The sequence below is a fragment of the Actinoplanes sp. NPDC051537 genome (genome assembly GCF_055586105.1).
The window spans coordinates 478863-701354 of sequence record NZ_JBVJIU010000001.1 but is presented as its reverse complement, the minus strand read 5'-3'; the positions used below and the strand labels follow the sequence as shown (position 1 = coordinate 701354).

The following is a 222492-nucleotide window of genomic DNA, read 5'->3' as shown; positions in this document are numbered from 1 at the left end:
CGTCGAGGGGTTGACCACCGCCGAGGCCGAGCGGCGCCGCCGCCGCGGGGAGTCGAACGCGCGGGTCAAGGGCGGGTCGCGCGGTTACGCGGACATCCTGCGCACCAACGTGTTCTCGTTCTTCAACATCATCCTGTTCGTCATCGGCGCCGTGCTGCTGGCGATGGGCCGGTTCAGCGACGCCCTGATCAGCGTCGGGCTCGGCCTGATCAACGCGGTGATCAGCGCGGCCCAGGAGATCCGGGCCAAGCGCAAGCTCGACCGGCTTCAGCTGCTCGACCGGGCGCCGGTGACGGCCCTGCGTGACGGCCGGGAGATCGAGATCCAACCCGAGCTGGTCGTACGCGGTGACGTGCTCCGGGTGCGGGCCGGTGACCAGATCGTCGTCGACGGCCCGTTGCTCGGCGGCGGCCCGGTCGAGGCCGACGAGTCGCTGCTGACCGGGGAGTCCGATCCGGTGGCCAAGGCGCCCGGGGACGACCTGCGGTCGGGCAGTCTCTGCGTCGCCGGGGACGGCCTGATGGTGGCCCGCGACGTCGGGGCGGCCAGCTATGCGGGCCGGCTCACGGCCGAGGCGCGGCGGGCGAGCACCGACAAGACGCCCCTGCAGCGGCGGGTGGAGTTCCTCGTCCGGCTCGTGATGGCGCTGACCGCCCTGATGAGCGGCGCGATCCTGGGCCAGGCCGCGATCGAGGGGTTCTCGCTGCTGCGGGTCGTGCAGATGACCGCGGTGCTCTCCGGACTCGTACCCTATGGGCTGTTCTTCCTGATCGCCGTCGCCTACACCGCCGGGGCCGCCGCGATCGCCCGCAGCGGCGCCCTCGTGCAGCAGGTCAACGCCGTCGAGTCGGTGAGCAATGTGGACGTGGTCTGCACCGACAAGACCGGCACGCTCACCACCGGCCGGCTCACCGTCGAGTCCCTGCACCCGGTCGGCGCCGTCGAGCGGCACGAGCTCGAGCTCCTCCTCGGATCGCTGGCCCGCAGCGCCGGCACGCCGAACCTGACCTCCCAGGCGCTCGCGCTGGAGATGCCCGGTCACCCGTGGCACGTCCGCGACGAGGTGCCGTTCGTGTCGTCGCTGCGCTGGTCGGGCGTGGTGGCCGAGGAGGGGACCTGGGTGCTCGGCGCGCCGGACGCGCTCGGGTTCGTCGACGAGGTGGTCATGCGGCTGGCGGGGCTCGGTCTCCGCGTACTCCTGCTGGCCCGGCCCTCGAACGACGAAGCGCGACTGCGCGACGAGGCCGGACGCCCCGCCCTGCCGGCGCTCACCCCCGTCGGTTTCGTGGCGCTCGCCGACGAGTTGCGGCCCGACGTCGGGGACACCGTCCGGCGGCTGCACCGGGACGGGGTGGCGCTGAAGGTTCTCTCCGGCGACGATCCGCTGACGGTGGCGGCGATCGCGACGCGGGCCGGCATGGACGCCGGGGAGCCGGTTGCCGGGGCGGTGCTCGACGGGCTCGACGACGACGCGCTGGACCGGCTCGTGGGGCGCACCACGGTCTTCGGCCGGGTGGCGCCCGAGCACAAGGAGCGGATCGTCCGGTCGCTGCGCCGGCAGGACCACTACGTCGCGATGATCGGCGACGGCGTGAACGACGCCCGCGCGCTGAAGGGCGCCCAGGTCGGCGTGGCGATGCGCAGCGGGAGCGCGGTGACCCGCGACGTGGCCGACATCGTGCTGGTCGACGACTCGTTCGCGGCGCTGCGCCCGGCCCAGCAGGAGGGCCGCCGCATCGTCAACGGCATTGCGATGTCCCTGTACGTGTTCCTGTCCCGCGTCGCCACGCAGGGACTCGTGATCCTGACCGTCACGATGCTCGGGCTCGGGTTCCCGTACTCGCCCACGCAGGTCGGCCTGACCCTGTTCACGGTCGGCGTGCCCACGTTCTTCCTGACCATGTGGGCCAAGCCGCTGCCCCCGGACACCAACATGTTCGGCGGCCTGGCCGGCTTCGTCATCCCCGCCGCCGTGATCACGGCCGGCTTCGGCACGGCGATCTACGCGGGCCTCTACGAGGCCGTCATGATCGGGTTCAGCTCCGGCCGTACCCCCGCCGAGGTCATCGGGGAATTCGAGAAATACACCGGCCTGACGTACGGGAGTGACACCGACTTCACCGCCGCGGCCGCGACCATCGCCTCCCAGACCGGCTTGTCGACGTTCTTCTGCCTGGCCTCGTTCGTGCTGATCCTGTTCCTGGCGCCCCCGAACAAGCTCTTCGCCGCGTGGCGAACCCCGACGCCGGACCGCCGCCCGACATACCTGGTGTGCGGTTTGGCGGTGGCATTCGGCGCGGTCCTCTTCGTGCCGGCCCTGTACACATATTTCGGCCTGGCCGGCCCGTCGAAGCCGGTCTTCGTGATCGTGCTGGTGATGTTGATCGTGTGGTTCGCGGTGCTGAGCCTGACCTATCGGTGGCGGTTGCTGGATCGCGTGCTCGGGTTGCACAACCTGCGGCTGTAGCACGTTCGCCGACGGTTCGGGGTTGTCCACAGTGGCAAGTTGTCCACAGTGAACCGAGCGCCTGTAGGCCCGCGCACGTCGTTTCCGCGATAATGGCTGCGGGGGCTCCCCCTTCTGGGTGGGCGGGATTCGGCTGGGCGGGATTCGGCTGGGCCGGATTCGGCTGGGCACGTGGCCTGCCCGCGGCAATGTGGGTGCCGGCGGGACGCGGCCGCCGGCCCGAATCGAGCAGCGCCGAGGCCCTTCGCGATGCGCTGACCCGGCGGTGAGGCGCCTCCCTGGCATGGTGCGGCTTCGACTCGCCGGGACGCGGGACGGCAGTCGTGGGCGCGAACTCGCGCCCATGGGGGAGTCGGGCGCTGCGCTAACGCACGTCGACCGTGACGGTCCAGCCCTGCATGCTGTGGCAGGTCGGGCCGGTGCCGTGCGGCGGGCACACCGAGCGGGACGACGAGAGCGTCGCCTCGCCGCGGGCGACCGCACGGTAACGGCCGCGCGTCGTGCCGCGGATGCTGATCGCGGTCTGCGGCAAGGCCTTCAGCTGGTGGCCGGATTCGCCGATCGCCCGCCACCACGTGGCGGGGTCGGGGTTCGCGCTCGGGTCGACCCGGAGACGCACCAGCACGTACTCACCCCGGCGCACCCGGACGGCGCGCCCGTTGTCGGCGGCGGTCAGCGTGATCGTCCGGGCGGCTGGGGCCGGGACCGGGGCCGGCGGGCGGGCGACGGTCAAGGCGGCCGGCGGGCGGGAGACGGTCAAGGCGGCCGGCGGGCGGGAGACGATGGAGGCCCCGGCCGGAGCGGCGGCGAGCGCGACCGGAACCACGGACGCCAAGCCTACGAGTGCGAAACGGTGCATACCCATGCAACGACCGAGCGGCGGGGCAAGATCCGGGCCGGTGGACAGGGAGCGGCGCGGCGGGCAGGGTGGGTGCGTGTCCTGGACGGTCATCGCGACGATTGTCAGCAGCGCGGTCACGGCGCTGGCCGGGGTGGTTGTCGGGGGACTCCTCGCGCGGCGCAGTCAGGATCGGCAATGGGTTCGGGACGGGAAGGCGTCGGCCTATCGGGCTCTGCTGCGGGAGTACACGCGGATCGAGTTCGATGTGCGCCGGGCCCATCTCGGGCAGCTCGACCTCACGGCGCTGGACTGGCCGCGCTGGGGTGCGGCGCTCGCGGAGCTGAGCCTGGTCGCCGACGAAGGGGTGACGGACGCGGCCTCCGAGCTGGCCGGCGTGCTGGTGCGGATGGACCGGGCGGTGCACGCGGGCGACGGGGAAGACGACGGTTGGCGCGCCCTGCTCGAAGAGCTTGCGGCGGCGCAGCTGGACTTCGTCAACGCCGCCCGCCGCAGCCTCGACCCGGGCGGGCCCGCCCTGCGGACGAGGGCGGGCGGGCCGTTGATCGTCAGTCCGTGACCGGCGGCGGCGCCCAGGGGGCGAGCGCACCCACCCTGAGCGCTGAGCATCAGTCCGTGACCGGCGGCGGCGCCCAGGGGGCGAGCGCACCCACCCTGAGCGCTGAGCGTCAGCCCGTGACCGGCGGCGGCGCCCAGGGGGCGAGCGCACCCACCCTGAGCGCCGAGCGTCAGTCCGTGACCGGTGGCGGGCCCAGGTGGGTGCGTTCGCCGTCGTGGTCGAGGATGCACAGGATCTCGGCGGGGCCGCCGGCGGCGCCGAACGCGTGCGGGACCATCGTCGAGAACTCGGCGGCCTCGCCCGCGCGGACCAGGACCGTGCGGTCGCCCAGCCGCAGCACGGCGGTGCCGGACAGGACGGTGAACCAGTCGCGGCCGGGGTGCACGCGCAGCGCGGGGTGGGCGGGGCGGGTCAGCCGCATCTTGGCGACCCGCATGCCGGCCGGGTTGCCCTCGCGGGACAGCAGCCACGTGGTGATGCCGCGTTCCTCGTCGCGGTGCGGGCGGATCACCACGTCCTCGTCGCGGCCCGACTCCACCAGCTGGTCGAGCGTCGTGCCCAGCGCGCGGGCGATCGGGGCCAGCTGGTCGAGCGCGATGCGGCGGTGGCCGGTCTCGATGCGGCTCAGCGTGGAGGGGCTCAGGTAGCTGCGGGCGGCCAGCTCGTCGAGCGACCAGCCGCGCGCCACCCGCAGGCTCCGGATGCGCTGCCGGACCAGGGCGTCGAGCTCACCGTCTTGCGTCATACGCAAGACCTTATGCCGTACGCGCAAAAGGCCGCTAGCGTCGGTGACATGGCACATGAGCACCTGGCCGACATGCTCGACCTCGATGTCGACGTCCTCCACGACTACCACCGCGAGGTGATCGGCTGGGCCGGCTCCCTCGTCCCGGACCGCCCCCGCATCGTCGATCTCGGCGCGGGCACCGGCGCCGGCACGCTCTCGCTGGCCCGGCTGCTGCCCACGGCCGAGGTCACTGCCGTCGACGTCGACCAGGAGATGCTCGACCACCTGCGCCGCCGCGCGGCCGAGGCGGGTGTGGCCGACCGGGTCCGCACGGTCCGCGCCGACCTCGACGGCGACTGGCCCGCGCTCGGCCCGGCCGACCTGGTCTGGGCGTCGGCGTCGCTGCACCACCTGGCCGACCCGGCCCGCACGCTGACCCAGGTGCGCGACGTCCTGCGGCCCGGCGGCGTCTTCGTGATCACCGAGTTGGACTCGTTCCCGCGCTTCCTGGGTGAAACGGAGGCCGCCGCCCTGGAGGACCGGATCCACGAGGCCGCGGCCCGCCGCCGGCACGATGCCGGACTGCACATGGGCCTGGACTGGGGCGCCGGGATCAAGGACGCCGGCTTCGCGCTCGAGGGAGAGCGCCGCTTCGACATCGAGCTGCGCCGCCCGCTGTCCGAGCAGGCGGTCCGCTACGCCCAGGTGACCCTGCAGCGCGCACAGCACGGCCTCGCCGATCAGCTCGGCGCCGACGACCGGGCCGCGCTCGAGCGCGTCGTCGCCACGCTGCCCGAGCGCGACGACCTCACCGTCCGCGCCACCCGGGACGTGTGGATCGCGAGGCGTCAAGAACGAAGGTGATGCTCGCCGGGCCCGAGATCCCGCGTGGACCCGTCGGGGAGGACCGCTTCGGCCGTCGTCCCCGGCGGCACCGACACCGACAGGTCGAAGCGCCCGCCGGTCAGCGACCACCGCACCTCGATCCGGCCGTACGGCGACTCGTGCGCCGCGGACGCCCAGGTCAGCCCGCCACCGGGGCGCGGCCGCACCCGAAATGTCCGGTAGGCGGGCAAGAGCGGCGACAGTCCGGCGACGTACCGGTGCAGGAACGAGACGACCGCGCCCTTGGCGTAATGGTTGAGCGACTCGTGCGCCACCCCGGCGGCGTCGACCCCGTCCCACCGCTCCCACATCGTCGTGGCCCCGCGGTCGATCATCAGCAGCCACGACGGCTCGGTGTCCTGCGTCAGCAGCGCGTAGGCGGCGTCCAGGTGACCGGCGTCGGCCAGCGCCGGCAGCAGGTCGGGCGTGGCCAGGAAGCCGGTCGTCAGGTGGTTGCCGGCCTCCTTGACCAGGGTCGCCAGGCGCGCGGCCACCGCGGGCCGCATCTCCACCGGCACCAGATCGAAGGTCAGCGCCCGCACGTGGTTGGCCTGCGTGTCCGGCGTCAGCCGCCCGTCCGTGCCGAGGAACTCCCGCTGCCAGGCGTCGCGGGCCCCGGCGGCCAGCTCCTCGTAGTGCGCCGCCGGCTTCCCGAGCACGGCGGCGATCCGGGCCATCAGCCCGGCCGAGTACGCGAGATAGGCCGTCGCCACGTCACTCTTGTCGGCGGCCACGAACGCGGGGAAATCTCCGGGCTCCTCGCCCGGCGCGAGCCACTCACCCCAATAGAAACCCGAGTCCCAGAGGTACGCCTCGTGCGCCGCCGCCACCGGCCGGGCGGCCACCCGGTCCGGATGCCGGTTCGCCCGCGCCATGGTGGCGGCCCGCGCCGTCCAGGCCTCCATCGCGGGCCAGGTCTCGGCCAGGATGCGCGTGTCGCCGTACGCCCGGAAGAGCCGCCACGGCACCACGACGATCGCGTCGCCCCACCCGGCCGAGCCGTTGAGGTGGGCCATCGGCGAGCCGAACCCCTCGGCCGGCGGGCAGGGGCTCATGTTCGCGATCGTGCCGTCGGCCCACTGGTCGGCGACGACGTCGCGCAGCCACTTCGTGCTGAAGCCGGCCACGTCGTAGAGGAACGCGGCGGTGCCGGCGAAGACCTGCCAGTCCCCCGTCCAGCCGGCGCGCTCCCGCTGCGGGCAGTCGGTCGGGATGTCGCAGGCGTTGTCGCGCAGGCTCCACACGGCCGCCTCGTGCAGGGCGTCGATCCGCGGGTCGCTGCACGAGAACCAGCCGGTCCGCCGCATGTCGGTGTGGACGACGACGCCGCGTACGTCGGACGGGGTCAGCTCGTCGGCAAGGCCCTCGACGCGCACGTAGCGAAACCCGTGCGTGGTGCGCCGCGGCTCGAAGGTGTCGCCCGGACCGGCCGGCACCACGACGTCGACCATCCCGGCCGGCAGCGGGCCCGGCAGGAACGGGAAGTCGGGCCGGAGATGGTCCGTCGTCACGTCGCCGGACGCGTCCAGGCTCTCGCCGTGGGTCAGGGTGATCGGCACCCCCGCCGGCCCGAGGCGGTTCAGCCGGATCCACCCGTTGATGTTCTGCCCGAGGTCGATGACCTGCTTCCCCGGCGCGAGCGTCTTAACCGACAAAGGCGAAATATGCGAAATTTGCCGTACGGGCGGAGCGGGCGAGTCGGTCAGCGACCTTAAACCGATGTCAGGCAACGCCACCTGACGCCCGACAAATCCGGAAAAGTTGGGCGAGGTCCAGCGGGCGGGGAGCAGGCGCAGGTCGACGTGCTCGCCGGCGATCAGGTCGGCGCCGAGGATGTGGCCGGTGGCGAAGGACCAGGACGGCCCGGTCCCGAAGGTCAGCGACGACCCGTCCGCCAGGCGCACCCGCAACTCGGCCAGAAGCGCGACCGAATCTCCCCACTGATCGGCCGAGTGCAGCGCCCCCGTCTGCCCTCGGTACCACCCGTCGGCGAGGATCACCCCGAGCGCGTTCCGCCCGGCCCGCACGAGATCCGTCACGTCGTACGCCTGCACCTGCACCCGGCTGCGGTACTGCGTGAACCCCGGCGTCAGCTCCTGGTCCCCGACCCGCTCCCCGTTGAGGAACGCCTCGTAGATGCCGTGCGCCGTGATGTAGAGCCGGGCGCTGACCGGCCGCGCCGCCGCCTCGAAGGTCCCGCGCAGCAGAAAGCCCGGCCGTGACGAGCCGGCGTCGACCGGCGCGATCCACCGAGCCGTCCACGAGTCGATGCCGCGCTCGAAGAAGGACGCCGCCGACCAGTCGTGCTCGCCCCGGTCGGTCCACACCTTGACCCGCCAGGTGACCCGCTCGAACGCCGGCCCGTCGTAGGGCACGAGAACCGAGGTATCCCCGTCGACCCGGCCGGTGTCCCACCCGTTGTCCGCCCGCAGCCGGTACCCGACCTGCCGCGCGACCCCGGCCGGCAGCTTCCAGGACAGCCGCGGCGCCGGGTCGAGGATGCCGATCGGCTCGGTGAGGTGCTCGACCCGCAGGTCGTGCGCGACCCCGCTCACTTCGGCGTGCTCGGGACGAAGACGGGCACCGCCGCTTCCCGCGACGCGATCGCCGACGCCTGCGCGCGATGCCGGGCCGCCGTCTCCTGGATCTCCACCGCGTGCGCCCGCTTCTCCGCCATCGACAGCACCGACGTGTCCCGGTCGGTCCACTCGATCGCCCCGCCGTCGCGCAGCACGCCGCGGCAGCCGCAGGTCGCGCAGGCCACGTCGGTCCCGGCCAGCGTGATCACGTCGAGGTGGCACATCGGGCAGAGCCCCGGCGGGCCGAGGTAGGCGGGCGGCGAGACCCCGATCTGCCCGGCCACGTTGGCGCCCAGCGTCGCGGCCCGCTCCAGCGCCGGCCGGTCGAGCAGGATCGACTTCGGCGTGCCCGCCCCCTCGAACACCACCTGGTCGACCACGGCGATGTGCATCGAGAACGTGACCGTGTGCAGCAGTGGCAGCGCGAGGGTCTTCCACTGCGGGGTGAGCGAGCCACCGACCGCGAGGAACCCGGCGACCCGCGGCTTGAGCACCCGCTCGTCGACCCGGAACGGCACGGCGGGCTCGGTGCCGGCGTGGCGCAGCGCCACCAGCTGCTCGATGATCGCCGCGTCCGCGTTCGGCCCGAGCAGCCGGTCGACGAGCAGCTTCAGCGAGGCCGCCACGGTCCGGCTCATGATCGGCGTGCTGACGATCAGGCCGTCGCACTCGACGAGGCGGTCCCACAGCCAGTCCAGGTGGTCCCGGTCGTCCAGGTCGAGGTCGGCGAGGCGTACCAGATCGATGGTCGCCGTCCCCGCCGCGGCCAGCGCCGTGCGCAGCAGGATCTCCGCGCTCCCGCCCGGCGCTCCGGCGCTCAGGCCGAGGATGGTGGTCATGGCCGCTCCAGCAACTCGACGAGGTTTCCTTCCGGATCGGCCACGAAGGCCATCCGCACGCCCGCTTCCGGCGACGGCTGCGGCGGCATGACCGGGCGCGCGCCCAGGCCGACCACCCGCGCGAACGTCGCGTCCAGACCTTCGACGTCAAAGGCGATGTGCCCGTACGCCTCCGTCAGCGCCGCCGCGGCCGGGTTCGCCGGGCGCGGACCGGCGTCCGAGCCGGGCCGGTGCAGCAGCTCGAGCCGGTCGCCGTGGCCCGGATGCAGCAGCATCACGATGTCGAGCTCGATCGCGTCGACCCGCAGCGCCAGCTCGCGCCGGTAGCCGAAGGCCGCGCAGTACCACTCGGCGGCCGCGTCGAGGTCGTGCACGGCCAGGCCGACGTGGTCGAGGCGGCACTCAGCCATGAACGTTCAGCCCCTCGGCCGACGCCGTCAGGTAGGACGCGAACCGCCCGTCCGGGTCCCGCCGCGCCCGCACCTCGGCGAGCCGGGCGAAGTTCGCGTCGGACAGGAACCGGTCCTGCCGCCCGGTGAAGTCGGTGTCGCCGAGGTAGACCCCGGCGCCCTGGGCGACGGCGATCGCGGCCGTGCGGTCGTGCACCCAGGTGCGGTACTTCTCGTCGTCGGCCGCGTCCTCGTAGATCGCGTAGGTGGCGATGTAGACGTTGCCCTCGACCGAGAACGCCATGTCCGGCAGCGGGCGGTGCGGCTGCCAGCCGTACCAGATCGAGAACGAGTGCCGGGTGTCCAGCTCGCGCCACAACCGCAGCAGCGGCCCGGCGAGGACCCCGGCCGGCGCGTCGGTCCAGGTGCAGTCGACCGCGTACCGGTAGCCCTCCGGGCTCTGCTCCTCCTGGGCCCGGCCCTCGTCGTCGAGGCTGGTCTCGCCGCGGATGTGGTCGAGCGCCCGGCCGGCCAGCGGTCCGGTGCCGAAGACCGCCAGCAGCTCCTCGGCCTCGGCCGGGGAGGCGGCCATGACCGTGGTGTGCAGCAGCAGGACGGTGCGGTCGGGCAGCGGCAGGCGGGTCGCGGCGATCACCGGCTCGACCCGGCGGTCGAGCTTCGGCAGCAGGTCGTGCATCCAGGCCAGCAGCGTCTCGCCGTCGTCGAGGTCGAACACCCAGGTGTCGTGCCACAGGTGCGCGAACTTCGGGTAGGTCCGCAGATGGAAGGCGGTGACGATCGCCGGAAACCCCGGCCCCGCCCCGCGGGCGGCCCAGTACAGGTCGCTGTGGTGGTCGGCGTCGGCGCGGATCAGCTCGCCGTCCGCGGTCACCACGTCGACCGCCACGACGCTCTCGCACGCCCACCCGACCGACCGGCTGTTCCAGCCCTGACCGCCCTGAAGCAGGAAGCCGCCGATGCCGACGGTCGGGCAGTGGCCGCCCGGGAAGTAGCGGCCCTTGCCGGCCAGGAACGGCGCCAGCTCCTTGCCCCCACGCACGGCCGGCCCCGCCACCGCGATGCCGGTCGTCTCGTCGTACGACATCGTGCCGAGCTTTTGCAGGTCGATGAGCAGGCCGCCGTCGCGGACGCTCCAGGCCGCCCAGGAATGGCCGCCGGCCCGCACCGCGACCGTCCAGCCGCGCTCGTTCGCCAGTCGCACCCCGTCGGCGACCGCCCGCGCGTCCTCGGCGATCAGAACCGCGTCGGGGTAGCGCCCGGGCCGCCGCCGGTTGAAGACCCGGTCGACCCGGGCCTGCTCGTAGCCGTCCTCGCCGCGCAGGAACAGTCCGTTCACCTGTCCAGCTCCTTCAGTGCGCCGCCCCCGAAGTTGCGGTCGTGGTCGAGGGTCATCCGGTGGAAGGGATAGGCCACCGCGCGCATCTCCCGCTCGTACGCGCCGATCGCCGCGACCACGTCCGGACCGGCCTCGTCGAGCCGGTTCGCGAGCAGCCGGGCGTCGTGCAGGGCCAGGTTCGCGCCCATCCCCAGCGTCGGCAGCATCGCGTGGGCGGCGTCGCCGAGCAGCGTCACCCGCGACGGTGGCCAGTCGTCCGCCACGTCCAGGTAGCCGAACGGGATCATGAAGATCGAGTCGAGGTCCATGCCGCCGACCAGCCGGCCGGCCGCCGGGTGCCAGCCGTCGACCGCCCGCAGCATCGAGTCGCGCAGCAGGGCCGGGGTGTCGCCGGTCCACTCGGCGGCGGGCGGGACCACGGTGCCGGGCGCGACACTGCAACTGACCATCACGTACGGGCCGACGGGGTCGAGGGCGACGTCCGGCGCCAGCTCCCGGGCCGCCTCGCCGACCGGTCGCCGCGGATCGAACGCGCCCACCAGCAGCCGCGAGCCGGCCCGGTCGACGACGATGATCACGCCCTCGAGCAAGACCTTCGGCAGCGCCGCCCGCAGGTCGTCGGTGAGCGGCGTGCGGCCGTACACGCCGATGCCCTCGATGCCGGCGAGGATGACCTTTGTCTCGGGCAGTTTCCGGGCCCGGACCGCCGACCGGATGCCGTCCGCCCCGACCAGGACGTCTGCTCGTTGCGTGGTGCCGTCGGAAAGCTCGACGCGCACGCCGTCCGCGTCCTCGGTGTAGCCGGTGACCGCGACGCCGGTGCGCAGCGCGTCGCCGAGCCGGGCCGCCAGGATCTGCCGCAGCGTGCGGCGGTGCACCCCGGTGTGCGGCGGGTCCTCGTGGTCGGCCGGGCCCAGGTGCGGCTGGGAGCTGAGCTCGCGGAGCTGCTCGTCGAGGACGATCGACGCCATCCTCTGGGTGCGGCGGGACGTGGCCTGGTAGAGCGCGTACAGGTCGGCCGGCAGCAGGTCGCGCAGCGCGTCCCCGCCGTACGGGTTCATGTGCAGGTAGTAGCCCTGCTTCCGGTCGAGGTCGGCGTCGCGCTCGAAGACGGTCGCGGTGTGGCCGCGCCGGCGCAGGCCCTGCGCCAGCGCCAGCCCCGACAGGCCGCCCCCGGCGATGATCACATGTTTTCGCTCTTTGAAAGGCATTTTCGTTCCGTCATGATAGGCCTCGTGCTGCTCACTCATCTTGGCCACGCCTGCCTCCTGGTGGAGACGGCTTCCGCCCGCCTGCTGATCGACCCCGGCGTCCTGTCCGATTTCTCCGGTGTCACCGAGCTCGACGCCGTGCTCGTCACCCACCAGCACCCCGACCACGTCGACGCGGACCGGCTCGGCGCTCTGCTGGCCGCCAACCCGGGCGCGCGGCTGGTCGTCGACGAAGACACGGCGGCGGTCGTCCCGCTGCCCGACCACGCCGTCGTCCGGCCGGGCGACGGGCTGGCCTTCGGCGACACCGACCTGGACGTCTTCGGCGGCCGGCACGCGGCCGTCTACGGCGACGTGCCCGGCTGCGCCAACGCCGCCTACCTGATCGACGGTTTCTTCCACCCGGGCGACTCCTTCTTCGTGCCGCCCGCCGACGTCGACGCGCTGGCGGTGGCGGTGGACGGGCCGTGGCTGAAACTCTCCGAGGCGGTCGATTATGTGCGGGCGGTCGGGCCGCGGGTCGCGGTGCCGATGCACGAGGGCGAGACCGTCGACCCGGGGAAGTACTACGGGATGCTCGAGGCGTTCGGGCCGGCCGGGGTGGTCCGCCGTCTGGCCCGCGGGGTGGCGACGGAACTGTCGTAGGGAGTGGCGCCCGGACCGGCGATCCTCACGCGAACATCGACGGCCGGGCCCCGGTTATCCAGCCGACCAGCTGGTCGTTGTCGGTCTCGGCCACCGCCACGTCGGCGACCTTGCGGCCGCGGTTCAGCACCGCGATGCGGTCGCAGACCTCCATCGCCAGCGGCAGGTTGTGCGTCACCAGCACGCAGGCCACGCCCTGGTCGGCCAGCCGCCGGATCAGGGCCTGCACCTGCTGGGTCTGCTCGTAGCCGAGCGCGGCCGTCGGCTCGTCCAGCAGCAGGATGCCGCTCTTCTCGCCGGTCACCCGGGTCGCGCCCCGGGCCAGGGCCACGACCTGGCGCTGGCCGCCGGAGAGCATCTCCACCGGGCGGGTGACGGCCGTCGTGCGTACGCCCAGTCTCTCGAGCTCCGCGGTCGAGCGCCGTCGCTGGGCCTTGTGGTCGACGAAGCCGAGCCAGCCGAGTGGGCCCTTGCGCAGGATCTCGCGGCCGAGGTTGAGGTTCGTCGCGATGTCCTGGGCGTCGACCAGCGCCAGGTCCTGGTAGACCATCTGGATGCCGGCGTGGGTCGACTCGGCCGGGGACGCGAACGACGCCACCGAACCGTGCACCCGGATCTCGCCGCCGGTCGGCTGGTGCACGCCGGACATCACCTTCAGCAGGGTCGACTTCCCGGCGCCGTTGTCGCCGAGCAGGCCGACGACCTCGCCCTGGCGCACCTGCAGATCAACGGCATCGAGCGCCCGTACGTACCCGTAATGCATGTCGATGTTCTTGAGTTCCAGAGCCATCGCCGAAGACATGAGACCTCACCTGGTTCCGGTGTGGACGGACGCGTTCGCGGACTGCACGAGCCGCTTCGAGACGGTGGTCGACACCCACTTCTCCACGGCGAGCGAACCGAGCAGCAGGACGCCGGTGACGGCCGTCGCCCAGTACGGCTGGATGCCCTTGAGCGTCAGCGCGTTCGAGATCGTGCCGAGGATCAGGGCGCCCACCAGCACCCGGGGGAGTGAGCCCCGGCCGCCGGCGAGCGAGACGCCGGCGAGCGCCACCGCGGTCAGCGCGTTGAAGATGATGCCCGGGTTGGCGGCCGGGTTGGCCTCGGTGACCAGCGCCGTGGTGATCAGGCCGCCGAGCGCCGCGCAGAAGCCGCTGATCACGAAGCCGAGCACCTTGTAGCGGTCGGCGTGGATGCCGGAGCGGCGGACCGCCTCGGGGTTGCCGCCGACCGCCATCATCCGGATGCCGTCCCGGGTGCGGGTCAGGAAGACCGTGCCGGCCAGGAACAGCGCCGCCACGATCCAGACCGGCGCCGGGACGCCGAGGTAGCGCTGGGTGCCCATGAAGGTGAGCGAGTCCAGCCCCGGCACCGTGTAGCCGCCGACCAGGGCCGAGGCGAGCCCGGACATCGCCGACAGGGTGCCGATCGTGACCACGATCGGGTTGAAGCCGCGCAACGTGATCAGGCCGTTGATCAGCCCGACCACGGCGCCGAGGAACAGGGCCGCGACGATCGACACCCAGGTCGGCGTGCCGTGCGTGATCAGCCATCCGCAGACGCAGCCGGCCAGCGCCGCGGTGCCCGGGATCGAGAGGTCCAGGGCGCCGCAGATGATGCCGACCGCGATCCCGGCCGCGAAGATGGCGGTCATCGCCGCGGCGTTGGCGATCAGGATCCCGTTGTCGACGCTGGCGAAGTACGGGCTGGCCCAGATGCTGAAGGCGATCAGCAGCAGCGCCCACAGAACAAAGATCCCGCGATCCCGTACGAAGATGAGCGTGCGGATGATCGGCGGGTCACCGGCCTCTTTCCCGGCGCCGGCCGTCTTGGCGGATGCGATCGTCACGGCCATTCTCTCCTCAGCTTCCGGCCGTCGTGGTCTTCTGCGGCACGATCAGGATCTCGCCGTTCGCCTTCGGGTCGGCCTGCATCTTGACCAGCGTGTTGAACGACTGCGCGGTGTCGGCGTCGAACTGCAGCGCCACCGAGGCGTAGATCTTGCCGTCCTTGACGTTCTTGAGCACCTCGTCGTTGCCGCCGAAGTCGGTCACGCACTTGAGCTCCTTGCCCGCCGCGCCGGCCGCGCCGATCGCGCCGAGGGAGCCCTCGTCGTTGGCCGCCATCACCGCGGACAGGTCCGGGTTGCCCTGCAGCACGTTGCCGATGTCGGTCTGGCCCTTGGCCCGGTCGACGACGTTCAGCGTCTGCACGACGGTCGCGTTCGGCGCGGCCGCCTTCAGCGCGTCGAGCGCGGCCTTGTCGAACTCCTCCTTGCCGGCCGAGCCCTCCTGGCTGGCGGTGTAGAGGACCTTGGCGGTGCCGCCGAGCTTCTCGGTGATGCACTTGCCGAGCTGGGAGCCGAGCTCCTTGCCGCCGGCGGTGTAGTCGATGTAGTCGAACGTGATGCCCGGCTGGGCCCCGGTGAAGCCGTACTCGTCGGGCTTGCCGTTGACCAGGATCGGCACGCCCTTGCTCTGGGCGGCCTTGAGGATCGGGCTCATCGACTTGGGCGCGACCGCGAGCACCCACGCGGCGCCCGCCCGGCCCGAGCTGATCACCTCGTTGAGCTGCTGGGTCTGCTTGGTGGCGTCGAAGTTGGGGTCCTGCACGATGACCTCCCAGCCCTGCGCCTTGGCCATGCCCTTGACGCCCTCGGAGAGGCCCTTGAGGGCCGGCGGGGCGAGCGAGAGCGGCGAGAACACCAGGGTCTTGGGGAGCTTGCTGGCCGAGGAGGCCGAGTCCGACGAGCTGCCGCTCGACGAGTCGCCGCAGGCCGCGGTCAGCAGGAGGGGGGTGGCGAGCACGGCGGCCAGGGCGGCGCGGAGCACGGTCATGGTCGAACTCCTTCGGTCTGTATCAAGGTAACTTTCACATCGCGAAAGTGGATTTCTTTTTGTTGTGAGAAACATAGGTGAGCGCCTGCGGGATGTCCATGGCTTGACCGGACGATTTCGAACCTGTGACGGGGCTGCGTGTCACCAGGAGGTTTCCAGGCCGCGGACGAGCGCGACCATGGCGTCGTGCGCGGGGGTGGGCACGCCGTGGCGGCGCCCCTCGGCGGCGATGCCGCCATTGAGGACATCGATCTCGGTGGTCCGGCGGGCGAGCACGTCCTGCAACATCGACGGCTTGTGGTCGTACGCCTCCCGGATCGCCTCGTCCACCGAGGCTCGCGGATCTCGGGTCAGCCGGATCCCGGCCGTCGCACACACCTCGAGGGCCTCGTCGATCAGCCGGTCCACCTCGCGGCGCAGCCCCGGATCGGTGCAGACCCGTCCCACCGTGAGCCCGGTCAGCGCCGCGATCGGGCTGGTGGCCGCGTTGAACACGACCTTCGTCCACTGTGGCCCGCGCGCGTCGCCGACGGCGTGCGTGGTGAGGCCGCCCTCGTTGAGCTTGCGGGCCAGCAGCTCGATCTCGCCGGCGCGGGCCGGGCTCGGCTCGAACGGCCCGATCCACGAGTCGCCGGGCGCGTCGTAGCGGACCGTCCCCGGCTCGGTGACCGCGCCCGCGGTGACGATGGTGCCGCGCATGACCCGGGGGACGTGCCCGGCGATGACCTCCTCGTTGCCGACGCCGTTCTGCACGCTGACGACGCCGGCGTCCCCGAGGGCGTGCGCCGCCGCGGCGATCGCGCTTTTCGTGTGCAGCGCCTTGGTGGCCACGACGGCGAGCGCGCACGGCGGCAGATCGGCGGCGTCGGTGATCGCGCGGACCGGCGCGGTGAACTCGGCCAGGCCGGTCACCCGCAGCCCGTGCTCGTCGATCGCCGTCATGTGCTCGGCCCAGGGGTCGACCGCCCAGACCTCGGTGTCCGGCGCCCGGGTGACGTGCGCGGCGTAGAGGCTGCCGATGGCCCCGCACCCGAGGACGGCGATCCTGGTGATGCTCATGGTGCCGGCCATGCCGGCGGGCCGGCCGGCGCCGGCGGGGCGGACAGCGCGGTCCAGGCGAGGGCCGCGCACGTGGCCGGGTCGACGCCGGCGACGCCGAGGCCGGCCACCACGCGGTTGCCCACGACGACCGGCAGCCCGCCCTGCGCCGACAGCAGCGGCGCCGGGTGCAGGGCGGCCAGCTGCGCCACCGGGTACCAGTGCGCGAGCTGCTCGCTCGGCACGCCGAACCGGGCCGCCGCGCTCGCCGTCCCCCATGCCACGTCGACGCTGCCGGCCGGGGCGTCGTCCATCCGATCCTGCTGGATGGGGTCGCCGCCGCGGTCCACGATCGCCACGCTGAGCCGCAGCCCCTGCTCGCGGGCCAGCAGAATCACCCGGTCGGCGAGCCCGAGGGCCCAGTCCAGCTCGGGCTGCCCCGAGGCCGGCGGCGCCGGTTTCATGCCGAGACTGTCCTCGGGCGGCACCGTGAGGTCGCCGAACCGGTCCTGCCACCGGGCCCGGTCGTTCCCGTGCTGGCCGGCATAGGGTATTCCCATCGCGTACGCGATGAGCAGGTCTTCGGGGTTGGCCGGTTCGCCGTCGGCGCTGACCACCTCGGGCGCCACCCCGGTCGGCAGGAAGGGGCTGACCGTAGCGCCGGATGCCGAGATCCCGCCGATGACGCTTTTGTCGTCCCGGATCGGCAGCCCACCCGCCCCCGGGAAGAGCGCCTCGGGCGAGGCCGCGACAAACCCGGCGCTGATCGGGGCGGGCAGCGTGGTCATCCGCTGCAGGTGCTCCGAGCTGGGAATCTGCTGCGTCGCCGAGATCCACGCCTTGGACCGGGCGCGCGCCATGCCCCCGGGCCCGCCGTGATCGAGCCGGGACGCGGACACGAGCGCCCCGCTGGCCCCGACAACCGCGATGGCGCCGCGAAGCCCGAGCTGCTCGGCTTTGTCGGTGGCGCGCCGGATGAGGGCGCGGGCGTACTCGAGGGAGATGTCGGTGGGGTGGACGGCGGTCATCGCACACCGCCGGTCGCAGGGTGACGCGTCTCGGCCCGCTCGCCGATGCTGGTTTGCGCCCGCTCGCCGATGCTGGTTCGCGCCCGCTCGCCGATGCCAACCCCACCCGTAACTGGGTGGGGCGACGCTACCGCCCGCCTACGACATTTTCCGGCGCTCATCCACAGCGGTGCCGGACGCGAGCCGTTCACGCGCCGACCATGTTGTAGCCGCCGTCCGCGACCATGTACCCGCCGGTCATGTGAAAGGCGTCGTCGGTAGCCAGGAACAGAGCCGTCCCCGCCAGCTCGGCCGGCCCCGGGATGCGGCCCATCGGCGTCATCTTGCGGAGCTGGTCGCCGCGGCCCGACTTCCAGTCCTCGCGGCCCAGCGTCGCCGGTGTCTCGATGAAACCGGGCGCGAACACGTTGACCCGGACCACCGGCGCGAACGCGTGGGCGTACGACTTGGTCAGGCCGAGCAGGCCGTACTTCGCGGCGGCGTACTGGGGGGCCCGGGCGCTGCCCCGGACGATCACGGTGGAGCCGATGTTGACGATCGCGCCGTGGCCCTGGTCGAGCATCTTCGCGCCGAACTCGTGCACGCAGGCCATCGTGCCCTTGATGTCGACGGCCAGGACGTGGTCCACCGACTCCTCGGTGATGTCGCGCCAGGACATCTGCTCGCGGGCCACGTCGCCGACGTTGTTGATCAGGACGTCGACGGTGCCGAGCTGGGCAAAAGCGGCCGAGGCCAGGGCGGACACCGCGGACCAGTCGGCGATGTCGGCCTGCAGCAGCACGGCCTCGGCGCCGGCGGCGGTGACCCGGGCGGCGGTCTCCTCGGCGCCGGACTTGGACGAGCGGTAGTGCACGCCGACCACACGGGCGCCCTCCTGGGCGGCGCGGACGGCGATCTCGGCGCCGAAGCCGGTGCCGGCGCCGGTCACCACGACCGAGCGGCCCTCGAAACGGCGGGGCATGGGGACAGGGGAGAGAGGCATGAAAGACCCTTTCAGACGAGCACGCGCCCGCCGTCGACGTAGAGGACCTGGCCGGTGATGAACCCCGCGCGGTCGGAGGCGAGGAAGGTGACCGCGTCGGCGACCTCCTCGGGCACGCCGAGCCGCCGCGCCGGCACGAGCCGTTCCAGCGCCTCCCGGTTGCCATCCTTGTCGAGGTGGTCCTTGGTGAGGTCGGTTTCGATGTAACCGGGGGCGACGGCGTTGACCGTCACGCCCTTCGCCGCCCACTCGCGCGCCATGACCCGTACGAGCTGGTTGAGCCCGCCCTTCGTCGCGGCGTAGGGCGCGTGGTCGGCGTGGGCGAGCAGGCCGGACACGGACGACACGAAGATCATCCGGCCGTAGCCGGCGCCGACCATCTGGCGGCCGACGTGCTGGCCCAGCCAGTACGCGGTGGAGAGGTTGAGCTCGACGAGCTGCTGCCAGTCGGCGTCGGTCAGGTCGAGCACGGGACGGCGCACGTTGCGGCCCACCGCGTGCAGGAACACCTGCGGCACGCCGATCCGCGCGACGGCCTCGTCGACCATCTGCCGGCACCGGCCGGGATCGCGCAGGTCGCAGGCGATCGTGTCGATGACGCCGCCGGCCTCCTTCGCCGCCTCCGCGACCGCCTCGAGGTTCTGCTCGCTGACGTCGGCCAGCAGGACCCGGGCGCCCTGCGCGGCGAGGCTCACCGCGCTCGCCCCGCCGAGACCACCCGCGCCGGCCACGAGGGCCGGCCGGCCGCTGAGCGCTAGCCAGTCACGCATGAAGCACCCCAGGAATCGTAGTTCTCGCATTGTGAAAGCGACTATCCGATACCGTAGACGAGGTGCCCAGGCCTGTCCAGGCTGCCTTTGCGCAGGGACTTAAGCTGGCGCAACACCTAACGCGAAAGCGGGGCAACCGATGGCGGACACGAAGCCGGAGTACCGGGTCGAGGCCCTGGCGAAGGGGTTGCGCCTGCTCGGCCTGTTCACCGAGCAGCGGCCGACCTGGCGGGTCACCGACCTGGCCGAGACCGCGGGCCTGCCGATGCCGACCGCCTACCGGGTGGTGCAGACGCTCACCGCCGAGGGCTACCTCGACCACCTGCCGAACGGCGACTACCGCCCGGGCGTGCGCGTGCTGACCCTGGGCAGCGCCGCGCTGCGCAGCCTCGATCTGGTCGAGCTGGCCACCCCGCGCCTGCAGCGGCTGGCCGAGCAGACCGGCGAGACGGTGAACCTCGCGGTCCTGACCGGCGATCGCGTCCTTTACCTCGTACGGCTGCGGAATTCCGATCTTGTGACCGCGAACATCCAGGTCGGCTCCACGCTGCCGGCGGTGCACACCTCGATCGGCAAGTTGCTGCTGGCCCACCTCGAGCCGCAGGACCTGAGCGCGCGGGTGACCGAGGCGTCGTTCCCGAGCCAGCACGGCCCCAACGCCAAGGTCTCCCTCGACGAGCTGGGGGAGGAGCTGGCCCGGATCCGCGAGCAGGGCTGGGCGGTGCAGGACGAGGAGCTGGCGTACGGGCTGAGAAGCGTCGCCGGCCCGATCACCGGCCCCGGCGGCCGGGTCGTCGCCGGCGTGAACCTCGCCGTCCAGGCCCGCGACTGGTCGGCCCAGCGGATCGTCCGCGAGCTCAAGCCGGTCGTGCTCGACACCTGCTCGGAGATCTCGCAGCTGGTGGCGGATTCCTGAAAACCGGTTACTGTTGATCGCGTGATCCAGGGAGACGACGACATCTCAGGGTGAAGTGCCCTCTGTCCTGTCGTCATCAGTCCGTCCCAAACTCCCTGAGGTGTGTTCACCCATGTCCATCGTGGGCTCCCACGTGTCCTTTTCCTGGCCGGACGACACTCCCGTCTTCGCCGGCCTCTCCTTCACCGTTCCCGCGGGCCGCACCGGGCTGGTCGCCGCCAACGGCGCCGGCAAGAGCACGCTGCTGCGCCTGATCGCCGGCGAGCTGAAGCCCTCCGACGGCACGATCACCGTCGACGGCCTGCTCGGCTACCTCCCGCAGGACCTGCCGCTGACCGCCGGCCGCACCGTCGCCGCGGTGCTCGGCGTCGACGACCAGGTGCGCGCGCTGCACGCGATCGAGTCCGGCGAGGCCGACGAGGAGCACTTCACGCTCATCGGCAACGACTGGGACGTCGAGGAGCGCAGCCGGATGGTGCTCGATCGGCTCGGCCTCACCGGCGTCACCCTCGACCGGACCCTGGCCACGCTCAGCGGCGGCCAGATCGTGTCCCTCGGGCTCGCGGCGCAACTGCTCAAGCGGCCCGACGTGCTGCTGCTCGACGAACCCACCAACAACCTCGACCACGACGCCCGGCTGCGGCTCTACGACGTGCTCGACGACTTCACCGGCTGCCTGCTCGTGGTCAGCCACGATCGCGAGCTGCTGGACCGGATGAACCGGATCGCGTCGCTCGAGCGGGGCGCCGTCGCGCTCTTCGGGGGCAACTTCTCCGCGTACGAGCAGGCCCGCACCGCCGCGCAGGAGGTGGCCGAGAAGAACGTCCGCAGCGCCGAGCAGGAGGTCAAGCGGGAGAAGCGCGAGCTCCAGCAGGCCCGGGAGCGGGCCGCCCGCCGCGCCTCGACCGCGGCCCGCAACCTGGACAGCGCCGGCCTGCCCCGGATCTTCGCCGGCAACATGAAGCGCGGCGCCCAGGAGTCCGCGGGCCGGGCCGGGCAGACGCACGCGTCCCGGGTCGCCGGCGCCAAGGCCCGGCTCGACGCGGCCGAGCGGGAGCTGCGCGAGGACGACCGGATCGTGGTCGATCTGCCGGGGACGGCCGTGCCCGCGGGGCGGACCCTGTTCACCGGCACGGGCCTGCGCGTGCGCGACCTGTTCGACGGGCTCGACCTGAGCATCCGGGGGCCCGAGCGGATCGCGCTGACCGGGCCCAACGGCGCCGGGAAGTCCACGGTGCTGCGCCTGATCGCGGGCGACCTGGCGCCGTCGGCCGGTTCCGTCAAGACCGCGGAGGGGCGGGTCGCGTACCTCTCGCAACGCCTTGATCTTCTCGATCCGGATCGGACGGTGGCCGGGAACATGGCCGCGTTCGCGCCCGAGATCCCCGACGCCGAGCGGATGAACCTGCTGGCGCGCTTCCTGTTCCGCGGCGGCCGGGCCCATCTGCCGGTACGGGTGCTCTCCGGCGGCGAACGGCTGCGGGCCACGCTGGCGTGCGTGCTGTGCGCGTCGCCCCCGCCGCAGCTGCTCCTGCTCGACGAGCCGACGAACAACCTCGACCTGGTCAGCATCGGGCAGCTGGAGAGCGCGCTGTCCGCGTACCAGGGAGCCTTCGTCGTGGTCAGCCACGACGAACGGTTCCTGACCGAGATCGGTGTGGATCGGCGGCTGCGGCTGGAGAATGGGTCTCTCGTGTCGTCTTCCTAGAGGGACTTGATCATGGTGGAGTACCGCCCGTTCGGCCGTACCGGCGTGCAGGTCAGCAACCTGACGCTGGGCGTGATGAACTTCGGCAGCGCCAACCGCGACGACGGTGTGCGGATCATCCACCGGGCGCTGGACGAGGGCATCAACGTCATCGACACGGCCGACGTCTACCACCAGGGCGAGAGCGAGGAGGTCGTCGGCGAGGCGCTGCGCGGGCGTCGCGACGACGTCTTCCTCGCCACCAAGTTCCACGGCCAGATGGGCGCGGGCCGCAACACCCAGGGCAACTCGCGCCGCTGGATCATGACCGAGGTCGAGAACAGCCTGCGCCGGCTCGGCACCGAGTGGATCGACCTCTATCAGGTGCATCGGCCGTCGCCGGACACGGACTTCGAGGAGACGCTGAGCGCGCTCAACGATTTGGTTCGGGCGGGAAAAATCCGTTATATCGGTACTTCCACGTTCATGCCGTCGGAGATCGTGGAAGGCCAGTGGATCGCCGCGCGGCGTGGTCTCGACCGGGTGGTGAGCGAGCAGCCGCCGTACTCCCTGCTCGTTCGTGGCATCGAGCGCGAGATGCTCCCGGTGGCCGCCCGCTACGGCCTCGCCGTCATCCCGTGGAGCCCGCTCGCGGGCGGTTACCTGTCGGGCCGCTACCACTCGGGCATGACCGAGCCGGTGTCGCCGCGCGCGTCCCGGATGCCCGACCGCTACGACCCGACCCGCGCCGCGAACGCCGCGAAGCTGGCCGCCGTCGACGCGCTGACCACCCTGGCCGCCGAGGCCGGCGTCTCGCTGATCCACCTGGCGCTCGCCTTCGTCCTCGCCCACCCGACGATCACGTCGGCCATCGTCGGCCCGCGCACGATGGACCATCTGGAGTCCCAGCTCGGCGCCGGCAAGCTGACGCTGACCGCCGACGTGCTGAACCGGATCGACGAGATCGTCCCGCCCGGCACGAACCTCAACCCGGCCGACGCCGGCTACTTGCCGCCGTCCCTGACGGACCCGTCCGAGCGCCGCCGTTGACGGCGTCCCGCATAGCGATCATCGGCTGCGGCGGGGCGGGCAAGACCGTCCTCGCCCGCCGCCTGGCCGCCCACCTCGGCCTGCCGCTGACCCACCTGGACGACCTCTATTACGGCGACCGGGCGGTGCCGTTCGAGGCGGCGCAGCGCGCCGTGGTCGCCGCCGACCGCTGGATCATCGACGGCAACTACGCGTCGACGCTCCCGCTGCGCCTGGCCCGGGCCGACACGGTCATCTTCCTCGACCTGCCGGCCTGGGCCTGCCTGTGGGGCATAGCGGCCCGCTTCCGGCGCGGCGAGCCCAACCGCATCAACTTCTCCTTCATCCGGTACGTGCTGACGTACCGCCGCCGCATGAGGCCACGCGTGGTGTCGCTGGTCCGCACCCACGCGCCGCACGCCCGCTACCTGCACGTGACCACCCGCCGCCAGGCGTCAGCGCTGTCCCTCCAGGAGATCCCAGCGGTTGCCGGCGATGTCTAGGAAGACGGCGACCCGCCCGTACGGCTCCGAGCGTGGCCCGCGCACGAAGGTGACGCCGGCGTCGGCCATCCGGCGGTAGCTCGCGTCGAAGTCGTCGACGTGCAGGAAGAAGCCGACCCGGCCGGCGGCCTGATGGCCGGTGGCGGCGCGCTGGGCGTCGCCGTCGGCGCGGGCCAGCAGGAGGCCGGTGCGGGCGCCGGGTGGGCGGACCACGACCCAGCGCTTCGGGCGGCCGTCGGTGGTCCGGGACGGGGAGTCCTCGACGAGCTCGAAGCCGAGCACGCCGGTGAAGAACGCGATGGCCGGGTCGTAGTCGTCGACGATCAGGGCAACCAGGTCGATGTGCACGCCCGCAATTGTGGTTGTTCGATCGAGCCGCACCGGCGACCATGGTCGGCATGGCGCTGCGAACGCCGCTTCAGGGCGGCCTTCCGCCGACGGGCGCGGTGCGCGGGGCCGTCGTGGAGATCGCGTGCGACGAGTCCGGCTTCTCCGGCACCAACCTGCTCGACCCGGCCACGCCGGTGATCACGCACGCGAGCGTCGACCTGGGCGTCGGCGAGGCGGCCGCGCTGATCGGGGAGCTGCGGTCGGGCTTCCGTTTCTCGCCGCACGAGCTGAAATCGGGACAGTTCCTGCGGCGGGCGCACGCGCTCGACTGGTTCCTCGACCGACTGCGGGGCCGGGCGTACGTGCACCTGGTCGACAAGGAGTTCTTCCTGGCGACCCGGGTCATCGACTTCCTGGTGGCGACGCCCTCCTACGCGTCCGGCACCCGCCTGGTGTCGCAGCGCCCGGCCGCACCGGCGCTGTACCGCTCCCGGCTTGACGCCCCCGCCGCCTGGGCGGAGTTCCTGGCCGCGTTCGTGGACATGGTCCGCCCGAAGCGCCGCTACCCGTCCGGCCCCGCCATCGAGCGCTTCCTGCGGGCCGCCGGTGCCCTCCCCACCCCGCCCGATCTCGACCCGTCCCGCGTGCGCGCCGTCCTGCGGCGTCTCGACGACGACGACCGGTCGATCCCGCCGCCGCTCGAGCCGCTGCTCCCGGCCCTGGCCGAGACGGTGCTGCACTGGAGCGACGGCGAGCGCCGGGTCCTGGTCGTCCACGATGAACAGAGCGCCCTGACCGCCGACCGCCTGACCCGCCTGCAGCGAGCCCTGACCGGCGACTCCGGCGTGTCCCCGCTCGCCGGCCTGGTCATGGTCGACTCCCGCGACGATCCCCGGGTCCAGTTGGCCGACCTGCTGGCCGGGGTCGCCCGCCGCTCCCGCGGCGCCCTGGTCACGGACCTGCTGTCGCCGACCTCGCCGCGCTGTGCCGGCGACTGACGCGGCCATGGGTGCGGATCAGGACGGGTCCCGGGTCGCGGGGTTCGCCGTCGTGCTGGCCGCCTACGCCGCGGCCGGCGTCGCCGCGTGGGCCTTCGTCGCCGGCGCCGGTGGCGGCCATCCTCTCGCGGTGACCCTCGGCGCGGACGTGGTCGCGACCGTGGTGGTCTTCGCGATCAGCCAGCTGGTCGGCAACGCGAGCCTCTACGACCCGTACTGGAGCGTCGCGCCCGCCGTGATCGTCGTCGCCTGGTGTGGTGGCTTCTCGCTGTCGGGCCGGCAGATCGCCGTACTAACGCTGATCTTGATTTGGTCCGTGCGGCTCACCGCGAACTGGGCGCTCACCTGGCGAGGCCTGCGGCACGAGGATTGGCGCTACGTGCGGTTGCGCGCGGACCGGCCGGCGTGGGCGCCGTGGTGGATCGTGAGCCTGGCCGGCATCCAGCTGATGCCGACGCTCGTGGTCTTCGCCGGCATGCTCGCCGCCTGGCCCGCGGTGACCGTGACCGGCCGGGGCCTCAATGTGCTCGACGCCGCCGCGATCGCGGTCACGGCCGCCGCCATCCTGATCGAGGCGACCGCCGACCGGCAGATGCACCGGTTCGCCCGCGACCCCGCCAACCACGGCCGCATCCTCGACATCGGCCTGTGGCGGCGCTCGCGGCACCCGAACTACCTGGGCGAGATCGGCTTCTGGTGGGGCCTGTGGCTGTTCGCCCTGGCCGCCGACCCGGCATGGTGGTGGACCGTGCTGGGCCCGGTCGTGATGGTCCTGCTCTTCACGTTCGTGAGCGTCCCGCTGATGGACCGGAGATCACTGCAACGGCGGCCCGCGTACGCCGATCACATGCGCCGCGTACCCGCCCTGCTCCCGCGGCTCGGCCGCTAGGACATCCCGCTCCCGAACGGCAGCCGCTCGGCCGCCCCCACGACGAACCCCGCACCCGACATCGAGCCCCCGCCGGGCGCGGCCCTCGAGGTGGGCCGATCGCAGGATCTCTTGGTGGACCGGCGGACGGTCGAACGCGTGGGCGGCCGCCAGTCGCGCAATGTCGTAGACGCTCGTCACGGGTCCGCCTCACGTTCTCCGAGCAGGCTCGCCGCGTATTCCGCCACGCCCCCACGGCGTCGTCGGCCCGCTGGAGAAAAAAGAGCCGGCCGCCCTCGGTGCGAGGACGGCCGGCGCAAAGGCTTTACTTGGCGAAACGCGCGTACTTGGCCCGGAACTTCTCGATCCGCCCGGCCTCGTCGAGGACGCGGCTGCGACCGGTCCAGAACGGGTGGCTCGCGGCCGAGATCTGGACGTCGATGACCGGGTACGTGTTGCCGTCCGCCCACTCGATCGTCCTGGTGCTCGTGGCCGTCGAGCGGGTCAGGAACGCGTAGTCGGCGTTCCGGTCGCGGTAGACGACGCTGTGGTACTCGGGGTGGATTCCGCTCTTCATGGCTGACCTCCAGGGTGATCGACCACTAGAACCGATCCGCCGGCCTCGATATTTCGGGCCGGAGTGTGGCGTACGAGACTCCGAAATGTTTCGAAAGTTCGGGTTGCCCATCAGCCAACAACCCGCAAGTATGAGCATGTAACAGACGGTCTCGAAAGTTTCGGAGGGTGCGGCAGATGGGCGACCAGCGACCGACCCTGGCCGAGGTGGCCCGGGTCGCCGGCGTCTCGCTGCCGACCGTCTCGAAGGTGCTCAACAACCGCGAGGACGTCGGCTCCCGGACCCGCGAGCGCGTCGAGAAGGTGCTGCGCGACTTCAAGTACGTGCCGCGCGGCACCGGGCGGCCCAAGCCGGGCATCCGGTCGGTGGAGCTGGTCTTCTCCGAGCACCGGAACCCGTACTTCGGCGAGGTCCTCGACGGCGCCGTGGCCGCCGGGCTCGAGTGCGGCATCGACGTCGTGGTCGGCAGCCGGGGCGACGACGACGCCGAGTCCTGGGCGCGCCGCCTGGTCACCCGCGGGCGCGAGGGCGTGCTGGTGCTGACCGCGGCGGTAACCGGCGCGCAGGCGGCGGCGTTCGAGCTGGCCGGGCTGCCGATGGTGGTGATCGACCCGATCAACCTGCCCAGCCCGGGCGTGGTCAGCGTCGGCGCCACCAACTGGGCCGGCGCGGTCGCCGCCACGCACCACCTGATCGAGCTCGGCCACCGGCGGATCGCGTTCGCGGGCGGCCCCGAGACGATCTCGTGCGGGCAGGCGCGGCTCTTCGGCTACCGCGCCGCGATGGAGAACGCCGGCCTGCCGCCGCTGATCTCGCACGGCGCCTTCACCTTCGAGTACGGGGTGCGGGAGGCGACGCGGCTGCTCGGTTCCGGTGATCCGCCGACGGCCGTCTTCGCCGGGGCCGACCCGATCGCGTTCGGGGTCATCGAGGTGGCGCGCACCCGGGGGCTGCGGGTGCCGGAGGACCTGAGCGTGGTGGGTTTCGACGACACGTACGCGGCCGCGTGGTCGAGCCCGCCGCTGACCACCGTGCATCAGCCGCTGCGCGAGATGGGCCGCACCGCCGTGCGGACGCTGCACGGGATGGCCGCCGGGATCGCGCCCGAGGTCCATCACATCGAGCTGGCCACCCACCTGGTCGTCCGGTCGACCACGCATAAGCCTCGCTGATGGCCCGCATCAGCACCTCGGCCTTCCGTTATGGACGCCGCCTCCCGCAGGGTGGATGCCATGCGGCGGGTCGTGGTCACGGGGTCGGAGTCCGGCATCGGCGCGGCCGTGGCCTCGCTGCTGCACCACGAGGGCTTTGACGTATCAAAAACCGCTTTCGACGTACGGGATGAAGCGTCGTGGTCAGATCTTGCCCGATCCCTGCGGGACTCTCCGCCGCACGGGCTCGTGAACTGCGCCGGGGTGACGTGGCGGGCGCGCGTCGGGGCGGTGACCGTGGCCGACTTCGAGCGGGTGCAGGCCGTCAACGTGCTCGGCCCGCTGCTCGGCATCCAGGCCCTCGCCCCGCTGATGGCCCCGGGCGCGTCGATCGTCAACGTCGGCTCGGTGGCCGCGCTGCAGGGGCACTACCCGGTCGCGTACACGGCCAGCAAATGGTCGCTGCGCGGCGTCACCCGGGCGGCCGCGCTCGAGCTCGGCCCCCGCGGCATCCGGGTCAACATCGTGCATCCCGGCTTCATCGACACGCCGATGACCGCGTCGGCGTCGCCGGCCTTCCGCGCCGCGAGCATCGCCGAGTCGCCGCTGGGCCGCGCCGGCACGCCGGACGAGGTCGCCGCGGTGATCGCGTTCCTGCTGAGCGACGCCGCGTCCTACGTCACCGGCGCCGAGATCCCGGTCGACGGCGGCGCCTCCTCGCACGGCGGCGCGAAGTCCGTTTCGGACGCCCTGCGCGATCCGTCGTAGGATCACGCCCGTGAAGGCGCCCCGGGCCGTGCTGTTCGACCTGGACGGCACGCTGCTCGACTACGACGACGCGGCGTGGGACCGGACCGTCGCGCACGTGGCCACCGAGCTGGCCGGCGCGTTCCCCGGCCTCGACGCCGCCGCGCTGGCCGACTCCTATCGCGGCAGCTGTGCCACCCTCTGGTCGGCGGGGAACACCGCGCCGCTGCTCAGCGTGGACGGGTACGCGGTCTGGCGCCTGGTGTGGCGGCAGGCCCTCGCCGAGCACGGCCGCCCCGACGCCGCCGACCTGGCCGTGAGCCTCTACAGCGCCGACCGCAAGCGCCGCTACCGCCTGTACCCCGACGTTGCCGAGGCGCTGTCCCGGATCCGCGCCCGGGTGAAGGCCACCGCCCTGATCACCAACGGCCCCGCCGACACCCAGCGAGAGAAGCTGGCCGCGACCGGCCTGTCCGACGCGTTCGACCTGATCCTGACCTCGGGCGAGGTGCGCATCGCGAAACCGGACCCGCGCATCTTCCTGGCCGCGCTGGCCCGGCTCGGCGTCGCCCCCACCGACGCCTGGTACGTAGGCAACAGCCTGCGCAGCGACGTCGGCGGCGCCCACCGGGCCAGCCTGGCCGCCGCCGTCTGGCTGAACCGCACCGGCGCCCCACCCGACCCGTCCCCGACGCTGACCGTGACGTCGCTGGCCGAGCTCGCCGACCAGGTCGAGTCCCTCGGCTGATCGCGGGTCAGCCGCCGTTGCCGGCCGGATCGGACGGCGACGGCTCCGGATCGTGCGGCACGAAAATGCTCACGTCGTCGCCCTTGGCGACACGTGTGCCGCAGGCCGGGCTCTGCGACGCCACCACGCCCGGGGTCCCGCTGCCGGTGGTGACGACGGTGTGGACGTTGTATCCGGTCTCGCCGAGGACGGCGGTGGCGGCATCCTCGGAGTAGTTCACGACGCACGGCACCTTCGGCGGCAACGGCTTCGCCGACGGCGAGGTGCGCCGGGTCGCGGTCGTCCGCCTGGGCGCCGCCGGGACGGTCGATTTCGAGCCCGGCTTCGGCGTGGGGCTCGCGTGCGGGGCGGCGGACCTCGCCAGGGCGCAGAGCTGGTAGGTCACGGTCGAGCCGCGGACGGCGGTGCTGCGCGGAGCCGGCGTCTGCCCGGTCACCGAGCCCGCCGAACAGGCCGCCGCCGTGGTCGACGCGGGAACCGCGACCGGGATCAGCCGGGCGGACCGGATCACGTCCTCCGCCTCGGCCCGGGTCAGCCCGACGACGGGCGGGACCGGGACCGGGTCGGCCCGCGCCGCCGATGGCCACTTCACCCAGATCACCATGGCGCCCGCGAGAGTCACCGCCAGCGCGGCCCCGATCGCGGGAACCCGCCCCGACCGGCGGCGCCCCGGGCGTCCCGGCCCGAGCGGGCCGGTCGACGAGGCGCCGACCGGTGCGGGCAGCGGCGGCCACGGCGGGATGGCTCCGTGGCCGGGCGGGGCCGTGTCCGGCACGGCCGGCGGCGGGACGGGCGGTCCGAGTTCGGGCCGGCGCACCGGGACGGTGGCGATGAGGAGATCGCCGACCGCCTCGACGTACTTGCGCGGCTTCTGGTGGGACGGCCCGTCGGCGACGCGGTCCGAGGCGTAACTGAACAACTCGTCCACGGTGATCCGGCCGTCCCGGTCGGTGTCCGCCGCCCCGGTCGCTATGCCGGCCAGGATGGCCTCGGTGAAATAGGAACCGCGCGACTTCGCGGCCCGCTGGTCGTCCGGATCCTCGAGACTCACCTCGGTCGCGCCGGACGAGGTCAGCACCGCCACGCCGGTGCCGTCGGGGAGGTCGCGCACCAGCGCGTGCACGCCGGCGTTGCGACTCGCCTTCGGGCGCATGGCACGCAGGAACGCGCCGCTGAAGCAGCAGTCGGCAATCACGACCGTCGAGCGGGCGCGGCTGCGAGCGATGTGGATCCGCACGAACTCGGCGCTCACCCCGGTGACGTCGGGCCGCCGGTACTGGCTGTCCCGGAACGCGAAATGCAGGTTCATCTCGGCGTCCTGCAGCCCATGGCAGGAGAAGTAGATCAGGTTGACGTCCCGCCGGGTGGCGGACTCGAAGAACTCGGCCACCGCGTGCCGCGCCTCCTGCGCGGTGCAGTCGGTGAGCGTCGTCGTCTCGTACCCGATGTTTCCGAGCACACGCTGGAGGGCTTTCGCGTCGCGGGTGGGCGAGCGCAGCGCGGGCAGCATGTCGTCCGTGAACCGGCTGCAGGCGAGCAGCAGCGCGCGTCGCCGCGACCGGGGCTCCGCGCCGGCGGGCGCGGTCACGCCTCGCCCGCGTCCTGGGCGACGCGCTGGAGATAGGCCGCCACCAGGGCGTCGCGTTGATGCCGGGTGACCTCCGCCGTCAGGACCTGGCCGTCGATCTCGAGGTGGATGTCCCGCGGCTGACGCCGGAGCCAGCCCAGCGCCACATCGATCACCGCCGGTATCACGGTCGCCGCGGTGGACACCAGCATGAGCCCGGCGCCGGCCATCGCCGCGGACTTCGCGCCGGGCGGGAGGGCGCCGCCGTCCGGCACCCGCACGTCGTCGACATCGAGGTGGAGAAGCTCCGAGCGGAGGGCCCGGACGGCGTACGCAAGATCGTCGCCGATGAGATCGGGTCCATTCACCTTGATTTCGAGTCTCGGCACAGCAGAGGAGTATGGATTGACCGCTATCGCTCGTCAAGCAAATGTGCATTGTCGGAAATCTGCCTCGATGCGGCCCGGAAATGGTGAACTATTTCCGCATGATCATTCAGCGCGATAATTGACTTGGCCTTCCCGGTGGAGGATGGAACCGTGAGACTTCCCGGGGACAGTCATGTGCACAGTGAATGGTCGTGGGACACGGCGTCGGGGGACATGGAGCGGACCTGTGCGCGGGCTGTTGCGATCGGGCTTCCGGCGGTGGCGTTCACCGAGCATGTCGATCACGTGTCGTGGGCGGCGGCGACCGAGGGGCCATACGTCAGCGCGCACCTGACCGCCATTGCCGGGGTGGACGGCATCGTGCGTCCGCCGCCGTTCGATGTCGAGGGGTATGTGGAATGCCTTGAACGGTGCCGGGCGAAATTTCGGGATCTGCGGATATTTAGCGGGGTCGAACTGGGGGAGCCGCACTGGTTCGCCGAGCAGACCGCCGCGCTGCTGGAGGGGCATGACTTCGAGCGGGTGCTGGGGTCGCTGCACTGCCTGAAGGACGGGGACGGGGACGGGGTCGCCGAGCCGTGGGCGATCTATCCGCACCGGGACGCCGGCGACGTGCTGCGCGAATATCTGCACGGGGTCGTCGAGCTGGTCGACGGCTCGGACGCATTCGGGATCCTGGCGCACATCGACTACGCGCTCCGGTCCTGGCCGGGGAGGGACAAAGGGGACGTCGGCGAGTTCGAGGAGGAGTTCCGGGCGGCGCTGCGGGCCACGGCCCGATCCGGGCGCGCCCTGGAGGTGAACACGCGGATCCCGTTGCCGGCGACGATCCTCGGGTGGTGGCGGGACGAGGGCGGCGACGCGGTCAGCTTCGGGAGCGACGCCCATCTGCCGGACCTCGTCGGGCACGAGTTCCGGCAGGCGGCGGCCATGGCCGAGGCGTACGGCTTCCGCCCCGGCCGCCATCCGTACGAGCTGTGGGGCCGCGCCTAGAGCTCCACCGCCGCCACCAGCGGCATGGTCGGGGTCGTCGAGCCACCGGGCGGCTCGACCGAGATCCCCACCGCCGACGCGGCGTCCATGCCGGCGACGATCTGGACCGACGCGGTCTGGCCGGGGGCCAGGGTGCCCTCGGGGACGGGCTTGGCCGATCGGATCGTCCACAGCTGGTAGACCCGGCCGTCCGAGGGGGCGGCGCCGGCGGCGAGCATGATGACGCCGGCGTCGTGCAGGCGGGACGTCGCGACCGTGACCCGGCCGCCGCCGGTGACCGGGGACTCCTTCACCACGAGATCGGGCGAGGTCAGCACCGCTTGCAGACGGGCCGTCGCGGCGGAGGCGGCCTCGGCCCGGGCGTGCTCATCGCGTACGCGCGAGGTCTGCACCACCGCGACGGCACCCGCCGCCGCCAGCACCACCGCGGCCGCCGCGGCCGTCAGGATCCGCAGGCGCCGCGGGGAACGCGGGGGAGTGACCCGCGCGGGCGGAAGCTGCGCCACCGAGCCGATCGCCGCCATCACGTGCGTGCGCAACGCGGGCGGCGGCACCGACCAGGCGCCGTCGGCGAGCCGGGCCGACGCCTCGCGCAGCTCGTCCACCTCGGCCTGGCAGGCGGGACACTCGCGCAGGTGCCGGTCGAAGGCCGCCCGCTCGAGGTCGTCGACGGCGTCCAGCACGTACGCGCCGATCAGTGAATGCACGTCCGCGGCGGTCATGCCGTCACCCCCAGACAGTCCCGCAGCCTGATCAAACCGTCCCGCATCCGGGTCTTCACCGTCGGCAGCGGCGCCCCCAGCAGCTCGGCCACCTGCGGGTAGGTGTGGCCCTGGTAGTACGCGAGGGTGACCGCCTCGCGCTGCAGCTCGGTCAGGTCGGCGAGGCACCGGCGCACCTGCTGCCGCTCGAGCCGGCCGGAGACCTCGTCGGCCACCGCGTCGTACGGGACGTCGACCTGCGCCCGCCCCACGAAGGCCAGCCGCTCGCTCGCCGCCTGCTCGGCCCGCACCCGGTCGACCGCGCGCCGATGGGCGATCGTGCAGATCCAGGACGTGGCCGAGCCGCGCGCCGGGTCGAAGCGCGCCGCCGTGCGCCACACCTCGACCAGCACCTCCTGCGCGACCTCCTCGGCCTGCGCCGGATCGCGCAGCACGCGCCGGATCAGGCCGTAGACGCGGGGCGCGACCATGTCGTACAGCTTGCCGAAGGCCGTCTCGTCGCCGCCGGCCACCGCCCGCAGCAGATCGGCCGGATCCGGCCGGTCCGGCACGGGCGTCAGATGCTCCGGCCGGCGGCCGGTGCCCCGCTCCGCCATGGGTCCCGCCTTTCACGAGGGGGTGACACCAAGCATTCGGGACCCGCCGCCGCCCGGATGGGTGGGATTTTCAGTCCTGAAGGGCCGCCCGCGCCAGGGAGACGGCGAACAGCCCGTCCCGGTCGGTCCACCAGTGGTCGAGGGCGAACCCGGCCTCGGCCAGTTCCCGCTCGACGCCCGCGCGGCGGAACTTGGCCGACACCTCGGTGCGGACCTCCTCGCCGGCCGCGAAGTCGACGACCAGGCCGACCCCGGGGATGGTCACGCGCATCGGCCAGCGGGCGCGCAGCCGCATCTCGATCCACTCGCGTTCGGCGTCCCACAGCGCGACGTGGGCGAAGCCGTCGAGGTCGAAGTCGGCGTCGAGGCTCGCGTTGAGCACCCGCAGCACGTTGCGGTTGAACTCGGCGGTCACGCCCTCGGCGTCGTCGTACGCCGGGACCACCACGCTCGGGCTCTTCACGAGGTCGGTGCCGAGCAGCAGGTGCTCGCCCGGCTCCAGCACCGAGCGAACGTCGGCCAGGAAGGCGGCCCGCTCGGCCGGCACCAGGTTGCCGATCGTGCCGCCGAGGAACGCCACCAGCCGGTCGCCGCCGGTCGGCAGGTGTTTGAGGTGGCGGGTCATGTCGCCGACGATGTTGTGCACCGCGAGCCCGGGGTAGTCGGCCGTGATGCGCGCCGCCGCCGCGGTGAGCGCGCTCGGCGACACGTCCATCGGCGCGAACGTCCGCAGCGTGCCGGCCGCGGTCAGCGCGTCGAGCAGCAGCCGGGTCTTGGTCGAGTAGCCCGAGCCCAGCTCGAGCAGCGCGGTGGCCCGGGTGTGCGCGGCGATCTCGGCGGCATGGTCGGCGAGGATCTGCCGCTCGGCGCGGGTCGGGTAGTACTCGTCGAGCTCCGTGATCCGCTCGAACAGCTCGCTGCCCCGGGCGTCGTAGAACCACTTGGGCGGCAGGGTCTTGGTCTCGGCGGTGAGGCCGCCGATCACGTCGGCCCGCAGCGAGCGGGCCAGGTCGTCGGCGTCGAGGTGTACTTCGAGCTCGGTCACTTTTCTCCCAGCGGGGTGAGGAACAGGTCGGAGGCGGTGGCGGTCAGCAGGGTCCCGTCGGGGACCGCGCGCCACGCGGGGTCGTCGTCGAGCGGCTCGGAGGCCACGACGATCGCGCCGGGCCGGGTGCGGACGGACAGCGCATGGCCGGCGGCCGTCGCCGCGAGGTGCGTGCCGTCGGTGATCAGCAGGTTGAGCCGGGAGCCGGGCGCGGCGGCAAGCACATCGAAGATCACCGACTGCACAGAGGAGGAAAGCGGCTCACCCGCTCGCAGGCGGTCGCGGACCAGCAGCCACAGCAGGGCGGCGTCGGTCGGCGCGTCGAGCGTCAACATGTCGACCGCCGGCAGTGTTCCCGCCAGCTTGGCGACCGAGCCGGGCCAGCCGGTGACGACCCCGTTGTGGCTGAACAGCCAGGGGCCGTCACCGAACGGCGCGGCCGCGGACTCGGTGACCGGCATGCCCACGGTGGCGCTGCGCACGGCGGCCAGCACCGCGGGCGAGGTCAGCGTCGCGGCGAGCCCGGGAAGCGTGGTGTCGCTCCAGATCGGGGTGTGCCGCCGGTACCGCACCGGGCCGTCCGGGCCGTACCAGCCGACGCCGAACCCGTCCGCGTTGACCGTGCCGCCACCGCGCATGTCGCGCGGCGCCCACGACTGCCGGCTCAGCGAGTGCGGCGGATCGAAGAGCAACGCCGACAGGAGTACGGGTGGTCCGAGATACGCCAGATGACGGCACATCAGGCATCCCGCGCGCAGCGGAACCCGCTGAAGATCTGCCGGCGGATCGGGTAGTCCCAGTTGCGGAACGTGCCCCGGCAGGCCGACGCGTCGGTGCCGAACGAGCCGCCGCGCAGGACCTTGTACTCCGTGCCGAAGAAGACCTCGGAGTATTCGCGGTAGGGGAACGCGGCGAAGCCCGGGTAGCCGGTGAAGTCGCTCGACACCCACTCCCAGACGTCGCCGATCAGCTGGTGCACCCCGGCCGGCGACGCGCCCGCGGGATAGGCGCCGACCGGCGCCGGCCGCAGATGACGCTGCCCGAGGTTGGCGTGCTCGGCGGCCGGCGGGTCGTCGCCCCAGGGAAAGCGGCGCGACCGGCCGCTCGCCGGGTCGAACCGGGCCGCCTTCTCCCACTCCGCCTCGGTCGGCAGCCGTTTGCCGGCCCACGCGGCGTAGGCCTCGGCCTCGTAGAAGCAGACGTGCACCACCGGCTCGCCGGGGACGATTCGCGTCGTACGGCCGAACTGCCGGCACGCCCAGCCGTCGCCGTCCCGCCGCCAGTGCGCGGGCGCGGTCAGCCCCGCGGCCTGCCGGTGGTCCCAGCCCGCGGCCGACCACCAGCGCGGGTCGTCGTAGCCGCCGGCGTCGATGAACGCGGCGTACTCACCGTTGGTGACCGGCGCCCGGTCGATGTGGAACGCGGCGACGTCGACGACGTGCGCCGGCCGCTCGTTGTCCAGCGCCCAGGCCTCGGTGCTGGTGCCCATCGTGAACGGGCCGCCCGGGATGAACGCCTCGCCGGTCACCGGCGCGGCGGCGGGCGGCGGCGCGGGCGCCTCGAGGACCGGCGCCCCGGTGCGCAGCTGGTGGGTGGCGAGCATGGTCTCGTCGTGCTGCTGCTCGTGCTGCACGATCATGCCGAACGCGAACCCGTTGTCGAGCAGCGGCGACCCGTCGAGCCGGGCGTGGTCGAGCACGTCGAGCACCTTGTCGCGGACCGTCGCCACGTAGCGCCGGGCCTCGCCCGGACCGAGCAGCGGCAGCTGGGGCCGGTCGCGGCGCGGGTGCTTGAAGGCGTCGTACAGCTCGTCGATGTCGCGGCGCACCGGCTCGCGGCCGCCGACGTCCCGGACGAGCCACAGCTCCTCCTGGTTGCCGACGTGGGCGAGGTCCCACACCAGCGGGGACATCAGCGGCGAGTGCTGCCGGACGAGGTCGCCCTCGTCGACCGACTCGGTGAGCAGGGTGGTGCGGTCGCGGGCGCGGCCGAGCTCGGTGGCGACCGCGTCGCGCAGCCGGTCGTTCTGGTGGCTCATCACAGCTCCTCGGCGGTTCCGGCGGCACGCAGGCGCCGGTCGATGATGTCGATGACGGCGCCGTCCAGGCCGGGGGCGGCGAGCCGGGTGAGGGCCTCGGCGGTCCGGCGCAGCACCGGGTCGGCCAGACCCCGCCGGTACGCGGCGTGCCAGCAGCCGGCGACCGGCCCGGCGATCTCCAGGGCCCGTTCGGTGCGGGCCGGCTCGACGAACAGCGCGGCGATCAGCGCGACCGGCGCGATCCACTCGTCGCCGGGCTGGCTGTCGAGGTAGCGCACCTCGAGGTAGCCGCGCGGGCGGACCGGCGGGAACAGCGTGCTCAGGTGGTAGTCGACGTCGTCCTCGGTCGGCGCCCAGGGCAGCGCCCCGCCGGCCCAGTCGGCCAGGGTCGTCCCGGGTGGCGGGCGGTGGTACTCGCCGTCGCGCCGCACGCCGAGCAGGGGAGCGGCCAGCGCGTACCGCGCCCAGGCGCCGGCCGGATCGCCGGCCGGGCCGATCGGGGGATGGGTGACCCGCGGGTCCATGCCCCACCACGCCGCCATCCGGGCCGAGGCGAGGCCGGTGTCGCGCCCCGCGTGCCGGGCCGAGTTGGCGAACAGCGCGAGCAGCGGCGGCCCGAGCGCCAGCGCGGCGCCCCAGCGCAGCGGGAGATCGGCCGGGGTGCCGGCGTCGAGACAGACCTGGAGGCCCGCGGTGCTGCACATCATGATGCGGCCGTGCCGCCCGCGGGCGTCGAAGCTGCGCTCCATCGCCGTGTAGCGCGGCGTCTCGAGCAGGCGGCGGGGTGTGCGGTGCGGGTCGATGCCGTGCTCGCCGAGGCGCAGGCCGGCATCGTCGAGCAGCGCGGTGAGGTGGGCGAGATCGGCGGTGACGGCCGCGTGCAGCGCGGCGGTCGAGGAGGCCGGTGCCGAGGAGATCTCCAGCTGGCCGCCGGGCTCGATGGTGAGCGTGCCGCCGGCGGGCAGCGGATCGGGCGGGCGCCCCCCGGTGAGGAGGGCCGGCGTGTGCCGGCCGAGGGCGTGACGCAGGGTTTCGCGGTCGAGTGGCGCGCGGGGCGCCGCGGTGTGGTGCACGGTCCATTCGAGCTCGGCGCCGATCAGCGCCGGTGGGCCGGTCTTGAAGCAGATGGCGCGGATGTGCGCCTCCACTTCCTCCTGGGAACGCAGGCGGCGGCTGGTGGCCGCGGCCGCGTCGTGGTCGAGTGTCGTCACCGGACGGCCTCCCGTGGTCACGAAACGTAGGCCCTGCGGACACTACGGCGGGGGTCCGACAAACTCGGGAACGGCGGCCGAACCGGCGGCGGACAAACCCGTTCCTTCCAGCAGATTTACGCAGATTGTGACCTGCGTCACGGGCCCGGGAAGGCCCCGCGCGCCCTCTCCACGTCGCCCAGATGGTCGGCCTGCCACGACGCGAGCGTCGCGAACACCGGCCCGAGGCTGCGGCCCAGGTCGGTCAGCTCGTACTCGGCCCGGGGCGGCACCTCGGCGAAGTAGTACCGGGTGACCAGGCCGTCCCGCTCGAGCCGGCGCAGCCGCTCGGTCAGCACCTTGGCGCTGATCCCGCCGACGCGCCGGCGCAGGTCGACGAACCGCAGCCGGCCGTCGCGGTGCAGGGTGAGCAGGATCGGCGTGGTCCACCGGCTGAACACGATGTCGACGACGGGCCCGATCGGGCAGGCCGCGACCGGGGCGTCGTCCATGGCGTCAGTTGTAGCTCACGGGGGCCGGTCAGCGGAACGCGGCCGCGTTGGCCCGCGCCCACTCCGCGAACGGGCGGGCCGGCCGCCCGAGGACCTTCTCGACGTCGGGGCTGATCGTCTGCTCGCCCGCGGCCGGGGCGCCGAGGATGTCGAGCGTGCCGTCGGCGACCTCGGGCGGCATGAACTCCAGCATCTGGGCGCGGGCCTCGGCCCGGGTCTGCTCGGCGAACCGGATCGGGGCGCCGAGCGCCTCGGCGAGGTCGTTCGCACGGGCTCGGGGCGTCGTCAGGGCCGGGCCGGTGATCTCGTACGCCCGCCCGCCGTGGTCCTGGGAGAGAAGGACCGCCGCCGCGACCGCCGCGATGTCCGCCGGATCGACCACCGGCAGGCCCACGTCACCGAACGGCGCCGCGACCGTCCGCGCCGCCCGCACCGACGGCGCCCACGCGAAGGCGTTGCTCGCGAACCCGCTGGGCCGCAGATGCGTCCACTCCAGACCCGACTTCTCGATCGCCTCCTCGATCCCGCGCATCGCCGCGTGCGACGGCCGGGTGGCGACGGCCTGGGAAGACAGAAACACGATCTCCCGTACGCCCGAGGCCGTGATCACCTCGAGAAGCCGCTCCGGGTCGAGGCCGTCCCCCGCCCCCGGCACCAGCAGGAAGAGCGACCGCGCCCCCGCCAGCGCCGGCCCCAGGGTCGCCGGCTCGCGCAGATCGATCCCCGCCGCCCGGGTCACCGCCGTCACCTCGGCGCCGGCCTCGGCCAGCGTCCGCGTCAGCGACCGTCCCACGTTCCCGGTCGCGCCCACCACTGCGATCATTGTCGTGCTCCCTTCGGATCTGCGGAAACGCTAGGCCGCGCCGCCCATTGGTCACCTAGGGGAAACCGGCTGTGTGCTCCGCCACGTACAGTGCCGGGATGGGCGGGATCCGGGTCGCGGTCGCCGGGGCCGGGATCGGCGGGCTGGCCCTCGCGCAGGGGTTGCTGCGCGCCGGCGTCGACGTGCGGGTCTACGAGCGCGACGCCACGCTGGACGCCCGCGCCCAGGGCTATCGGCTGCACGTCGACTCGCGCGCCTCGGAGTCGCTGCGCAAGTGCCTGCCGCCGGCGCTGTTCGACGAGTTCCTGGCCACCACCGGGCGCCCGAGCCGCAAGGTCACCGTGCTCTCGCGGCGGCTGCGGGTGCGGCACGAGTGGTCGCCCGGCGGCCCGCCGTCGCCCGGCGGCCCGCCGTCGCCCGGCGGGCCGCCGTCGTTCAGCACGTCGGCGGATCGCGGCGTGCTGCGCGGGATCCTCGCGCGGGACGTGCCGATCCGCTTCGGCGCCGAGCTGACCGGGTACGCCGCCGACGCGGACGGCGTCACGCTGCGTTTCGCCTCCGGGGTTACCGAGCGTGCCGACGTGCTCGTCGGCGCCGACGGCGTGAGCTCGGCCGTCCGCCGGGTTCTGCTGCCGCACGCCGAGATCGTCGACACCGGCACCCGGATCATCTACGGCAAGACCTATCTCGACGACGCCACCCGGCCGCTCGTGCCGCCCGCCATGCACGACGGCTTCACCGCGATCACCGGCGGCCGACTGGGCATGGCGGCCGGCCTGGTCGAGTTCACCCGGCCGGGTTTGCGCGACTACCTGATGTGGGGCCTGTCCACGACCCGGCTCCCGGCGCGGCTCCCGGCGCGGCTCCCGGCCCGGCTCACGGGCCGGCTCCCGGCGCGGCTTACGGCGGCCGGCGTCGATCCGGCGTCCCTGCACGAGACCGCCCGGTGGATGATCCGGCGCTGGCATCCCGACCTGCGCGCCCTGGTCGCCGCGGCGGCGCCGGCCGAGACGTTCCTGATCCACGTCCGCACCAGCCGCCGCGTCGCGCCCTGGCCGCCGGGCCGGGTGACCGTGCTCGGCGACGCCATCCACGCGATGAGTCCGGCCCGCGGCTCCGGCGCCAACATCGCCCTGCTCGACGCCGCCAACCTGTGCGCGGCCCTTACCACGGGCGGCGCCGAGCCGGCGGCCATCGGCGACTACGAGGAGCGGATGCGCGACTACGGCTTCGCCGCGGTGGAGGCCAGCCGGTAGAGCGTGAGCGCGGCCAGCGACGGCGCGTCCACGATCCCGCCCGACCGGATCATCCCGGCGATCTCGTCGTCGGTGAAGGCGCGGTGCACCATGTCCTGCTCGCTCGGCTCGCGGTCGGGCTCACCCTCGGTGAGGCCGGTCGCGAGATAGACGTCAAAACCCTGCGTCGAGTAGCCGTACGCCTCGAAGAGGTGCCCGAGATGCGTCATGGTGGCCGCCCGCAGCCCCGTCTCCTCGGCCAGCTCCTGCCGGGCCGTCGCCGCCCGGTCGCCGCCCGCCGTGGTGCTCCCTTGCGGGAACTCCCAGGCCCGCCGCCCGACCGGGTAGCGGAACTGCTCGACCAGCCAGAAGCCGTCCGTGGTGCGCGGCAGCACCAGCGCGAAGTCGGGCTTCTCGACGACGCCGTAGATGCCCGCCGACCCGTCCGCCCGCCGGATCTCGTCCTCGCGCACGGTCATCCACGGGTTCGCATAGACCACGCGGCTGCTCACCTGCTCCATCCCACGATCTTCACACGCCACCAGGCCGGGTTGCGCCCGGCGACGTCACGGCCCCCACGGAGCGTCCACGGTCACGCGACCAGGAACGTGCCGGCCATGAAGACGACCAGGAAGACGGCGTGCAACGCGATGCCGGCGGTCAGCACCGTGCGGTCCACCAGGGGGTTGGCGCCGGCCCGGGCCAGCACCAGGAAGACGGCCACGGCCTCCATCGCGTAGCGGGCGGCGGACTGCATCGAGCGGCCGCCCACCTCGGTCGACGTCAGCATCAGCACCGTCAGGACGCCCTGGACGACCAGGTAGAGCTGGTCGCGGCGGAACGTCCGGGCGGCCACGGCCAGGAGCACGACCGCGACCAGGATCGTGCCGGCGTCGAGCAGGGCGCCGAGTGTGGACGGTGACAGCAGCGGGTGGGCGAACGCCTGCCGGAGGGAGATCAGCCAGGCCTCGCCGGGGAACGTGTAGCGGCGGCCCCACTGGTCCTGGGCGATGCTGAACGCCAGCGGGCTGCCCAGCTCCACCGCGCAGTAGACGGCGTAGCCGACCACGCCCAGGGGCACCAGCAGCAGGGCGAGCGCGTCGGGGCGCAGGCGGCGGGTCTGGCGCAGGTATTCGACCGCTAGCGGCGCCATCAGCAGCACCCCGAACAGCCGGGTGGCCGACGACAGCGCGCCCAGCGAGCCGGCCAGCCACCAGTGCCCGCGGCGCCCGGCGTACAGGGCGCCGATCGCCAGCAGCAGGAACAGCGACTCGTTGTAGCCGATGAACAGGAAGAACCCGGTCGGGAAGGCGGCCAGGTACCAGGTCGCCCGCTGAGCGGCCGCCGGCCCGAACTCGTGCTCGGCCAGCCGGTGCAGCACGGCCAGCGCGCCGGCGGCGGCCGCGTTCGCGACGACCAGGGCGGCGAACCGCGCCCCGCCCGGCAGCACCGCGTCGGCGACGTGCACCAGCAGCGGGTAGAGCGGGAAGAACGCCGGGAAGCCGGGGCCGAGGTGGTAGCCGCTCTCGGCGATCCGCACGTAGTGGCCGGCGTCCCAGCGGTTCCAGCCCAGGAACATCGTCGCCACGTCGGGAACCTGGCCGTCCCGGCGGGGCAGCGCGGCCAGCGCGCTCACGAGCAGGTGGACCACGGTGATGGCGGACCACACGGCCAGGGCCGAGAGGGCGGCCGCCCGCCAGGGGCGGCGAACCGGCGTCGCCGCGGGCTCGCGCGTCCCGGCCGGTCGCAGGAGGACGGCCGGCACGTCAGCGGCCCGTCGTCGCGTACGGCCGAATCAGGGAATCGGAGATCACCACGTACGCCGGCCGCCCCTGAAGTGTCGTGAAGATGCGCGCGACATACTCGCCCAGCAGGCCCAGGCACAGCAGTTGAAGCGCGCCCAGGAACACCATCGCGACGAAGAGCGACGTCCAGCCCGGCACGACGGTGCCCCACAGATGCAGGCCGAGGACGGCGCCGGCCAGCAGCACGCACAGCGCGATGCCGGCGCAGCCCAGCCACGTCGCGAACCGCAGCGGCGCGGCCGAGAAGCCGGTGATGCTGTCGGCGGCCAGGCGGACCATCTTCGTGAGCGGGTACTTCGAGCGGCCGGCCGCCCGCCGTTCCCGGGCGTAGGTCACCTCGCCGCTGGGCAGTCCCAGCCACGGCACCAGCAGCCGATAGACCGGCCGGTGCTCCGGCAGCGCGGTCAGGGCGTCCACGGCCGTCCGGCTGAGCAGCCGGAAGTCGCCCGCGTGCGGCGGCACCGGGCTGCCGACCACCCGCCGCACCAGCCGGTAGTACAGCCCCGCGGTCCACCGTTTGAACGGGCTGTCGGTGCTCCGGTCGGCCCGGACACCGTGGACCACGTCGAGCCCCGAGGTCTCGGCCAGCCGCAGCATCTCGGCGATGACCTCGGGCGGGTCCTGCAGGTCGACGTCGATGCTGACCACGTACTGCCCGCGGGCCCGGTGCAGGCCGGCGGTGAGCGCGTTCTGGTGCCCGCTGTTGCGCCGCAGCCGGACGACCCGCAGCTCGGGCCAGGCGCGGCGGATCGTCTCCAGCACCGCCGCCGTGGCGTCCCGGCTCCCGTCGTCGACGGTGATCACCTCGTACTCCACGGCCAGCGCGTCGAGCACGGGCCGCAGCCGCTCCGCGAACAGCGGAAGCACGTCCTGCTCGTTGAAGACCGGGACAACGACCGACAATCTCATGCGTACCTCCCCTTCGTGATCTTCAGCCCGGAGAGGTTGACCCAAAAAACAGGCAGAGCAGCAGCGCCGGTACGCGAGGTGGCACGTTCATGGGAGACGCACAGGAGACACACATCTCTTCTCGCCCCGCGGCGCAACGAATGCCGGTCCCGAGACGTCAGGGAAAGAACGGGCGCGCCCGCGCGACTCGCGTCACGCTGAACCGGGGCCGGCGCAGCCCGGCCCGCACGAACGCCATCACCACGTCGCTCACCGGCCACACGAACGAGGTGAGGGGACGGCGCGGACGGCTCGCCGCGGGCGCCGATCGGGCGCTTGGCGTCGTCCGGGCCGGTGCGCGGGTGGGCCCGGCCGAAGTAGTCGCCGCACACCTGGAGCAGACCTTCGCGGCCCGCCGCCGCGCCTGGGCGACGGCCACGTCGGAGAGGTCGACGCCGGTCGCCACCGCGCCGAGGTCGGCCCAGGAGAGCACCTCGTCGCCGAACGAGCAGGCGAGGTGCACGACCCGCCGGCCGGTGACGTCGCCGGCCAGGTCGCGCTCGACACCGGACAGCGTTCCGCCGCCGGCGCGGAAGTGCTCGATCGGCAGGCCGGCGCGGCGCGGGGCGATCTCGTTCCAGGCGGCGCGGCCGGCGGACGCGTCGAACGGGCTCATGTCAGCGGACGGATGCGGCCGGGAAGCCCAGGTGGCGGGGCAGGAACTCGTCGTCGACGCCGGTCCAGCGGATCGTCCGGTGGTCGCCGGGGTTGGCGTGCAGGGTCTTCTCCCGGGAGGCGAACGCGTCGAACAAGGCCAGCGACGACTCGCGGCTCACGTGTTCGTCGTCCCAGGGGAGCAGGAACTGGACGGGGACGGTGACGTGGCGGGCGGCCTCGAGCAGCTCGTCGTAGACCACGAAACCGCCGCCGAAGATGGCGGCCCGGATGCGGGGGTCGGCGGCGGTCAGCATGATGCCGATCGCGGTGCCCAGGGAGACGCCGCCGCCGTAGGCGACGGGGGCCGTCTCGCCGATCCACGGGAGGCGCTGGAGGGCGTCGAGGGTTTGCTGCCACTCGGGGACGGCGACGGCGGCCAGGGCGGCGCCGTAGCGGGCGCTCACCGACCGGATCTGCTCGCCGTCGCCGGAGGTGTATGCCTCGCGGAGATCGTCGCGGGCCCGGAGGTCGGCCGCCGAGCGGGGGCGGTCGCCGTGGCCGGGGGCGTCGATGGCCACGACCGAAAAGCCCCACGTGGTGACGGCGTCGCGGGCGCGGGCGACCAGGCCGGGGGTCTTCTTGTGCAGGCCGCCGCCGTGGCCCATCAGGATCAGCGGCGCGTGGGCGGCGGCGTCGACCGGCGACCAGAGCGCGCCGGGGATCGGGCCTACGGTGAAGTCGCGTTCGAGGACCGCGTGCGAGCGGGACTCGGCGGTGAAGCGTACGGGAAACATCTCGTGCCTTTCGGAGAGGGAACACCGGCGTGCACGGGTCTCACCTCCTCGGGTCGGTCGAGCTCGGCGGACGCTATCAGGGCGCCCGCCGAGCCGGCCAGCCAATTTCGGGCGGTCTCCAGCTTCGAGGCGCCGGCCTCCACCGTGCGGGTTCGGGGCCGGGTCGAGCCCCTTGAGCGGGGCCTGTGTGCCCCTCGGGAATGGGTGGTGGTGACCCGCTCGGCCGGCGTGCTCACGACGGGTGCGGGCGGGGCGAACAGGTGCTGGACGAGGACGGCCAGGCCGGAGATGCCGAGCGCGACGGCGCAGGCCAGCAGGAAGCCGAGGAACGGGCGCCCCGCGAAGACGGCGCCGCCGAGGTAGCCGATGAGGCTCGCCTCGATCGACCACAGCACCACGCCGGCCGCCGTGTACCAGTGGAAACGCACCGCCGGGTAGCCGACCACGCCGGCCGCGAGCGCGGTCGTCGAGCGGCCGCCCGGCAGGTAGCGGGCGAAGACGATGACGAGCCCGCCGCGGCTGTGCAGCAGGCGCTGCACCCAGGCGTGCAGCGCCCTCGCCCGGCGGTGGCCGAGCCTGGCCTGGACGGAACCGGTGCTGCGGCGGCCGATCCGGAACGAAGCCTGATCACCGAGGTACGCCCCGGCGGACGCGGCCGTGATCAGCAGGAGGAGGTGCGGGCGGCCCGTCCCGGCCGCCGCGACGCCGCACGCCACCACGGTGGACTCGCTGGGCATGAACGGCAGCAGCGCGTCGAGCCCGGCCACCACGAGGACGACCACCAGGACCCACGGGCTCGCGGCGAGCGTGTCGAGGTAGTGCGGCATGTCGTAACCATGGGGGATCAACCGAACACCCATATGTACGGCAATCGAACAACGGACCGTGAGTTCGGCTTCGTTCGCCTAGAGTGTGGGTGGGGGCACCCCCGCCAGGGCGCCCCCGCCCATCTACTGGTTCGCCGCTCGCCGCCCGGTGTATTCCGATCGGCGGGTCGGATATTGGATCAGGTTGTTCGGGACGTCGTCCATCGTGTTGTCCCATCCGCCGCCGCGCATGTCCTCGTACTGCGGGCGCTGCTGGAACTGACGGCCGTAGTCCATCATCCCGTCGATCAGCCGGTCGACGTCCCGGGCCGGGCGCACCACGAGCCGCATGAACTGGCTGGTCATGCCCAGCTTGTTGCCGCACTCGCGGGTGTAGACGGCGTGGTTGGCGACCAGGAAGTCGCGCAGCGCCGTGCCGGACCACTCGGTCGGGAGCTTGACCAGGATGAAGTTGCCCTGCGACGGGAAGATCGTCAGTCCCGGCACCCGGGACAGCTCGCCGGCCATCTGGCGGCGATCCCGGCTCAGCAGGCGCAGGCTGTCCTCGTACTCCTCCTCATGCTCCTGAATCATGAAGACGACCTTCTCGGCCAGGGAGTTGAGGTTCCACTTCGGCAGCGCCTTGCCGATGGTGGCGGCGATGGCCGGGTTGGCCAGCATGTAGCCGAAGCGGATGCCGTGCAGCCCGAAGTTCTTGCCGAGGCTCTTGAGGACCACCGTGTTCGGCCGGATCACCGCGTCGGGGCCGACCGAGGGGTACTGCTCGGCGTCCGAGAAGTCGATGAACGACTCGTCGATCACCACCAGGTCGAGGTCGCCGAGCATGTCCATGAAGCGGATGACGTCGCGGCGCGGGATGTAGTTGCCGTCCGGGTTGTTGACGTTGCAGATCACCGCGACCCGGGAGTTGCGCTCGCGGATGAAGCGCACGTAGTCGTCCAGGTTGAGCCGGAAGCCGTCGCGCTCCTGCAGCGGGAACATGTCGACCCGCTTGCCGGTCTCGAACGGCTGGTCGGTCCAGCGCCCGAACGTCGGGATCGGGATCGCCACGCTCTCGGAGATCAGCAGGTGGTCGATCCAGGTGATCAGCTCGGTCGAGCCGTTCGCCATCGCCACCGTCTGCGGGTGCAGGCCCAGCACGCTGGCCAGCTTCTTGGTGATGCCCATCGAGTCCGACGGGTAGTACTTCAGGATGTTCTTCAGGTCGCGGGACAGCTCGTCGAACATCTCCGGCGTCGGGAAGTACGGGTTGCAGGGGATGCAGAAGTCGACGATCTCGACGCCGTCGCCGGCACTTCGAGCGAGATCGAAATAAGACGCACTATGTGCTCCCTTGTGCAGGATCGAGGTGTCGATTCCGGTCCCGGCCATCGCGACTCCTTCTCCGTCCTCCCGGCTTCATCGCCGTTCGTCAGTACGGGTGAGAGGCGCGTTTCGTTCAGCTCCGGGGCGGCGAAGTTCATCCGCGCGCCTCTATGCTGGGTGCCGTGGCGGAGCCTTTGGACAGTGGACGACCGCATCCCGCCCGCGTCTACGACTACCTGCTCGGCGGGAAGGACAACTTCGCCGCCGACCGGGCGGCCGCCGAGCAGGGACTGAAGGCAAACCCCGATGCGGCGACGGCGCCGCGGCAGAACCGGGCCTTCATGCAGCGGACCGTGCGATGGCTGGCCGCGTCCGCGGGCGTGACCCAGTTCCTCGACATCGGGACCGGGCTGCCGACGTCGCCCAATGTGCACCAGGTCGCCCAGTCGGTGGACCCGGCGGCCCGCGTCGTCTACGTGGACAACGACCCGATCGTGCTCAACCACGCGCGGGCGCTGCTCGACTCCGGCAACACCGCCTACATCGACGCCAACCTGCGCGACGTCGACGCGATCCTCGGCGACCCGACGCTGCGGGACCATCTCGACCTGTCGCGGCCGGTCGGACTGCTGATGTTCGCGATCCTGCACTTCTTCGACGACGAGGCCGACCCGTACGCGATCGTCGCGAAGTTGATGGATGCCCTGCCCCGCGGCAGCTACCTGGTGCTCTCGCACGTGACGGCCGACCACGACCCGGAGGCGTGGGCGCGGTTCGTGGAGATCATGCGCAAGCAGGGGATGCCGAGCCGCCTGCGCTCGCGCGACGAGGTGGCGGCCTTCTTCGCGGGGCTCGAGCCGGTGGACCCGGGCGTGGTGCCGATCCTGCGGTGGCGGCCCGACGCGCCGGTGGCCCTGACCGACGCCCAGGTGGCGTTGTACGGCGGGGTCGCCCGCAAGCCGTAGCCCGTTGCGCAGAGTTTCGCGGGCGCGCCGGTCACGGTCCGGCGCCGGTAGGGTGACGCGACGATCCCCGGAGGAGCGGCGGCATGAACGCGCTAATTCTCGGCGTCACCGGCACGGCGGTCGCGATGGCGGCGCTCGGCGCGGCGTTGTGGCAGGGCTATCTCCTGAGACGCCAGGTGGCCCACGCCGAGCACGTGAGCAACGCCGAGATCGAGGAGCACGCCGACCTGGCGTGCATGTCCGCGGCGATGGGCAACCTGGCCGAGATCTGCGTCAACTCGAAGCGGGTGCTGGGGCCGTACACCGGCGACTGGGAGCGCTACTTCCGGTTCGTCTATCTGCACGGTCCCTATTTCCGCGACTTCTGGGCCAAGTACAGCGGCATGTGGTCGGCCGAGGTCGGGGCGGTGTTCCTCACGCCGATCGCGGACCTCGAGGAGCCGGCGGCGTGCAGGGTGGCCAGCAGGCGCAGGCGGTCGGCGTCGGGGGTGCCGGGCCCGGCGGTGACGACCAGCATGACCGGGCCGGGGCTGCCGGGCAGCGGATAGGTGTCCCAGGTCAGATCGATGTCGCCGACCTCGGGCACCCGGACGGTCCTCGTGCCGGTCACCTGCTCGCGCGGCGGCGGAGGAGCTGACCGGCGTCGCCTGCCTGGACTGAACCACGGTGATGCCGGGCCGACTGTGTACGGTGGACGGCATGCCGAGCCAGATCGTCGTCATCGGGGCCGGGCCGGCCGGTCTCACCCTGGCAAACCTGTTGCAGCGCAACGGGATCGGCTGCACCGTGCTCGAGGCGCGCAGCCGATCCTATGTGGAGGAGCGGCAGCGGGCCGGGGTCCTCGACCACTACGGCAGCCAGATCTTCGAGGGCGCGGGGCTGGGCGAGGCGATCCTCTCCGGCGCGCCGGTGGAGACCTTCCTCGAGCTCCGGTACGAGGGGGAGCCGCACCTTCTCGACGTGCCGGCCCTGGCCGGCGGCCGTGCCGGGCGGATCGTCCCGCAGCAGCTGCTGGTGCGCCGCCTGCTGGCCGCCTTCGACGGCGACATCCGCTTCGACTGCCGCGACGTGACCCTGCACGACCTCGGCGCCGGCCGGCCGCGCGTCACCTACCGTGGCCCCGGCGACGTCGAGCACGAGCTGACCGGCGACTACGTGGCCGGCTGCGACGGCTTCCACGGGGTGAGCCGGCGCAGCATCCCCGGCGACGCGCTCACCACGTACACGTTCGACCACGGCATCGGCTGGTACACGATGCTGGCCGACGCGCCGCCGCCGCGCTACCCGCTGATGGGGCTGAGCCGCCACGGCTTCGCCGCCCAGTTCGCCCGCGGGCCCGCCGCCAGCCGCTTCTACCTGCAGTACCGGCCGGGCGAGGACGACCCGCGGGCGTGGCCCGACGACCACGCGTGGGACCAGCTGCGGCTGCGGCTGGGCGATCCCGGGCTGCGGACCGGCACGATCACTGACCGGGAGATCGTCGAGATGCGCAGCTTCGTGGCCGAGCCGATGGCGTACGGCCGCTTGTTCCTGGCCGGGGATGCCGCCCACATCATCACCCCGATGGGCGCCAAGGGCATGAACCTCGCGCTGTCCGACGCGCACCTGCTGGCCCGCGCGTTCGTCGCGGCGGCGGCCGGCGACGACGGGCCGCTGCGCGAGTACTCGGACGTGTGCCTGCGCCGCACCTGGGACTACCAGGAGTTCTCCCGCTGGTTCACCGAGATGGTGCACGACCTGGACGCCGATCCGTTCCGGCGGCGGCTGGCCCGGGCCCGCTTCGACCGGCTGTTCACCAGCCCGGCCGCCGGGGCCGCCTTCGCCGACATGATGGCCGGCAGCGGCGCGCCACCCGGGATGGGCTGATCAGGCCGGTAAGGTCGGGCGACATGAAGGTACGCGAGGACGAGGTCAGCGTCGCCGACGGCATCCGCACCAAGGTGATCCGCCCGGCCGGTGACGCGGCGTGGCCCGGCCTGCTGCTCTACACCGACATCTTCCAGCTCACCGAGTCGACGCTGCGCACCGCCCGGCGCTTCGCCGCCGAGGGGTTCGTCGTCTGCGTGCCGGAGATCTACCCGCACGGCGAGCTGGCCGGCGTCGCGCTCGAGTTCGACGACGCCGGGAAGGCGGCGGGGCTGGCCGGCGCGGCCGCCACGACCACCGCCCAGTTCGACGCCGACCGCACGGCGGTGCTCGACCACATGGCCGGGCGCGACGACGTCACCACGCTGTTCGTCACCGGCTTCTGCATCGGCGGGCACCTCGCGTTCCGGGCCGCCTTCGACGAGCGGGTGGCCGCCACCGTCTGCTTCTACCCGACCGGCCTGCAGAACGGCGGGCTCGGCGCCGACGACCCGGGCTCGCTCGCCCGCGCCGCCGACATCCGCGGCCGGCTCATGGTCGTCTTCGGCTCGCAGGACCCGCACGTCCCGGCCGACGCCCGCCTGCAGATCGTCCAGGCCCTCTACGCGGCCGGCCACGACGACGTCGAGCTGCACATCTACCGCGGCGGCGAGCACGCGTTCATGCGCGACATCGGCGCCCGCCACGACCCGAAGCTCACCGACCTGGCGATCGCCGAGGCCGTCTCGTTCTACGCCGGGCGGGAGTAGCCGGCCTTCTCCCACAGGCCGCGCAGCCGGGCCAGCGCCGGGGCCGTGCCCGGCGTGCGGCCGGTGCGCAGGATGAGGGCCAGCGGCGGGGACTGGACCGGAGAGTTGTCGAACCAGATCTGGTCGATCCACTCGGGCTTCGTGGCCGAGCCGATGTTCACCTCGTACTCGCGGTAGAGGCCGGACGCGCCGCCGGGGCCGGTGGCCGTGCCGCGGGCGAGCTTGACGGTGCCCGCCAGCGGCTTCATCTCGTCGTTCTTGGTGCGGACGGTGTCGCGGTGGCCGCCGGGCTGGTAGCGGATGAGGTAGAGCGAGGTGGCCCCGTCGACCGGGCAGCGCCAGCGCTCGTCCTGCTTGTCGCCGGGCGTGCCGTCCTTGATGCAGCCGTCCAGCGACCATCCCGCGGCGAAGGCTCGCAGGTCGGCCGGCAGCGCGGGGCCGTTGTCGCCGCCGCCGCCGTCGTCGCCGGCGTAGGCGCGGACCAGCAGGCCGGCCGCCGTGCCCGCCACCGCCAGCGCCGCGACCGCGGCCAGCCAGCGACGACGGGAGCGGCGGCGGGGACGGGAACGCGGGGCGGCGGGGATCGCCAGGCGGCCGATCGTGGCCAGGAGCTCGTCCGCGGAGGCGTACCTCTGCGCGGGATTTTTGCTCATCGCCCGCTCGACCATGGCCCGCACCCCCGCCGGGACCTCGGGCGGCAGGGGCGCCGGCCCGCGCATGACATGCATGGTGGCCACGGCGATCACGCTGTCGGCCTGGAAGGGCGGATGACCGGCCAGGCACTCGTACGCGACGACGCCGAGCGCGTAGATGTCGGAGGCGGGCGTGGCCGGACCGCCGTTGAACAGCTCCGGCGCCATGTACGTCGCGGTCCCGATGGTCTGGTCGGGGCGGGTGATCTGGTCACCGGCCGGCGTGCGCGCGATGCCGAAGTCGGTGAGCACCACCGAGCCGTCGTCGCGCAGCAGCAGGTTGCCCGGCTTCACGTCCCGGTGCACGACGCCCTGACGGTGGGCGGCCGACAACGCCCGGGCCGCCTGCGCCACGATGCGCACGGTCTCCTCGGCGCCCAGCCGCCCCCGCCGCTGCAGCAGCTCGGCCACCGAGCCGCCCGGCACGTACTCCATGACGATGAACGGCCCGCCCGGCGAGTCGCACACGTCGTAGATGTCGATGATGTTCTCGTGGCGCACGCTCGCCATCGCCTGCGCCTCGCGGCGGAACCGCTCGGCGAACTGCGGGTCCTGGGCGAGCCGGGGCAGCGGCAGCTTGAGCGCGACGTCCCGGCCGAGCACCGTGTCGACGCCGCGCCAGACCTCGCCCATGCCCCCGTCGCCGAGGAGCTGCCGCCGCTCGTATCGCCCATCTTGCATGGGCGAAAGGCTAACTCTGCCCGTCTACTCGCCGGGACGCCAGATCTCCGCACGCCAGCTCTTGAACGGTATGGCGTCGTTGCGCTGCACGACCGGGTAGAGGCTGGAGACCGCCTGCCACGACGGCTGGGCCTTCGGCCTCGGGGCGGCCAGCGCCCGGTCGAGCGTCTGCAAGAGGTCGAGCAGGGCCTGGTGCAGCTGCGGGTCGGCGACGGTGCCCTCGCCGTCGAGCGCGGACTGGTGGAGCGGGATGCGTACGCCGGCCGGGTGCAGCACCTTGGCCCCGGCGTGGGCGAGCACCGTCTCCAGCGCCGCGCAGGCGCCGTCGTCCTGTCCCGGGGTCGCCACCGAGAGCCAGGCCGCCGGCCGGCCGGTGAGGTCGCCGCCGTCGACCAGCCAGTCGAGCAGGTTCTTGAGGCTGCCCGGCATCGAGCCGGCGAACTCGGGCGTGCTGAACAGGACCGCGTCGGACGCCGCCACCTGCAACCGGAGGAACCGCACCGGGTCGGGCCCCTCGCCCGGGACGAACGCCGGCAGGTCGCGCAGGCCGTCGTAGAGGGAGGCGCTGATCCCGGCCGGCGCGAACCGGGCCGCCGTCCGCAGCGCGGCGGTGTGGAGCGAGTCCGCGCGGGTGTTACCCGAGATCAGCAGGATGCGGGTCATGGGAAGCGACGATACGGCTTTTCTCAGGTCCACCGGCGGGCGGCCGACCGTACGGGGCACCTTCACCGACGGCACCGGAACGGACGACACAGTGAGCGAGCAGAGCAGATTGGCGGCGCTGTACAGCTACGGCCTGCTGGACGCTGTGCGGCCCGTCGTGCTGGACGATCTGACCCGCCTGGCCTCCCGGATCTTCGACACGCCGATGTCGACCGTCTCGCTGGTCGACAAGGATCGCCAGTTCTTCGCCGGCCAGACCGGCATGCCCGGCACCGAAGCGCCGCGGGACATCTCGTTCTGCGCCTGGATGGTCGACAACCCGCGCCCGCTGATCGTCCCGGACGCGCGGCTCGACCCGCGGTTCCGCGACTACGCGAACGTCACCGGCGACCCGTTCATCCGGTTCTACGCGGGCGTGCCACTGGTCGGCGACGACGGTCACGTGCTCGGCAGCGTCTGCGTGCTGGACCGGGAGCCTCGTACGATCGGCTCGCATCAGGTCCAGATGCTCGGTGACCTCGCCGCGCAGGCCGCCGGCCACCTCGAGGCGATCCGCGAGCAGGCCAAGCTCGCCGCGCTCGACGCCGAGCTGTCCCGGCTCAGCAGCCGCGAGCAGGACCTGGTCGCCACCGTCTCGCACGAGCTGCGCACGCCGGTCACCACGATGCAGGGCTACCTGGAGATGCTGGTCGAGGCCCTGGCCGAACAGGAGCAGCTCGCACCGTACCGGCGCATGATCGACCCGATCCGGCGCAACGGCGACCGCCTGGTCCGGATGGTCGACCACCTGCTCGCCGGCACCCACCCGGCCGACGCGCCGGCGAAGGCCGAAGGCCTGGTCGACCTGGCGGCGGCGGTGCGCGGCGCGGTCGAGACCTGCGAGCCCCTGGCCGGCGAGCGCGGTGTGCGCCTCGCGGTCGACGGTGGGCGGGAGCCGGTGTACGTGGTGGGCGAGGCGGCCGGGCTCGGCCAGGCGGTCGAGCACCTGATCCGCAACGCGATCGTCTTCTCCGGCGGCGGCACCGCGCGCGTGGAGATCGACGGCCCCCGGGTCGAGGTCACCGACCACGGCGCCGGCATCCCCGCCGACGAGCTGCCGTTCGTGTTCGAGCGCTTCTACCGCGGCCACTACGCCCAGACGCAGGCAATTCCCGGTATGGGCCTCGGCCTGTCGATCGCCTGGCGGATCGTGACGGCGCACGGCGGCCGCCTCACGGTGACGTCGCCGGGCGTCGATCGGGGGACGAGCGCGCGGATGCTGTTGCCCACGATCGGGTGACCTGGGTCACAATGGGGCCATGACTTCCGTACGACTGCTGGTCGGCACCCGCAAAGGCGCGTTCACCCTGACCGCGGACGGCACACGCCGGGACTGGACGGTGAGCGGCCCACACTTCGGGGGCTGGGAGATCTACCACGTCAACGGCTCCCCGGCCGACCCGGACCGGCTGTGGGCGTCGCAGTCCTCGGGCTGGTTCGGCCAGATCATTCAGCGCTCCGACGACGGCGGCCGCACCTGGGACCCGGTCGGCAACGACTTCGCCTACGAGGGCGAGGCCGGCGAGCATCTCTGGTACGACGGCACGCCGCGCCCGTTCGAGTTCAAGCGCATCTGGCATCTCGAGCCGTCCCGCACCGACCCCGACACGGTCTACGCCGGCGGCGAGGACGCGGCCCTGTTCCGATCCACCGACGGCGGCGGCAGCTGGACCGAGCTGTCCGCGCTGCGCAGGCACCCCACCGCCCCGAGCTGGCAGCCCGGCGCCGGCGGCATGTGCCTGCACACGATCATCCTCGACCCGGCCGATCCCGACCGGATCTTCGTCGCCATCTCGGCGGCCGGCGCGTTCCGCACCGACGACGGTGGCAAGAGCTGGCAGCCGATCAACCGGGGCCTGCGCTCCGGCGGCATCCCCGACGAGGACGCCGAGGTCGGCCACTGCGTGCACCGGCTGGCCATGCACCCGGCCCGGCCCGACGTGCTCTACATGCAGAAGCACTGGGACGTGATGCGCACCGACGACGCCGGCGGCTCCTGGCGGGAGATCAGCGGCGACCTGCCCACCGACTTCGGCTTCCCGATCGCGGTGCACGCGCACGAGCCCGAGACGGTGTACGTCGTCCCGATCACCAGCGACTCGGAACACTACGTGCCGGACGCCCGCCTGCGCGTCTACCGCAGCCGCAGCGGCGGCGACGAGTGGGAGCCGCTGACCGCCGGCCTGCCCCAGGAGAACTGCTACGTCAACATCCTGCGCGACGCGATGGCGGTCGACACCCTGGACGACTGCGGCATCTACTTCGGCACGACCGGCGGCCAGATCTACGGCTCACCCGACGGCGGCGACTCGTGGCAGCCCCTGGTGCGCGACCTGCCCGCGGTGCTGTCGGTGGAAGCCCAGGTGCTGGCGTGATCCGCGTGATCCTGCCGCCGCACCTGCGCACGCTGGCCCGGGTGACCGGCGAGGTGCAGGTGGCGGTCGACGAGCCGGTCACCCAGCGGGTGGTGCTCGACGCGGTGGAGTCGCGGTACCCGATGTTGCGCGGCACGATGCGCGACCGGGGGACCGGGCAGAGGCGGGCGCTGGTGCGCTTCTTCGCCTGCGAGGAGGACCTCTCGAACGACTCGCCGGACGCGCCGCTGCCGGCCCGGGTGGTCGCGGGCGAGGAGCCGTTCCTGATCGTCGGGGCGATGGCCGGAGGCTGAGCCCCGCCGGGCGGTGCTCCGGCTCTGCTTACCTGGGCGCGCCGGGGTGGTGCTCCGGCTCTGCTTACCTGGGCGCGCGGGGTGGTCCGGCTCTGCTTACCTGGGCGCGCCGGGGTGGTGGTCCAGCTCTGCTTACCTGGGCGCGCGGGGTGGTGGTCCGGCTCTGCTTACCTGGGCGCGCCGGGGTGGTGGTCCAGCTCTGCTTACCTGGGCGCGCGGGGTGGTGCTCCGGCTCTGCTTACCTGGGCGCGCGGAAGTGGCCTGAGCTGCGATGCGCGTATTGGTGAGCAGAGCAAAGGGCGCGGCGGTGGGGGCTGCGGTCGGAGGGCGAGCGCGGCGAAGGCGGGAGGCGGGACCGCGCTCAGGCGGAGCGGCGGACGCTCCACTCGAAGGCGCCCTCGCAGAGGAGGGTGGCGGCGTCATCGCGTACGTGCGCCACGGTTTTGATCCTGATTTTGGGCAACGCGCCGGAGAAGAGGGCCTCCAGCCGGTCTCGGGCGCGGGCGTCCAGGGTGCAGGTGGCGGTCACCCGGCCCCGGGCGGGGGCCAGGAAGCGCAACGTGGCGGTGGCGCCCAAGGGGACCACGCCGTCCATGCGAAAGGGGCCCGCCGCGATTATCGCCGCCAGGCCGGCGGCGTCGATCAAGGTGATCAGGCCGCTCGAGTGCAGGGAGCCGATCACGTTGGCCAGTGACGGCGGGGTGTCCATCGCGACCACGCCCACGCCGTCGGTCGCTCGCAGCACCGTGAGGCCCAGCGTTCGGTGGGCGGGGATCGGGGTCAGGAGATCACGCGCCACGGCCGTCCCATCCATCACGGCAGTGTCCACCCGCATCGTGGCCGGCAGGCGTCCGGGCGATGGCGTCCGGAAAATCTTTTTGATCGAGGTGGCGCTGCCGATAAGGCGTGTGTAGCCCCTCGAAGGGAGAGCGCCGTGCCGCGCTGCCGCCGCGTCGCCGGTGACGACGGCTTCACCATGGTCGAGGTGCTCGTCTCCATCGCGATCATCTCGATGGTGATGCTCTCGCTGAGCTCGTCGTTCATGATCACGACGCGGTTCACGCAGCAGGAGGGCAACGAGCAGACCGCGATGCAGGCCGCCGACGACGCCATGGAGCGGGCGCGGGCCATGCAGGTCACCGCGCTGATCAGCGGCCGCGACCAGAGCAGCGTCAGCACGCAGCTGACCACCGCCGCCGCGACCGTCCCGAACATCGGCAAGTATCTCAACGGCACGGTGCCCGACAACCTGACCGTCCCGTACGACAAGGACGCCGATCCGGGCACGGGCAAGACCGCCGCGCTGCCGACCGTCGCCAAGGATCTGTCGATCAACGGCGCCGCGTACCACCAGTACTGGTTCGTCGAGTACTGCTACCGGGCCACCGGCGTCGACCCGGCCAACCCGCCCTGCCTGCCCGGCCTCGGCAGCGCCGGCGCGGTCGCGTTCTACCGGATGATCGTGGCCGTCACCTGGACCGATCGCCTGTGCGCGAGCGGCCTCTGCTCGTACATCAGCACGTCCTTGATCGGGAAGAACACCGTCGAGCCGGTGTTCGACAACAGCGGCGACGTGCCGGCCGCCCCGACCATCAAGTCGCCCGGAAACCTCACCGGCGACGTGAACCTGCCGGTCAACCTCCCCTTCACCGCGAGCGGCGGCGGTGGCGCGCTGGTCTGGACGGCGACCGGGCTGCCCGCCGGACTGACCATGAACGCGACCACCGGCGTCATCAGCGGCACGCCGGCCACCAACGGCAGCAACCCCTCGGTCAAGGTGACCGTGACCGACGACTACAAGCAGCAGGACTTCGTGACGTTCACCTGGACGATCAACAAGGCGCTGACGTTCAGCAACCCGGGCGCGATCACGTCGGCGGGCGGGGTGGCGTACTCGAAGACGTTCACCGCCTCGAACGGCACCACGACCTACACCTGGTCGGCGACCGGGCTGCCGACCGGGCTGGCCATCGATCCGGCGACCGGCGTCGTCTCCGGCACGCCGACCACGGTCGGCAGCTACCCGACGGCCACCATCACGGTCACCGACAAGCTCGGCCAGGCGGTGTCGCAGACGTCGACCTGGACGGTGCCGGCCCTGTCGATCACCACGAGCTCGGTGACCTCCACGCTGAACACGGCGGCGAGCGTGCAGCTGGTGGCGGCGGGCGGCATCCAGCCGTACGTGAAATGGGCGCTCGCCTCCGGCCTGCTGCCGCCCGGCCTGGCGCTGGACACCTCGACCGGCATCGTCAGCGGCACGCCGCTCACCAAGGGCACGTACACCCCGACGTTCACGGTCACCGACACCGCCGGCGTCTCGGTCAGCAAGGCCGTCACCTGGAAGGTGCCGTGATGACCTTCCCCGGGATCCAGGACGACGACGGCGTCTCGCTGATCGAGGTCATGATCGCGATGGCCCTGATGTCGGTGGTGATGGTGATGTTCACCGGCGGCATCATCGAGATCCACAAGTGGGTCGACAAGGCGGACGCCTCCTACGAGGCGCAGGGTCAGATGAACACGGCCTTCCAGAAACTGGACCGGGAGATCCGGTACGCGCGCAGCGTCAGCGACCCGGGGCAGCAGCCCGACGGCTGGTACGTCGAATACCTGGTCAGCGTCGTCGGCGTGGACACGTGCGTCGAGCTGCGCCTGAACGTCGCCACCAGCGAGCTCCAGCGCCGCACCTGGCCGAACGTGAGCCAGGTGACGCCGACCGCCTGGACCACCCTGGCCAGCGGCGTCACCGGCAGCGCCCCGTTCACGACGATCGCCGCCGACAAGAACAACCCGACCGGGCTGAAGTTCCAGCGGCTCCAGCTGAACGTGACCTCGACCGTCGGGGCCGGCAAGAACGGCAGCACCCGGCAGACCAACGTGACCTTCACGGCGCTGAACGCGACCGGGGACCTCAACTCGTCCACCTGCACCGGGGGCCGGAGCGTGTCGTCATGAGAAAGCTCGGGATCGACGACCGCGGCTCGCTGCCGCTGGCGATGCTGGTCGTGCTGGTCGGCGTCACGATGAGCGGGCTGCTCGCCAACCTCGTGGTCTCCTCGGTGACCACGTCGGACTTCTCGTCGCGCCGGGTGCAGGCGCTGCACGCCGCGCAGGCCGGCCTGGACATCGGCCTCGCCTCGGTGCGGGCCGCGTGGCAGACCCGCAAGGACGGCGACGAGGTCGGCCTGGTCGGCCTGCTGCCGTGCGCGCCGCTCTCGGGGACGGTCGACGGCCAGAAGACGCAGTCGTACACGGTCACGCCCGCGTACTACCAGACCGACCCGCAGGACATGACCGCCACCGAGCTGGCGAACAAGGTCCTGGAGTGCCGGCCGGGCGAGGGCACGTTCCTGAAGAACAACAACACCAAGCCGGCGACACCGGCGTTCGTCATGTTCACCGCCGACGGCTGTGCCGGGCCGCTGCTGACCGGCGGGAGCTGCCACGACAGCCTGTACCCGGCGGCCGGCACGCAGCGGCCGGGCGGGCTGACCGGGCGCACGCTCAACGGCACGTACATCGTGCACACCACGAACGCCAACATCTCCGGCGGCCTCATCCACGTCTACCGGGCCAGCACGGCGCAGAACGACCTGTGCATCGACGCCGGCGCGAGCGACCCGGCCGAGGGCGCCGCGGCGGCCATGCAGCTGTGCAGCGCCGGCAAGTCGTCGCAGATCTGGGCGTACACCGACACCCTCCAGATCCAGCTGGTGTCCTCGCAGACGCCCGACAACCACCCGAACGGCATGTGCCTGGACACCACCAGCGACATCCACGCGGTCGGCCTCCAGGTGGTGATGGCGACCTGCCAGACCAAGAAGCCGGCGCTCTACCGGCAGGCGTGGAGCTTCAACGACAGCGCCAACCTGGTCGGCAGCAAGCTCGACGGCACCAACACCGACGGCTACTGCTTCAACGTGGCCAGCCCCAACGTCCCCGGTAGCACCCTCATCCTGACCAAGACGTGCGGCGGCTCGTACGACAACATCCAGACGTTCTCGGCCGACGCGAACGTCGGCGCCGGCGCGGCGTCCTCGGAGACCAACCGGTTGCTCGGCCAGCTGGTCAACTACAACCAGTTCGGCCGCTGCCTGGACGACACCGGGCAGAACCCGGACGCCGCGTACATGATCGCGTGGCCCTGCAAGCAGAACCCGAACCCGGCCAACGTGGCCTGGAACCAGAGGTACTCGATGCCGGCGCGGCCGTCGGACAGCAACCCGAACATGAACGGCGACAGCGGCAACTACGCCGACGGCATCATCACCGCGACCAAGGGCACCGTCTACTGCCTGCAGAGCCCGCTGGCCACCGCGGTCGGCAAGTATGTGCAGACCAAGGCCTGCACCGGGGCCGCCAACCAGACCTGGCGGGTGTACGGCTCGACCGGCAACTACTTCACCAGCTACCAGATCGTCGACACCGCCGGGTACTGCCTCACCCCGCGCGACCCCACGCTCCCGACGCCGGACCTGTTCCAGGTCGTCAACAAGATCGCCAAGATCTACGTGGCCCGCTGCGACGGCTCGACGCTGCAGAAGTGGAACGCGAACAAGAACGTGATCGAGGCGCTGGCGCTCAAGGACCTCAACGAGAAGTAGGGCGCTTCGCCGCCGACTTGGCCTTGTACATCGCCGCGTCGGCCTCGCGCAGCAGGTGGTCGGGGTCGGACGAGTCGGCCCCGGAGACGGCGACGCCGATGCTGGCGCCGACGTCGACCCGCTCGCCGTCGATGAAGAACGGCGCCGAGATCGCGGCCGCGATGTTGTGGCAGACCGCCTGCTGGCCGTTGGGCTGCGCGACGCCGTCGAGCAGGATGACGAACTCGTCGCCGCCGAGCCGGGCCACCGTGTCCGACTTGCGTAGCAGGCCGGTGAGCCGGCGGGCCACCTCGATCAGCAGCAGGTCGCCGGCGGCGTGCCCGAGCGTGTCGTTGACCGCCTTGAAGCCGTCCAGGTCGAGCAGCAGGATCGCGAAGCGGTAGCCGGGCTGGCGGGCCGAGCGCAGCGCCGCCTGCTCCATCCGGTCCTCGAGCAGGGTGCGGTTGGGCAGCCCGGTGAGGTGGTCGTGCAGGGCGGCGTCGCGCAGGCTCTCCTCCTGCTCGCGCAGGGCGGCCATCATGACCTCGTAGTCGAGGGCGGCGGCCAGCAGCGCGCCGGAGTGGTTCATCATCTCGCGGCCGGGCGGGGTGGTCGACTGGATGCGGCCGACGGCGGCCAGCACACCCCAGTCGCGGTTGCGGCTGCGCACCGGCACCAGGAAGACGATGTCGCCGGCCGGGCCGTCGGTCAGCCCGAACAGCTGCGGCGGCGGGAACTCCGCGGCGGCGAGGGCGGCGCCGGTGTCAGATCCGGCCCGGAAGTCGCCGACCACCTCGAGCCGGGTGTCGTCGCCGGGCGTCCACAGGCCGAGGCTGCCGGCGATCGCCGGGGTGAGCCCGAGCCAGTCCAGCGAGCGCGGGTCGCTCGAGTGCGTGCCGAGCAGCTCGATGCCCAGCTCGTACTGGATGTTCAGGGTGCTCTGCAGATATTGCACCTGGGCGAACAGCGCGCGGGCCTGCGGCTCGGAGACCGGCAGGCCGTCGCCGGGGCACCCGCACGAGTCGCGCCGGACGAAGGACGTCGTCACGTGCCGCACGAGGGCGGTCCGCGCGGGGTCGGCGGCCAGGTCGGTGAGCGTCCGGTAGACGGTGGCGCCGACCTCGCCCAGCGGCTGCCGCACGGTGGAGAGGCTGGGCCGCTGGTAGGTGGCGTCGGCGATGTCGTCGAAGCCGACCACGGCGAGCTCGGCCGGCAGGTCGTAGCCGGCCGCCATCAGGCGGGACGTGAGGCCGATGGCGTTGCGGTCGGTGCCGAGCACGATCGCGGTGGCCGGCATCCCGGCCCGGATCAGCGCGTCGGCGACCGCCTCGCCGCCGCTCTCGTGGTTGTCGCCGGTGTCGAAGAGCAGGTCGGCGCGCGGCGTGATGCCGTGCGCGAGCAGCCCCTCGCGGTAGCCCTCGTGGCGTTCGCGCAGGTCGAAATGGGCGAGGTGGCCGGCGAACGCGATCCGCTCGTGGCCGTGGCCGACCAGGTGGCCGACGGCCTCGCGGACGCCGCTGCGGTTGTCGGCGAGCACGGCCGAGCAGCCGATGTCGGTGGCGTCGTGGGCCACGAAGACCACCGGCAGCCCGCTTGCCCGGGCGCCGGCCGCGTAGCCGGGGTCGACCGCGCCGGGCAGCACGACCAGGCCGTCGAGCAGGCTCCAGGCCAGCGGGCGGCGGAAGTCGGGCAGGCCGCTGCGGTCGGCGCTGTGCGCGCCGGGGTCGAGCGTCTGGATCGCCATGATCCGGTCGTCGCCCGCGACGGCCGCCGCGTTCATCCCCTCGATGATCGCCCCGTAGTAGTCGCCGCCGACGAAGGGCGACAGGATCCCGAAGGTGCGGCCACTCACCCCGTCATGATCTCCCGAATCGGAGCGCGGCGGGCCACATGTGGCAATCATCTGACTTTTTTGATGGCGGAGGCCAAATGTGACAGGTGGTGTCCAATGAGTATGGTGCAGGCGTGGATGGGCAACGGGTGGTGCACATCACCGTCACTGATGAGGACGACGAGCGCGCGGACGAGCTGGCGCGCCGGCTGCTGGCCGAGCTGCGGGAGTTTCCCGAGGTGACGGCCGTGGCGACGGCGGACGGCGGCCCGGCGCCCGAGGGGGCGAAGAGCGGCGAGGTGGCGGCGCTGGGCGGCATCGTGGCCACCGTGCTGAGCCAGCCCGAAGCCGTCCGTGCCGTCCTGAGGTGGCTGGCCGAGCGGGTCGTGCGCAACAAGAGCGACCTCGAGGTGCAGGTGGGTGACCAGACGCTGCGGGTGACCAACGCGACGCCCGAGCAGATCGACCGCGTCGTCGACGCCTTCTTGGGGAAGGTGTTCGACACAGACTCATGAGCAGGCGCGCGCTGATCATCGCGACGGAGGAGTATCAGGACCCCTACTACCGGCCGCTCCCCGGCACCCGGGCGGACGCCGACAACCTGGAGAGGGTGCTGGCCGACGCGAAGATCGGCGGCTTCGAGGTCGCCGTGCTGCGCAACGAGAACCTGCGCCGGGTCGCCGTTGACGTCGAGCAGTTCTTCAAGCGGGCGTCGGCCGACGACACGCTGCTGCTCTACCTGTCCGGCCACGGTGCGGTCGACGACGACGGCCACCTCTACTTCATCAACCGCGACACCGACCACAACTCGCCGCACGCCACCGCGCTCGCCGCCCACCACGTCTCCAAGGAGATGCGGCACAGCCGGGCCCGCGCCAAGATCGTCCTGCTCGACTGCTGCTACGGCGGCGCGTTCGGCAAGGGCGACGGCAGCCGCGGCCGGGCCCGCGGCAAGACCACCGACATCCAGGTGCTCGAGGGCCGCGGGCGGGTCGTGATGACGGCGGCGACCGGGGTGCAGCGGAGCTGGGAGGACCGCAGCGGCGTCTTCAGCGACGCCGTCGTCGAGGGGCTCGAGTACGGCTGGGCCGACCTCAACGGCGACGGCTTCATCGACACGGGCGAGCTGTTCACGTACATCCAGCGGCGGATGGCCGGCGGCAAGCAGACGCCGACCTACTCGGCCGACATCGTCTACGGCCCGCTCTACGTCGCGCGCAACGCCGGCCACGCCGAGGCGCCGCCCTTCCCGCCGTTGCGCCGCCGCAGCGTGCTCGCCTTCAGCCGCCCCCGGAAGTTCTTCCGCGAGGTCGGGTCCCGCGGCCGCATGCCCCGGCCGGTGGTCGGCGGCATGCTGGCCGGCGCGACCCTGCTCGCCGGCTGCGCCACCCAGGCCGACGGCCTCGTCGCCACCGGCCTCTGCCCGGCCGCCACCCAGGTGCGGGTCGCCGTCGACCCGGCCGACCAGGCCGCGTACGAGGGGGTCGCCGACGACTTCGAGCAGTACGTCGCCGCGCAGTCGCACGGCTGCCGCTCGGCCCACGTCTACCTGTTCCCGGCCGACGCCGCCCAGCTCGCCGCCGGCCTGAAGGACGGCTGGGGCGCCGGCGCCCGGAACGCGCCCCACCCCGACATCTGGTTCCCGGCCGTCGCCCGCGACGTCCCCGAGCCGGCGCCGTCTCCGGTCGAGCGGGTCGTGCCCGTCGCCCGCACCCCGATCGTCCTCGGCGTCACCGCGCCCCAGGCCGGCGACGACGACGCCTTCCGCCGGGCCCGCTCGACCTGGCCCCAGCTGTTCGCCACCGGCTCGCAGCGGTGGGGCGTGATCCGCGGCGACCCGACGCTGTCGACCACCGCCCAGATGGTCACCGCCCAGCTCTACGCGGGACGCACCCCGGCCGAGGCCCACGACGACGTGGAGCGGGGCATCGAGCAGCGCCTCGACGCCGGCCGCTACCCGCTGGCCGGCGAGCCCGGGCTGCTCTGCCGCCAGCTGGAGATCCACCGCACGTCCCCGTCGGCGAAGACGCCCGCGATCATCCTCACCGAGCAGGAGCTGGTGCGGTTCAACCGGGGCCGGCCCGACGGCGACTGCGTGCCGGGCGCGCCGCCGGGCAACGCCGACCACCTCGTGGCCTACTACCCGGCGCAGACCCCGGTGGTGGCCAAGGTGGCGGTCCAGCTGCGCTGGCCGGGCGGCATCCAGAGCGACGAGACCCACGCGTACGCCCAATGGTTCGTCCGCTGGCTCACCACATCCCCGGCCGGCATCGCCGCGCTGCACCGGCAGGGTCTGCGCACCTCCACGCTCGACGCCGAGCCGCCGGTGACCCGCGACAACGGCGCCCTGCCGGACTGGCCGTTCGGCTCGCTGACCGACGACGAGGCGACCGTGGACGAGGCGCGCGAGACCGCCGGCGTCTACGCCAAGGCCCGCCGCTCCGGCAGCTTCCTGGTCGCGCTCGACGCGTCGGGCTCGATGAACACGGTGACCAGCGACCCCACCGAGACCCGGTACGAGGTGGCCGTCGCCGCCCTGCGCCAGGCCGCCACCCGGATCGGCGGCAGCGACGAGCTGGGCCTCGTCACGTTCTCCGGTCCCGGCGCCACCCCGCCGCGGCCGGTGCTCGGCTTCACCCGCCCGGCCGCCGGCCTGACCACCAAGGTCGGCCGGCTCGCCGCCGCCGTGAAGCCGGCCGGCGACACCCCGCTCTACCAGGCGGTCATCGCCGGCGCCGGGCAGCTGCGGTCGCACCCGGCGGCGGACGACCAGCTGCGCGCGCTGGTCGTGCTCACCGACGGCCGCGACACCAGCCGGCGGCCGCTGCCGACCGCCGCGCAGGTCGCCGGCGTCCGCGTCTTCGTCGTCGCCGTCGGGGACATGACCTGTGCCGACGCGGCGCTGGAGACGCTCGTCGCGGACACCGGCGGCGGCTGCTTCGACGCCGGGCTGGACGCGCTCGAAGACGTGTTCAGCGGCATGTTCCGGGCACTGTGGGACAAGTAGGAGGACTGACGTGCGGCTCCGCTCCACCCGCGACTTCGTGCTCGGCTTCGTCAGCGCCGCGGTGCTCGTGACCGGCGTGTTCCTGCTGGTGCCGCGCGGCGGCCAGGACGATCTCGAACCGGGCCGGCTGACCATCCTGAGCGGCCGCGACGACAGTGCCGGCGGCCAGCGGCAGCAGCTCATCGAAATCTGGAACGCGGCCCACCCGCACAACCCGGCCCACATCCTGCCGATCAACGGGGCCGCCAGCGACCAGTACACCGAGATGCTGGCCCAGGCCAAGAACCCCGGCATCGACATCTTCAACCTCGACGTCACGCTGACCGCGGCGTTCGCCTCGGGCGGCGGCGACTCGCTGATCCGGCCGATCGAGCGGTCGTGGCTGGCCGAGAAGCCCGAGGACGCGTTCATGGCCGGGCCCCTGTCCACCTGCCTCTACCAGGGCAAACTGTGGGCGCTGCCGTTCAACACCGACGCCGGGCTGCTCTACTACCGCAAAGGGCTGGGCGCCGAGCCGCCGTTCGACTGGGCCAAGATCAAGGCGACCGCGGCCAAACATCCCGAGTTCCGGGCGGGGTACACGGCCCAGCTCGGCCCGTACGAGGGGCTCACCGTCAACACGCTCGAGGCGGTCTGGGCGAACGGCGGCGACCTCACCGTCGCGCCGGACGGGAAGGTGACGCTCGACCTGGCCAAGTGGAACGCCGCGGTGCACGCGCTGACCCCGCCGCGCGAGGGGGAGAAGGGCCTCGTGCACCGCGACGCCCTGCGCTCCGAGGAGAGCGAGAGCACGAGCACGTTCGCCGACGGCAGCGTGATGTTCATGCGGAACTGGCCGGTCGCGTACGGCGGCCTGGAGAAGATCGCCTTCGGGGTGACCGCCCTGCCCGGCCCCAGCGTGCTCGGCGGCCAGAACCTGGCGATCTCGGCGGTGTCGAAGAAGCCGCGGGCCGCCCAGGCGCTCGCCGAGTTCCTCACCAGCGCCGGCAGCCAGCGCATCCTGTTCGACAAGGGCGGCTTCGCGGCGACCCGGGCCGGGGTCTATGCCGACGAGGCGGTCAAGGCCGATCGTCCGTACGCCCCCCTGCTGCTCACCTCGATCGAGGGCGCGCGGCTGCGCCCGGTGTCCCGCAACTACGTGGCGTTCAGCGAGACGCTCAGCCGCGAGGTGCACGCCGTCCTCGACGGCTCCCAGCCGGCGCTGCCACCGGACCTGGCCGCGTCACTGACCCGGGCGCTCCGTGGAAAATAGGGCGGTGACACAAGCGCAGGGTGACGCGCGGCCGCCGGACAGGTCGGTCTCGCTGGATCACTTCATCGGCATGTACGAGGCCAAGACCGACCCGTGGGACACCGCCACCAAGTGGCACGACCAGCGCAAATACGCGGTGACCATGGCCAGCCTGCCGCGCGAGCGGTACCGCCGGTGCTACGAGCCCGGCTGCTCGGTCGGCCTGCTCACCCGGATGCTCGCGCCGCGCTGCGACGAGATCCTCGCGGTCGACTCGGTGCCCGGCGCGGTGACGAGCGCGGCCGAGGAGGTGCGCGAGTTCCCGCACGTACGCGTCGAGCAGGCGATCCTGCCGGCGGATCTCCCCGACGGGACGTTCGACCTGATCGTCATCGGGGACCTGCTCTACTACCTCTCCGGGAACGACCTCGCGGATCTGCTGGACGGGCTGGCCACCCGCCTCGGACCGGGCGGTGACCTCGTCGCGGTGCATTTCCGCGACCGCAGCGGCGGCAACTACGACGGTTACCACGTGCACGAGGCGCTGGCCGCGATGCCGGGTCTCGAACGGGTGATCCGGCACGAGGACGAGTGGTTCGTGCTCGACGTGCTGCGCCGTTAGCCCGCGAATTGTGCAGGCTCAGCGTGCAGCGATCGATGTTTGATCTCCGTCACGCCGTTGTTACGTTCGTGCGCACTTGTCGGGAAGGGCAGCCCAGTGCGACGACGTGTCACCCGTGCCGGCGGCGCGGCCATGGCGCTTACGCTCGGCGCTTTCACCCTGGTCGCGTGCGGTGACGACGCCGGCGCGGCGGATCCGGTGAAGGCGAACATCACGCTCGGTTTCGTCAACGGCGGGAGCACCGAGTTCCACACCTGCCTGCAGCGCTCGGTCGAGGGCGAGGCCACCCGTCGCGGCGTACGCGTGATCAGCACCAACTCGAAGCAGGACGCGCAGGCCGAGCTGGCCAACATCGACAGCCTCATCCGCCGGCACGTCAGCGCGATCATCGTGCAGACCGTGAACACCACCGCCCTCGAGGCCGACATCCAGCGCGCCGGCAAGGCCAAGATCCCGATCTTCCTGACCTCGGTCGCGCCCAGCGACACCTCCGGCATCCTCGGCGCCGTCGTGGTCGACCTCAACCAGGTGGGGCTGCTCGACGCCGGCTGGGTCAGCAACGACGCGGTCGGCGCCCCGGCCACCGCGGGCATCGTCGCGGGCGCGCCCGGCGCGGCATCCGACCTGCTGGTCAAGGGCTTCACCGACAACCTGCCGAAGAACATCCAGGTGGTCGCGACCGCGCCCGGCATGTTCAACCGCGGCAAGGCGAGGGCCGTGGCCGGTCAAATGATCAAAGAACACCCCGGCCTCACGTACGCCTTCGTCGCGAACGAGGACATGGCGGTGGGCGTGTCCGAGGCCTTCAAGGCTGCCCACAAGGCCGTGAAGATCGCCACCGTGAACGGCACCGACGAGGGCCTGGCCGCGATCCGAGACGGCCGCTTCGCCGCGACCGTGGCCAATCCGGCCTCGAAGCTGGGCCAGCAGGCCGTCGAGAACACCCTCAGCCTGCTCTACCGGGAGCCGATCACCAAAATCGACTACGTCCCGATCGACCTGATCACGAAGCCCGACCTCGACCAGGCCCCCGACTACTGCCTGGTCTCCTGACCCGAGCCGGCGGCCGCGCTCCGAGGTGGCTATGTCCGGGGTTCTCGATCCGCAGGAGCACCGGTGTGGCCGGCCGCCTCGCCGGCGCCGCCGGGCGCTGGTGTGACCATCGCAACGGGATGGCGACGGATTTCTAATCCGGTGGAGCGCGCGGCCGATGTCCGTACGTGCACAAAGATCGGGTATGGGTGTGGTGGCTGGCGGGCGGCCTCGCCGCGACCGCCGTCTACCTGATCCTGCCCGGTGACGGCGCCGCCGCGGCGATGGTCTCCGGCGCGGCCGGGCTCGGGGCGGCGCTCGCCGTCGCCGGGGCCGTGCGGCTGCACCGGCCGGTGCGGCCGGCCGTCTGGTACCTGTTCGCGGCCGGCCTCGGGCTCTCCGTGCTCGGGGCGGGCGCCGCCGCCGGGATCGCCCTCGCCGTCGGCATGCTGCTGATCCTGCGCCGGCGTCGTGGGGGGCCCGAGGGGCTGCTCGACGCGACGATCGTCGCCGCCGGGGTCGGGGCGGCGTTCTGGACGCTCGTGCCGGTGGTGGACGTCCTGATGGTCACGATCGCCGTTCTGGTGCTGGCCGGCGCGGGTGGGCGGGCGCCCGCGGCGCTGATGCTCGGGGTGGCGACGGCGCTGCTGCTCGCCGCCGACCTCGGTGCGCCCTACGCCGCGGGTGCGACGTCTCTGGTCGACGCGCTGCACCTGCTCTCGTCCGTGTTCTGGGCCGCCGCCGCGCTGCACCCGACGGCCGCCACCCGCGGGACGGGCGTGCGGCCCGGGGGCCGCCCCCGCTACCTGCGGGGCTACCACTACGGCCGGCCGGTTGCCGGTCCCGATCTCGCATCCCTCCCGGTGGCGGCATGAATCGCACGACCCTGTGGCGCTGGTGGCTCGGCGGCGGCATCCTCGTGATCGCCGCGTACTGCCTGCTGCCGTCCGGCTCCCTCCTCTCGAGCCTGGTGTACGACGGGATCGGCCTGGTCGCCGGGCTGACGATCCTCGCCGCCGTCCGGCTGCACCGGCCCGAGCGCCCGGCCATGTGGTACCTGTTCGCCGCCGGGCAGTTCGCCTCCACCGCCGGCGACCTGCTGTGGGTCTACTACCAGTTCGTCCTGCACCAGAACCCGTACCCGTCGGTCGCCGACGTGTTCTATCTGGCGTCGTACCCGCTGGTCGTGGCCGGGCTGGTGCTGCTCGTCCGCCGCCGCGGCCGGGGCGCGCCGGGCCTGGTCGAGGCGGCCGTCGCCGCCATCGGGCTGGGTCTCGCCTTCTGGGTGTTCGTCCTGCACCCGGTCGCCGCCGACTCGGGCACCACGGTCCTCGAGCGGGTGATCGGCACCACCTACCCGTCGGTGGACGTGCTGCTGCTGGCCATCCTGGCCCGGCTGTTCGCCGACCCGGGCGGCCGCACCGCCAGCACCCGGCTGATCGGGGCGGCGGCCGTTCTCGTGCTCGCCGCCGACACCGCGTTCTCGGTCGTGTCGCTGTACTGGAACGCCGACATGCCCGCCATCAACGCCGCGTTCCTGCTGTCGTACCTGTGCTGGGCCGCCGCCGCGCTGCACCCGTCGATGGCCGTCGTCGAGACCGCCGCCGACCCGGACGCGCGCGTCCGGCCGGTCCGGCTCGTCGTGCTCGGCGCGTGCTCGACGGTCGCGCCCGCCCTCCTGCTGCTGCCGCACATCGGCCACGACGACGTCGACCGGTGCGCGCTCGCGATCGGGTCGGCCGTCCTGTTCGTGCTCGTCAGCGTGCGCATGTGGCAGTTCATGCGGGCGCTGCGCGGCCAGGCCGGGCAGTTGCGCTCGCTGGCCATGTCCGACGATCTGACCGGGCTGGCCAACCGCCGCCAGCTCGAGGAGTCGCTGCGGGACGCGACCGCGTCCGGCCACCCGCAGGTCGCCATGATCGGGCTCAACGGCTTCAAGAACGTCAACGACGAACTGGGCCGCCCGGTCGGCGATCTGGTGCTGTCGGTGCTCGCGTTGCGCATCTCGTCGGTCGCGCCGGCCGGTTCGCTGATCGCCCGGATCGGCGGGGACGAGTTCGCGGTGCTGCTGCCGGACGCCCGGGCCACCGACGCGCAGGAGCTGGCCACCCGGCTGGTCGCGGTGCTGCACCCGCCGGTCTCGGCGGACGGGCACGACCTGCTGGTCGGCGTCGGGCTGGGCCTCGCCGGCGGCGCCGGCATCGACGGGGTCGAGCTGATGCGACAGGCGGAGACGGCGATGTACGCGGCGAAGCGCGCCGGCGTGCCGATCCGGCGCTGGACCCCGGCCCTCGACCAGCGCGACGTCGAGTACGCCCAGCTGGGCGCCGAGATGCGGGCCGCGCTCGACGCCGGCCAGTTCCGCATGGTCTACCAGCCGATCGTCGAGATGCCCACGGGCCGGGTCGCCGCCGTGGAGGCGCTGGTCCGCTGGGAGCACCCGGTGCGCGGCCTGGTGAGCCCGGCCGCGTTCATCCCGGTGGCCGAGCACAATGGGCTGATCGTCGAGCTGGGCGCCTGGATCCTGCGTACGGCGTGCTCGAGGTTGGCTGATTGGCGCTCGGAGCTCGGCCGCGCCGCGCCGGGCCGGGTCAGCGTCAACGTCTCGGCCAAGCAGCTCGCCCGCGCGGGGTTCGCGTCCTTCGTGGCGTCGACGCTGTCCGAGGTCGGGCTGCCGGCCTCGTGCCTCACCGTCGAGGTGACCGAGACGGCCGTGTTCGAGGGCGGCCCGGCCGTCGCGACGCTGCACGAGCTGCGGGCGCTGGGCGTCCGGGTGGCGCTGGACGACTTCGGCACCGGCCACTCGTCGCTGGGGTTGCTGCAGACCGTGCCCGTCGACTCCATCAAGGTCGACAAGTCGTTCGTCGACAACATCACCTCGGCCGGCCGGGAGACCGTGATCGCCGAGGCGCTGATCCGCCTCAGCGGCGGGCTGGGGTTGTCGGCCGTGGCCGAGGGCGTCGAGACGGCGGAGCAGGCGGAGGCGCTGACCCGGCTGGGATATCGCTACCTGCAGGGCTACTTCTTCGGGCGGCCGGCCGCGGAGCCGGACTTCGGCCGGGTGGGGGCGGCCGCCTGATCCGACCGCGGGCGGCGATGGTCCCGCGGCGGGTGGCGACCGCCCACGCGGCGGCGGCGACGGCGGACAGGGCCGGCGCCCGTGCGGATCCGGGGCTGGGCGCGCAGGCGGGCGGCGGCGAGCAGGGCGGGCAGCGCGAGCGCGACCAGCATTGACGAAACACGCCATTCACACATTGATGAGCGTGGCGGAAAGTAATTGCACGGCGGCCAGCAGGCCGGCCCTCGGCGCGTCCCGCCAGTCCGTCGTGACCGGGGGCAGCGCCGCGGCGAGGGGGTAGCGCTCGGCGAGGTCGGGGATCAGCCGCCGGGTCGCCGCCGCCCGCTCCGTCCATTGCGCCGCGTCGCCGGCGCCGAGGGAGCCGTACGCGGCCGCCGTCTCGGCGCAGGCACGGACCGTCGCGTACAGCATCGTGACCGCCGGTGACCGCACCCCGCCCGGCACCTCCCGCCGGTCGAGGATGCCGAGCAGCCGCTCCATCCAGTCCTGCTCGTGCGGGCCCTGCGAGGCCCGGGCCCAGGACAGCGACGTCAGCCACGGATGGGCGAGGTGCAGCTCGAAGAACGCCAGCGCCCAGGCCGACAGGTCGTCGGCGAGCGCCGGGCCTGGATCGTTCCAGGCGGGCATGCCCGAGGCGTGATCGAGCATCAGCGCGAGCATCTGCTCCTTGTCGCCGACGTACGGATAGAGCGCCATCGCCGTCTTGCCGAACCGGGCGGCGACCGCCCGGGTCGAGACCGCCGCCAGCCCGTCCGCGTCGGCCAGCGCCACCGCCACGCCGAGGATCTCGTCGAGGTCGAGCTGCTGCCGGGGGCCGCGCCGGGGCGTGGGCAGCGTCGTGCCGCGGTGGCGCCAGAGCCGGCGGACGTGCGCCGTGACATCTTCCGGAGACATAGTCCTTACAGCGTATAGTGTTTTGCATGCCGAACGCACTACTGCACGACGGAACACTCATCGACGTCACGGTCCGGGGCGACGGCCCCGCGGTGCTGCTGCCGATCGGCACCCGCGTGATCGACGGCCCCGCGGCCGAGGAGCTGCGGGCCTGGGGCGCCGACCCGAATCTCGGCGACACCCTGGCCACGGCGCTGAGCGGGGCCGGCCTGCGGGTGATCGCCGCCGACTACGAGGACCACCGGACCGGGCACCCCGCATCGCGTACGCTCGATGCCGCCGCCGTGGCCACCGACCTGCTCGCCATCGCCGACGCCGCGCGCGCACCCCGTTTCGCCTATTACGGCTACTCCTGGCTGGCGGTCGCCGGCCTCCAGCTCGCCCTGCGCACCGACCGCCTGTCCGCGCTGGTCATGGGCGGCTACCCGCCGCTCGGCGGCCCCTACGACGCGATGCTCGCGGTGACCCGGGTGGCGCACCGGATGGCGATCGCCCACCGCGACAACCCGCCGCCGCCCCCGTCCGGCGAGGCCGTCCCCGGCGACTGGGACAGCGTGCCGTTCACCCGCACTCCCGAGCAGACCGGGCAGTACGTGACGCTCTACGAGTCCCTGCGCGACCCGGCCGCGTTCGAGTCGGCGCCGCTGACCGTGCCGCGGCTCGCGTTCGCGGGGGAGAAGGACGTCATCGCGTACGGGCCGCAGTGGGACGACGCGGTCGTGGACATCGCCGGCCCGCTGATCGCGCACCGCGAGGAGCTGACCGCCCGCGGCTGGGCGATCGAGATCGTCCCGGGCGCCGACCACATGGCCGCCATGCAGGCGAGCCGCGTCCTGCCGTTCCTGCTGCCGTTCCTGCTCGCCGCCACGGCGGAGAAAGTCTGAGGCGGAAAAGGTCTTGCGCAATGGTCAAGAAACGTTGACCATTGAGCGCATGCCTGACGACGATCTTCCCGAGACGTTCCACGTCACGACCGGCGAGCAGCTCCGCGCCGTCTCCAACCTCACCCGTCACCGGATCATGGCCGTGCTGCGGTTCGAGCCGGCGACGATCACCCAGATCGCCGACCGGGTGGGTCTGGCGAAGGGCAGTTCCAGCTACCACGTGCGGCTGCTCGAGCGGGCCGGCCTGGTGAAGGTGGTGCGGACCCGGAAGGTGCGCGGGGTCGTCGAGCGGTACTACGCGATGGCCGCGCGGTCGATCGTGCTGCCGGATCCGGGCGAGGGCGGGCCGGACATGCTGATGCGGCACGCGGTGGCGGACCTGGAGGCGTCGCCGGCGGGCGAGCGGCACGTGCGGATGGCGCACCTGCGTCTCACCGAGGAGCAGTTCGCGCAGCTGGCGGCCCGGCTGGAGGCGTTGGCCGACGAGTACCGGGAGCTGTCCGACCCGGCGCTGCCGGACGCGTCACTGGTCTTCGCGCTGTTCCACCCGGCGTCGCACGTGGAGGCCGGGGGGGACGCCAAATGACCTCGGACGCTCGCACGTTGCCGACCGGGTTCGGGCGGCTGTGGACGGCACAGACGATCTCCTCCCTCGGTGACGGGGTGACGCACGCCGCGTTTCCGCTGATCGCGCTGACGCTGACCCGGGATCCGATGGCGCTCGCCGTCGTCACCGCCGCCGGCACGCTGCCGTGGCTGCTCTTCGGGGTGCTCGGCGGCGCGCTGGTGGACCGCTGGGACCGGCGCCGCACGATGTGGGTCACGGACGCGGCGCGCGCGGTGCTGCTCGCGATACCGGCGGCCGCCGCCGCGTTCGACCTGCTGAGCATTCCGCTGCTCGCGGCCGTCGCCTTCCTGCTCGGCCTCGGCGGCCTGTTCTTCGACACCGCCGCCACGGCCTACCTGCCGGACCTGCTCGGCCGCGCCCCCGCGTCCCTGGAGCGCGCCAACTCGCGCCTGCGCGCCGCCCAGACCGCCGCGTCCGGCTTCGCGGGGCCGCCCGCGGGCAGTGCCCTGCTCGCGCTCGGCCGGTCGGTTCCGCTGCTCGCCGACGCGGTGTCGTTCGCGCTCTCCGCCCTGCTCGTGCGGTCGCTGCCGGCCGTCCCCCGGCCCGTGCCGCAGGTCCGCGAGTCGCTGCTGCGGCAGGCCCGGGCCGGCGCCTCGTACGTCTTCCGGGACCGGTTGCTGCTCGGGCTCGCGCTGCGCCCGGCGGTCGGGAACATCGCCTTCCTCGCCGTGGAGACCGTCCTCGCCCTCTTCGCGCACGACCGCCTCGGCATCGACACCTACGGCTTCGGCCTGCTCCTCACGGCGGAGGCCACCGGCGGCCTGCTCGGCGCGGGCGTCGCCTCCGCCCTCGGCCGGCGACTCGGCACCGGCACGGCACTGACCTGCACGGCCGCGATCGAGGGGCTCGCCATCCTGGGCCTGGCCGCCGCCCCCAACCCGTACGTGGCCGGCCTCGCGCTCGCCGTCTGCGGCGCGGGCATGGGCGCCACGATGGTGCTCGGCCCGTCCCTCCGGCAGGCGATCGTCCCCGCTCACCTGATGGGCCGGGTCGCTTCCACCTCCCGCATGCTCGCCATGTGCGCGGCCCCGTTCGGCGCCTTCCTCGGCGGCTGGCTGGCGTCGGCGTTCGACGTGCGCACCCCGCTCTACGTCGCCGCCGGCCTCCTGCTCACCATGACCGCCGTCACGGCGACCATGACCAGCAACCGCCGGGTCGAGGCGGCGCTGAGCGGCGTCGAGCGCTCGGCCGAACCGGAACTCATTGCTCGCTGACGATCACCAGTTCGTTGCCCTCGGGGTCGGCGATCCGCCGGCGACCCGCCGACTCGTCGAGGAGCCGGCCGCCGGCGGCGACGATGGTGGCGAGGCGCGTCTGCGCGACGTCCGCCGGCACGGCGAGCTCGAAGTGGATGCGGTTGCGCTGCCGCCGCCGTTCCGTCTCCGCGGCGTCGAGCTCCTGGAACACCAGCTCCGGGTTCAGCCGCCGCGGATCGTGGATGTCGCTGACCCCGGCCCGCCGGTCCTCGATGTACCCGAGGGCGGCGACCCAGAACGCGCGGAGCGCGGCGACGTCGGCGGCGTCGAGGAAGAGCTGAACGAAGCGCGGCAGGCCCGGATCCGCGGTCGCCCCGAGCTCGCGGGCGGCGGTCTGCAGGCCGGCGGCGAGCTCGGTGAAGTCGAGATCCAGGCCGTGGGCGTCGGCGTCGGACTGGTCCTTGCCGCTGTCCAGGATCACGAGCCCGGGGCGCAGGTCGACCAGCAGCGGGAAGCCCGCGTCGCCGGCCCGCGTCGCCGCCGCGACGGCCAGGTCACGCTGCTGCGCCGGCGACGTGACGCGGTAGCACGCCATCGCGCTGAACACCGCCTGCCAGTCGGCCGTGCCGGCGGTCTCGCCGAGGGCCTCGCCCGGCACCAGGTCGACCTCGTTCCCGTCCGGGTCGGCGTGCCGGACCCCGAACGGCCCCGCCCCCTCACCGAATCCCGCCGCGGCCGGCCGCACCACGTCGAGGTGGGCGCGGTTGCGCAACGGCCGGTTCTCGGTCGAATGCCGGATCCGCAGGGCGGGGTCGCGCCGCAGCGGATCCGCCAGTCCGCCGTCCTCCACGGGCGCGTAGTCGAGCACGCGCTGCCAGAACCGTCGCACCGCGGGCGGGTCGGCGGATTCGACCACGACGCTCACCTGCTGCGGCACGGCCGGGTTCGCGGCCAGCCCGAGATCGCGCGCGGCCGCCGACACCGCCTCGGCGTGCTCGTCCGAGTCGAGGCGCACCCGCACGCCGGTCGCGCGCAGGTCGACCGGGATGCCGGCCGACAGGTCCACGATGCGGCCGGCCAGCGCGGCCCCCTCGATCGGCGAGGGCGCGTCGAACCACGCCGTCGCCACGCCGCCGACCACCCGCCAGTCCGCTCCGAATTCCGTCATGCCCGGCACTGTAGAGCCCTAGCATGTCCCGGGCGAGAAGAGGCGGGAAGAGGCGGGAGAATCGGTGCGGATCGCGAGTGTCAACGCCTGGGGTGGCGCGCTGTACGACCAGCTCGTCGCGTGGCTGCCGGAGAGCGGGGCGGACGTGGTCTGCCTGCAGGAGGTGACCCGCACCCCGGGACTGGACGGGTGGACCCGCTTCGAGGACGGGCACCGCAGCCTGCCCCAGCGTGCCGACCTGCTCCACGACGTCCGCAGCGTGCTGCCGCGCCATCAGGCGATCTTCGTGACCAGCGACTCCGGGCCCGTGCGGGACGGCCGGGGTGCGCGCCATCGGCAGGACTTCGGCGTCGCGACGCTGGTCGCCGAACACCTGCCGGTCGTCGGCGTCGACTCGGCGTTCGTCCACGGGAGCTTCGCCGACCACGACGAGTGGACGGTCGCCGACCGCCCCCGGGTCGCGCTCGCGGTGTGTGCCGCCGACCGGGATGCCGGACGCTCGGTCTGGGTCGTCCAGATGCACGGTCTGCGCGACCCGGCGGGCAAGGCGGACAGCCCGGCCCGCCGCCGGCAGGCCGAGCGGCTCGTGGCGCTGGTGCGCCGGATCCGCGGCCCGCACGACCTGGTGGTCGTCTGCGGAGACTTCAACCTGCTGCCCGGCAGCGAAACCTTCGGCCTGCTCGCCGAGGCCGGCCTCAGCGACCTGGTCGGCGCGGCCGACACCCGCACCTCGCACTACGGCAAGCCGGTACGCCACGCGAGTTACCTGCTGATCTCCGACCTCGCCGCCGTCAAGAGCTTCGAGATCGTCGCGAAACCGGAGGTCTCGGACCACCGGGCACTGATCCTCGACCTGTGAGACGACCTGTGCGACGACCTGTGAGACGACTTGTGCGACACGGTCCGGTTGCGACCATCGCCGGGGTTGGGCAGGGTGGGAGCCAGAGAGATCAATGATGATCAATTCTGGAGTCCGCCATGAAGCGTCTCGCGGTGGCAGTGGTCCTGGGTACGGCGATCGGCCTGTGCGGTGTCGCCCCGGCGGTGGCCGCGGCGCCCGCGGGCGGCCTGTCCGAGGGTTCCGAGCTGGGCAACCGCCGGTTCGTCGTGACCGGCGACCGGGCCTACGAGGTGGGCGCCGAGAACGCGACCTATCCGGCCACCGGCTGGCACATCCGCGGGGAGATGGGCGGATTCTGGTCGCAGCCGATCAAGCTGCTCGACGGTGTGTGGTTCGCGGCCGGCGGCGCCTGGCTGACGGCGAGCCGGTTCACCGCGCATCCGGGCTACACGACCATGACGCTGGCCGGGCCCGGTGGGATGGAAGTGCAGCGGACCGACGTGGTGCCCGACGGGTCCCGCGCGGCGCTGATCGGCCTCCGGTTCCCGGCGAGCGCGGGCACCGTCCGGCTGACCGTGGACGCCCACTCCGAGCTGCTGTCGGCGTACCCGTGGTCCTTCACGACGCCGAGCCAGGCCACCGCCAACCACCCCGACACCGGTTCGTTCGACGGCCGTGACCTGGTCTTCCGCGACCAGGGCGGCGGGCACGACTGGGCGGCGCTGGTCGGCAGCGGGCTGACCCCGTCCGGGCATGCGCTCGGCCCCGGCATGCGCGGGCCGCAGGGCGACGTGATCTGCGGCGACCCTACGCCCGCGGTCTGCGACGACGGGCCCGCCGGCAAGGGCACCGGCGGACGGCTCACCTACGACGTCGAGGGCGGCCGGACGGTGTGGTTCGCGGTCGCCGGATCGGACCAGGGGCCGGCTGCCGCCCGTACGGAAATGGCGAAGGTCCTGCGTGACCCGCAGCGCGCGCTGGCCGCCAAGATGGCCACCCGGCGGGCCGTCGCCGCGCGCACCCGGGTCGACCTGCCCGGCGACCGGCTGTTGCAGCGGAGCGTCGACTGGTCCAAGCAGAACCTGGCCGACTCGGTCCAGCAGTCGCGCGACCTGCGCCTGTTCGCCAGCGATCAGGGCACCGCATTGCCGCCGGTCAAGGGCACGCTGGCCGAGGCCGACTGGCTGGGCGCGGGCTGGCCCGACTATCCGTGGATCTTCGCCACCGACGGCGAGTACTCGGCCTTCGCCTCGGTCGCCGCCGGGCAGTTCCGGGCGATCGAGAATCATCTGCGCACGCTGCGGGCGATCAGCGACGTGATCAACGACCGGTCCGGCAAGGTGGTGCACGAGGTCACCCCGGACGGCCAGGTCTACTTCGGCACGAACGCCGACCCGGGCAACACCGACGAGACCGTGAAGTTCCCGAGCACGGTCGCGCTGATCTGGCGCTGGACCGGCGACGATCGGTTCCGGGACGAGATGTACGACTTCTCGGTGCGGGCCATGAAGTACGCGGTCGCGCTCGACGCCGACGGCGACGGGTGGCCCGAGGGCAGCGGCAACGTCGAACGCGCGGGCATGGGCCCGGAGAAGCTCGACGTGGCCGTCTACACCATCCGCGGGCTGCTCGACCTGGCCGACCTGGCCGCGAGCAAGGGCGACCGGGCCACCGCGGCGTGGGCGGCGTCGGAGGCGGCCGGCCGGGAGCGGAAGTTCGAGACCGACTGGTGGTACGGCGGCGACGCGAACTCGTACGCGGACTCGTTGCAGGATCCGGGCAACGCCAAGCTGTTCCAGCGGTACTGGATCGGCGCCGTGCCGATGGAGGCGTCGCTGCCCGGCGGCGGTTCGGTGGCTGTTGCCCACGGCGCGACCGCGCTCGCCCAGCGCGAACGCGACTGCTTCACCGGCGACTTCGGCTTCTTCCACACCGGCATCCCCGGCTGCGACAGCGTCGTGTCGAGCGCGCCGTCCGAGCGCGACATCTTCTCGCTCGGCAACGCCGTGATGGCCGCCGCCGAGGGCAACTTCGGCCGCCTCACCCAGCAGGAGCGCTACACGACGGCCAACGCCCGCAGCCAGCTCGACCCGTCGGTGTGGGAGATGCCGGGCGCGATGCCGGAGATCCTGCCGTCGCCCGACTTCGGCACCAACATGAGCAAGGACTTCCTGAGCCGCTCGAGCGTGCTGCAGACCTGGGGAACGTACGGCGTACTCTGGCCCGTCGTCCACCAGCAGCTCGGCGTCGACCCCGACCTGGGCCGCGGCGCGTTGTCGGTGGTGCCGCAGATCCCGCCGGGCCAGACCCGGATCGCCGGGTCGGGCATCGCGGTCGGTTCGGGCCACGTCGACGTGCGGGCGACCAGCGGGGCCGGGACGCTGACGGTCACGGTCGACGCGGCGGTCCGGGCCCGGCTCACCCTGGGCGCGGTGGTTCCGGCCGGCAAGAGCGTCTCGGCCGTACGCCTGGACGGCCGCCCGGTCCCGATCCGGCTCGTCACGACGACCCGTGGCGCCGAGGTGCGGGCCGGGGCCGGATCCGGCGGCCGCCACACGATGGAGGTGCGCCTGCGTTAGGCGTGTCTTGAAAAGGCGTCAAGTGCGCAGCGTCCGGCTCGGCGGCTGGCCGAACGCGGCCCGGTAGTCGGCGGCGAAGCGGCTCGGGTTCGCGAAACCCCACCGGTGCGCGGCCGCCCGCACGGTCGCGCCGCCGGCCGGGTCGGCGGTCTGCAGCTCGCGGTGCACCCGTTCGAGGCGCACCCGGCGCAGGTAGCCCATCGGCGTGACGTCCAGGTGCCGGCGGAACGCGCTCTGCAGCGCCCGGGCGCCGACCCCGGCCGCCGTCGCGACGTCGTTGATGGTGAGCGCCCGGTCGGGGTGGGTGTCCATGTAGGCCATCGCGCGGCGGATCGCGGCCGGCGCCACGCGGCCCTCGCGCGGCAGCCGCGCGGTCATCGTCGTATTGGGGAAGGCGGCGAGCATGGCGGTGGCGGCCAGGCGGGTCATCTGATCGCGGACGAGCGTGGGCAGATCCGCGTCGGGCCGGGTGAGCTGCTCGGCCAGGAACGCGACGGTCGCGGCCCAGTAGACGCGCATCGGCGCCGACACCGGCTGCGGCGACTCGAAACGCAGGTCGGCCGCCCGGAGACCGGTCGTCGCCTCGGCCAGCTCCGCGGCGTACGACATGGGAAGGGTGATCAGGTCGATGGCGCTGTGCCCGTATTCGCCGGCGATGGGCACGCCCTGCGGGTACATGAAACCGTCGGATCGCTGCAGCGCCATGTCCAGCCCCGGCACCCGGATGTGCGCGCGGCCGTCGGCGAGGCAGCCCGCGAGCAGGTAGTCGATCGGCTCGGTGTCGGCGGCGTAGCTGACCCCGCACAGCCGCACCCGGGCGGCGCCGAGCACGCCGCCGCCGGCCATCCGCACGTGCAGGTCGAGCCGGTCGGCGTCGTCGATCGTGATGTTCGCCCGATGCGCGGTGATGCTGTTGAGCGCCTCGGCGATCGCCTGCTTGTCCCGCGTGCGGACCTCCAGCCATTCCGGCTGTGCCACGCCCTCTCACCCCCGCCGACGAACCCCCAGGCTTCCGCCGACCAGTATGCCCCCCGATATATCGGGTTTTAAACGCATCCCGCCGGGATTAATCCGGGGGTGGGACTTCGTCTGGGCGACAGAACGCGTTCGCTTTACGTCCGGGCGCTTCGTCGCGGGGACAACGGAGTCGCGGGGACCATGGAGTCGCGGGGACCATGGAATCGCGGCTCAGCTCTCCGCGGGCCGGGTCGGCGGCCAGACGAGCACGTCGTCGGGGATCGTGTCGTCGCGCAGCGCGCACAGATCGCGCCCCGGGATCGTGTACCCGTTGGCCGCCACCAGACGCGCCACCTCGATCGCGCCGTGGGCCTGGAAATGCGTGTTGTCGGCGACCCCGGCGGGATAGTTCGGGTTCGCGCCGGCGTCCACGTACAGGAAATAGCTCTTGGTCTTCTCCGGGCCGAGCTCGCTCCACAGCGCGAACGACAGCGCCGTGAGATCGATCAGCGGGGTGCGGGTCTCGGTCGCGAGCGCGCGCATGGCGTCCGGATATTCGCCGTGGGAGAGGTACGGGGTGCCGTCCGCCCGGAACCGCCGGCGCTCGACGGGGGTGACCAGGATCGGGTGGGCGTGCGCGGCCCGGGCCCCGTCCAGATAGAGGCGCAGGTAGTCCTGGAACGTGCTCCACGGCTCGGTGTAGCGGGCCGGGTCGTCGGTCTTCTCGTCGTTGTGGCCGAACGACACCAGCAGCACGTCGCCCGGGCGGATCGCGGCCAGGATCAGGTCGAGCCGGCCGAGGTCGGCGAAGCTCTTGGAGCTCGCGCCGCTCAGGGCGCCGTTCACCACCGGCTCCTGCACGAAGACCGGGAGGGCCTGGCCCCAGCCCGCGCGCGGGACGTCGGCGGTCGCGTAGGTGGCGGCGGTCGAGTCCCCGGCGACGAAGATGGTGCGTTTCCCGCGCGCCCGGGCGGCATCGGGCAAACCCATGATCCCGTACGCGGCGGCGGCCGCACCGCCGGCGGTGACGGTGCGCAGCAGTGTTCTCCGATCCAGCGTCATGCCGGACATTCAATCAACACGCGTCGATGTAGGCAAGCGCTTTCCTGCTAGTCCTCGGGTGCGTGGACGCGCGCTCCCAGCTGCTGGGCGACCTCGAGGTCGTTGCCCTCGAACCAGGTCTCCGCCACCCGGCCGCCGGTCAGCCGGTAGATGATGATGCCGGTCTCCTCGACGTGCTGCCCGTGCCCCGGGATGTCGAGATAGCCGCCGCGGTACGTGGACCGGACCGTGTAGCGCACGACGATCCGGTCGCCGTCCGCCATCACGTCGTCGAGGGTGGCCCGCTGGTCGGCGAAGGCCGAGGGATACCACTGCAGCCAGTCGGCGAACGTGGCCCGATCACCGGTCCCGCCGGGCCCGTGGCAGAGGAAGTCGTCGGTGGCCATCGTGGCGAACGCGCCCACGTCCCCCATCCGACACATTTCGAACCAAGCCTGCGCGATCTCCCTCGGACGCATGCATGATTTTCTATGCTGAAATGCCCTCGTAAAGCAACTCGTTCTGGACCGTTCTACTCGACGTACCCGCGGAGCTGGTCCACCTCGCCCGCCCGCGACTCGATGACCTGCTTGGCGAAGGCGAGCGCGGTGGGGTTGGTGCCGGCGGCCTGCTCCCGCTGGGCCAGCACGATCGCCTCCTGCTGATGGGCGATGAGGGCCTGGACCGGGTTGCCGGTCGTCGCGGCCGGGCTCGTCGTGGCCGGTGGTTTCTCGCCCCAGTCCGCGAGCCAGCCGGTCATCCGGACGATCTCGTCCTGCTGGGTCACGATGATCGCCTCGGCCAGGACCCGGGCCTCGGGGCGCTCGGCCGCCGCCCGCGCGAGGGCGATGCCCCGCTCGTGGTGGGGGAGGAGCGCCTTCACGAACGCGATGTCGGCGGCGGCGTGGCGGCTGCCCGCCCGGGCGGCGTCGGCCGTGGTGGCGGCCGGCGTGGGCTCGGGTCGCGGAGCGGCCGTCCCGCATCCGCCGAGGACCAGCACTCCAACGAGAACCATCGATACCCGCCGCATGGGTCGAAGGTAGTCCCCGGCCCCGCTTCAGTAAAGACGGTTAACCAAACCTGAAGCCGCGCGGGCGGTGCGATCGCGAAGGCCCCGCAGGCGGTGCGATCGCGAAGGCCACGCGGGCGGTGCGATCGCGAAGGCACGAAGTTGCCTAGCCTCCTAGGATGCCTTGGCGGCGGTGCCGGGCGACTCACTATGGTGACCGGCATAGCGGAAGGGGCTGCCTTGGCCGAGGGCGTGCGGGACCGGATGATCGACGGAGCGGTGCGGCTGCTCGCTCAGCAGGGGCTTCAGGCGACCTCGTTCGCCGAGGTGCTGCAGCTGACGGGCGCGCCGCGCGGGTCGATCTACCACCACTTCCCGGGTGGCAAGGACCAGCTGGTGGCGGCCGCGGTCGAGGCGGCGGGGGCGCGGGCGATCGGGGTTCTCGACGGGCTCGCGGGGCAGTCGCCGGAGCGGGTGGCGGAGACCTTCCTCGGCCTCTGGCGGCTGCTGCTCGAACGCACCGACCGGACGGCGGGCTGCGCGGTTCTCGCCGTCACCGTCGCGACGCGCTCCGACGAGCTGATCGACGGCGCCGGCCGGGTGTTCCGGGCGTGGCGGGCCCGGCTGACCGACCTCTTCGTGGTGGGTGGCCTGCCGGACGCCGAGGCCTTCGCGGCGACCCTGGTGGCGGCGAGCGAGGGCGCCGTCGTGCTGGCCCGCGCCGAACGGTCGATGGAACCGTTCGACGCGGTCGCCGGCTATCTGCTGGCCCGGGTTCGCGCGGCCGGGAACGCGGGCTAGCGGGCGAGCTCGGCCCGGGCGGCCGCCACCAGTTCCTCGTTCGTGTGGGCGTGGCCGGTCAGGCCCCAGCCCCCGGGCACGGCCTCGGTCAGCAGCACCCAGGTGCGGTCCTTCAGCGACTCGTCCCCGGCCGCCTCGGCGATCAGTCTGGTCAGCTCGGCGACGACGGCCAGCTGCTTCGGCCGGTCGAGCGCTCCGGCGTTGGTGAGGACCTGGACGCGTACGTGATCGGCATCGCCGTTGACGTTGGCGAACGCGGACGGGGTGTGGATGAACGCGGCGGTGTTCGTGCGGAACATCGCGATGTCGGGGACCTGTTCGATCCGCATGACGGCGGTGGCGAGAGAGACCGCGAGGGCGTGCTCGTCGGCAAACGTGCCCGCGGGGGCGTAAACGTCGATCATCGGCATGCCACGACGGTATGTATGACGACCTGCATAGTCAAGCCGTGCGAAGATCGGGACATGGCTTCCGACTCTGCTCATGTGGCCGAACGCATCGACTGTGCGGCGACCGACGTCTATGCGTACGTGGTACAGCCGCCGCACATCACCGACTGGGCGCCGGGGCTGGGCCACCGCGTCGAGCAGGTGGACGGCGAGTGGTTCGTCGACAGCCCGATGGGCCGGGTCAAGGTGACGTTCGCGCCGGTCAACGAGTTCGGGGTGCTCGATCACGAGGTGGAGCTGCCGACCGGGGAGAAGTTCAGCAACCCGCTGCGGGTGGTGCCCTACGGCGAGGGCAGCGAGATCGTGTTCACGGTGCGCCGCATGCCCGGAGTGTCCGACGCCGACTTCGCGCGGGATGCCGCCGCCGTGGCCGCCGACCTGGGCCGTCTCCGGCAGATCCTGGAGAACCGGAACTAAATCGCTGGTCAGAGCGGTGTGGTCGGAGCGACCATGCCTTGATGCACATCACCTTCGTACGGGCGTTGAGCGGGTCCACCCTGGCGACCATCCGGCGGGTCGACGGTGTGGTGCTCGAACTGCCGGGCTACGACCGTAAGTACCGGGTGCCGCACGACCTCGCGCACGCGGTCACCGAGCGGCAGCTGGGCATGGACGGCGGCGTGTTCGGGTCGATCGCGGGCGGCGGCGTCTTCGACAACATGCGGGTCGTCGAGGGCCGGCCCCGGCACGACGCGAGCGAGCGCAGCAAACGCCTGCTCGCGGCCAACAAACAGGCACTCGGCGTGGCCGAGGTGCTGGCCGGCGTGGTCCACGACGCGGTCGAGAAGGACGAGGCCGGCGCCCTCGACCGGGCCCGGCGCAGCTGGGGCATCTTCAGCACCGACCCGTTCCCGTGGAGCGCCGACGACGTCGACGAGGCCGTGCGCCTGCTGGCCGAGCTGGCCGCCGAGTTCGAGGCGACCGGCAAGGTGACGTTCACCTGGCCGGACCGCCTGACCAGCCCGGTGCCCGCGCCGGCGGGGGCCCGGCGCGGGCGGCGCGGGCGGATCTAGCCGCCGGCCCGGGCGGCTCTGAGCCGGGCGCCGGCGGCTCTAGCGCAGGTAGCGGTCGGCCACCACGGCCGGCTGCTCGAGGATCCGTCCGGCCTGGACGTTCCAGGCGAGCCGGATGAACTGGGCGTGCGTCCAGGCGAGCGGCGTCGCCGAATAGGTCGGCGTGCCCGGCGCGAAGGCCGGCGGCGCCTGGTCCCAGACCTGCTCGGGCATCATGCCGCCGGGCCCGGCGGCGCGCGCCATCGTGGCGAGCTGGGCGCGGGCCCCGGCGGCGGAACCGGCCGCGAGCAGATACTCGCCGCGCTCCCCGTTGAGCAGCGGCCAGGCCCGGCCGTGCGTGATCAGCGACCCGTCGGGCAGCCCGTAGTCCCAGGCGCTCCCGTCGGCCTTCTCGCCGTACCCGTCGAACGAGGCCCGGTGCCAGAAGAAGCCGTTCGGGGTGGAGACGCCGAGCTGCCGGTCGACGACGGCGAGCGTGTTGCGCACGTCCGGGTCGCCGGCCGGCAGCACGCCGAGCCGCACCAGCTCGAGGAAGCTGGGGTCGACCACGGCCCGCTGGTCGACGTCGGCCGGCCCGCTGTCGCCGATCGTGTAGGTGGTTCCGGCGTCGGGCTTTCCGTCCTTGGTGAGCCGGAGGAAATACGGCTTCGGCGCGTACGGGCCGGTGCTCGTCACGGTCCAGGACTTCACCTTCGACTGCCATGCGTCGGCCACGGCGAGGTAGCGGCCGGCGTCGGCGTCCGCCCCGGCGGCGTGGGCGAGGGACGCGGCGCACACCAGCCCGGCGATCTCGGCGGCGATCGTCGCCGGCGAGTAGCCGGACTGGTTCTCCCAGCGCTCCTGCGGCGTCCAGGGCGCGGCGAACCCGTCCTGGGTGAAGCCGACCAGGAAGTCGGCGGCCCGCTTGACGTGCGGCCAGGTGTCGGCCCGGCCGAGCTGGTGGGCGAGCACGATCGGCAGCGCCACCTCGTCGAGCTGCAGCCCGCCCCAGACCGGGGAACCGTCGACCTGGGAGTTCTGCGGGAACGATCCGTCCGGCTTCTGCTGGGCGCCGAACAGGAAGTCGAGCGCGCGGTTGGCCCCGGCCGTGTCGCCGGCGGCGATCAGCGCCGTGGCGATCTGGTAGAGGTCACGCGACCACACCAGGTGGTAGGGCGCGGAGGGATCGTCACGGCCGAACGCCCACGGCGAGGCGGGCGCCGCCACGTACGCACCGGGATGGATCTTGTCCTCGCTCGCCGCGAGCACCATCGCCGACACGTCGTAGAGCCGGGGGGAGACGGTCCGTGGCGGCCGCCTCAAACCGGCGAGATACTGCTTCCACCCGTACGCGTAAAGCGCCGAAACCGGCCCGAAACCGCCCCGCAGAGAGGTCGTCGCCGCCGAGATCGCGCCGCTCGGCGCCGTGCCGAAGCCCAGCGCGAGCGTCGTGCGGGGCGCGAGCGCGGCGGTCTGCACGAGGTTGCCGGCCGGCGCCGAGGAGTAGTGCCAGTCCATGCGCCCGTCGGCGAGCAGGTCGGTGAGCCCGTCGCTGACCCCGGCGAACCCGCTCGAGGCGGCCCGGATCGGCGGTGCGGCGACGAGCGCGCTGGAGACGTCGCCGTCGGTCGCCACCAGCCGATCGCCCTGGGTCGAGCCGGCGTCACCGCCGCGTGAGTTGCCGAGCGCCGGATCGTAGATCGCGTACAGGGCGTGACCGCGCCCGTCGAGACGCAGTGCGACCATCACCGTGTCCCGTCGCGGATCGGTGACGTAGGAGGCGGTCAGCCGCCACCCGTCGCCGGTGAAGGTCTGCCGGAAGCTGAGGCTGCGCGCGTCGGTCTGCTCGGTGCGCACGTGCCCGGTGTTGGCCAGGACCGCGTGCCCGTGACCGTCGGCGATCACGAACCGCAGGGCGCGCGCCGAGGGCCCGCCGATGGTCGGGTAGTAGATCTCGCCGAGGCCGCCCTCCTTCTGGACGGTGGCCCAGACGTGGCTGGTGGTGGTGTGCGAGGTGACGAGGCCGGCCTTGTCGGCCGGGAGGTATTGCTCGTCGGAGCCGGGAGCGCCGGGGGCGACGACGGTGGTGATGCCGAGCAATGTCGCGAGGATCGCGGGGACCGTCATCACAGCCGAGTACCCCACCCATTCGGTGGACAAGCGGCGCGGCCGGGTAAAGGCTGGTTTTGCGGTTTCCACCGCGATGCGCAGAGAGGGCGATGACATGCAATACCGGCAGCTTGGGCGGACCGGCCTCCGGGTCTCGGCGTTCACCCTGGGCACCATGGGCTTCGGCGGCACCGGCTGGGCCACCCCGGTCGGCAAGATCGACGTGGACGGGGCCCGCGAGGAGATCGCGATCGCTCGCGAGTTCGGCGTCAACATGATCGACACCGCGGACGTCTACTCGGGGGGCCTGTCCGAGGAGATCCTGGGCGAGGCGCTGGGCGACACCCGCGAGGAGTGGCTGATCGCCACCAAGGTGCGCATGCCGATGGGCGAGGGGCCGAACGACGCGGGGCTCTCCCGGCACCACATCATCCGTGGCTGCGAGGCGAGCCTGCGCCGGCTCGGCACCGACTACATCGACCTCTACCAGGTGCACGAGTGGGACGGGCACACGCCGCTCGAGGAGACGCTGACGGCGCTGGACGACCTGGTCCGCAGCGGCAAGGTGCGCTACGTGGGCTGCTCGAACTACGCGGCCTGGCACATGATGAAGGCGCTGGGAGTCGCCGACCAGCGGCAGCTGGAGCGGTTCGCCAGCAACCAGCTCTACTACTCGCTGCAGTCGCGGGACATCGAGGCCGAGATCGTGCCGGCCTGTCTCGACCAGGGCGTGGGCATCCTGGTGTGGAGCCCGATCGCGGGCGGGCTGCTCTCCGGCAAGTACCGCCGCGGCGTCGACGCGCCGGCCGGCAGCCGGCACCTGACCGAGTGGTCCGAGCCGCCGATCCACGACGAGGACAAGCTGTACGACACCATCGAGGTGGCGGTGAAGATCGGCGAGTCGCACGGGGTGTCGGCGGCGCGGGTGTCGCTCGCGTACATCGCCCAGAAGCCGGGGATCACGTCGGTGATCGTCGGCGCCCGGACGGCTTCGCAGTTGCGGGACAACCTGGCGGCGGCCTCGCTCGAGCTGTCGGCCGACGAGGTCGCGGCTCTGGATGACGTCAGTAGCTCGCCGCTGCGGTATCCGTTCTGGCACCACCGGAACACCAGCACCGACCGGTTGTCGCCCGCCGATTTGTCGCAGATTTCGTACTATCTCTGAACTGATAAGGGTGAGGCCGCCTCGGCGGCCTCACCCGTCTCTCAGAGAACTTCGGCGATCTCCACCGCGGGGAGGCCCAGCGCCTCGCCGACCTCGGCATTGGTGAGCCGGCCGGCGTGGATGTTGAGACCCTTCGCGAGCGCGGGGTCCTGCTTGAGCGCCTGCTCCCAACCAAGATCGGCAAGCTTGAGCGCGTACGGGAGGGTGGCGTTCGTGAGCGCGTTGGTGGACGTGTTCGGCACCGCCCCCGGCATGTTCGCCACGCAGTAGAAGACCGCGTCGTGCACCCGGTAGATCGGGTCCTCGTGCGTGGTCGCGTGCGAGTCCTCGAAGCAGCCGCCCTGGTCGATCGCGATGTCGACCAGCACCGCGCCCGGCTTCATCCGCTTCACCAGGTCGTTCGAGACCAGCTTCGGGGCCTTCGCGCCGGGCACCAGCACCGCGCCGATCACCATGTCGGCCTCGAGCACCGACTGCTCGATCGCGTAGGAGCTGGAGACCAGCGTCTTGACCCGGCCGCCGAACTGGGCGTCGATCTGCCGCAGCCGGCCGATGCTCAGGTCGAGCACGGTGACGTCGGCGCCCATGCCGAGCGCGATGGTCGCCGCGTTGACGCCGGAGACGCCGCCGCCGATCACGGTGATCTTCGCCGGGCTGACTCCCGGAACCCCGCCGGGGAGCACGCCACGACCGCCGCTGTTGCGCATCAGCGAGTACGCGCCGACCTGCGGCGCGAGGCGGCCGGCGACCTCGGACATCGGGGCGAGCAGCGGCAGCGAGCCATCGGCCAGCTGAACCGTCTCGTACGCGATGGCGGTCGTCCCGGAGTTGAGCAGCGCCTTGGTGCCCTCGGCGTCGGCGGCGAGGTGCAGGTAGGTGAAGACGACCTGCCCGGCGCGCAGCCGGTGGTACTCGACGGCGATCGGCTCCTTGACCTTGAGCAGCAGGTCGGCCCGCGCCCACACGCTGTCGGCGTCCGGCACGATGCGGGCGCCCGCGGTGGCGTAGTCGTCGTCGGTGATCGCGGAGCCCGTGCCGGCGCCGGCCTGGATGAGCACCTGGTGCCCGCGGCGAACGAACTCGGCCACGCCCGCCGGGGTGATGGCCACCCGGTACTCGTGGTTCTTGACCTCGGTCGGCACACCGACGATCATCTGGGGCTTCCTCTCGGACGTCGTTGTCGTTGTGCCGATAGGGTGGAACGATGTGCAGTATTCGCGCAATATTGCCGCAGATGATTCTGTACGCGTGGTGGAGGCAGAACAAAATGCGAATCGAGCACCGCTGATGCCGGATCAGGCGAAGGATCTTCGAGGGCTCGACAACACCGATCTGGAGCTGCTCGCGCTGCTCGAGGTCGACGGCCGCATGCCCAACAACGCGCTCGCCGAGCGGGTCGGCATCGCCCCGTCGACGTGCCTGACCCGCATCCGCCGGCTGCGCGAGCTCGGCGCGATCCGCGGCTTCCACGCCGACGTCGACCCGTCCTGGATCGGCCGCCCGATCCAGGCGATGATCGCCGTCCGCATCCGCTCCGACGCCCGCGACGCGATCGGCAAGTTCGCCGAGTCGCTGGCCGGGATCCCCGCGGTGCGCGACGTCTATTTCGTGTCCGGCTCGTACGACTTCCTGCTGCACGTGGCCACGGCCGACGTGGAAGACCTGCGCTCCATCATCACCGAGCGACTGAGCGGCACCCACCTGGTGGCGGGCACCGAGACGCACCTCATCTTCGAGCACCGCCGGGGCAATTAGCGGCTTTTGCCTTCGGCTTTGGTCGCGCCGGCCTTAGTCGCGGCGGCTTTGGTCGTGCCGGCTTTGGTCGCGGCGGCTTTGGTCGTGCCGGCTTTGGTCGCGGCGGCTTTAGTCGTGCCGGCTTTGGTCGCGGCGGCGGTCCACCACACTCATCACGGCCGGTGCGGTCGCGGCCAGCACGTCGGCCACGTCGCCGGGCAGGCGGCCCGGCTCGGCGTCCATCGCGGCGAGGGCGCCGACCACGAAGCCGTCCCGGTCGTGCAGTGGGACGCTCGCGTACGAGCGGAAGCCGCAGATCGTCGCGATCGCGATGTCGCGGAAGACGGGGTCGGCCACCAGGTCGTTCGAGACCACGGGACGGTCGGCGCCGGCCGCGATGCCGGACGGGGTCCACTCGACCGGCATGCCACCGGCCTCGACGACCACGTCGGGCAGGCCGACCGACGCGAGGGTCAGGACGGCGTCGTTCAGCACCAGCTTGGCGGCCGCCGCGCGTACGCCGATGGTCTCCGCGACGTTGGCGATCAGGATCGCCAGATCGAGCTCGTCCACCGGGTCGGCATCGCCGAGCAGCGCCGCCACCGCCGACAACCGGGCGGGGTCGGTCAGCGGGCGGCCCTTGAGCGCGGGCGGGCGGCTCACCGAGAGCAGGTCGCCGGCGGCGTCGGCCACCCGGCGCAGCGGGACCGGCTTCCGCAGCACCTGGTCGAAGACGTCGCGGGCGTCGTCGGGGGCGGCGGGGGTCAGCATCATCAGCGGCATGCCCGCCGTCTCGGCGTCGGCGCGCAGGCGGCGGGCGACGCTGAGGCCGGTCATGCCGGGCATCGCGTGGTCGAGGATGACCAGGTCGGGGTGGAACCGGGCGACCATGTGCAGGGCGCGGGGGCCGGTGCCGGCCAGGTGCACCGTGTGGCCGGCGCGGCTGAGGGTGGTGACGAGCATGTCGGCGACGTCGGCGTCGTCCTCGGCGGCAACGATTACGGCCATCTGCGTTTCGGGTCCTCTCATTCGCGTTCCGGGTGGTAGTTCGGCCGGGAGCGGGCCGGTGTGAGGGCCGGCGGGGTGCGATCGGGTTGAGTCCGGCGGGGCGTTCGGCCCGGGTAGTACCGTGCGTACGGAGGGGGCGTTTTTCGCATGTCAGACATCTCGGTTTTGGAGCATCGGCGGCTCGCCGCCCTGCACCGCTACGAGGTGCTGGGGACCGCGCCCGAGGCCGACTTCGACGACATCGCGCTGCTGGCCGCCCAGCTGTGCCGCACCCCCAGCGCCGCGATCAGCCTGGTCACCACCGACCGGCAGTGGCTCAAGTCCACGATCGGGTTCGACGGCTGCGACATCGCCCGCGAGCACTCGTTCTGCGCCCACGCGATGCGCGGCGCCGAGGTCATGCAGGTGCCCGACGCCCGGCTCGACCCGCGCTTCCGCAACAACCCGCTGGTGACCGGCGAGCCGTACCTCCGCTTCTACGCCGGCGCGCCCCTGGTCACCTCCGACGGCGAGCCGCTGGGCAGCCTGTGCGTGGTCGACTACGAGCCCCGGCTGCTCACCCCGGCCGAGTGCGCCGGCCTGCGCACGCTGGCCAAGCACGTGATGGCCCAGCTCGAGCTGCGCCAGTACGCCCGCGGGCTGGACCGGGCCAACGAGCGGCTGCGCGACGCCGACCGGATCAAGGACGAGTTCATCTCCCGCGTCACCCACGAGCTGCGCACCCCGCTGACCTCGATCAACGGTTACCTCGAGGTGCTCGGCGACGCCGAGGTGGCGCCCGACGACGGCCGGGAGTTCCTGGTCCGCATCCGCCGCAACTCCGACCGCCTGATGGCCCTGGTCGACGACATGCTGCTGGCCGCGCAGGCCGGCCAGACCGCGCTGGTGCTGCACCGAACGGCGATCGACCTCGCCGCGCTGGCCCGGTCCGCCGTGGCCCGCAACGAGGTGCTCGCCGCCGGCCGGGGCCTGCGCCTGTGGACCGACGCGGCCGGGCCGGTGCGGGCGCACGCCGACGAACAGCGTCTCGCGCAGGCGCTCGAACGGCTGGTGCTGAACGCGGTGAAGTTCACCCCGCACGGCGAGATCCGCGTGCGTGCGGCCACGGTGGGCGACGAGACCCTGCTGGAGGTACGCGACACCGGCATCGGCATCAGCCCGGCCGACCAGGAGCGGGTGCTGACCCCGTTCCGCCGCACGGCCGCCGCCGAACGCCACGAAATCCAGGGCGCCGGCCTGGGCCTGAGCATCGTCAAGGCAATCGTCGACGCCCACGGCGGCACCCTGACCATCGACAGCGACGCGGGCCGGGGCGCCGCCGTCACCATCCGCCTCCGCAAGCACGCCGCGCCCGAGAGGTCGTGAGGCCGCGGATTGGCCGGGCTGGGTCCGATTCGCCGTTATCGCCGATCCGCCCGCCCCTCCGCCCGCCCGTCCGGCCGTGCTGCCGCTTGATCCGCCGCCCGCCGCATTCCGGCCGTCCTGCCGCGCTGCCTGACCGACCGGACCGCTGGGCCGCCTGATCCGCCGCCCGCCGCCTGCCCGCCCGCTGCCTGCTCGACCGCGCCGCCGTCCGCTGCCTGCTCGACCGCGCCGCCCGCTGCCTGCCCCGCCGCCCGCCGGGTGCCGATCCGGCCGCCCCGCCGTCTGCCGCATTCCCGCCGCCCTATCCGGCCCGCCGCCCTATCCGGCCCGCCGCTCTACCCGGCCTGCCGCCTGGCGCTCCGGCCGCACCGCGGCTGTGGACAGCCCGCCGAAATTGTCGTAGCCGGCCGCTAAGTTGTGCCCACCCAGTGAACGGGGTGGGGTTGAGTTGGCGACCTGAACGGGACGGGGTTGTGCAGGCGCCCTGCATGGGACGGGGTTGAGAAGGCGACCTGCACGGGACCGAGTTGTGCAGGCGACCTGAACGAGACGGACTGGGTGGTGTCCGACCCCGCCATCGCGCGGCGGAGTCTCAACGACCCTGCTGCGGGTGCTGCTCGCAACCGGGCGGACGAGCCGGCGATATCGGCGGAACGTCCGCATTTCCGCGTACGGGAAACGGCCCTTGACGTTGACCTTCGGCGGTTCCTAGATCATTTACGTATTTCCATCGCTCGTGATGTTGACTAGGCTCGCCCCCCTCTGAGGAACTACGTGGGGGGTGTCCTTGAAGAGAACCATTCGCGTGTTCGCGCCGCTGGTCACGATGGGTCTCGTGATCGCCGGCGGAAGCGCCGCCCAGGCCGCGCCGTCGGTGCCGGGCGATCTCAAGCTGGTCCAGACGCGCCAGTCCTTGCTCGGCACGCACATTTGGTACCAACAGACCTATCGGGGAATCCCGGTCTTCGGCGGCTATTACGCCACGCACACCTCGCACGGCGTCCGCAGCGTCGACGACGGCCGCAAGGCGGTGACCGGGCTCGCCTCCGCGACCGCCGGCCTGACCTCGCAGCGCGCGAAGTCGTCGGTGGCCGGACGGCTCGGCGAGCAGCCCGCGAACGCGGCCCTGGTGATCATGCCGGGAGCGCACGCCAAGCTGGCCTGGATGACCTTGACGCCGACCGAACGCGGCACCTATCGCACCCTGGTCGACGCGGGCTCGGGCGCGGTGCTGCACGAGGAGAACACCGCCCAGCAGTCCGACGGCACCGGCCGGGTCTTCGATCCCAACCCGGTGGTCCGGCTGCAGAACGAGTCGCTGACCGACAACGACAACGCCGACGGGCCGCAATTCACCAGGGCCTATCGCACCGTACGGCTGACGCAGCTCGATCGGGGCAAGGCGACCCTGCAGGGCCGGTACGCCAACAACATCAGTGAGAACGCGGTGACCTCGAAGCACCGGGTCTACCTCTACAACCGCTCGCAGGACGGGTTCGAGCAGGTGATGGCGTACTACAGCATCACCTCGGCCCAGGAGTACATCCACCGGCTCGGGTTCCGGCACGTCAACAGCGAGCCGCAGGACTACAGCACGACCGGCTACACCGACGACAACTCGTACTACGACCCGAGCGTGGACGCGATCACCTTCGGCACCGGCGGCGTCGACGACGCCGAGGACAACGAGGTGATCTGGCACGAGTACGGCCACGCGATCCAGGACGACCAGGTGCCCGGCTTCGGCGAGTCGGAGGAGGCCGGCGCGATCGGCGAGGGCTTCGGCGACTACTGGGCCGTCACCATGTCCCAGGCGACCAGCCCGAACACGAAGGTCACCCCGTGGCCGTGCGTGATGGACTGGGACTCGACGTCGTACACCGTCGACACCCCGCACTGCCTGCGGCGCACCGACGGCCCGAAGCGCTACCCCGGCGACCTCGACGGCGAGGTCCACGACGACGGCGAGATCTGGTCGCACGCGCTGTGGAACGTCAACGGCGCCCTCGGCCGCACCGCCGCCAACCGGGTGATCCTCGAGGCCCAGTTCTTCTTCAACCCCGAGATCACCATGCCGCAGGCCGCCCAGCGCACCGTCCTGACCGCGCTGGCGCTCTACGGTCCGCACGCGGCCGCGAAGGTCCGCGCCGCGTTCCGCGACCGAGGCATCCTGTAGGACCGGCCGCGGGACCGGCCGTCAACGATGACGGCCGGCCCCGCGGCCAACTCCGTCCCGCCCGGCCGATGTGCTCATGCCCGTCCTCGCCTTACCCTCCGGTTGTCGGCCATGGAGGGCACCGTGAACCGGTCGGGTCGTCGGCCCCGTGCCGTTGGTCTCGTCACGCTGCTGCGCGTGTGGTGGCTCGCCGGCCTGCGTGTCGGGCCGGGACACACCCCGCCCGGGGGCCTGGACGAGATTCCCGGCCGGATCTACTGTCTGGCGCCCGAGCATCAAGGCCGGCCCGCCCACGCGGCCTTCGAGGTCGACTCCGGCCGCGGTGGCGTCTGTACCGAGGACCCGCGGGTCGTCTTCCTCTACACCGCCTGCGCGGCACCGGGCTGCACCGCCCTGCTGGCGAGCACCGACTTCGCCAACTGGGGCTGCGCGGCGGGACACACGGCCCACGGGCTGCTCTGTCCGATGTGTGCGGGCATCGGCACCTACGTCGATTCGCGCTGGTGGTGTCCGAGTGGCCATCGCTATCGTCAGCGGAAAGGCGAATGCCGGCATTGCCGGGTGGGATTCGTGACCGCGGCGGATCGGATGTGGCACTGCCAGGTGTGCGGCCGCACGAACTGAGCGGGGGAACGGGTGAGCACCGATGTCATGGGCGCGGTCGGTGGCGGTGCCGGCCGCGTGGGACGGTATTTCTCGGTCGTCAGCGCACTGCCGTCGACGGTCTTCTTCGCGTACGTCTACGTGCTGATCCGCACCGGCGCCTGGAGCGGTCCGGTGCGCTGGTCGCCGGTCGTCGACTTCGACCCGGCGCAACTGGTCGTGGTCGGGCTCGCCGCACTCGTGCTGTCGCTCGCGCTCAACCCGTTGCAGGTCGAGCTCATCCGCCTGTTCGAGGGTTACTGGGGCAGCCGGCCGCTCGCCCGGCAGCTGGCCACCATGCGGATCATGCACCATCGGCGTGCGCTGGCCGCGCACCGTGGCGAGGCCTCCGCGGCCGCCCGGCGACTCGACGCCGAGCGCCTGGCCGACGACGACGCGCCGCCGGGAACGGTGGCCGAAGCCGTGCGGCTGTTCGCGCACAACCGGGCCGCGGCGAACTATCCCGAGCGGCCATCGCAGATCCTGCCCACTCGCCTCGGGAACGTGCTGCGCTCGTACGAGTCGCGGGTCGGCCGGCCGTACGGGATCGAGGCAATCCGCACCGTGCCCCGGCTCGCGATGGTCGCCGGCGACCGCGAGATCGCCTACCTCGAGAACCAGCGGACGCAGCTCGAGCTGGCCATCCGCACGGCATTGCTGAGCCTGATGGCGGCCGTCGTCACGACGCTGTTCTTCTGGTGGCACGGGTGGTGGCTGTTGATGGCGCTCGTTCCGTACGCCGTCGCCTTCCTGGCCTACCGTGGATCGGTCGCGCTGGCTCACGAGTACGGGGTCAGCATGGCCGTCCTGGTCGACCTCGGCCGCTTCCGTCTGTACGACGCCATGCGCCTGCCGTCGCCGCGCAGCCACGACGCGGAGTACGCCCAGAACCGGCGGCTCATGGATGTCTTCGGCTTCGGCGGGGCGAATCTCGGCCGCTACGCGGAGCCGGCCGCCGTGTCCCGCCGGTCGACGGGCCATCGTCGGGCGGGCCATCGTCCGATGCGGACACGCAGGACCCCTGACGCCGCCGGGGTATTGGCGTTCTTCGACGTCGGCTGCGACGATGCGGAACATGGCGCCACCGGAGGAGACCCAACCGGACGACGAGGCGCCGGAGCTTCCGACCGAGAACGTTCGCGGCCCCGGCGACTTTCCCGCGCCCGTGCCGATTCCGCGGGCCGCGCCCTTCACGGCCATGGCGAACACCGGATCACCGATGGCCACGGGCACCGGCGCCGGGCAATCCGCCGACCCGGCCGGGACCACCCCGCCGCGCCCGCGGGATCGGCTGCTGTGGCTCTGGCCGGTTGTCGCGGTGGTCGCGATGGCCTGGGCCGGCGAGGTCTTCGGCCCGTTCGGCGCCCTGCTCACCGGCGTCGCCACGATCGGGGCGCTGGCCTTCTGGCTCGGCGGCGACTTCTTCACCGACGGGAACCGGCTGGGCATCGGGGTCGTGGTCGGTCTGGCGGTGCTGGTCGTGGTCTACGGGCACGCCCGGGGCTGGCCGGCGCTCAGCAGCCACCCGGCCGAGTCCGCCGCCGGGGTGACCACGGCCGCGCCGGGCCGGGCCGATCTCCGGGCGGGCGCGCGCGTCGCCGGAGCGAACCTCGACGGGCTCGTCCTGCCCTACGCGGATCTCACCGGGCTCGATGCCACCGGCACGTCGCTGCGACGAGCCACCCTCGAGGGCACGACGCTGCGGGACGCGACCCTGCGCGGCGCCGATCTGCAGCTCGCGTCGCTGCGCCGGGCCGACCTGCGCGGAGCGGACCTGAGCGGGGCCGATCTGCGCGGCGCCGACCTGCGGGACGCCTGCTTGCAGGGCGCCGACCTCTCGGGCGCCCGTCTCGCCGGGGCCGACGCGCTGGGCGCCGCGACGGCCGGGGTGGTCGGCGCGCCGACCGCGGGCGCCCGGAACTGGCCTCGTGGCGGGCAGAACGCGGCCTGCGCCTGAGGGCCGGCCGGCTTCGCAACCGGTGACGACCCCGGCCGCAACCGGGCCGCACCCGTCGGGGGTCACGATCGGGGCAACCCCCGATCACAAGGAGTCACAGTGCGTTTCCGACGTGTAGCCGTCGCCGCGGCGCTGGCCACCGCTGTCGTTCTGCCCACCGCCTCGACCGTGGCGGTGGCGAGCCCGCACTCCGCGGTCTCCGCCACCAAGTCCGATAAAAACGGTAAGTCCGACAAGCCGAGCAAGCCGAAGAAGCCGGTGAAGGCCAAGTTTGCCGCCACCGGCACCGTCACCGCCGTCGACGCGTCGGCCGGCACACTGACGGTGAAGGTCAAGGGCGGTACGAAGGACGTCCGCCGCGGCACGGTGACCATCGCGGTGCCGGCCGGGATCCGCATCAACGTCAACGGCGCCCGCAAGACGCTGGCCGACATCGCGGTGGGCTTCGGCGTCACCGTGACCGGCACCCATGCCGGAACCGCCTACACCGCCGCGGCGATCCAGGCCCGCGGCAGGAAGCCGGCCGCCAAGCCGCCGGCCTCCCCGACCGCAAGCCCGGCGCCGTCGGAGACGAGCCCCGCGCCGTCGGACGACGTGACGCCCGAGCCGTCGGACGACGTGACGCCCGAGCCGTCCGAGACCCCGGATCCGTCCCGCACGCCGGAGGCCTGACCGGCCCGGGGGGCCACGAGAACCCTGGGAAGGGGTGAGCGGTGCGGGCCGCCCGGAGGCCCGCACCGCTCGGTCTTGCCGAAAGGAGAAAAGCTAGGCGCAGGCCGCGCCGTTCAGCTTCACCGACGCCGGCGTGCTCGCCGTGCCGTTGGCGGTGAAACCGATCGTCACCGACGCCCCCGCCGCCAGCGACGAGGCGTAGGTCGGCGCGGCCGCGGTCACGGTCGTGCCGCTCTGGGTCACCGTCGCGTTCCAGCCGCTGCCCAGCGTCACGCCGGACGGCCAGGTCCACGTCACCGACCACGGGTTGAGCGTCCCGCCGGTGTTCTTCACGGTCACCGAGCCCTGGAAGCCGCCCTGCCACGCGTTGTCCTGCTTGTAGGTCACGGTGCAGGCGCCGGCCGTGGGCGAGGACGACGAGGCCGACGGGGTCGGGCCGGTCGGCGACGTCGTGGGCCCGCCGCCACCGCCGACGGGCGGGATCAGGTACGGCTGGATGATCGACTGCTTGGCCTGGTTGATCGTGGTCCAGTCGTCGTTCGCGATGCCGCCGGTGTCACCCGAGTTCGGGTTCCACGACCAGTACGTGAACGACATGCCGTTGACACCCGTCCCGGTGTACTTCAGCAGCTCCTGGAGCCAGATCTTGTCGACGTTGGCCTGCAGCGTGGTGCCGAACTCGCCCATCATGATCGGCGCGATGTTCTGCTTGTACAGGTAACCCCAGTAGTGGTCCCAGATCGCCGGCATGTTGGCCGGGTACGACGGGTCGTCGAACCAGGTCTGGTGGTAGACCGACGTGGCGTACTCGTGCGGCGAGTAGACCAGCCGGTTGGCGACCGACAGGCGTACCGGGAAATCGCCCGCCTTGGAGAGGTTGCCACCCCACCAGCCGCAGTCCTCGTCGTTGCTGGTGTCGTTGTCCCAGACGTTGGAGAGGCCGCCGCTCGGGCAGGACACGCCCTCGACGAAGATCAGCCAGTTCGGCTGCACCGAGAGGATCGCGTTGCCGGCCCGCTCGGCCGCCAGCCGCCAGTCCCGCGCCGTGTCGCCGCAGCCCCAGCACGCGCCGGTGGCCGCCGGGTTGGTCCCCTCCGCGTGCGGCTCGTTGTGCAGGTCGGCCCCGATCACCGTGGTGTTGCCCGCGTACCGCCGGGCCAGCGACTGCCAGTCGGCGATCCACGTGCTCTCGGGGACGGCCGAGGTGTACCAGAGCGCGGTCTGCCCGGCCGCCGTGGGCCGGTGCCGGTCGAGGATGACCCGCATGCCCTTGCTGCCCGAGTAGGCGATCACCTTGTCGAGGATCTGCAACGGCGACAGGCCGATCAGGTCGGGGTTCACGTAGTCGTTGATGCCGGTGGCGGTCGCGCCCGCTTTGAGCGCGTCGTCGGAGAAGGGGATGCGCAGCGTGTTGTAGCCGAGCGACGCCATCGTGTCGAGCTGGCTGCGCCACGGGTTGCTGGCCCACAGACCGTGGAAGGTCTTGTTGTCGGTCTCCATGCCGAACCAGTTGATGCCGGTCAGCCGGACGGTCGCTCCGGTGCTGTCCAGGATCTTGTTGCCGCTGGTGTGCAGGTAGCCGGTTCCCGTTCCGCCGGTGGCGGCGGAGGCGGGCAGGGCCGTGATGATGCCGGCCACGAGGGCGGCGGCGGCTGCGGTCGCGAGTGCGACGCGTCGGAACATGAGCGCTCCTACGGTGGGGGGATCGGGGAGTCTACGTGGCGGCACAGGTGCCCCCACGCGTCTTGCAACCGCCGGGGATCGGGACGGTGATCACCAGCGGGGTCGAGGGGGCCGAGCGGTTGCCGGCCTTGTCGCGCGCCACCACGGTGAAGGCGTAGCGCGATCCGGGGGTCAGGGAGCCGAGGCGGAACGAGGTCGCGGTCGTGGTGCCGGCCAGCGCGTTGTCCCGCAGCACGTCGTAGCCGTCGAGACCGCTGCCGCCGGTGTCGGTCGAGGCCATCCAGGTCAGCTTCAGCGCCGTCGTGGTCACGCTTGGCGCGGCCGGGGTGCCGGGCGCGCTGGGTGGGGCGCTGTCGGCGCCGCGGTCGGCGTAGGAGAGCCCATAGCCGTACGCGTAGAGCCCCGTCTTCCCGTCGCCCTGGTTGATCGGCTCCTGGTCGCCGGACCGCGGCCAGGTCATCGGCAGGCGCCCGGTCGGCGCGTAGTCGCCGAACAGCACGTCGGCCACGCCCGCGCCCTCGCTGCCCGGCAGCCACGCCGCCACCAGCGCGTCCCACTTGCCGGCTTCGGCCGCGATGTCGAGCGGGCGGCCGCTGACCGTGACGACGATGAGCGGGACGCCGGTCGCCTCGAGCTTGGCGAGGGTCTGCCGGTCCTCCTCGTCGAGCCCGAGGCCGCCGGGGCTGTCGCCCTCTCCCTCCGCGTACGGGGTCTCGCCGACCACCGCGATCGCCGCCCGGTAGGTGCCGTCGACGCCGTCGCCGTAGCGCTCGTAGTCGACCTTGGTGCCGGTCCCGGCGACGTCCCGGATGCCCTGCAGGATCGTGGTGCCGCCGGGGATCGTGTCGCCGCTGGAACCCTGCCAGGTGACCGTCCAGCCGCCGCACTGGTTGCCGATGTCGTCGGCGTTCTTGCCCGCCACGAAGATCTTGCCGCCGCCCTTGGCCAGCGGCAGCACGTCGTCCTCGTTGCGCAGCAGCACCTGCGACTCGCGCACGGCCTGGCGGGCCAGCGCGCGGTGCGCCGCGCTGCCGATCGTGTCCGCGTACGCCCGGTCCGCGTACGGCTTCTCGAACAGTCCCAGCTCGAACTTCCTGGTCAGGATCCGGGTGACGGCGTCGTCGATCCGGGACATCGGGATCTCGCCGGCCTCGACCGCCGCGCGCAGGTAGCCGAGGAAGGTCTGCCAGTTCTCCGGCACCATCAGCATGTCGAGCCCGGCGTTGACCGCGGTGACGACCTCGGCCCGGGTGAAGCCGGGCTGCCCGTCGAGCTGGTCGATGGCGGCCCAGTCCGAGATCGTGATGCCGGTGAAGCCCAGCTCCTTCTTGAGCACGTCGGTGATCAGGTACTTGTCGGCGTGCATCTTGAGCCCGCCGACGCTGCTGAACGAGATCATCACGGCCCCGACACCGCGGTCGACCGCGGCCTTGAACGGCGGCAGGTGAACGGCCCGCAGGTCGGCCTCGCTCAGCTCGGTGTCGCCCTGGTCGTCGCCGCCGGTCGTGCCGCCGTCGCCGAGATAGTGCTTGGCCGTCGCCATGATCCGCGCGGGCCCGGTCTGCAGACCGTCCACGATCGTGGTCATCCCGGTGGCGATCTCCGGGTTCTCGCCGAACGACTCGTAGGTGCGGCCCCAGCGGTCGTCGCGGGCGACGCACAGGCAGGGCGCGAACGTCCAGTCCGGGCCGGCGCCGGTGACCTCCTCGGCGGTGGCCGTGCCGATCCGCTGCACCAGGGCCGGGTCGCGGGTGGCGCCGAGGCCGATGTTGTGCGGGAAGATCGTCGAGCCGGGCACGTTGTTGTCGCCGTGCACGGCGTCGGTCCCGTACAACATCGGGATCTTCAGCGGGGTGGCCAGCGCGCCGCGCTGGTAGGCGTCGTACATGTCCGCCCACCCGGCCGGGGTGTTGTCGTCCGGCGCGGAGCCGCCGCCGGACAGCACCGACCCGAGGCGGAACTCGGTGACCTGGTCGGGGGTGACGCCGTCCCGCTCGGCCTGGGTCATCTGCCCGATCTTGTCGGCGAGCGACATGCGGCCGAGCAGGTCGGCGACCCGGTCCTTCACCGGCGCGCTCGCCGACGGCCGCCGCCCCGGCCCGCCGGAGCATCCGGTCAGCACCAGCGCGGCGGCGAGCGCCCAGACCCAGCCGGCGCGACGCCGATCGACTCGCATGTCATTCCCCCCGAAGGTTTCCATCGAATGACATCATCGTGTCATGGGAGCGCTCCCATCTCAATGTCTTGCTACGGTGCCCGCGTGGATCAGCTCGCATGAGGGTCGCCGTCGACCTGCGCCCGCTCCGGGAGAACCGCACGTTCCGCCGCCTCTGGCTGGGTGGCGCGGCGTCCGGCTTCGGGGGCCAGTTCGGCGTGTTCGCGGTCGTCTTCTACGTCTGGCAGAGCACGCACAGCGCCGCCGCGGTCGGCCTGGTCGGGCTCGCCTCCGGGCTGCCCCTGATCATTATCGGTCTGGCCGGCACCGGCTTCATCGACCACGTCGACCGGCGCCGGCTCGCGCTGCGCTGCACCTGGGGCTCGATCGCGGTGAGCGTCGCGATGACCGTCGTGGCCCTCACCGGCGTGGGCGGGGTGCCGGTCATGCTCGGCCTCGCGGCGGTCCGCTCCTGCCTCGGGGCGCTCGGCGGGCCGGCTCGCCGCGCGTTCGTCCCGCTGCTGCTGAAGGGCGACCGGCTGGCCGCCGGCCTGGCCCTCAACCACCTGTCGTTCCAGCTCGCGATGCTGCTCGGCCCGGCCGCGGCCGGCGGTCTCACCGCGCTCGCGGGGGTGGGCTGGTGCTTCGCCTTCGACGCGCTGACCTACGTGGCGGCGCTGATCGGGCTGTCGGGGCTGCCCCGGGGCGTGCCGGCGTCGGTGGGGCGGCGGGGCATCGCGGCGGTGCGGGCCGGCATCGCGTACGCGGCGCGCACCCCCGAGGTGCGCGGGGCGCTGCTGCTCGACCTCGCCGTCACCATGCTCGCCATGCCGGTCGCCCTGTTCCCGGTGATCAACGCGGAGCGGTACGGCGGACGCCCCGAGGTGCTCGGCCTGTTCACCACCGCGCTGGCCGTCGGCGGGGTGACGGCCTCCGCGGTCTCCGGCCTGGCCACCCGGCGGCGCCACCCCGGCGTCCTGATGCTGGCCTGCGGCGCGGTCTGGGCCGTGGCCCTGGCGCTGACCGGTTTCGACGTGGGCCTGCCGGTCGTGCTGGCGCTGATCGCGGTGGCCGGGGCGGCCGACACGTGGACGGTGGTGTCCCGGGGAACGGTCGTGCAGACCGTGACGCCGGACGCGTACCAGGGCCGGGTGTCGGCGCTGGAGGCGATCACCGGCGAGGCCGGGCCGCAGCTGGGCAACCTGCGCGCCGGGCTGCTCGCGTCGGCCACCTCGGGCGGCGTGGCGCTGCTCGTCGGCGGCGTGAGCGCGCTGGTCGCGACGGGTCTGATCGCGGCCGGGACGCCGGCCCTGCGGAGTTTTACGGTGAGCGACGAGGCGAAGGTGACGGGCTGATCATGTGCTGGGCTGCGCAATGCAGGTACTTTGTGTCGGGCGCGACCCCAGTCGCGTCGTCGGGCGCGGCGGGAGCCGCGCGGAGGAGGTGCCACGGATGACCACGGACCGGAGCCGGGCGACCGGCCGGCCGACCCTGGAAGAGGTGGCGCTGCGCGCCGGCGTCGGCCGCGGCACGGTGTCCCGGGTCGTGAACGGGTCGGCGCAGGTCAGCCCCCGGGCCAAGCAGGCGGTCGAGGACGCGATCGCCGAGCTCGGCTACGTGCCCAACCGGGCCGCCCGCACGCTCGTGACGCAGCGGACCGACTCGGTCGCGCTGGTCGTCTTCGAGTCGGGGGAGCGGTTCTTCGCCGAGCCGTTCTTCGGCCGCATCGTGCAGGCCGTCTCCTCGGTGCTGGTGGCCCGCAACCTCCAGATGGTCCTCATGATCGCGCAGGCGCCCGAGGAGCGCCGCCGGCTCGAGGGCTACCTGACCCGCCAGCACGTCGACGGCGCCCTGCTGCTCTCGCTGCACGGCGACGACCCGCTGCCGGCGCTGCTCGAGGAGCGCGGGGTGGCCACGGTCCGGGTCGGCCGGCCGATCTACAACACCGAGCGCGGCACCTTCGTCGACGCCGACAACCGGGCCGGCGCCCGCGAGGCGGTCGCCTACCTGCAGGCCCAGGGCCGCCGCTGCATCGCCGCCATCACCGGCCCGCTCGACCTGGCCGCCGGCATCGCCCGCCTCGACGGCTACCGCGACGTGGTCGGCGACGGCCCGGTCGCGTTCGGCGACTTCAGCCAGGAGAGCGGCGCCGCCGCCATGTACCGGCTGCTCGAGCAGTACCCCGAGGTCGACGGCGTCTTCGCGGCCTCCGACACGATGGCCGCCGGCGCGCTGCGGGTGCTGCGGCAGTTCGGCCGGCGCGTGCCCGAGGACGTCGCGCTGATCGGCTTCGACGACTCGGTCATCGCCCGGCACACCGAGCCCCCGCTGACCAGCGTCGACCAGCCGATCGCCGAGATGGGCCGGGAGATGGTCCGGCTGCTGCTGGCCAAGCTCGACGGCGACGACGAGGGCGACCAGGAGATCGTGCTGCCGACCCGGCTGGTGATTCGCGGCACGGCCTGACCTACATCCCCGCGGCGCGATCCAGATCGGTCACCCGGGCCCGCAGCACGGCGGCCTGGGCGGCGCTGAGGGCGTCCTCCTCGCCGATGCGCTGGGTGATCTTCTGGCGCAGCTGGGCGACCTGGGCGTCGACGGCCTTGCCGTCCGTGCGGCCGAGGTTGCGGATCAGGTTGAGGAAGTCGGTCGCGACGTCGCCGCGGATGCTGCCGTTGTCGCGGCCGTCCTCGACCGCGGCGCGCAGGTTGCTCAGGGCGTCGTCGAAGCTGAGCTTGGGCGTCGGCGACGTGGTGGGCGCGGCGCTGGACGGCCGGGTGGCCGGCGGGGCGGCCGGTGGCTCGAGCGAGTAGTAGAGCGTGGCGGTCGGGGTGGCCGCGGGCGCGTCGGCGTCGGTGCCCTCGCTCGGCCGGTTGATCACGGCGTAGATGCCGCCCGCCGCGGCCAGCAGCGCCAGGACGGCCAGGACGAAGGCCAGGCGGCGCTTCGGGGGTGGCGGGGTGCGCGGCAGGGTGGCGGCGGCGACGCGGCCGGCGGCGGGCTCGGGCCACACCATCTCGGCGACCCGCGGCCGGACCGGGGAGGCGCCGGCGGCGAACTGCGGCTCGGGCGCGGGCTGCGGCGACGTCGGCCGGGATGCCGGCGGGGGCGACGTCGGCCGGGACGCCGGCGGGGGCGAGGTGGGCCGGGATGCGGGCGGGGGCGAGGTGGGCCGGGATGCTTGCGGGGGCGAGGTGGGCCGGGCGGCGGGTGACACCGGCGCGGCGGCCGGCGGCGCGGAGGCCGGCGGCGCGGAGGCCGGCGGCGCGGAGGCCGGGGGCGCGGCGGCCGGGGTGGGTGCGGCGCCGGGCGTGGCGGTGGCGTCGGTGGCGGGCTCGTCGGCCAGCCACAGCGACGTCAGGGTGAAGCGGACCTCGCTCGCGGCCGGGCGGCCGGCCGGGTCCTCGGCCAGGCAACCCTCGACGACGGCGCGGAAATCGGCCGGCAGCGACGACGGGAGGGTGCCGGGGCCGGAGAGGCGGGCCTCGTCGAGCTCCTCCCAGGTCTCCACCGGGTACGGCGGCTGGCCGGTCACCATCTCGAACAGCAGCACGCCGAGGCCGTACACGTCGGTCGCGGGCTCGGCGGGCATGCCGTCCAGCCGTTCGGGCGCCACGTAGGCCGGGGTGCCGAAGGTCGCGCCGGTGTCGTCGTCGTCCGGCTCGCCGGCGGTGGCGCTGATGCCGAAGTCGAGGATCTTCACACCGGTCGGGGTGATCATGACGTTGCCGGGCTTGATGTCGCGGTGCACGACGCCGCTCGCGTGGGCGGCGGCCAGCGCGTCGGCCACCGCCGCGCCGACCCGGGCCGCCTCCGGCCAGCCGAACGTCTCGCGGACCAGGCGCGCCGCCACCGTCTCGCCGGCCAGCAGCTCCATCACCACGAACGGCGAGACCGTCCCGTCCGGACGCACCGCCTCGCGGTAGTCGTGGACGGCGGCGATCGCCGGATGCTGGAGCTTGGCCGCCATCCGGGCCTCGCGCCACACCACCTGCGGGCCCTTCGGCAGCTTCACCGCGACGTTGCGGTCCAGCGACTCGTCGCGGGCATGCCAGATCTGCGCCATGCCACCGGTCTCGAGGAGCGCGACCAGGCGGTAGCGCGCGGCCAGCAGGGTTCCCGCGCCGGGCCACTCATCGCTCATGGTCGAACATTCGCCCGGTCCGCCCCCGAGTGTCAACCTCGGAGGCGATCACGGCCGGCGATCTCTCGGAGCGTGGCGCGAGCGCTACCAGTCGTGTCCGGCGGCGTCGACGCGTACGTAATCCAGATCGCCCGCGAAGTAGTCGCAGCCGACCGACCTCTGGTCGCAGGCGGTCTTGCCGCCGATCGACAGCGGCCACGAGTTCGCGATCCGCCCGGTCCCGCCCGAGCGCCACGCCACCTCCGACCCGTCGATCGCCAGCTCCACCCCGTCGGAGTAGCGGGTGCAGGTGACCGTGTGCCAGCGCCCGTCGTTGATCGCCCGCGGCGCGGTCACCAGCACCTGCCCGGCCGAGCCCCGGAACCAGCACTGCACCTTGCCGCTCGGGATCTGCAGCTTGTAGCTGCCGCCGGCCACCGTGGCCTGTCCCTTCTGGACGATGTTGCCGAAGTGGTAGACCGTCCGCAGCCGCATCGAGATCTCGAACTCCCGGTCGCCCGGGTTGAGCGCGCCCGCATTCGGCACCACGACCAGGTGCCGCGGGTGGGTCGGCGGGGTGTCCGGCTCCAGGCGGGTGAATCGGAAGTCGCCCGAACCGGTGATCACCTCGCGGCCGATCCGGCCGTCCAGCCCGTTGCCGCTGTCGTCGTGCATCACGCGCGACCCGGCCGGCTCGTTCATCTCCCAGGAGGCCACCGTGTGCACGGAGTCGGCCCGGGCCGGCGCGGCGGAGGCGAGAAGGGCGGCGGTGGAGGCGGCCACCGCGAGGATCCAGAAACGTCGCAACCTCATGAGACCCCCGTCGCCGCTGTGCTGTTGATCCGACAGACCGATACTAAACCGCCGTTAACCGCCTTAATGGTGTAAGTCGACCACATGGGTCGCCCCGAGGGCGGAACCCGTTGGAACGGGGCCCGGCGGATGACATGATGGCTCCGTCCGCGCGGGGAAGGAGGCATCGATGGGTCGTTTCGCTGCCACCACCTCCGACGAGCCGGGCCGCGTCCGGGTCGCCCTGGCCGGCGATTGCGACCTCGCCGTCCGCGAGGAGCTGATCGCCACCCTGCTCGACGCCGTCGGCCGTTCCTCGTCGGTCGTGGTCGACCTGGCCGCCGTCGACTTCCTCGACTCCAGCGGCGTGCACGGCCTGGTCGCCGCCTACCGCGCGGCGTCCGAGCGCGGCGGGCGCCTCTACCTGGAGAACCCGAGCGGCTCGGTCGCGGCCGTCCTCGACCTCACCGGCGTCGGCGAGCTGCTGGCCCGGCACGCGGCCGACGGGCACGGGACCGACGGGCACAACGGGGCCGGCCTCCGGAACGGCAACGATCGGGTCGGTGAGTGACGCCGTGAGCACCCCGCTCGACCCGCCCGCCGCCGCGACGCGGCCGGCCGAGTCCTCCTACCGCGAGCCCGGCGACCTGGCCGTGGTGCGCGAGTTCGTCCGCGGCGAGGCGGCCGTGCTCGGCCTCTCCCGGCTGCGGGCCGACCTGCTCGCGGTGGCCGTCAGCGAGCTGGCGACCAACACGCTGCAGCACACGCGCGGCGGCGGCGTGGTGCGCATCTGGGCCGAGCCCGGCCGGGTCCGCTGCGACGTGGTCGACGAGGGCGTGCCGCCGGGCTTCGGGCGGGCCATGCCGGCCGCCGACGAGCCGCGCGGCCGGGGTCTCGCGATCGTCGAGCGGATCTGCGACGAGGTCGGGATCGGGTCGGACGGCGACGGCCACACCGCCGTACGACTGGGGATGATCCTTTAAAGAACGCGGACCGCGACCGTGCAGGTGTCGTCGTCCGGGCTCGGCCGGTTGAGACGCCCGGCCAGGCCGGCCAGCGCCTGCTCGGGCGGCTCGACCGACGCCGCGCCGACCGCCGCCACCACCTCGGCCAGCAGGCTCGGCGTGCCCGGCCGGCGCCGCTCGACCAGACCGTCGGTGTAGAGCAGCAGCAGATCGCCGCCGGCGAGGCAGGGCGTGAGCACCTGGTACGTCGACTCGTCGTCCGCGCCGAGCAGCAGTCCCGCCGGCAGGTCGAGCGGCAGCGCCGTCCCGCCCCGGGCCAGCAGCGGCGCCGCGTGCCCGGCCCGCCCCCAGGTCAGCGACCGCGCGGCCGGGTCGAAGATCGCGATCACCGCGGTCCCGGTCACCCGCAGCCGCCCGCACAGCTGGTTGAGATGCCGCAGCAGGGTGGCCGGGTCGTCGATGCCGATGGCCAGCCACGCGATCAGCGCGAACCGCAGGTGCGCCATGCTGCTGGCGGCCGACAGCCCGTGCCCGGCCACGTCGCCGACCGCGAGCACCGACCGCCCGTCGGCCAGCTCCTGCGCGTGGTACCAGTCGCCGCCGACCCGGATCGCGCTCTCGGCCGGCAGGTAGCCGACCATCACCTCGAGCCCGGGCAGCCGCAGCGGGGCGGCCGGGATCGGCTGGATCATGTTCTGCAGCTTGGCGGCCAGGCGGTGCTCGGCGATCGCGGTCAGCTCCCGCGTCCGCAACTGGTCGCTGAGCCGCTCGATCGCCCCGCGGGTCTCCACCCGCGCCGTCACGTCCTGCACCACCGCGTTGACCTTGAGCGGCCGGCCGTCGGCGTCCATCGACACATCCGACAGCACCCGCAGGTGCTTGGCGCGCTCGCCGATCCGGAAGCGCACGGTCACGTCCGAGACGCCGCCGACGTCCATGGTCTGCCAGGCCGCCTCGCCCAGCCCGCGATCGTCGGGGTGGACCGCGGCGCCCTGCTCGGCCTGGCTCAGCGGGCCGAGGGCGGGGTCGCGCTCGAACAGCCGGTACATCCCGGGCGACCAGTGGCTCTCGCCGGTCACCAGGTCGTACTCGGCCCAGCCGAGGTTGCCCAGCTGCTCGGTGCGCTCGAGGCGGCGGCGGTCCTCGTCGAGCCGCTGCCACCAGACCAGCAGGCCGCCCAGGACGCGGTGGACCGAGACGTCGAACAGGGAGCGGGGCACGACGCCGGCCGCCTTCTCCTCGTACCGGAACTCGTCGAGCTTTCCCGGCTCGCCGGTGCGCAGCACCCGCAGGTAGAGCTCCCACAGCGAGCCGCCGACCATGCTCGGGTAGAGCTCGCTGAGCAGGGAGTCGACCCGGTCGGCGCCGCGGCGGTAGATGTCGTGGCCGCTGCCGCTCGCCGCCGCCACCTCGAAGTCGACCACAGTGCCGTCGCCGGCGCTCACCGGGCGCAGCCAGGAGCAGCCGGCCGGGATGACGGACAGCACCTCCCGCACGGCGGAGGTCACGGCGTCGTCTGCCACGGTCTCAGGGTAGTGGGACGCGGGGCCGCGGTCGCCCTACGCCGTTCGGGTGAACTCTCCGGAGGCATATCAGGCCTCTTCGCCCCTCGCGAAACGCCTGCTCAAGTTGGTAGCATCCCCGCCGGATCACGCCAGCGCCCCCGTCGCAGGTGGCTCACCGGAGGTCTTCATCTTGTCCGACAACCGTATGAAGGATCGAGTAAAAGTGCTTCTCAATGGGACGTCAGCGGACAGCCAGACCTCTGAGCAGGCGGTCGTTCCGCCCCCGCAGGCCCACCCCAACCAGGCCCTCCAGGTGCTGACGCTCGCCCAGCGCACCGCCGAGGAGCACGTCGCCCGCGCCCACCACCAGGCCGACAAGATCCGGACGGACGCGCTGGCCGCGGCCGAGCAGATCGCCCGCGACGCCCAGGTGCACGCGCACAACGTCCGCCGTGAGGCCGAGAAGATCCTCACCGACGCCCGCGCCGCCGCCGAGCAGATCGCCCGCGACTCGCACCAGCGCACCGAGGAGGCGCGCCGCTCGGCCGAGAAGATCGTGACCGAGGCCCGCGCGCAGGGCGACCAGATCGGCCTCGACGCGCAGGCCAACGCCGACCACCTCAACCTGCAGGCCCGGCAGCGCTATGACGACGTGGTCGGCAGCCTCGGCACCAAGCGCGAGGCACTCCAGGACCAGATCGAGGCGCTCGAGCAGTTCGACCGGGAGTACCGCCAGCGGCTGACCACCTTCATGCAGGGCCAGCTGCGCGCGCTCTGGGTCGACCAGCCGCAGGTCGCCGGCGAGCTGCCGGAGCAGGCGCTGATCGCGCCGGCCGCGCAGGGCAACGGCCACGCGATCCCGCAGCCGGCCGAGGCGCCGGTCGCCGGCCCCCGGCACGGTGCCGAGGACGGCGAGGAGCAGGTTCCGGCCCAGCGCCAGTCGGCCGAGGACGAGCTGATCGACAGCGACGACGAGGACCCGGCCGAGCGCTGAGCCCGGCCGGCCGGCAAGCGGCCGGGCGGGACCGCGGCGGGCCGGCGAGCGCCCGGTAACGGCCGGGTGGGGACCGCGGCGGGCCGGAAAGCGGCCGGCGGCGTCTCAGGCGGCCGTGGCGATGGCCCGGGCCACCGCCGCCCGCGGGCTGCTCAGCACGGGGATCGGCAGATCCGCGAGCAGCGCCGCGGCCGGCGTGAGGCTGGCCTGGGCCAGCACGATCACGTCGACTCCGGCGGCGCTCTCGCGCGCCCGGGCGGCGACGGTCCGGCAGTAGCCGTCGAGGTCGCCGGCCTCGAAGAGCGGCCAGGCCTCGGCGCAGAGCACCTCGGTGAGGGCGAGCTCGCGACCGGCCGCGGCGGCGCGCAGCAGGTCGCCGGTCGGGGCCAGGGTCGAGGCCACCGTGGCGACGACGGCGATCCGCGAGCCGGCCGCCACCGCCTCCTCGGCCATCGGCCGGTCCAGCCGCAGCACCGGCACGCCGAGGTCGGCCGTGCGCCGCTCGACGTGGCCGCCCAGCGTCGAGCAGGTGCAGACGATCACGTCGGCGCCCCGGTCGGCCAGGTCGTGCAGATGGGCGTCGATCCGCGCGGCCAGGCCGGGGGTGATGCCGTCCCGGCGGGCGTCGGCCAGCAGCGACGCGTCGGCGACGTGCAGGTCCTGCCAGCCGGGAGCGAGCTCCTCGCGCAGGGCCCGGAACGTGGGCACGTGGACGTCGGCGGTGTGCAGGAACCCGATCGTGGTCACGGCTCCAAGGATGACAGGCACTCGCGCACGGCATCGAGCAGCTGCGCCTTCGAGAACGGCTTCTCGACCAGCGTCATCTCGGGGTCGAGCGTGCCCTGCGAGGCCAGCGCCGGGCGGGCGTAGCCGGACATGAACAGCACCCCGGCCCCGGGCGCCACCGCGCGGAACCGCTCGGCCAGGTCCTTGCCCAGCATGTGCGGCATGACCACGTCGGTGAGCAGCAGGTCGATCCGGCCGTCGTGGGCGGCGGCGAGGGCGAGCGCGGCCGGGCCGTCGGCGGCGATCAGCACCTCGTGCCCGGCCCCGGCCAGGATGCGTTGCAGCACGTCGCGCAGGGCCGGCTCGTCCTCGACGGCGAGGATCGTGCCGCGGCGGTAGTCGGTGGGCGCGGGCTCGGCCGGCTCCTCGACCTCGGCCGGGCGGGCGTCGGTGGTCGGCAGCAGGATGGTGAACGTGGTGCCCAGGCCCGGCTCGGAGTAGATGCCCAGGTCGCCGCCCGCGGCCGTGATGATGCCGTAGACGGTGGCCAGGCCCAGCCCGGTGCCCTTGCCGGCCGGCTTGGTCGTGTAGAACGGCTCGAACGCCCGCTCGATCACCTCGGGCGGCATGCCGGTGCCGGTGTCGCTGACCCGCAGCCGCACGTAGCGGCCGGTGCGCAGGTGCGGGCGGGTGGCGGCGTACTCGCGGTCCACGGCCAGGTCGCAGGTCTCGATCGTGATCGTCCCGCCACGCGGCATCGCGTCGCGCGCGTTCACCGCCAGGTTCACCAGCACCTGGTCGAGCTGGCCGGGGTCGGCGGTGATCGACGAAAGACCATCCTGCAGCCGTACGTCCAGGGCGATGTGCTCGCCGATCGACCGGCGCAGCATCTGCTCGATGTCGGTCACCACCTCGTTGAGGTTGAGCGCCCGCGGCCGCACCACCTCGCGCCGGGCGAACGCCAGCAGCTGGTGGGTGAGGTCGGCGCCGCGCTGGGCCGCCTTGGTGATCTGCTCGGCGTCGCCGGCGATCTCGGTGAGCCCGTCCTCGGCCGCCGCCTCGGCGATGAACGTCGCGTAGTTGCTGATCACCGCGATCAGGTTGTTGAAGTCGTGCGCGACCCCGCCGGCGAGCTGACCCAGGCCCTCGAGGCGCTGCGTGCGTTGCAGTTGCGCCTCCACGTGGGCGCGCTCGGCCTCGGCCTGCAACTGCAGATACCGTTCCTGCGCCCGTACGCGCTCGGTGATGTCCCGGATGACGGCACAGCGGATCCGGCCATCGTCCGTCGGCAGGATGCTCACCGACACCTCGACCGGCACCGCCGTCCCGTCCGCCCGGTGCGCCATCGCGGCCGGCCCGGGGTCGTCGCCCGCCGCCGGCACCAGCGCGATGTCGACCGGCAGCGGCGGCGTGAGCAGCTTGTCGATCTCCTTGCCGATCAGGCCGTGCCGGGTCAGCCCGAACAGCGTCTCGGCCTCGGTGTTGGCCAGCACCACCCGGCCGTCGTCGCCGACCCCGACGAACGCGTCGGGCGCCGCCTCGAGCAGGGCCTGGAAGCTGGACTCGAGCCGTTCCCGGGTGCTGACCGCCCGGGCGATCACGGTGTAGCCGATCATGTCGCCGGCGGGGCCGAGCAGCGGCGACATGGTCAGCGTGACCTGCAGCCAGTGCCCGTCGCGGTGCCGGCGGCGGCTGCGGAACCGCTCGATCCGCGCGCCCGACTGCATCAGCAGCAGCATCTCCCGCTGGTCGGCCCGGCGGTCGTCGGGGATCAGCACGTCGACGCTGCGGCCGACGATCTCGTCGGCGCGGTAGCCGTACAGCGCCTCGGCCGCCGGGTTCCAGGCCAGGACGGTGAAGTCGCAGGCGACCGCGAAGATCGCGTCGTGGGCGGAGTGGACCATCGCCCGGAGGAGCTCGCCCTGCGGCTCGTCCGGTCGCGCCGCATCCACGTAACCGCGCGTTTGCCCCATATCCGGACCTACATTATCGATTCCCCACGCTTCGGGTACGGGTTTCCCTACGCTCGCGGGTGGGGGAGGCGATAGCGGTGGCGATCGAGACCGTGCCGGAGGTCGATCCGCAGCGGCCGAGCGGGGCCCGGGTGTACGACTACTACCTGGGCGGCACGCACCACTTCGCGGCCGACCGGCAGGCCGCCGCCGTCGCGCTGGCCGCCATGCCCGAGCTGCCGGCCGTGCTGCGGATGGGCCGGGCCTTCCTGCGCCGGGCCGTCGCGGCCGCCGCGCACGAGGGGCTCGACCAGTTCCTGGACCTGGGCGCCGGCATCCCGGCCGCGGGCAGCGTGCCCGAGGTGGCGCGCGCGATCCGCCCCCGATGCCGGATCGTCTCGGTCGACCTCGACCCGGTGGCCGTCGTGCACACGCGGCGGGTGGCGGACGGGGACCCGGACTCGGCGGCGGTGCTGGCCGACCTGACCGATCCCGACTCCGTGCTCGGTGCTCCGGCCGTACGGGCGCTGCTTGATCTTGATCGTCCGGTGTGCCTGCTGGCCGCGGCCGTCGCGCACTTCATCCCGGACACCGAACGGCTCGGGCGCGCCCTGGAGCGGTATCGCGAGGCAATGGCGCCCGGCAGCCACCTCGTGCTGACCCACGCGTGCGTCGAGGGGGAGCGACCGCACGCCCGGCAGATCCTGCGGATCTACAACCAGACGACCTCGCCGATGATCATGCGGGAGAAGGACGAGTTCCGGGCGTTCTTCGGCGACTGGCGCCTGATCGAGCCCGGGATCGTGCCGGCGGGGGACTGGCGGCCGGCGCCCGGCGACCCCGATCCCGGGCCGGCCGTGCGCGGCGAGATCATCGCGGGCATCGCCGTGAAGTGATAAACCGCGTTTCCGGCACATCGGGTAGCGGCCGGGTTCATGCTGAGGGGAACTGTCAGCCACCAGCGTGCCGGAGCGGACATGGCCGTAGTGCTCATTGCCGAGGACGACCAGGACATCGCCGCGATCCTCACCCGGTTGCTCAAGCGAGCCGGGCACACCGTGCTGCACGAGCCGGACGGCCTGGCGGCGTTCGAGCGGGCGGTCGCCGACCGCCCCGCCCTGATCCTCACCGACCTCGGCATGCCGCGGATGGACGGCCTCGAGCTGACCCGCGCGATCCGGCAGCACCCCGACCTGTCCCGCACGCCGATCGTCATGCTCAGCGGGCACCTCAACCCGGGCGACAACGAGCCGATCGCGGCCGGCTGCTGCGCGATCCTGCTCAAGCCGTGCCCGAACGACCTGCTGCGCTCGGTCGTCCAGGAGATCGCCGGCCACGGCCCGCACGAGCACAGCGGCGCCGGCGCGGACTGCCCGGCCCGGCGACCGGTGACCGCCTGAGCCGTAGGGTGGGGCGTGCTCTCCGACACCCCCCGCACCCGCCACCGCCGCATCAAGGAGAACGGCCGCACCGACCCGGCCGATCTCTACGCGGTGCTCGCCGCCGGCCACGTCGCCCACCTCGGGGTGATCGTCGACGGGCACCCGATGGTGGTGCCGACGGTCTACGGCTACGACCACGATCGGATCTTCCTGCACGGCTCGGTGGCGAGCCGCAGCCTGCTGGCCGGGCCGGCCGAGGCCTGCGTGACGGTGACGGTGCTGGACGGGCTGATCCTGGCCCGCTCGGTGTTCGAGCACGGCATCAACTACCGCAGCGCGATGATCTACGGCGTTCCCGAGCCGGTGACCGACCCCGATGACCTGCTGTACGGCCTGCGGCTGCTCACCGAGCACGTGGCGCCCGGGCAGTGGGACTACGCGCGTTCCCCGTCCCGCAAGGAGCTGGCCGCCACCCGGCTGCTCGCCCTGCCGCTGACCGAGGCGTCGGTGAAGATCAGCGACGGCCACCCCGAGGACGGCGACGGCCCCGACGCCGCCCTCGGCCTGTGGGCCGGCCGGCTGCCGGTGGTCGCGACCTGGGGCGAGCCGGTGGCCGACCCGCTGCTGCCGCCCGGCGTCGAGCCGCCCGCCCACATCGCCGGCCGCGCGGGCACTCCCGTTTCGCGCGTTTCGCGCGGGGGGTAGCTCGCGAAACGCTCATCCGCGCGCGCCGGACGTCCGAAGATGGGGGCATGGGAACTGAGCTCTCGACCGTGCTGGTCGTCGACGACGAGTCGGACATCCTCGAGGCGCTTTCGCTCCAGCTGCGCCGCGACCACAAGGTGCTGACCGCCGAGAGCGGCGACGACGCGCTGCGCCTGCTCGCCGACGCGGGCCCGGTCGCCGCCGTGATCAGCGACCTGCGGATGCCCGGCATGGACGGGGTCGAGCTGCTGCGCCGGGTCCAGCTCGAGTACCCGGACACCACTCGCGTGCTGCACACCGCGCAGAGCGACCTGAACGCGGCGATCGCGGCGATCAACGACGGCGGCGTCTACCGCTACCTCGCCAAGCCGGTCAAGACCGACGAGCTGCGGGCCACGGTCCAGGACGCGGTGGCCCGGCACGGCCGGTCGACGACCGAGCGGCACCTGCTCGACACCACGCTCAAGTCCAGCATCCAGGCCGTGTTCGGCTGCCTCGAGCTGGCCAGCCCGGTCGCGTTCGCCCGGGCCGGCCGGATCCGTACCCTCGTCTCCGAGCTCTGCGCCGCCCTCCAGCTCGGCAACCTGTGGGAGATCGAGGTCGCGGCCATGGCCTCGCAGCTGGGGGCCGTGACCATCCCGCCGAGCGTGCTCGCCAAGCTCGACAAGGGCCTGCCCTGCACCGACGAGGAGCAGGCGATGGTCGACGCGATGCCGGGCGTCGCCGTGCAGCTGCTGAAGGGCATCCCCAACCTCGAGGACGTGCTGGAGATCGTCCGCGGCCTCGCCCCCGGCGCGCCCCGCCCGACGTCGCCGGTGATCGAGGCCGCCATCGACGTGGTCCGCACGGCCATGGACTACGAGACCCTGGAGAGCCGCGGCCTCGAGATCGAGAACGCGATCACCGTGCTCGAGTGCCGCGACCACGCGGCCATGCCGGTGCTGGCCAGACTGCGCGACGTCAAGGGCCTCGTGCAGGTGGCCGAGAAGAAGGTCCGCGGGCTGCGGGTCGTCGACCTCGAGGTCGGCATGCGCGTCGCCGAGGACATCGTCGCCACCAACGGCCTGGTGCTGATCGGCCGGGGCATGGTGGTCACGTCGCTGCTGCTGGACCGCCTCGACAACTACGCCCGGATGATCGAGATCATCGAGCCGGTGCTGGCCATCCCCGGCGCGCTCCGGGCGCTGGAGACCCGCGACTCGCTCGACTAGTCGTCCAGTTCCGCCGCGAGACCGTCGAGCAGGCCCAGGACCAGGGCCTGCTCGGCGCATATCCGGCCCAGGGTCAGGTCGGCGTCGGGGATCACGCCGTCCCGGGCCGCGTGCTCGACCTCGCCGAAGATCCCGGACAGCGTGGCGGCGCCGATGTTGGCGGCCGACCCCTTCAGGGCGTGGGCGTGTTCCCGTACGGCCGAGGGGTCGCCGCCGCGCAGCAGCTCGCCGAGCCGCTCCACCCCGTCCGGCGTCTTCGCCGCGAACGACCGCAGCAGCCGCGCCATCAGCGCCCGCTCGGCGGCGTCCGGATCGTCGCCGCCGATGTCGGCCAGCCGCTCCCGGATCTCGCCCTCCCGCGTGCTCACGTCCATGCGCCCCATCCTGCGCCGTCGCCGGCGCGGAAGTGACGCAACTCCTACAGTCGGCGGCGGCACGGCCGATTCCTGCGGCATGACCGATCTCCGGCGGCACCAGCCCCGCCGCTACGTGCTGGCCACTGCCGCCGTGGCCGGGCTCTCGATGCTCTGGTACCTCGGCTACGCCGTCCTCGGGGCGGGACCGTCGGTGCTCTCCTACGTCGGCGGCCCGCTCGCCTCGGCGACCGGCGCCCTCGCCGTGTTCGCCCTGCTGCGCGCCGTCCCGATGGAGCCGGCGGCCCGCCGGTTCTGGCGGCTGATCCTGCTGCTGGAGGTGTCGGTCTCGATCGGCCGCGGCATCCAGGCCGGGTACGCGTTCGCCGCCTACCCCGCCCCGCCGCAGCCGCCCGCCTTCGTCTCGCTGTTCAGCGCCGTCGGCCTGGTCGGCGCGATCGTGGCCATCTGCCTCGTGCCGCTGGGCCCGACCGCCCAGGGCGAGCGGTGGAAGCGGCAGCTCGACCGGGCCATCGCGTTCACCGGCTGCTTCACCCTGCTGTGGTTCGCCGCGCTGGCCCCGCTGATCGAGTCGGACGAGAACTGGCCGGCCCGCAGCAAATGGACCGTCGGCCTGGCGATCGTGATGAGCGCGGTCGGCATCGCCCGGGTCGCCTACGTCCCGGGCGGGCCGGTCGACCGGGCCGCCGTGCGCCTGGTCGCCTGCAGCGGGCTCGCCGCCGCCGCGTACGCCATGCTGGCCGCCCACGCCGGGCACCGCGCCGCCGTCCCCGGCCAGGCCGTGCTGCTCCCGCTCGGCCCGCTGCTGGTCGCCTTCGCGGTGGCCCGGCAGTGGCGCTACACCGTGGCCCGGCCGCAGCGCGACGCCTGGCTGCCCTACCTCGCCGTCGTCGCCGTCGACGTCCCGCTGGTCGCCACCGTCTTCGGGCCGATGCGCTGGCCCGGACGGGTGGTCGTGCTGCTCGCCGTCGGCGTCACCCTGCTCGCCTCGCTACGCCAGTTCCTCGCCTACCGGGAGAACCAGCGCCTGATCCGCAGCCAGCGCGAGTCGGAGGAGCGGCTGCGCTTCGACGCCACCCACGACTCGCTCACCGGCCTGGTCAACCGCGCCCTGTTCCGCGACCGGCTCTCGGCCGCGCTCGAATCGGGCCCCGCCACCGTCGTGCTGGTCGACCTCGACGACTTCAAGACCGTCAACGACTCGCTCGGGCACAACATCGGCGACGACCTGCTGGTCGCGGTGGCCGCGGCGCTGCACGACGCGGTCGGCGAGGACGGCCTGACCGCCCGGCTCGGCGGCGACGAGTTCGCCGTGCTGATCACCGACGACGCGGTCGACGCCGAGGAGCTGACCGGCCGGATCGAGACCGTGCTGAGCGGCTCGCTCAGCGAGCACCGGCTGCTCATGCACGCGAGCGCCGGCATCGCCACCGCCCCGGCCGGCACGCCGCTCGACCACCTGATGCGCGACGCCGACACCGCCCTCTACGCCGCCAAGCAGCGCGGCGGCGACAACTGGGTGCGCTTCACCGCGGGCATGGAACGCCCGGTGGTGGCCGACGCCCAGCTCGGCGCCGAGCTGCGCCGGGGCCTGGAGGCGGGCGAGTTCCGCGTCGTCTACCAGCCGCTGGTCGACCTGCACCTCAACCAGGTCATCGGGGTCGAGGCCCTGGTCCGCTGGCAGCACCCGACCCGCGGGGTGATCTCACCGGCCGAGTTCATCCCGGTCGCCGAGCGCACCGGCCTGATCGTGCCGCTGGGCCGGTTCGTGCTGCGCGAGACCTGCCGGCAGGCGGCCGCCTGGCTCAAGGAGTTCGGCCCCGGCGTGCTCCAGAAGGCCGGCCCCAACGTCTCCGCCCGCCAGCTGCACGACCCGGACTTCGTCGACGACGTGCGCGCCGCCCTGGCCGAGAGCGGCCTGCCCGGCTCGCTGCTGGTGCTCGAGCTGACCGAGTCGGCGGTGCTGCGCGGCCAGCAGGTCTCGCGCACCCTGCACGAGCTGCACGACATGGGCGTCCGGCTGGCGCTCGACGACTTCGGCACCGGCGAGTCCTCGCTGTCGCTGCTGCGCGCCTTCCCGGCCTCGATCGTGAAACTCGACAAGTCGTTCGTCGACGGCATCGAGCTCGACGAACCGGACACCCCGGAGGCGGCGGCCCGGCAGGCCGTGGCCCGCGCGGTGATCCAGATGGCCGGCGCCCTCGACCTCGACACGGTCGCCGAGGGCATCGAGAACGAGGAGCAGGCGGAGCGGCTGCGCCGGCTCGGCTACTCCCTCGGGCAGGGCTTCCACCTGGCCGAGCCGATGCGTCCCGAGCAGGTCACGGCGATGCTGGCCGGCCAGCAGGACGCCGAAGCGGCGTGATTCCTACGATCGGGGCGCGGACGGCCGATGTCATCCAGGTGACCAAGCCGACCCGCGCCCCGCGACGCCACCTGGCGGTCACCGCCGCGATCATGGTGGCCTTCACCGGCTGGTACGTGGTGTGGCTGGCCGGCGGTCCCGGCCCGGCCGCGATCGCGTACCTGGCCCTGCCGCTGACCGCGGCGGTCACCGCGCACGCCGTGCACGGCCTGATCCGCGGCAAGCGGCTCGACCCGGTCGCCCGCCGCTTCTGGCGCCAGATGCTCACCTCGTTCGCCCTGCTCGCGGCCGGTTACGGCCTGCTCGCCGCCGAGGCGTTCCGGGACACCGGCACGCTGCCGACGATGCCGATCCCGGCCGCGGTGCTCAACGTGCTGGCGTTCCTCATCGCGATGTGGGCCGTCGGCCGGGTGCCGCTCGGCATCGCCAGCGGCACCCACCGCCGGCGGCAGTGGCTGGACCGGTCGATCGCGTTCTCCGGGTGCGGCACCGTCCTGTTCAACTTCGGCCTCGCTCCCATGATCGGCGCGGCCGACCCGTGGAGCACCCAGGCGCTCGTGCTGATCAGCCTGTCGTTCGTGCTCGCCGTCGGCGGCATCACCAAGGTCTCCTACCTCGGCGACGGCCCGGTCGACCGGGTCGCGATCCGGCTCATCGGCGCCTGCGGCCTGGTCGGCGCGGCCGTGGCCGTGCTCGCCGTCACCGGCGGCTACAACAGCGCGGTACCGGCCCAGGCCGTGGTCATGCCGGTCGCGGCGCTGCTGGCCGTGCTCGCGGTGCGCCGCCAGTGGGTGTCGACCGGCGCCCGGCCCCGGCGGGCCAACACCTGGCTGCCCTACCTCGCGATCGCCGCGGTCGACCTGCCGCTGCTCGCGCTGCTGCCGGCCCACCGGATGACCTGGACCGGCCGGCTCGTGATCGCCGCCGCCGTGCTGGTCAACGCCCTGGTCGCGCTGCGGCAGTACTTCGCGATGCGGGAGAACGCCCGGCTGCTGCGCGAGAAGCGCGCCTCCGAGGAGCGCCTGCGCCACGAGGTCACCCACGACGGCCTCACCGGCCTGGCCAACCGCGGCCTGTTCCGCGAGCGGCTGGCCGCGACGCTGTCCGCCGGCGAGACCACCGTGCTGCTGGTCGACCTCGACGACTTCAAGACGGTCAACGACTCGATGGGCCACGAGGTCGGCGACGACCTGCTGATCGCGGTCGCCGACACGATGCGCCGGGCGGCCCGCGACGGCCTGCCGGTGCGGCTGGGCGGCGACGAGTTCGCGGTGCTGCTCGACGACCCGGCGGTCGACGGCGAGGCGGTCGCGCAGCGCATCCTCGACGCGTTCGCCGGCCCGATGAGCGCCCACCACCTGCTCGTGCACGCCAGCATCGGCATCGCCACGGCCGAGGCCGGCACCCCGCTCGACACCCTGCTGCGCGAGGCCGACGTCGCCATGTACGCGGCCAAGCAGCGCGGCAAGGCCAACTTCGTGCGCTACCACGGCGGCATGGACCTGCCCGCGCTCGGCCACGCCCGGCTCGGCGGCGAGCTGCGCCGGGCCCTGGACGCCGACGAGTTCCGCCTCGTCTACCAGCCGATCATGGAGCTCGCGCACGGCCGCGTGGTCGGCGTCGAGGCCCTGGTCCGCTGGCAGCACCCGACCCGGGGCCTGGTCTCGCCGGCCGAGTTCATCCCGGCCGCCGAGGGCACCGGCCTGATCGTGCCGCTCGGCCGGTTCGTGATGCGCGAGACGTTCCGGCAGGCCGCCGCCTGGCTGGCCGAGTTCGGCCCGGACTCGCTGCAGAAGGTCGGACCGAACGTGTCGGTGCGTCAGCTGCACGACCCCGACTTCGTCGACGACGTGCGGGCCATCCTCGCCGAGACCGGGCTGCCGCCCGACCGCGTGGTGCTCGAGCTGACCGAGTCGGCGGTGCTGCGCGGGCCCCAGGTGCTCCAGACGCTGCGCCAGCTGCACGAGATGGGCATCCGGCTGGCGCTCGACGACTTCGGCACCGGCGAGTCCTCGCTGTCGCTGCTACGGGCGTTCCCGGCCGCGATCGTGAAGCTCGACAAGTCGTTCGTCGACGGCATCGAGCTCGACGAGCCGGACACCCCGGAGGCGACCGCCCGCCAGGCGGTGGCCCGCGCGGTGATCCAGATGGCCGGCGCGCTCGGCCTCGACACGGTGGCCGAGGGCATCGAGAACCAGGCCCAGGCCGACCGGCTGGTGGATCTCGGCTACTCGCTCGGCCAGGGCTACCACCTGGCCCGGCCGATGCCGGCCGCGGACCTCACCCGGCTCCTGGCGGCCCAGCGGGTCGTCGCGGTCTAAAGTACGGCGATGGACGACGGCACCCGCACCGCTGCGTCGCTCGCGGCCCGCCTGGCCGGCCTGCATTTCGCCGACCTTCCGGAAGACCGGGCGACCGCGCGGATCGTCGACACGGTGGTGGAGTGGGCCGAGTCGCAGGGCTGGCGGGTCTACCGCCGGGCGCCCAGCGTCTTCCCGCTCCCGCCGCCGCTCAAGGGTCACTCGGTGCTCGACGTCGCCTGCGCCCGCCCCGGCGGCCAGCCGATCGCGGTCGAGGTCGACCGGCTCGACCGGCAGCGGACGGTGGACAAGCTGCTGGCCGAGGCCGCCGCCGGCCGGCTCGCCATCTGGGTGCGCTGGGGCGCCGGCCCGTTCCGCCCGCCGCCGCTGCCGGTGCACCTGGTCACCCGCGAGGCGGCCCGCACCCGGGGGAGCTGGCACACGGTCGCCGACCTCCCGGCGCCGCGGCACAGCGAGGGCGTCGAGGCGGTCGGCGAGGCGGCCGAGTTGCCCTGGGATCCCCCTCAAGTCGGCCGCTGACCGGTCGATGTCAGAAGCGTGAAGACGCACGCCACGGAGACGCCGCACCGGGGACACCCGGCCTCCTGGTGGGCGCAGTTCCCCGAGGTCTCCGACCGCTTCGACGCGGCGGTGGTGGCCGAGGCGCTCAGCGACGAGATCATCCCGAAGATCTCGTCCGCATTGCTGCGCCGCGAGGCCGAGATCGCCACCGAGGTCGTCGTCCGCCACCTCAACAAGCCGACCAGCGACGAGCTCGCCGGGCGCGCCCGCCAGGCGGTCAAGCGGCTGGTGGCCACCGTCGAGCGGCTCGAGGAACGCTCCACCGGCGAGGACGCCGGGATCGCCGAGACCTGGGCCCTGTGTCACTGCCTGCAGGGCGACTGGGCCGAGGCCGCCTCCGAGGCCGAGCCGTTCGTCGGGACGGCGCCGCTGCTCAAGGCGTTCGTCAGCGCGCTGCGCCTGGAGCGCTTCGACATCAGCCTGACCGTACGGCTGCTGAACGCCGGCCTGGTGCCGACGGCGGCGGTCAAGACCGGCCTGATCGTCGGCAAGTACGGCTGGTGGCCGACCTGGTTGCTGGCGATCGTCAACGAGCGGGCGATGGCCGGCACGCTCGACGAGGAGACGATCTCGGCCCTCGACAACTGCGCGTACGCCGAGCTGTCCCCGGCCCAGGCCCGGATGGCGCGGCGGCTGCTCAACGGCGAGCCGGACCTGGTCGACGCCTCCGCGTACCGGCTCGAGGGGCTGGGCGAGCCCATCGCCGCCGCGAAGCTGCGCGAGGGCGACCTGACCGCGGTCGCCCTCGCCGCCCGTCTCATCCCGATCTGACCCCTAGGCGCCGCCCGCCTCGAGGGTGACCGTTTGCGGCTGGAACGATGTGCCGTTCACGTCGATCCCGGCCGCCTTGGCCTGGGTGATCGCCTGGTTGATGTAGTCGTTGGTGTACGCCTGGCCCTCCGGCGCCTTCTTCAGCACGGTGTCGCCGGTCTGGTTCTTGGTGGTCATCGAGATGTCCACGGTCTGCTTCCAGGCCGCGTCGTCGACCACGCCCACGCCGCCGGCGGCCGGCCAGATCAGCTTGTTGACCTCGTTCATCTGCCACAGCTGGTGGCTCTTGCCGAGCTTCGATCCCTTGGCCACCACCAGGTCGCGGCACTTCTCGGCGTTGTCCCGGCAGAACGCCCAGCCCTTGATCGTGCCGAGCAGGAACTTGACCGTCTGGGCCTGGTAGTTCGGGTCGCTCAGCTTCTGCGTGTTGGCCCAGACCGCGTCCTGGAGCATGGCCGAGCCGTTCTGCTTCCAGTCGATGATCGCGAAGTCGTCGGCGGTGTACTGCTTGCCGGTCTGCGGGTTCTTGGCCTCCAGCAGCTGGGCGTACTCGTTGTAGCTCATCGCCTGGGCCGCGTCGATCTCGTGCTTGAGCAGCGCCTGCATGTCGAACTGCTGCTGCACCAGGGTGACGTCCTTGCCCGGGTCGAGCCCGGCCTTGGTCATGCCGGCGAACAGCTCGAACTCGTTGCCGAAGCCCCAGTTGCCGATCTTCTTGCCCTTGAACTGGGCCGGCGACGTGATGCCCGAGTCCTTCCAGGCGACCTGGTACGTGCCGGAGCGTCCGAAGATCTGACCCACGTCCGTGATGCCGGCGCCCTGCTCGCGCGACGCCAGCGCCTTGGGCACCCAGGCGACGGCGTAGTCGGCCTTGCCCTGGGCCAGCACGGTCTGCGGCACGATGTCGACGCCGCCCTCGAGCAGTTGCACGTCGAGGCCCTGCTCGGAGTAGAAGCCCTGGTCGACGGCGGCGATGTAGCCGGCGAACTGGGCCTGGTAGAACCACTGGAGCTGGAGCTTGATCGGGGTCAGCGCCCCGCCGCTGCCGCCCGGGGCGGGCGTCTTCGCCTCGTCGGCCGTGCCGCAGGCGGCCAGCAGCAGGGTGGTGGCAGCGGCAATAGTAGTGACTATCCGGAATCTGCGCATGAACAACCTCCGTGGGAAAGGGGGGTGAATCAGGCGATGAGGCGCGTGCGCCAGGGCATCGCCAGGCGTTCCAGCAGAAGCGTGGTGAGGTAGAAGACGAGCCCGAGCAGGCAGGCGCCGATCACGAAGGCCCAGGCCCGGGGGTACGCGGTGAAGGCCGCCGCCGACGTGATCCGCGAGCCGAGCCCGTTCTGGAGCCCGCCGAAGTACTCGGCGACGACCGCCGCGATGACCGCCAGCGAGGACGCCTGCCGCAGGCCGGTGAAGACGTAGGGGAGGGCGCCGGGCAGCCGCACCTTCCGGGCGAAGGTCCAGCCGCTCGCCGCGTACGTGTGCATGAGCTCTTGGTGGATGGGGTCGACCTCGCGCAGGCCGCGCAGCGTGTTGAGGAAGACCGGGAAGAACACGATGATCGCGGCGACCAGGCGGCGGGGGATGCTGCTGGTCGACTCGAACATGTTGTTGAGGATCGGGGCGAGCGCGATGATCGGCAGCGCGCTCACCACCGCCGCGAACGGGATGGACACCTCGGCGATCGGCCGGAAGCGGCTCGCCACCATCGCCACCAGCACCCCGGCGATCGCGCCGGCGATCAGGCCGATCAGCGCGTTCTCGCCGCTGGCCAGCGCCGCCTCCCAGACGTTGCGCCGCTGCTCGACCAGCTCGCCCCCGATCGCGCTGGGCGAGGGCAGGATGAACGGGGCGATCCGGCCGAGCGTGACCGTCAGCTGCCAGGCGATGATCGCCACGATGCCGACGATCACCGGCGGCAGGACGCGTCTCACGGCGCGCTTCCCGCCGGCACCCCGCGCAGCGCCTGGCGGACCGCCGTGACGTGCTCGAAGTACCGCTCCGACTGCCGGGCCGCCTCGTCGCGGGCCGGCAGGTCGACGTCGACGGCCGCGGTGATCCGGCCGGGCCGGGCCGACATCACCACCACCCGGTGCGAGAGGAACACCGCCTCGGAGATCGAGTGGGTGACGAAGACCGTGCTGGTGCCGGTCTTGGCGCAGATGCCGAGCAGCTCGGTCTGCAGCCGTTCCCGGGTCATCTCGTCGAGCGCGCCGAACGGCTCGTCCATCAGCAGCAGCGGCGGCTGCACGGCCAGCGCCCGGGCGATCGCCACCCGCTGCTGCATGCCGCCGGAGAGCTGGGCCGGGTAGTGCCCGCCGAACTCCTCCAGCCCGACCAGTGCCAGCATCTCGTCGGCCCGGGCCTTGCGCTCGGCCTTGCCCAGGCCACGCAGCTCGAGCGGCAGCTCGACGTTGCGCCGGACGGTCCGCCACTCGAACAGGCCGGCCTGCTGGAACGCGATGCCGTAGTCCTGGTCGCGGCGAGCCTTGCCGGCGTCCTTGCCGGCCACCATGACCGTGCCGGAGGTGGGCACGATGAGGTCGGCGATCAGGCGCAGCAGCGTGCTCTTGCCGCAGCCGGACGGGCCGATCAGCGAGACGAACTCGCCGTCGCCGACGGTCAGCCCGACCTCGGACAGCGCGGTCACCTCGTCGGGCCGGCCCTGGTTGAAGACCTTGGTCACCTTGTCGATCACGACGGCACTCATAGCGTCACCACCTCCACGTGGCGCCGGTGCCGCATCAGCGGCAGCTCGATCAGGCTGACGGCGCCGGCGACGACCAGGCCCAGCAGGGCGGCGCCGAGCATCGCGGTGTAGACCTTGGCGGGGTCGCTGGTGGCCTCGCGGGAGTACTCGATGACCAGGCGGCCGATGCCGCCGCGGGTGCCGGTGGAGATCTCGCCGACCACCGCGCCGACCACCGCCGCCGCGCCGGCCAGGCGCAGGGCCGGGAACAGGTAGGGCAGGGAGGCCGGGAAGCGGAGCTTGACCAGCGTCCGCCACCAGCCCGCCGCGTAGCTGCGCATCAGCTCGACCCCGCTCGCGGCCGGGGACTGCAGGCCGCGCAGCATGCCCACGGCCACCGGGAAGAACGCCAGGTAGGCGGCGATCACGGCGACCGTAGCCCAGGGCGGCATGATGGTGCCGCCCCACCCGGCGATCAGCGGCGCGAGCGCCACCAGCGGCACGGTCTGGGAGAGGATCACGTACGGCAGGAGCCCGCGCTCGACGATCCGGAAGCGCTGCATCGCGATCGCCAGCAGGAGCCCGACCGCGGCGCCGACCAGGAAGCCGACGGCCGTGATGCCGAGCGTGAACAGGCACGCCTGCAGCACCACGATCCAGACCGGCCGGCCGCCCGTCAGCTCCGGGCGGCCGAGCCGTTGCAGCACGGTCCACAGGTGCGGCATGGAGAGGTCGTCGGCCCGCGGCAGGACCCGCACCCCGAACAGGACCGTCCCGTCCGGGCTGCCGACGGCCTTGTAGCCCTCCCAGAGCAGCGCGAACAGGGCGATGCCCGCGAGGACCAGCAGCGTCCGTCTCACGTCATCGCCGGGATGATCTGCGACCCGTACGCGGTCAGCGTCTCCTCCTTGTTGTCGTGCTGCAGGTAGACCGCGAACTGGTCGACGCCCAGCTCGCGCAGCTCGGTCAGCCGCTTGAGGTGGTTCTCGACCGGCCCGAGGACGCAGAAGCGGTCGACGATCTCGTCGGGCACGAACGAGGTGTGGGTGTTCCCGGCCCGGCCGTGCTCGGCGTAGTCGTAGCCCTGCCGCGCCCGGATGTAGTCGGTCAGCGCCTGCGGCACCGCGCCGCCCTCGCCGTAGCGGGCCACGATGTCGGCGACGTGGTTGCCGACCATGCCGCCGAACCACCGGGTCTGCTCCCGCTGATGCGCGAGATCGTCGCCGACGTAGGCCGGCGCGGCCACGCAGAACTTGATCGCCATCGGGTCGCGCCCGGCCTTCTCGGCCGCCCGCCGCACCGCCCCGATCATCCAGGCCGCGATGTCGGGGTCGGCGAGCTGCAGGATGTACCCGTCGCCGACCTCGCCGGTCAGGGCCAGAGCCTTCGGGCCGTAGGCGGCGACCCAGACCTCGAGCCGGCTCTCCGGCGCCCAGGCGAACTGGAGCTCCTGGCCGCGCAGGGTCACCTTCTCGCCGTTCGCGAGCCCCTTGATCACCTGCACCGACTCGCGGAGCTGGCCGAGCGTCTGGGGCTGCGCGCCGAGCACCCGCAGCGCCGAGTCGCCCCGGCCGATGCCGCAGACGGTCCGGTTGCCGTACATCTCGTTGAGGGTGGCGAACAGCGAGGCCGTGACCGTCCAGTCCCGGGTGCCGGGGTTGGTGACCATCGGGCCGACGATCACCCGCTCGGTCTCGTCGAGGATCTTGGAGTAGATGACGAACGGCTCCTGCCACAGCACGTGCGAGTCGAACGTCCACACGTGGCTGAAGCCGGCCGCCTCCGCCTGCTTGGCCAGCTCGACCACTTTTCGCGCCGGCGGGTCGTTCTGGAGGACAACACCGATGTCCATGGCTACACCAGATACTCGGAGAGCGCGCGCGGCACGTACCGGCCGCGGCCCTTCCGGCCCTTGTACTCGCCGCCGGCGACGATGACCTCGCCGCGGGACAGGACCGTGTCGACCTTGCCGTCGATCTCCCAGCCCTCCCACGCCGAGTAGTCCATGTTCATGTGGTGGGTCTCGACGCTGATCCGGGTGCGGCCGTTCGGGTCGTAGAGCACGACGTCGGCGTCCGAGCCGGGCGCGATGACGCCCTTCTTCGGGTACATGCCGAACATCCGGGCCGGGGTGGTCGCGATCGTCTCGACCCAGCGCGCGAGCGACAGCTTCTTGTCGACGACGCCCTGGTAGAGCAGGTCGACGCGATGCTCGACGCTGCCGATCCCGTTCGGGATCTTGGAGAAGTCGCCGATGCCCATCTCCTTCTGGTCCTTCATGCAGAACGGGCAGTGGTCGGTGGAGACCACGGAGAGGTCGTTGGTGCGCAGGCCCTGCCACAGGTCGGCGCGGTGGCTCTCCTTGCCGGAGCGCAGGGGAGTGGAGCAGACCCACTTGGCGCCCTCGAACCCGGGCGCGCCCAGCTGGTCCTCCAGCGTGAGGTAGAGGTACTGCGGGCAGGTCTCGGCGAACACGTTGCGGCCCCGGTCGCGGGCGTTGCGGACCTGCTCGAGGGCCTTCGACGCGCTCAGGTGCACGATGTAGAGCGGGCAGTCGGCGGCCACGCTCGCCAGCCAGATGGCCCGGCTGGTCGCCTCGGCCTCGAGCTCCTGCGGCCGGGTGATGCCGTGGTAGATCGGGTCGGTCTCGCCGCGTTCAAGAGCCTGCTTCACCAGTACGTCGATGGCCGGCCCGTTCTCGGCGTGCATCATGATCATGGCGCCGTTGTCCCGCGCCTTCTGCATGGCCCGCAGGATCTGGCCGTCGTCGGAGTAGAAGACGCCGGGGTAGGCCATGAACAGCTTGAAGCTCGTGATGCCCTCGCTCGCCACGAGCTGGTCCATGGCCTTGAGCGAGTCGTCGTCGACGCCGCCGAGGATCATGTGGAAGCCGTAGTCGATGTGGCACTGATCGGCGGTCTTGGCGTGCCACGCGGCCAGGCCGTCCTGCACGACCTCGCCGTACCGCTGGATCGCGAAGTCGATGATCGTCGTGGTGCCGCCGATCGCCGCCGCCCGGGTGCCGGTGTCGAAGGTGTCGCTGGCCTCGGTGCCGCCGAACGGCATCTGCATGTGGGTGTGCGCGTCGATGGCGCCCGGGATCACGTACTTCCCGGTGGCGTCGATGACCTCGGGTCCTTCGGGGCCCCGGCCCGGCGCGAAGATGGCGGCGATCGTCTCGCCGTCGACGAGCACGTCGCCCGCGTACGGTCCGGTGGGACCGACCACGGTCCCGCCCTTGATCAGGATACTCACAGCTCCACCGTCCGGGTGTAGGACTCCGGCCGGCGGTCGCGGTAGAACTGCCAGCGCTCGCGGACCGTGCGGATCAGGCTCAGGTCGAGGTCGCGGACGATCAGCTCGGGCTCGCGGGTGTCGCCGACCTCGCCGACGAACTTGCCCTCGGGGTCGACGAAGTAGGACTGGCCGTAGAAGTCGTCGTCGCCGAGCGGCTCGATGCCGACCCGGTTGATCGCGCCGATGTAGTACTCGTTGGCGACCGCGCTGGCCGGCTGCTCCAGCTGCCAGAGATAGCTGGACAGGCCGCGGCTGGTGGCCGACGGGTTGAAGACGATCTGCGCGCCGCCCAGGCCCAGCTCGCGCCAGCCCTCGGGGAAGTGCCGGTCGTAGCAGATGTAGACGCCGACCTTGCCCACCGCCGTGTCGAAGACGGGGTAGCCGAGGTTGCCGGGACGGAAGTAGAACTTCTCCCAGAAGCCGTTCACCTGCGGGATGTGGTGCTTGCGGTACTTGCCGAGGTACTTGCCGTCGGCGTCGACCACGGCCGCGGTGTTGTAGAGGACGCCCTCCTGCTCCTTCTCGTACATCGGCAGGACCATCACCATGCCCAGCTCGGCCGCCAGCGCCTGGAAGCGCTCGGTGGTCGGGCCCGGGATCGACTCGGCGTATTCGTAGTACGCGGCGTCCTGCACTTGACAGAAGTACGGGCCGTAGAAGAGCTCCTGGAAGCAGATCACCTTCGCGCCCTGCGCGGCGGCGTCGCGGGCATAGTCCTCGTGCGCCTTGATCATCGATTCCTTGTCGCCCGTCCAGGTGGTCTGGACGAGGGCGGCGCGAACGACGTCGGTCATGACCGCTGCCCCTCTCTGTTGATCTTGTGCTGCCGGGCGCGGTGGAGCGCCCGTGATCGTGTGTCTACTCCCCGTTATAGCGGCTGCGCTAGAGCTTGCTTGTCGGCTTCAGATGCCGTAGGACACTAACGACACACATTCAGGCGGACAATTGCCTGTACGTAACGGATTGTTTCTGCGAGGCAAATTGCTGAGCGTCATCACCGGCGCGGTCGAGGACCGCAGCGCCCGGGGGATCGCCGCGGCCGTCGGCCGTCTGGTCAGCGCCGGCGCGCTGCCGGCCGGGAGCCGGCTGCCCACGGTTCGCGACGTCGCGCGCTCGCTCGGGGTCAGCCCGACCACGGTGAGCGAGGCGTGGCAGAGCCTGACCAGGGCCGGGGCGATCCAGACCAGGGGACGCTCGGGCACGTTCGTGGCGGCGCCGGTCATGCCCCGGCAGAGCTGGCGCTACTCGCAGATGGGCTCGGCGCCGGCCGCCCGGCGCGACCTGTCGACCGGCATTCCCGACCACGACCTGCTGCCCGACCTCACCGAGGCGCTGAAGCGGATCGGCGACGGCCGGCTGACGACGAGCTACCTCGACGAGCCGGTGCTGCCGATGCTCGAGACGGTGCTGCGCAACCGCTGGCCGTTCCCGCCCGAGGGCCTCACCGTGGTCGACGGCGCGCTCGACGCCCTCGACCGGATCATCGGGCAGCTCGTCCGCTTCGGCGACCACGTGATCGTGGAGAACCCCGCGTTCCCGCCCCTGCTCGACCTGCTCCAGACCGTCGGCGCCACGGTGGTCGGGGTGCCGATGGACGACGCCGGCATGCTGCCCGACGCGCTGCGCGCCGCCCTCGCCGGGTACCCGGCCGCCGCCGTCTTCCTCCAGCCCCGCGCGCACAACCCGACCGGCGTGAGCATCCCGCCGGCCCGGGCCGCCGCGCTGGCCACCGTCCTGGCCGAGTTCCCCGAGGTGGTGGTGGTCGAGGACGACCACGCCGGGGACATCGCCACCTCGCCGCCGGTCAGCCTCGGCCGGCACCTGCCGGGCCGCACCGTGCACGTCGCCAGCTTCTCCAAGAGCCACGGACCCGACCTGCGGCTCGCGGCCATCGGCGGCCCGGCCGCGATCGTGGCCGCGATCGCCGACCGGCGGCTGCTCGGGCCCGGCTGGTCGAGCCGGCTGCTGCAGGCCGTGCTGCTCGACCTGCTCACGTCGCCGGACGCGGCCGCCCAGGTGTCGGCCGCGCGCTCGGCCTACGCGACCCGCCGGGCGTCCCTGCTGAGCCGGCTGCACGCGCGCGGCGTCACCGCCACCGCCGCCGACGGGATCAACCTCTGGATGGCCGTCGACGACCAGCAGATCGCCGTCGTGTCGCTGGCCGCGCACGGCATCGCGGTCGCTCCCGGCGCGCCCTTTTGCGTCACTCCCGGCGGATCCGACCACGTCCGTGTCACGGTGGGACTGGTGCCGGACGGCTTCGACGACCTCGCCGACGCGCTCGCGTCGGCCGCCATCCTGGGCAGCCGCGGCAGCGGCGCCCGCGCCCGCCCGCACCCGCGCGGCTGGCGATAGCCCTTACTTTCGTTCGGAGGACGCGGATGACCGACGATCTGCTGGCCCGGCACCGGGCCGTCATGCCCGGCTGGATGCCGGTCTACTACGGCGACGAGGCGATCGAGATCGTGTCCGGCTCCGGCCGGCGGGTCACCGACGCCACCGGCCGCAGCTACCTGGACTTCTTCGGCGGCGTGCTGACCAACATGATCGGCTACGACGTGGCGGAGATCAACGAGGCCGTACGCCGCCAGCTCGCCACCGGCGTCGTGCACACCTCCACGCTCTACCTCATCCGCCAGCAGGTCGAGCTGGCCGAGAAGATCGCCCGGCTGTCCGGCATCCCGGACGCGCGCGTCTTCCTGACCAACTCGGGCACCGAGGCCAACGAGACCGCGCTGCTGATGGCGACCAACGTGCGCCGCTCCAACCAGATCCTGGCGATCAAGAACAGCTACCACGGGCGGACGTTCGCGACCATGGCGATCACCGGGCACCGCTCCTGGTCGTCGAGCTCGCTCAGCCCGCTGAACGTGTCGTGGCTGGCGTCGGGGGACCGGCTGCGGGGCCGGATGGCGGGGCTGTCCTCGGGCGACCTCGCCGAGGCGGCGGTCGACGATCTGCGCGAGGTGCTGGCGACGGTCACCGCCGGCGACGTGGCCGCGCTGATCGCGGAGCCGATCCAGGGCGTCGGGGGGTTCGTCGCGGCTCCGGACGGGGTGCTCGGCGCGTACCAGAAAGTGTTGAATGAATCGGGCATTCTGCTGATCGCGGATGAGGTGCAGACCGGGTGGGGACGCACCGGCGAGCATTTCTGGGGGTACCAGGCGCACGACGTGACGCCCGACCTGATCACCTTCGCCAAGGGGATCGGCAACGGGTTCGCGCTCGGCGGCGTCGTCGGGCGGGCCTCGGTGATGAACGCGGTGCCGGCGATCAGCTTCTCGACCTTCGGCGGGAACCCGCTCTCGGCGGCGGCGGGCAACGCGGTGCTCGACTACGTGCTGTCGCACGACCTGCAGGCCAACGCGGCCCGGGTGGGCGCCGTTCTGCTGGACGGACTGCGCGCACTGGACCTGCCGATCCTGGCCGAGGTACGGGGCAAGGGCCTCATGGTCGGGCTGGAATTCGTGCGACCCGGCACCATGGAGCCTTTTGCCGAGGCGACCACCAGCGTGTTCGATCTTTGCCGTGAGGGCGGCCTGCTCGTGGGCAAGGGCGGCCTGTACGGCAACGTGATCCGGATCGGGCCGGCGCTGACCCTGACCGAGGAGGAGGCCCGCGAGGGGCTGGCCGTGCTCGTCGACGCCGTCACCGAGGTGGACGCGTCGTACCGGGTGGGCTGATCCCGCGTAGGCTGACGCCCGTGGATCAAGAAGAGCGGATCGCCCTGTTCCTGGACTACGAGAACCTGGCGATCAGCGCGCGGGATCACCTCGGTGGCATCTCGTTCGACCTGCGCCCGGTCGCCGACGCGCTGGCCGAGCGCGGCCGGGTGGTGGTGCGCCGGGCGTACGCCGACTGGTCGTTCTTCGACGAGGACCGGCGCCGGCTCACCCGGTCGCGGGTCGAGCTGATCGACATACCGCAGCGGATGGGCACGTCCCGCAAGAACGCCGCCGACATCAAGATGGTGGTGGACGCCCTCGAGGTGGCGTTCGAGCGGGACTACATCTCGACGTTCGTGCTCTGCACCGGCGACAGCGACTTCACGCCGCTGGTCGACAAGCTGCGCGAGCTGAACAAGCGGGTGATCGGCGTCGGCGTCGAGAAGTCGACGTCGGCGCTGCTGCCGCCGGCGTGCGACGAGTTCCTCTACTACGACCGCCTCGAGGGTGTCGAGGTGCCGCCGCCGCGCCCGCGCCGCACCCGCCCGGAGACGGCGCCCGTGAAGGCGCCCCCGCCGGCCGTGAAGGCGGCGCCGGCTCCCGAGGTCGCGCCGCCGGTTCCCGAAGTGGCGCCGCCGGCTCCCGAGACCGAGGCCAAGGACGTCGACACGCTCGCGGCCCAGGTCGCCCAGACCGTGGCCGGCATCCAGAGCAACGCGAGCGGCCCGGTCACCGCGTCGTCGCTCAAGCGGGCGCTGCTGCGCAAGGACCCGACCTTCAGCGAGGCCGACTACGGGTTCCGGGCGTTCGGCGAGCTGCTGCGCCACCTGGCCGGCCACAACGTGGTCGAGCTGTCGACCGGCTCGGCCAAGGGCGACCCCGAGGTGACCCTGCCCGAGCACGGCGACCGCGAGGCGGCCTTCGTGCTGCTGCGCTCGGTGGTCCGCGACGAGGCCGCCCCCGACGGCGCGGTGGCCCTTTCCGGCCTCAAGAACAAGGTCCGCAAGGTGGCGCCCGACTTCAGCGAGAAGAAGCTCGGCTACCGGAGCTTCCTGCAGTTCACCAAGGCCGCCGCCACCAGCGGCGCGGTCGAGCTGAGCTGGAGCCCGGACGCCGAGGACTACCTGCTCACCCCGACGCCCGAGGCCTGACCCCGGCCCGCCGGCCCCGCCCTCTTTCGGTCGTGCCGGGGGCGGGCTTCCCGAGCGAGCGGGACCGGCGGTGACTACTCTCCGTATGTGACTATCGGAGCCACGGAATGGTGCGGTCGAGCAGGCCACGCGTCGACAATTCGTGCCGCAAAGGGATTTTCTCGTCGACGTAGCCGTCCCAGTTCACACCCCAGTGATTGGCGGTGTGAGTTGCTTCGCCGAGCAATTGCCGCTGGACCGGCGTGCGATTACGCCACCATTCGCTCTCGTGGTCGATCGGCATGTCGTCGAGCGGGCGGATCCAACGATACGTGTAGCCCACAAACAGCATCTTGCGCGTGACCGGACCGCGGTTGACCGACCGCGAGTGCCACAGTCGACGGTCGAAGACGAAGCAGTCGCCCGGGTTCGCGGTGATCTCCACGGCGCCGCGCGGGTCGCGGCCGGCCTCGGTGCGCTCGAGCGTGTTGCTCAGGTGGCTGCCGGGGATGACCTTCGTGGCGCCGCGCCCGGTCCGGGACAGGTCGGACAGCACGTACGCCACCTTGAGCGACAGCATCGGCCGCGGCTCGCCGGTCAGCGACTCCGGGTCGGAGTTCTGCCGGTAACCGTCCTGATGCCAGCCCCAGCCCGGCGGTTCCTCGGCCGGCTGCGGCGGCGTCACGTCGAGGTGGTTGTGGTGCGAGTAGATGTTCCACCCGGCGAGGCCCCACACGTACGGGAAGGTCCCGGGGTGGGTGAGCAGCTCGCCGAACGCCTCGTCGCGGTCGAGGAAGCCGAGCAGGTGCAGGGTGCCGTCCGGTTTGAGTCGCCCGGCCGCGCGCTCGTGGTCGTAGACCCGGTCGACGGCCGCCTCCAGCCGCTCCCGGTGCTCCTCGGTGAGCGCGTTTCGAATGAGCAGAATGCCCTCCCGCTGGAACTCGTCCCGCTGATCGGCCGTGATCGCCTCGAACCCCGTCAATGGCATTTCGCGGTCCCCTCAATTGAATCTCTTCAGTTGTCCCCCGGGGGATCCGGTGTCTCATGAGAAAGACGGGGTCGGCGGTCGATCGCGTTGCAGGTCCGGCAAAAGAATTCTGAAAAGGGCCTGTGTGCTCACTATGTGTGACGACCGACGTTTCGCATGATCAGCACGAACTTTTGCCTGATCTGAAGAAACTTGGCTTCACAGTGGACGAAACATCTGGTTACGTTGCGCCTGGACAGCCGTTCAAAGGAGACCGCAATGCCGCAGTCACTGAACCGCCGCCAACTTCTCGGCGCTGCCGCCGTCGCCGGCGCCGCCGGCTCCCTGGGCATCTCCGGCGCCGCTCAGGCCGGAGGGCACGGCCGGCTTCACCGGGTGCCACGGGACCAGATCAGCGTGCAGCTCTACACGCTGCGCGACCAGCTCGGCATCGACCTCGAGGACAGCCTCGCCGAGCTCGCCGCGATCGGATACACCCGGGTCGAGCACGCCGGCTTCGTCGGCCGCACCGCCGCGCAGTTCCGCGCCGCCCTCGACAACGCGGGGCTGCGCGCCACCTCGGGCCACGTCGGCATCCCGCAGCCGTTCGATGCGAACGTGTGGCAGGCCGCGCTCGAGGACGCCAACATCGTCGGCAACAAGTACATCGTCCACCCGTTCTTCGGGCAGAACGCCGGCGGCCCGATCCGCGACGCCGCGATCTACCGGGCCTTCGCCCGCGACCTGAACAAGGCCGGCGCCCTGGCCCGCCGGGCCGGGCTCGACTTCGGCTACCACAACCACCAGGCCGAGTTCCTGCGTCAGAGCGGCACCTCGCAGACCGGCTACGACATCCTCACCGGCGAGACCGACCCGCGCCTGGTGCACCTCGAGGTCGACCTGTTCTGGGCGTTCCGGGGCGCGCACGACCCGGTCGACCTGATCTCGCAGCTGCGCGGCCGGATCAAGCAGGTCCACGTCAAGGACCTCGACGTCAACGCGAGCTTCGCCGACCCGGGCACCGGCCTGATCGACTTCGGCCGCATCTTCGCGCGGTCCCAGGAGGCCGGCCTGATCGAGTACATCGTGGAGCGCGACGACGCCGGCACCCCGCCGCGGTCCCCGGCCGACGCGCTCACGACGGCCAAGGTCGGCTTCGACTACCTGGCGAACGTGCGCTTCTGATGCGGGCCGCCATCGCTCTGATCAGCGCGGCCGTACTCGCGCTGCCCGGCACGGCCGTGGCCCATCCCGGCCACGACCTGCCACCCGGCTCCGACTTCCAGAAAGTGACCCTCGACGACTTCCCGGGCGAGCCGATCGCGCTCGCCGTCCTGCCCGACCGGCGCGTGCTGCACACGGCCCGCACCGGGGAGGTGCGCATCCACGAGCCGGCGACCGGGCGCAACGTGCTCGCCGCCAAGATTCCCGTGTATCAGCACGACGAGGAGGGCGTACAGGGAATCGCCCTTGATCCGGATTTCACGCACAACAAGTGGGTGTACGTCTACTACTCGCCCCCGCTGAACACGCCGGCCGACGACCCGGCGACGCCGACCGTGAACGAGGGCGACGCGCCGTCCGAGGGCACCGCGGCCGACTTCGCGCCGTTCAAGGGCGTCATGCGGCTGTCCCGGTTCAAGCTGACCGGCAGCACGCTGCGGCTCGGCACCGAGCAGAAGATCATCGAGGTCGGCACCGACCGCGGCATGTGCTGCCACGTCGGCGGCAAGATCGACTTCGACAGCCGGGGCAACCTGTTCCTGTCCACCGGCGACGACAGCAACCCGTTCTTCTCCGACGGGTACGCGCCGATCGACGAGCGGGCCGACCGCAACCCGGTCTTCGACGCGCAGCGCTCGGCCGGCAACACCAACGACCTGCGCGGCAAGCTGTTGCGGATCAAACCGGGCCGCAACGGCGGCTACACGATCCCGCGCGGCAACCTCTTCCCGCCGGGGACGGCGAAGACGCGGCCGGAGATCTACGCGATGGGCCTGCGCAACCCGTTCCGGTTCACCGTCGACACCCGCACCGACGTGGTCTACCTGGCCGACTACTCGCCGGACGCGCAGGCCGCGAACCCGGCGCGCGGACCGGCCGGACTGGGCCGCTGGATGGCGGTGGCCCGGCCGGCGAACTACGGATGGCCGTACTGCGTGGCCCCCGATCAGCCCTACGTCGACTACGACTTCGCCACGGGCGTGTCCGGCGCACCCTTCGACTGCGCCGCTCCGGTCAACGACTCGCCGCACAACACGGGCTTGCGGAACCTCCCGCCGGTCGAAAAGGCGGAGGTCATTTACTCGTACGGTGTGACCAGCGCCTTTCCTCAGCTGGGAACGGGCGGCATCGGGCCGATGGGCGGTCCCGCCTACCACTACGACGCCCGGCTCAAGTCGCGTACCAAGTGGCCGTCCTCGTTCGACGGACTGCCGCTGTTCGCCGAGTGGACCCGCGACTACGTCAAGGCGTTCCACCTGTCCTCGTCGCGCCAGGTGACGCAGATCGACGACGTGCTGCCGGAGCTGGTCTTCGACAACCCGATGGACCTCGAGTTCGGCCCCGACGGCGCGCTCTACGTCCTCGAGTACGGCGACGGCTACTTCGCCGAGAACCCGGACGCCCAGCTGTCCCGCTTCGACTTCGTCCGCGGCGGCCGCACCCCGATCCCGGTCGCCGCGGCCACGCCCACCTCGGGCCAGGCGCCCCTGACCGTGTCGTTCTCCAGCGCCGGCACCACCGACCCGGACGGCGACGCGCTGCGCTACGCGTGGGACTTCGACGCCGACGGCCGGGTCGACTCGACCGCGCCGAACGCCACCCACACGTTCACCGCCAACGGCAACTACCGTCCCGTCCTGAAGGTCACCGACAGCACCGGCCGCTCGGCCGCCGCCGAGGTGATCCTCCCGGTCGGCACCCTGGCCCCCACGGTGTCGTTCGTGACCCCCACCGCCGACCAGGTGTTCCACTTCGGCGACACGGTCACGTACAACGTGGCGGTGACCGACGACGCCCCGGTCGACTGCGCCCGCGTCACCGTGACCTACATCCTCGGCCACGACCAGCACGGGCACCCGCTCTCCACGTCCTCGGGCTGCACCGGCCAGATAACCACGTTCGTCGACGCCGGCCACGCCGGAGCCGACAACCTGACGGCCGTCTTCGTGGCCTCCTACACCGACACCGGCACGCCGGCCCAGACCGGCTCGGCCACGGTCGTCCTGACCCCCGCACCCTGAGCGCCTCGCGCCGGCCGGGCCTGGTGACCCGGCCGGCGCCGCCGCGGGCGGAAACGTCGGCACGGCTGACAAGTCGGCGAACGCTGTATGTTGCACTGTCCAACGGCGGTCGAACTCTCAGTGCGCTGACCTGCAGGTCTTCAAGTCTGACCTTTACGGCGCGAGGCTGGCCGTGTGACAGAATCAACGGTCATCCTGGTCCTGGTGATCGTCACCGCCCTCGGTTTCGATTTCACCAACGGATTCCACGACACGGCCAACGCGATGGCCACGTCCATCGCCACCGGCGCGCTGCGGCCGAAGGTTGCCGTCGCCCTCTCCGGGCTGCTGAATCTCGTCGGCGCGTTCCTCTCGGTCGAGGTCGCGCTGACCGTTACCAACGCCGTCGTCAAGCTTCAGGAGTCGAACGGCGCACCCAAGGGGTCCCTGACCGCGGACGGCGGCGTGGCACTCCTGCTGATCATCCTGGCCGGCCTGGTCGGCGGGATCATCTGGAACCTGCTGACCTGGCTGCTCGGCCTCCCGTCGTCCTCATCGCACGCCCTCTTCGGCGGCCTCATCGGCGCGACGATCGCCGGCCTCGGCTGGGCCGGCGTCAACTGGAACGGCAACGGCACCAAGCTCGACGGCGTGGTCGGCAAGGTGATTCTCCCGGCCGTGCTGTCCCCGGTGATCGCCGGTGTCGTCGCCGGCGTCGGCACCTGGCTCATCTATCGCATCGTGGTCGGCGTCGCCAAGAAGTACACCGAGAACGGGTTCCGCTGGGGCCAGATCGGCAGCGCCTCGCTGGTCTCCCTCGCGCACGGCACCAACGACGCGCAGAAGACGATGGGCGTCATCACCCTCGCGCTCATCGCCTCCGGCCACTGGACCTCGACCTCGAGCATCCCGTTCTGGGTGAAGGTCTGCTGCGCGGTGGCGATCGCGGCCGGCACCTACCTCGGCGGGTGGCGGATCATCCGTACGCTCGGCAAGGGTCTGGTCGAGATCACGTCGCCGCAGGGGATGGCCGCCGAGTCCGCCTCGGCCGCGGTCATCCTCGCGTCCAGCCACCTCGGCTTCGCGCTCTCCACCACCCACGTCGCCACCGGGTCGATCCTCGGCTCCGGCGTCGGCAAGCCGGGCGCGCAGGTGCGCTGGCGGGTCGCGGGCCGGATGGTGTCGGCCTGGCTGATCACGATGCCGGCGGCGGGCATCGTCGGCGCGATCATGTGGTACATCGGCGACCTGATCGGGGGCACCGCCGGCGCGATCGTGATCTTCCTGCTCCTGATCGCCGCGGCCGTGTTCATGTACCTGCGCTCGCGCCGGGTGCCGGTCAGCCATGAGAACGTCAACGACGACTGGGAAGACGCCGTTCCGAACGAGCGGGTTCCCGCCGGCGCGGCGAGCTGAGAGGGGCGGAGCATGGGTAACAACTTGCAGTTCACCTTCGAAGCGGCCTGGAAGGTCCTGCTCGCGGGGCTCATCCTCGGCGCCGGTCTGCCGGCGATCTTCGCCCTGGGCGTCCGGTCGCTGGCCTGGGGCACGGGCGGCGACGCCGAGGTCCACGGCGAGGGCGTCTCGCCGAAGGCGAACCCGGCCGGCACGGTGCTCGGCTGGATACTCTTCGCGGTGGTGCTGGCCGGCATCGTGCTCGGCATCACGTTCATCGTGGCCAGCGGCCTCGGCAAGCAGCTCAGCTTCGAGCACGTCGTCCCGACCATCGTCGACAAGCACTGACAGGGAGAGCGCCTTGAGCGACAGCCGTTCCAACTTCCTCACGCGCAGCGTCGAGTGGCTGCGTGCGGGCTACCCGGCCGGGGTGCCTCGGCAGGACTACGTCGCGCTGCTCGGTCTGCTCCGCCGCAAGCTGTCCGAGGACGAGATCCGCGAGGTCGCCAAGGCGCTGGCCGAGCAGTCGCTGCTGTCCGACGACGCGATCAGCGGCCAGGACATCGAGGACATGATCAGCGACGAGATGCTCCAGCAGGCGACGCCCGAGGATGTCGCCCGGGTCTCGGCGCACCTGGCGGCCGGCGGCTGGCCGCTGGTCGACCCGCCTACCGAATGATGAACCTCACATGAACGGCCGGGGCCAGCAGCCTCGGCCATTCACTTTATGTAGCTATTTGACCACTCTGCGTTCACGTTCGGGAAACATCAGGTTAACGAGGATGGAACATCGAAAAGGTGATGTTCATCCTCTGGCTAGCGGCCATCCATCCGGGTGACCATCACGACGTGACTCAAGCTTCGGTCATCCTCGCCCTGGTGGTCGTGACGGCGCTGGCCTTCGACTTCACCAACGGGTTCCACGACACGGCGAACGCGATGGCGACCACCATCGCGACCAAGGCGCTCAAGCCGAAGACCGCGGTTGCCCTCTCGGGCCTGCTGAACCTGGTGGGCGCGTTCCTGTCGGTGCAGGTGGCGCTCACGGTCACGAACGCGGTCGTCAAGATCCAGAATTCGGACGGCACGCCCAAGGAGTCGCTGACCGCGAACGGTGGCGAGGCGCTGCTGCTCATCGTCCTCGCCGGCCTGGTCGGCGGCATCATCTGGAACCTGCTGACCTGGCTGCTCGGCCTGCCGTCGTCCTCGTCGCACGCCCTCTTCGGCGGGCTGATCGGCGCCAGCATCGCGGGCCTGGGCTGGGCCGGGGTCAACTGGAACGGCAACGGCACGAAGCTCGACGGCGTGGTCGGCAAGGTCCTGCTGCCGGCCGTCATGTCACCGGTCATCGCGGGCGTGATCGCCGCCGCCGGCACCTGGATCATTTTCAAGATCACAACAGGGCTTGCGGTCCGGTACGCGGAACGCGGCTTCAAGTGGGGCCAGATCGGCAGCGCCTCGCTCGTCTCGCTCGCCCACGGCACCAACGACGCGCAGAAGACGATGGGCGTCATCACGCTCGCCCTGATCGCCTCGGGCAACTGGACCGACACCAAGAGCATCCCGCTGTGGGTGAAGGTGGCCTGCGCCCTGGCCATCGCGCTGGGCACCTACCTCGGCGGGTGGCGGATCATCCGTACGCTCGGCAAGGGTCTGGTCGATATCGCCCCCGCCCAGGGCATGGCCGCCCAGTCGGCCTCGGCCGCCGTCATCCTCGCGTCCAGCCACCTCGGCTTCGCGCTCTCCACCACCCACGTGGCCACCGGCTCGGTGCTCGGCTCGGGCGTCGGCCGTCCCGCCGCCGAGGTGCGCTGGCGGGTGGCCGGCCGCATGGTCACCGCCTGGCTGATCACGCTGCCCGCGGCCGGCATGGTCGGCGCCGCGATGTGGTGGGTCGGCAACCTGATCGGCGGCCTGCCCGGCGCGATCGTGGTGTTCGCCCTGCTGGTGGTGGCCGCGACCGGCATGTGGCTGCGCTCGCGCCGCCTGCCCGTCAGCAGCCACAACGTCAACGACGATTGGGACACGGTGGTAGCCCCGCCGAGCGAGACCGCGCGACCGCTGATGGCCGAGAGGGTCTGAGATGAACAACCTGGGTTTCGCCCTCGACGGCGCCTGGCGCGTCCTGCTCGCCGGCCTGGTGCTCGGCGCCGGCCTGCCGATCCTGTTCACCCTCGGCATCCGCTCGCTGGCCTGGTCGGACGCCGGCGGCGTGGCCCGCCCGGCCGGCCGCGCGCTCGGCTTCACGCTGTTCGCCGTGGTCGTGCTGGGCGTCCTGCTCGGCATAACCTTCATCGTGGCGACCGGCTTCGGCAAGGCGCTCAGCTTCGAGCACATCTACCCGACGATCGTCGCCAAGCACTGATCGCCCCGCCGATCGACGGCCCGGCACCGCGCCCCTTGCTCTGCTTACCTCCACGCGCATCGTGACCGGCACCGCGCGGGACCTCTCCGCCGCGCCCTTTGCTCTGCTTACCTCCACGCGCATCGTGAATCGATATGCGCGATGCGCGTATCGGTGAGCAGAGCGAAGCGAGCGGGACCGCGCCGCCGTGACCTTGCTCTGCTTACCTCCGCGCGCATCGTGGCCGGCACCGCGCGGGACCGCTCCGCCGTGCCCTTGCTCTGCTTACCTCCGCGCGCATCGTGGCCGGCACCGCGCGGGACCGCTCCGCCGTGCCTTTGCTCTGCTTACCTCCACGCGCATCGTGAATCGATATGCGCGATGCGCGTATCGGTAAGCAGAGCGAAGCGAGCGGGACCGCGCCGCCGTGCCCCTGCTCTGCTTACCTCCACGCGCCTCGTGAATCGATATGCACGATGCGCGTATCGGTAAGCAGAGCAAAGGGCGCCGGGCGGGGGTGCGGTGGGGTCAGCCGCGCAGCTTGCGGGCCAGGACGCCGATGTCGGCCTGGTCGGTGAACAGGCCGTCGATCCCGGCCTTCAGATAGGTGATCTGCTCGTCGAAGGCCCGGCCGTACGCGTTCGGGTCGGTGCCGGTCTGGTAGTCGGCCGGCAGGAACTGGTTCTCGGCGCGGAACGTGTACGGGATGACCTTGAGGCCGGCCGCGTGCGCGTCCCGGACCAGCGATGTGGGCGTGCCCAGCGTGTTGTCGGCGTTGCGGGGGATGACCTGCGCCTTGTCCGGGCCGATGCCGTCGACGTAGCGCGACAGCTCCTGGAGGCCGGCCGGCGTGAGGTACTGCGCGTAGGTCTTCGGGTCATTGAACGGCGAGCCCGACGCGCTGGTCAGGAACACCAGGTTGACCCGGGTCTGCGGGCGCAGGGCACGCAGGTTGGCGGCCTCGAAGGACTGGATCCAGACCTTCGCGCCGCGGTGGTCGAGGCCGAAGCGGCGCAGGGTGCGCAGCAGCGGCCCCTCAAGTTCAAGACCGAGACGACGGTGGTACGTGGGGTGCTTCGTCTCCGGGATGACGCCCAGGTCACGGCCGAGTTCCTTGGACAGCTTCGCCCGCAGCTCCAGCATCTCCTGGAACGTCGGCACCTCGAACAGTCCGTTGTAGATGGTGTTGCGCTGGCGCACGGCGGGGAGCCGCTCGACCGCGCGCAGCGTCTTGAGCTCGGCCAGGGTGAAGTCCTCGGTGAACCAGCCCGTGGTGCTGACCCCGTCGAGCAGGACGGTCTTCTTGCGGCCCGCGAACTCGGGGCGGGTCGACACGTCGGTGGTGCCGCCGATCTCCGGCTCGTGCCGACAGACCAGCACGTGGTCCTTCGTCGAGACCAGGTCGGGCTCGATGTAGTCGGCGCCCATCCGGGCGGCCAGCTCGTACGAGGCGAGCGTGTGCTCCGGGCGGTAGCCCGAGGCGCCGCGGTGGCCGAACACCTCCGAAGCGAAACGGCCATGGGTGCGTTCCCCGGCCTCGGCGGGGACGGCTATGGCGGCGGTGAGCACCGGCGCTGCGGCGGCGACGGCGCCCATGCGCAGCACCTGACGTCGGTCTGCCATGTGGTCCTCCACGGGACTCGGTCACCGACGACCTTCGCCGGGGGTCCCGGACAGCAGTCGACGTTACTCGATCGACCGAGCGGCTACCGTGACATGGCGATCACACAAACGCCATGGGAAGCATCTTTCGAAGCCGTTCGTGTTCTCTTACTCTGTGCAGCCATGGCGTCCGACCTCACGCAGCTGCTCGGCCGCAACCTCGGCGACCCGTTCGCCCAGGGGATCTGCCGCGAGTACCGCCTGCAGCCCGCGGGCAGCCTGTCGCTGTCCTACCAGTCGCCGTCGCTCGGTGTCTCGCTGCTGACCGACGAGCTCGGCACGATCACGATGATCTACCTGCACTTCCACGGCGACGCGGGTTTCGGGCCGTACCCGGGCGCGATCCCGGGCCGGGGCGGGACGATCCCCAAGCGGAGCAGCCTGTGGGTGGCGCTGGGACGGCCTGACCAGAGCACCGATCCCCACCGCGACCGCGACTACGAGTACGGCCCGTCCGATCAGTGGCGGTTCCCGACGTTCACCATGCACGCGCTCTACGCCCTGGACAACGAGAACCTCCTCAGGCTCACCCTGAGGCACTGATGGCGCGCTAGATTGCCGGGATGCATCGCAGCCGACTCTCCACCGTGCTCATCGACGTGCCCGTGGCCGAGGCGCCCGCGGCCGCCGCCTTCTGGTCCGCCGCGCTCGGCGTGCCCGCCCGGCCGGTGCCGGGGGAGGAGCAGTTCACCTCCCTGCCCGGCGCGCTGCCCGGCCTCACCCTGGCCGTGCAGTCGGTCGACGCCGAGGCCCGCTACCACGTCGATCTCGAGACCGACGACCTCGACGCCGAGACGGGCCGCCTGCTCGCGCTGGGCGCCGTCGAGATCAACCGGTGGCTCGACTGCCGCATCCTGCGCGCGCCCGGCGGGCACATCCTCTGCGTGATCCCGCGGCACAGCGAGGACTTCGACAAGCACGCGACCACCTGGGAGTAGTCTGTCGCGGTGGCCGACGCCGATGACGTACGCCGCCTGGCGCTGTCCCTGCCCGGGGTCGAGGAGATCGACAGCGACGGCTTCGATTTCCGGGTCGGCAACAAGGGCTTCGTGTGGTCCTATCCCGAGCGCCTACCGGGCAAGCCGCGTGTCATCCGGACCGACATAGCGGTTCTGTACGTCGGCGACGAGGCCGAGAAGCAGGCGCTGGTGCTCGGCGAGCCCGACCTCTTCTTCACCACGCCCGGCTACGACGGCCTGCCGCTGGTGATGCTGCGGCTGCCGGTGTGCCCGGCCGACCGCCTCACCGAGCTGGTCACCGACGCCTGGCACATGCGCGCCCCGGCCGAACTGGCGGGCGACTGACGGCGACCGCGCCCGTGGAGACGCGATCGCCGATATGAGGGCCGTCCTCGAGGCTCGCTAGCGTGGCTGCAGCGCCGGCCAGTCGAGCAGGCCCTCGCCCAGGTCGCGGACCGTGGCGAGCAGGCCGAGGCGGGCGGCGCGCACCGCCGGGTCGTCGGCCATCACGAAGACGTCGTCGAAGAACGTGGCCAGCGGCTCGACCAGGCGGGCCGCCACGGTGGTGAAGCGCAGCAGGTCCGGTTCGGCGGACGAGCCCAGCTCCGCGGCGACGACGGTCACCGCCTCGTGCAGCGCCACCTCGGCCGGCTCCTTCAGCACGCCGGGGTCGTAGCCGGCCGGCGTCGACGCGGGGACGATGCGCCGGGCCCGCTGGATCGCCTCGGCGACGGCCACGAAGTCGGGGTTGCCGGTCACCTCGGCCAGCTGCCCCAGCAGGCCGGCCGCGATCGACGGCCGGTCGGCGTGGACGAGCACCGCCCGTACGCGATCGACGGGGTTGCCTTCCTCGACCAGAAGCTGCTCGAGACGCTTGGCCAGGAACTCGGCGACCGCGGCCGGCACCTCGGCCGGGACCGGCACCGGCTGGCGCTCGGCGGCCGCCCGCAGGCCGTCGGCGAGGCTGAGACCGGCCAGCGCGGGATGCGCCCGATGCACCGCGAGCAGGCCCAGCGCCGCCCGCCGCACCGCGAACGGGTCGCTGCTGCCGGTGGGCAGCCCCACCGTCGCGGCCAGGCCGGTCACCAGGTCGAGCCGGTCGGCCAGCGACAGCAGCGCGCCCGGCACCGAGGCCGGCAGGTCGTCGCCGGTGTTGCGCGGCAGCTCGGCCTCGTAGACGGCCTGCGCCACCGCCCGCGACTCCCCGGCGTGCAGCGCGTAGTCGCGGGCCATCACGCCGGCGAGGCTGGTCATCTCGGTGACCAGCTGCGAGCCGAGGTCGAACTTGAGCAGCTCGGCGGCCCGGTCCAGGGTCGCCGACGAGAGCCCGAGATCGGCCGCGATCGCCGTCGCGAGCGAGGAGATGCGCGCGGCCCGGTCGGCCATCGAGCCGAGCTTGTCGGTGAAGGTCAGCCGGGACAGGCGGGAGCGCATCTCGGCGAGCGGCAGCTCCCGGTCGGCGCGGTAGAAGAACGCGGCGTCCTCGTAGCGCGCCCGCAGCACCGCCTCGTTGCCGGTGCGCACCAGCTCGACGTCGACCGGCCCGTTCGCCACGGTCACGAACATCGGCAGCAGCGCGCCCTCGGCGTCGCGCACCGGCAGGTACCGCTGGTGCTTGCGCATCACGGTGGTGAGCACCGCGTCCGGCAGCGCCAGGTAGCTCTCGTCGAACGTGCCCAGCAGCGGCGTCGGCGCCTCCACCAGGTAGGTGATCTGCTCGATCAGCGCCGCCTCGCCGCGCACGTCGACCCGGCCGTCCGGATAGACGTGGTCCTGGGCGCCGGTCACGATCAGCTCGTGCCGGTCCTCGGGGTCGGCCACGATGCCGTTGAACGCGAGCGTCTCCATGAACGTCTCGGCCGAGGCGATCTCGACGGCCGGGGTGGCCGCGGTGCGCAGCACGCGAGTGGTGCGGCCGGCGGCCAGGGTGCCCACCGACACCGGCACCACGTCGTCGCCCCACAGCGCCACGAGCCACCGGATCGGCCGGCTGTAGGACAGTTGCGGATCGTTCCAGCGCATGTTCTTCGACGCGCGCAGGCCGGCGACGACCTTCGCGAGCACGGGGGCGAGGACGGTCGCGGCCGCGCCGCCGGCTTCGTGCTTCTCGACAACCGCATGGCGTACGCCGTTGAAGTCCCGCTCGGCGACCTGCCCCAGATCGGCGCCCTGGCCGCGCACGAAGCCCTCGAGCGCCTTGGTCGGCGTGCCGTCGGCCGCGTAGGCCTGCGCCAGCTTGGGGCCGCGCACCGTCCGTACGTGATCGTCCTCGCGGGCCGCGACGCCGGCGACGACCGCGACCAGACGCCTCGGCGTCACGAAGACCCGCACCTCGCCGTGGGCCAGGCGGGTGCTCTTCAGCCCGTCGGTGACCGCTTCCGTCATGTACTTGAGCGCGGCCCGGCACTCGGACGGCGGCAGCTCCTCGGTGCCGATCTCGAACACCAGCGGGCGCGTCTCGTCCTTGGCGGCCGGCGCGGCGTGCGGCGCGGCGAGCGCGAGCGGCTCGACCAGGCCGAGCGGATGTCCCATCTCCTCGCGGCGCGCCACCCACAGCCGGGCGACGTCGGCGGCGAGCCGGCGCATCCGGGCGAACTCGGCCGCGCGGTCGGCGGTCGACACGGCGCCGCGGGCATCGAGCACGTTGAAGGCCTGCGAGCATTTCAGCACGTACGTGTGGGCGGGCACCGGAAGCCCGGCATCGATCAGGCGCTGGGCCTCGGCCGCGTACAGCTCCAGGAGCTGCCGGTTGGCGGCCACGTCGGCGTCGTCCAGGTAGTACCGGGACATCTCGTACTCCGTCTGACCGAACACCTCGCCGTAGGAGATGCCGGGGGCGTACGCGATGTCCTTGAAGTGCTGCTTGTCCTGCAGCGCCATGATGATGCGCTCGATGCCGTAGGTGATCTCGACCGAGACCGGGTCGAGGTTGATGCCGCCGGCCTGCTGGAAGTAGGTGAACTGGGTGATCTCGAGGCCGTCGAGCCACACCTCCCAGCCCAGGCCCCAGGCGCCCATGGCCGGCGCCGCCCAGTTGTCCTCGACGAACCGCACGTCGTGCGCCGCCACGTCGATGCCGAGCGCGGCGAGGCTGCCGAGGTAGAGCTCCTGCGGGTTGCCGGGGTCGGGCTTGAGGATCACCTGGAGCTGGGTGTGCGTCTGGAGGCGGTTCGGGTTCTCGCCGTACCGGGAATCGTCGGGCCGCACCGAGGGCTCCACGTAGACGACCCGCCAGGGCTCGGGCCCGAGCACCCGCAGGAACGTCGCCGGGTTGAGCGTCCCGGCCCCGACCTCGGTGTTCATCGGCTGGACGGTCAGGCATCCCTGGTCCGTCCAGTACGCGGTCAACCGGGCCAGCGCGTCCTGCATGGTGAGCATGGCCAGCAAGTCTAGGTGGGTCGCGCGCGGCGCACGTACGGAATATCCCCGCCACCCGCTCACCAGGTGAAACGGCCCGGATAGGTGACATCGGCGATCTTCTTCTGGCCTTCCGCGTCGGGGTGGAAGTAGTCGACGTGGTTGACCAGGTCGAGACCGAAACGGACGCTGTGGACCGCGCCACCGTCCCAGCGGCAGCGCTTGCCGTAGGCGCGGCAGGCGTCGCGCAGCTGGTCGTCGTAGGCGTCGATGCGGTCGCGGACGGCGCGGCGGCGGGCCTCGTCGGGGGCCGCGGCCGAGGTCGGGGCGGACAGCATCGCCGGGCAGATGTGCAGGCGGTTCCACACCCGTACGGCCGAGGTGTCGGCCTTGCCCAGCTGCCACAGGCGGTAGACGTCGGGAACGCTGGCCACCAGCACGCGCGACTTGGGCAGGCCCTTCTTGAGGCGGCCCAGCGCCTCGTCGATCGCGTCGCGGAAGGACGCCACCGAGGTCATGCCGGCGACCGTCGAGGCGCACGCGTCGTTGTCGCCGATCAGCACCGTCACGTAGGCGGCCTTCATCGAGACGGCCTCCGCGGCCTGGCCGGACAGGTCGGCGGCCTGCGCGCCGGGCTCGGCGTAACTGCGGGAGTGTCCCTTGATCTTCGCGTTCCCGGCCAGGATCCGGCGGTAGTGGCTGTCGACCCCGGCCGCGGTGCCGGTCGACCACGAGTTGCGGCCGCACACCACGTACGTGCCGCAGGAGCCGAAGCCCGCCGTGATCGAGTCGCCCAGCGCGGCCATCGACGCCGGATAGCCCTTCGCCGTGGCCGACGGTGACGGTGTCGCCCCGCCGGCCCCGCCCTCGCAGGCCAGGGCGAGGGCGGCGAGGAGGGCGAACGCGACGAGGTGCCAGCGGCGGATCATCGGACCCCCGGAAGAGTGACGGAAAGCTACGCTCCCGGCACGATATGTCATCCTCGCCAGGTCAGTCGGTGTCCGCGCCGTCCATCACCCAGGTGATGCCCTGATCGGGGTCCTCGATCGCCAGGTGCAGGAACCAGATCGGGTCGCGCTCGCCCTGCCAGCCCACGCACCGCAGCCGGGCCACGAAGTCGTCCATCGAGATGGTCGCCGGGTCGAGCGCGAGCAGCGCCTTCCACAGCGCGATCCGGCCGAGGACGCGGCTCGTCGCGAACACGTACGCGCCCTCGCCGCTGGCCAGGTGCACCAGGGACGGGTAGGCGTCGGCGAACGCGAACTCGCCGTACGGGCGACCGGCCGGAACCGCCGCCGCGGCCGGGCCCCGGAAACTGTGCCCGCGCACGAACTCGGAGAGGGAGTCGAGGGCGGGACACGGCTCCATCGCCGGCGGCGGCTCGTCCGCGACGACGGGTAGCGGAAGACCGGCGGGGAACGCCCACGAGAGCGACCCGAGCTGCCCGTCCCGGTCGTACGACGGCATGTTCCACTCGGTGCTCCACCGGGCCGACTCCCACGGCGACAGGTGGAACGGCACCTCGAACAGCGACGGGTCGAGCCCGGGCGCGCCGCGCAGGTCCTCGCCGCGCAGCACCCGGGCGTAGGCCGCCAGATGCCGCACGCGGGACGACGTCAGGTGCTCCGAGAGCGAAGCCCACGAGGCCCGCGACGCCACCACGTCCCACAGCGCCGCCATGAGCCCGGCGCCGTCGTCGGGAAACAGCGAGACGGCGGCCGCCGCGAGCGGGATCGGCGCCTCGAGCGCGACGACCCGGGCCACGTGCCGCCGCTCGTCCTCGTTCACCGACGGATCCGCGGCGAGCGCGAGCAGCTCCTCGAAGCGCCCGTCGTCGGCCGCCTGGTTCATCGTCCGGTAGGTCACCGCATTCATCGTGGTGACTCTACGAGCCGATCGGCCACATCGGACCGCCGGTACAGCACCGACCGCCCGTGCCGGGCGCTGACCAGCAGCCCGCCGTCGCGCAGCGCGCGCAGATGCTGGTTGACCGCCGTGGTCGTGACGCCGAGCCGGGCGGCCAGCTCGGTCGACGAGGCCGGGGTCGCGAGCAGCACGAGCAGCCCCGCGCGCTGCTTGCCGAGCAGGGCGGCGAGCGCGCCCGGCGCCGGCAGCGGCTGCTGCTCCCACAGCGTGCCGACCCCGCGGGCGGCATAGATGATCATCGGCGGCTCGAGCGGCGAGATCGGCGCCGACGCGCTGCTCGGCCAGATCGACGGCACCAGCGTCAGCCCGCCCGTCGTGTCGCGCGCATAGTCGACGTTCGATCGCACGCGGACCTCGACCACGTCGTCCACCATGCTCACCCGCCGCGCCAGCCCGGCGAACATCGCGGCCAGCCCGCGCTGGGCGATCTCCCGGCCGCGGTGGGTCACGTCGGCCTCGAGCAGGGCGCGCAGGCGCGGCCAATGCGGGGCGAAGCACATTTCCCAGTACGCCTGGAGCGCCGCGACGATCCGCCGCAGGGCGCCCGGTCCGCGCAGCGGGGCCGGCAGCCGTCCCGGCCCGTGCAGCGCGTGCAGGTCGCGGGCCACCACCGCGGCCGGCGTCGAGGCCACCACCGCCATCTCGTCCTCGAGCCGGGTGAGCGGCGAGCGCGGCATCGGCGTCACGAAGTCCGGGCACCACAGCGCGTCGTTGACCAGCAGCGACAGCGTCGCCACGTCGAGCCGCTCGCGCTGCCGCTCCATCCGCCGGATCCACGGCAGGTGCAGCGGGTAGCGCCCCGGCTCCCGCCACGTGCGCAGCGACAGGGCGAGCTCGTTGAGCGGCGAGATGGCGAACCGGACCGCCGCGAGGTCCTGCCCGACGAGCCGGTACCGGATGGCCATGAAGCAATACGCTACATCGATCGCGCGGTGCGGGGCCGGACTGGGACAACTGACGGGTGCTGCTCACCACCCGTACGAGCCCGGTCGAGTCCGCCCTGACCTGGGCGGCCGCCACCGCCTCGCTGGCCAAGGGCCTTCAGTTCGCGATCAGCGCGCTGTTCTTCACCACCGTCATCGGCCTGTCCCCGGCCACCGTCGGCGTCGGTCTCACCATCGCCGGGGGAGCCGGGATGGCGTCCGCGTTCGGCTCCGGCTACCTCGCCGACCGGGTCGGCGCCCGGCGGGTCCTGCTCGGCGCCGCTCTGGGCCAGGGGGCGGCGCTGGCCGCGTACTGCGTCGTCCGCTCGGCCGTCCCGTTCGTCCTCGTCGCGTGCGTCGCCCTCGCCGCCCAGGGCGCCCAGCGAACCGCCCAGTCCGCCCTGCTCGCGCGCCAGTTCGCCGGCGCCGGCCGGGTGCAGGTGCGCGCCCGCCTGCGGGTGGTCACCAACGTCTCGGTCGGCCTCGGCTCGGTCCTGGCCGCCGCCGCGCTGGCCGTCGGCTCGGCCGCCGCCTACCGCCTGACCATGATCGTCGCCGCCCTGCTGGTGCTGTCCTCGCTGGCGGCCCTGCGCCGAGTTCCCGAAACCCCACGTCAAAAGCACGATTTCCCGGTACGCGCGCCGCTCCGCGACCGCCGGTATCTGCTCGCCTCCGCCCTCAACGGCGTGATGACCATCCAGTTCGGCCTGCTGACCGTGGGCGTGCCGCTCTGGGTGACCGGCCACACCCGCGCGCCCGCCGTCACGGTGGCCCTGCTCCTGGTGCTGAACACGATCGTGGTCGCGCTGTTCCAGGTGCGGGCCGCCCGCCTGGCCCGGGACGTGCCCGCCGCCGGCCGCGTGGTGCTGGCCGCCGCCCTGGCCCTGGTGGTTTCTTGCGCCCTCTATGCGGTTGCGGCCCACGCCGTCGCCGCCGTGGCCGTGGCGGTCCTGATCCTGGCCGTCCTGGCCCACAGCGTCGGCGAGATCCTGTCCGAGGCGGGCGGCTGGGAGCTGGCCTTCGAGCTGGCCGACCCCCGCGCCGCCGGCGTCTACCAGGGCATCAGCCAAACGGGTTTCGCCGTCGGCACCGCCGTGGCCCCCGCCGTGGTCACCTCGACCGCCGTGGCCCAGGGCGCCCCCGGCTGGCTGACCCTGTCCCTGATCTTCCTGGCCGCCGGCGCGGGCACGATGCTGCTGGCCGCCCGCGCCCGGCCGTGAGCGAGCCGCCGATGGGGAAAACGCCGGGCGGATGCGAAGATCGGGCGATGCGATGGCTGCGGCGGCGCGATCCCCAGCTCATGGCGGTCCGCCGGGCCGCCCGGGTCACGCTGGTCGCCTGCCTCGGGTTCTACCTCTGCCGGTACGTGCTGAACGCCCCCGCCATGGCCCCCTACGCCCTCTTCGGCGCCGTCGCCCTCGGCGCCCTCTCGCAGATCCCGGGCTCGCCCCGGCAGCGCGGCCGCACCCTGCTGATCGTGCTCCCGGTCGCCTGGGTGCTGGTCACGCTGGGCACGCTGCTCTCGTTCAACACGGTTGCCGCCACGGCCGGCATGTTCGTGCTCGGCTTCGCGGTCAGCTACGCGGGCGTGGGCGGCCCCCGGCTGGCGGGGCTCGCCGCCGGCATGCAGCTGCTCTACATCCTGCCGTGCTTCCCGCCCTACGACCCGGGCTCGCTGCCCTACCGGCTGGCGGGGGTGACGCTCGCGATCCTGCTGCTGGCCCTGGCCGAGGTCGTCCTCTGGCCCGATCCGTCGCCGGCGCCGTACCGGGAGAAGCTCGGCGCGGCGGTCGGCGCGCTGGCGGGGTGCCTTGCCGCCGTCGCCGACACCTGGGAGGGGGACCCGGGCGGGCGTGCGCGGCTGGCGGCGTTGCTGCCGGAGGCGACCGACGCCGCCGACGCGCTGCGGCCCTCGCGGCTGCCGCCGTTGCTGCGGCCGGCCTCGGCGGGGCGCCGCGACCGGGCCTTCAGCGCCGCGGCGGGGACCTCACGGCTGCTGCTCGGCCGCACCGTCGACCTGTTCTTCACCGACGAGCGCGGCTCGGTCACGCTGCCGGCCGCCACCCGGCTGCTGCGCCGCACGGCGGAGTGCACGGCGGCCGCGGCGGACTGGCTGCGCGGCGACGGGCCGCTGCCGGACACGGGGCACGTGGTCAAGGCGCTCTCCGACTTCCGGGCGGCGCGGATGAACACCGACCCGGACGGGGTTCCGCCCGAACGGCTCCGGCTCGGCGCGCTGGCGCTCGCGCTGGGGGAGTGGACCAAGACGCTCATCTTCTCGATCCGGATCGCCGGGGGCGAGGAGCCGGGACATCCGGATCCCACGCTTCCGGCCGCCCAGCCGGGTCCGTTCTGGTACGCGTACCGCCGCACCCCGGCGCTGTACTGGCACCGCCTGAAGGAAAATCTCACCCCCCGCTCGGTCGCCTTCCAGGGCGCCCTGCGCCTGGCCGCGGCCCTCGCGGCGGCCCGGCTGCTGGCCGGCGTCCTCGACCTGTCGCACGGCTTCTGGGTGCTGCTGACGATCCTCACCGTGCTGCGCACCTCGGCCGCCGAGACCCGTTCGGCGCTGCGGCCGGCGCTGGTCGGCACGGTCGCCGGCTCGCTCGCGGCGGCGGCGCTGCTGGTGACCGGCGTGCACCCGACCGTCTACGCCATCGTGCTGCCGGTCGTCATGCTGCTCGGGTTCGCGGCCGGCCCGCTGGTCGGCCTGGGCTGGTCGCAGGCCCTGTTCACGCTGGTCATCACGCTGGTGTTCGCGCAGGTCACGCCCGTCGACTGGCGGCTGGCCGAGGCCCGCGTGCTCGATGTCGTGCTGGGCGCGGCGATCGGCGTGCTGATCGGGCTGTTCGCCTGGCCGCGCGGCGGTGGCGGCGAGCTGCACCGGGCGGCGGGCACGTTCGTCGCGGCCTCGGCGGGCGTGATCCGGGAGACCGTCGACGTGATGGCCAACGGTCACGAGCCGAAGGCCGCGATGCCGACGGCACGGCTGGCCGGTCAGCTCGCGGAGGCGTCGTTCGCGCTGTACCAGAGCGAACGGCACGGGGAGGCCACTCTGGACTGGCAGGCCACGCTCATCGCGGGGCATCACGCCGTACGCGGGGCGGAAGCGCTCGTGCGGTCCTGCCCGGCCGGTGGCCTGCTGCCGTGCGTGACCCAGCTGACGTCGGCCGCCGCCGAGGTGGCCGCCCGCTACGACGGCGCCGCCGAGGCCCTGATGCGGCACGGCGCGATGGTGCCGCCGCCGGTCTCCACCGAGCATCAGGTCTGGCCCACCGACCTCGGTCAGGACCTCTACATCATCGCCGACCTGCGGGTCTGGCTGGACGGCCTGCGCGAGGACATCGGCGCGATCCGCGGGCGGCCCGAGGGCGACGACGGGCTGCGGGCCAGAGTGGCCCAGGTGGCGGACGGGGCGGCCTGATCTGGCCGAACCGGGCACCTGACGGCCCGATCTGCGACATCCTGCGCAGGTGGCGCAGAGTGCGGGACCGACGCGGGCGGAGGCGACCGAGGGCGTGGAGCAGCGCCTGGCCGCGACCCTGCACGCGTACCCGGGCCTGCGCATCGAGCCGATCCCGGCCCAGTTCCTGCGTGCGCCCGAGACGCCGCCGGGCGGGCAGCGGGTGCTGCGCGGTGGCCGGCTGCCGGAGGGCGACGACGAGGTGTTCGAGGTGGTCGGCGAGCTATGGCGGGAGGCGGGCTGCCGGGTCGAGGACGCCGCCGGCCTGGACGGCCGTCTTCTCGAGGCGCACGACCCGGCCGGGTACGTGGTGACGCTGGCCCGCCACGGCCTGGAGGACCCGATCCTGACCGTCGCCTCGCCGCCGTTCCCGGTGCCGTTCCTCGACCGGGGACTGCTGGCCGGCCTGGTCGCGGGCCTGGCCACCGGCTGTCTCGGGCCCTGCGTCGCCCGGGTCGGGCCGTCCACCATCGTGCCCGGCCTCTCGTCGTACTGGGGCTGGATCCCGCTGTTCCTGCTCGTCGCCGGCGGCAGCATCTACCTGCCCGAGACCCGCCGGTTCGGCATCGGGCTCGCGGCCGGCGGCCTGTTGATCGGCGTCACCGTCGCCGCGATCTTCTCCTAGGGGCATCCCGCCGTTCGGATGATCACGACGTGGTGCCCGCTCCCTACCATCGAAGCCGATGAAAGCGCGGCTGCGGATGGGGTTCGGCATGGCCGGTGTGGCCCTGCTGTGCTGCTTCGGTTCGTCGATCGTCGCCGCGATCAAACTCACGTTCCGGTACCACCCGCTGATCACCGTCGGGATCGGCCTGGTGCTGTTCGCCGGCTACCGGTCGTACCGGTTGTTCGACGACCGCCGCACCGACCGGGGCATCGCCGCGGCGGGCTGGGAGCCGGCGCCGGTGGACGGGCCGTGGCCGTGGGACGCGATGGTCGGCCGGGGCGCGAAGACGACCGTGCACCGGGCCTGGACCCGCACCGTGGACGGCTTCCCGGTGACCGCCGGCGAGATCACCTGGGACGGGAACGCGCTGAGCGGCGCCGTCCGGGGCTGGACGGGCCGCGGCGTCTTCGCCGTCGTCACGCTGCCGTTGCCGACCGAGCCGATGGCGCTGCGTCATCCGGGCCGCGCCGTCGGCACGTCGCACCGCCTCGACCTGCCCGCGATGCGCGCCGCCTACGACCGCGGGGAGATCCCGCCGTGGACCGCCCAGGACGACAAGCTGTTCACCTTCAACGCCATCCCCGGCCGCCTGAAGCCGGGCGCCGTGCGGATCGCGGTCGAGCGCACGCTGCTCACGGTGCGCATGCTAGACCTCGGCCCGGACGGCCCGGCGAGCCCCGCCGCCTAGCTTCTTGGTGTCGTGCTTCGCCTCGTACATGGCCGCGTCGGCCCCGCGCATCAGCGCGTCGTAGTCCTCGGCGTCGTCCGGGAACAGCGCGATCCCGACGCTGCCGCCGATCCGCACCTCGCCGCCCTCGATCGTGAACGGCTCGCGCAGCCGGTCCACGATCCGGCCCGCCACCGCCGTCGCCACCTGCTCGTCCGGGTCGCGGGTCAGCAGGATCGCGAACTCGTCGCCGCCCAGCCGGGACACCACGTCGTCGTCGCGGACGGCGCCGAGCAGGCGCTTGGCGACCTGCTGGAGCAGGATGTCGCCGGCCTGGTGCCCGGCCGTGTCGTTGACCTCCTTGAAGCCGTTGAGGTCGAGCAGCATCAGCGCGGCCTTGGTGCCGTTGGCGGCCGCCCGGGCCACCGCCTGCGAGGCGCGGTCGAGCAGGTACGAGCGGTTGGGCAGCCCGGTCAGCGAGTCGTGGTAGGCCTGGTGGGACAGCTGGGCCACGTGGGCCTGGGCGGCCTGCCGCATCCCGGCGCTGTCCACGATCAGCGCGCCCTCGACCGAGAGCTGCTCGGCCAGGATGCGGTCGCGGCTGGTCCACTCGCGGGTGCCGGTCGCGTCGCCGCACATGATCATGCCGACCGGGCCCTGGGCGGACATCATCGGGATGGCGATGTACGACTTGAGCCCCATCGTCTTGATGAAGCCGCCCGCGATCGAGCCGGCCTGACCGGTGGCGTCGCCCACGAGGGCCGGCTTGCCCTCGGCGATGGTCCGCCACACCGGCGAGTCGGTGGCCGCCTTGCCGATCAGGTGGGCGAACTTGTCGTCGCCGTCGGGCAGGCCGAGGCTGTACACGTACCGGATCGTGCCGTCGGGGTCGACCAGGCACAGCGCGCAGTAGTCGGTGCGGAAGCCCTCGGCCGCCGAGGAGACCAGCAGACGCCCGGCCTCCTCGACCGTGGTCGCCTCCATGCCCTGCTCGAACAGGCGCAGGATGATCGCCTGCACGTGGGCGAGGAACTGCCGCTGCTTCTCGGCGGCGAGCGCCTGCAGCGTGGTGGAGAAGTGCAGGGCGAGCGGGGAGAGGGTCTCGAGGCGCAGTCGGTCGAGCTCGGTGCCGGTGAGCAGCATGACGCCGACGGTCTGGCCGCCGATCCGCAGCCGTACGGCCATCCGCTCGCCGTCGACCAGAGGCTTCGCGCCGGCCGCGGCCCGCAGCACCTTGCCCGCGAGGATCTGCTCCCGCGCGCCGGGGCCGCCGACCCGGGCCATCTCGTTGAACAGGCCGGTCTCGTAGTCGAGCTCGAAGACGACCGCGCCGGTGAGCCCGCCGGCCGCCGCCAGGTAGGGGACGGCCAGGTCGAGCACGTGCTGGACGGACGGGGTGTCCTTGGTCATGAACGCGACCAGGTCGGCGAGCAGCGCGTCCTGCGGGTCGTCGGTCGGCTCGTGTGCCACCGCCGTGCCCAGGACGGCACCCATCGGCCGCACTCCGCTGCTCACGCTCATGGCCCTATGAGTCGGCACCCGGGGCGGGACCTTGAGGGGCGTGACGCACCTCGCCGGTCGCAAACAAGTTGCAACGTTGCCCCGACGTACATAGATCCGCATGAAACCTTGACGTTTGCTGAAACATCTTGTTCAACTGTGTTGGCTCATGGCGAAACACGAGCGCACTCTTCCGCTCCGAAGGGAATTTCGCGCGTGAAAAAACATGTCCGGGGCCGCTGGCTGCTCGCTGCCGGGTCGGCCACCGCCCTTCTCCTCAGCGTCGCCTCCTCCGCGTCCGCCCATGACGACAACCAGCAGACCCCGGCCACGACGACGCCGGCGCTGACCGGCGCGGTCGCGGCGGCCGCCGGCCCGGCCTGGCACAAGGGCATCCCGCCGCTGGCCACCAACTGGACCGACGAGGTCGGGCCGGACAACGCGCTTCCCGAGTACCCCCGGCCGCAGCTCACCCGCTCCAAGTGGCAGAACCTCAACGGCGTCTGGGAGTTCGCCAAGGCGGCGGTCGGCGAGGCCGTCCCGGCCGGCAAGAGCCTCGGTGAGCGGGTGCTCGTCCCGTACCCGATCGAAAGCGCTCTGTCCGGCATCCAGCGGCACGAGGACCGGATGTGGTACCGCCGCACCTTCACCGTGCCCTCGAGCTGGAAGGTGGGCAGCGGCAACCGCCTGCAGCTGCACTTCGGGGCGGTCGACTACGACGCCAAGGTCTTCGTGAACGGCACCGCGGTGGCCACCCACCGCGGCGGCTACGACGGCTTCGACGTGGACGTCACCGACGCGCTCACCGCGAGCGGCCCGCAGGAGCTGATCGTCTGGGCCGAGGACCTCACCGACGCCACCGGCCAGCCGATCGGCAAGCAGCGCCGGACCAGCGACCACGGCATCTTCTACCAGGGCAGCTCCGGCATCTGGCGCACGGTCTGGATGGAGCCGACGCCCGCCGCGAGCATTTCCGACCTGAAGCTGACGCCGTCCGTGAGCCAGGGCGTTCTGCACCTCACCGTGAACGCCGCCGGCGCCGCGGGCCTCACCGTGAAGGCCTCGGCCAAGGGCGGCGGCTCGGTCACCGGCGCGGTCGGCGCCGACCTCACGCTGCCGATGCCGCACGCCAAGCTGTGGTCGCCCGACAACCCGTATCTGTACGACCTGTCGGTCTCGCTGGTCGATCGCGGCAAGACCGTCGACTCGGTCGGGTCGTACTTCGGCATGCGGGAGATCGGCACGGCCACCGGCGCCGACGGCAAGCTGCGGATCACGCTGAACGGGAAGATCCTGTTCAACATGGCCAACCTCGACCAGGGCTTCTGGCCGGACGGCCTCTACACCGCGCCCACCGACGACGCGCTCAAGTGGGACCTGCAGCAGGACAAGCGGATGGGCTTCAACGCCGTCCGCAAGCACATCAAGGTCGAGCCCGACCGCTGGTACTACTGGGCCGACAAGCTGGGCCTGATGGTCTGGCAGGACATGCCGGCCGCCAACACCGGCCCGATCCCGGCCGAGTGGCGGGCCCAGTTCGAGTCCGAGCTGCACGAGATGGTCCGCGAGCACTCCTCGTGGACGTCGATCGTCGCCTGGGTCCCGTTCAACGAGGGCTGGGGCGAGTGGAGCCGGGACGACACCGGGCGGATCGCCGGCGAGGTCAAGGCGCAGGACCCGTCCCGGCTGGTCAACGCCCACTCCGGCGTGAACTGCTGCAACTCGCACGGCGACTCCGGCAAGGGCGACGTCATCGACTTCCACCAGTACCTCGGCCCGGCGTCGCCGGCGCCGTCCGGCAACCGGGTGGCGATCGACGGCGAGCACGGCGGGTTCGGCCTCAAGACGTCCAACCACATGTGGTTCGGCGACGGGCAGGCGTACGAGATGGAGCCCGACTCGGCCACGCTGACCTCGAAGTACGTGGCCAACCAGGAGGCCGTGATCACCTCGGCCGAGTACTGCGGCATCAGCGCGGCGATCTACACCCAGATCACCGACGTCGAGGCGGAGCTCAACGGCTTCTTCACGTACGACCGCCAGAAGACCAAGATGAACCTCGACGCCGTCCGCAAGGTCAACCAGAAGATCATCAAGTCGGCGGACGGGTCGGGCGCGAACGTGCCGCAGCCGCCGGCCGGCACCCCCGGCCTGACCGGGATCGCCTTCTGGCCCCTGGACGGCTCGTACGGCACGCTGACCCCGGCCGGAACGCCGGCGCCCGCCTTCGTCGACGGGCACAACGGGCAGGGCGTCGACCTCGGCGGCGGCTACCTGGACGCCGGGTCACCGGTCCTGAACACGGCGTCCGACTATTCCGCCGCGGCGTGGGTCAAGCTCGACAAGGCGGACGGGGCGTTCCAGACGATCGTCAGCCAGGACGGCGCGTCGAACAGCGACTTCTACCTGCAGTACTCCGGGGCCGACCAGCGGTTCGCCATGAGCTTCGCCGGCGTCCGCGCGCTGGCCCCGGTCAAGCCCGAGCCGGGCAAGTGGTACCACCTGGTCGGCGTCCGCGACACGGTCAAGGGCGAGCTGCGGCTGTACGTCGACGGGCAGCTCGCGGGCACCGCAAGCGCCTGCATGCCGCAGGCCGCGCCGACCGGCAACACCGTGATCGGCCGCGGCAAGTACGGCGGCAACGCGGTCGACTACCTGGACGGCACGGTCGACCAGGTGCACCTGTACGACCGGGCGCTCTCGGCCGACGAGATCGCTCAGTTGTACTCCTCGGGGAACTGATCGCCTGGAGCCTTCCTGAGGGCAGACGGAGCGGGGTCGAGAGATCGGCCCCGCTCTGCTTTGCTGTGGGGGTGGCTCCCCGCCGCTTCCGCCTGTTCTGGACGGGCGACACGATCAGCGCGGCCGGGGGAGCCCTGTCCGCGGTCGCCCTGCCGCTGCTCGCGCTCGAGACCCTGCACGCGTCGGACGCCCAGGTCGGCCTGCTGCGCGCCGCCCAGACCCTGCCGTTCCTGCTGCTCGCGGCGCCGATCGGCCTGCTCGCCGACCGGGTCTCGCGGCGGCGCCTGCTGCTGGCCGCCGACGCGGCCCGCTTTCCCCTGGTGCTGGCGATCGCGATCGCGGGCGCGGCGCTTCCGGTGGGCGGTCTGGTCGCGCTGGTCTTCCTCATCGGCATCGCCACGGTCGGGTACGAGGTGGCTTACCTCTCGGTCCTGCCCGAGCTCGTGGACTCCCCGTCGGCCCTGCCCGCCGCCAACCGCGCCGTCGAGTCGTCCCACGCCGCCGCGTCGCTGGCCGGCCCCGCCGCGGGTGGCGCGCTGGTCGCCGCGCTGGGCGCCGCCGCGGTGGTCGCCCTCGACGCGGTGTCGTTCGCCCTCGGCGCCGTCCTGACCGCGATCAACCGCTGGGATCGCCGTCCCGCCCCGGCCGCGCCACGCTCCGCCGCGGCCGCGCCACGCTCCGCCGCGCCACGCTCCGCCGCGCCACGCTCCGCCGCGCCACGCTCCGCCGCGCCACGCTCCGCCGCGCCACGCTCCGCCGCGGCCGCGCCTCGTTCCGTCGCGGCCGGTTGGCGGTGGGTGCGGGGCGACCGATTTGTCCGCCCGCTGACCCTCTACCTCGCGGCCAACAACCTGGCCGCCCAGGCCTTCCAGACCGCGCTCCTGCTTCTCGTCGTCCGGACGCTCGGCCTCGGCGCCGCCGCCGTCGGGTTCGCGGTCGCCGCGACCGGCGGCGGCTTCCTCGTCGGGGCGCTGGTCAGCCCCGGCGGCGCCCGGCGCTTCGGCACCGGCCGCGTCGTCATCGCGGCCTCCCTCGCCGGCGCCCTCGGCATCGCCCTGGTCGCCGTCGCCGCCGGCCTCCCGGCGGTGCTGGCCGGCTCGGCGCTGGCCGGCCTCGGCTCCGGCCTGTTCAACCTGCACTCGATCGCCGTCCGCCAGGCCATCACCCCGCCGGCCCTGCTCGGCCGCGTGAACGCCGTCGTCAAGACCGTCTCCTACGGCGCCACCACGATCGGCGCCCTGCTCGGCGGCGTGGCGGCCGCCGCCGCCGGCCCGCGCGCGGTGATCGCCGCCGCCGCCGTGGTCTCGGCCGCCGCCACCGCGTGCCTGCTCACGCCCGCGGTCCGCACGCTGACCACTCTCCCGGAGCGCGTGCATTGATCGGTCAGGATGGCGGGATGCGCCTGACCCTCCTGATCGCCCAGGTCCCCGCCGTCTGGGACGTGGACGCCAACCTCGCCACCGTCCGTGCGGTCCTCGACGAGGCCGCCCCCGGCGACGTCGTGGTGTTTCCCGAGGGAATGCTCTCCGGCTACGGCGAGGACCTGGCCCCGCTCGGCGCCCTCGACCCGGCATCGGTTTTCGCGGCCGCCGACGAGGTGGCCGGCCTGGCCGCCGCCCGCGCCGCGCACGTCTTCTGCGGCTCCCTGTTCCCGGCCGGGGAGCGGTGGTCGAACGCCGGCCTCTACTTCGCCCCGGACGGTGGCCGGACCGTCTACCGGAAGATCAACCTGGCGATGAACGAGCGTGGCCGCCTGGACCCCGGCGCCGAGCTGCCCGTCGTCCCGCTGGCCGGCGTCCCGGCCACGGCGGGCATCCAGCTCTGCCGCGAGATCCGCTTCCCCGAGCAGTGGCAGCACCTGGCCGCCGCCGGCGCCGAGCTGTTCGTCTACCTGACCAACGCCGCCAACACCCGTGAGGCCCCGGGCGTCTGGCGCAGTCACCTGATCAGCCGCGCCGCCGAGAACCAGCGCTTCCTGGCCGCCGCCAACATCGCCCATCCCGACCAGCACTGCCCGACCATGCTCGTCTCCCCGCGCGGCGAGGTCCTGGCCGAGTTGCCGGCCGGACCGCCGGCCGTCCTGCGCCATACGATCGACCTGGCCGACACCGCCGCCTGGTACCTCGGCCAGCGCCGCGCGGACGTCCTGTCGCTGACCTACCACGGAGGGCCGGTATGAGCGCGCGAGTACGCATCGGCCGGGTCTACGACGAGCCTCTCGACGCCGGCACGGCGCGCGTGCTCGTCGACCGGCTGTGGCCGCGCGGGCTGAGCAAGGAGCGGGCCGCGCTCGACGACTGGTGCAAGGCGGTCGCCCCGTCGCCGGAGCTGCGGAAGTGGTACGGGCACGACCCGGAGCGGTTCGCGGAGTTCCGGCGGAGGTACACCGATGAGCTCTCCCGGGGTGAGCCGGCCGCCGCCCTCGACCACCTGCGCGCGCTCGCCCGGGACCGGCCGGTGGTGCTGCTGACGGCGAGCAGGGCCCTGGAGATCAGCGATGCCGCCGTGCTCGCGGGGCTGCTCAACGCGTACGGCTAAATGGTCTGGCTCTCTGTTCGGCGCCGCGCCTCGGCCACGTCGGCCAGCAGGTCGTCCCACTCCTCGTCGGCGCGGAAGGGCGGCATCGGCAGCGAGCCGGCCACCCGGGCGTTCGCGTACTCCCACCAGGCCGCCACCCGCACCGGCCACAGGCCGACCCGGACCGCCCCGCGCAGGAAGCAGCGGTGGGCGATCAGCGTGGCCGTCAGCATCTTGGGGTCGAGCTCCTCGGAGTCGATCGCCTTGCCGAGGGCGCGCACGTCGCGGTGCATCTCCGAGTAGGCGATCATCGAGGGCATCGCCGGGACCAGCACCTCGGCCCCCTCGGCGATCAGATCGTCGGCGTCGGCGGGGGTGAAGACCAGGTCGTCGGTGGTGACGATGAGCGGGAGGATCGCGCGGCCGCGGCGGATGTCGAGCTGGACGGCCGGCTCCTGGGTGGGCACGAAGACGTCGGCCACGTCGGTCACGTCGTCGGGGTCGAGCGTCGCCGTGTCGCCCAGCGCGGGCACGTGAATGCGCAACGCGCCCCGCCGGACACTGACCTCGGCGCCGGAGACCTCGGACAACGCCTCGGTCAGCTCGAAAACCCGCATGCGCCCGTTTTACCCCATCGACGCGAGCCGGACCTTGACCGGGGCGGGGTCGGTGAACAAATGTTTCTGAGGCGTATCCGAATGATTGCGGTGGGAGCGCTCCCATGTAATGCTGTGCGAACAGCCGGGAGCGATGCCCCTCGATACGCGAACGGCTGATCCCCCTGGCGCCGGGGTGCGCCATTCGCATGTCTCGAGGAGCCACCACATGAGACCTGTCCTCATCCGCGGACTGACCGCGGCTGCCGCGGCGTCGATCGTCACCGGCCTCGGCATCTTTGCCGCGACCAGTGCGAGCGCCGCCGCCGGCTGCCGGGTCGACTACGCGGTGAACCAGTGGAACACCGGGTTCACCGCGAACATGACCGTCACGAATCTCGGTGACCCGATCTCCGGCGGCTGGAACGTCACCTGGTCGTTCCCGGGCAACCAGACGGTCACCCAGGGCTGGAGCGCGACGATCAGCCAGTCCGGTCAGAACGTCACGGCGACCAACCCCTCCTGGTCGACGTCGATCGGCACGAACAGCAGCGTCAACTTCGGCTTCAACGCCAACTACTCGGGCACGAACACCGCTCCGGCGACGTTCAAGCTCAACGGCACCGCCTGCACGGGCGCCGTGCCGACCACCGGACCGACCTCGGGCCCGACTTCAGGCCCGACGTCCGGCCCCACCTCCGGTCCCACGTCCGGCCCGACCACCGGACCGACCGGAAACCCGGGCCCCAAGGCCGACAACCCGTACGCGGGGGCCAAGGGCTACGTGAACCCGGAGTGGAAGGCCAAGGCCGACGCCGAGGCCGGTGGCAGCCGGGTGTCGAACAACCCGACCGCCGTGTGGCTGGACCGGATCGCGGCCATCAACGGCACGACCGACAGCAGCTCGAACGGCGCGATGGGCGTACGGGCCCACCTGGACGCCGCTCTCGCCCAGGGCGCGGGCTACATCCAGTTCGTGATCTACGACCTGCCCGGCCGGGACTGCGCCGCGCTCGCCTCCAACGGTGAGCTCGGGCCGAACGACCTGCCGCGGTACAAGTCGGAGTACATCGACCCGATCGCGGCGATCGAGAAGGATGCCAAGTACCAGAACCTGCGCATCATCAACATCGTCGAGATCGACTCGCTGCCGAACCTGATCACCAACACGTCCGGCCAGGCCGGCGCGACGGCGATGTGCGACACGATGAAGGCCAACGGCGGATACAAGGACGGCATCGCGTACGCGCTGAACAAGCTCGGCGCGATCGGCAACGTCTACAACTACATCGACGCGGCGCACCACGGCTGGATCGGCTGGGACTCGAACTTCAACCCGACCGCTGACCTGATGTACCAGACCGCGGTCGCCTCCGGCAGCGTCAACAACGTCACCGGCTTCATCACCGACACCGCCAACTACTCGGCGCTGACCGAGCCGTACTTCAACATCAACACCCAGGTCGGTGGCCAGAGCATCCGGCAGAGCAAGTGGGTCGACTGGAACCAGTACGTCGACGAGCTTTCCTTCGCCCAGGCCTTCCGCACCAAGCTGGTCTCCGAGGGCTTCTCCTCGAACATCGGCATGCTGATCGACACGTCCCGCAACGGCTGGGGTGGCCCGAACCGCCCGACCAAGGCGAGCACGTCGACCGACATCAACACCTTCATCAACGAGTCGCGCATCGACCGCCGGATCCACGCCGGCAACTGGTGCAACCAGTCCGGCGCCGGCCTCGGCGAGCGCCCGAAGGCGGCCCCGGCCGCCGGCATCGACGCCTACGTCTGGGTCAAGCCCCCGGGCGAGTCGGACGGTTCGAGCTCCCTCATCCCGAACAACGAGGGCAAGGGCTTCGACCAGATGTGCGACCCGACCTACACCGGTAACGCCCGCAACGGCAACAGCCTGAGCGGCGCGCTCCCGAACGCTCCGATCTCGGGCTCCTGGTTCTCGGCTCAGTTCCAGCAGCTGATGACCAACGCCTACCCGCCCCTCTCCTAGGAGAGGCACCGCGTAACCCGCCCCCATAACCGCCGGGCCCCGCTCTCTTCCCACGAGGAGCGGGGCCCGGTGTCGTGCCCGATGGGCTAGAAAGGGGGCGTGCAGATCGAGATTCACAAGGTCGCGTGGTCGGCGGCCGGGCGCCGGCTGACCGCGGCCGCCGGCAGCGTGGTGGGAAACCGGTACCGCGACAACTACGACGTGGTGCACCTCGACCCGGGCCGGTTCCTCGCGGTGGTGGCGGACGGCATGGGCGACGGTCCCGGGAGCGCCGCCGCCGGCCGGACGGCCGTCGACGTCTTCGTGCGAGACGTGCCGCGGACGTGCACTCCGGCCGGGCTGCGGGTCGCGGTCGACCAGGCCCAGCAGGAGGTACGCCGCGCCGCCCGCACCCTGGACGAGCTGACCGGCTGCACGATGACCGCCATGGTGGCGGACGCGCACGCGGCCGCCTGGATCGTCCAGATCGGCGACTCCCGCGCGTACCGGCTGAGGGATGGTCTTCTCGAACTGCTCACCACCGACCACACGGTCGCCTGGCTGGGCCTGCTCTACGGCTGGTTCCCGCCGGACTCGCCCGACGCGCGCACCGCTCGCTACCGTCTGACCCGCTACGTCGGCCACCCGCAGAGCCCCGAGCCCGACGTCCTGAACGTGTCGCTGCACCCCGGCGACGTCTACCTGCTCTGCACCGACGGCGTGACCGACCAGCTGAGCTACGAACGCCTGATCCAGCTGCTGGGCACGAACCCCGACCCGGCGGCCGCGGCGCACTTCCTGCTGGAGGACACCGTGGAGGCCGGCGGCACCGACAACGCGACGGCGGTGGTCATCAAGGTCGAGCCGACCATCTGAGCTGAGCGCCACGCCGGCCGACCGGAGCGCGAAGGCTCTCGTCCTGGACTGCTGCTGCGGCGACGCCGTCAAGGGCCAGCCGGACGCGGAACGGCTCGCCGGCCGGTACATCCTGGCCGCGACGTCGCCCGTTCATCAGGCGAAGGACGCCGAGGGCGGAACGGGTCGGGCAGCATCCCGATCGCGCGGCGCGGACCCGCCCGGCCCCGTTCGGCGACCTGGCCGCCGACGCGTTCCCGGCGCCGGGGAACCGGGCGGCGGCGTCACCTGGCCGCTGCTGTTGCTGCTGACGCGGGACCTCGCCGAGGCGCGACCCGCCGTCGTGGTGCTGTGGGAGCGGCGAGCCCCGCCGCCGGACGCGGCGACGGGGCTGGGCCGATCGGACGCGGCTGGGCCGATCAGTAGAAGAGCTGGTTGCCGGCATCCAGGCAGTGCCAGGTTTGGAGTGCGGCGCCGTCGTCCGAGCGGTTCTCCCGGACGTCCAGGCAGTAGTTCGAGCTGGACCGCCGGAAGTAGTAGAGGTCCCGCGTGCCGGTGGGGGTGCTGCCGCTGCCGTACTTCGGGATCTCCCACAACTGGGTGTACTGCGTGGGCTCGTTGGCGTCCTTGCACCACCACAGCCATACGTTCACGCCGTCGCCGACCGCGCTGTCCGGGTCCAGGCAGAGGCCGGTGTCGTAGTTGCGCACCTGCCAGGCGTACGACTGGTCGTTCTGGAACACGTGCTTGCTGAGGCACCAATACTGGTTGGTGGTCGGGCCGTTGGCGTGCCACATGTGCACGTAACCCGGGGCGGCCCGCGGATAGGGCGATGCCGCATCGAGCAGCATGCTGGTCTTCCGGGCGTTGCTGGCGCTGAGCCCGGCGTACGTGAAAGGCCCCTTGGCCCAGGCCGATCCCCAGCGGTCCTGGCACGCGGTCGAGGCGGCCTGCGCCGCCGTGGACGGGATCAGCGCGAGCCCGGTGAGCGCGACGACGACGGCCAGCAGCCGGGACAGCCGGCCGCGGATGAGATGTGACATGGTCCCCCGATACGTTGAGTGATTGGGGGCTCACCATAGGAATCGTCCGCCGGGCGTGTCGACGATCCTCTGTGGATTTGCGGTTTCCCGCACGGGGCAAGGGGTTCAGGCCAGCAACGCCAGCGCGCCGGCGATGGCGTCGTCAATCGGGGCGGCGTCGGCGTGCCAGCGGGCCTCGTGCTCGAGCACCACCGGCAGGTCGGGTCGCGCCGCGAGCACCTCGCGCAGCGGCACCGCGCCGGCGCCGGGGACCAGCGGCCGCCGGTCGGTGGGGGAGGCGACGTCCTTGATCTGGATCTCGGCCAGCCAGGGGCCGAGCGCCGCGGCGGTCGCGGCCGGGGACTCGCCCGCCCGCCACGGGTGCAGGGCGTCCCAGATCGCGCCGGCCCCGGGGGCGACCTCGAGCAGGCGGCGCAGGTCGGCCCCGCGCAGGTAGGCGTCGTGGGTCTCGACCAGCAGCCGGATGCCGCCGGCCCGGGAAAGGGCGGCGGCCAGGGCCGGGGCGGTCACGCCGGGCGGGGCGTCTCCCGGCATCAGGCGCAGCGCGGGGGCGCCCAGGTCGTGCGCCAGCTCGACGTGCTCGTCGAGGCCGGCGGCGCCGGAGGAAAGGTTCACGTAGGTGGCGAGGCCGGTCAGCGCCAGGCCGTGGTCGTCGAGCACCCGGCGGGCGGCCCGGCGTGCGGCCGGTCCGAGGCCGGCGTGGACCGGCTCGTCCTCGGCGCATCGCAGCTGCACCGCCCCGACGCCGTGCCGCCGCAGCAGGGCGCCCACCTGCGGCAGCGGCCGGCCGGGGCAGCCGAGCGTGGAGACCGCGAAGTCCCTCACGACTGGTTCTCCAACCGGTCGCGCCACTGGCCGAGGCCGGACGCCAGCTGGTCGATCACCCGCGCGGGAAGGCCGGCCGCGTACGTGGCCATCGCCTCGTCGAAGGTGGGGACGGCGGCGGCCAGCGCGGCCCGGCCGTCGTCGGTGAGGACCAGCAGCGACGAGCGCCGGTCGCCGGGGTTGGCCTCGCGGCGGCACCAGCCGCGCGCCTCGATGCGGTCGACCGCCTTGCTGGTCGCGCCGATGGTGATGTGCACCTCGTGGGCGATGTCGTGGACCCGGCAGGCGCCGCGCTCGATGATGCGCAGGAACTCCATGGTGCCCAGGGTCATGTCGTGGGCGGCCCGGATCCGGGCGTCGATCAGGTTGAACAGCAGCGTCTCGGCCCGGATCAGGTCGGTGAACAGCGCGGTGAGGTCGGTCACGTCAGCAATCCTAGGAATTAGATTCCGCGGAATCCAGTTGCGGAAGATGCATTCCTTGGAATCTACCGTGACGGAGGCCGACATGGACCGGCAAGCACAACGGGCGACCATCCGGGCGGCGCTGGCCGCGTTTCCCCGCGAGCGCGGCAGCGTGGCGAGCGAGCGAACCTCGTTCGAGGCGTTCGCGGCGGCCCGGCCGCCGGACCCGCGGCTCGTGCGGGACGAGGTGACGCTGGGCGGGCGGCCCGCGGTGCGGCTGCGGGCGGCGGGCGACGGCCCGGCGCTGCTGTACCTGCACGGTGGCGGCTACGTGGTCGGGTCGGGCCGCACCGGCGCGGGCCTGGCCGGCGCCCTCGCCGTCCGGACCGGCGGCGTGGCCTACTCGCTGGACTATCGCCTGGCGCCCGAGCACGTCTACCCGCGGGGCGTCGAGGACGCCGTCGCGGCGTACCGGGAACTGCTGGCCGGGGGGAGCGACGTCGTCGTGGCGGGCGACTCGGCCGGCGGCGGCCTGGCGGTGTCGCTGCTGGTCGCGGCCCGCGAGGCCGGCCTGCCCCAACCGCGGGCGGCCGCGGTCTTCTCGCCCTGGGTCGACCTGACGCTGAGCGGCGACACCATGCGCACCCGCGACGGCATCGACCCGCTGTTCACCGCCGGCAGCCTGCGCTGGTACGCCGAGCGGTACGCCCCCGGCCGCGAGAAGGAGGCGAGCCCGCTCTTCGCCGGCCTCCACGTTCTCGCGCCGCTGCTCGTGCAGGCCGGTAACGACGAGGTCCTGCTCGACGACGCCGTACGCCTGGCGGCGGCGGTCGCGGCCGCCGGCGGGACGGTCGGGCTCGAGGTCGGCGCCGGCCTGCCGCACGTCTACCAGAACAACTTCGGCCGTCTCGACGACGCCGACGACGCTCTCGACCGCGCGGCGGCGTTCCTGGTCAGTCGGTCTTAGCGGCGAAGTTCCCGTACACGTGGATGCGCTTGTGCTCGACCGACTCCACATAAGACTCGTACGTGTCGCCGGCGGCATCGCGGTCGGTGGCCGTGTACTTCGCGGTGAAGGTGTAGGTGCCGGCGGCAAGCGTCGCGCCCGGCTTCATCGTGAAGCGGTACAGCAGCCCGGGGCCGTCGGCGGTCACGGTGGCCGTGATGGAGTCGTCCGGGGAGGCGTAACCGGCCGCGGTGAGGCCGGTCGCCGGCGAGATCCGGATGGTCAGGTCGAGCGACGTCAAGGCGGCGCCCGGCTTCAGCGTCACCACGCTGCGGCCCTTCGCGGCGATCGAGCCGTCCGACCAGAGGCTGCCCTTCTCGGCCTGGGTGTCGCCGGGGTGGCCGCGAACCGGGCTCGCCGACGGGGGCGGCGCCGCCTGGGTGCGGGGGCGGGTGGTGACCGGCCGCGAGGCGGGGGCGGTGGCGGTCGCGACGACGCTGGGGGAGGCCGGCGGGGCCGGGGCGGTCGCGACCGGCGTCGCCGGGCCGGGGGACGAGGAGGCCAGCGCCCACTTCGCGACGCCGCCGATGCCGAGCACGGTCACCACGGCCAGCGCCGAGCCGGCCAGCCGCATCGCCCGCCCGCGCGGGCGGGCCGAGGACGCGCGGTTGGCGGCGATGCGGTTCAGCATCGCCGTCCGGTCGGGAGTGTGCTCATCGAGGGCATCCCGCAGCTCCCGCTTCACGAACTCGTTCACCGCGCCACCTCCCATCCGTCCAGTTCGTGCAGCAGCTCGGCGAGTTGCTTGGCGCCGCGCGAGGTCTGGCTCTTCACCGCGCCGACCGAGATGCCCAGGATGCCGGCCACCTCGCGCTCGGGCAGGTCGAACGCGTACCGCAGCACCACGCAGGCCCGCCGCCGGTAAGGCAGTTGCCGCAGCGCGCTGCGCACGTCGAGCACGGCCGGCACGTCCGGCCCGGCGGCGCGCTGACCGCCGAGGCCGAGGAGGGCCAGGCCGCGCCGGGCGCGTCCCTGGCGGCGGATCCAGTTGCGGGTGAGATTGGCGACGATCCCCCGGGCGTACGCGGCGGGGTCGCCCGCGGCCGCGACCCGGTCCCAGTGTTTCCAGACCTCGGTGAGCGCGTCGGCGGCCAGGTCGTCGGCGGCCGCGGAGTCGCCGCTCAACAGGTAGGCCAAGCCCGACAGCTCGGCGTGGTGACGCTCGAAGAAGGCGTGGAAGGCCTGGTCACGCACCGGCTCAGCCTTCCCGTCGAGATCGCGATCAGCCTGCCGACGATAGCGGAAGCGCCTCGAGCAGGCCATCGGCGACCGTGCGCGCGGCCGGGCGGCCGGCCTCCTCCAGCCACCGGAAGAGCTTCTCCGCCCGTACGGCCGGCCAGTCGCCGGGCAGATGCTGGACCGGCAGCCGCGGGTCCCGGCCGATCGTGTCCAGCCATTCGGCCAGGAGCCCGAGGTGGGCGGCGAGCGGGTCGCCGACCGGCGCCGCGCCGCCCCAGCGGGCGAGGAACGCCTCGTACCGCTCGGCCAGCCCCGGCAGGTCGTAGGCGTCGGCGATCAGCGAGGCCACGTCGGTGGTGTCGTCGGCGCGGGCATGGAACACCCGGGCGTGCGCGGCCAGCCCCAGCCCGGCCACGATCCCGGCCGCATCGACCCGGCCGGGCGCGATCCACAGGCCGCCCTGCACCGGCCCGAAGCCCGACCACGCCAGCCGGGAGCGCAGGTCGTGCCGCTCGCGCTGCATCGCCTCCGGCAGCGAGAAGCTCAGCAGCGTCCAGCCGCCGTCCCAGCGGTCGTCGACCACGCCGTCGCGCCAGATGCGGCCGCGGCCCTCGCGCAGGATCGCCGTCGACCGGCCGGTGAGCCCGAAGTACATCTTCCGGCCCACCGGGCGGCGGTGCAGCAGGTCGCGCCCGACCATGCGGCTCAGCGTCGAGCGGGTGGCGTGGGTGGAGACGCCGGCCCGGCCCAGCGCCTCGATGATGCCGCCGGCGCCGAGGCACACGCCCTGGTCGAGCGCGTAGGTGCCGAACAGCGTCAGCATCAGGGTCCGCGGTTGCACGGCCCAATGTTAGGCACATTCTTGACGGCCGTGAAGCAGACGCCTAACTTCGGAACCGTGGACGACATCGATCTGCGGGGCAAAGTGGCCATCGTGACGGGCAGCGGCCGGGGCCTGGGCCTGGCGTACGCGAAGGCGCTGGCGGCGGCCGGCGCGAAGGTCGTGGTGAACGACGTCGACCCGGCCGCGGTCGACGCGGCGGTGGCCGCGCTCGGCGGTGACGCGGTCGGCGTGACGGCCGCCGTCGGCGACGCCGAGAGCGCCGATCGCCTGGTCGCGGCCGCGGTCGACACCTTCGGCCGGCTCGACGTCCTGGTCACCAACGCCGGCATCCTGCGCGACCGGGTGCTGTGGAAGATGAGCGACGACGACTTCGACGAGGTCGTCAAGGTGCACCTGCGCGGCACCTTCACCTGCGCCCGGGCCGCCGCCGTGCGGATGCGGGAGCAGGGCGAGGGCGGCCGGATCATCCTGATCTCGTCGCCGGCCGGCCAGCGCGGCAACTTCGGGCAGACCAACTACGCCGCCGCCAAGGCCGGGATCGCCGCGATGGCCCGCACCTGGGCGATGGAGCTGGCCCGCAGCGAGATCACGGTGAACGCCGTGGTCCCGGTCGCCGCCACCGCGATGACCCGCACGATCCCGGCGTTCGCGCCGCTGATCGACGAGTCCGAGCGCACCGGCGAGCCGCTGCCCGCCTGGGTGCGCCGGGACGAGGGCCTCGGCACCGTCGACGACGTGACCGGCCTGGTCGTCTTCCTCGCCTCGGACGCGTCCAGGGGCATCACGGGCCAGGCCGTCGGCGTCGGCGGCGACCGGCTCGCGCTCTGGGCGCATCCCCAGGAGAAGACCGTGGCCTTCGCCGAGGGCGGATGGTCGGCGTCGGCGATCGCGGCGGAGTGGCCGAGCGGCGTCGGCGCTTCGCTCGAGACCTACGGGATTCCCGCCCCGAAGCCGCCGGCGGCCTGACGTGGACGTCGACCGGCTCGTCGCCATCGACGTGCACACCCACGCCGAGGTCGGCCGGGACGGGCACACCTCGCTCAGCCCTGACCTGCTGGCCGCCTCGGCGACGTACTTCAAGGCGCACGGTCACCGGCAGCCGGCGATCGGCGAGATGGCCGCCTACTACCGGGAGCGGCGGATGGCGGCCGTGGTCTTCACGGTCGACGCCGAGCACCTGACCGGGCACCCGCGCATCCCGAACGAGGAGGTCGCCGAGAGCTGCGCGGCCCACCCGGACGTGCTGATCCCGTTCGCGAGCATCGACCCGCACCGGGGCGCGGCCGGTGTCCGGGAGGCCCGCCGGCTGGTGACGGACCACGGCGTACGCGGATTCAAGTTCCACCCGAGCCTGCAGGGGTTCTCGCCGGACGACCGGATGGCGTACCCGCTCTACGCGGCGATCGAGGAGCTCGGCGTCCCGGCCCTGTTCCACACCGGACAGACCGGGATCGGCGCCGGCCTGCCGGGCGGGGGCGGCGTCCGGCTGCGCCACTCGAACCCGATGCTCGTCGACGACGTGGCGGTCGACTTCCCCGAGCTGCGCATCATCCTGGCCCATCCGTCGTTCCCGTGGCAGGACGAGGCCCTTGCGGTGGCGACCCACAAGCCGTACGTGTATATCGACCTCTCCGGATGGTCGCCCAAGTACTTCCCGCCCCAGCTCGTCCGTTATGCCAACACGCTGCTGCGCGACAAGGTGCTGTTCGGCTCCGACTACCCCGTGCTGACCCCCGACCGCTGGCTCGCCGATTTCGCCGAGCTCGACATCAAGCCCGAGGTCCGACCCGCGATCCTCAAGGGCAACGCCGCCCGCCTGCTGGGCCTCACCAAGGAGAACGCATGATCACCGTGAACGGCCTGGACGAGCTGAAGGCCCTCGCCGGCTCCGACCTCGGCCACAGCGCCTGGCTGGAGATCACCCAGGAGCGGGTGGACACGTTCGCCGACGCCACCGGCGACCACCAGTGGATCCACGTCGACGTCGAGAAGGCGAAGAGCGGACCGTTCGGCGGCCCGATCGCCCACGGCTACCTCACGCTGTCGCTGGTGATCCCCCTCTTCGGCGAGCTGCTCAAGGTCGAGGGCGTGAAGATGGGCGTCAACTACGGCCTGGAGAAGGTGCGTTTCCCGCACCCGGTGCCGGTCGGCTCGAAGATCCGGCTCGGCGCGACGGTGGTGTCGGTCGAGGACGTGCCGGGCGGCACCCAGAGCACGTTCGACTTCGTCGTCGAGATCGACGGCGTGGCCAAGCCGGCCTGCGTCGCGCGCACGGTCTACCGGCAATACGTCTAGCCATGCCGGCCGACACCAACCGGGGGCTCGGCGGCTGGCCCGCCCGCCGGGCCGCGATCTCGCCCGACCGGGTCGCGCTGGTCTTCGGCGACGACGAGGTGACCTATGCGCGGCTCCACGAGCGGGTCGCGCTGCTGGCGGACCAGCTGGGGGCGGCCGGCATCGGGCCCGGCGACCGGGTGGCGTACCTCGGGCCGAATCACCCCGCCTTCGTGGAGACGATGTTCGCCACGTACGCCCGCGGTGGGATCTTCGTGCCCCTGAACTTCCGGCTGACCGCGCCGGAGATCGACTACCAGCTGGCCGACAGCGGCGCGAGCCTGCTCATCTACGGCCCGGAATGCGCGGGGACGGTGCGGGCCTCGGCCAAGGCGGGCGAGTTGCGCCGGGTGGTGCCGCTTTCGGCGTACGAGGAATGGATCGCCACCGGGAAGCCGGCGGCCGGCGACGTGGCCGTCAGCCTTGGCGACCCGGCCTGCATCCTCTACACCTCGGGCACCACCGGCCGGCCGAAGGGCGCCGTGCTCACCCACGGCAACCTGGTCTGGAACACCTACAACGTGCTGGTCTGCGTGGACGTCGCGGGCGACACCGTGACGCTGACCAGCGCGCCGCTCTTCCACGTGGCGGCGCTCAACCAGTGCCTGCTGCCGACGTTCCTCAAGGGCGGCTGCTCGGTGATCATGCCGTCCTGGGACGTCGACGCCTGCTTCGACCTGATCGAGCGGCACCGGGTGTCCTGGATGTTCGGCGTCACCACGATGTTCGCCGGGCTGGCGCGGTCGCCGCGCTGGGCGTCGGCCGATCTGAGCTCGGTGCGCAACATGATGGTCGGCGGCGCGTCCGTGCCCGACGCCCTGATTCGCGATTTCCAGGCCCGGGGGCTCACGTTCTGCCAGGGGTACGGGTTGACCGAGACCGCGCCGGGAGCGACGTTCCTGGAGGCCCCGGAGAGCGCCGCCAACGCCGGGTCGGCGGGTGTGCCGGTGATGTTCGCGGACGTGCGGTGCGTGGGGCCGGATCTCGTCCCGGTCGCGGCCGGCGAGCCGGGGGAGGTGCAGGTGCGCGGCCCGAACGTGACGCCCGGGTACTGGCGGGACCCGCGGGCCACGGCGCAGGCGTTCACGCCGGACGGCTGGTTCCGCACCGGCGACATCGCCGTCGTGTCCCCGTCCGGCCACTACCGGATCGTGGATCGGCTCAAGGACATGTTCGTCTCTCCGGCGGCGAGAACGTGTACCCGGCCGAGGTCGAGGCCGCCATCTTCGAGCACCCGGGTGTCGTCGAGGTGGCCGTCGTCGGGGTGCCCGACGCCAAATGGGGCGAAGTCGGCCGGGCCTTTGTCGTGCTGGCGCCGGCCGCGACGCTGACGTCGGCCGAGCTCCGTTCGTTCTTGGCCGACCGGCTCGGCGCGTACAAAATCCCGAAATATCTGGATATTTTGGAGTCGCTGCCGAAGACCGGCTCGAACAAGGTCCGCAAGGCGCCCCTGCGGGAGCTGCCGCTGCCAGGCTGAGCTGCCGGGTTTGCGCTGCCGGGTTTGCGCTGTCGTGTTTGCGCGCCGCCGTTGTCCGGCGGGCGCCACGCTGCCACGGTATGGCGATGGCGGGATGTGCCTGCCCGGACGGGCGCCTGTACCCCCTCGGCGGCGACGCCGAGCTCTCCTTCCCGTGGGCGGGCCTGTTGGTGCTGCCCACCGACTACGAGACCATGATCGAGCTGACCCAGTCCTTCACCGCGTACCGCTACGGCAGCCCCAACCAGCAGTTCCAGCACGGGATCCTGCACTTCGTCCAGGCCCTCGGCAGCCCCTTCCTGCACCGGCACGGGTTGCGCCTGCTGCGGATGGCGGAGGAGGTGGCCGGCGGCGCCGACCCGGCCGAGTTCCGGGCCGAGGTCGCGGTGACCCGGCGGCCGAACGCGTCCGGGCTGACGCCCGAGGACCTGCTGGAGTCGGCGGCCGAGCTGGAGTCGGCGCGAATGACGTACGCGACGCTGGCCGGCTCGCTGCCGCCCGGTTCGCCGGCCGCGCACTACCGCGCGCAGCTGCACCAGGCCTACCCCGACCCGGCCGAGCCCCGCCGCAAGGCGTTCGACCATTTCGCCGGCGTGGCCGGGCTCGACGCGGCCTACGAGCTGCTCGCGCTGATCACGTTCCTGGCCTTCATCGGCGACGACCCGGCCGGGATGTTCGACCAGATGACGCCCGTCGTGGCCAAGCAGGCCGACGGGTTCGCCGGGCTGAGCGCGAACCAGCTGCTCGACCGGCTCGGCTGGTCCGACAACTACGAGGAGTATCTCGACCGGATCGTCGCGGGGGAGCCGATCGGCACGCCGTTCCTGGTCGAGCCGCTGCGGGCGGCCCTGCAACTGCACGGCCGCTCGGCGCTGGTCGAGACCCTCGCGCGGCCCGCCACCCACCTGCTCACGCTGAACGAGGACGAGCTGCGCGCCGTCGAGCCGCCCCTGATCGTCTACCCGTCCCGGGCGGGCGGGCTCGTCCACCACCGCAACGGGCTGGCGCTCGGCGGCGACTCCACCTTCGCCTACCGCATTCTCCAGGCGGCCGGGGGCTACGGCGCGGCCGAGCGGATCGCCTTCCCGGGTGCGGGCGGGGACGCGTACTGCGCGCACACCGCCTGCCGGTACCACGCCGGGGCGCTGTGCCACCGCTGGTTCCTGCCGCCGAACTCGGCCGAGGGTCACGACTCGTGCTCGTTCGCCGGGGTCGTGCTGGGTTCCGCGTCGTGAGAGTCGTCGCCGACCAGGCGTTGGCGGGTGTCGCCGACCGGGTGGCGGCCGTCGACGGACCGGACGGCCTTCTGCGATCGCTAGCCGCCGACGGGCTGTCGCTGCCCGCCGAGCGCGGCCTGCCCGACGTCGCCCGGCGGGTCATCGACCGGCTGCGCGGCGCCCGCCCGGTCGAGGAGCTGGGCGAGGTCGACGCCGCGTTCGAGATCCTCGGCCTGCACGTGCCGCCGGCCGGCAAGGCGGCGCTGCACCTGGCCCGCAGCGAGAGCGGCGACCGGCAGGTGTCGATCACCGCGATCGGCTCCGGCTTCGGCGGCGGCCGCACGCTGACCCTCGCCGTCGACGAGGACATTCCCGAGCGCGACCGGTGCATGGTGATCCGCCAGCACGTGACGCTGGCCGTGCGGCGGTTTCGGCGCGCCCCCGGCGACGAGCCGTGGATCCGCACCGACGTGGTGGCGTGGAGCAACCGCGAGTTCGTCGGGCTGCCCGCGTGCGCCCACTGCGGCACGCCGGGGGACGACCTCGACCCGCTGGACTACGACGAGGACGAGGCCAACGCGCTCGACCTGCGCTCGTTCGACGCCGCGGTCACCCGCAAGTCGGCGATGACCCTGGCCGGCAAGCGCAAGGCCGACATCGGCGTCGACGTGGCCGGCAAGGCGGGCGCCGGATTCCACCTCGAACAGCAGACCACCATCTCCTGTACGGCGTCCTACACGTTCCCGGCCGGACGCTGGTTCCTGCCGTACCGGCCGGCGGGGGACACCGCGGCCCTGCCGTACTGGGCGATTCGCTGAGATGTTCGCTCTGGCCCGGGTTCTCGCGACGATCCCCGAGGGCTACGCCGAGCTCGGGCCGATCGCCGCCGTCGAGGCCTCGAAGCGGATCGCCGCGACCGCCGGGCCGGGCGAGCCGGCCGAGCGCCGGGCCTGGCGGCTGTGGCTGGAGGCGAGGTGGGCCACGAACGCGGCCGCCTTCGCGGTCGCCCACGAGGCCCTCGACGCGGCGGAGCGAGTGGCGTCGGAGATCCCGGACGATCGGCGGGCGCTGCTGAGCCTGGAGATCGCCGGGCTGCGGGGCGAGCTGCACCAGGACCACGGCGAGTCGGTCCGGGCCTACCCGCTGCTGACCTGGGCGGCGCGCCGATGGCTGGACCTGGGCGCGCTGTTCACCGAGCCGGCGCCCGGACTCCTGGAGATCGTCGTCCGCGGCGCTCTCGACCTCACGCTGGCCGCGGTCGGCGCCGAGTACGTCGACGGGATGGCGCGCGACCTCGGCGCCGGCCGCGAGGAGACCGCCCTGTCGCTCTGGCTGGTGGACCGGATGGCCGGCGAGGCGCACGAGGTCATCAACCGCGCGGTCGCGCTCGTCGCCCGCGCCGACGGCTTCGGGGCCGCCCGCGGTCTCGCCAACGACGCCATCTCCGCGAGTCGCGCCTGGCAGATCCCGGACTGGGAGCCGCGGCAGTTCGCGGCCGGCCTGCGGCTCACCCTCGCGGCGGCGGCCGACGACGAGCGGCGGTACGCGGTCGCGCTGGGCCAGGCCGACGACGGGCTGACGCTTGCCGGCCGCCTGCCCGCGAGCGTGTCGCGCGACGTGCTCGTGGCGAAGCTGCGGGCCAACCGGGCCCGGGCCCTGCTCGGTCTCGGCCGTGCGGCCGAGTCGGCCGACGAGTACGACCGGGCCGTGACGGCGCTGCGGGCGGCCGGGGCGGAGGAGGACGCCGCGGCCATCGCGATGGGCCCGCTGGCCGCCCGGGCCGCGACCGGAGTGGCCGTCGGCAGCGCCGAGATGGCCCGGGTGGTCGCGGACCTCGAGGCCCGGGCCGGCGGCAGCGGCATGATCATGCAGGCGCTCGAGTACGCCCGCCGCTGGCTGCTGTCCTGCCTGGCGCGCGAGGGCTCCGGCGACATCGAGACCGCGGCCGGGCTCATCGAGACGCTGCGCGACGACCGGCCGCTGGAGCGCGGCGGCGCCGGCTTCCCCGACCCGGTGGTGGTCCGGGTGACCCGCCCGTTCGCGATCCTCGGCGAACGTCTGCGGCGGCTGCCGGACACCGCCGTCGTCGTGGTCGAGCCGCAGATCGAGGGCCCGGACCAGGCGCCGGTGTTCCTGGTCGTCGCCGGCGAGCGGCGGCGCCTCGCCGTCTCCCCGACGGCGCAGGAGGCGATGGTCGAGCTGGTGCGCCGGGCCGAGGCCGAGCGGGAGGCCTTGCTGACCGGCGAGCGTCCGCTGCGCTCGGCGCCGTCGGAGGCGCTCCGGGCGGCCGCCGAAGCCGCGTGGCGGGCGCTGCCCGGCGTGGTGCGCGAGGCCGTGCTCGCCGCCCGCACCGTGCTGTACCTGCCCAGCGGCGGCGCCTCCTTCGCCGACATCCCGTTCGAGCTGCTGCGCCACGACGGCGGCTGGCTCGGCACGACCCACGCGGTCGTCCGCTGCCCGTCGTTCCAGCACCTCGAGCGGATGCTGGCCCCGAACCACGCCCGGCCCGCGGCCGACCGGCGCGCGGCGATCGCGAGCCCGGCCCCGGACCCCGCGCTCGGGCTGCTCGGCGACGCGGAGGCCGAGATGGAGCTGGTGACCCGGGCCGCGACCATGCTCGGGCTGGACCCGGAGCGGGTGCCGCTGGACGGGGCGCGGGCGGCGCTGGACGTCTTCGCGGGACGGGCCGTCGTGCACTACGTCGGGCACGGCTTCGCCAACCCGATCGGCGAGGTGCTGCCGCTGTCGGCGGGGAGCGGGCTGAACGCGTCCGAGCTCGGCGACGGGCAGCGGGCGCCGTTCACGTTCTTCAACGCCTGCCGGCTCGGCCGGGTGCGGCACGTCGGGGGCGGCCGGCAGCGCGGCTGGGCGCTGCGGCTGCTGGAGACCGGGGCCCCCGCGGTGGTCGGTGCGCTCGCCGAGGTGCCGGACGCCGCCTGCGTCCCGGTGGCGCGGGCCTTCTACTCGGCCTGCCGGACGGCGCCAGTGGGGGAGGCCATGCGGCGGGCCCGGGAGCGGCTACACGAGGGCGGCATGCATCCGGTCGTGTGGGCGGCGTACGTCCTGCACGGCGACCCGTTCGCCGGCATTGCGGCGCAGGCCCCGGGGTCGGCGGCGGTGCAGGCCCCGGGGTCGGCGGCGGCGCACGTGCCGGGGTCGGCGGCGGTGCAGGCGCCGGGGTCGGCGGCGGCGCTGGTCGGCGGGCCGGCGTCGGCCGCGACCCGCGCTCTCGCGCTGGGGCAGCCCCGGCCGGCGCCGCCCGAGGGCGAGGACGCGGAGAGCGTGGCCGTCCGCCGGATTCTGCTCGCGCTCGACCGGCTCGCCGCGGATCCGGGCGACCGGCGCGAGCTGGATGTCGCGTACCTGTGCGCCGATGCCCTTCATGACGGCTACGCGATCCTGTATCTCTTCGCGTCGTTCCGCGAGCGGTGGGACGCGATCGCACCCGACATCCTGCGCAACGAGACGCGGTGGCGGCTGGCGGCGCTGGACGGGGATCGGGAGGCGCTCGCCCCGCTGGCCGCGCGCCTCCCCCGGTAATCCCGTCCTACTGCTGGACGAACGTCTGCCGGATCTCGCCGATGCCGTCGACCCGGCTGATCAGGGTCTCGCCCGGGCGGAGATAGCGCGGCGGGTTGCGCCGGTTGCCGACGCCCGCGGGCGTACCGGTGAAGATGAGGTCGCCCGGAAGGAGCGGGCAGACCGCCGAGATCCGCGCCACCAGGTCGTCCACCGGAAAGATCATCTGGCTCGTCCGGCCGTGCTGGACGACCTCGTCGCCGAGCCGGCACTCGAAGCCGATGTCGTCGCGGTCGGGGAACTCGTCCGGCGTCACCCCGACCGGGCCGATCGGGCCGAAGCCGGGGAACGACTTGCCCAGCGAGAACTGGGCGGGCGTGCCGTTGAGCTGGGTGGCGCGCTCGGAGAGGTCCTGGCCGACGGTGAGCCCGGCGACCGCGTCCCAGGCCTGGTCGCGTGGGATCTGGTAGCCGCCCTTGCCGATGATGGCGACGACCTCGATCTCCCAGTCGGGTTTGCCCGGCGGCAGCTTCACCTCGGTGACCGGGCCGGCGATGCAGGACGGGAACTTCGTGAAGATCAGGGGCTCTTTCGGGGGCTCGAAGCCGGCCTCCGCCGCGTGCGGACGGTAGTTGAGCGCTACGGCGAAGACCTGCCGCGGGTGGGGGACCGGGGGGCCGAGCTCGGTTATCTTCGTGGCGGCGGCCCAGTCGGGTGTCAGCGTGCCGAGCCTGGCCAGGGCGTCTTCGTGGGCCAGGCCCGTACCCACCGCCTGGTCCTGATCTATTAGTACAAAGCGGCCGTCGATTGTTCCGAAGCGCATGCCTTTACTCGCTGTAGAGAGAGCTGGCGTAGGGCTCGGTGTCGTGCGCGGCGCTCCACGGCACCACCCGGTTGCGCAGGGTGCCGATGCCGGCGATCTCGGCCTCGACCACGTCGCCCGGCTTGAGGTAGAAGTCGAACGGGTTGGGCTGCACCGCGGCCACGCCCGAGATCGTGCCGGTGGTGATGATGTCCCCGGCCGAGTAGCCCTGCGGCGAGTGGTGCGCCACCAGGTGCGGGATCGACAGCACCATGTTGTCGGTGTTGCCGGTCTGCCGCACGTCGCCGTTGACCCGCAGCTCCATGGCCAGCTTCTGCGCGTCGGGCACCTCGTCGGCGGTGACGATCCACGGGCCGATCGGGCAGAACGTGTCGATGCCCTTCGAGAACGAGAAGACCCCCGACTGCATCTCGCGCCGCTGGATGTCGCGCGCCGTGATGTCGTTGAAGACCGTGTAGCCGGCGATGTAGTCGACCGCTTCCTCGGGCCCGAACCACTTGCCGGACTTACCGATGATCACCGCGAGCTCGAGCTCGTAGTCGAGCTCCTTGGTGAGCCCCTCCGGATAGACGATGTCGTCGTCCGGCCCGATGATCGCGTCGACATTCTGGAAGAACACGATCCCCTTGTGTACGGGATGAGACCAGTTGACCTTCTGCAGCTCCTCGTGGTGCACGGCGAAGTTGCCGGCCGTGTGGAAGAACTTCTTCGGCACGATCGGCGCCCGCAGCGTGACCTCGGACAGCGACAGCCGCGCCCCGGTCTCCGGCACACCGCCGCCGCGCTCGAAGAACTCCCGGGTGGAGCCGCAATCGAGCTCGATGACGTCCTCCCCGTCGACTCGCCCGACCCGCCCCGCATCGAAAGTCACCAGCCGCATGATCCCTGCCCGTCTCGGTTGCGTTATCGCTCTGTGAAAGTCGCTTTCTCCTTCAGAAATCCTCCGCCCGTCGTGGCCGCGTGTCAAGGCGCTGGGCCCTGTGGATGGGCTGTCGAAGTTGTCGTACCCGGGCCGTACATTGCCTCCCACCCAACAGGGGTGGGCCGCGTGGACGATCTCGGCTCGGGACCCGCGCCGCCGGCGGGCGCGGCCCGCGCCCGCCGACGGGCGCGTCCCGCGGAACCGCGCCCGACCGGGAAAGATGGGGATCATGCATGACGAGGTATTGGCGCGGATCCGGCAGGGCCTTCTCTACACCGAGTCGGAGGCCTCGTTCCAGAACCCGCGACGCCGGGCCGATCTGGTCTTCGAGTACAACGCCACCCCGCCCGGCGACGGCGTGCGCAAGCGGGCCCTGCTGGAGAAGATCCTCGGGTCGGTCGGGGAGCGGACGGTGCTGCTGTCGCCGTTCCACGCGGGGTTCGGCAGCAACGTGCACATCGGCGACGACTTCTTCGGCAACGTCAACCTGACGTTCGTCGACGACGTCGAGATCCGGATCGGGGACGGCGTGATGATCGCCCCCGGCGTCACGCTCACCACCACCGGGCACCCGATCCACCCGGACATGCGCGAGGACTTCCGCCGCTTCTCCGAGCCGATCGTCATCGAGGACAAGGTCTGGATCGGCAGCAACGTCGTGGTCCTGCCGGGCGTGCGCATCGGCTACGGCAGCGTGATCGGCGCCGGCAGCGTGGTCTCGCGCGACGTCCCGCCGATGAGCGTGGCGATGGGGGTGCCGTGCCGGGTGGTCCGCCCCATCACGGAGGCGGACCTCACCCGGCGTCCGGCGGCGCGGGAACAGCTGTAGCCCGGGAGCCGACGGGGCGCAAACGCGGAGACGTGGCCGACACGCTGCCGAGCAACTGGAGCTTCTCGAAACTCGGGGTGCCGGGCTCGGCGTGGTAGACGACCAGCAGCTGGTCCTTGGCTCCGCCGATGGTGAGCTTCTCCCGGCGTACGGTCAATTCTCCGATCTGCGGATGATCGACCAGGGTCGGCATGCCCTCGCGCGAGTGCACGTCGTGGCGGGCCCACAGCCGGCGGAACCGTTCGCTGGCCAGGGAGAGCTCGCCGACCAGCCGCACGAAACGCGGGTCGCCGGTGTCGGTGCCGACCGACTCGCGGAAGCCGGCGACCAGCGTGGCGGTGTCCCGCTCCCAGTCCGGGTAGAGGGCGCGCTCGCCGGGATCGAGGAAGACGGCGCGCATCCGGTTCTCGCCGGCGCGCAGGTTCGGCGAGAACGCGGTGGCCAGGGCATTCGCCGCGAGCACGTCGAAATAGCGGCCCTCGACGAACGCGGGCAGGCCGATCACCTCCAGCATCTGCCGGATTCCGGCGGGGACAACCTCCTTGCGCGTACGGCGGGAGCGGCGCGGCTTCGGACCGGCGATGCCGATCAGGTAGTCGGTCGCGTCCTCGTCGAGCCGCAGCACCCGGGCGAGGCTCTCCAGGACCTGCACCGACGGGTTCCGGTCGCGGCCCTGCTCGAGGCGCAGGTAGTACTCGTTGCTGATGCCGGCGAGCAGGGCCACCTCCTCGCGGCGCAGCCCGGCGACGCGACGGGCGCCGGTCACCCGGACGCCGGCCTCCTCCGGTCGCACCAGCGCACGCCGGGCCCGCAGGAAGTCACCGATCAGGTTGTCGCTCATGTCTCCCACGGTAGGGGCGTTTCCCGCGCCGAGCCTGTCCCTGTCACACCCAGTATCACGGGAGCACTGCCTGTCTCGGGGCCGGCGAGCTTTCCTGTGAGGCATGGACAACTACAGCTTCGCGGGCAAGAGCATCAACCGGATGGGGTACGGGGCGATGCAGCTCGCCGGGCGCGGCGTCTTCGGCCCGCCGCGGGACCGGGCCGGGGCCGTCGCCGTGCTGCGGACCGCCGTCGAGCTCGGCGTCTCGCACATCGACACCGCCGACTTCTACGGGCGCACGTCACCAATCAGATCATCAAAGAGGCGCTTTTCCCGTACGACCCATCGCTGCTCATCATCACGAAGGTCGGCTCGGTGCGCGGCCCGCAGGGGGAGTGGGTGCACGCGCGGTCGCCCCGGGAGCTGCGCGAGCAGGTCGCCGACAACCTGCGCAACCTGGGCGTCGACGCGCTCGACGTGGTGAACCTCCGCGTCGGTGGCGGCGCGGACGGCCACTCGGTGGTGCCCGGCTCGATCGCCCCGCAGTTCGAGGCGCTCGCGGCGATGCGCGAGGAGGGGCTGATCAGGCATCTGGGCCTGAGCGTGGTCGAGGAGGCGCAGCTGGCCGAGGCGCAGGCGATCGCCCCCGTCGTCACGGTGCAGAACTGGTACAACGTCGCGCACCGTGGCGACGAGACCCTGATCGCCGCGCTCGGTGAGCAGGGCATCGCCTACGTTCCGTTCTGGCCGCTGGGCGGCTTCAACCCGCTGCAGTCGGGCACCCTCGACAAGGTCGCGGCCGGCCTGGGCGCGACCCCGAACGCGGTGGCGCTGGCCTGGCTGCTGCACCGGGCGCCCAACATCCTGCTGATCCCCGGCACGTCGTCGGTGGCGCACCTGCGCGAGAACGTCGCGGCCGCCTCGCTGGAGCTTCCGCCCGAGGCGCTGGCCGCTCTGGACGGCATCGCCGGCTGAGCCGGGGCTGAGCCGGGGCTGAGCTGGGGGCTGAGCTGGGGGCTGAGCCGGGGCTCGGCCGGATTGAGCCGGGGCCGCGTTGTGGTTGGATGCGGACCATGACGCCCGATGAGCTGGTCCGGGCCGCGATCGCGGTCGCCGAGGAGGGCATGGCGCGGGGCGAGATGCCGATCGGGGCGGTCGTCGCGATGGGGGACGAGGTCATCGCCCGCGCGCACACCCGGGACGTGTCGGTCGGCCGCCGGCTCGTGCACGCCGACCTGCTCGCGATGACCGCCGCCGACGAGCAACTCGGGTGGGGTCCGCGGCCGCACCCGTTGCGCCTGGCCGTCAACCTCGAGCCGTGCCTGATGTGCCTGGGCGCGGCGATGGCGCTGAAGGTCGACGAGGTCTACTTCGGACTGGAGTCGCCCGCCGACGGTGGCAGCACGCTGGTCGACGGCCGGCCGGTCAGCGACGATCTGCCGTGGTACGCGCCGCCGGCCATGACCGGCGGCATCCGGCGGGACGAGGTGCGCGACCAGTTCCGCCGATTCTGCGAGCAGGCCCCGGAATCGGGCTTCCGCCGCTGGGCGCTGACCCTGACCTGAGAGGCCCCGTCAGTCGGGTCAGCGAGCGCAGGCCGGCGCGAGGCCGCCGGGCGCGCCGTCCGCGACGAGCATGCCGAAGGTGGTCGAGCCGCCGACCGGCACGGTCCCGTTGTACGAGGCGTTGCCGACCACGACGCCGGCGCCGTCCGCGGCCACCGCGTTCCAGAGCGAGACGATCCGCTCGGCGCCGGCCCACTGCCAGGAGACGTGCCACGCGTCCAGCGCCTCGGAGCCGACGTTGCGCACGGTGATCGTGGCGACGTAGCCGCCGGCCCACGCGCTGTCGATCGCCACCGTGGCGGAGCAGGCCGCCAATGGCGCGGTGCGGCCCGATCCGATCACGTACGGATCATGCTTGCCGCCGGCGCTGAACCGGAACCAGTAGGCCGTGTCCGGAGTCAGCCCGTCGATGGTCACGGTCCCGCTGCGCGACGGCCCGGAGACCGCCTCGGCCACCGGGTTCAGCCACTGCCGGGCGTCCTCCGAGCCGGCGAACAGGGTGACGGTGATCGGCGGGTCGTAGCCGCAGGGCGGGGTGAGCAGCATCCAGTAGCTGATCGTCAGGCTCGTGGTGGTGGCCGCCGAGACCGCGCCGCTGATCGGCAGCGCGGGCGGGCAGGTCAGCGTCGGCCCCGGCGTGGGCGTCGCCAGGGGAGATGCCGCGACGGGAGAAGCCGCCACCGGGGGGACCGCGACGACCAGGCCGATCAGCGCCACGGCCGCGCCACCGAGCGCCACTGCCAACCTGTGCGGCATCCTTACCTCCACTCGCCGAGAAGCTCGCCCCTTGAGAGCCCGGGGTCAGCCTATCGAAGCTCGTGAATGGATGTCGGGCCATCCCAAAAGCGGCGTGCGTCAGGCGGTCAGCAGGAAGTCGACCGTGCGCCGGACGGCACCCATCATGGCCTCCTCGTCCAGCTCCGGGAACATGTGCGTCGCCCCGGGGACGAGCTCCACCGTGGCCGGCGAGCCCACCGCCCGCAGCGCCTCGGCCAGGCGGTGACTCTGGCGCGGGGGGACGGCCAGATCCGCGGCGCCGTGCAGGAACAGGAACGGCGGGGCGCCGGGGCGGACGTGGTTCACCGGGCTCGCGGCCGCCACCAGGTCGGGGCGCTCGTCGAGGGCCGCGCCGATCAGCTGGCCCTCCCGGGACGACGCGCTGCGGTCGCCGGTGCCGCCGGCCTCGTCGATGTCCTTGGACAGGGCGTCGAGGTCGGTGGGGGCGTACCAGCAGGCCGCCGCCGCGATGCCGGGATGGTCGAGGGCGGCGATGGCGGCCAGGTGACCGCCCGCCGAGCTGCCCCAGACCACCGTCCGGCCGAACGCCGGCACGAGTTCCAGCGCGGCGGCGACGTCCTCGGACTGGGCCGGATAGACGGCCTCGGAGCTCATCCGGTACGAGACGCTGGCCACCGCCAGTCCCATCGACGCGACCCGCTCGAAGAAGCTCGGCGTCCAGCGCGCGGCCGGGCCCGGCCCCTGGCCCCGGTTGCCCAGGCGCCATCCGCCACCGTGCAGGTACACGCAGAGGGTCGTGGCGCCGGGCGGCGCGTAGAGGTCGAAACTCATGCGACGGCGGGGGCCTTGTGGAAACGGCCGGCCTGCATGATCACCTGCAGGTTGGCGGCGTCCTGCAGGATGCGTACGTCCGCCGCGGGGTTGCCCTTGACCACGAGGATGTCGGCCATCCAGCCCGGCCGCAGCATGCCGATGTCGCCCATGCCGAGCAGCTCGCCGCCCAGCTTGGTCACCGCCGTCAGCACCTCGAGCGGGGTGTAGCCGAGCACGTCGACGAACAGCTCGAGGTCGCGGGCGTTGCGGCCGATCGGGTTGTTGGGAAAGCCGTAGTCGCCGCCGGGCAGCGCGCGAATCCCACGGCGCCGGATCTCGGGATAGACCGCGGCCATGCCCTCGAGCGCGGCCACCGAGCCCATCTTCTCGGCCACCTCACGGGTGATGCCGAACTCCTCGCCCTCGTGCACGTTGGCGTAGATGATGCCCGGCGCGGGCGAGACGAAGACCGAGTCCTTCACGGATTCCAGCAGATCAAGGGCTTCCTCATCGGCGTACGTGCAATGGTAGATCGACCGGAAGCCGGCCTTGACCGCGATTTTCACCGACTCGGCCGACTGGGCGTGGCAGTTGAGCCAGACGCCCGCCTCACGGGCCGCCACGCCGGCCGCCGTCGCCTCCTCGAGCGTGTACTGGGTGATCTGCGACCCGCCCTCGATGAACACGTCGTCGTTGCTGAGCAGGAACTTCACGCTGTCGTAGCCCTGCTTCGCCATGTCGTGGACCCATTTGGCGCAGGCCTCCGGGCCCTGCCAGTCGGGCTCCACGTGACCGTCGGGGCGTACGGGATGATTGTCGCGTTCCATGCTCGCCGCGCGCATGCGCGGACCCGGCGCCGCACCCGCCTTGATCTTGTCCCGCAGGATGACCTCGACCGGCATCGGCAGCAGCGAACCCGCCGAATAGGCCGAGGTGAAGCCGGCGTCGAGGAGGATTGCCGCGTTGCGCTCGGCCCGGGCAAGCTCGCTCGGCAGGCCCTCGATGTGGTGGAAGAAGGAGACGTCGAGCGGGGGGTTGAAGGACGGGTCGATGTGCCCGACCGCGGACGGGAACGTCAGGTGCGCGTGCGACTCGATCATGCCGGGCATGACCGTGCAGCCGGTGGCGTCGAACACCTGGTCGTCGCCGTGGTCGTCGCGCCAGCCGGCCCGCACCTCGGCCACGCGGTCGCCCTCGACGACCACCTCGCCCGGCGTCGGCTCGGCGCCGCTGCCGTCGAAGACGAGGCCCTTGGTGAACACCGTTCTAGTCATCGAGTCCCAACTTTCACCAGGCGAGAGCGACTTCCAAATTACGTTACCCGAGTGTTTCCGCTCACGTAGATCATGTCAATGGTCTTGTCTTTCTCGCTCTGCGAAAGTAGCTTTCCGGCATGGACAAGAGGCCGGAGTACCGGGTCGAGGCGCTCGCCAAGGGCCTGCGGATCCTGTCGCTCTTCACCGAGCAGCGGCCGACCTGGCGGGTGAGCGACATCGCGCCCGCGGTCGGCATGCCGCTGCCCACCGTCTACCGCGTGGTGATGACGCTGACCGCGGAGCGCTACCTCGATCATCTGCCGAGCGGGGAGTACCGGCCGGCGGTCCGGGTGCTCACCCTCGGGACGGCCGCGCTGCGCAGCCTGGACCTGGTCGAGGCGGCCACCCCGCGGTTGCAGCGGCTGGCGGCCGAGACCGGGGAGACGGTCAACCTGGCGGTGCTGACCGGCGACCGGGTGCTCTACCTCGTCCGCCTGCGCAACTCCGACCTGGTCACGGCGAACATCCAGGTCGGGTCCACGCTGCCGGCGGTGCACACCTCGATCGGGAAGCTGCTGCTGGCCTTTCTCGACGAGGCCGCCCTGAAGGAGCGCGTCACCGACGAGTCGTTCACGCGCAACCACGGGCCCAACGCGAAGCTGTCGCTCGGCGAGCTGAGCGACGAGCTGGCCAAGATTCGCCACGACGGCTGGGCGATGCAGGACGAGGAGCTGGCGTACGGGTTACGCTCCGTCGCCGCCCCGGTTCGAGGCTCGGACGGCGGCGTCGTCGCCGGCGCCAATCTGGCCGTCCAGTCGCGCGACTGGTCGAGTCAGCGCATCATCCGCGAGCTGAAGCCGGTAGTCACCGCGGCCTGCCACGATATTTCCGGCTTGCTGGGATTCAACGAATGAATGAGCGCCTACCGCGATTGACCCCATCCGCTTTGTCCTCCGCGCAGGCGTCGCTCTATGAGGCCATCGCCGGCGGCCCCCGGGCCAACGGGCCGTTTCCGCTGGTCGACGCCGATGGCGGCCTCGAGGGTCCGTTCAACGCGATGCTGCTGCAGCCGAGCGTCGGGGCGGCGTTGCAGGCGCTCGGAAGCGCGATCCGCTACGAGTCGACCCTCGACGTCCGGGCCCGCGAGATCGCCACCCTCACCGTCGCCCGGGTCTGGGACAGCGGTTTCGAGCGTTTCGCACACGAGGCGGTGGGCCGGGCGGCCGGGATGACGCCGGCCGAGCTGGCCGCGTTGCGCGACGGTGACCCCGACGGCTTCCCCGACCCACGCGAGCGCCTGATCTTCGAGCTCTCGGCCGCGCTGGCCGCCGGCGGCGACCTGAACGACGACGAGTACCGTGCGGCGGCCGGCATCCTGGGGCTGCCGGCGCTGTTCGAGCTGACCACCCTCGTGGGCTACTACGCGACGCTGGCGCTCCAGCTGCGGGTGTTCCGGGTCGCGGCGCCGGAGGGCAGAACTGACCGTTGAGATGCACGTACGGCCGAGTGGCGCCCCCGGCCGGCGGCCGCGCCGGAGCCCCGTCTCACGAACCGGCAACCTATCCCGGGGGTGTGACCGCCGGAACGGTCTTGGGCCGGGTGCGGGAGACCGCCACGCCGCCGAGGCAGAGGAGGCCGCCGAGGATGGCGAGCGGCTCGGGGACCTCGTGCAGCACCAGCGCCGAGATCAGGATGACGACGACGGGGACGAGGTACGTGGTCGAGCCCATCTTGCCGGCGGTGGTGCGGGCCAGCGCGTACGCCCAGGTGGTGAACGCGATCGCGGTGGGGAAGACGCCCAGATAGACCACCGTCAGCGTGATGTGCGCCGGGGCGTCGGCCACCTCGCGGACGAACCGGCCGGCGAACGGCAGGCACACGAGAAAACCGATCACGCAGCCGTACGTGGTGACCTGCAGCGCGCTGGCATGCCGGAGAGCGGGCTTCTGGGCCACCGCGCCGGCCGCGTAGCTGACGGCGGCGAGCAGGCACAGCACCACGCCGAGGATCGACGAGCTCCCGCCGCCGGACATCGACACGCCGACGACGATCGCGCCGCAGCAGGCGACCAGGATGCCGCCGAGCAGCCGGGGCGGGAAGCCTTCGCGCAGCACCCAGCCGGCCAGCAGCGCCATGATGATCGGCCCGACGTTCACCACCATGGCCGCGGTGCCGGCGTCGACCTCGCGCTCGCCCCAGTTGAGCACGACCATGTAGAACCCGAACCACAGCACGCCGGAGACGACGATGCCCGGCCAGGCGGCCTTCGCCGGGAGTCCTTCCCGCCGTACGAGCAGAAACACGATGAGTGTCACCGCGCCGGCGGCGAGCCGCCCGAGCGCGAGCGCCCCCGGCGAGAAGTAGGGCGCCGCGGCCCTGATCCCGACGAACGCCGACGCCCACAGCACGACCGTCACCCCGGCCGCGGCGAACGCGGCCCGCCTCTCGTCCATGCCGGGCAGCATGCCGCATCGACAGTTCGGCGTCTGGCGAAATTCGGACGGGTGCTTCGTCACACCGGCGGATGGAACCGGGCGGCGACCCCGAACTGGGACGGACGGAGCCGGCTGTCGGTGACGATGCGGACGGTCCAGTCACGGTGGTGGCCGGCCCATCCGCGGGCCGCGAACACCAGATCGAGCGCGAGCTCGAGGGAGGTCTCGAGCGGGAACGCCGACCGGCGGAAGCGGACGGCGTCCTCGACCGACAGCGTGACGGTGTAGCGGTTCGGGACCCGCGGCTCCGGCGACCGGCCCATCGACTCCGCGGTGCGCAGCAGCTCGCGCAGCAGCGTCACGCCGCCGAGCTCCTCCCGGCGCAGCAGGCCCGAGCGCCGGGCCGGGAAGCGCTTCCGGATCGTGTCCTCGGCGTCGGCCAGCGCCGCCGCCGGATCGACGCCGCTCGCCTCCGGCGCGTTGGGGGGCGGGACCCGGGCCGTGCCCCGGGCCGCGCCGACCGGCGCGCTGCCCGAGACGCCGGGCCGGGACGGGCCGGGGGCCGGCTGCTGGCCGGCGGCGGCGAGCGCGGACGCCGCCTGGCGTGCGACCGCCGCCATCGCCGACGCCGACGGCCAGCGGGCGGCCGGGTCCTTGGCCAGGGCGCGGTCCACGATGGCGCGCACCGAGGGCGGGATGTCGCCGGGCAGCGGGCGCGGCGTATCCCGTACCTGCTTCATCGCGATCTCGATCGGCGTGGCGCCGTCGAACGGGCGATGACCGGACAGGCACTGGTACGCGATCACGCCGAGCGCGTACACGTCGGAGGCGGCCGTGGCGGCCTCGCCCGACGCCTGCTCGGGTGAGAGGTACGACGCCGTGCCCACCACCGACCCGGCGATCAACTGGCCGACCAGCGCCCTGCCCGCGATGCCGAAATCGGTCAGCACCAGGGTGCCGTTGGGCCGTACGAGAAGACTGGCGGGTTTGAGGTCGCGGTGGATGATGCCGTTCGCGTGCGCCGCCTGCAGCGCGTCCGCGGCCTGGGCGATCAGTGCCATCGTGCGCGTCGGGGTGAGCCGGCCCACCCGGCTCAGCGTGCGGGCCAGCGAGTCGCCCTCCACGTACTCCATGACCAGGAAGGCCAGGGCCTGGTCGCTGCCGTAGTCGTAGACGTCGACGACCCCGGGATGGTTGATGGTGGCCATGGCGCGCGCCTCCCCGCGGAAGCGCTCGGCGAAACCGGGCTCGTCGAGCAGCGCCGGCAGCAGGATCCGGACGGCGACGTCGCGGCCGAGAACCTCGTCGGTGGCCCGCCACACCTCGCCCGTTCCGCCGGCGGCGCGCTGCTCCTCGAGGCGGTACCGGCCGCCGAGGGTCACCCCCGGGCTGAGGCCCAGCGGCGGCTCCGGCTCCGGCTCCGCCTCCGGCTCCGGTGACGGGCCGGGCGAACGCGACGGCGACGGCCGGGCGAACCGCTGCGCCAGCTCGGCCGGGATCCAGGCGAACGGCTGGTCGTCGACGGCCATCTCGGACCCGGCGACGGTCGTCGCCACCGCCGCGAAGTAGCCGCCGGCCCGGCCGTCCTGGGCGACCACGTACTCGGAGACCGCGGTCAGCACCTGGCGCACGTCCGAGACCCGCGACTGGTCCAGCAGGGCGGACCGCACGCCGGGCCGGAAGTCGAAGCGGCCCGGCCGGTGCGACCGCCGCAGCAGCCCGGAGAGCACGACCTCGGCCAGGTGCGCGGGGCCCGACTCCGGCGCCACCGAGCGCTGCACCAGCCGCATCACCTCGAGATCGAGCGGCACCGCGGCCAGGCACGTCGCGAGCCGGCAGGCCTCCGGCGAGGCGGCCGCGACGAACGCGCCGACGAGGGACCGCGGGTCGTCCGTACGCCGGATCTCGCCGGTCTGCTCCGCGGAGCCCTCCCCGGACGGCGACATGATGGCGGCGGCCATCTCCACGCCCGCGCCGGACGACCCGGCCACGCACCGCGTCCAGGAGGCGAACCAGGCCGGCGACAGCTCGAGGACCGGCACGGCGTACTCGTCGTGCCGCAGGCCGCGGGGCCGCCGCCGGCGCTCCACGAAGCGCTGCTCGGCGGTGGGGGTCGCGGGCCGGAACGTGCGGAAGGCGCCGTTGCGCACGCGGAGCCCGGTCCGTGCCCAGAGCCGTTGCGGCAGCGGCTGCACGATGACGACGTGGCCGTTGCGGGCCCAGCCGGCCAGCGCGGCGGCCGCCGACCCGTCGTGCCAGGTGTCCGCGGCCGCGTCGGTGAGCACCAGGAAGAGCCGGCGGCCGGAGAGGTCGGTGAGCTCGGGCAGCGGGCGTGGCTCGCCGCCGGCGGCGTCCGGCACGACCGAGGGGCCCTGCGGGCGGTCCGAGAGCAGGCGCCAGATCCGTACGTCGCGGAAGGCCCCGAGCTGCCGCAGCGTCCGCTGCATCTCGGCCGCGATGCCCCGCCACAGCTCCATCGAGGGCGCGGTGTCGACCACGATCACCGCGTCCAGCCAGCGTTCGAGCGCGGGCCGCAGCACCGGGGTCAGGGGCGCGCCGTCCGCCATCCGCTGCACGGTCGCGTCCTCGTCGAGGACCTCCGACCGCGCCGACGGCACGCGTCGCTTGAGCGGCTTGAGCGCGCGCAGCAGCGCCGTGCGGGCGGGCAGCGCGGGAGCGCGGGCGACCCGGTACTCGACGCCCCGCACGGTGGCCGCGGCGTCGCCGGCCGCGGGGAGGCTGAGGGAGGACTCGGCGGTGAGCGGCTCCGCATCGGCGCCGGGCGCCGGCTCGGCGACGACCCCGGGCGCGGCCGCCGGGTACGGTCCGGCGGGCCGGCCCGGGAAATCGGGGCCGCCGGCGTCGGCCGTCGGCTCCGGGCCGCTCGCGGCCACGGTGGTCCAGCGCGCCAGCCAGAGCGCCTCGGCGACCTCCAGCGCGTCCGCGGGCAGGCCGGAGCGGTGGAGGACGTCGATCAGCTCGCCGGCGCGCACGTCAGTTCGCCGGGCTCAGGTTGCGCATGACGCTCTCGATGAAGCGGCCGCGGTCGGCCGGCTGCACGTTCATGGTCAGGAAGACCGCGTTGAGCAACTGATCCGTGCTGAGCTCGCCGGTCGCCCGGCGATGCAGGAACTGCTCGATGAGATCGCCCGACTGCTGCAGGTACTCGGGCCCGAGATGGGACGCGACGATCCGCGCCAGCCGGTCCGGGCCCGGCGTGGTCAGCTCCAGCTGGATGCACCGGCGCAGGAACGCGGGCGGGAAGTCGCGCTCACCGTTGCTGGTCAGCACCACGATCGGGAACATGCTGGTGCGCACCGTCCCGCCGTCGATCGGCACCGGGTCGTCCTGCCCGTGCACGTAGACCTGCTCGCCCGTGCGCGCGTTGCGGATCAGCTCGGGGATGCCGAACTCGCCCTCCTCGAGGACGTTGAGCAGGTCGTTCGGCAGGTCCATGTCACTCTTGTCGATCTCGTCGATCAGAAGAACGCGGGGGCGGTCGTACGGGAGGAGCGCCGTCCCGAGCGGCCCGAGGCGGATGTACCGGCCGATCCCCGGCGACGCCTGCGGGACGCTGCTCTCCTGCAGGCGGCCCACCGCGTCGTACCGGTAGAGCCCCTCCTGCAACGTGGACCGGCTGTTGATCGGCCACCGCAGCACCGGTCCGAGCCCGAGCTCGTAGGCCACCGCGTACGGCAGGGTCGACTTGCCGGCGCCGGGCGGCCCGGTCACCAGCAGCGGCCGGCGCAGGAAGAGCGCGACGTTGAACGACTCCAGCTCCTGCGTCTCCGGCTGGTACGTCCGGGCCCGTTCCAGGTCCACCGGCCGGCGTTCCCACCAGCCGTCCTCCGGCAGCCGCAGGGCGGCGCGGCCCGCGAAGTTCCGCCAGGGGGGAGCGGGCGGCATCGTCCAGGCGTGCGGTGCTCCGGTGCCGCGGTAGGCGTACCAGTCGGTCATGCGCTCTCCCAGTCAGAGGGGCTCGACGAGCGGCGCGTCGGCTTCGGGACGACGGCCGGGGTCGTCCCAGAGCAGGACGACGTTGGCGCAGGAGGGCTCGCTGCCCGCGGCCACCGCGTTGCGAACCTCCTGGATGGTGTCGGGAAGCTGGGCGAGCGGCCGCCGCGCCAGCAGCCGGGACAGGTCGGTGCGGAACAGCTCGCCCGAGCACGGCGCCGGCGCGGTATTTCCGGCCTTGTGCTCGGCGCACGTGTCCCGCCGCCACACCGCGGCCGGCACGCCGGCGTAGATGGCCACCGCCAGCGCGTCCTCGTCGTAGTCGTCGGGGTGCTTCGACAGCCCCACGACGGCCAGGTCCGGCTGGAGGCGCAGGCCGGCGTCGAGCTCGTCGGAGGTGGACCGGTCCTGGCACGACAGCCAGGCCGGGCCGGCGTCCGAGCCGGCCCGCAGCGCCCGCCAGCGCAGTTGCCAGTCGTGCCAGGTCTCGTCGTCGGTGAGCCGTTCCAGGTCCCGCACGACGACCGGGTTCGTGCGGCCCAGGCGGGAGAAGCGCCCGATCGGGATGTTCTCGAAGTCCTCGCCGAACAGCGCCGGCGGGACGACGAACTCGACGGTGGCCCAGCCGTGCATCCGCTTGAGGAGCGGCCGAAGCTGCTCGCCGACCACCGCGCGCGCCGCCGCGACGTCGCGACCCTGGTCCTCGTCGCAGTACACCTTGGCGGCGGCGCCGGTCCGGTCGTGCACCCAGATGGTGACGAGGTAACGGCTCTGGTCGAGGGCCCCGGGCGCGATCCGCACGGTGATCGCGGGGCGGGCGGCCTCCTGGTCGGTCGTGCCGCGGAACTGACGCAGGGCCTCGTACTCCTCGCGCCGGGTCGCCACGCGAACGGTCCATTCCCGCAGCCCCGGCGCGGCCGCGCCGGGCTCGTGCTGCGCCAGCCATCCGGTCAGCCGCAACAGCGGGTGCAGCTGCCCGGGGCGGCCGAGCTGGTCGATCAACAGGTACGCCAGGTGCCGCACGCCGGTGAGCGGCTCGGCCGGCACCCCGGTCGACGGCGACACCGCCAGCGCGTAGAGGTCGAGCAGGTCGGTCTCGACCGTCAGCCGGCTCAGCAGGTCGAGCAGCTGCGTCTCCTCGTCGGCGCTCACCGTGCTCAGGTCGGGCAGGGGCGACGCGGCGGCCAGCCGGTGCCGCGCCCGCCACCAGCCGCCGGCCACGTGGAACCGGTCATGGGCCGGCCACACGGCGTCGCGCGCCTCGTCGGAGAGCCGGCGCAGGCCGCGGACCGGCACGATCAGGCCACCGCGGTCGGAGTCCAGCTCCCGGCTGGTCTTCACGACGCCGCAGACGGCGCCGCGGTCGAGGTCGAGCACCGGGCCGCCGGACATGCCGGGGGCGATCTCGTCGCCGGCGAAGCGCCACATCTCCTCGTCGGTCTCGCCGTACGGCCCGGCGAACCGCCCGTGCGCGGCGGCCGGCTCCAGCCGGTCCCGGTAGATCGAGGAGTGGCCGAGCAGCATCAGCCGGGCGCCCGGCGAGGCCGGCTGCTCGCTGAGCCAGGCGCAGTCGTGCGGGCCCGCGTCCGGGACGGCGACGACGGCGAGGTCCGGGAAGGGCCAGGGCCGGCCGCCGCCCGGGGTCGCGTCGACGACCTTTCCCACGTGCGGGCGACCCCGCCAGTGGACGGTCACCGCGCCGGCGCCGGTGACGTGGGCGCAGGAGAGGGCGATGCCGGGCGCGACCCAGAAACCGCTGCCCACGCCCGTCGGGGACTCGATGCGGACGAGGCTGCCGCGCAGCGCCTGGAGGAGCTCGGTGACCGGCTCGCTCATCGCGGGGTGGGCGGCCCGGCGATCGCCTCGATCAGGGCGCGCAGGTCGGCGGCGTCGTCCGCGCGCGGCCGGGCGCTCACGTCCTGCGGGCCGCTCTCCGCCCGCACCGCTCCGACCTGGACGGCGGCCCGCACGGCGTCGAGGCGGGTCTCGGCCTCGGTGGCGGCGACCCGCTCCTCGGTGGCCTGGGCGGTCTGGGTGGCGGCGGTGGCGCGGGCCTCGGTGGCGTCGGCGCGGGCCGAGTCGACCGCGTTCCGGTTCACCTCGCGGCCGAACAGCCAGCCCACCGCCGTGAACACGATGGCCTCGACGGCGCCGAACACGTACAGCCGGCGCTGCCAGACCACGTCGTCGCCGCCGGCCAGCCAGATCATCGCGACCACGAGGACCGCGAACCCGATCAGCAGACCGGTGGCGACCGAGAACTGCCAGCCCCAGCGCGCGGCGGGTGCTCCATTGTCGTCGCTCAAAGTGCCGATCCTCCCTGATCGCGCCGAATGGACTCCTCGCGGTGAGTCACGCTAGCCGCACCCATGGCAAAACGTCATTGCCCGGGAGTGGCATTTTTCGGACGGTCAGGCCGGTTCCGGCGTGCGCATGTGGAGAGCACGGCCCAGCTCGGCGAGGGCCAGCAGGTTGAGGCCGGTGGGCGTGGTCCGGCGGGTGGCGATCAGGCCGGGGCGGCGTTCCTCGGGGTCCACGGCCCGCAGCACCACGCCTCCGGTGAGGACGAACGCGGTGTCGGTGAAGCCGTCGTCGAGGCGGACGCTGCTGCCGGCGAGCAGGCGCCAGCCGTACGAGGTCTGCGCGAAGACGCGGCCCTCGGCGAGCTGGAACGGCGGCGGGAGGCGCATCGCGGCGGCGCGCCGGGCGAACCATCGGCCGATGGCCGCGGAATCCCACGGGAGGGGCTGCTCGCCGGGCGGGAAGACGGCCTCCAGCGGTTCCCAGAAGCGCATTCCCGGGGCGTACGCGAGATAGGGGCACGTCCATGCGGCCCAGGCATAGACGTCGCCCGCCGGGTCGCTCTCCAGGATCATCGCGGTCAGCAGCAGCCGCTCGACCGGGTCGGGAACGCCGGCGATCGCCCGCAGCCGGCGCTCCCGGTCGGCGTCGGACCGCCCCGGCTCGCGGGCGGCCGCACACTCCGAGCACAGGTGGTGGCCGGCCGGCTGGTGGCGCGGGCACTTGTACGAGCGGCACTGGTCGCACCCGGTGATCGCGAGGTCGCCGCACGAGCAGGTGGCGATCGGCTCGTCGGCGCCGTCGTAGTAGAGCTCGTTGTGCCCGGCGCTCAGGCACCGGTACAGGCCCGGCAGAAGCCGCGCGCGAGGTTCGGGCGGGTGACCCCACGAGCAAGGCATGACCACATTCAAGCAACTCGTGATCGTCCCGGCCACCGGGCGCGCGTATCGGTGAGCAGAGCAAGGCCACTGGGCGCGCGTATGGGCGTGGGCCCGCCCCGGTTTCGCGGGCATCTGAGTTAGGAGCCCGTGGGGTTCCGGGAGGATGTCCCGCATCATGGAGAACGCGGGGAAGAAACGGGCTCGGCGGCCGCGGCGGGAGTTCACGCTGGTGTTTAAGGCCGAGATCGTGGAGTTGTGCCCGCGTGGCGATCGGAGCGTGGCGCGGGTCAGCCGGGATTTCGATTTGACCGAGACCGCGGTGGCGCGGTGGGTCCGGCAGGTGCAGCTGGACGCGGGGACCCGCACCGACGGGCTGGTCTCGGATGAGCGGGACGAGTTGGCCCGGTTGCGTCGGGAGAACGCCCGGCTGCGGGAGGACAACGAGATCCTGAAACGGGCCAGGCTTTCTTCGCTCGGGAGATCCGGTGAACGTGTATCCGTTCATCGCGGCGGAGCAGGCCGGCCAGCACAGCGTGAAACGCGCGTGTGTGCTGCTCGAGGTCTCCCGGTCCGGCTACTACCGGCACGCCCGCGGGCCCGCGTCGACGAGGAACTCACCGACAAGATCGTCGAGGTGCTGTCAAGACCGACCTGATCCACCGGCAGGCCTGGCCCCGCCACGCTGCCGCCCGCCAGGCGATCTTTGAGTACATCGAAGGCTGGTACAACATCAGCCGACGGCACTCCAGCCTCGGCTACATCAGCCCCGCCGCCTACGAAACCGCAACTCACCACCGGCCACCCTGACGGCGTGACCGGTCCACCCACCCAACCTGTCCGCCAAAACGGGTCAACCCAGGTGAGCAGAAGAAGGCCACTGGGCGCGCGTATTGGTGAGCAGAGCAAGGCCACTGCGCGCGTATTGGAGAGCAGAGCAAGGCCACCGGGCGCGTATTGGTGAGCAGAGCAAGGCCACCGGGCGCGTATTGGTGAGCAGAGCAAGGCCACTGGGCGCGCGTATTGGTGAGCAGAGCAAAGCCCCCGGCCATGCCTTGCGGCACGACCGGGGGCTCGGCGGGAACAGCAGGTCAGTGAGCCATCGCGGGCGGGGCGTCCGGGTCCACGTCGAGCGGGCCGGTGCGGAACAGCAGCGTCGCGACGAGGGCGGCGACCAGGAAGAAGCCGCACGACCACCAGAAGACCGTGTGGTAGCCGGCCAGCTCGGCCTTCGCCGCGAGCAGCGCCGACGGCGCGTGCGACGAGGCGTAGTGGGTGCCGGCGCTCGCGGCGAACGAGCTCAGCAGCGCGGTGCCGATCGAGCCGCCGATCTGCTGCATCGTGTTGATCATTGCCGAGGCGACGCCCGCGTCCCGGTGCTCGACGCCGCTGGTGGCGGCGTTCTGGGTGGGGGCGAAGACCAGGCCGAGGCCGAGGCCGATGACCAGCAGGCCGGGCAGGACACCGAAGTGGTACGACGAGTCGAGGTCGAGCCGGGTCATGTAGGCCATGCCGCCGGCCGCGACCAGCGCGCCGACCGGGACGAGCGGGCGCGGGCCGATCTTCGGGGTGAGGATCGAGCCGGCCGTGGTCGCGGTGGTCATGATGGCGGCGAGCATCGGCAGGAACGCGAGGCCCGTCTGGATCTGCGAGAAGTGCAGGAACTTGGTCATGAAGAAGGTCAGGAACAGGAAGATGCCGAACATGCCGGCGCCGGAGATCGCGATCGAGGCGTAGGCGCCGCCCCGGTTGCGGTCGAGCACCACGCGCAGGGGCAGCAGCGGGTGCGGCACCCGCAGCTCGATGACGACGAAGGCGATCAGCAGGGCCACGCCGGTGATCAGCGGGACCAGCACCGAGGCCGCGCCCCAGCCGTCGGTCTCCACCTTGCCGAGGCCGAAGACCACGCCGACCAGGCCGCCGACGGAGGTGACGACGCCGGGGAGGTCGAGCTTGTTGCGGCTGGTGATGCGCTCGTCGGCGAGCTTGACCAGGGCGCCGGCGACCGCGATGGCCGCGATGACCAGGTTGACGTAGAGGCACCAGCGCCACGACGCGTACTCGCTGAGCACGCCGCCGAGCAGCAGGCCGACCGCGCCGCCGGCGCCGGAGATGGCGCCGAAGATGCCGAACGCCTTGCCGCGGTCGGCCGGGTCGGTGAACGTGGTCGCGAGCAGCGACAGGGCGGCCGGGGCGAGGGCCGCGCCGAACGCGCCCTGCAGGGCACGGGCGATGATCAGCATCTCGATGCCGTTGGCGGCGCCGCCGAGCGCGGACGCGAGCGCGAAACCGACGAGGCCGATGAGGAACATGCGCTTGCGGCCGAAGAAGTCGGACAGGCGGCCGCCGAGCAGGAGCAGGCTGCCGAAGGCGAGGGCGTACCCGGTGACGACCCACTGGCGGCTCGCGTCGGAGAAGCCGAGGTCGTGCTGGGCGGTGGGCAGCGCGATGTTCACGATCGTCGCGTCCAGAACCACCATGAGCTGGGCCATCGCGAGCACGACCAGCGACCACCAGCGGCCGTTGTCGGCCTTGATGGCGGCCGGTGGCGGCGCCGGGGTGTGAAGTTCGGTAGCGGTGCTCATCTAGCGCCTTTCGGAAGCCATGCGGACGGAGAAGGTCTCCGTCCGCTTCGGCTCCGGCGGGTTCCCGGCTGAGGACCACCAGCAAAAGCAACTAAATGCGCAACCCGCGCCCGTACGGGTGGAGCGGCGCCCCGAAGCTGCCGGTCAGCCCGGCGACCAGGCCGGACAGCGGCGCGAGCACCGCGGGCCGGTCGAGCAGCACGTCGACCACGGTCGGCAGCCGGGTCGCGAGCTCCAGGAGGCTCCGGTCCTTTTCCGCGCGCGCGATCGGGTCAGCCCTTCAGGATGCGGCGTCCCGCGGCCAGCAGGTGGTCGCGGAAGTCCTCGTCGTCGAGGCCGGAGACGGCCGGGTCGGCGCCGGCCATGATGAGCCCGCCGCTCAGCACCGCCATCCGCACCCGGCTGCCGGGGTCGGGCGCGGTGCCGCCGAGCAGCCGCCGCACCCGCTGCAGCGACCGCAGTCCCGGATGCGCCCGCACCAGCCGCATCACCACCGGGTCGAAGCTCAGCGTCGTCGCCACCTTGCGGAAGTCGACCACCAGGTCAACCACGCCGGCCAGCACCGCCTCGCGCCTGGCGGCCGGACCGCGCTGCGCCTCGGCGTGGCCGGCGATCTCGCCGAGCCGGTCCATCGCCGGCTCGATCACCGCGAGCACGATGTCGTCCTTGCTCTGGAACTGGTGGTAGACGGCGGCCTTGGTGACGCCCAGCCGGTCGGCGATCATCTGCAGCGACGTGCCGGTCACGCCGTGCTCGGCGAACAGGTCGAGCGCCGCGGTGAGCAGCCGGTCGCGGGCGGTTCCGGGGCGTGGCGCGTACATGCCCGGAATGCTATCGGTTGCCGTCCTTGACCTGGAGCGCGCTCCAGGTCATAGCGTCGGAACCATGCAGACGATCGAATTGGGCCGCACCGGCCAGCAGGTCAGCCAGCTCGCGCTCGGCGCCATGCAGATGGGCAACGCCACGAGCGAGGCCGACTCGATCCGGATCCTCGACCGATACCTGGAGATCGGCGGGTCGTTCGTCGACACCGCCGACTGCTACGAGTGGTGGGCGAGCCGCGGCAGCCACGGCGGCGAGAGCGAGGAGCTCCTCGGCCGCTGGATGCGCGACGGCGGCAAGCGCGACCGGATCTTCCTCGCCACCAAGGGCAGCGGCCTGCCGCACCACTCGCCCGACCTGTGGAACGCCGACGGCACGGCCAACTGGGACCTGGCCCGGCGCACCTTCGCCGGCGCGGGCCGCAAGACGCTGACCGACGCGCTCGACGGCAGCCTCCGCCGGCTCGGCACCGACCACGTCGACCTCTACTACGTCCACGTCGACGACAAGGCCACGCCCCTGGAGGAGACCCTCGAGACGCTGGCCGGCTTCGTGCGGGCCGGCAAGGTGCGCTTCCTCGGCTGGTCGAACGTGCGCACCTGGCGGCTCGAGCGCATCCGCGGCCTCTGCGAGCGCAACGGCTGGCCGCTGCCGGTGGCGATCCAGCAGCAGCACAGCTATCTGCGCCGCAAGGCCGGCCTCGACACGGCGTCCATCGTGGACGCGGAGCAGCTGGACTACCTGCGGGACAACGACGACCAGACGCTGGTGGCCTACTCGCCGATCGTCAAGGGCGTCTACGACAGCGCGGAGAAGCAGCGCGACCACTGGATGATGGCCAACTACGAGGGCCCGGACGCCGACGCGCGCCTGGCCGCGGTCACGCAGGTGGCGGCCGAGACCGGCGTCACCCCGAACCAGCTGGTGCTGGCCTGGCTGCTGGCCCAGACCGCGCCGCGGGTGCTGCCGCTGATCGGGCCGCGCACGCCGGCCCAGTTCGAGGACGCCCTCCCGGCGCTGGAGGTCAAGCTCGGCGAGGACCAGCTGGCCCGGCTCGACGAGGCCGGCGCCTGACGCTCACCGGGCCGGAGCGGGCAGCGTCGCGATCCACCGGATCAGCGCGTCCGCGACCGGCCCGGGCCGGTCCTCGGGCAGGAAGTGCCCGGCCGGCCCGCCGGCGTTCACCACGGTGAGCGCCGGAAGGGTGGCCGCGCACCAGGCCACCGTCTCCGGCGTGACCAGCACGCCGGGGTCCCCGTGCAGCAGCAGCTTCGGCACGTCGGAGGCGGTCAGGACGGCGACGGCCGCCTCGAACCGGGCGGCCACGTCGGCGGGCTCGCCGCCGATCGGGATCTCCCGAGCCCACCGCAGCAGCGGGACCCGGGCCGCCCGCTCCCGGTAAGGCGCCCGGTACCCGGCCATCTCGGCGTCGGTCAGCTCGCGCACCAGCCCGGCCGGCAGCAGCGTGTCGAGGAAGAAGTTCTCGTCGAGCACCATCCGCTCGCCGGTCCCGGGCGTGCGCAGGCTCCGGAACAGCTCCCGGCCGCCCTCGTCGAACGCCTCCCACCCGGGCAGCGGCCGCAGATGCCCCTCCATCACGGCGACGCCGCGGACGTTGCCGGGATGGCGGGCCAGATGGTCGAGGGCGAGGGCCACGCCCCAGTCGTGCCCGACCAGGACGAGGCCGGTCAGGCCGAGCGCCTCGACGAACGCGTCCAGGTACGCGACGTGGTCGGCCAGCCGGTAGCCGATCGGCGGCCGGCCCGAGGCGCCCATCCCGATCAGGTCCGGCGCGATCCACCGGACGTCGCGTTCCAGCACGTGCCGCCACAGATGCGACGAGGTCGGGTTGCCGTGCAGCAGCAGCACCGGGGGACCGGCGCCGGCCTCGCGGTAGTGCATCGTCGAGCCGAGCACGTCGGCGTTCATGGCCGGACCGTCCAGGTGGCCGGGTTGGTCGCGACGGCGGCCAGCTTGTTCGCCGTGGCCGGGCTGATCCTCGCACCTCCGGCGATGAGCAGCGTGTCGAGGTCCTTCTGGGTCGCGACCAGGCAGTCCTTGGGCAGGCCCTGCACGCTGATCAGTCCGCTGCCGACGAACACCAGGACCGGGGTGACCGGGACGTTCAGGCCGACGGCGGCGGACAGGGCCCGGCCGGCCTGCCGGGCGGTCCGCTGCGCCTCGGGCACGTACGGCGGGCGCCGGCCGTTGATCTGCACGACGTCCCCGGCGAGCAGCACCCGCGCCCGGCCGTGGTCGGCCACCGTCACCGCGTAGACGCCGCCGGGGCCGATGGCCAGGAACCCGACGCTGTTCTCCGCCGTGGCGGGCTCGCCGTAGTGGGGCATGTCGACGATGTGCCAGGTCGGGCCCAGGCGGTCGAGCCGGGTGAGCGCGCGGGCGCCGGCCGCCTCCATCCGGCGTGCCTCGCGCTCGGCCCGGCGGCGCCGGGCCCATTCCAGCGGCGATTCCCGCGGCGTCTCCAGGCCGGGCGGGCTGAGCGGCCTGGCCGGCACCGGCAGCGCCGGCCGGGCCGGGAAGACGGAGGTCCGGGGGGACGGGGACGGGGGCGCCGCGGCCGGCAGGCGGTCGGCGAGATCCCGGACCCGCATGGTCAGGTCGCCGCCGACCCACATCGCGACCGGGCGGCCGTCCAGCTCGGTCGTGGCGAGCGCCCAGACCGGCCCGCCGCCCTCGTCGTCGATCGGGGGACCGAGCGGCGACCCCGAGGCGAGGTCCCACACCCGGATCGTGCCGGCGCCGTCGCCGGAGACGATGAGCTGCCGCCCGGCCGTCGCCAGCGCGCTGACCGAGAGGACCGGCGCCCGGTGCCCGTGGAACGGACTGCCGACCTGGACGCGCGCCGTCACGTCCCAGACCCGCAGCGTGCCGTCGGTGCTGCCGGAGACGATGACCGGGCTGCCCTCGAGCACCGCCGGCGCGAGGGCCCATACCGCCCGCCGGTGCCCGGTCATCCGGGTGTAGGCCGGAAAGTTGCTGCGAGTCTCCATCATGAGCAGCGCGTTGGTGCCGCCGGCGGCGAAGAGCCAATGCCGGCCGGCGGCGGCCACGACGGCGAGGGCGCCGACCCAGCTGCCGTACGGGTATCGCGCGCTCTCCCGGTAGGTGCCCGCCCGGAGATCCCAGCTGCGGACCCGCCCGTCCGAGCCCGCGGACAACACGACCATGCTGCCGCGGATCGGCGCGACGGTCACCGCCAGGACGGGCCGCGTGTCGCCGGCGAACATGGTCGGGAGCTGCCGTCCGGTGACCAGGTTGGTCCGCCGCACCCGGCCGTCGTCGTGGGCGGAAACCACCACCGGATCGCCGTCGAGCCGCACGACGGCCAGGGACCGGACCGGCCCGGCGTCGGTGGCGATCGCGCTGTCCTCCTGGCGGGTCCGGGGGTTCCAGCACCGGATCCAGCCGTCGGTGCCTCCCGTCACCAGGACCGGCTCGCTGTCCACGGTGGTCATCGCCGCCGACAGGACGGCCGCGCGCAGCAGGCGGCGCCGGGCCGGCGCGGCCGGGTCGGGCCCGGTGGCGAGCCCGGGGGCCTGGCCGGAGATGCCGTCGACCAGGTCGAGCGCGCGGCGGGCCTCGGCCGCGGCGGGCGCCGGCGCCTGGCGCAGGAGCAGGCGGATGCGGTCGAGGTCGGCGCCGGGCAGGAGGCCGAGCCGGCCGAGAGCGCGGATCGCCGACACCGGGTCCGGGCCGGTCAGCGCGGCCTCGGCGGTGCTGATCTCGGTGTCGAGGACCAGGTCGGCGGGCGGCTGGGCGGCCAGGCGCTCGCGCATCGCCACGTACCACTCGCGGGTGCGGGCGACGGCGGGCACCGGCGTGCCCGACGCCGAGTCGAGCCAGCGGCGGGCCGCGGCCGGGTCGACGATGGCCAGCGCGGTCAGGCGCTGGGCCTGGTCGAGGTCGGGGTTGCCCCACGCGTCGCGGCGGTCGCAGTAGCGCTCCAGCAGCAGCGCCACCAGCGTGACGCGGTCGCCGCCGAACTGGCTGCGGAGGCTGACCAGCAGGGACCGGCGCAGGGTCTCGTCGATCTCGTAGAGGCCGGCGCCGATCTCGCGGAACAGCGGCGAGGTCAGCAGGGCGGCGTCGACGGTGTGCGGCAGGTCCCAGGGCGGGTCGGTGAAAAAGTTGATCCGCAGCAGGTTGAGGAACCCGGAGTCGACGGCGACCGGCACGGCGGCGTGGCAGGCCAGCTCCAGCGCGCCCGGTGGCAGCGCCTGCCGGGCGCTCACCAGGCGGGCCGCCGGGGCCGAGGCCGGGGCCGTCACAGCGGGCGCTCCACCGCGCGGGGACGGCCGCGCAGCACGTCGACCGCGTCGTACATGCCGGCCCGGGTCAGTGGCGACATCGCGACGTGCCGGGCCACCTGGCCCGCGGTGGTGGCCGGCCAGCGCGACGGTGGCGCCGGGTTCAGCCAGGCCATGTTGACCCGGCGGGCGCCGACCGCGCGCAGGAAGGCGACCGTGTCGTAGAGGCGGGCCAGCGAGAACGAGCCGCGCAGGGCGCCGCCGTCGCTGATCACCGCGACCGCCGAGCCGGGCTGAGTGTCGTCGAGCAGGCCGGTCAGCGGCACCGGCTGGGTGAGGGCGGGATCGCGGTAGGCGCGGCCGGCGGGCAGCGGCCGCACCCGGGCCAGGATCGGGTCGAGGTCGGTGGCGCCGGCGTCCGGCAGCTCGGCCAGCGGTTTGCGGTCGGGGCTGCGGCCGGGCACGTTGCGGAAGTAGGCCACGGTGATCGTGTCGAGCCGGGCGCTGCCGGTGATCGCGCCGACCACGTGGTCGACCAGGCCGTGGTACGGCGTCATCGAGCCGTGCCGGTCGATCAGCAGGAGCAGGCGGGCGGCGTTGCCGCGGGCGGGCCGCAGTACGGGCGCGTCGACCACGCCGGTGCGGGCGTAGCGGGCGATCGTCGTGTCCGCGTCGAGCTCGACCGGGGGACCGTGCCGCACCGGCCGGCGCAGCCGCCGCCAGGTCTGGGCGACCTCGCGCTCGGTGATCGGGTAGCGCGGGGTCAGCACGAGGAACGGCGCCGACCGGCCGGTGGGCGGCACCTCGGGGGTGCCGGCGAGCGGCGGGGCCGGGCGCAGGCGCTCGTGGGCCGCGGCGTGGGCCGATCGCCGGGTGGGCGGCGTCGACCAGGGACCCGAAGCGGCGATCGGTGAGCGAGGCGCGTCACCGGCTCCGAATGACGTGGCCGCCGAAAGAGAAGCGGAGGCGGAGAGGGTCCAGGACGGGGTGGCGACCAGGTGGAAGGCCGAGGTGATCAGCTCGGCGTCGCGCGACGACTTGGCCCAGAGCAGCACGCACAACCGCCGCAGCTCCTCGTCGGAGCCGAGCCCGTGACCGGCGCCCAGGGCCGCGCGCAGCGCCGCGCAGTCGTCGACGCCGAGCGGCAGGCCGCGGCGGCGCAGCCGGCCGATCAGGTCGTGCAGGAAGTCCGGGACCGAGCCGGTCACGGCGCGCTCAGCCGGTCCCGGGCCATGGTCTGGTCGTCCCGCTGCTTGAGCAGGGCGCCCACGTTCGGCAGCCGTCGCAGGTCGGAGGCGTCGATGCCGGTGGAGCGCAGGCTCTCCACCCAGTCGAGCAGCTCGCTGAGGCCGGGCTTGCGGGTGAGGTCCATCGCGCGCAGCCGGGCCAGCACGTCGAGGCTCGCGCCGCGCAGGGCCGGGTCGTCGACGCCGTGCATCTGCAGGATCGCGTCGAGCTGCGACCGATCGGCCGGGAACTCCATGTAGTGGAAGACGCAGCGCCGCAGGAACGCGCCGGGCAGCGCCTTCTCCTCGTTGTTGGTGACGATGATGATCGGGCGCAGCTCCGGCTTGTCGTCGGGCACGGCGTAGCTCATGCCGCGCACCTCGGCGACGTCGAAGCGCAGCTCGTCCAGCTCGCGCAGCAGGTCGTTGGGGAAATCCAGGTCGGCCTTGTCCACCTCGTCGAGCAGCACCACCGAGCGGCGTCCGTGCCGGGCCCGGGCGATCGCCCGGCCGAGCGGCCCCAGCCGTACGTAATGCTCCGCCCCCGGCAGTTCCCGGCCCATCAGGCCACTCAGCTGGGCGTCGGAGAGGCGCCGGACGGCGTCGAACGTGTAGAGCAGGTCCTGGCCACGGCTGGTCGACTTGATGTGGGCCTGTTCGAGAGGCAACCCGAGCCGGTACGCGACCGCGGCCGCCAGCCTCGTCTTGCCGACCCCCGGATCGCCCTGCACGAGCAGCGGCCGCCCCAGCGTGATGGCCACGTTGACGGCGTCGCACAGCTCGGGCCCCAGCAGGTACGGCTCGGCGAGCACCTCCTTCAGGACCGGGTCCTTCTCGGCGATCGTCTCCTCGTCGCCGTCCTCGATCGGCCGGGTCGCCGGCGGCGGTGCCGTGTCGAGCCGGACGGAGGTGTCGATGGTGCGGCGGGCGTACACGTCAGATCGTCTCCCCGGGTCCCATGGTCTCGAGCTCGTGCTCGAGCCAGCGGCGGAAGGCCGGCTTGTCCGCGCGCAGCCGGCTGATGGTGAGTTCTATCTGGACATAGGTGGACCGCATGTCGAGCGCGTCGTCGAGGGTGGCCTGCCGCACGATGTGCAGGCTCCACGGCAGCGCCAGCTCGCGCGGCCAGTCCAGGTGGGCGAGCACGTCCCGCGCCCACCGGGCCACGTCGATGTGCCGGAACGCGGGCGCCGGCAGCGGCTTGACGCCGTCGACCTGGTCCCCGGCCAGGCCGGCGAAGACCAGCACGAACCAGAACCGCGGCGCGCCGCAGCCGGAGCGGACCCCGTCCCAGAACCGGCGAACCAGGTCGAGCGACGCCCGGTCGGCCTGCACCTGGCACATGACGCTGCCGGTCTCGAGCTCGGGCAGGTACTCGAGGGCGTGCTTGACGGCCTGGTCCCACTGGTCGACCAGCGGGTTCAGGTTGATCGGGTCCTTGACCGCGAGCTGGCCGAGGCAGTGCGGCAGCCACCCGCAGATCCGGTTGACCAGCGACGGCTCGTTGACCGGGAGCGACATGGCGAGCAGGCCGGGCGGCCGGTACAGCACGTGCTCCTCGATCGCGTCCTTCAACGGCGCGAGATCGAAGTACGCGGTGTCCAGCACCTGGATGTTGGCCGGCAGCTGCGTCTCCGCCGGCGGGCCGTCCCAGCCGCACGCGGCCGCCCACTCCCGCAGAGGCGGGTTCTTCGGCTGGTCGCTCAGGGCGGCGTCGATCAGGTCGTGCAGCCAGCCGGCCGCCTCGCCCTCGATGAGCACGGTGTCGATGGCCTCGCGCAGCCCGACGTTCCCGACGATGTCGTCGAGCCGCTCCCGCAGGTGGAAGAAGAGCAGGCGCCGGAGGGCGTTGCGGTGCGGGTAGGCGCGGGCGAGCGCCTGGGCGAGCAGCCGCAGGTGCCGGGCTTCGAGGTGGCGACGACGATGGATGGCCGTCCCCCTACCGCAACGGGTCCGGCAGGGCGCGACGGATCGCGCGTACGGGAATCGCGCGGTTGAACGTCGGATGCGGGGCCGGGTCGCCGCCCTGGTGCACGGCGACGAGATGCAGGCCGGCCGTGAGGCAGGGCGCGCCCGAGGAGCCGGGCTCGGTGTTCGCCGCGTGGCGCAGCCGGGAACCGTCCACGTCGAGCACGGGACCGATCGACAGCCGCAGCGGGCCGCCCGCCGGCCGGTGCAGGATCAGCAGGCTGTCGCCCGGCTCCGGGGCGTCCGGATGGGAGACGTCGAGCCAGCCGCGCGCCTCCCCGGGCCGGCCCTCGGTGCGCAGCAGCGCGACGTCGAGCTCCCGGTCCTCGGCCACCCGCCGGAGCCCGGTCGTCGTGTCGCCGAAGCGCGCCGAGAGGGCCGCGTGGTCGCCGATCACGTGCCGGGCGGTGAGGCAGAGGTCGGGCCCGACCAGGAACCCGGTGCCGAGCGGGCGCGCGCCGGCCGCGGTCGGCGTCTCCACCCGGCAGACTTGCCCCTCGAGCGCCTCCAGCTCGCGCCGCCACCGGGCCGGGTCCAGATCGGGCACGTGGCCGCGGACGACCCGTTCGAGGGCGGCGTCGCCGTCCTGCCAGGCGCGGATCGCGGCGTTGCCCGGGCGGTCGGCGCACACGGCGGACACCAGGCCGGGCAGCCAGCCGGCGGCCTCGCCCTCGGTCACCACGGCGTCGACCACCTCGCGCATGCCGACGTTCCCGACCAGCTCGCCGAGGCGGACGCCCAGCTCGTAGCGCAGCACGCGCTCCAGCCCGTTACGCGACGGGTAGGCGCTCAGCAGCGCGTCGGCCAGAAGGCGAAGCCGTCCGCCGTCGAGCGAGACCGAAATTGGCTGTCCCCTTAAAGATCGACTTCCCTCGAACTCGATCACCCACTGTACGACAGCCGGTCACCGTGACCCGATCGGATGAACGGCGGACGTATCCTGTCGCGCGTGGGACTGCGGTTCGAGACGCGCGGATCGGACTCGCCGTGGGTCGGCACGGTGTGGACCTGCGCGAGCGACCAGGTCACGACGATGACGTCGGTCGCGGGCGTGCGGTGGGGCCTGGTGTTCTGGGAGCGGGACGGCCGGGCGTACGCCGGCGTCACCGGTCCCGAGACGCGGAGCGGGACGGCGCCGGTGCCGCAGGGCGCGACCTTCACCGGCATCGAGTTCGCCGTCGGCACCTCGTTGCGATGCGTGCCCACGCCGGCGCTGGTCGACGGCGGCATCGCGCTTCCCGGCGCCACCCGCCGGACCTTCCGGCTGGACGGCGCGCGCTGGGAGACGCCCGGACCGGACGACGCCGAGGCCCTGGTCGAGCGTCTGGTCCGGACCGGCAGCGTGGTGCGGGACCCGCTCCCGGCCGAGGTGCTGCGCGGTGGCCGTCCGGCCGTGTCGGGGCGCACGGTCGAACGCCGGTTCCGCGCCGCGACCGGGCTGACCCGGGGCGCCGTCCGGCAGATCGAACGGGCCCGCGCGGCGGCGCATCTGCTGGCGGCCGGCGACACGGCCGCTGAGGTCGTCGCCAAGCTCGGCTACTTCGACGAGCCGCACCTGGCCCGGGCGTTGCGCGCCTACGTCGGGCGAACCGCCGGCGAGCTGCGCGCGGGCGCCGGCGGGGCGATCGGCCTCGACCTCAGCGCCTGACGTCGTAGACCAGCTTCAGGATTCCGTTCGAGTAGCTCGCCGACTCCCGCAGCGTCAGCATGTCCTTCTGCCGGTCGGCCCGGCCGAACAGGCTCTTCCCGGCGCCGAGCAGCACCGGGAAGACGAGCAGGTTGTACTGGTCGATCAGGCCCTCGTCGGACAGCCGCCGAGCCAGCTCGGCGCTCCCGTGTATGAAGATCGCGCCGCCCTCGCCCTCCTTGAGCGCGGCGACGTCCGCCGTCGAGCGCAGGATCGTGGTCGGCCCCCAGCCGTCGACGAGGGCGTCCTCGGGCAGCCCGGCCGACACCACGTACTTGGGCAGTTCCTTGTAGGCGGCGTGGTCCGCCGAGCCGGGCCAGGTCGTCTTGAACGCCTCGTAGCTGCGCCGGCCGAACATCAGGGCGGTCGTGGCGGCGAGCTCCTCGCCCTTCAGCGACCAGGCCTCCGGGACGAAGTCCAGGTCCTTGACCACCCATCCGGCGCTGCGGTGCTCCTCGCCCGGCCCGCCGCCGGGCGAGTCCACGACGCCGTCGAGGGACATGAAACCGGTGTAGACCAAGGTGCGCATGGTGCCGTCTCCTCATCCTCGGGTGGGCTTCACCCTAGGGCGGACCACGCCCGCGGTCTTGGACGGAAACGACAGGACCCTCAGAGCGGCGATCGCACCACGAACGGGGTGCCGGAACCCTCGTCGAGATGCAGGACGCCGTCGTTCTCCAGGCGCAGGGCGCGCGACGGATAATTGATCGACTCCAGAATGACGGCAGAGCCGTCGCGGGTCGGCGCCGCGCAGAACGTCGCGTCCTCGGCGAACAATGGCGAGCCGCGGCGGCGGTCGCGTTCGTCGAGGCGCAACACGAAGTCGCGGTGACGCAGGAAATAGCCCGGATAGTTTACGGATTCGAGCGAAACGCAGCCGCCGCGCGCGAGTCCCTTGCGGACCACGAAACGGGAATCGGCGCGTTCCGGCTCACTGCTCGACGTACCGATCCGGTCGACCCGGCCGATGAAGTCGCGGTGCCGCACCCGGTAGCCGGGCCGGCCGGCGACCTCGAGGCCGATGGTGGTCCCGATGTCGAGGTCGACGACCGGTGCGGTGCTCGGCGGCGACGCGCTCGGCCGGTGGGCCCGGCTGCGGGACGGGGACGGTGACGCCGGGAAACTGCTGGTAGGAGGGGTGGAGGGCGACGGTGCCGGCAGCATCGAGACCGGCGCCGAGGGCTCGAAGTCCCATGGCGACGGATAGGTGATCTGCTGCGCGACCGGGTCGGGCCCTTCCGGCCCGACCGGCAGGATCAGCGCCATGACGCCGGCCACGCCGATCGTCACCGCGACCGCGCAGGCGACCAGCACGCGCCGGGCGCGCGCGGCCTGCGCGGCCGCCGCGCCGGGTGGGATCGGGCGATAGGGGACCGGCAGCCGGTTGAATCGCTCGTCGTCAAGGGGCATGTGACATCCGACCGCCAAAGATCCTCTTAAAGTCTCGAAAAGGCATTCTTGCGGCGAAGACCGTGAATCGCAAGAGTGAGATTTAAGCCCATCTTTGGTTCGGGACGCCCGCGAATCGAACCGCGGGCGGGGTCCGGCCCGTATTCCCGATCGACTCCATAGCGCGTACCGAGGAGACGATCACGTGGACGGCGCCGCATCCAGCGAAAGCCCCACCGGCGATCTGCCGCGCATCGCCGACTACTGGCCCGACGCGCCGCACCGGATGAGCCCGGAGGCCGACTTCTACCCGGGCGAGGGGGAGCCGCCGGCGCCGACCGGGATCGAGCCGCCCGCGGCGCGGGTGTTCAGCCCGCCGGTGCCGCCCCGCCGCTCCGGGCTGCGGATCCTGCTCGGCGCCCTGGCCGTCCTGGTCTTCCTGGGCGGCAGCGTGGTCACCCTCGGCCGGCTGGTGCTGCGCGGCGACGACCGCCCGCGGGTGGTGACCGCGCCGCCGCCGGAGACTCCACCCGGGACCATCGCCGCGGTGCCGCCGAGCCCGCCGGTGTCGATAGCCCCCGAGAGCCCGGCGACGACGCCGCCGACGACGGCGAAGGTGCCGCCGCCGGTCGGGAGAACGGCCGCCGAGCTGCCCTTCAGCTCGGGCACCTTCGAGATGGTCAGCGACGTCGCCGAGCTCGACGTGACGGTCGCCTCGCTGGGCGCGGACCCGGTGCGGGTCAGCGCCCCGAGCGGCAGCGGGCTCACGCCCCGCCTCAGCCGGGACGGCAGCACCGTGCGGCTGACCGTGAAGTCGGACGGCACGGGCACCGGCAAGCTCGCCGTCCGGCTCAACCGGAAGGTCACCTGGTCGCTGCGGATGACCGGCGGCGTGCGCGACGCCGACTTCGCCCTGTCGGCCGGGATGATCCGGCGCATCGACCTGATCGGCGGCGCGGCGCACTGGGACATGGCGCTGCCGGCCCCGGCCGAGACGCTGCCGATCCGGATGACCGGCGGCGTCAACACCTGGACCATCACCACGCCGCGGGAGGTGCCGGTGCGGGTGCTGCTGCGCGACGGCGGCGGCTCGGTCACGCTCAACGGCGACCGCACCCGCGGCCTCGACCGCGACACCCGGCTGAGCGCGGGGGACGGCGAGGGCGGGCTCGACATCGACGCGGTGGCCGGGCTGGGCACGCTCATCGTGGGGCCAGCAGGCGAAACAGGCTGAGCCACTGCTCCGGCCAGACCTCGCCGACCGGGACGCCGTCGCCGAGCCGGGCCGCGCGCGCCGCCGCGTACGCCCGCCGGTTGCCGAATTTTCGCGCGAGCGTGGCGTGCAGCGAGCCGCCGGCGCCGGTGAAGCCGTCCTCGACCAGCCGCCGCCACGCCGGCATCAGGTCGGGCCGCACCAGCGGGACCGGCCGGCGCTCGATCTGGAGGATGCCGCCGTCCACCCGCGGCATCGGCCGGAACGCGTGGCGCGGCACCCGGCCGGCCAGCCGCCAGGAGTGCTCGGGCCAGGTCAGCACGGTCAGCCGGCTCCAGCGGCCGTAGTCGCCGGCGCGCTTGCGGGCGTACTCGAGCTGGGTCAGCAGCGTGGCGCGGCGCAGCGCCGGCGCGTCGAGGCACCAGCGCACGACGGCCGCGGTCATCGCGTACGGAATGTTGCCGACCACCGCGAAGTCCTCGGCCGGCGGCCTCGCCGCCAGAAAATCCTCGGTGCGCACGGTGAGGCGGGGATGTCGCGGCAGGTGGGCGGCCATGTCCGCATCGATCTCGTACGCGATGAGGCGCCCACAGATCGGGAGCAATCGCGTGGTGAGCCGCCCTCGTCCCGCCCCGACCTCGTACAGCAACGAGCCGGGTCCCGGGTCGGCGGCGCCGGCGAGCTGCCGGATCGCGGCCGGGTCGGCGAGGAAGTTCTGTCCCAGGGTGCGGCGCGAGCGGGCGTGCTCGTGCCGGGTGAAGCGTGACGCCATGGCCGTGGTGGTCCCGTCTGCCGCGGAGAAGGCGGCGAACGCGGACAGGCGTAGGAAGCCCGTCCGATCCGGATTGGACTCGGCGAGGCCCTGGCGTGGGAGTGTTGGCTACTCGATGGGGGCCAGGGCTACGGCCCCGGCACGCACGCGACTCGAGTGCTGCGTTCCCCGCGCGGCCGCGAGGAACAGGTAGGTCACCGACATGACGGCGAGGCTATCGGCCGGCCGTACGGGCGTCATCCGATTTAATTGCGGGCGACGGGTTGCCGACAGGGGAGTGGTGGCCGCGACCCGAGATCACGAGGCTGTTGGCATGACGACAACGTTCGACCGGGAGCGCGTGCGCGGCAGCGCCGAGATGCTCAAGGAGAAGCGTCTCGAGCTCTCGGCGCTCGGGATCCCGCCCGGCCGCGGGTGGGATCCGCTGCGCGACCGCATGGCCGAGACGGTGGCGACCCAGCCGGGCGGCATCGGTGAGGTGATCAAGAAGCTCGACGACCTGCAGTTCATCTTCGACGAGCTGCCGCCCTCGCCGGCCAAGAACCGGGTGTCGGCGTTCAACCAGCTCTACAACAAGATCACCCGCCGGGTGGACGGCGCCCTGCACACCGGGGTGAACCAGCCCGAGTTCCTCGAGCTGCTCGACGTCCAGTTCGCGAAGCGCTACTTCGCCGCGCTCGACCTGTGGAACAACGACGACGAGGCCACCCCCGACGTGTGGGAGGTCCTGTTCAAGCGCGGCCACGACCTGAAGATGAGCAAGCTCACGGCGGCCATGCTCGGCGTCAACGCGCACATCAACCATGACCTGTCGCTGGCCCTGATCGGCACCTGGGCCGAGGTCGGCGCGCCCACCGACGACCTGATCCACCCGGACTACCTGCTGGTCAACCAGATCTTCTACGAGGAGATCCCGCCGCTGCGCCGGGGCTTCTCCACCCGCTGGCAGATGGAGATCGACCAGTTCGTGGGCCCGCTCGACGACTGGAGCCAGCGGATGCTGGTCACCGTCACCCGGGCGCATGCCTGGGACCAGGGCCGGCGGCTGTGGGACCTGCGCAACGACCCGGAGGACTTCGAGGAGGCGCGGCGGGCCATGGACCGGGCGGCGTCGCTGGTCGCCGAGTTCGCGATCGTGGGGGATCGGCTGGTCACGACGGCCGGGTGGGGTGTCACGCGGACCTGGAACGCGCTCCGGGGCATCCTGCGCCCGAAGGTTCGTTCTTAGGAAATTCTTAGACTCCGCCACGCACATTTTCATCGGCCGGGCCGATCGTTGACCCGTGACCGCGATCGCCGCCCCGCCATCCCTGCCTGTCCGTGCCCGGCGGCCGGCGCCGCGGTGGTACGCGGACGTGGGCGGCGTGGCCGCGGGGACCTCGCTGCTCATCGTCACGGCCCTCTGGGTGGCGAACGGCGGCGTGCGGGACCTGTCGACGCAGTCGGTGGGGCGCCTCACCGGGCTCTGGTCGGCCGACCTGCTGCTCGTCCAGGTGCTGTTGATGGCCCGGATCCCGCTGGTCGAGCGGGCGTTCGGGCAGGATCGGCTGGCCCGCTGGCACCGCTGGACGGGGTTCACCTCGTTCTGGCTGATGGTGGCGCACATCGTGCTCATCACGATCGGCTACACCGGCACCGACTCGCCGCACGTCTTGGGCGAGCTCTGGGACCTGACCTGGAACTACCCGGGCATGCTCCTGGCCACCGCCGGCACGCTGCTCCTGGTGATGGTGGTGGTCACCTCGATGCGGGCCGCGCGGCGCCGGTTGCGCTACGAGTCGTGGCATCTCCTTCACCTGTACGCCTATCTGGGTGTCGGCCTGGCGCTGCCGCACCAGCTCTGGACCGGCGCCGACTTCCTGGCCTCGCCGCTCGCGACGGCCTACTGGTGGACGCTGTACGGGGTCGCGGCCGGGGCCCTGGTCGCGTACCGGATCGGGATGCCGGCCCGGCGCACCTGGCGTCACCGGCTCGTGGTCTCCCATGTGGTCCCCGAGGGGCCGGGTCTCACCTCGGTCTACCTCTCCGGCCGGCGGCTCGGCGACCTTCCGGTGCGCGCGGGCCAGTTCTTCCAATGGCGGTTCCTGGACGGGCCGGGATGGTCGCGCTCGCATCCGTACTCGCTGTCGGCCACGCCGCACGGGAACCAGCTGCGCATCACGGTGAAGGACCTGGGCGACGGGAGCCGCCGGGTGTCGGCGCTGCGGCCCGGAACGCGGGCGATCATCGAGGGCCCGTACGGGAAGCTGACCGGCGAGACGTATGCCGGTGGGCCGGTGACGCTGCTCGCCTGCGGCATCGGCGTGACGCCGCTGCTGGCGCTGCTCGGCGAGCTGCCGTACCGGCCGGGCGAGGCGACGCTGGTCTACCGGGCCCGCAACGAGGCCGAGATCGCGTTCCGCGCCGAGCTGGAGTGGTTCGCGCGCCACCGCGGGGTGCGGGTCGTGTTCCTGCTCGGGTCGCGGGGGCCGTCGTGGTTGCCCGCCCAGTTCGCCGGCGCGACGTTGCCGCAGGTCGTGCCCGGGGTGGCGGCGTCGCAGGTCTACGTCTGCGGGCCGGAGGCCTGGGCCGCCTCCGCCCGCTCGGCGGCGCTTGCCGCCGGGGTGCCCGCCGCCCGGGTCCACACCGAGCTGTTCTCCTGGTAACCCGTCTTTTCTCGGAGAGGTAGAGATGCGCCGGATCACGCTGTGGCTGTTCTCGACGGTCGCCGCGCTCGTCCTGTTGTTCAGCTATCGCACCAGCACGTCGGGGGCCTCGTCGCCGGCGGTCGCCGCCGCGCCGCTTTCCACCGCCGGGCCTTCCGGGTCCGGGAAGACCTACACGGGGGACGTCGCCCCGACTCGCTGGGGACCCGTGCAGGTCTCCATCAGCGTCGCCAATGGCAAGATCACCGACGTCGGCGTGCCCACCTACCCGTCCACCAACGGGCGGGACGTCGAGATCAACTCCCGGGCGCTGCCGGTCCTGCGGCAGGAGACGCTCGACGAGCAGAGCGCCGACATCGACGCCGTCTCCGGCGCTACCGTCACGAGCGACGGCTACAAGCAGTCGCTGCAGTCCGCGCTGGACGCGGCACATCTGGACTGAGGGGATCTCGCGGTGCGCATCCTGGTGGTGGAGGACGACGCGGCGGTGCGGGACTCGCTGGCGCGCACGCTCCGCTTCGAGGGCCATCAGGTGGAGACCGCGGACGACGGGGTCGCGGCGCTCGAGGCAGTGTCGGCGAGCGAGCCCGATGCGATGATCCTCGACGTCAGCATGCCCCGGCTCGACGGCCTGCAGACCTGCCGGCAGCTGCGGTCGGCGGGCGTGGTGCTGCCGGTGCTGATGCTCACGGCGCGCGACAGCGTCGGCGACCGGGTCGCCGGGCTCGACGCCGGCGCCGACGACTACCTGGTCAAGCCGTTCGCCCTCCAGGAGCTGCTGGCCCGGTTGCGCGCGTTGCTGCGCCGGTCGGGCCTCACCGCCCCGGCGCCCGCCGGCCCGGAGTCCGGCGACTGGCTCACGTTCGCCGACGTGCGGCTCAACCCGGTCACCCGCGAGGTGTGGCGGGGGTCGCGGTCGCTGCGGCTGACCCGCACCGAGTTCGCGATCCTGGAGGCGTTCCTGCGCCACCCGCGGCAGGTGCTCACCCGGGCGGCCCTCTTCGAGCAGGTCTGGGGGTACGACTTCGGGGAGTCCTCCAACAGCGTCCACGTCTACCTCGGCTATCTCCGCCGCAAGCTGGAGGCCGAGGGCGAGTCCCGGCTGCTGCACACCGTGCGGGGCGTCGGCTTCGCGCTGCGCGAGGACCCGCTGTGAGACTGACCGGCTGGTGGGGGCGCCGCACGCTGCACGCGCGGATGGCGTTCCTGGTCGGCGCCGCGGTCGCGATCGCGCTGATCGCGTTCGCCATCGCCTCCTGGGTGGCCGTGCGCGGTCTCCAGGAGCACCGGATCGCGGCGCAGCTCAGCGAGGACGCGCAGTCCATCTCGCAGTCGCCCGGGCAGTGGGCGGACAACCGGCCGGGGCCGCCGGGCCGCAACCACCGGCGGGAGCTGGGGCCGCGGTGGCAGATCCTCTCCCCGACCGGCGAGGTGGTCAGCGCGGCGGACATGCCGCTGCCGGTCACCGCCGGCGCCAAGGCGGTCGCCGGTGGCTCGGCGGCGCGGCGCTCGTTCCAGGAACGGGTCACCATCGGCGACGACAGCTATCAGATGCTGACGACCCCGATCAACCGCGGCGGCGGGGCGGTACAGGTCGCGATCAACGAGGAGGAATCCCTCCGTACGCTCACGCTTCTCGCGTTGTTGCTGGGCGCCGGTTGTGTGGCCGGCATCGTCGGCGCCGCGTTCGCCGGACGGGCCGTGGCACGCGCCGGACTGCTGCCGGTCGAGCGGCTCACCAAGGCGGTCGAAGGGGTCGCGGCCACCACCGACCTGACCAAGCCGATCGAGGTGACCGGCGAGGACGAGGTCGCGCGGCTGGGCCGGTCGGTGAACACGATGCTGGCCGCCATCGACACGTCACGCCGGGCGCAGCGGGCGCTGGTCGAGGACGCGGGTCACGAGCTGCGGACGCCGCTGACCAGCATCCGCACCAACGTCGAGCTGCTGCTGACCGTCGAGCGCCATCCCGAGCTGGCCGACCGGCTGCCGCCGTCGGAGCGCGCCAAGCTGCTCGCCGACCTCGACGCCCAGGTGCGGGAGCTGGCGACGCTGACCACCGAGCTGGTGGACCTCGCCCGCGAGGAGACCGCCCGGGAGCCCGCCGAGCCGGTCGCGCTGGCCGACGTGGTGACGGCCGCCGTCAACCGGGTGCGGATCCGGGCCCCGGGCATCGGTTTCACCGCCTCGCTCACCCCGGTCACGGTGATCGGGCGTCCCGGGGAGCTCGAGCGGATGATCGTGAACGTGCTCGACAACGCGGCCAAGTGGAGCCCGCCCGGCGGTGTCGTGCTGACCACCCTGTCCGCCGCGGGGACGTTGACCGTGGCCGACAACGGGCCGGGCATCGCCGAGGAGGATCTGCCGCACGTGTTCGACCGGTTCTACCGGGCCACGGCGGCGCGGTCGATGCCCGGCTCGGGGCTGGGGCTGGCGATCGTGGCCCAGACCGCGGCGCAGCACGGCGGCTCGGTGTCGGCCGGACCGTCGACGCCGACCGGCACGGTGGTGACGATCCGGTTGCCGCCGGCCGACCAGGATCAGGCCGGGCCGCCCAGCTGATCGATCGACCGCAGCGCCTCGATGACGCTGGCGATGTGCTCGCGCATGGCCGCCTCGGCCACCTTGGCGTCGCCGTCGCGCACGGCCGCGATGATCCGCTCGTGCTGCGGCAGCGACTGCTGCGGCCGGCCCGGCAACAGCGACAGCACGAACTGGTGCCGCACCAGTTGCCCGCGCAGCGTGCCGACGATCCGGTCGGCGGTGCGGTGCCCGGCGATCTGCCGGATCAGCGCGTGCAGCCGCTGGTTGAGGTCGCTGTACCGCCGGTATTCGCCGGCCTCGACCGCCCGCCGCATCAGCAGGCCGATCTCGTCGAGCTCGGACGCCCGCTCGGCGTCGATCCGCTCCGCCGCCCGGGCCGCGATCAGGCCCTCGACGACCATGCGTACCTCGGTGATCTCGACCGCCTCGTCGAGCGACACCTTGCGCACCTGGGCGCCGCGGTTGCGCTGCATCTCGATCAGGCCCTCGGCCGCGAGGTCCTGCAGGGCCGCCCGCACGTTGAACCGGCTCGCCCCGAACCGCGTCATCAGCTGCGCCTCGACCAGCCGCTCACCGGGCAGGAACTCGCCCGTGAGAATCGCGTCGCGCAGCGCGTCGCTCACGTGCCGACGGTCACCGTCGCGCTCTGCCGCCATCGAAAACCGTGCCCTCGCGCTCGCCCTCGGCGCGCGCCCCCCGCGCCGTGCTGCGAAGAATACCGCCCCGCCCGGCTCAGCCGCGCCCGAGCGGCACCACCAGCGGCGTGCCGGTCGCCGGGTCGGGGACGACCAGCGCGGCCAGCCCGAAGACCTCCTTGAGCAGCTCGACGGTGAAGACCTCGGCCGGCGTGCCCCGGGCCACGATCGCGCCGTCCCGCATCGCCACCACGTGATCGGCGTAGCGGGCCGCGAGATTGAGGTCGTGCAGCACCATGACGATCGTCCGCCCGCGCTCCCGGTGCAGCTCGGCCACCAGGTCGAGGACGTCGATCTGGTGGGCGAGGTCGAGGTAGGTCGTCGGCTCGTCGAGCAGCAGCACCTCGGTGCCCTGGGCGAGGGCCATCGAGATCCAGGCCCGCTGCCGCTGCCCGCCGGAGAGCGCTTCGACCGGCCGGTCGGCGAGCTCGCGCATGTCGGTCCAGGCGAGCGCCTCGGCGACGATCTCCTGGTCGGCCGGCGACCACTGGCGGAACCAGGTCTGATGCGGATGCCGCCCGCGCATGACGAGATCGGCGACGGTGAGCCCGTCCGGCGCGACCGGCGACTGCGGAAGCATCCCGACGATGCGCGCGACCTCCCGGGTGGGCATCCGGTCGATCCGCTTCCCGTCCAGCAGCACCTCCCCGGCGCGCGGTCTCAGCAGGCGGCCGAGCGCCCGGAGCAGGGTGGACTTGCCGCAGCCGTTGGGCCCGATGACGGCGGTGACCGCGCCGCCGGGGATGTCGAGGTCGAGGCCGTCGACGACGTTCTCCTCGCCGTAGCCGAGGCGCAGGCCTCGGGCCCGCAGCCGCACGCCGGTTTCGGGCGGGGTCATGACGTCCTCCGGTTCGTGCGGACCAGCAGCCAGAGCAGGTAGGGGGCGCCGACGATCGCGGTGACCAGGCCGACCGGGAGCTCGCGGCCGGGCAGGACGGTGCGGGCGGCCAGGTCGGCGGCCGAGACGAGGAGGGCGCCGAGGACGGCGGAGACGAGGAGGGGAGGGCGGCTGCCGCCGCACAGGCGCAGGGCGATCTGCGGCACCACGAAGGCGACGAACTCGATCGGCCCGGCGGCGGCGACGGCGGTGGCGGCGAGGGCCACGGCGGTGACCACGACGGCGAGCTGGGCGAATTTCAGCCGTACGCCGAGGGCCCGCGCCACGTCGTCGTCGAACTGAAGGATCTGCAGCGTGAAGGAGGTGGCCACGGCCGGCGGCAGCAGCACGGCGAACGCGAGGGAGAGCGGGCGCACCTGTTCCCAGCCGGCGCCGGCGACCGAGCCGTTGAGCCAGAGCGTGGCCCGGGCGGCGTCGACGATCTCGGCCCGCACGAGGAACCAGGAGACGCCGGCGCTGACGATCTCGCCGATCCCGATGCCGACCAGCACGAGGCGGTAGCCGTCGACGCCGCGGCGCCAGGCCAGCAGGTAGACGGCCGCGGCCGTGAGCAGCCCGCCGATCAGGGCGGCGAACGGCACCCCGATCGCGGCCGAGCCGCCGAGCACGATGACGGCGACCGCGCCGAGGGAGGCGCCGGTGGTCACGCCGAGCACGTCGGGGCTGGCGAGCGGGTTGCGGGCGAAGGTCTGCGTGAGCGCGCCGGCGGCCGCCAGCGCGGCGCCGACCAGCAGCGCGACCAGGATGCGGGGCAGGCGCAGGTCGAGCACGACCAGCTTCTGCGCCGCGGTGCCGCCGCCGAGCAGCACGGCGACGACATCGCCGGGCGCGATCGTGAAGCTGCCGTGCCCGATGCTGAGGACGGCCACGGCGGTGGTCGCGACGAGCCCGGCCACGCCGACGGCGGCGCCCCGCAACGACACGGTCCCGGCGACCCGCCCGGCGGCGAGCACGCGCCGCCCGCTCGGCCGGACCAGCGTCGCGGTCACCGCTTCACCACTCCCTTGCGGCGGCGGACCAGGGCGATGAAGAACGGGGCGCCGACGGCGGCCAGGACGATGCCGGTCTGGAGCTCGGCGGGGCGCACCACCACCCGGCCCAGGACGTCGGCCAGCAGCAGCAGCGCGGCGCCGGCCAGGGCCGAGCACGGGATCAGGCGGCGGTGGTCGGGGCCGGTCAGGGTGCGGGCCGCGTGGGGGACCATCAGGCCCAGGAAGCCGATCGGGCCGCAGGCGGCGGTGGCGGCGCCGGCCAGCAGCACGACCGCGGTGACACCGGTCGCCCGCGCCAGGACGACCCGCTGGCCCAGGGCACGGGCCACGTCCTCGCCCAGGCCCAGGGCGTTCAGGGCGGGAGCGTTCGCGAGAGCCAGGATCAGGCCGGCGGCGATGAACGGGGCCACCTGCGCGGCGACCGAGGCGTCGCGGCCGGAGAGTGAGCCGACCACCCAGAAGCGGAAGACGTTCAGGCTCGCGTTGTCGGCCAGCAGCAGCGACTGGGTGAAACTGGCCAGCAGGGCGCTGATCGCCAGGCCGGCCAGGGCCAGGGTCACGGGGGTGGGGCCGCCCCGCCGGCCGCCCGCGATGCCGGCGACGGCCAGGCTCGTGAGCAGGGCGCCGGCGAAGGCGAACCAGATGTAGCCGGTCAGGGCGCCGGCGCCGAGCTGGATGCCGATCACCACCGCGAACGACGCGCCGGCCGAGATGCCCAGCAGGCCGGGGTCGGCCAGCGGGTTGCGGGTGTGGCCCTGCATCAGGGCGCCGGCGGCGCCGAGGGCGAGGCCGGCCAGCAGGCCCAGCACCGTCCGGGGCAGACGGAGGTCCCGCACGATCGCGGTGGCCGGGTCGGCCGGCGAAGGGGAGACCATGGCGTGCCAGACCGCGCCGGGGCTCAGCGTCTCGGCGCCCACCGCGAGGCTCAGCACGACGGCGAGAAGGACGGCCGCCACGAGACCGATCAGCACCCCGCCACGACCGCGGGTCCCCGTACGGGCGGGGGCCGTCATCCGGTTCTCCTTCCGTTCTTGCCTTCCACGGCGGGTGACGCTTAGCTTAGCCTCACCTAACTGCGAACGTGAGGTCCCCGATGTCCTTTCGAACTCCGGCCGTGCTCGCCGCCGCCCTCGCCGCCGCCACCGCGCTGGCGCTCGGGGCGTGCGGTGGCGGCGACGGTGACGACACCGCGGCGCCGGCCTCGTCGGCGGCCGCGGCGAGCTATCCGGTCACCGTCACGCACAAGCTCGGCGACGCGACCATCCCGGCGGCGCCCAAGCGGATCGTCGCGCTCTCCGATGCCGACCTCGACGCGCTGCTCGTGCTCGGCGTGCAGCCGGTCGGGGTGGCCGAGTCCTCGGGCGAGGGCGGCATCACCGACTGGGCCCGGCCGCTGCTGACCGGCAAGCCGGCCGTGCTGACCGCGGGCGACACCGGGTTCGACGTCGAGAAGATCGCCGAGCTCGGGCCCGACCTGATCCTGGCCGGCGGCGACTACTACATCGATGACGAATACGCCAAGCTGAGCAAGCTGGCGCCCACCACCGCGTACGAGAGCACCGGCGCTTTCGAAGATCCCTGGCAGGACACTCTCCGTCAGGTGGGCAAGGCGGTCGGCCGGAGCGCCGAGGCCGACCAGGTCATCGCCGAGGTGGACGGCAGGGTCGCCAAGGCCAAGGCCGACCACCCGGCGCTGGCCGGCAAGCAGTTCACGCTCAGCCAGATGTGGGAGGCCGGCTCGATCGGCGTGCTGCGCTCCGACAAGGACGCCGGCGTGAAGATGCTCAACGACTTCGGCATGAAGCTCGCGCCGGCCGTGGCGGGCCTCCAGGGCGACGAGTTCGCGGTGCAGCTGAGCCTGGAGAAGGTGAGCCTGCTCGACGCCGACGTCACGCTGATCTATTACGCCGAGCCGAGCCTGCGGCCGGCGCTCGAGGGCAACGCGCTCTTCAAGGACCTGGCCTCGGTCAAGCGCGGCTCGTACGTGGCGCTGACCGGCCCGCAGTTCTCCTCGCTGCGCAGCCCGACCGTCCTGTCGGTGCGGTACATCATCGACAAGACGCTCCCGGCGCTCGACGCCGCGGCCAGGGCGGCCGCCTGAGTGTCCACGCGTGAGGTGGCTGCCGCTCATCGCCGCCGGGCGGGTCACCATCACCGCCGTCGTCCCGCCGCTCGCCCGCTGACGGTGCGGGAGGCGAGCGGCGTGTGCGCCGGGCGAACACGCTCGGCACCGGCTCAGTTCCGCGGGGCGGGCAGCCGATAGGACGATCGTGCCGGAACAGCTATTCCTTCTCGGCAATCTGGTCATCATGGTGGCGTACGCGGCGATCATGGTGGCCGTCGTCGTGCCCGTGAGCCGCGCGGGGCAGTTGCGCACCAACAAGCTCGCGGTCGCGACCGCCATGATCTTCTTCAGCTGCGCGGTCGGTCACGGGCTGCACGCCGTGGTCACCTACCACGGCATCGTGAGCGGCCACCTCGAGCATGCCGTCCCGGCCGGCTGGTCCTGGCCGTCGGCGATCTGGGACCTGTTCACGGCCGGCGTCGGCGTCTACTACTGGACCCTGCGCCGTGGCTACGGCGTGCTGCTGGGCAAGGGCGCGATCTACGTGGCGCCCGGGGAGAAGCACCGCCTCGACGAGGCCGACGCCCGGGAGCGGGCGGCCCGCGACGCGGCCGAGGCCCACCGGGCCACGCTCACCGCGGTGGCCGAGCAGACCGACGCCGCGATCATCGGCGTCTCGCTGGACGGCGAGGTCAACGCCTGGAACCGCGGCGCGGAGACGATGTTCGGCTGGACGGCGGCCGAGATGATCGGCGAGAAGATCGGGGTCATCACCGACGACTACGGCGGCCTGGAGCAGCGGGCCATCCTGGATCGGGTCCTGAGCGGCGAGCCGAGCGTCGGGTACGAGGCCCGCCGGATCCGCAAGGACGGCAGCCGGATCGAGATCTCGGTCAACCTCACCGCGGTCCGCGACCTGACCGGCGCCATCATCGGCTTCTCGGTGGTGGCCCGCGACATCAGCGCGGCCAAGGAGGCGGCCGACCGGCAGCGGGCCCTGGCCGAGCGCTCCCACCAGCAGCAGCGGATGGAGAGCCTCGGCAAGCTGGCCGGCGGGATCGCCCACGACTTCAACAACATCCTCGCCATCATCGTGAACTACACCGAGTTCGCGGCCGAGGCGGCCGAGGGCAATCCGGCCGTACGCGCCGACCTCGACCACGTGCGCACGGCGGCCGGCCGGGCCATGAACCTCACCCGGCAGCTGCTCACCTTCACCCGCGGCGACACCATCCAGCCCCAGGACGTCGACCTGAACGCCGCGATCGCCGAGGTGCGGGCCATGCTCGACCGCACGATCGGCGAGGACATCGCGCTGTTCGCCCGGCCGTGCGAGCGGCCGCTGGTCGTGCACGGCGACCCCGGACAGCTCCAGCAGGTGCTGCTCAACCTCGCGATCAACGCCCGGGACGCGATGCCGGACGGCGGCACCCTGGTAATCGAGGCGGACGAGGCCGAGCTCGACGGCGAGGAGCTGAACATGCAGCCGGCCGTGGCCGCCGGCCGCTACGCCCGGATCCAGGTCAGCGACACCGGCGAGGGCATGTCGCCGGACGTGGCGGCGCACATCTTCGAGCCGTTCTACACGACGAAACCGCGCGGCAAGGGCACCGGGCTCGGGCTGGCCACCGTCTACGGCATCGTGGCCGAGGCCGGCGGCAGCATCAACGTCTTCTCCGAGCTGGGCGTCGGCACCACGTTCCGGATCTACCTGCCGGTCGCCGTCACCTCGGCCGGGCCGGCCGTCCCGGCCTCCCGCACGGCCCCGCCGCCGGCCGGCGAGGGCCGGACCGTGCTGGTGGTGGAGGACGAGGAGGCGCTGGCCCGGGTGGTGCACCGGATCCTGGCCGGCGCCGGGTACCGGGTGCTGGCCGCGGCGACCGGCGCCGAGGCGTACGCGATCTTCCAGGCCGGCGGCTGCGACGCCCTGCTCACCGACGTGATCATGCCGGAGATGTCGGGGCCGCGCCTGGCCGAGCTCGTGCACGACCGGGAGCCCGGCCTGCCGGTGCTCTACATGTCCGGCTACAGCAACGGGCTGCTCGGCAGCACCCGCGTCCTCGAATCGGGCATCCCGTTCCTGGAGAAGCCGTTCACCAGCGGCGAGCTGCTGCACAAGCTGCACGAGGCGCTCATGCTCAGTCCAACCCCATTTGATCATCGGGAGACAGGTGCTCCACGGTGATGCCGGTGTCGGTGAACGTCCTGGTCACCACGCCCGAGGTGTAGACCCACAGGATCCGCAGCGGCCCGTCGCCGACGTTGCGGAACAGATGGGGGACGGGCGACGGGATGTACGTGGTGTCGTACCGGCTCAGCCGCGTCACCGTGCCCTCGACC

Annotated in this window: 212 protein-coding genes and 3 pseudogenes (2 of these 215 running past the window's edge); 108 read left to right on the top strand and 107 right to left on the bottom strand. The window is 72.8% G+C overall.

Annotation, left to right across the window (positions count from 1 at the left end):
- Positions 1-2467 carry the 3' portion of an HAD-IC family P-type ATPase gene (locus ACZ6TB_RS03315; protein ID WP_465550036.1) on the top strand. The gene continues 11 nt to the left of window position 1, outside the view, so 2467 of the gene's 2478 nt are visible here — the last part of the coding sequence; its start codon lies beyond the left edge, outside the window; its stop codon occupies positions 2465-2467.
- 364 nt (positions 2468-2831) lie between these two features.
- Here the strand turns inward: ACZ6TB_RS03315 and ACZ6TB_RS03310 are convergent, their stop codons facing one another.
- Positions 2832-3293 carry a hypothetical protein gene (locus ACZ6TB_RS03310; protein ID WP_465550034.1) on the bottom strand — a complete coding sequence of 154 codons (462 nt, stop codon included), beginning with the start codon at positions 3291-3293 and terminating at the stop codon, positions 2832-2834.
- A gap of 109 nt (positions 3294-3402) precedes the next feature.
- Here ACZ6TB_RS03310 and ACZ6TB_RS03305 point away from each other — a divergent pair, with 109 nt between their 5' ends.
- A complete protein-coding gene (locus ACZ6TB_RS03305; protein ID WP_465550032.1) occupies positions 3403-3885 on the top strand; it encodes a hypothetical protein in 483 nt (160 codons plus the stop codon).
- A gap of 169 nt (positions 3886-4054) precedes the next feature.
- On the opposite strand, the gene ACZ6TB_RS03300 is transcribed toward ACZ6TB_RS03305, so the two are convergent.
- Positions 4055-4630 carry a helix-turn-helix domain-containing protein gene (locus tag ACZ6TB_RS03300; RefSeq protein WP_465550030.1) on the bottom strand — a complete coding sequence of 192 codons (576 nt, stop codon included), beginning with the start codon at positions 4628-4630 and terminating at the stop codon, positions 4055-4057.
- A 48-nt stretch (positions 4631-4678) separates the two neighbouring features.
- Here ACZ6TB_RS03300 and ACZ6TB_RS03295 point away from each other — a divergent pair, with 48 nt between their 5' ends.
- On the top strand, positions 4679-5476 hold the full coding sequence (locus ACZ6TB_RS03295) for a class I SAM-dependent methyltransferase (protein ID WP_465550028.1): 798 nt from the start codon (positions 4679-4681) through the stop codon (positions 5474-5476).
- On the opposite strand, the gene ACZ6TB_RS03290 is transcribed toward ACZ6TB_RS03295, so the two are convergent.
- Genes ACZ6TB_RS03290 through ACZ6TB_RS03270 form a run of 5 tightly spaced genes read right to left on the bottom strand, consistent with a single transcriptional unit; the run spans position 5461 to position 11872 of the window.
- On the bottom strand, positions 5461-8052 hold the full coding sequence (locus ACZ6TB_RS03290; protein WP_465550026.1) for a family 78 glycoside hydrolase catalytic domain: 2592 nt from the start codon (positions 8050-8052) through the stop codon (positions 5461-5463). The genes ACZ6TB_RS03295 and ACZ6TB_RS03290 overlap by 16 nt on opposite strands.
- The gene (locus ACZ6TB_RS03285) at positions 8049-8915 is read right to left on the bottom strand and encodes an NAD(P)H-dependent oxidoreductase (protein WP_465550024.1); all 867 of its coding nucleotides are present in this window, start codon (positions 8913-8915) and stop codon (positions 8049-8051) included. The genes ACZ6TB_RS03290 and ACZ6TB_RS03285 overlap by 4 nt, the downstream gene beginning before the upstream one ends.
- Positions 8912-9325, bottom strand: coding sequence for a VOC family protein (locus tag ACZ6TB_RS03280; protein ID WP_465550022.1), 414 nt, complete (start codon positions 9323-9325; stop codon positions 8912-8914). The genes ACZ6TB_RS03285 and ACZ6TB_RS03280 overlap by 4 nt, the downstream gene beginning before the upstream one ends.
- Positions 9318-10661 carry an FAD-binding oxidoreductase gene (locus ACZ6TB_RS03275; protein ID WP_465550020.1) on the bottom strand — a complete coding sequence of 448 codons (1344 nt, stop codon included), beginning with the start codon at positions 10659-10661 and terminating at the stop codon, positions 9318-9320. The genes ACZ6TB_RS03280 and ACZ6TB_RS03275 overlap by 8 nt, the downstream gene beginning before the upstream one ends.
- Positions 10658-11872 (bottom strand): FAD-dependent oxidoreductase, encoded by a 1215-nt coding sequence (locus ACZ6TB_RS03270; protein ID WP_465550018.1) that lies wholly within the window; start codon positions 11870-11872, stop codon positions 10658-10660. The genes ACZ6TB_RS03275 and ACZ6TB_RS03270 overlap by 4 nt, the downstream gene beginning before the upstream one ends.
- A gap of 12 nt (positions 11873-11884) precedes the next feature.
- Here ACZ6TB_RS03270 and ACZ6TB_RS03265 point away from each other — a divergent pair, with 12 nt between their 5' ends.
- Positions 11885-12517, top strand: coding sequence for an MBL fold metallo-hydrolase (locus ACZ6TB_RS03265; protein ID WP_465550016.1), 633 nt, complete (start codon positions 11885-11887; stop codon positions 12515-12517).
- Between the two features lie 25 nt (positions 12518-12542).
- Here ACZ6TB_RS03265 and ACZ6TB_RS03260 read toward each other — a convergent pair whose 3' ends face one another.
- The 7 genes from ACZ6TB_RS03260 to ACZ6TB_RS03230 all read right to left on the bottom strand — a co-directional run bounded on the left by ACZ6TB_RS03260 (position 12543) and on the right by ACZ6TB_RS03230 (position 19172).
- Positions 12543-13319, bottom strand: a complete 777-nt coding sequence (locus ACZ6TB_RS03260) for an ATP-binding cassette domain-containing protein (protein ID WP_465550014.1) — start codon at positions 13317-13319, stop codon at positions 12543-12545.
- Between the two features lie 6 nt (positions 13320-13325).
- On the bottom strand, positions 13326-14366 hold the full coding sequence (locus ACZ6TB_RS03255) for an ABC transporter permease (protein WP_465550012.1): 1041 nt from the start codon (positions 14364-14366) through the stop codon (positions 13326-13328).
- Between the two features lie 13 nt (positions 14367-14379).
- A complete protein-coding gene (locus tag ACZ6TB_RS03250; RefSeq protein WP_465550010.1) occupies positions 14380-15354 on the bottom strand; it encodes a sugar ABC transporter substrate-binding protein in 975 nt (324 codons plus the stop codon).
- Between the two features lie 141 nt (positions 15355-15495).
- Entirely contained in the window at positions 15496-16413 is a 918-nt protein-coding gene (locus tag ACZ6TB_RS03245) for a ketopantoate reductase family protein (protein ID WP_465550008.1), read from the bottom strand.
- Positions 16410-17420 (bottom strand): GlcG/HbpS family heme-binding protein, encoded by a 1011-nt coding sequence (locus tag ACZ6TB_RS03240; protein ID WP_465550006.1) that lies wholly within the window; start codon positions 17418-17420, stop codon positions 16410-16412. Before ACZ6TB_RS03240 ends, ACZ6TB_RS03245 begins: the two co-directional genes overlap by 4 nt.
- A 187-nt stretch (positions 17421-17607) precedes the next feature.
- Positions 17608-18381: an SDR family NAD(P)-dependent oxidoreductase gene (locus ACZ6TB_RS03235; protein WP_465550004.1), complete on the bottom strand. Its 774-nt coding sequence runs from the start codon at positions 18379-18381 to the stop codon at positions 17608-17610.
- 32 nt (positions 18382-18413) lie between these two features.
- Complete coding sequence (locus ACZ6TB_RS03230) at positions 18414-19172, bottom strand: SDR family NAD(P)-dependent oxidoreductase (RefSeq protein ID WP_465550002.1); 759 nt, start codon at positions 19170-19172, stop codon at positions 18414-18416.
- A 139-nt stretch (positions 19173-19311) separates the two neighbouring features.
- On the opposite strand from ACZ6TB_RS03230, the gene ACZ6TB_RS03225 reads away from it, so the two are divergent.
- From ACZ6TB_RS03225 to ACZ6TB_RS03210, 4 genes are all read left to right on the top strand, one after another.
- Positions 19312-20088: an IclR family transcriptional regulator gene (locus ACZ6TB_RS03225; protein ID WP_465550000.1), complete on the top strand. Its 777-nt coding sequence runs from the start codon at positions 19312-19314 to the stop codon at positions 20086-20088.
- Between the two features lie 112 nt (positions 20089-20200).
- Positions 20201-21796, top strand: coding sequence for an ABC-F family ATP-binding cassette domain-containing protein (locus ACZ6TB_RS03220; protein WP_465549998.1), 1596 nt, complete (start codon positions 20201-20203; stop codon positions 21794-21796).
- A gap of 15 nt (positions 21797-21811) precedes the next feature.
- On the top strand, positions 21812-22825 hold the full coding sequence (locus ACZ6TB_RS03215) for an aldo/keto reductase (RefSeq protein ID WP_465550290.1): 1014 nt from the start codon (positions 21812-21814) through the stop codon (positions 22823-22825).
- Entirely contained in the window at positions 22822-23307 is a 486-nt protein-coding gene (locus tag ACZ6TB_RS03210) for a P-loop NTPase family protein (RefSeq protein ID WP_465549996.1), read from the top strand. Before ACZ6TB_RS03215 ends, ACZ6TB_RS03210 begins: the two co-directional genes overlap by 4 nt.
- On the opposite strand, the gene ACZ6TB_RS03205 is transcribed toward ACZ6TB_RS03210, so the two are convergent.
- Entirely contained in the window at positions 23260-23655 is a 396-nt protein-coding gene (locus ACZ6TB_RS03205; protein WP_465549994.1) for a VOC family protein, read from the bottom strand. The genes ACZ6TB_RS03210 and ACZ6TB_RS03205 overlap by 48 nt on opposite strands.
- Before the next feature lie 50 nt (positions 23656-23705).
- On the opposite strand from ACZ6TB_RS03205, the gene ACZ6TB_RS03200 reads away from it, so the two are divergent.
- Both ACZ6TB_RS03200 and ACZ6TB_RS03195 read left to right on the top strand, forming a co-directional pair.
- Entirely contained in the window at positions 23706-24635 is a 930-nt protein-coding gene (locus ACZ6TB_RS03200) for a DUF3800 domain-containing protein (RefSeq protein WP_465549992.1), read from the top strand.
- Positions 24636-24642: 7 nt separating this feature from the next.
- Positions 24643-25524, top strand: coding sequence for a DUF1295 domain-containing protein (locus tag ACZ6TB_RS03195; protein WP_465549991.1), 882 nt, complete (start codon positions 24643-24645; stop codon positions 25522-25524).
- Between the two features lie 304 nt (positions 25525-25828).
- Here the strand turns inward: ACZ6TB_RS03195 and ACZ6TB_RS03190 are convergent, their stop codons facing one another.
- On the bottom strand, positions 25829-26080 hold the full coding sequence (locus ACZ6TB_RS03190) for a type B 50S ribosomal protein L31 (protein WP_465549989.1): 252 nt from the start codon (positions 26078-26080) through the stop codon (positions 25829-25831).
- A 176-nt stretch (positions 26081-26256) separates the two neighbouring features.
- On the opposite strand from ACZ6TB_RS03190, the gene ACZ6TB_RS03185 reads away from it, so the two are divergent.
- The 3 genes from ACZ6TB_RS03185 to ACZ6TB_RS03175 are packed head-to-tail and all read left to right on the top strand — an operon-like array spanning position 26257 to position 28726.
- Complete coding sequence (locus ACZ6TB_RS03185; protein ID WP_465549987.1) at positions 26257-27252, top strand: LacI family DNA-binding transcriptional regulator; 996 nt, start codon at positions 26257-26259, stop codon at positions 27250-27252.
- Between the two features lie 60 nt (positions 27253-27312).
- A complete protein-coding gene (locus ACZ6TB_RS03180; RefSeq protein ID WP_465549985.1) occupies positions 27313-27999 on the top strand; it encodes an SDR family NAD(P)-dependent oxidoreductase in 687 nt (228 codons plus the stop codon).
- 10 nt (positions 28000-28009) lie between these two features.
- Positions 28010-28726 (top strand): HAD family hydrolase, encoded by a 717-nt coding sequence (locus ACZ6TB_RS03175; protein WP_465549983.1) that lies wholly within the window; start codon positions 28010-28012, stop codon positions 28724-28726.
- 7 nt (positions 28727-28733) lie between these two features.
- Here ACZ6TB_RS03175 and ACZ6TB_RS03170 read toward each other — a convergent pair whose 3' ends face one another.
- Together ACZ6TB_RS03170 and ACZ6TB_RS03165 are read right to left on the bottom strand one after the other, a co-directional pair.
- A complete protein-coding gene (locus tag ACZ6TB_RS03170) occupies positions 28734-30314 on the bottom strand; it encodes a caspase family protein (protein WP_465549981.1) in 1581 nt (526 codons plus the stop codon).
- On the bottom strand, positions 30311-30682 hold the full coding sequence (locus ACZ6TB_RS03165; RefSeq protein ID WP_465549980.1) for a hypothetical protein: 372 nt from the start codon (positions 30680-30682) through the stop codon (positions 30311-30313). The genes ACZ6TB_RS03170 and ACZ6TB_RS03165 overlap by 4 nt, the downstream gene beginning before the upstream one ends.
- A gap of 150 nt (positions 30683-30832) precedes the next feature.
- On the opposite strand from ACZ6TB_RS03165, the gene ACZ6TB_RS03160 reads away from it, so the two are divergent.
- Positions 30833-31675: a PHP domain-containing protein gene (locus ACZ6TB_RS03160; protein WP_465549978.1), complete on the top strand. Its 843-nt coding sequence runs from the start codon at positions 30833-30835 to the stop codon at positions 31673-31675.
- On the opposite strand, the gene ACZ6TB_RS03155 is transcribed toward ACZ6TB_RS03160, so the two are convergent.
- The 8 genes from ACZ6TB_RS03155 to ACZ6TB_RS03120 form a co-directional block, all read right to left on the bottom strand.
- Complete coding sequence (locus tag ACZ6TB_RS03155; RefSeq protein ID WP_465549976.1) at positions 31672-32397, bottom strand: anti-sigma factor; 726 nt, start codon at positions 32395-32397, stop codon at positions 31672-31674. The two genes, ACZ6TB_RS03160 and ACZ6TB_RS03155, sit on opposite strands and share 4 nt — an antisense overlap.
- On the bottom strand, positions 32394-32993 hold the full coding sequence (locus ACZ6TB_RS03150; RefSeq protein ID WP_465549974.1) for a sigma-70 family RNA polymerase sigma factor: 600 nt from the start codon (positions 32991-32993) through the stop codon (positions 32394-32396). Before ACZ6TB_RS03150 ends, ACZ6TB_RS03155 begins: the two co-directional genes overlap by 4 nt.
- Before the next feature lie 70 nt (positions 32994-33063).
- On the bottom strand, positions 33064-34038 hold the full coding sequence (gene egtD / locus ACZ6TB_RS03145; RefSeq protein WP_465549972.1) for an L-histidine N(alpha)-methyltransferase: 975 nt from the start codon (positions 34036-34038) through the stop codon (positions 33064-33066).
- Positions 34035-34778, bottom strand: coding sequence for an ergothioneine biosynthesis protein EgtC (gene egtC / locus ACZ6TB_RS03140; RefSeq protein ID WP_465549970.1), 744 nt, complete (start codon positions 34776-34778; stop codon positions 34035-34037). The genes egtD and egtC overlap by 4 nt, the downstream gene beginning before the upstream one ends.
- A complete protein-coding gene (gene egtB, locus ACZ6TB_RS03135; protein WP_465549968.1) occupies positions 34778-36076 on the bottom strand; it encodes an ergothioneine biosynthesis protein EgtB in 1299 nt (432 codons plus the stop codon). Before egtB ends, egtC begins: the two co-directional genes overlap by 1 nt.
- Positions 36076-37287: an ergothioneine biosynthesis glutamate--cysteine ligase EgtA gene (gene egtA, locus ACZ6TB_RS03130; protein WP_465549966.1), complete on the bottom strand. Its 1212-nt coding sequence runs from the start codon at positions 37285-37287 to the stop codon at positions 36076-36078. Before egtA ends, egtB begins: the two co-directional genes overlap by 1 nt.
- A gap of 137 nt (positions 37288-37424) precedes the next feature.
- Positions 37425-37778 carry a winged helix-turn-helix transcriptional regulator gene (locus ACZ6TB_RS03125; protein WP_465549964.1) on the bottom strand — a complete coding sequence of 118 codons (354 nt, stop codon included), beginning with the start codon at positions 37776-37778 and terminating at the stop codon, positions 37425-37427.
- Between the two features lie 28 nt (positions 37779-37806).
- The gene (locus ACZ6TB_RS03120; protein ID WP_465549962.1) at positions 37807-38601 is read right to left on the bottom strand and encodes an NAD(P)H-binding protein; all 795 of its coding nucleotides are present in this window, start codon (positions 38599-38601) and stop codon (positions 37807-37809) included.
- Positions 38602-38699: 98 nt separating this feature from the next.
- On the opposite strand from ACZ6TB_RS03120, the gene ACZ6TB_RS03115 reads away from it, so the two are divergent.
- On the top strand, positions 38700-39857 hold the full coding sequence (locus ACZ6TB_RS03115) for an FAD-dependent oxidoreductase (protein WP_465549960.1): 1158 nt from the start codon (positions 38700-38702) through the stop codon (positions 39855-39857).
- Here the strand turns inward: ACZ6TB_RS03115 and ACZ6TB_RS03110 are convergent.
- The 7 genes from ACZ6TB_RS03110 to ACZ6TB_RS03080 all read right to left on the bottom strand — a co-directional run bounded on the left by ACZ6TB_RS03110 (position 39824) and on the right by ACZ6TB_RS03080 (position 46178).
- On the bottom strand, positions 39824-40357 hold the full coding sequence (locus ACZ6TB_RS03110; protein WP_465549959.1) for an NUDIX domain-containing protein: 534 nt from the start codon (positions 40355-40357) through the stop codon (positions 39824-39826). The two genes, ACZ6TB_RS03115 and ACZ6TB_RS03110, sit on opposite strands and share 34 nt — an antisense overlap.
- 71 nt (positions 40358-40428) lie before the next feature.
- The gene (locus ACZ6TB_RS03105; RefSeq protein WP_465549957.1) at positions 40429-41601 is read right to left on the bottom strand and encodes a mannosyltransferase family protein; all 1173 of its coding nucleotides are present in this window, start codon (positions 41599-41601) and stop codon (positions 40429-40431) included.
- Between the two features lies 1 nt (position 41602).
- A complete protein-coding gene (locus ACZ6TB_RS03100; RefSeq protein ID WP_465549955.1) occupies positions 41603-42550 on the bottom strand; it encodes a glycosyltransferase family 2 protein in 948 nt (315 codons plus the stop codon).
- Positions 42551-42707: 157 nt separating this feature from the next.
- On the bottom strand, positions 42708-43205 hold the full coding sequence (locus ACZ6TB_RS03095; protein ID WP_465549953.1) for a hypothetical protein: 498 nt from the start codon (positions 43203-43205) through the stop codon (positions 42708-42710).
- Position 43206: 1 nt separating this feature from the next.
- Positions 43207-43980 (bottom strand): alpha/beta hydrolase family protein, encoded by a 774-nt coding sequence (locus tag ACZ6TB_RS03090; protein ID WP_465549951.1) that lies wholly within the window; start codon positions 43978-43980, stop codon positions 43207-43209.
- Positions 43914-44807: a DedA family protein gene (locus ACZ6TB_RS03085; protein WP_465549949.1), complete on the bottom strand. Its 894-nt coding sequence runs from the start codon at positions 44805-44807 to the stop codon at positions 43914-43916. The genes ACZ6TB_RS03090 and ACZ6TB_RS03085 overlap by 67 nt, the downstream gene beginning before the upstream one ends.
- A gap of 123 nt (positions 44808-44930) precedes the next feature.
- Positions 44931-46178 carry a pyridoxal phosphate-dependent aminotransferase gene (locus ACZ6TB_RS03080; RefSeq protein WP_465549947.1) on the bottom strand — a complete coding sequence of 416 codons (1248 nt, stop codon included), beginning with the start codon at positions 46176-46178 and terminating at the stop codon, positions 44931-44933.
- Positions 46179-46282: 104 nt separating this feature from the next.
- Here ACZ6TB_RS03080 and ACZ6TB_RS03075 point away from each other — a divergent pair, with 104 nt between their 5' ends.
- Entirely contained in the window at positions 46283-47077 is a 795-nt protein-coding gene (locus tag ACZ6TB_RS03075; RefSeq protein WP_465549945.1) for an SAM-dependent methyltransferase, read from the top strand.
- A gap of 349 nt (positions 47078-47426) precedes the next feature.
- Here ACZ6TB_RS03075 and ACZ6TB_RS03070 read toward each other — a convergent pair whose 3' ends face one another.
- Positions 47427-47687 carry an MmyB family transcriptional regulator gene (locus ACZ6TB_RS03070; RefSeq protein WP_465549943.1) on the bottom strand — a complete coding sequence of 87 codons (261 nt, stop codon included), beginning with the start codon at positions 47685-47687 and terminating at the stop codon, positions 47427-47429.
- Positions 47688-47776: 89 nt separating this feature from the next.
- Between ACZ6TB_RS03070 and ACZ6TB_RS03065 the strand changes: the two genes are divergently transcribed.
- Positions 47777-48943 carry a 4-hydroxybenzoate 3-monooxygenase gene (locus ACZ6TB_RS03065; protein ID WP_465549941.1) on the top strand — a complete coding sequence of 389 codons (1167 nt, stop codon included), beginning with the start codon at positions 47777-47779 and terminating at the stop codon, positions 48941-48943.
- A 23-nt stretch (positions 48944-48966) separates the two neighbouring features.
- Entirely contained in the window at positions 48967-49692 is a 726-nt protein-coding gene (locus tag ACZ6TB_RS03060) for a dienelactone hydrolase family protein (protein WP_465549939.1), read from the top strand.
- Here ACZ6TB_RS03060 and ACZ6TB_RS03055 read toward each other — a convergent pair.
- Entirely contained in the window at positions 49674-51065 is a 1392-nt protein-coding gene (locus ACZ6TB_RS03055) for a serine/threonine-protein kinase (protein WP_465549937.1), read from the bottom strand. The two genes, ACZ6TB_RS03060 and ACZ6TB_RS03055, sit on opposite strands and share 19 nt — an antisense overlap.
- Positions 51066-51089: 24 nt before the next feature.
- Positions 51090-51728 carry an NADPH-dependent FMN reductase gene (locus ACZ6TB_RS03050; RefSeq protein ID WP_465549935.1) on the bottom strand — a complete coding sequence of 213 codons (639 nt, stop codon included), beginning with the start codon at positions 51726-51728 and terminating at the stop codon, positions 51090-51092.
- Here ACZ6TB_RS03050 and ACZ6TB_RS03045 point away from each other — a divergent pair.
- Genes ACZ6TB_RS03045 through ACZ6TB_RS03035 form a run of 3 tightly spaced genes read left to right on the top strand, consistent with a single transcriptional unit; the run spans position 51727 to position 54435 of the window.
- Positions 51727-53007, top strand: a complete 1281-nt coding sequence (locus ACZ6TB_RS03045; RefSeq protein WP_465549933.1) for a GAF domain-containing sensor histidine kinase — start codon at positions 51727-51729, stop codon at positions 53005-53007. The genes ACZ6TB_RS03050 and ACZ6TB_RS03045 overlap by 2 nt on opposite strands.
- Positions 53008-53026: 19 nt before the next feature.
- Entirely contained in the window at positions 53027-54142 is a 1116-nt protein-coding gene (locus ACZ6TB_RS03040) for a WD40/YVTN/BNR-like repeat-containing protein (protein ID WP_465549931.1), read from the top strand.
- Positions 54139-54435: a MoaD/ThiS family protein gene (locus ACZ6TB_RS03035; protein WP_465549930.1), complete on the top strand. Its 297-nt coding sequence runs from the start codon at positions 54139-54141 to the stop codon at positions 54433-54435. Before ACZ6TB_RS03040 ends, ACZ6TB_RS03035 begins: the two co-directional genes overlap by 4 nt.
- Positions 54436-54796: 361 nt before the next feature.
- Here the strand turns inward: ACZ6TB_RS03035 and ACZ6TB_RS03030 are convergent, their stop codons facing one another.
- On the bottom strand, positions 54797-55249 hold the full coding sequence (locus ACZ6TB_RS03030) for a PaaI family thioesterase (protein ID WP_465549928.1): 453 nt from the start codon (positions 55247-55249) through the stop codon (positions 54797-54799).
- A gap of 120 nt (positions 55250-55369) precedes the next feature.
- Between ACZ6TB_RS03030 and ACZ6TB_RS03025 the strand changes: the two genes are divergently transcribed.
- Genes ACZ6TB_RS03025 through ACZ6TB_RS03015 form a run of 3 tightly spaced genes read left to right on the top strand, consistent with a single transcriptional unit; the run spans position 55370 to position 59042 of the window.
- The gene (locus tag ACZ6TB_RS03025; RefSeq protein ID WP_465549926.1) at positions 55370-56791 is read left to right on the top strand and encodes a putative Ig domain-containing protein; all 1422 of its coding nucleotides are present in this window, start codon (positions 55370-55372) and stop codon (positions 56789-56791) included.
- Positions 56791-57393 carry a PulJ/GspJ family protein gene (locus ACZ6TB_RS03020; protein WP_465549924.1) on the top strand — a complete coding sequence of 201 codons (603 nt, stop codon included), beginning with the start codon at positions 56791-56793 and terminating at the stop codon, positions 57391-57393. The genes ACZ6TB_RS03025 and ACZ6TB_RS03020 overlap by 1 nt, the downstream gene beginning before the upstream one ends.
- Positions 57390-59042, top strand: a complete 1653-nt coding sequence (locus tag ACZ6TB_RS03015; RefSeq protein ID WP_465549922.1) for a ricin-type beta-trefoil lectin domain protein — start codon at positions 57390-57392, stop codon at positions 59040-59042. Before ACZ6TB_RS03020 ends, ACZ6TB_RS03015 begins: the two co-directional genes overlap by 4 nt.
- Here ACZ6TB_RS03015 and ACZ6TB_RS03010 read toward each other — a convergent pair.
- Positions 59029-60873, bottom strand: coding sequence for a diguanylate cyclase domain-containing protein (locus tag ACZ6TB_RS03010; protein WP_465549920.1), 1845 nt, complete (start codon positions 60871-60873; stop codon positions 59029-59031). The two genes, ACZ6TB_RS03015 and ACZ6TB_RS03010, sit on opposite strands and share 14 nt — an antisense overlap.
- Positions 60874-60986: 113 nt before the next feature.
- Between ACZ6TB_RS03010 and ACZ6TB_RS03005 the strand changes: the two genes are divergently transcribed.
- The 7 genes from ACZ6TB_RS03005 to ACZ6TB_RS02975 all read left to right on the top strand — a co-directional run bounded on the left by ACZ6TB_RS03005 (position 60987) and on the right by ACZ6TB_RS02975 (position 69823).
- Positions 60987-61367, top strand: coding sequence for a hypothetical protein (locus tag ACZ6TB_RS03005; RefSeq protein ID WP_465549918.1), 381 nt, complete (start codon positions 60987-60989; stop codon positions 61365-61367).
- Positions 61364-63859, top strand: a complete 2496-nt coding sequence (locus ACZ6TB_RS03000) for a caspase, EACC1-associated type (RefSeq protein WP_465549916.1) — start codon at positions 61364-61366, stop codon at positions 63857-63859. The genes ACZ6TB_RS03005 and ACZ6TB_RS03000 overlap by 4 nt, the downstream gene beginning before the upstream one ends.
- A 10-nt stretch (positions 63860-63869) precedes the next feature.
- Positions 63870-65111 (top strand): extracellular solute-binding protein, encoded by a 1242-nt coding sequence (locus ACZ6TB_RS02995; protein ID WP_465549914.1) that lies wholly within the window; start codon positions 63870-63872, stop codon positions 65109-65111.
- 4 nt (positions 65112-65115) lie between these two features.
- The gene (locus ACZ6TB_RS02990) at positions 65116-65712 is read left to right on the top strand and encodes a class I SAM-dependent methyltransferase (protein ID WP_465549912.1); all 597 of its coding nucleotides are present in this window, start codon (positions 65116-65118) and stop codon (positions 65710-65712) included.
- A 96-nt stretch (positions 65713-65808) separates the two neighbouring features.
- Positions 65809-66765 (top strand): sugar ABC transporter substrate-binding protein, encoded by a 957-nt coding sequence (locus ACZ6TB_RS02985; protein ID WP_465549910.1) that lies wholly within the window; start codon positions 65809-65811, stop codon positions 66763-66765.
- Between the two features lie 167 nt (positions 66766-66932).
- Entirely contained in the window at positions 66933-67619 is a 687-nt protein-coding gene (locus ACZ6TB_RS02980) for a hypothetical protein (RefSeq protein ID WP_465549908.1), read from the top strand.
- A complete protein-coding gene (locus ACZ6TB_RS02975) occupies positions 67616-69823 on the top strand; it encodes a putative bifunctional diguanylate cyclase/phosphodiesterase (RefSeq protein ID WP_465549906.1) in 2208 nt (735 codons plus the stop codon). Before ACZ6TB_RS02980 ends, ACZ6TB_RS02975 begins: the two co-directional genes overlap by 4 nt.
- A 168-nt stretch (positions 69824-69991) precedes the next feature.
- Here ACZ6TB_RS02975 and ACZ6TB_RS02970 read toward each other — a convergent pair whose 3' ends face one another.
- Positions 69992-70717: a TetR/AcrR family transcriptional regulator gene (locus tag ACZ6TB_RS02970; protein WP_465549904.1), complete on the bottom strand. Its 726-nt coding sequence runs from the start codon at positions 70715-70717 to the stop codon at positions 69992-69994.
- A 26-nt stretch (positions 70718-70743) separates the two neighbouring features.
- Here ACZ6TB_RS02970 and ACZ6TB_RS02965 point away from each other — a divergent pair, with 26 nt between their 5' ends.
- From ACZ6TB_RS02965 to ACZ6TB_RS02955, 3 genes are read left to right on the top strand one after another with little or no spacing between them, the layout of a single operon-like run.
- On the top strand, positions 70744-71601 hold the full coding sequence (locus ACZ6TB_RS02965; RefSeq protein ID WP_465549902.1) for an alpha/beta fold hydrolase: 858 nt from the start codon (positions 70744-70746) through the stop codon (positions 71599-71601).
- 49 nt (positions 71602-71650) lie between these two features.
- Positions 71651-72187, top strand: a complete 537-nt coding sequence (locus tag ACZ6TB_RS02960; protein WP_465549900.1) for an ArsR/SmtB family transcription factor — start codon at positions 71651-71653, stop codon at positions 72185-72187.
- A complete protein-coding gene (locus ACZ6TB_RS02955) occupies positions 72184-73443 on the top strand; it encodes an MFS transporter (protein WP_465549899.1) in 1260 nt (419 codons plus the stop codon). The genes ACZ6TB_RS02960 and ACZ6TB_RS02955 overlap by 4 nt, the downstream gene beginning before the upstream one ends.
- Here ACZ6TB_RS02955 and ACZ6TB_RS02950 read toward each other — a convergent pair.
- On the bottom strand, positions 73430-74593 hold the full coding sequence (locus ACZ6TB_RS02950) for a VOC family protein (protein WP_465549897.1): 1164 nt from the start codon (positions 74591-74593) through the stop codon (positions 73430-73432). The two genes, ACZ6TB_RS02955 and ACZ6TB_RS02950, sit on opposite strands and share 14 nt — an antisense overlap.
- A 64-nt stretch (positions 74594-74657) precedes the next feature.
- Here ACZ6TB_RS02950 and ACZ6TB_RS02945 point away from each other — a divergent pair, with 64 nt between their 5' ends.
- Both ACZ6TB_RS02945 and ACZ6TB_RS02940 read left to right on the top strand, forming a co-directional pair.
- A complete protein-coding gene (locus ACZ6TB_RS02945) occupies positions 74658-75452 on the top strand; it encodes an endonuclease/exonuclease/phosphatase family protein (protein WP_465549895.1) in 795 nt (264 codons plus the stop codon).
- Positions 75453-75571: 119 nt separating this feature from the next.
- Positions 75572-78013: a glucosidase family protein gene (locus ACZ6TB_RS02940; RefSeq protein WP_465549893.1), complete on the top strand. Its 2442-nt coding sequence runs from the start codon at positions 75572-75574 to the stop codon at positions 78011-78013.
- 18 nt (positions 78014-78031) lie between these two features.
- Here the strand turns inward: ACZ6TB_RS02940 and ACZ6TB_RS02935 are convergent, their stop codons facing one another.
- From ACZ6TB_RS02935 to ACZ6TB_RS02920, 4 genes are all read right to left on the bottom strand, one after another.
- Positions 78032-78991 (bottom strand): helix-turn-helix transcriptional regulator, encoded by a 960-nt coding sequence (locus ACZ6TB_RS02935; protein WP_465549891.1) that lies wholly within the window; start codon positions 78989-78991, stop codon positions 78032-78034.
- Between the two features lie 210 nt (positions 78992-79201).
- Positions 79202-80032: a rhamnogalacturonan acetylesterase gene (locus tag ACZ6TB_RS02930; RefSeq protein ID WP_465549889.1), complete on the bottom strand. Its 831-nt coding sequence runs from the start codon at positions 80030-80032 to the stop codon at positions 79202-79204.
- Between the two features lie 47 nt (positions 80033-80079).
- Positions 80080-80490: an ester cyclase gene (locus ACZ6TB_RS02925; RefSeq protein ID WP_465549887.1), complete on the bottom strand. Its 411-nt coding sequence runs from the start codon at positions 80488-80490 to the stop codon at positions 80080-80082.
- A 53-nt stretch (positions 80491-80543) separates the two neighbouring features.
- On the bottom strand, positions 80544-81041 hold the full coding sequence (locus ACZ6TB_RS02920; RefSeq protein ID WP_465549885.1) for a DUF305 domain-containing protein: 498 nt from the start codon (positions 81039-81041) through the stop codon (positions 80544-80546).
- A gap of 219 nt (positions 81042-81260) precedes the next feature.
- Between ACZ6TB_RS02920 and ACZ6TB_RS02915 the strand changes: the two genes are divergently transcribed.
- Positions 81261-81821: a TetR/AcrR family transcriptional regulator gene (locus tag ACZ6TB_RS02915; protein WP_465549883.1), complete on the top strand. Its 561-nt coding sequence runs from the start codon at positions 81261-81263 to the stop codon at positions 81819-81821.
- On the opposite strand, the gene ACZ6TB_RS02910 is transcribed toward ACZ6TB_RS02915, so the two are convergent.
- Positions 81818-82231 carry a tautomerase family protein gene (locus ACZ6TB_RS02910; protein ID WP_465549881.1) on the bottom strand — a complete coding sequence of 138 codons (414 nt, stop codon included), beginning with the start codon at positions 82229-82231 and terminating at the stop codon, positions 81818-81820. The two genes, ACZ6TB_RS02915 and ACZ6TB_RS02910, sit on opposite strands and share 4 nt — an antisense overlap.
- 54 nt (positions 82232-82285) lie before the next feature.
- Between ACZ6TB_RS02910 and ACZ6TB_RS02905 the strand changes: the two genes are divergently transcribed.
- Positions 82286-82687, top strand: coding sequence for an SRPBCC family protein (locus tag ACZ6TB_RS02905; RefSeq protein WP_465549879.1), 402 nt, complete (start codon positions 82286-82288; stop codon positions 82685-82687).
- A gap of 41 nt (positions 82688-82728) precedes the next feature.
- A complete protein-coding gene (locus ACZ6TB_RS02900) occupies positions 82729-83283 on the top strand; it encodes a hypothetical protein (protein ID WP_465549877.1) in 555 nt (184 codons plus the stop codon).
- A 39-nt stretch (positions 83284-83322) separates the two neighbouring features.
- On the opposite strand, the gene ACZ6TB_RS02895 is transcribed toward ACZ6TB_RS02900, so the two are convergent.
- Entirely contained in the window at positions 83323-85389 is a 2067-nt protein-coding gene (locus tag ACZ6TB_RS02895) for a glycoside hydrolase family 15 protein (protein WP_465549875.1), read from the bottom strand.
- A gap of 97 nt (positions 85390-85486) precedes the next feature.
- Between ACZ6TB_RS02895 and ACZ6TB_RS02890 the strand changes: the two genes are divergently transcribed.
- On the top strand, positions 85487-86536 hold the full coding sequence (locus ACZ6TB_RS02890; RefSeq protein ID WP_465549873.1) for an aldo/keto reductase: 1050 nt from the start codon (positions 85487-85489) through the stop codon (positions 86534-86536).
- Between the two features lie 41 nt (positions 86537-86577).
- On the opposite strand, the gene ald is transcribed toward ACZ6TB_RS02890, so the two are convergent.
- Positions 86578-87690 (bottom strand): alanine dehydrogenase, encoded by a 1113-nt coding sequence (gene ald, locus ACZ6TB_RS02885; protein ID WP_465549871.1) that lies wholly within the window; start codon positions 87688-87690, stop codon positions 86578-86580.
- A 133-nt stretch (positions 87691-87823) separates the two neighbouring features.
- Here ald and ACZ6TB_RS02880 point away from each other — a divergent pair, with 133 nt between their 5' ends.
- Positions 87824-88291 carry an Lrp/AsnC family transcriptional regulator gene (locus ACZ6TB_RS02880; protein ID WP_465549868.1) on the top strand — a complete coding sequence of 156 codons (468 nt, stop codon included), beginning with the start codon at positions 87824-87826 and terminating at the stop codon, positions 88289-88291.
- Positions 88292-88399: 108 nt separating this feature from the next.
- Here the strand turns inward: ACZ6TB_RS02880 and ACZ6TB_RS02875 are convergent, their stop codons facing one another.
- Positions 88400-89278 (bottom strand): response regulator, encoded by an 879-nt coding sequence (locus tag ACZ6TB_RS02875; protein WP_465549866.1) that lies wholly within the window; start codon positions 89276-89278, stop codon positions 88400-88402.
- A gap of 147 nt (positions 89279-89425) precedes the next feature.
- Here ACZ6TB_RS02875 and ACZ6TB_RS02870 point away from each other — a divergent pair, with 147 nt between their 5' ends.
- The 3 genes from ACZ6TB_RS02870 to ACZ6TB_RS02860 all read left to right on the top strand — a co-directional run bounded on the left by ACZ6TB_RS02870 (position 89426) and on the right by ACZ6TB_RS02860 (position 93443).
- The gene (locus ACZ6TB_RS02870) at positions 89426-90643 is read left to right on the top strand and encodes a GAF domain-containing sensor histidine kinase (protein WP_465549864.1); all 1218 of its coding nucleotides are present in this window, start codon (positions 89426-89428) and stop codon (positions 90641-90643) included.
- Positions 90644-91430: 787 nt separating this feature from the next.
- Positions 91431-92819, top strand: coding sequence for a M36 family metallopeptidase (locus ACZ6TB_RS02865; RefSeq protein WP_465549862.1), 1389 nt, complete (start codon positions 91431-91433; stop codon positions 92817-92819).
- Positions 92820-92930: 111 nt separating this feature from the next.
- On the top strand, positions 92931-93443 hold the full coding sequence (locus ACZ6TB_RS02860; protein ID WP_465549860.1) for a hypothetical protein: 513 nt from the start codon (positions 92931-92933) through the stop codon (positions 93441-93443).
- A 116-nt stretch (positions 93444-93559) separates the two neighbouring features.
- On the opposite strand, the gene ACZ6TB_RS02855 is transcribed toward ACZ6TB_RS02860, so the two are convergent.
- Positions 93560-93703: a hypothetical protein gene (locus ACZ6TB_RS02855; RefSeq protein WP_465549859.1), complete on the bottom strand. Its 144-nt coding sequence runs from the start codon at positions 93701-93703 to the stop codon at positions 93560-93562.
- A gap of 833 nt (positions 93704-94536) precedes the next feature.
- Between ACZ6TB_RS02855 and ACZ6TB_RS02850 the strand changes: the two genes are divergently transcribed.
- Both ACZ6TB_RS02850 and ACZ6TB_RS02845 read left to right on the top strand, forming a co-directional pair.
- Entirely contained in the window at positions 94537-95418 is an 882-nt protein-coding gene (locus ACZ6TB_RS02850) for a pentapeptide repeat-containing protein (RefSeq protein ID WP_465549857.1), read from the top strand.
- 99 nt (positions 95419-95517) lie between these two features.
- Entirely contained in the window at positions 95518-96090 is a 573-nt protein-coding gene (locus tag ACZ6TB_RS02845; protein ID WP_465549855.1) for a hypothetical protein, read from the top strand.
- A gap of 93 nt (positions 96091-96183) precedes the next feature.
- Here ACZ6TB_RS02845 and ACZ6TB_RS02840 read toward each other — a convergent pair whose 3' ends face one another.
- Entirely contained in the window at positions 96184-97773 is a 1590-nt protein-coding gene (locus ACZ6TB_RS02840) for a cellulase family glycosylhydrolase (RefSeq protein WP_465549853.1), read from the bottom strand.
- A 31-nt stretch (positions 97774-97804) separates the two neighbouring features.
- A complete protein-coding gene (locus tag ACZ6TB_RS02835) occupies positions 97805-99949 on the bottom strand; it encodes a glycoside hydrolase family 3 N-terminal domain-containing protein (RefSeq protein WP_465549851.1) in 2145 nt (714 codons plus the stop codon).
- Between the two features lie 98 nt (positions 99950-100047).
- Here ACZ6TB_RS02835 and ACZ6TB_RS02830 point away from each other — a divergent pair, with 98 nt between their 5' ends.
- The gene (locus tag ACZ6TB_RS02830) at positions 100048-101283 is read left to right on the top strand and encodes an MFS transporter (protein ID WP_465549849.1); all 1236 of its coding nucleotides are present in this window, start codon (positions 100048-100050) and stop codon (positions 101281-101283) included.
- 97 nt (positions 101284-101380) lie between these two features.
- On the top strand, positions 101381-102394 hold the full coding sequence (locus ACZ6TB_RS02825) for a LacI family DNA-binding transcriptional regulator (RefSeq protein ID WP_465549847.1): 1014 nt from the start codon (positions 101381-101383) through the stop codon (positions 102392-102394).
- Position 102395: 1 nt separating this feature from the next.
- Here ACZ6TB_RS02825 and ACZ6TB_RS02820 read toward each other — a convergent pair whose 3' ends face one another.
- Positions 102396-104072, bottom strand: a complete 1677-nt coding sequence (locus ACZ6TB_RS02820; protein WP_465549845.1) for a serine/threonine-protein kinase — start codon at positions 104070-104072, stop codon at positions 102396-102398.
- Between the two features lie 84 nt (positions 104073-104156).
- Positions 104157-104864 carry a laminin G domain-containing protein gene (locus ACZ6TB_RS02815; protein ID WP_465549843.1) on the bottom strand — a complete coding sequence of 236 codons (708 nt, stop codon included), beginning with the start codon at positions 104862-104864 and terminating at the stop codon, positions 104157-104159.
- Between the two features lie 169 nt (positions 104865-105033).
- Between ACZ6TB_RS02815 and ACZ6TB_RS02810 the strand changes: the two genes are divergently transcribed.
- Positions 105034-105414, top strand: a complete 381-nt coding sequence (locus ACZ6TB_RS02810; RefSeq protein ID WP_465549841.1) for an STAS domain-containing protein — start codon at positions 105034-105036, stop codon at positions 105412-105414.
- Complete coding sequence (locus tag ACZ6TB_RS02805) at positions 105407-105826, top strand: ATP-binding protein (RefSeq protein ID WP_465549840.1); 420 nt, start codon at positions 105407-105409, stop codon at positions 105824-105826. Before ACZ6TB_RS02810 ends, ACZ6TB_RS02805 begins: the two co-directional genes overlap by 8 nt.
- Here the strand turns inward: ACZ6TB_RS02805 and ACZ6TB_RS02800 are convergent.
- Positions 105823-107331, bottom strand: coding sequence for a PP2C family protein-serine/threonine phosphatase (locus ACZ6TB_RS02800; protein WP_465549838.1), 1509 nt, complete (start codon positions 107329-107331; stop codon positions 105823-105825). The genes ACZ6TB_RS02805 and ACZ6TB_RS02800 overlap by 4 nt on opposite strands.
- Before the next feature lie 205 nt (positions 107332-107536).
- Here ACZ6TB_RS02800 and ACZ6TB_RS02795 point away from each other — a divergent pair, with 205 nt between their 5' ends.
- Positions 107537-108307: a hypothetical protein gene (locus tag ACZ6TB_RS02795; protein WP_465549836.1), complete on the top strand. Its 771-nt coding sequence runs from the start codon at positions 107537-107539 to the stop codon at positions 108305-108307.
- Positions 108308-108412: 105 nt separating this feature from the next.
- On the opposite strand, the gene ACZ6TB_RS02790 is transcribed toward ACZ6TB_RS02795, so the two are convergent.
- Positions 108413-109054: an aspartate/glutamate racemase family protein gene (locus ACZ6TB_RS02790; protein WP_465549834.1), complete on the bottom strand. Its 642-nt coding sequence runs from the start codon at positions 109052-109054 to the stop codon at positions 108413-108415.
- Positions 109051-111006, bottom strand: coding sequence for a PAS domain S-box protein (locus ACZ6TB_RS02785; protein WP_465549832.1), 1956 nt, complete (start codon positions 111004-111006; stop codon positions 109051-109053). Before ACZ6TB_RS02785 ends, ACZ6TB_RS02790 begins: the two co-directional genes overlap by 4 nt.
- A 77-nt stretch (positions 111007-111083) precedes the next feature.
- Here ACZ6TB_RS02785 and ACZ6TB_RS02780 point away from each other — a divergent pair, with 77 nt between their 5' ends.
- The 4 genes from ACZ6TB_RS02780 (at position 111084) to ACZ6TB_RS02765 (ending at position 114283) form a co-directional block, all read left to right on the top strand.
- Entirely contained in the window at positions 111084-111881 is a 798-nt protein-coding gene (locus ACZ6TB_RS02780) for an SAM-dependent methyltransferase (RefSeq protein ID WP_465549830.1), read from the top strand.
- A gap of 81 nt (positions 111882-111962) precedes the next feature.
- Positions 111963-112385: a response regulator gene (locus ACZ6TB_RS02775; RefSeq protein WP_465549828.1), complete on the top strand. Its 423-nt coding sequence runs from the start codon at positions 111963-111965 to the stop codon at positions 112383-112385.
- A gap of 15 nt (positions 112386-112400) precedes the next feature.
- Positions 112401-113072, top strand: a complete 672-nt coding sequence (locus ACZ6TB_RS02770; RefSeq protein ID WP_465549826.1) for a pyridoxamine 5'-phosphate oxidase family protein — start codon at positions 112401-112403, stop codon at positions 113070-113072.
- A 47-nt stretch (positions 113073-113119) separates the two neighbouring features.
- Complete coding sequence (locus ACZ6TB_RS02765) at positions 113120-114283, top strand: response regulator (protein ID WP_465549825.1); 1164 nt, start codon at positions 113120-113122, stop codon at positions 114281-114283.
- Here ACZ6TB_RS02765 and ACZ6TB_RS02760 read toward each other — a convergent pair.
- Positions 114280-114657 (bottom strand): Hpt domain-containing protein, encoded by a 378-nt coding sequence (locus tag ACZ6TB_RS02760; RefSeq protein ID WP_465549823.1) that lies wholly within the window; start codon positions 114655-114657, stop codon positions 114280-114282. The two genes, ACZ6TB_RS02765 and ACZ6TB_RS02760, sit on opposite strands and share 4 nt — an antisense overlap.
- 79 nt (positions 114658-114736) lie before the next feature.
- Here ACZ6TB_RS02760 and ACZ6TB_RS02755 point away from each other — a divergent pair, with 79 nt between their 5' ends.
- Genes ACZ6TB_RS02755 through ACZ6TB_RS02740 form a run of 4 tightly spaced genes read left to right on the top strand, consistent with a single transcriptional unit; the run spans position 114737 to position 120675 of the window.
- The gene (locus ACZ6TB_RS02755; RefSeq protein WP_465549822.1) at positions 114737-117022 is read left to right on the top strand and encodes a putative bifunctional diguanylate cyclase/phosphodiesterase; all 2286 of its coding nucleotides are present in this window, start codon (positions 114737-114739) and stop codon (positions 117020-117022) included.
- Positions 117019-119343 (top strand): putative bifunctional diguanylate cyclase/phosphodiesterase, encoded by a 2325-nt coding sequence (locus tag ACZ6TB_RS02750; RefSeq protein ID WP_465549820.1) that lies wholly within the window; start codon positions 117019-117021, stop codon positions 119341-119343. The genes ACZ6TB_RS02755 and ACZ6TB_RS02750 overlap by 4 nt, the downstream gene beginning before the upstream one ends.
- 9 nt (positions 119344-119352) lie before the next feature.
- A complete protein-coding gene (locus tag ACZ6TB_RS02745) occupies positions 119353-119862 on the top strand; it encodes a hypothetical protein (protein ID WP_465549818.1) in 510 nt (169 codons plus the stop codon).
- Positions 119863-119880: 18 nt separating this feature from the next.
- On the top strand, positions 119881-120675 hold the full coding sequence (locus ACZ6TB_RS02740) for a hypothetical protein (RefSeq protein WP_465549816.1): 795 nt from the start codon (positions 119881-119883) through the stop codon (positions 120673-120675).
- Positions 120676-120678: 3 nt separating this feature from the next.
- Here the strand turns inward: ACZ6TB_RS02740 and ACZ6TB_RS02735 are convergent, their stop codons facing one another.
- Genes ACZ6TB_RS02735 through ACZ6TB_RS02705 form a run of 7 tightly spaced genes read right to left on the bottom strand, consistent with a single transcriptional unit; the run spans position 120679 to position 127452 of the window.
- Positions 120679-121821 (bottom strand): ABC transporter substrate-binding protein, encoded by a 1143-nt coding sequence (locus tag ACZ6TB_RS02735; RefSeq protein WP_465549813.1) that lies wholly within the window; start codon positions 121819-121821, stop codon positions 120679-120681.
- Positions 121822-121850: 29 nt separating this feature from the next.
- Positions 121851-122606, bottom strand: a complete 756-nt coding sequence (locus ACZ6TB_RS02730) for an ABC transporter permease (RefSeq protein ID WP_465549811.1) — start codon at positions 122604-122606, stop codon at positions 121851-121853.
- Complete coding sequence (locus tag ACZ6TB_RS02725; protein ID WP_465549809.1) at positions 122603-123382, bottom strand: ABC transporter ATP-binding protein; 780 nt, start codon at positions 123380-123382, stop codon at positions 122603-122605. The genes ACZ6TB_RS02730 and ACZ6TB_RS02725 overlap by 4 nt, the downstream gene beginning before the upstream one ends.
- A complete protein-coding gene (locus tag ACZ6TB_RS02720) occupies positions 123379-124221 on the bottom strand; it encodes an ABC transporter permease (RefSeq protein WP_465549807.1) in 843 nt (280 codons plus the stop codon). The genes ACZ6TB_RS02725 and ACZ6TB_RS02720 overlap by 4 nt, the downstream gene beginning before the upstream one ends.
- A complete protein-coding gene (locus ACZ6TB_RS02715; RefSeq protein WP_465549805.1) occupies positions 124218-125213 on the bottom strand; it encodes a TIGR03842 family LLM class F420-dependent oxidoreductase in 996 nt (331 codons plus the stop codon). Before ACZ6TB_RS02715 ends, ACZ6TB_RS02720 begins: the two co-directional genes overlap by 4 nt.
- 2 nt (positions 125214-125215) lie before the next feature.
- A complete protein-coding gene (hydA, locus tag ACZ6TB_RS02710; protein WP_465549803.1) occupies positions 125216-126616 on the bottom strand; it encodes a dihydropyrimidinase in 1401 nt (466 codons plus the stop codon).
- A complete protein-coding gene (locus tag ACZ6TB_RS02705) occupies positions 126613-127452 on the bottom strand; it encodes a nitrilase-related carbon-nitrogen hydrolase (protein ID WP_465549801.1) in 840 nt (279 codons plus the stop codon). Before ACZ6TB_RS02705 ends, hydA begins: the two co-directional genes overlap by 4 nt.
- A 187-nt stretch (positions 127453-127639) precedes the next feature.
- Here ACZ6TB_RS02705 and ACZ6TB_RS02700 point away from each other — a divergent pair, with 187 nt between their 5' ends.
- Genes ACZ6TB_RS02700 through ACZ6TB_RS02690 form a run of 3 tightly spaced genes read left to right on the top strand, consistent with a single transcriptional unit; the run spans position 127640 to position 131474 of the window.
- Positions 127640-129013: an aminotransferase-like domain-containing protein gene (locus ACZ6TB_RS02700; RefSeq protein WP_465549799.1), complete on the top strand. Its 1374-nt coding sequence runs from the start codon at positions 127640-127642 to the stop codon at positions 129011-129013.
- Positions 129014-129039: 26 nt separating this feature from the next.
- Positions 129040-130341 carry an aspartate aminotransferase family protein gene (locus ACZ6TB_RS02695; protein ID WP_465549797.1) on the top strand — a complete coding sequence of 434 codons (1302 nt, stop codon included), beginning with the start codon at positions 129040-129042 and terminating at the stop codon, positions 130339-130341.
- A gap of 20 nt (positions 130342-130361) precedes the next feature.
- Complete coding sequence (locus ACZ6TB_RS02690) at positions 130362-131474, top strand: NYN domain-containing protein (RefSeq protein ID WP_465549795.1); 1113 nt, start codon at positions 130362-130364, stop codon at positions 131472-131474.
- A gap of 91 nt (positions 131475-131565) precedes the next feature.
- Here ACZ6TB_RS02690 and ACZ6TB_RS02685 read toward each other — a convergent pair whose 3' ends face one another.
- Positions 131566-132441: a phytanoyl-CoA dioxygenase family protein gene (locus tag ACZ6TB_RS02685; protein WP_465549793.1), complete on the bottom strand. Its 876-nt coding sequence runs from the start codon at positions 132439-132441 to the stop codon at positions 131566-131568.
- A gap of 258 nt (positions 132442-132699) precedes the next feature.
- Between ACZ6TB_RS02685 and ACZ6TB_RS02680 the strand changes: the two genes are divergently transcribed.
- From ACZ6TB_RS02680 to ACZ6TB_RS02650, 7 genes are all read left to right on the top strand, one after another.
- Positions 132700-133605, top strand: coding sequence for a sugar phosphate isomerase/epimerase family protein (locus ACZ6TB_RS02680; protein ID WP_465549791.1), 906 nt, complete (start codon positions 132700-132702; stop codon positions 133603-133605).
- Positions 133605-135665, top strand: a complete 2061-nt coding sequence (locus ACZ6TB_RS02675) for a PQQ-dependent sugar dehydrogenase (protein ID WP_465549789.1) — start codon at positions 133605-133607, stop codon at positions 135663-135665. Before ACZ6TB_RS02680 ends, ACZ6TB_RS02675 begins: the two co-directional genes overlap by 1 nt.
- A gap of 174 nt (positions 135666-135839) precedes the next feature.
- Positions 135840-137060: an inorganic phosphate transporter gene (locus ACZ6TB_RS02670; protein WP_465549787.1), complete on the top strand. Its 1221-nt coding sequence runs from the start codon at positions 135840-135842 to the stop codon at positions 137058-137060.
- Positions 137061-137072: 12 nt separating this feature from the next.
- Complete coding sequence (locus ACZ6TB_RS02665) at positions 137073-137387, top strand: hypothetical protein (protein WP_465549785.1); 315 nt, start codon at positions 137073-137075, stop codon at positions 137385-137387.
- A gap of 13 nt (positions 137388-137400) precedes the next feature.
- A complete protein-coding gene (locus ACZ6TB_RS02660) occupies positions 137401-137718 on the top strand; it encodes a DUF3349 domain-containing protein (protein WP_465549783.1) in 318 nt (105 codons plus the stop codon).
- A 170-nt stretch (positions 137719-137888) separates the two neighbouring features.
- On the top strand, positions 137889-139121 hold the full coding sequence (locus tag ACZ6TB_RS02655; RefSeq protein WP_465549781.1) for an inorganic phosphate transporter: 1233 nt from the start codon (positions 137889-137891) through the stop codon (positions 139119-139121).
- Between the two features lies 1 nt (position 139122).
- Positions 139123-139404 (top strand): hypothetical protein, encoded by a 282-nt coding sequence (locus ACZ6TB_RS02650; RefSeq protein ID WP_465549779.1) that lies wholly within the window; start codon positions 139123-139125, stop codon positions 139402-139404.
- A 507-nt stretch (positions 139405-139911) separates the two neighbouring features.
- On the opposite strand, the gene ACZ6TB_RS02645 is transcribed toward ACZ6TB_RS02650, so the two are convergent.
- Positions 139912-141006, bottom strand: coding sequence for a glycerophosphodiester phosphodiesterase (locus ACZ6TB_RS02645; RefSeq protein ID WP_465549777.1), 1095 nt, complete (start codon positions 141004-141006; stop codon positions 139912-139914).
- 162 nt (positions 141007-141168) lie between these two features.
- Between ACZ6TB_RS02645 and ACZ6TB_RS02640 the strand changes: the two genes are divergently transcribed.
- From ACZ6TB_RS02640 to ACZ6TB_RS02630, 3 genes are read left to right on the top strand one after another with little or no spacing between them, the layout of a single operon-like run.
- The gene (locus tag ACZ6TB_RS02640) at positions 141169-141588 is read left to right on the top strand and encodes a hypothetical protein (RefSeq protein WP_465549775.1); all 420 of its coding nucleotides are present in this window, start codon (positions 141169-141171) and stop codon (positions 141586-141588) included.
- A 20-nt stretch (positions 141589-141608) separates the two neighbouring features.
- Complete coding sequence (locus ACZ6TB_RS02635; protein WP_465549773.1) at positions 141609-141983, top strand: VOC family protein; 375 nt, start codon at positions 141609-141611, stop codon at positions 141981-141983.
- Between the two features lie 9 nt (positions 141984-141992).
- A complete protein-coding gene (locus ACZ6TB_RS02630; protein ID WP_465549771.1) occupies positions 141993-142349 on the top strand; it encodes an MmcQ/YjbR family DNA-binding protein in 357 nt (118 codons plus the stop codon).
- A gap of 57 nt (positions 142350-142406) precedes the next feature.
- On the opposite strand, the gene ACZ6TB_RS02625 is transcribed toward ACZ6TB_RS02630, so the two are convergent.
- From ACZ6TB_RS02625 to ACZ6TB_RS02610, 4 genes are all read right to left on the bottom strand, one after another.
- Positions 142407-145382 carry a glycine--tRNA ligase gene (locus ACZ6TB_RS02625; protein WP_465549769.1) on the bottom strand — a complete coding sequence of 992 codons (2976 nt, stop codon included), beginning with the start codon at positions 145380-145382 and terminating at the stop codon, positions 142407-142409.
- 59 nt (positions 145383-145441) lie between these two features.
- Positions 145442-146290 (bottom strand): SGNH/GDSL hydrolase family protein, encoded by an 849-nt coding sequence (locus tag ACZ6TB_RS02620; protein WP_465549766.1) that lies wholly within the window; start codon positions 146288-146290, stop codon positions 145442-145444.
- Between the two features lie 61 nt (positions 146291-146351).
- Positions 146352-147236, bottom strand: a complete 885-nt coding sequence (locus ACZ6TB_RS02615) for a hypothetical protein (protein ID WP_465549764.1) — start codon at positions 147234-147236, stop codon at positions 146352-146354.
- Entirely contained in the window at positions 147233-148192 is a 960-nt protein-coding gene (locus ACZ6TB_RS02610; protein ID WP_465549762.1) for an ArsR/SmtB family transcription factor, read from the bottom strand. The genes ACZ6TB_RS02615 and ACZ6TB_RS02610 overlap by 4 nt, the downstream gene beginning before the upstream one ends.
- A 56-nt stretch (positions 148193-148248) precedes the next feature.
- On the opposite strand from ACZ6TB_RS02610, the gene ACZ6TB_RS02605 reads away from it, so the two are divergent.
- The 4 genes from ACZ6TB_RS02605 to ACZ6TB_RS02590 are packed head-to-tail and all read left to right on the top strand — an operon-like array spanning position 148249 to position 153028.
- Positions 148249-149430 carry an MFS transporter gene (locus ACZ6TB_RS02605; protein WP_465549760.1) on the top strand — a complete coding sequence of 394 codons (1182 nt, stop codon included), beginning with the start codon at positions 148249-148251 and terminating at the stop codon, positions 149428-149430.
- 47 nt (positions 149431-149477) lie between these two features.
- The gene (locus ACZ6TB_RS02600) at positions 149478-151634 is read left to right on the top strand and encodes an FUSC family protein (RefSeq protein WP_465549758.1); all 2157 of its coding nucleotides are present in this window, start codon (positions 149478-149480) and stop codon (positions 151632-151634) included.
- 49 nt (positions 151635-151683) lie between these two features.
- Entirely contained in the window at positions 151684-152298 is a 615-nt protein-coding gene (locus ACZ6TB_RS02595; RefSeq protein WP_465549756.1) for a hypothetical protein, read from the top strand.
- Positions 152299-152356: 58 nt separating this feature from the next.
- Entirely contained in the window at positions 152357-153028 is a 672-nt protein-coding gene (locus tag ACZ6TB_RS02590; RefSeq protein WP_465549755.1) for a hypothetical protein, read from the top strand.
- Here the strand turns inward: ACZ6TB_RS02590 and ACZ6TB_RS02585 are convergent.
- The gene (locus ACZ6TB_RS02585) at positions 152987-154501 is read right to left on the bottom strand and encodes a diguanylate cyclase domain-containing protein (RefSeq protein WP_465549753.1); all 1515 of its coding nucleotides are present in this window, start codon (positions 154499-154501) and stop codon (positions 152987-152989) included. The genes ACZ6TB_RS02590 and ACZ6TB_RS02585 overlap by 42 nt on opposite strands.
- 222 nt (positions 154502-154723) lie before the next feature.
- On the opposite strand from ACZ6TB_RS02585, the gene ACZ6TB_RS02580 reads away from it, so the two are divergent.
- The 4 genes from ACZ6TB_RS02580 to ACZ6TB_RS02565 all read left to right on the top strand — a co-directional run bounded on the left by ACZ6TB_RS02580 (position 154724) and on the right by ACZ6TB_RS02565 (position 159787).
- Positions 154724-157249 carry a LamG-like jellyroll fold domain-containing protein gene (locus ACZ6TB_RS02580; RefSeq protein ID WP_465549751.1) on the top strand — a complete coding sequence of 842 codons (2526 nt, stop codon included), beginning with the start codon at positions 154724-154726 and terminating at the stop codon, positions 157247-157249.
- Positions 157250-157320: 71 nt separating this feature from the next.
- Positions 157321-158628: an MFS transporter gene (locus tag ACZ6TB_RS02575; protein WP_465549749.1), complete on the top strand. Its 1308-nt coding sequence runs from the start codon at positions 157321-157323 to the stop codon at positions 158626-158628.
- Positions 158629-158645: 17 nt separating this feature from the next.
- On the top strand, positions 158646-159428 hold the full coding sequence (locus ACZ6TB_RS02570) for a carbon-nitrogen hydrolase family protein (RefSeq protein WP_465549747.1): 783 nt from the start codon (positions 158646-158648) through the stop codon (positions 159426-159428).
- Positions 159425-159787: a DUF488 domain-containing protein gene (locus ACZ6TB_RS02565; RefSeq protein WP_465549745.1), complete on the top strand. Its 363-nt coding sequence runs from the start codon at positions 159425-159427 to the stop codon at positions 159785-159787. The genes ACZ6TB_RS02570 and ACZ6TB_RS02565 overlap by 4 nt, the downstream gene beginning before the upstream one ends.
- Here the strand turns inward: ACZ6TB_RS02565 and ACZ6TB_RS02560 are convergent.
- Positions 159784-160383, bottom strand: coding sequence for a hypothetical protein (locus ACZ6TB_RS02560; RefSeq protein ID WP_465549743.1), 600 nt, complete (start codon positions 160381-160383; stop codon positions 159784-159786). The two genes, ACZ6TB_RS02565 and ACZ6TB_RS02560, sit on opposite strands and share 4 nt — an antisense overlap.
- A 208-nt stretch (positions 160384-160591) precedes the next feature.
- On the opposite strand from ACZ6TB_RS02560, the gene ACZ6TB_RS02555 reads away from it, so the two are divergent.
- On the top strand, positions 160592-162364 hold the full coding sequence (locus ACZ6TB_RS02555) for a glycoside hydrolase family 6 protein (RefSeq protein ID WP_465549741.1): 1773 nt from the start codon (positions 160592-160594) through the stop codon (positions 162362-162364).
- Between the two features lie 99 nt (positions 162365-162463).
- Positions 162464-163219, top strand: coding sequence for a PP2C family protein-serine/threonine phosphatase (locus ACZ6TB_RS02550; protein WP_465549739.1), 756 nt, complete (start codon positions 162464-162466; stop codon positions 163217-163219).
- Positions 163220-163617: 398 nt separating this feature from the next.
- On the opposite strand, the gene ACZ6TB_RS02545 is transcribed toward ACZ6TB_RS02550, so the two are convergent.
- The 3 genes from ACZ6TB_RS02545 to ACZ6TB_RS02535 all read right to left on the bottom strand — a co-directional run bounded on the left by ACZ6TB_RS02545 (position 163618) and on the right by ACZ6TB_RS02535 (position 165491).
- Positions 163618-164241, bottom strand: a complete 624-nt coding sequence (locus tag ACZ6TB_RS02545; RefSeq protein ID WP_465549737.1) for an RICIN domain-containing protein — start codon at positions 164239-164241, stop codon at positions 163618-163620.
- A 105-nt stretch (positions 164242-164346) separates the two neighbouring features.
- Positions 164347-165066 carry a sugar phosphate isomerase/epimerase family protein gene (locus ACZ6TB_RS02540; RefSeq protein ID WP_465549735.1) on the bottom strand — a complete coding sequence of 240 codons (720 nt, stop codon included), beginning with the start codon at positions 165064-165066 and terminating at the stop codon, positions 164347-164349.
- On the bottom strand, positions 165063-165491 hold the full coding sequence (locus ACZ6TB_RS02535) for a MarR family winged helix-turn-helix transcriptional regulator (protein WP_465549733.1): 429 nt from the start codon (positions 165489-165491) through the stop codon (positions 165063-165065). Before ACZ6TB_RS02535 ends, ACZ6TB_RS02540 begins: the two co-directional genes overlap by 4 nt.
- A gap of 55 nt (positions 165492-165546) precedes the next feature.
- Here ACZ6TB_RS02535 and ACZ6TB_RS02530 point away from each other — a divergent pair, with 55 nt between their 5' ends.
- Entirely contained in the window at positions 165547-166437 is an 891-nt protein-coding gene (locus ACZ6TB_RS02530) for an alpha/beta hydrolase (protein ID WP_465549731.1), read from the top strand.
- Here ACZ6TB_RS02530 and ACZ6TB_RS02525 read toward each other — a convergent pair.
- Genes ACZ6TB_RS02525 through ACZ6TB_RS02515 form a run of 3 tightly spaced genes read right to left on the bottom strand, consistent with a single transcriptional unit; the run spans position 166424 to position 168496 of the window.
- Positions 166424-167173: a hypothetical protein gene (locus ACZ6TB_RS02525; protein ID WP_465549729.1), complete on the bottom strand. Its 750-nt coding sequence runs from the start codon at positions 167171-167173 to the stop codon at positions 166424-166426. The two genes, ACZ6TB_RS02530 and ACZ6TB_RS02525, sit on opposite strands and share 14 nt — an antisense overlap.
- Positions 167170-167670: a SigE family RNA polymerase sigma factor gene (locus ACZ6TB_RS02520; RefSeq protein WP_465549727.1), complete on the bottom strand. Its 501-nt coding sequence runs from the start codon at positions 167668-167670 to the stop codon at positions 167170-167172. The genes ACZ6TB_RS02525 and ACZ6TB_RS02520 overlap by 4 nt, the downstream gene beginning before the upstream one ends.
- A gap of 28 nt (positions 167671-167698) precedes the next feature.
- Positions 167699-168496: a PaaX family transcriptional regulator gene (locus tag ACZ6TB_RS02515; RefSeq protein WP_465549725.1), complete on the bottom strand. Its 798-nt coding sequence runs from the start codon at positions 168494-168496 to the stop codon at positions 167699-167701.
- A gap of 57 nt (positions 168497-168553) precedes the next feature.
- Between ACZ6TB_RS02515 and ACZ6TB_RS02510 the strand changes: the two genes are divergently transcribed.
- The 8 genes from ACZ6TB_RS02510 (at position 168554) to ACZ6TB_RS02475 (ending at position 177067) form a co-directional block, all read left to right on the top strand.
- A complete protein-coding gene (locus tag ACZ6TB_RS02510) occupies positions 168554-169465 on the top strand; it encodes an SDR family oxidoreductase (protein ID WP_465549723.1) in 912 nt (303 codons plus the stop codon).
- 1 nt (position 169466) lies between these two features.
- Positions 169467-170345: an amidohydrolase family protein gene (locus tag ACZ6TB_RS02505; RefSeq protein WP_465549721.1), complete on the top strand. Its 879-nt coding sequence runs from the start codon at positions 169467-169469 to the stop codon at positions 170343-170345.
- Positions 170342-170794, top strand: coding sequence for a MaoC family dehydratase (locus ACZ6TB_RS02500; protein ID WP_465549719.1), 453 nt, complete (start codon positions 170342-170344; stop codon positions 170792-170794). Before ACZ6TB_RS02505 ends, ACZ6TB_RS02500 begins: the two co-directional genes overlap by 4 nt.
- Before the next feature lie 2 nt (positions 170795-170796).
- The gene (locus tag ACZ6TB_RS02495; RefSeq protein WP_465549717.1) at positions 170797-172164 is read left to right on the top strand and encodes an AMP-binding protein; all 1368 of its coding nucleotides are present in this window, start codon (positions 170797-170799) and stop codon (positions 172162-172164) included.
- Entirely contained in the window at positions 172083-172310 is a 228-nt protein-coding gene (locus tag ACZ6TB_RS02490; RefSeq protein WP_465549715.1) for an AMP-binding enzyme, read from the top strand. Before ACZ6TB_RS02495 ends, ACZ6TB_RS02490 begins: the two co-directional genes overlap by 82 nt.
- 86 nt (positions 172311-172396) lie before the next feature.
- Complete coding sequence (locus tag ACZ6TB_RS02485) at positions 172397-173545, top strand: hypothetical protein (RefSeq protein WP_465549713.1); 1149 nt, start codon at positions 172397-172399, stop codon at positions 173543-173545.
- Positions 173542-174345 carry a hypothetical protein gene (locus tag ACZ6TB_RS02480; protein WP_465549711.1) on the top strand — a complete coding sequence of 268 codons (804 nt, stop codon included), beginning with the start codon at positions 173542-173544 and terminating at the stop codon, positions 174343-174345. The genes ACZ6TB_RS02485 and ACZ6TB_RS02480 overlap by 4 nt, the downstream gene beginning before the upstream one ends.
- A gap of 1 nt (position 174346) precedes the next feature.
- Complete coding sequence (locus ACZ6TB_RS02475; protein ID WP_465549709.1) at positions 174347-177067, top strand: CHAT domain-containing protein; 2721 nt, start codon at positions 174347-174349, stop codon at positions 177065-177067.
- A 7-nt stretch (positions 177068-177074) separates the two neighbouring features.
- On the opposite strand, the gene ACZ6TB_RS02470 is transcribed toward ACZ6TB_RS02475, so the two are convergent.
- Both ACZ6TB_RS02470 and ACZ6TB_RS02465 read right to left on the bottom strand, forming a co-directional pair.
- Positions 177075-177869 carry a fumarylacetoacetate hydrolase family protein gene (locus ACZ6TB_RS02470; RefSeq protein WP_465549707.1) on the bottom strand — a complete coding sequence of 265 codons (795 nt, stop codon included), beginning with the start codon at positions 177867-177869 and terminating at the stop codon, positions 177075-177077.
- Positions 177870-177873: 4 nt separating this feature from the next.
- Positions 177874-178749, bottom strand: a complete 876-nt coding sequence (locus ACZ6TB_RS02465; RefSeq protein ID WP_465549705.1) for a fumarylacetoacetate hydrolase family protein — start codon at positions 178747-178749, stop codon at positions 177874-177876.
- 262 nt (positions 178750-179011) lie between these two features.
- On the opposite strand from ACZ6TB_RS02465, the gene ACZ6TB_RS02460 reads away from it, so the two are divergent.
- Positions 179012-179620 carry a sugar O-acetyltransferase gene (locus tag ACZ6TB_RS02460; protein ID WP_465549703.1) on the top strand — a complete coding sequence of 203 codons (609 nt, stop codon included), beginning with the start codon at positions 179012-179014 and terminating at the stop codon, positions 179618-179620.
- On the opposite strand, the gene ACZ6TB_RS02455 is transcribed toward ACZ6TB_RS02460, so the two are convergent.
- Positions 179586-180461: a helix-turn-helix domain-containing protein gene (locus ACZ6TB_RS02455; protein ID WP_465549701.1), complete on the bottom strand. Its 876-nt coding sequence runs from the start codon at positions 180459-180461 to the stop codon at positions 179586-179588. The genes ACZ6TB_RS02460 and ACZ6TB_RS02455 overlap by 35 nt on opposite strands.
- A gap of 103 nt (positions 180462-180564) precedes the next feature.
- Here ACZ6TB_RS02455 and ACZ6TB_RS02450 point away from each other — a divergent pair.
- A pseudogene (locus ACZ6TB_RS02450) lies at positions 180565-181418 on the top strand (oxidoreductase).
- Positions 181419-181516: 98 nt separating this feature from the next.
- A complete protein-coding gene (locus ACZ6TB_RS02445) occupies positions 181517-182008 on the top strand; it encodes a nucleoside deaminase (protein ID WP_465549699.1) in 492 nt (163 codons plus the stop codon).
- Between the two features lie 18 nt (positions 182009-182026).
- Here the strand turns inward: ACZ6TB_RS02445 and ACZ6TB_RS02440 are convergent, their stop codons facing one another.
- The 3 genes from ACZ6TB_RS02440 to ACZ6TB_RS02430 form a co-directional block, all read right to left on the bottom strand.
- Positions 182027-182764, bottom strand: a complete 738-nt coding sequence (locus ACZ6TB_RS02440; RefSeq protein WP_465549697.1) for a cellulose binding domain-containing protein — start codon at positions 182762-182764, stop codon at positions 182027-182029.
- Between the two features lie 99 nt (positions 182765-182863).
- Positions 182864-183577 carry an alpha/beta hydrolase fold domain-containing protein gene (locus tag ACZ6TB_RS02435; protein ID WP_465549695.1) on the bottom strand — a complete coding sequence of 238 codons (714 nt, stop codon included), beginning with the start codon at positions 183575-183577 and terminating at the stop codon, positions 182864-182866.
- Complete coding sequence (locus tag ACZ6TB_RS02430) at positions 183574-184833, bottom strand: amidohydrolase family protein (RefSeq protein ID WP_465549693.1); 1260 nt, start codon at positions 184831-184833, stop codon at positions 183574-183576. The genes ACZ6TB_RS02435 and ACZ6TB_RS02430 overlap by 4 nt, the downstream gene beginning before the upstream one ends.
- A gap of 119 nt (positions 184834-184952) precedes the next feature.
- Between ACZ6TB_RS02430 and ACZ6TB_RS02425 the strand changes: the two genes are divergently transcribed.
- Together ACZ6TB_RS02425 and ACZ6TB_RS02420 are read left to right on the top strand one after the other, a co-directional pair.
- Entirely contained in the window at positions 184953-185729 is a 777-nt protein-coding gene (locus tag ACZ6TB_RS02425) for an IclR family transcriptional regulator (protein WP_465549691.1), read from the top strand.
- Positions 185730-185761: 32 nt separating this feature from the next.
- Positions 185762-186304: a carboxymuconolactone decarboxylase family protein gene (locus ACZ6TB_RS02420; RefSeq protein WP_465549689.1), complete on the top strand. Its 543-nt coding sequence runs from the start codon at positions 185762-185764 to the stop codon at positions 186302-186304.
- A gap of 70 nt (positions 186305-186374) precedes the next feature.
- On the opposite strand, the gene ACZ6TB_RS02415 is transcribed toward ACZ6TB_RS02420, so the two are convergent.
- The 6 genes from ACZ6TB_RS02415 to ACZ6TB_RS02390 all read right to left on the bottom strand — a co-directional run bounded on the left by ACZ6TB_RS02415 (position 186375) and on the right by ACZ6TB_RS02390 (position 194404).
- A complete protein-coding gene (locus ACZ6TB_RS02415) occupies positions 186375-187268 on the bottom strand; it encodes a DMT family transporter (protein ID WP_465549687.1) in 894 nt (297 codons plus the stop codon).
- Between the two features lie 59 nt (positions 187269-187327).
- On the bottom strand, positions 187328-190243 hold the full coding sequence (locus tag ACZ6TB_RS02410) for an SAV_2336 N-terminal domain-related protein (protein ID WP_465549685.1): 2916 nt from the start codon (positions 190241-190243) through the stop codon (positions 187328-187330).
- A 1-nt stretch (position 190244) separates the two neighbouring features.
- Positions 190245-191207 (bottom strand): AAA family ATPase, encoded by a 963-nt coding sequence (locus ACZ6TB_RS02405; RefSeq protein ID WP_465549683.1) that lies wholly within the window; start codon positions 191205-191207, stop codon positions 190245-190247.
- Positions 191208-191219: 12 nt separating this feature from the next.
- Entirely contained in the window at positions 191220-193040 is a 1821-nt protein-coding gene (locus ACZ6TB_RS02400) for a VMAP-C domain-containing protein (protein ID WP_465549681.1), read from the bottom strand.
- Complete coding sequence (locus ACZ6TB_RS02395) at positions 193037-193510, bottom strand: hypothetical protein (RefSeq protein WP_465549679.1); 474 nt, start codon at positions 193508-193510, stop codon at positions 193037-193039. The genes ACZ6TB_RS02400 and ACZ6TB_RS02395 overlap by 4 nt, the downstream gene beginning before the upstream one ends.
- A gap of 105 nt (positions 193511-193615) precedes the next feature.
- Positions 193616-194404, bottom strand: coding sequence for a hypothetical protein (locus ACZ6TB_RS02390; RefSeq protein WP_465549677.1), 789 nt, complete (start codon positions 194402-194404; stop codon positions 193616-193618).
- Between the two features lie 145 nt (positions 194405-194549).
- On the opposite strand from ACZ6TB_RS02390, the gene ACZ6TB_RS02385 reads away from it, so the two are divergent.
- Positions 194550-195041 (top strand): transposase, encoded by a 492-nt coding sequence (locus ACZ6TB_RS02385; RefSeq protein ID WP_465549675.1) that lies wholly within the window; start codon positions 194550-194552, stop codon positions 195039-195041.
- Positions 195042-195064: 23 nt separating this feature from the next.
- Positions 195065-195193: pseudogene (locus ACZ6TB_RS02380) on the top strand (IS3 family transposase); the annotation flags it as partial.
- 281 nt (positions 195194-195474) lie between these two features.
- Here the strand turns inward: ACZ6TB_RS02380 and ACZ6TB_RS02375 are convergent.
- Both ACZ6TB_RS02375 and ACZ6TB_RS02370 read right to left on the bottom strand, forming a co-directional pair.
- Positions 195475-196968, bottom strand: a complete 1494-nt coding sequence (locus ACZ6TB_RS02375) for an MFS transporter (RefSeq protein WP_465549673.1) — start codon at positions 196966-196968, stop codon at positions 195475-195477.
- A gap of 272 nt (positions 196969-197240) precedes the next feature.
- Positions 197241-197789, bottom strand: coding sequence for a TetR/AcrR family transcriptional regulator (locus tag ACZ6TB_RS02370; protein ID WP_465549671.1), 549 nt, complete (start codon positions 197787-197789; stop codon positions 197241-197243).
- Between the two features lie 64 nt (positions 197790-197853).
- On the opposite strand from ACZ6TB_RS02370, the gene ACZ6TB_RS02365 reads away from it, so the two are divergent.
- Complete coding sequence (locus tag ACZ6TB_RS02365; RefSeq protein WP_465549669.1) at positions 197854-198864, top strand: aldo/keto reductase; 1011 nt, start codon at positions 197854-197856, stop codon at positions 198862-198864.
- Positions 198865-198867: 3 nt separating this feature from the next.
- Here the strand turns inward: ACZ6TB_RS02365 and ACZ6TB_RS02360 are convergent, their stop codons facing one another.
- The 7 genes and pseudogenes from ACZ6TB_RS02360 to ACZ6TB_RS02330 all read right to left on the bottom strand — a co-directional run bounded on the left by ACZ6TB_RS02360 (position 198868) and on the right by ACZ6TB_RS02330 (position 206138).
- Positions 198868-199719 (bottom strand): haloalkane dehalogenase, encoded by an 852-nt coding sequence (locus ACZ6TB_RS02360; protein ID WP_465549667.1) that lies wholly within the window; start codon positions 199717-199719, stop codon positions 198868-198870.
- Positions 199716-200402, bottom strand: a complete 687-nt coding sequence (locus ACZ6TB_RS02355; RefSeq protein WP_465550288.1) for a hypothetical protein — start codon at positions 200400-200402, stop codon at positions 199716-199718. Before ACZ6TB_RS02355 ends, ACZ6TB_RS02360 begins: the two co-directional genes overlap by 4 nt.
- Before the next feature lie 135 nt (positions 200403-200537).
- Positions 200538-200765, bottom strand: a pseudogene (locus ACZ6TB_RS02350) (hypothetical protein); the annotation flags it as partial.
- A 1310-nt stretch (positions 200766-202075) separates the two neighbouring features.
- A complete protein-coding gene (locus ACZ6TB_RS02345) occupies positions 202076-203266 on the bottom strand; it encodes a hypothetical protein (RefSeq protein ID WP_465549665.1) in 1191 nt (396 codons plus the stop codon).
- Positions 203263-204219 (bottom strand): AAA family ATPase, encoded by a 957-nt coding sequence (locus ACZ6TB_RS02340; RefSeq protein WP_465549663.1) that lies wholly within the window; start codon positions 204217-204219, stop codon positions 203263-203265. The genes ACZ6TB_RS02345 and ACZ6TB_RS02340 overlap by 4 nt, the downstream gene beginning before the upstream one ends.
- Before the next feature lies 1 nt (position 204220).
- Entirely contained in the window at positions 204221-205174 is a 954-nt protein-coding gene (locus tag ACZ6TB_RS02335) for an effector-associated domain EAD1-containing protein (protein WP_465550286.1), read from the bottom strand.
- A 49-nt stretch (positions 205175-205223) separates the two neighbouring features.
- Positions 205224-206138: a trypsin-like peptidase domain-containing protein gene (locus ACZ6TB_RS02330; RefSeq protein WP_465549661.1), complete on the bottom strand. Its 915-nt coding sequence runs from the start codon at positions 206136-206138 to the stop codon at positions 205224-205226.
- 63 nt (positions 206139-206201) lie between these two features.
- On the opposite strand from ACZ6TB_RS02330, the gene ACZ6TB_RS02325 reads away from it, so the two are divergent.
- Complete coding sequence (locus ACZ6TB_RS02325; RefSeq protein ID WP_465549659.1) at positions 206202-206900, top strand: helix-turn-helix domain-containing protein; 699 nt, start codon at positions 206202-206204, stop codon at positions 206898-206900.
- On the opposite strand, the gene ACZ6TB_RS02320 is transcribed toward ACZ6TB_RS02325, so the two are convergent.
- Positions 206890-207468 (bottom strand): dihydrofolate reductase family protein, encoded by a 579-nt coding sequence (locus tag ACZ6TB_RS02320; RefSeq protein WP_465549657.1) that lies wholly within the window; start codon positions 207466-207468, stop codon positions 206890-206892. The two genes, ACZ6TB_RS02325 and ACZ6TB_RS02320, sit on opposite strands and share 11 nt — an antisense overlap.
- A gap of 80 nt (positions 207469-207548) precedes the next feature.
- Positions 207549-208349 carry an AbfB domain-containing protein gene (locus ACZ6TB_RS02315; protein WP_465549655.1) on the bottom strand — a complete coding sequence of 267 codons (801 nt, stop codon included), beginning with the start codon at positions 208347-208349 and terminating at the stop codon, positions 207549-207551.
- Positions 208350-208533: 184 nt separating this feature from the next.
- On the opposite strand from ACZ6TB_RS02315, the gene ACZ6TB_RS02310 reads away from it, so the two are divergent.
- Positions 208534-209562, top strand: coding sequence for a GumC domain-containing protein (locus ACZ6TB_RS02310; RefSeq protein WP_465549653.1), 1029 nt, complete (start codon positions 208534-208536; stop codon positions 209560-209562).
- On the opposite strand, the gene erm is transcribed toward ACZ6TB_RS02310, so the two are convergent.
- A complete protein-coding gene (gene erm, locus ACZ6TB_RS02305; RefSeq protein WP_465549651.1) occupies positions 209531-210313 on the bottom strand; it encodes an ErmE/ErmH/ErmO/ErmR family 23S rRNA (adenine(2058)-N(6))-methyltransferase in 783 nt (260 codons plus the stop codon). The genes ACZ6TB_RS02310 and erm overlap by 32 nt on opposite strands.
- Before the next feature lie 313 nt (positions 210314-210626).
- On the opposite strand from erm, the gene ACZ6TB_RS02300 reads away from it, so the two are divergent.
- Genes ACZ6TB_RS02300 through ACZ6TB_RS02280 form a run of 5 tightly spaced genes read left to right on the top strand, consistent with a single transcriptional unit; the run spans position 210627 to position 215520 of the window.
- On the top strand, positions 210627-211541 hold the full coding sequence (locus tag ACZ6TB_RS02300) for a DUF5995 family protein (protein ID WP_465549649.1): 915 nt from the start codon (positions 210627-210629) through the stop codon (positions 211539-211541).
- 55 nt (positions 211542-211596) lie between these two features.
- On the top strand, positions 211597-212958 hold the full coding sequence (locus ACZ6TB_RS02295) for a ferredoxin reductase family protein (protein WP_465549647.1): 1362 nt from the start codon (positions 211597-211599) through the stop codon (positions 212956-212958).
- A 25-nt stretch (positions 212959-212983) separates the two neighbouring features.
- On the top strand, positions 212984-213400 hold the full coding sequence (locus ACZ6TB_RS02290) for an FMN-binding protein (protein ID WP_465549645.1): 417 nt from the start codon (positions 212984-212986) through the stop codon (positions 213398-213400).
- A 12-nt stretch (positions 213401-213412) separates the two neighbouring features.
- Positions 213413-214114, top strand: a complete 702-nt coding sequence (locus ACZ6TB_RS02285; RefSeq protein ID WP_465549643.1) for a response regulator transcription factor — start codon at positions 213413-213415, stop codon at positions 214112-214114.
- Positions 214111-215520, top strand: a complete 1410-nt coding sequence (locus ACZ6TB_RS02280) for a HAMP domain-containing sensor histidine kinase (RefSeq protein ID WP_465549641.1) — start codon at positions 214111-214113, stop codon at positions 215518-215520. Before ACZ6TB_RS02285 ends, ACZ6TB_RS02280 begins: the two co-directional genes overlap by 4 nt.
- Here ACZ6TB_RS02280 and ACZ6TB_RS02275 read toward each other — a convergent pair.
- The 4 genes from ACZ6TB_RS02275 to ACZ6TB_RS02260 form a co-directional block, all read right to left on the bottom strand.
- The gene (locus ACZ6TB_RS02275; RefSeq protein ID WP_465549639.1) at positions 215499-216125 is read right to left on the bottom strand and encodes a GntR family transcriptional regulator; all 627 of its coding nucleotides are present in this window, start codon (positions 216123-216125) and stop codon (positions 215499-215501) included. The genes ACZ6TB_RS02280 and ACZ6TB_RS02275 overlap by 22 nt on opposite strands.
- Positions 216126-216234: 109 nt before the next feature.
- Complete coding sequence (locus ACZ6TB_RS02270) at positions 216235-217035, bottom strand: ABC transporter ATP-binding protein (RefSeq protein ID WP_465549637.1); 801 nt, start codon at positions 217033-217035, stop codon at positions 216235-216237.
- A complete protein-coding gene (locus ACZ6TB_RS02265) occupies positions 217032-218084 on the bottom strand; it encodes a FecCD family ABC transporter permease (protein ID WP_465549635.1) in 1053 nt (350 codons plus the stop codon). The genes ACZ6TB_RS02270 and ACZ6TB_RS02265 overlap by 4 nt, the downstream gene beginning before the upstream one ends.
- Positions 218081-219100, bottom strand: coding sequence for a FecCD family ABC transporter permease (locus ACZ6TB_RS02260; RefSeq protein WP_465549633.1), 1020 nt, complete (start codon positions 219098-219100; stop codon positions 218081-218083). Before ACZ6TB_RS02260 ends, ACZ6TB_RS02265 begins: the two co-directional genes overlap by 4 nt.
- A gap of 80 nt (positions 219101-219180) precedes the next feature.
- On the opposite strand from ACZ6TB_RS02260, the gene ACZ6TB_RS02255 reads away from it, so the two are divergent.
- Both ACZ6TB_RS02255 and ACZ6TB_RS02250 read left to right on the top strand, forming a co-directional pair.
- The gene (locus ACZ6TB_RS02255) at positions 219181-220188 is read left to right on the top strand and encodes an iron-siderophore ABC transporter substrate-binding protein (RefSeq protein WP_465549631.1); all 1008 of its coding nucleotides are present in this window, start codon (positions 219181-219183) and stop codon (positions 220186-220188) included.
- A gap of 169 nt (positions 220189-220357) precedes the next feature.
- Positions 220358-222337: an ATP-binding protein gene (locus ACZ6TB_RS02250; protein WP_465549629.1), complete on the top strand. Its 1980-nt coding sequence runs from the start codon at positions 220358-220360 to the stop codon at positions 222335-222337.
- Here the strand turns inward: ACZ6TB_RS02250 and ACZ6TB_RS02245 are convergent.
- Positions 222291-222492: the 3' end of a cupin domain-containing protein gene (locus tag ACZ6TB_RS02245; RefSeq protein WP_465549627.1), read on the bottom strand. 209 nt of this gene lie beyond the right edge of the window; 202 of the gene's 411 nt are visible here — the last part of the coding sequence; its start codon lies off the right edge, out of view — the gene reads right to left on this strand; the stop codon is at positions 222291-222293. The genes ACZ6TB_RS02250 and ACZ6TB_RS02245 overlap by 47 nt on opposite strands.

Excerpts from the sequence above, each read along its gene's own strand:
- ACZ6TB_RS03300 (WP_465550030.1), bottom strand. The coding sequence starts at position 4,630 with ATGACGCAAGACGGTGAGCTCGACGCCCTGGTCCGGCAGCGCATCCGG.
- ACZ6TB_RS03295 (WP_465550028.1), top strand. The coding sequence starts at position 4,679 with ATGGCACATGAGCACCTGGCCGACATGCTCGACCTCGATGTCGACGTC.
- ACZ6TB_RS03285 (WP_465550024.1), bottom strand. The coding sequence starts at position 8,915 with ATGACCACCATCCTCGGCCTGAGCGCCGGAGCGCCGGGCGGGAGCGCG.
- ACZ6TB_RS03280 (WP_465550022.1), bottom strand. The coding sequence starts at position 9,325 with ATGGCTGAGTGCCGCCTCGACCACGTCGGCCTGGCCGTGCACGACCTC.
- ACZ6TB_RS03270 (WP_465550018.1), bottom strand. The coding sequence starts at position 11,872 with ATGCCTTTCAAAGAGCGAAAACATGTGATCATCGCCGGGGGCGGCCTG.
- ACZ6TB_RS03265 (WP_465550016.1), top strand. The coding sequence starts at position 11,885 with ATGATAGGCCTCGTGCTGCTCACTCATCTTGGCCACGCCTGCCTCCTG.
- ACZ6TB_RS03260 (WP_465550014.1), bottom strand. The coding sequence starts at position 13,319 with ATGTCTTCGGCGATGGCTCTGGAACTCAAGAACATCGACATGCATTAC.
- ACZ6TB_RS03250 (WP_465550010.1), bottom strand. The coding sequence starts at position 15,354 with ATGACCGTGCTCCGCGCCGCCCTGGCCGCCGTGCTCGCCACCCCCCTC.
- ACZ6TB_RS03245 (WP_465550008.1), bottom strand. The coding sequence starts at position 16,413 with ATGAGCATCACCAGGATCGCCGTCCTCGGGTGCGGGGCCATCGGCAGC.
- ACZ6TB_RS03240 (WP_465550006.1), bottom strand. The coding sequence starts at position 17,420 with ATGACCGCCGTCCACCCCACCGACATCTCCCTCGAGTACGCCCGCGCC.
- ACZ6TB_RS03235 (WP_465550004.1), bottom strand. The coding sequence starts at position 18,381 with ATGCCCCGCCGTTTCGAGGGCCGCTCGGTCGTGGTGACCGGCGCCGGC.
- ACZ6TB_RS03230 (WP_465550002.1), bottom strand. The coding sequence starts at position 19,172 with ATGCGTGACTGGCTAGCGCTCAGCGGCCGGCCGGCCCTCGTGGCCGGC.
- ACZ6TB_RS03225 (WP_465550000.1), top strand. The coding sequence starts at position 19,312 with ATGGCGGACACGAAGCCGGAGTACCGGGTCGAGGCCCTGGCGAAGGGG.
- ACZ6TB_RS03220 (WP_465549998.1), top strand. The coding sequence starts at position 20,201 with ATGTCCATCGTGGGCTCCCACGTGTCCTTTTCCTGGCCGGACGACACT.
- ACZ6TB_RS03200 (WP_465549992.1), top strand. The coding sequence starts at position 23,706 with ATGGCGCTGCGAACGCCGCTTCAGGGCGGCCTTCCGCCGACGGGCGCG.
- ACZ6TB_RS03195 (WP_465549991.1), top strand. The coding sequence starts at position 24,643 with ATGGGTGCGGATCAGGACGGGTCCCGGGTCGCGGGGTTCGCCGTCGTG.
- ACZ6TB_RS03190 (WP_465549989.1), bottom strand. The coding sequence starts at position 26,080 with ATGAAGAGCGGAATCCACCCCGAGTACCACAGCGTCGTCTACCGCGAC.
- ACZ6TB_RS03185 (WP_465549987.1), top strand. The coding sequence starts at position 26,257 with ATGGGCGACCAGCGACCGACCCTGGCCGAGGTGGCCCGGGTCGCCGGC.
- ACZ6TB_RS03180 (WP_465549985.1), top strand. The coding sequence starts at position 27,313 with ATGCGGCGGGTCGTGGTCACGGGGTCGGAGTCCGGCATCGGCGCGGCC.
- ACZ6TB_RS03155 (WP_465549976.1), bottom strand. The coding sequence starts at position 32,397 with ATGACCGCCGCGGACGTGCATTCACTGATCGGCGCGTACGTGCTGGAC.
- ACZ6TB_RS03150 (WP_465549974.1), bottom strand. The coding sequence starts at position 32,993 with ATGGCGGAGCGGGGCACCGGCCGCCGGCCGGAGCATCTGACGCCCGTG.
- egtC (WP_465549970.1), bottom strand. The coding sequence starts at position 34,778 with ATGTGCCGTCATCTGGCGTATCTCGGACCACCCGTACTCCTGTCGGCG.
- egtB (WP_465549968.1), bottom strand. The coding sequence starts at position 36,076 with ATGAGCCACCAGAACGACCGGCTGCGCGACGCGGTCGCCACCGAGCTC.
- ACZ6TB_RS03125 (WP_465549964.1), bottom strand. The coding sequence starts at position 37,778 with ATGGACGACGCCCCGGTCGCGGCCTGCCCGATCGGGCCCGTCGTCGAC.
- ACZ6TB_RS03120 (WP_465549962.1), bottom strand. The coding sequence starts at position 38,601 with ATGATCGCAGTGGTGGGCGCGACCGGGAACGTGGGACGGTCGCTGACG.
- ACZ6TB_RS03115 (WP_465549960.1), top strand. The coding sequence starts at position 38,700 with ATGGGCGGGATCCGGGTCGCGGTCGCCGGGGCCGGGATCGGCGGGCTG.
- ACZ6TB_RS03110 (WP_465549959.1), bottom strand. The coding sequence starts at position 40,357 with ATGGAGCAGGTGAGCAGCCGCGTGGTCTATGCGAACCCGTGGATGACC.
- ACZ6TB_RS03100 (WP_465549955.1), bottom strand. The coding sequence starts at position 42,550 with ATGAGATTGTCGGTCGTTGTCCCGGTCTTCAACGAGCAGGACGTGCTT.
- ACZ6TB_RS03095 (WP_465549953.1), bottom strand. The coding sequence starts at position 43,205 with ATGAGCCCGTTCGACGCGTCCGCCGGCCGCGCCGCCTGGAACGAGATC.
- ACZ6TB_RS03090 (WP_465549951.1), bottom strand. The coding sequence starts at position 43,980 with ATGTTTCCCGTACGCTTCACCGCCGAGTCCCGCTCGCACGCGGTCCTC.
- ACZ6TB_RS03085 (WP_465549949.1), bottom strand. The coding sequence starts at position 44,807 with ATGCCGCACTACCTCGACACGCTCGCCGCGAGCCCGTGGGTCCTGGTG.
- ACZ6TB_RS03080 (WP_465549947.1), bottom strand. The coding sequence starts at position 46,178 with ATGGCCGGGACCGGAATCGACACCTCGATCCTGCACAAGGGAGCACAT.
- ACZ6TB_RS03075 (WP_465549945.1), top strand. The coding sequence starts at position 46,283 with ATGCTGGGTGCCGTGGCGGAGCCTTTGGACAGTGGACGACCGCATCCC.
- ACZ6TB_RS03065 (WP_465549941.1), top strand. The coding sequence starts at position 47,777 with ATGCCGAGCCAGATCGTCGTCATCGGGGCCGGGCCGGCCGGTCTCACC.
- ACZ6TB_RS03060 (WP_465549939.1), top strand. The coding sequence starts at position 48,967 with ATGAAGGTACGCGAGGACGAGGTCAGCGTCGCCGACGGCATCCGCACC.
- ACZ6TB_RS03055 (WP_465549937.1), bottom strand. The coding sequence starts at position 51,065 with ATGCAAGATGGGCGATACGAGCGGCGGCAGCTCCTCGGCGACGGGGGC.
- ACZ6TB_RS03045 (WP_465549933.1), top strand. The coding sequence starts at position 51,727 with ATGGGAAGCGACGATACGGCTTTTCTCAGGTCCACCGGCGGGCGGCCG.
- ACZ6TB_RS03050 (WP_465549935.1), bottom strand. The coding sequence starts at position 51,728 with ATGACCCGCATCCTGCTGATCTCGGGTAACACCCGCGCGGACTCGCTC.
- ACZ6TB_RS03040 (WP_465549931.1), top strand. The coding sequence starts at position 53,027 with ATGACTTCCGTACGACTGCTGGTCGGCACCCGCAAAGGCGCGTTCACC.
- ACZ6TB_RS03030 (WP_465549928.1), bottom strand. The coding sequence starts at position 55,249 with ATGGATGGGACGGCCGTGGCGCGTGATCTCCTGACCCCGATCCCCGCC.
- ACZ6TB_RS03020 (WP_465549924.1), top strand. The coding sequence starts at position 56,791 with ATGACCTTCCCCGGGATCCAGGACGACGACGGCGTCTCGCTGATCGAG.
- ACZ6TB_RS03015 (WP_465549922.1), top strand. The coding sequence starts at position 57,390 with ATGAGAAAGCTCGGGATCGACGACCGCGGCTCGCTGCCGCTGGCGATG.
- ACZ6TB_RS03000 (WP_465549916.1), top strand. The coding sequence starts at position 61,364 with ATGAGCAGGCGCGCGCTGATCATCGCGACGGAGGAGTATCAGGACCCC.
- ACZ6TB_RS02975 (WP_465549906.1), top strand. The coding sequence starts at position 67,616 with ATGAATCGCACGACCCTGTGGCGCTGGTGGCTCGGCGGCGGCATCCTC.
- ACZ6TB_RS02970 (WP_465549904.1), bottom strand. The coding sequence starts at position 70,717 with ATGTCTCCGGAAGATGTCACGGCGCACGTCCGCCGGCTCTGGCGCCAC.
- ACZ6TB_RS02965 (WP_465549902.1), top strand. The coding sequence starts at position 70,744 with ATGCCGAACGCACTACTGCACGACGGAACACTCATCGACGTCACGGTC.
- ACZ6TB_RS02960 (WP_465549900.1), top strand. The coding sequence starts at position 71,651 with ATGCCTGACGACGATCTTCCCGAGACGTTCCACGTCACGACCGGCGAG.
- ACZ6TB_RS02955 (WP_465549899.1), top strand. The coding sequence starts at position 72,184 with ATGACCTCGGACGCTCGCACGTTGCCGACCGGGTTCGGGCGGCTGTGG.
- ACZ6TB_RS02950 (WP_465549897.1), bottom strand. The coding sequence starts at position 74,593 with ATGACGGAATTCGGAGCGGACTGGCGGGTGGTCGGCGGCGTGGCGACG.
- ACZ6TB_RS02940 (WP_465549893.1), top strand. The coding sequence starts at position 75,572 with ATGAAGCGTCTCGCGGTGGCAGTGGTCCTGGGTACGGCGATCGGCCTG.
- ACZ6TB_RS02930 (WP_465549889.1), bottom strand. The coding sequence starts at position 80,032 with ATGACGCTGGATCGGAGAACACTGCTGCGCACCGTCACCGCCGGCGGT.
- ACZ6TB_RS02925 (WP_465549887.1), bottom strand. The coding sequence starts at position 80,490 with ATGCGTCCGAGGGAGATCGCGCAGGCTTGGTTCGAAATGTGTCGGATG.
- ACZ6TB_RS02920 (WP_465549885.1), bottom strand. The coding sequence starts at position 81,041 with ATGCGGCGGGTATCGATGGTTCTCGTTGGAGTGCTGGTCCTCGGCGGA.
- ACZ6TB_RS02910 (WP_465549881.1), bottom strand. The coding sequence starts at position 82,231 with ATGCCGATGATCGACGTTTACGCCCCCGCGGGCACGTTTGCCGACGAG.
- ACZ6TB_RS02905 (WP_465549879.1), top strand. The coding sequence starts at position 82,286 with ATGGCTTCCGACTCTGCTCATGTGGCCGAACGCATCGACTGTGCGGCG.
- ACZ6TB_RS02900 (WP_465549877.1), top strand. The coding sequence starts at position 82,729 with ATGCACATCACCTTCGTACGGGCGTTGAGCGGGTCCACCCTGGCGACC.
- ACZ6TB_RS02895 (WP_465549875.1), bottom strand. The coding sequence starts at position 85,389 with ATGACGGTCCCCGCGATCCTCGCGACATTGCTCGGCATCACCACCGTC.
- ACZ6TB_RS02890 (WP_465549873.1), top strand. The coding sequence starts at position 85,487 with ATGCAATACCGGCAGCTTGGGCGGACCGGCCTCCGGGTCTCGGCGTTC.
- ald (WP_465549871.1), bottom strand. The coding sequence starts at position 87,690 with ATGATCGTCGGTGTGCCGACCGAGGTCAAGAACCACGAGTACCGGGTG.
- ACZ6TB_RS02880 (WP_465549868.1), top strand. The coding sequence starts at position 87,824 with ATGCCGGATCAGGCGAAGGATCTTCGAGGGCTCGACAACACCGATCTG.
- ACZ6TB_RS02875 (WP_465549866.1), bottom strand. The coding sequence starts at position 89,278 with ATGGCCGTAATCGTTGCCGCCGAGGACGACGCCGACGTCGCCGACATG.
- ACZ6TB_RS02870 (WP_465549864.1), top strand. The coding sequence starts at position 89,426 with ATGTCAGACATCTCGGTTTTGGAGCATCGGCGGCTCGCCGCCCTGCAC.
- ACZ6TB_RS02860 (WP_465549860.1), top strand. The coding sequence starts at position 92,931 with ATGGAGGGCACCGTGAACCGGTCGGGTCGTCGGCCCCGTGCCGTTGGT.
- ACZ6TB_RS02855 (WP_465549859.1), bottom strand. The coding sequence starts at position 93,703 with ATGAGCTCGACCTGCAACGGGTTGAGCGCGAGCGACAGCACGAGTGCG.
- ACZ6TB_RS02850 (WP_465549857.1), top strand. The coding sequence starts at position 94,537 with ATGGCGCCACCGGAGGAGACCCAACCGGACGACGAGGCGCCGGAGCTT.
- ACZ6TB_RS02840 (WP_465549853.1), bottom strand. The coding sequence starts at position 97,773 with ATGTTCCGACGCGTCGCACTCGCGACCGCAGCCGCCGCCGCCCTCGTG.
- ACZ6TB_RS02835 (WP_465549851.1), bottom strand. The coding sequence starts at position 99,949 with ATGCGAGTCGATCGGCGTCGCGCCGGCTGGGTCTGGGCGCTCGCCGCC.
- ACZ6TB_RS02830 (WP_465549849.1), top strand. The coding sequence starts at position 100,048 with ATGAGGGTCGCCGTCGACCTGCGCCCGCTCCGGGAGAACCGCACGTTC.
- ACZ6TB_RS02825 (WP_465549847.1), top strand. The coding sequence starts at position 101,381 with ATGACCACGGACCGGAGCCGGGCGACCGGCCGGCCGACCCTGGAAGAG.
- ACZ6TB_RS02820 (WP_465549845.1), bottom strand. The coding sequence starts at position 104,072 with ATGAGCGATGAGTGGCCCGGCGCGGGAACCCTGCTGGCCGCGCGCTAC.
- ACZ6TB_RS02815 (WP_465549843.1), bottom strand. The coding sequence starts at position 104,864 with ATGAGGTTGCGACGTTTCTGGATCCTCGCGGTGGCCGCCTCCACCGCC.
- ACZ6TB_RS02810 (WP_465549841.1), top strand. The coding sequence starts at position 105,034 with ATGGGTCGTTTCGCTGCCACCACCTCCGACGAGCCGGGCCGCGTCCGG.
- ACZ6TB_RS02785 (WP_465549832.1), bottom strand. The coding sequence starts at position 111,006 with ATGGGGCAAACGCGCGGTTACGTGGATGCGGCGCGACCGGACGAGCCG.
- ACZ6TB_RS02775 (WP_465549828.1), top strand. The coding sequence starts at position 111,963 with ATGGCCGTAGTGCTCATTGCCGAGGACGACCAGGACATCGCCGCGATC.
- ACZ6TB_RS02765 (WP_465549825.1), top strand. The coding sequence starts at position 113,120 with ATGGGAACTGAGCTCTCGACCGTGCTGGTCGTCGACGACGAGTCGGAC.
- ACZ6TB_RS02760 (WP_465549823.1), bottom strand. The coding sequence starts at position 114,657 with ATGGACGTGAGCACGCGGGAGGGCGAGATCCGGGAGCGGCTGGCCGAC.
- ACZ6TB_RS02755 (WP_465549822.1), top strand. The coding sequence starts at position 114,737 with ATGACCGATCTCCGGCGGCACCAGCCCCGCCGCTACGTGCTGGCCACT.
- ACZ6TB_RS02745 (WP_465549818.1), top strand. The coding sequence starts at position 119,353 with ATGGACGACGGCACCCGCACCGCTGCGTCGCTCGCGGCCCGCCTGGCC.
- ACZ6TB_RS02735 (WP_465549813.1), bottom strand. The coding sequence starts at position 121,821 with ATGCGCAGATTCCGGATAGTCACTACTATTGCCGCTGCCACCACCCTG.
- ACZ6TB_RS02725 (WP_465549809.1), bottom strand. The coding sequence starts at position 123,382 with ATGAGTGCCGTCGTGATCGACAAGGTGACCAAGGTCTTCAACCAGGGC.
- ACZ6TB_RS02715 (WP_465549805.1), bottom strand. The coding sequence starts at position 125,213 with ATGGACATCGGTGTTGTCCTCCAGAACGACCCGCCGGCGCGAAAAGTG.
- ACZ6TB_RS02705 (WP_465549801.1), bottom strand. The coding sequence starts at position 127,452 with ATGACCGACGTCGTTCGCGCCGCCCTCGTCCAGACCACCTGGACGGGC.
- ACZ6TB_RS02695 (WP_465549797.1), top strand. The coding sequence starts at position 129,040 with ATGACCGACGATCTGCTGGCCCGGCACCGGGCCGTCATGCCCGGCTGG.
- ACZ6TB_RS02685 (WP_465549793.1), bottom strand. The coding sequence starts at position 132,441 with ATGCCATTGACGGGGTTCGAGGCGATCACGGCCGATCAGCGGGACGAG.
- ACZ6TB_RS02680 (WP_465549791.1), top strand. The coding sequence starts at position 132,700 with ATGCCGCAGTCACTGAACCGCCGCCAACTTCTCGGCGCTGCCGCCGTC.
- ACZ6TB_RS02675 (WP_465549789.1), top strand. The coding sequence starts at position 133,605 with ATGCGGGCCGCCATCGCTCTGATCAGCGCGGCCGTACTCGCGCTGCCC.
- ACZ6TB_RS02665 (WP_465549785.1), top strand. The coding sequence starts at position 137,073 with ATGGGTAACAACTTGCAGTTCACCTTCGAAGCGGCCTGGAAGGTCCTG.
- ACZ6TB_RS02650 (WP_465549779.1), top strand. The coding sequence starts at position 139,123 with ATGAACAACCTGGGTTTCGCCCTCGACGGCGCCTGGCGCGTCCTGCTC.
- ACZ6TB_RS02645 (WP_465549777.1), bottom strand. The coding sequence starts at position 141,006 with ATGGCAGACCGACGTCAGGTGCTGCGCATGGGCGCCGTCGCCGCCGCA.
- ACZ6TB_RS02640 (WP_465549775.1), top strand. The coding sequence starts at position 141,169 with ATGGCGTCCGACCTCACGCAGCTGCTCGGCCGCAACCTCGGCGACCCG.
- ACZ6TB_RS02635 (WP_465549773.1), top strand. The coding sequence starts at position 141,609 with ATGCATCGCAGCCGACTCTCCACCGTGCTCATCGACGTGCCCGTGGCC.
- ACZ6TB_RS02625 (WP_465549769.1), bottom strand. The coding sequence starts at position 145,382 with ATGCTCACCATGCAGGACGCGCTGGCCCGGTTGACCGCGTACTGGACG.
- ACZ6TB_RS02620 (WP_465549766.1), bottom strand. The coding sequence starts at position 146,290 with ATGATCCGCCGCTGGCACCTCGTCGCGTTCGCCCTCCTCGCCGCCCTC.
- ACZ6TB_RS02615 (WP_465549764.1), bottom strand. The coding sequence starts at position 147,236 with ATGAATGCGGTGACCTACCGGACGATGAACCAGGCGGCCGACGACGGG.
- ACZ6TB_RS02610 (WP_465549762.1), bottom strand. The coding sequence starts at position 148,192 with ATGGCCATCCGGTACCGGCTCGTCGGGCAGGACCTCGCGGCGGTCCGG.
- ACZ6TB_RS02600 (WP_465549758.1), top strand. The coding sequence starts at position 149,478 with ATGCGATGGCTGCGGCGGCGCGATCCCCAGCTCATGGCGGTCCGCCGG.
- ACZ6TB_RS02590 (WP_465549755.1), top strand. The coding sequence starts at position 152,357 with ATGAAAGCGCGGCTGCGGATGGGGTTCGGCATGGCCGGTGTGGCCCTG.
- ACZ6TB_RS02585 (WP_465549753.1), bottom strand. The coding sequence starts at position 154,501 with ATGGGTGCCGTCCTGGGCACGGCGGTGGCACACGAGCCGACCGACGAC.
- ACZ6TB_RS02570 (WP_465549747.1), top strand. The coding sequence starts at position 158,646 with ATGCGCCTGACCCTCCTGATCGCCCAGGTCCCCGCCGTCTGGGACGTG.
- ACZ6TB_RS02565 (WP_465549745.1), top strand. The coding sequence starts at position 159,425 with ATGAGCGCGCGAGTACGCATCGGCCGGGTCTACGACGAGCCTCTCGAC.
- ACZ6TB_RS02560 (WP_465549743.1), bottom strand. The coding sequence starts at position 160,383 with ATGCGGGTTTTCGAGCTGACCGAGGCGTTGTCCGAGGTCTCCGGCGCC.
- ACZ6TB_RS02555 (WP_465549741.1), top strand. The coding sequence starts at position 160,592 with ATGAGACCTGTCCTCATCCGCGGACTGACCGCGGCTGCCGCGGCGTCG.
- ACZ6TB_RS02545 (WP_465549737.1), bottom strand. The coding sequence starts at position 164,241 with ATGTCACATCTCATCCGCGGCCGGCTGTCCCGGCTGCTGGCCGTCGTC.
- ACZ6TB_RS02500 (WP_465549719.1), top strand. The coding sequence starts at position 170,342 with ATGATCACCGTGAACGGCCTGGACGAGCTGAAGGCCCTCGCCGGCTCC.
- ACZ6TB_RS02495 (WP_465549717.1), top strand. The coding sequence starts at position 170,797 with ATGCCGGCCGACACCAACCGGGGGCTCGGCGGCTGGCCCGCCCGCCGG.
- ACZ6TB_RS02485 (WP_465549713.1), top strand. The coding sequence starts at position 172,397 with ATGGCGGGATGTGCCTGCCCGGACGGGCGCCTGTACCCCCTCGGCGGC.
- ACZ6TB_RS02475 (WP_465549709.1), top strand. The coding sequence starts at position 174,347 with ATGTTCGCTCTGGCCCGGGTTCTCGCGACGATCCCCGAGGGCTACGCC.
- ACZ6TB_RS02470 (WP_465549707.1), bottom strand. The coding sequence starts at position 177,869 with ATGCGCTTCGGAACAATCGACGGCCGCTTTGTACTAATAGATCAGGAC.
- ACZ6TB_RS02465 (WP_465549705.1), bottom strand. The coding sequence starts at position 178,749 with ATGCGGCTGGTGACTTTCGATGCGGGGCGGGTCGGGCGAGTCGACGGG.
- ACZ6TB_RS02460 (WP_465549703.1), top strand. The coding sequence starts at position 179,012 with ATGGGGATCATGCATGACGAGGTATTGGCGCGGATCCGGCAGGGCCTT.
- ACZ6TB_RS02455 (WP_465549701.1), bottom strand. The coding sequence starts at position 180,461 with ATGAGCGACAACCTGATCGGTGACTTCCTGCGGGCCCGGCGTGCGCTG.
- ACZ6TB_RS02445 (WP_465549699.1), top strand. The coding sequence starts at position 181,517 with ATGACGCCCGATGAGCTGGTCCGGGCCGCGATCGCGGTCGCCGAGGAG.
- ACZ6TB_RS02440 (WP_465549697.1), bottom strand. The coding sequence starts at position 182,764 with ATGCCGCACAGGTTGGCAGTGGCGCTCGGTGGCGCGGCCGTGGCGCTG.
- ACZ6TB_RS02435 (WP_465549695.1), bottom strand. The coding sequence starts at position 183,577 with ATGAGTTTCGACCTCTACGCGCCGCCCGGCGCCACGACCCTCTGCGTG.
- ACZ6TB_RS02430 (WP_465549693.1), bottom strand. The coding sequence starts at position 184,833 with ATGACTAGAACGGTGTTCACCAAGGGCCTCGTCTTCGACGGCAGCGGC.
- ACZ6TB_RS02425 (WP_465549691.1), top strand. The coding sequence starts at position 184,953 with ATGGACAAGAGGCCGGAGTACCGGGTCGAGGCGCTCGCCAAGGGCCTG.
- ACZ6TB_RS02415 (WP_465549687.1), bottom strand. The coding sequence starts at position 187,268 with ATGGACGAGAGGCGGGCCGCGTTCGCCGCGGCCGGGGTGACGGTCGTG.
- ACZ6TB_RS02405 (WP_465549683.1), bottom strand. The coding sequence starts at position 191,207 with ATGACCGACTGGTACGCCTACCGCGGCACCGGAGCACCGCACGCCTGG.
- ACZ6TB_RS02400 (WP_465549681.1), bottom strand. The coding sequence starts at position 193,040 with ATGAGCGAGCCGGTCACCGAGCTCCTCCAGGCGCTGCGCGGCAGCCTC.
- ACZ6TB_RS02390 (WP_465549677.1), bottom strand. The coding sequence starts at position 194,404 with ATGCCTTGCTCGTGGGGTCACCCGCCCGAACCTCGCGCGCGGCTTCTG.
- ACZ6TB_RS02385 (WP_465549675.1), top strand. The coding sequence starts at position 194,550 with ATGTCCCGCATCATGGAGAACGCGGGGAAGAAACGGGCTCGGCGGCCG.
- ACZ6TB_RS02375 (WP_465549673.1), bottom strand. The coding sequence starts at position 196,968 with ATGAGCACCGCTACCGAACTTCACACCCCGGCGCCGCCACCGGCCGCC.
- ACZ6TB_RS02370 (WP_465549671.1), bottom strand. The coding sequence starts at position 197,789 with ATGTACGCGCCACGCCCCGGAACCGCCCGCGACCGGCTGCTCACCGCG.
- ACZ6TB_RS02365 (WP_465549669.1), top strand. The coding sequence starts at position 197,854 with ATGCAGACGATCGAATTGGGCCGCACCGGCCAGCAGGTCAGCCAGCTC.
- ACZ6TB_RS02360 (WP_465549667.1), bottom strand. The coding sequence starts at position 199,719 with ATGAACGCCGACGTGCTCGGCTCGACGATGCACTACCGCGAGGCCGGC.
- ACZ6TB_RS02355 (WP_465550288.1), bottom strand. The coding sequence starts at position 200,402 with ATGCGGGTCCGGGATCTCGCCGACCGCCTGCCGGCCGCGGCGCCCCCG.
- ACZ6TB_RS02320 (WP_465549657.1), bottom strand. The coding sequence starts at position 207,468 with ATGCGCACCTTGGTCTACACCGGTTTCATGTCCCTCGACGGCGTCGTG.
- ACZ6TB_RS02315 (WP_465549655.1), bottom strand. The coding sequence starts at position 208,349 with ATGCCCCTTGACGACGAGCGATTCAACCGGCTGCCGGTCCCCTATCGC.
- erm (WP_465549651.1), bottom strand. The coding sequence starts at position 210,313 with ATGGCGTCACGCTTCACCCGGCACGAGCACGCCCGCTCGCGCCGCACC.
- ACZ6TB_RS02300 (WP_465549649.1), top strand. The coding sequence starts at position 210,627 with ATGACGACAACGTTCGACCGGGAGCGCGTGCGCGGCAGCGCCGAGATG.
- ACZ6TB_RS02290 (WP_465549645.1), top strand. The coding sequence starts at position 212,984 with ATGCGCCGGATCACGCTGTGGCTGTTCTCGACGGTCGCCGCGCTCGTC.
- ACZ6TB_RS02270 (WP_465549637.1), bottom strand. The coding sequence starts at position 217,035 with ATGACCCCGCCCGAAACCGGCGTGCGGCTGCGGGCCCGAGGCCTGCGC.
- ACZ6TB_RS02260 (WP_465549633.1), bottom strand. The coding sequence starts at position 219,100 with ATGACGGCCCCCGCCCGTACGGGGACCCGCGGTCGTGGCGGGGTGCTG.
- ACZ6TB_RS02255 (WP_465549631.1), top strand. The coding sequence starts at position 219,181 with ATGTCCTTTCGAACTCCGGCCGTGCTCGCCGCCGCCCTCGCCGCCGCC.